Below are 230686 nucleotides of genomic sequence, written 5' to 3'. Positions count from 1 at the left end.
ACAGCAAGTAGCACTTGTGCCGTACAGATGTTAGATGTTGCTTTTTCGCGTTTTATGTGTTGCTCTCTGGTTTGTAGTGCCATACGTAACGCACGGTTACCGTTGGCATCTATAGTTACCCCAATAATTCTGCCGGGCATACTACGTTTGTAGGCTGTTTTTGTAGCAAAATAAGCTGCGTGAGGTCCGCCGTAGCCCATAGGTATACCAAAGCGCTGGGTAGAGCCAATTACAACGTCTGCACCCATTTCTCCAGGAGGCGTTAGCTTAACAAGACTTAATATATCGGCAGCTACTGCTACTTTTATTTCGTTTTGCTTTGCGTTTGCAATAAAACTTCCGTAATCGTATACTTGCCCGTATTTTCCTGGATACTGTAGCAATGCTCCAAAGTAGTCCTCGGAAAAATCAAACTCTTCATGATTTCCTACAACAAGTTCTACACCGATAGGAGCAGAGCGTGTTTCTAATACCGAAAGTGTTTGTGGTAATAATTCTTCTGATACGAAGAATTTATTTGCATTACTCTTTTTTTGCTCGCGTGTACGAACATCAAATAACAACGCCATAGCTTCGGCAGCAGCCGTACTTTCGTCTAGTAACGAAGCATTGGCAATTTCCATACCTGTTAATTCAATAATAGTGGTCTGGAAGTTAAGTAACGCCTCTAAGCGTCCCTGTGCTATCTCGGCTTGGTAGGGTGTATAGGCAGTATACCACCCTGGGTTTTCGAATATATTACGTTGTATAGGAGCAGGTACAATGGTAGTGTGGTAGCCTAAACCTATGTATGATTTGTATATTTTATTTTTTGCGCCTAGCTCACGTATATGGTTCATATACTCATATTCCGTCATGGCAGGATCTAGTTGTAAAGGCTCCTTTAAACGGATATCATCAGGCAGTGTTTCGTATATTAGTTGTTCCATAGATTCTGCACCTATGGTGTCCAACATCTCTTGCAAATCGTTTTCTCTCGGACCAATGTGTCTCAAAGCAAAAGCATCTGTTCTCATGTATATTGCTGCGTTGTTTTTAGTGGCACAAAAGTAATTATTTATATTCAAAATAAAATGCTTTTTGGTTGCCTATTTTGTGAATTTTCCATCTTAAACCTATTACTTTTAGCATATTGATTATTTTTGTGTGATGAATGTATTTAGGACGTTATTCAGACTTTACATACATGGTAGTATACACGTTGCTTTTGCAGTACTATCGTTGTTGTTAATGACGTTGCACATCTTCCAACTCCCGTTTGACGCTCCTATAGCTGCTTATGTTTTCTTTGGAACTATAGGGGGCTATAATTTTGTAAAATATGAAGATTATTTTCGCAGCAAAAAACACATTACTACCGAGCTAAAAGTAATTACTGCTATTAGCATTGTTGCATTATTACTCTCGGGTTGGGCATTTTTATTATTAGCCCGTATTACGCAAATAACATGTATTGTGTTTTTTGTACTTACATTACTTTATACCGTACCACTTTTCCCGCGAAGGAAAAATATGCGCAATTGGACGGGTATTAAAATTTATATGGTTGCCCTTTGTTGGGCAGGCATTACGGTGTTACTACCGCTACAAAATGCAGGCATGCCCGTAGTATTGGTAGACGTAGCTTTAAAATGCGCTCAGCGTTTTATTTTTGTTATTATTCTGATTCTCATTTTCGAGATTATTGATTCTAAGGAGGATGACCCTCTCCTTATGACGGTACCACAGAAAATCGGGATAAAATATACCCAATGGCTCAATATTGGATTGCTTTTGCTGTTTTATATACTAACATTTTTTAAAACAGCAATTAGCACTAAAGAGCTTGTTATTAATTTTGTACTGGTAGTAGTTACAGCATTATTTACTGTTTTTGCTACACCCAACCGATCCAAATATTATACGTTGTTTTGGGTAGAAAGCATCCCAATTTTTTGGCTATTATTGGTGCTGTTGGCTAGTGCGTACTAACTTATAAGGTTTTGTAAAGCTTCTTGTAGGTTATTATATGTAAACTTAAAACCTTCATTGTGTAATCGGGTAGGGATAACGTTACGGCTTTTTAGTACTAATTCTGTTTCAGTACCTATAAGCATTGCCCCCATTTTTAATAGTGGTTTGCTAACAGGTATGCCTATTGGCATGTTTACACTACGCCTTAATAGCGCCATGAAGTTTTTATTTTTTGTTGGAGTGGGCGATACGATGTTAATCTCGCCTTCCAGTTCTTTATCAATTACAAAAGCTACAGCACGGGCAAAATCATGTTCGTGAATCCAGCTTACGTATTGTTTACCACTACCTTGCTTACCACCAAAACCAAGTTGTGCTAATTTTTTTAATGTTGGATAAGCTCCACCGTTTTTGCCCAATACAATCGAAGTTCGGAGTACTGTTTTTTTAGTTTTAGGTGTTGCTACCTGAAAAAAAGTACTCTCCCACATTTTGGCAACATTCATAGAGAAATCATGACCGATTTCGCCTGTAAACTCATCCATTTGTTTGTTTTCGCTATTCCGATAAATAGTAGCAGTAGAAGAGTTGAGCCAATGTTTAGGCGGATTGGTGCACTGTAGTACGGCTTTATTGAGTATTGCAGTACTATCTACTCGCGATGCTATTATTTCGTTTTTATTTTGCGCGTTGTAACGGCAATCTACCGATTTTCCTGCAAGATTAATGAGTACATCGGCGCCCTCCAATTCGGTCTCCCATCCTGTTAAGGTTTTGGCATCCCAATGTACATAGCGTATATTGTTTTCCTGTAAGGTTTTGCTACGGGTCAGGATTACAATTTCAGCTACTTTATTTTTAAAATGGTTTATAAGCACTTGTCCTAAAAAACCTGTTCCTGCTGCAACGATTAGTTTTTTCATGGGTTAAGTATTTTTGAAATTATAATTGAGAATTACAGTAAAGTATATTGCAATTATAGGTGGCAATACAATTATCCAATACCAATCGGTAAACACCCACATTAAAAAGAATGATATTGTTAGCAGCCAATAAATTCTCAAAAAAATATTATTACTACCCTCGCTACCAGTCCAAATTACTGCAGTAGTAATCTGAAATAATCCTGTTAAGATCATAAAAAGCGCAGCAATAAACCAAAGCTCTTTGTACACAAAGCCTATTAAGCTTAATAGAGTAGGTACACCTACAAAAAAATAGTTTAATTTTTTCATCACTTTAATTGTATTGATTGTTTTAAACTTTCAAAAATATTTGAAATTCAAATGTAAATTTTTTTACTTCATAATTTTCGTAACCAATCTGCCTATCCAATTATCTTTAAACTCAGTTACTTTCTCAATCATATTATCAGCTTTTAATACAAAATCGTAAAGCTTTGCCGTTTGGTTGGTAAAGTGCTTTGCTTCTACCGATTTATCATTTTTTACACCTGTAGATACATCCTTTAGTACCCTAAGTGCGGGTTTAATTTCTCTTTTACTACGTTCTTGTGCTATTTTTACCGCTAGTTCATCAAGGTCTTTCTCGGCAATAAAAAACTCTTTACGTTCGCCCGCTTTATATTCTTTAAACACAATGCCCCAATCCATTAAAGCACGCAAGTTCATACTTGCATTACCACGCGATATTTGTAACTCTTCCATAATATCTTCCATTGATAATGCTTCAGGAGCTACCATAAGCAAAGCATGTATTTGTGCCATGGTTTTATTAATGCCCCATTGCGAGCCTAATGCGCCCCACGTTTGTACAAACTTATTTTTTGCTTCGCTGAATTCCATAGTTCAAAGATAAAATAATATTTTTAAACTTTCAGTAAAAAATGAAACTTTATTTGTAAAAGAAAATTATTCAAAAATAATAGTAGGATATTTAGCATGTAGGTTAGCAGAACGCTGCTTCAGTTTTTCCTGAAAAGCTTTATGTTCTTCCGAATCAGGGTTAAAAGGACGATGAAGTAACCCTTTTTGTATGGTGTTAACTTCTTTCATCATGGCTTGGGTGGTTTCTTCAATATAAGTTTCGGTAAAACGTTCCCAGATGTAATCAATAGCAATATTATTGGGGTGAATCATATCGGATTCGTAAAAACGATAGTCGCGTAGCTCATCCATCATAATTTCATACGACGGGAAATAAAGCCCGTCAGCCCCCGAAGGGGGAGTTGTTAATACCTCATGTAAAGCAGCTATAAGGTTGGCTTTACTCCATTGGTTCTCTACAAAACCATCTTTGATATGCCGCACGGGTGAAACCGTAAAAACGAATTTTATTTTTGGATTAACTTCTCTAACTAAAGCCATAGTTTTTTCGAGGCTTTCTTTTATAGCAGTAACCGAAAGTAGTGCTTTAGTAAACTCTTTTTGCGGTACTTTATGGCAATTGGCTACAATATTCCCCGATTCTTTGTGCCGATACACCCATGCCGTACCTAATGTAATAATACTGTGCGAGGCTTGTTGTAATGCCAACCGAGTAGTTGTAGTTGCTATAGTAAGGTTTTGAAGCAGTACATTTTTATCTGGATTACTTAAATCGCTGTGCGCATCAAAGCAATGCCAACGTTCGTTATGGTAAAAAATATCAGCTTCGGTAAATTGCTTTTGTTGCAGAGTGTAGCCAATAAACTTTTCTATAGCTAATGGGTGGAACAATATACCGAATGGGTTTATGGTATTCCTGAATTTAAAGTAGTTGAGCTTTTCGCCCATATTTACCGCAAAACAAGAACCCAAAGACACTATTTTTGAATTGTAACCAATACTATGACTACTTTTTGTAATAGGTATTTGGGTTCTGAATTGCATTATTGTTAAATAGGTTTTAAGTTATACTATTCGTAGAAGTATTCAGTATTGATTATGTCACCATTGCGAAGTGTTTTTTTTCCTGTAATTGGAAAATTAGCTTCGTTATAGGTGTATTTAACAGTGTAAGAATCGCCAGCACCAATTCCACTTTTATTATAGCTTAATATGTTATGGTCGCTACCCCAAAACTTATGTATGATTTGTGTATCAAAAGAAGCCGTATTTTTTAGTGGGTTGTTTTTTAAGTCGTATATATAAGTGTTTTGCCTCAAAAAGTCATAGTTTTCGTCATATTCAGACGCTTCATAAATTCCGTTGCCGTTTAACTTTGTTCTAATTTTAGATAGAAAATAAAATTCTCCGTTACCAATCACATTATACTTATTAACTTCTACTAGCCAGCCTGTATAGTAACTAAAGGTTGTGTATATACTAGCTTGCTCAGGATAAGTAGTGGTTAGCATTGCAGCAGTTTTATTAATTGAATCATAGTAGCTGTATTGCTCAATTTTAGATAACTCACCATTAGTATCGTATTCTTTTATTGCCACTAGTAAGTCATTTTCGTATTCATATGCGGTATTTCTACCGTCCGAATATGTAATGCCAGTAATATATGTATCATTGTAATGATAGTTAGCTGTAACTAATGTGCCATCGGGATGGTTGGTAATAGTTTTTTTTAAAAAAATAGTGCTTTCATCAATAGTTGTGCTGTTGTCAGAATCGCTAGAACAAGAGGATAATATTACTACTAATAGAACAAAACCAAGTATGTTTTTCATTTTCTCGAATAAAATTTAATTATTATTTGTTTATAAAGTTTTTCGCTGCTGCCAATGCTTCATTAATACCATTGATGTTTTTACCACCTGCTGTAGCAAAAAACGGCTGACCACCGCCACCACCTTGTATGTATTTACCCAATTCGCGGACTACTTGCCCTGCGTTGAGCCCTTTTTCGGCAACTAGCTCCTTAGATATGTAGCAAGTGAGCATAGGCTTATCGTTTTGTGCTGTAGCCAGTAGTAAAAACAGGTTATCGCCTAAATTGCCGAGTTCGTAAACCAAATCTTTAGCACCTGTAGCATCAAGGTCTACTTGTTTGGCAAGAAATTTAACACCGTTTATTTCTTCAATTTCTTTTGCTAATTCTCCTTTTAGATTTTTAGCTTTATCTTTTAGTAGCGCTTCTACCTGTTTTTTTAACTTGGCATTTTCATCCTGCAAAGAGGTTACTGCTTTTAAAGTGTCCTGAGGGTTTTTAAGGGCTAATTTTACTTCGTTAAGTGTTTCTTCTTGTGTAGCAAAATACGCTTTTACGGCTTGGTTTGTTATGGCTTCGATACGGCGAATACCTGCTGCAACAGCACCTTCGCTTTTTATTTTAAAGTGCCATATATCGGCAGTATTATTTACGTGTGTGCCTCCACAAAGTTCCATACTATCGCCGAACTTTATGGCGCGTACATTATCGCCATATTTTTCGCCAAATAATGCTAAAGCGCCCTCGGCTATTGCTTCTTGAAACGGAATGCTTCTACGTTCAATTAGTGGTAAATGTTCTTGTATTCTTTCGTTTACAAAATGCTCTACCTGTTGTAGTTCATCATCGGTAACTTTAGCAAAATGCGAAAAATCGAAACGCAAATAGTTAGGGCTTACTAACGAGCCTTTTTGCTCTACGTGTGTACCCAAAACAGTGCGCAATGCTAAATGCAGTAAGTGTGTAGCAGTGTGGTTACTTGCTGATTTACTTCGTAACGTACCATCTACCTTTGCAGTAAATGTAGCATTAACATTATCGGGTAATTTTTTGGTAATGTGCAGTATAAGGTTGTTCTCCTTTTTGGTATCAATAACAGCTATGGTTTCGTTGGGTGTAACCAAAATACCATTATCGCCTACCTGCCCGCCACCTTCGGGGTAAAAAGGCGTACTGTCCAATACGAGTTGGTATAGTGTACCTTCTTTTTTAGATTTTACTTTACGGAAACGGGTAATTTTCACTTCATTTTCCAGTTGGTCGTAGCCTACAAAGGTCTCATTAGCATTATCTATAACAATATTCCAATCGTCGGTAGCTACTTCGCCAGCAGCGCGCGAACGGTCTTTTTGCTTCTTTAACTCAGCATTAAAAGCTGCTTTATCATAATTAAATCCTTTTTCTTTTAAGATGAGTGCCGTAAGGTCTTCTGGAAAACCAAAAGTATCGTATAATTCAAATACTTTAGCTCCCGATACTTCGTTGCCTTCGGTTTGCAGCACTACATTTTCCAATAATTGTAGTCCTTGCTCTAGGGTACGTAAGAAAGAAGCTTCTTCTTCTTTAATTACATTGGTAACAAGGCTTTGTTGCGCTTTTATTTCTGGGAAAAATTCGCCCATTTGCTCACTAAGTACAGCTACAAGCTCGTAAATAAAAGGTTCTTTTTTATCTAAAAAGGTAAACCCATAACGTATGGCACGGCGCAATATCCTACGGATAACGTAACCTGCACCCGTATTACTAGGTAATTGCCCATCGGCAATAGCAAAGGCAACAGCACGCACGTGGTCTGCCACCACACGTATAGCAATATTTGCTTTTTCTTCGGCATCGTTGTCTGCCTTGCTTTTGTAGTGTTTGCCTGTAAGTTGTTCTACTTTTTTAATTAGCGGTGTAAACACATCAGTATCGTAATTACTTTGTACCCCTTGTAATACCATACAAAGCCTTTCAAAGCCCATACCCGTATCTACGTGGCGCGATGGCAATGCCTCTAACGATTTATCGGCTTTACGGTTAAACTCCATAAATACATTATTCCAAATCTCTACAACTTGTGGGTGGTCGGCATTAATCAGATCTCTACCCGAAACTTTTGCTTTTTCTGCATCAGAACGAATATCTACATGAATTTCCGAGCAAGGTCCGCAAGGTCCTTGGTCGCCCATTTCCCAAAAATTGTCTTTTTTGTTTCCTGTCAGTATACGGTCTTCACCTATAAGTGCCTTCCAAATATCGTATGCCTCTTGGTCAAACGGAACTTTATCTTCCTCGCTGCCTTCATATACGGTTACGTACAGTATGTCTTTCGGAATTTTATATACTTCGGTTAGTAGTTCCCAAGCCCAATTAATAGCCTCTTTTTTAAAATAATCGCCAAAACTCCAGTTACCCAGCATCTCAAACATGGTGTGGTGGTAGGTATCAAAACCAACATCCTCTAAATCGTTATGTTTACCCGAAACACGCAGGCATTTTTGCGAATCGGTAATACGATTGCTTTTTGGTGTTGCATTCCCCAAAAAATATTCTTTAAACTGTGCCATACCCGAATTGTTAAACATTAGGGTAGGGTCGTCTTTGGTTACAATGGGTGCTGAAGGAACAATTAAGTGTCCTTTATCTTGGAAAAAATCTAAAAACTGCTTTCTAATATCCCTCGATTTCATATTTGGGTATAATTTTGTTTATCGAAAATTAAGTAGCTCTAAAACCGTAACATTTCTTACATTTGTACGTCTATTGGTTTTGGCTTTATGCGCTACGCTGTAAGGTGCAAAAATAGAATAAATTAGCAATATGTCTAAGGTAAAATATTATTACGATTCAGAAACGTTGTCCTACCATAAGGTAAGGGTAAAAAAAGGCAAAAAAATAGGTGTTGGGCTACTGTTTATAGTAGCTTCGGCACTGTTTGGCTTTCTGTGTTTTATAGTATTATTAAATACCCCTTATTTTGAAACGCCTAAAGATAAGTTGCAGGCACGCGAAATTGAAAACATGAAGATTCGTTATGAGGTATTAAACCGTAAAATGGATCAGGTTGATGAGGTTTTGGCAAGTATAGCGGAGCGTGATAATAATTTGTATCGCACGTATTTTAACACATCGCCCATACCAGAAGAGCAACGTAAGGCAGGTTTTGGAGGGGTAAACCGTTACAAAGGTTTAGAGGGGTACAACAACTCGGATATAATTATAAAAACCACTAAACGGCTTGATGTAATCTCCAAAGAGTTGGTGGTACAATCCAAATCGTTAGAAGAAATAGCCAAGCTGGCAAAAGACAGAGAAAAGCTGCTTGCAGCCATACCTGCCATACAGCCTGTTAAAAACGAAGATTTAAAACGTCTTGCATCGGGTTTTGGGTACAGGAGCGACCCATTTACCAAAATACGTAAGTTTCATGCGGGTATGGACTTTACTGCTAAAACAGGTACCCCTATATACGCAACGGGAGATGGCGTAGTGCGCCGTGCCGATAACAAGGCTTCGGGCTATGGCAACCATATTGTTATAAAACATGGTTTTGGTTACGAAACGTTATATGCCCACCTTAGCAAGTATAATGTTAGGGTTGGTAAAAAGGTAAAACGTGGCGATGTAATAGGCTACGTAGGGAGTACAGGTCGATCCGAAGGACCGCACTTGCACTACGAGGTACACAAGGGTGGAAAGGCTATTAACCCTATTAATTTTTATTACGGTACTATTTCGGCTAAAGAGTATGTTTTAATCTCTAAATTAGCTAACCAAGAAAACCAATCGCTTGACTAATGCATTTAGATTTACCCGAAAAACGATATTACAGTATAGGTGAGCTTGCCAAAGCTTTTGGCGTAAACGCATCGTTAATACGCTTTTGGGATAAGGAGTTTACCATACTTAAACCCAAAAAAAATGCTAAGGGTAACCGTATGTTTACACCCGAAGATGTAAAAAACCTGCAACTAATTTACCATTTGGTTAAGGAGCGGGGTTTTACCCTAGAAGGTGCTAAAATACATTTGAAAGAAGGACAGAAAAAGACAATGGATAAATTCGAGATTATTCGTAAATTAGAAGCTGTAAAAACAGTATTACATAATATTAAAAACGAACTTTAAAAACACACATAACAATGAAAAAGTGGATTGGATGGATTATACTTGCAGTATTAGTATTAATAGTAATTTTTTCGTACAACGGTTTAGTAGGCGTAAGAGCCGATGCTAAAACAGCATGGGCAGATGTAGAGAGTAGCTACCAACGCAGAAACGACCTTATTGGTAATTTAGTAAATACCGTTAAGGGAGCTGCCGATTTTGAGCGTGGTACACTTACCGATGTTATAGAGGCACGAGCAAAAGCTACTTCGGTTAATATTGATCCTACCAATATTACACCAGAGCAATTAGCACAATTCCAGCAGGCGCAAGGTAATGTATCAAGTGCATTATCTAGGCTTTTGGTAACGGTAGAGCGTTATCCTGACCTTAAAGCGAACCAAAACTTTTTGGCATTACAGTCGCAATTGGAAGGAACGGAAAACAGAATTAATGTAGCGCGTGACCGTTATAACGAAGCAGTAAACAAATACGATAAAAAGAAACATAGTTTTCCAAATGTGTTGTTTGCCAACATATTAGGTTTTGAAGACATGGCGCGCTTTAAAGCTGACGAAGGTGCAGAGAAAGCACCAGAAGTGCAATTTGATTTCAACTAAGATATGAAAGCAAAAAAAGAATTTTTAACTCCCGATCAAGAAAAAGAGATAGTAGCTGCTATTGCTACTGCCGAAAAAAACACATCGGGAGAGATAAGGGTACATATTGAAAATCATACAGAAAAACCTCCCCTCGAAAGAGCTCAGGAGGTTTTTCAGCTTTTAGAAATGCATAAAACCGCTGCCCGTAATGGCGTGCTCTTTTATTTAGGGGTAACCGATAAAACATTTGCCATTGTTGGCGATGAGGGTATTGATAAAGTGGTAGAAGATGATTTTTGGAACAGCACTAAAGATGCCGTTATTGCACAATTTAAAAATGGCAATTTTAAAGAGGGGCTTGTAGATGGGATATTAAAAGCAGGAGAACGCCTCAAAAAATATTTTCCGTACCAAGATGATGATGAGAATGAGCTTTCTAATGAAATTTCTAAGAGCTAAATGAAAAAAGTTAAAAATATACAAGGTTATTTATTACTGCTAATACTGCTTGTTTCCTTTTCGGTAGTAGGGCAAACGGTAAAAATTCCTGAAAAACCATCCAAACAAACTAGTTATTACGATTTTGGAACTAACATTTTAACCGAAAGTGAAAGCAAAAGTATTGAGCAAAAACTTATTCGTTATGCCGATACAACATCTACCCAAATAGTTGTAGTTGCTGTACCTACAACGGGAAATGAAGCTACTTGGAAATATGCTTTTGATATTGCCGATACTTGGGGTATAGGGCAAGAAGGCAAAGATAATGGTATACTTTTGTTAATAGCATTTAATGATAGGGAGATGTTTATAGCAACAGGCGATGGTACACAGCACCTTTTAACCGATGCAACATCTAAACTTATTATTGAAAATGATATTAAGCCCGAATTTAAAGCAGGTAATTATTACGCTGGTATAGATAAGGGTACTACGGCTATTATGCAGGTAATGCAGGGCGAATATAAAGCTGATGCCAAAAAAGGCAACGGTTTCCCCGTAGGTGCCGTAATCTTTTTTATTATTCTGATTATATTTATAATATCATCCATTTCACGACGTGGCGGCGGAGGTCGTGGCGGTAGGGGTGGTGGTTTTGGCAACACACTAACCGATATACTAATACTAAGTAGTCTTGGGCGTAGCGGAGGCTTCGGCGGTGGCAGTTCAGGAGGTGGTTTTGGCGGTGGCGGTTTCGGAGGAGGCTTCGGCGGCGGCGGCTTTAGTGGCGGTGGTGCAGGCGGAAGCTGGTAAACAAATAATAAAAATAACAACACAAAAAGCAGTTACTAATCAGGTAACTGCTTTTGTGTTTTACAATATTATCCGTTCTTGTTTTTTATATTTCGTTTATACTTTAAAACCACCAAAACCTGTTGGCATTATCTTCTGTTTTTTTAGCTCCAAACTTTTGGATTTTATACGTAAGCGAAAACATTACGTAACGTTTTAATACAATATTTTCTTGGTCGAAAACCGAAGTTGCCGTAATCGTTCTGGAGGTACCTAAGTTTTGGTTAAGCACATCGTACACCTTTACTTTAAAAAGTAATTTATCGTTTAAAAAGTTGTAGCCAATACTGGTATTCCACAAGTAAAAATCGTTCCTAAACCCACTACCTAAATTGGAGTTGTAGTTGTACCCAAAATCGTTACCAAAAACAAAATGCTTTGGCCAGTAGGATGTGGTACGTAAACTAAGCTCGTGGGTTGTATTGCTTGCCGAGTTTATGGTGTAGTTGGTGTAGTTGGTTTGGTTGTACCTAAAGTTATATGAGGGGTTTACGGTAAGGATGTCGCCATACTCCCAAGTAAAATTTACGCGTGGCGAAATACTAATATCGTTCGCCTTAAAAAGCTCCCCATTAGTAAACCCTTTATTTAAACTTAAGTTACCATTAATACCAATGTTAAAGCGCAATTTATACCCTTCTCTTTTTACAGATTTACTCCAGTACCCTCCAAACCATGTTTGGTACGTACCCGATACGTTGGTAAATGTAGTTGTTCGTTTTGCACTACTACTAATATCTGTTCTGCTCACTACTTGGCTGTTTCTTATAGTACCGCCTCCGTAAGCGTTAAATCCAGAGTGCGTGGTATAATCAAAATTCCTGAAACTGAGGTAAAAACGATGCCCTTTATTAGGCTCTAAGTTGGGGTTACCTGTTTGGGTACTTAATGCATTGCTTACATCCTCTATGGGGAGTACTTGGCTTGCTTGCGGAAAATTAACATCGTAGTTGTATGATATGTAGGTGGATTTTGATTTTGAAAACCTGTAATTAAAGTTCGCACGCAATTCGGGTAATAAATAATCGTTGTTTACCGTATAATCTACCCCCCTGTAACTACCATCGTTTCTGAATCGGGTATTTGCTGTACCTCCTGAAACGGAAAGCGAGTATTTTTTTCGACGTATTCGTATCCCCAGCGTAGGTGTAAGGGTGTGGGTATTGGATGCTAGGTAATTGGTTAACGAGTCGTTACGGCTTGTGTAGCCATCTGTTACCGCATCAAAGTTAAAACCATCACGGTCTTCTACATTTCGCCTTATATCATATTCTAAACCTGCTATTAATGTAATCGAGTCAGTAATAGGCTCGGCATATTCCAATCCAGCCTCATAACTGTCACTTGTTTGCCTGTTAAATTGCACTTGGTCCCGATTATCAGAGGTTACGGTAGGTACTGCATCACTATTATCGTAAAAAAGGGTTTGTGTTTTATTAAATGCAGCTCCATCGTCAATCCTGTTGTTGTTTTGTAAATAAACATTAAAGTACCGCCCTTTTTTACTGAACTTTTTATTATAGTCCAAAGAACCGCCAAAGGTTTTATTTTCGTTTTTGTTAAAAGTGGTTCCTTCGCTTTCGTTCAGTAATAAATTATCCTGATTACGTGTTGTTTGTTGCGATGTATTGTAGTTTTTACTATTGGCAACTACCAATTCGGGGTCGAAAAAAATAGTTGAGGTAGAATCAATTTTAAACTCAAACTCAGTATTAAAATTGTTGGAGTATTGGTCTGTTCTTGTTTTAGATGTCGATTCTGTTACCAAACTGTTTTCGGTGGTTGCACCATCTTCGTTACCTGTAAGGTAGGTAATTAGTGTTGTTCGGTTTTCATTTTCGGTATCGGCAGCCGTATAAAAATAACTCATATTAGAGTCTAGGTTCTCCATCCATATATCAGCATAATTAATACCTAATATTTTAGATTTTGTAATACCATTACCGCCACCAAAGCGCATGCCGTTTATACCAAAACCGCCACTACTTGTGGTATACACCGACGTGTTACGACCACCGCCCATACTATCGAATATTTCGTTCATGGTAAACCCTGGGGAGTTAATGTTGTTGGCAGATGCCAATAGGCTTATTTTTCGGTCGCCTTTAAAGTAGTTTACAAGGGCGCTGCTCTCGTACCTGTCGTCTGTACCATAACCGCCCATAAACTTACCAAAAAAGCCTTTGTTTTTATCTTCTTCAATAGTTAGGTTAATGCTTGCGTTATCGCCACTTGCAGCTTCGCCTGTTAGCTCCTCTTTTTTGGTTTTGGTATCGGTTACCTGTACTTTATCTATAATGTCGGCAGGTAGGTTTTGCAGTGCAATTTGTCCGTTTTCGTCAAAAAATGGCTTCCCGTTTACCAACACTTGGTTTACTTCCTTCCCGTTTACGGTTATTTTTCCATCGGAATCTACCTCTACACCAGGTAATTGTTTTATTAGTGCTTGTACGTTGGAGTCGGGGCGTACTTTAAATGATGATGCATTAAACTCTAACGTGTCCGATTTTACCCTAATAGGAGGGACTTCGCCTTCTATTACTACCTCATTTAGTTCTGTAGATTTATCGGACATTTGGATGGTGCCAAAATCTCTATCTTCTGTAATTTTATCTAGGCGTTCTTTATAATCGGCAAAACCTATAAAGGACACTTTTAAATCGATAGGTTCTTCTTTGGCTCTCAATTGTATTTCCCAATTACCATTGTTATCAGATATGGTATAGTTAATTACAGTACTATCTTTAACGGAAGTGAGGTAAACGGTAGCCGATTCGATGGGTAAATTATCAGGATCGTTTACTGTGCCTTTAAGGGTTACGTTCTGGCTAAAACATAATGTAGTGCACAATAGTAATAGCAGCGTAATGCTTTTCTGCATGAGGTTTGTATTTAATAATTGGTAGGTCAATATTTTTAAACCGCTAAATACGTGTTTTAGTATGCCAAAAACAAATTAATAATTGTAGTCCAGGCTACATTTACAATTAATTACATATAGTATTTATTGTTTACTATTGGGGAATAAAAAACCCGAAGCACTGCTTCGGGTTATGTTTTATTTTTGGCGGAAGTAAATATCTATAGGCACGCCTGACAGGTTAAATATATCGCGCATTTTATTTTCTAGGTAACGTTTGTAAGGCTCTTTTACGTACTGTGGCAGATTACAGAAGAATACAAACTGCGGTGTTGGAGTAGGCAACTGCATACAGAACTTTATTTTTACGTATTTACCCTTTAAGGCTGGTGGCGGATTATGCTCTATAATGGGTAGCATAATATCGTTTAGCTTGGAGGTGGCAATACGTTGCTTTCTGTTTTCGAAAACTTCAACAGCAGTTTCAAGGGCTTTTAGTAAACGTTGTTTGGTTAATGCCGATACGAATAGGATGGGTACATCGTCAAACGGCTGTAGCTCTTCTCTAATTTTACACTCGTAGTCGCGGGTAGTCATATTATCTTTCTCAACTAAATCCCACTTATTAACTAGTATTACAACACCTTTACGGTTTTTTTCGGCGAGCCAAAATATACTTTGGTCTTGCCCCTCAAACCCACGTGTAGCATCAATTACCAAAATACAAATATCGCTATGCTCTATGGCTCTTACCGAGCGCATTACAGAGTAAAACTCTAAATCTTCCTTTACTTTGGCTTTACGGCGTATACCAGCGGTATCTACCAACTTAAACTCAAAACCAAAACGGTTGTAGGTAGTATCTATAGCATCGCGGGTAGTACCTGCAATATCGGTAACTACAAAACGCTCTTCGCCTATAAGAGCATTTATAAATGATGATTTACCTGCGTTTGGGCGTCCTACTACAGCAAATCGGGGTAATTCTTCGTTATCTTCAGGTTCTTGTGCGTTGGGTAGTAGCTCTACTAAAGCATCTAACAAATCGCCAGTACCCGAACCGTTCATTCCTGCAAAGGTGTAAAATTCGCCTAGTCCGAGATTGTAAAACTCTACAGCATCTTTTTCACGCTGTCCGTTATCTACCTTATTTACAGCCAGCAGTATAGGCTTGGTAACTTTACGGAGTAGCTTAGCAACTTCTTCGTCCATGGGCGTAATGCCTTCCTCTACATCTACTACAAATACAATAACATCGGCTTCGTCTATAGCAAGCTCCACTTGTCGGCGTATTTCGCCTTCAAAAATATCATCCGATCCTTTTATATATCCGCCTGTATCAATTACCGAAAATTCTTTGCCATTCCATTCGCTCTTGCCGTAGTTCCTGTCGCGCGTTACGCCACTAACAGAATCGACAATAGCTTCCCTGCGCTGTATGAGGCGGTTAAAAAAAGTAGATTTACCTACATTTGGGCGTCCTACTATGGCTACTATATTGTTCATTACAGAATTTTAATTTTTTGCAAAAGTAAGCATTATAAGCGATTGGGCATAAGGCATTAGCCAATAGTTTATTGTAAAGCTGTTTTTACCATTTACTTTTGGTTATACCCAAAGCGTTTTAGTTGGTAACTGTTGCTCCTCCAGTTTTTATTTACCTTTACAAACATTTCGATGTGTATTTGCTTGCCAAAGAATTTTTCTAAATCCTCGCGGGCTTGTATGCCTACTTTTTTAATAGCTGCTCCTTTATGCCCTATAATAATCCCTTTTTGGGTGTCGCGCTCTACCATAATTAAGGCTCTAATACGAATAATATTTTCATCTTCAATAAATTCCTCAGTTTCTATCTCTACGGCGTACGGAATTTCTTTTTCGTAATTAAGGAGTATTTTTTCGCGTATGGTTTCGTTTACAAAAAAGCGTTCGGGCTTATCGGTAAGTGCATCTTTAGGGTAGAAGGGAGGCGACTCGGGTAACAATTCTATAATTCGGTTGAATACTTCGGTTACATTAAAGTTTTCGAGTGCCGATATGGGGTATAACTCTGCATTGGGTACCTTTTCTTTCCAAAGTTGTACCTGTTCTTCCAGCTGTTCTTGGCTCGATTTATCTATTTTATTTAAGAGTAATAGTACGGGTATTTTGGCATGTATTATTTTATTGAAGAAGGCATCATCTTTTAATGCTGTTTCGCCAATTTCTACCATGTAAATAAGAATATCGGCATCTTCAAAAGCCGATTTTACAAAATCCATCATGCTAGACTGCAACTCGTAGGCAGGTTTTATAATACCGGGTGTATCAGATAATATTACCTGAAAATCGTCGCCATTTACAATACCCAATATACGGTGGCGTGTGGTTTGTGCCTTACTGGTAATTATGGATAGGCGTTCGCCTACAAATGCATTCATTAACGTAGATTTACCTACGTTTGGATTTCCTATTATATTTACAAAGCCCGCTTTGTGTGTCATACTATACTTCTTTTAATCTGCAAAGATAAGTCTTTAAATATCATAATTGTAAAATACGAGTGGTATTGGTGTACTAAAATTGTATTTGTACCCAACAGGCTTACAGTTGGTTAAGGTTTTTACCTTTTAACTTTTTGTATATATGGTGTTTTGGGCTGCCTACAATTTGAGAGGAGTATATACCTGTATGCCCTGAAAACAGATAGGCAACCGTACACGCAACGCCTATGTATAAGCTGCTTTCTGCGCCAAATAACTCAATACCCATAAGGGTACAGGCTATTGGGGTGTTGGTTGCTCCCGAAAATACGGCAACAAACCCCATACCTGCTAACAAGGCTATGGGTAATGGTACAAACAAAAACAGTGCGTTACCTAACGTAGCACCAATAAAAAATAACGGGGTTACTTCGCCGCCTTTAAAGCCTGCGCCAAGTGTAAAAGCGGTTAGCAGTAGTTTTATTAAAAAATCGTACTGTGGTAAATCGTGGTTAAAAGCATCTACAATAGTAGGAATACCCAAACCAATATATTTTGTTGTACCTAGTAGCCATACTACCAAAGCAATACAGATACCACCTATAAGTGGACGTAACGGTGGATAGCTAATTGTTTTTTTAAACAAACTCCCAAACGAATGGGTTGTTTTGGAGAATAAAAGCGCAACCAAACCAAATAGTATTCCTGCTGCAATGGTGTAGCACAGGTTAATAATATCCATTTCGGGCACTATGGGTATGGTATAGTGCGTGTGTGCTACATTCCATAAATCGCATACATAGTTGGCGATTACGGCTACCAAAAAGCTAGGTAAAATAGCTTCGTACCGCACGCGCCCTACCACTAATACCTCTAACGCAAATATTGCCCCTGCTAAGGGTGTACCAAAAACGGCTGCAAAACCAGCACTTATCCCCATAATGAGGATAATTTTTCGGTCGGTATTTTTTAATTTAAACAGCTTAGTAAATTGGTCGGCTATTGCGCCGCCCATTTGTACAGCTGTACCCTCTCTGCCTGCCGAGCCTCCGAAAAAGTGGGTTATTAGCGTACCCGATAATACCAAAGGAGCCATTTTTAGCGGTATTATTTGTTTGGGACTATGGAATTCTTCTAGCAATTGATTATTACCTTTTACTACCGATGTACCCCAGTAGTGGTACATTAAACCTATTATAAGCCCGCCAATGGGGAGTAGTGCTATAATCCATACATGATTTTCGCGCCAATTGGTAGCCCAATTTAGCGACGTGAGAAAAAAAGCAGTTACCGACCCGATGAGTGCGCCAATTAGTAAGGCTAATAAAAGCCATTTAAGTAGATACGAGAAATAATTTACTTGCGGAATGTTTGCAATGTTTGGTGCAAAGTTTCTTTTTGTCATTTTGCCTTAGTTAAATACATCTATTATGGCATAAGCCATTAAACAGACGTCATTAGCTTTTGGTTATAAAAAGCAGTTCGAGGCAGACATCATTGCCATTGGTAACAGCAAAATTACTATTTTATACTGTTTTATACGTATAGATATTTCTTTTTTTACGAAAAAAGACTCTAATAGTATAGTGGAAATTTACCGTGTATAGCGTTGTTGTGTAATTGGCTATACTAAACTATTAGTTTTTTGTAGCGGTATTTCCCATAAAAATATTCTCTCATTTGCAGTACGCTGTGGGTAGATTTATCTATCCAAAACTCACTGGATTGCTTTTTAGAGTAAACAACTTTTACAACCCAGCAATCAAGAGGTTTATTATTAAAAGTTAACTTTTCGCTTCTGTCTACTACAAAATCATAATATTTTGGTGGTATTCTAGAGCCTGGATGATAAAAGTTAATAGCAAATGTTTTGCCTTTTGCTAAAGGCAGTGTTGAGAGTGTTTCTAAATCCAACTCCCAATTAAAAGAGTTTTTCAAATCTAAAACCTCAACGGGTTTGGCAGTATGCTTATTACTATCGGGATTAGAATGCATTTGGTTACCGTTGTATACAAAGTGTTTTTTAGTAATAACAGTTATACCATCTTTTATATCCTCATGGTATACTTCTTCACTTATGGGTTCTAGTTTGTTGGTAAACGCAATGGTGTACTTGTAAAATTTAGTTTTATTGTTCTGATACCTGTTCCAAACGAGTGTGTTTTTATTTGAGGTAGCATTTTTATCAATTATTCGTTCCCACAATTCAAAATTATATTTAGGTTCGTTTAAAGAGTCTTGTATGTAAACAACATAGGTGTTGTTACCGCTTTTAAGCTGATCCAATCGTAGCGTGTTACTTTTTGTATTAACACTATCAACAACTTGTGCTTGCATGTATTGCAAACATATAATGTACGTAATTAGTAGTAGTGTTTTTTTCATGGTTGTATGGTTTTAATCTGTATTTTTTAAAAAGTTGAGTACAGCATTGTTAAATTGCTGTGGTTGGTCGAGCAAAGTCCAGTGCTTACTATTAGGTATTATTATTAATTCTGAGTTTGGTATGAGCTTATGTGCTTCTTCTAATTCTTCTGGAACAGCAATATTATCATAACGTCCTGTAATAAGCAACAAACGGTGTTTTATATTGGGTAAGTATGCCCAGCGATTTAAATTTTTGTTAAACTCCCATAGTTTATTACTTATATATTTACTGGGTTTGTTGTTTAAGTATTTAATAGGGTTATACGGTCGTGAAAAAATAACTTTAAGCGCCATACCAACCGATATTTTTCGCTCTACTGATTTATAGGCATTATTGGTATATTTTTTCCATTGCATAATTGTTTCTCTGTCGTACAACGAATCCTTTTCAGTTATCCACTCCAAAGCCTGTTTCCAATATACAGTATCTTTTTTTTGAGCAATAAATTCTTGGGCTAAATTTTTTAGATACAAAGGTCTGTAGTATTTGTACCTTTCAGGTGAAAAATCGGTAGTAATAGGAGGGTTAAAGGCTATACCTGCTTTTATAAAAGATGTTTCGTCTGGGAATTTAGCCAAACAATCCAAAACATCTTGTCCGCCATTACTATGTCCGAACAGATATATAGCTGCATTATATTTTTTGTGTAATGTTTTAGCTATTGTAATAATATCTTTTGTTACCTGAGTAGGGTTTATTTTTAGCGTATCAATCTTTTTTAGGCTTCTATTTAACCCCCTTTGGTCAAAATAGGCTATAGCTACTTCTTTTTCAAGTGTATTTTTCCAAAATGGATAATCGGAACGACCAAAATCAATTCCGCGTTCGGCACCTCCACCCTGAATGAACAATAAAATTTTCTTGGCTTCTAAATTTCCTCGTACAAAAACGGGTAGATTTTTAGTTTCAGGTTCTGCATAAAAAAAATCTTTTACATTTTGAGCTTGAGGTTCGGTAAATGGGTACAGTGTTAGTATCAAAGTAAGTATTAAAAGGAGTGCTGCTTGTGAGTGTTTCATTACTTTTATGTTTTTTGCAAAACAACAATGATTTTTCTACTGAAGGCTTATTTTTTCTAGCTTTTTTGCTGAATGTGCTTGAATATTAACCCGAATTGGTCAGCCATTTTTTAAATGTAGGTGCAGTATACTTAGATACTATTAAAGAGGTATTGTAATTGACTTTTTGATTTAATATTACTTCTAGTTTTTGGAATTCTAATTTCCTAAATTCTTTAATGGCTTTTTTCTGTACTATTGCTTGCCTGTTTAACCTAAAAAAATAGTTACTATCTACTATTTCAAGTAATGCTGTTAGTGTATAATCCGTATGGTATTTTTCACCATTTAATGTTTGTAACCAAACAATTCCATTATTTATGTAAAAAATACTTACCTCTTCTATGTCAATAATAGCAGTGCCTTTTCCTTTATGGGCTTTTATTCTTATTATATTCTCATCTACTGTAGTATTACTGCCTGTTTTTGGAATAGGTTTATTATAATATCGCTGAAAAAACAACAACCCTCCAAAGGTTAGTACTACAATTGTTATGGGTAAATCAAATTCAAAAAAAGTAGTTTCTTTTTTTAACGAAGTAATATCATAGTATAACTTGTAAAATAATACATCTGTTACAATAACGTATAGCGTTATTAATACAGAAATACCGAGTAGTAAGGTTATCAATTTTTTAGCTGAACTAATATCCCATTGCTTAAAGCTCCATTGCAGTATTTTGTTATAAATATAATAGCCACTAAGCATTGTTAGCCAAAGGTGTAAAAGATTTACTACGTTATCTCTTCGCCAATTCGATATCGAGAAAACTTCAATATCAATCAAGCTGTGCAGAAAAATGGCTAGAAAGATGGTTATAATAAATTCGAGTCCTAGTTTTTTTAACATCAAAACAATAGCAAATTATTATTTTCAGATCAATAATAGTCTAAGATAAGGCAATAAAAGAAAAACTCCCAGAATTAATAGTAATTCTAGGAGTTTTTTTAGTAGCGGGAACAGGACTCGAACCTGTGACCTTCGGGTTATGAGCCCGACGAGCTACCTACTGCTCTATCCCGCGATGTTTCGAGTGCAAATATACAACCATTATTTACAACCACAAGCAATTTTACAATAAAATATATGGTATTCAGTATAAGAGTATACTATGCTTATACTAAGAAATGGTTAACCCATTGTTTTACAATACCTCAAAGGCATTCTTCTCAAAACAGAATAATATCACACTTTACAGTGCTCACATTTCAAAATTATCTTGTATGTTTTTTCTATTAACATTTAAATATCTTTTCGGCATAGTATTTCAATTAAAATAAATGTTTTTTACTTTAGCTATAATATAAATATAAATAAAAGGTATTCATTAATACCTTCTTATATTTGTTTATCCTAAAGTAATAACACTTACATTTATTAATCTAACCACTTATTAATTATGACCAATCCAGTATTAACTTTGACTAGACAAGAAATTATTACAGCAATTCATCAATGGAAAAACGTTAGCACAGATGCAACAACAGTTGTTAATTATTTCAGACAAGGCAACAGCTTCTCATACAGTATACCCAAATATGCACAGGCATCTGTTAATATTCATATTTATCCTGCAATACATCATGATATGTTAGTTTTTTTAATTATTCCTGCCGACTATGATAAGGTGGCACATGATCTGGATTTTCAGGATTTTACTTATATTTCTTACCCCATGTGGAATGTTGGTAATGGTACTTTACCAGACCGAGAAGCTGTTGAAAGAATTAAGAGATGGAATGACCATTATGAACAATGGATACCACAACAAATTAATACTGTAGATGGTATTTTTAGAGCTTTCCGAATTGGTAGAGACGATTTTCAGGTTAAAGATACAGAGATAAATATGGCGCTCAGAAAAGATCCTATAGATCCATTAGCTCATTTTATTGCCGATTTAATTGTAACTAATAAAGAAGAAACAAGGGTTTTTTATGAGGATCTTGCAGAACCAGTACCTCCATTTTCGGCTTCAGCAGCACTTTCAAGTTTTTATCTATTAACGCTATAAAAGCAATAAACTCAATGGAGTTTTTCGAGGTTATAGGTTATTTGCCTAAGTTATCACCTATATTCCTTATGATAGGTGTAACTCTTGGTGTAGTTTATTATAAAAGATTGGATAAACTACACAAAGGATTACTTATCTATCTTTTTTTGATGTTCATTTCAGATATAATGAGTAGGTTTTTAAAGTTTAGCTTAGGCAATAACCTTATAATGTTTATCCTTTACAGTCTTTTCGAACTACTCGCTATAGCTTACATTTATTATCGGTGTATGTTTAATAAAAAACATACACCGATGTTAATTATTACCGTATTAGGCGTTATATATATTGTTTGGGAGTTATTGATGCATACTATATCGGGTATCGATGCTAAGTCTTATCAGCCCTATTCTAAGGTGGTAGATAATTTTATTATCATACTATTATCGCTTACATTTTTGTACGAAAAAATGAGCGTTTATAAAGAGTCAAGATGGGATAATTTTAAATTAAATATAGCAATATTATTTTTTTTTACTCTAAGTATGGTAATATTTTTACCTGTTAATTTTTTATTGAATGAAAGCACAGGTATAAAGTTTTATTTTTGGCTGGGGAATATAATTCTATTACTATTATTTTATGGTTTTTTAATTGTTGAAATATGGAAAAATGGCAGGATCCGAAAGTAATAGCGTTATGGATTGCAATTGCACTCGTACTTGTGTTTACTATACTAATATTCGTAATAAAAATAATGCACGCAGGTTACAAGCGCATGACGGAAGCCAACCTCCGTGAAGCCAGATTACAATTAGAATACCAAAAAAAACTGCTTGAAACCAACCTGAAAGCACAAGAAAAAGAGCGCATGCGCATAGCGTCTGATTTGCACGATAGCCTTATAGGTAAACTAACAGTAATACGGCTAAAAAGCCAAACAGGCGTACCAATTACCGCTATAGATGAAATGCTGGGCGAGGGTATTGCCGAAGCCAGAAGAATATCGCACGATCTTACCCCGCCATTGTTAGAGCATACCGCGCTGCAAGACCTTGTTGCAGAACTTATTAATCCTTGGAAAGAGAATCTTAAAATTGATTATTTTAGCGATATCAGAACAGAGGATGCATTACCACCGAACACCAAAATACAAATGGTACGTATAGTGCAGGAACTTATTACTAATATTAATAAACATGCCAACGCTACAGCGGTAAAAGTACATTTGCGTTACACACCCAATTGCATAGCACTTTTAGTTAAGGATAATGGGGCTGGTTTTGACACTACTATACTAACAAAAGGGTTGGGACTAAGCAGCCTAGAGCTACGAATGCAATATTTAAATGCGAAGTACACCGTAAACTCTACTATAGGGGTTGGTACTACAACAGTACTGGTAGCACCAGTGCCACAAACCACTACTACTAATGGATAGAATTATATTAGGAATTACAGACGACGATGCCTTGATAGTTAGTTTATTAGAATCGTTTTTTAAAAACGAAACGGATATAGAGGTTTTGTTTACGGCCAATAGCGGACATGAATTATTAAATAAACTTGCTGCTGAACCTAACGAACCTGAAATATTACTGCTCGATTTAAAAATGGAGGGCATGGATGGTATAGCGGTTACCGAGCATCTTAAAGTAAACCATCCTAACATAAAAATAATAGTAGTATCGTCGCATTACCAAAAATCGTTTATGGGCTTTATGGTAAAAACAGGTGTAGCAGCCTTTTTACCAAAAGGAATATCTCCATTAGAGTTAGTTGCAGTAATACGCGCGGTGCATAAACAAGGGTATTACTTTAAGGAAGAGCAACTCGAAACGCTCAGGGAGCAAATAGCGGTAAAAACACCAAAACCAGTGTTAAACGATGATGCAGGATTATCTGAAAGAGAAATAGATGTATTGCGCCTTATTTGCCAACAAAAAACAGCCAAAGAAATAGGCGAGCTACTATTTATTGCGCAGCGCACTGCCGAAGGGCATAAAAACAATCTATTTGTTAAAACAGGAGCAAAAAATATAGCAGGCTTAGTAATTTATGCCATACAACAAGGAATAATAAAAGCCGAAGAACTTCCTCTTATTTAGTCTGTTACGGCTTTTACCATCTTTTTTACACTTCTGTAAAACTACCTGTTGTATTAAAACAGGTAATTTCTACCTGTGGTACACTTTATTATTTCCCCAAATTTGTATCAGAATAAGAGCAACAAATACATCATTACTGACAAATTAATCCTGAAAAAGAAGCCTGGCGGGAATGTAATTCGCCTTTATAGCCACCCGAACGTTATTAATTTTGAATTACTAATAGGGACCCGCCTACTTCTTTACAAAAACAGGAAAAAATATAAAAGTTTTTTGCCCCCCGGCGAATCCGACCAATTATTAATTGCTAGACGTATTTTATTCAAATTTTTTTTTAGATGTGTAGAAGCAGCGAGCCTTAGGGCTCGCTGTTTTGATTTCATCTATACTTAGATGTTAGCAATTGCATTTATTCTAAAAGTTAATTTATTGCTATGCCAGAATATTTATAAACCAAATCTTCGTATTAATTACCTATATTTTAAAACTGAAATTTATACCCAAAGTCTGGGGAAAAGTCCATCTGGTTCACTTGGTTAATAAGCCTATTATGCTCCCTTACAAAAACATTTTCTTTACCTCATGTTACCTCTATTTGGCTAAAACAAACAGCGTTTAGCATGAAAAATGCAATTAAAATAACGTGTTTCATTTTATTGATGTTTGATTGCGACAAAATTATACACGCTTTTACGGCATTTACTTGACGAAAGTCAATAAATAGATTTCAAGAAAATTTTAATACAAGTTGTATGTATATAAAAAGAGCAGGCAATTGGCGCCTGCTCTTTTGTATAAAATATATTATTTTCTTATCGGTTATCGCCGTCTAGCAGATTACCTAAACCACCCAATATACTGCCTTCGCCTTTTTGATTCCCGCCACCTTGTGGGGCAGACGATAGTACTCTGCCTGCAAGCCTGCTAAAGGGTAACGATTGTATGTATACTACACCCGGACCACGCAATGAAGCATAAAATAATCCCTCGCCACCAAATAGTGTGTTTTTTATGCCACCTACAAACTCTACATCATAATCTACATCTTTAGTAAAGCCTACAATACAACCCGTATCCACTTTAAGTACTTCGCCTACTGCTAGTTCTTTGCGTGCTAGCGTACCGCCTGCGTGTACAAAAGCCATACCGTCGCCCTCTAATTTTTGCATAATAAAGCCTTCGCCACCAAACAGCCCACGACCTAATTTTCTGGAAAACTCAATGCCTACTGTTACACCTTTGGCAGCGCATAAAAAGGCATCTTTTTGGCAAATAAAACGCCCGCCATATTCGGTAAGGTCTATAGGTATTATTTTGCCAGGATAGGGCGAGGCAAAGCTCACTTTACGTTTACCATGAAACTGGTTTAAAAACACCGTCATAAAAAGGCTTTCTCCTGTAAGCAATCGTTTACCTGCCGAGAATAATTTGCCCATAACGCCTTGGTTTTGGTTGGAGCCATCGCCAAAAATTGTTTCCATTTTTATGCCTGTATCCATCATCATAAAGCTACCTGCTTCGGCTACTACAGCCTCTTGTGGGTCGAGCTCTATTTCTACGTATTGCATTTCTTCGCCAAATATTTCGTAATCTATTTCGTGTGATGTCATAGTATATAATTTTGATTGTTGTGATTATTAATTAGACTATTAACCATTATTTTTGTTACAACACTAAAATAAATACATTTTACGAAAAGAAAAATTGGTTTTACGCTATTGTTCTTATTTGTAGCTAACTTTTTGTTTGCTCAGCAAATAACTGAGAAGGGTTTGATTGGTTCTTCGAGGTAAATAAAAATCTTTAACTCCAAACCAGTATACATGAATCTTGCAAAAGATTCCATACGTATTTCCGACGAAATAAAGGCAGGACAAAGTTAGGATGACTTGTTTATGATGGAAGCTGATTTTGGAGAGAAAAGAGGATTAAGAAAATTTATAGAGTAACACAACATTAAGTACATACAACAAAAATATGGCTAGGGTATCCCACGCCATAATGGTTCGTTTTTGTTGAAATGGGAATATTAGCCCTGTAAGTGCAACTCCTGTCATTATGAGCACCATAAATACTGAAATTTGGTTGCTATCAGAGGCATCTTTTAATAATAACCCTTTGGTGTACATAATATCATCTAAGAATAATATAAATATATTAAAGATGTTGCTCCCCAATAGGTTACCCATAGCCATATCGGCAGCGCCAATGCGTACTGCAGCGATAGAAACTGCTATTTCGGGCAATGATGTGGAAACTGCTAAAAATAGGGTACCTACAAACGATTCGCCTAAGCCTGTTTCGGCAGCAATATTTTCGGCAAAGTAGGGTAGTGCTATAGCGGTAACAATAATGATAACAGCATACATTGCATAACGTAGCCCTACTTTTTTTAGGGTTATACCTTCCAACGTTATACTTTCAGCTTCTGCAACTACTGCGGGATTGGATTTTTGATAATAATAAATAGACCGCATGGAGAGTATGTACAATACAGCAAAGCCTATACTGGTTAAACCTATTGTTGGCATAAATACCATGCTGCTGTCCATAAACAAACCTAAACCCGTTAATGCTAACAATATTATACTAAATGCTGCTGCCAGTATGTGGCTTTGCGACATTTGCGAGAACAACGGTTTATTTTTACTCATATAAAACTCCATAAGCGAGAGTATACCCAAATTAAAGGCACAACTACCTAGTATGCCACCCACGGCAAAATCGGCTGATTGTAGTATGGCTACAGAGCTTACGCCAACCATTAATTCGGGTAACGAGGTAACGGTAGACATTAAAATAAGCCCTATTAAAGCTTTGCCCATACCCGTCATATCTGCCAATAAATCGCCGTAGTGAGAAAGTTTTTTACCTGCAAAAAATATTATTATGGCGCAACACGTAAAGCCTAAAACGGTTAAAAGCATTGGTTGAATATTGGTTAATTATTTTAGCTATTACAGCTAAACAGTAAATTTATGTAAAACTAAAGTAATCTTAAAAAAAGGATACAGTTTGTATTACTTACTCTTTTTTAGATTCTTCTTCGCCTGCTACATCATCAAAGCTAATGGAGTTATCCAAATTTTTATCAAAGGCTTTTATAAAACCGTTACGCAAAACATTTACAATTAAGGTCCACGTAAAAGGCTCACCTTCCTTTAAATTTCCTTTTAAGGGTACTTTGGTAGCTAGTCGGTCTTTGCTTTTATTTTTAACTACCGCAACAGTTCCCCCCACAATAAGTTCCCATACCTTTTTAAAAAAGCCACGTTCTTTTTCTCTCTCAGTATCTGGTGTAAGGTCAATAATCCTAATATCATCCATAACAGGTTTTAGGTAACCATCGTATTTACCATTGTTCATAGCTAGTTCCGATGTTATGGCTAGTGTACCTTTTTTAAAGGTAAACTTAGCATAGGCATCGGTAAAATCTTTTAAGTAGGTAAGATTCATTTGTTCCAACTTAAAGTTGAAATCAAAATCAGGCACTTCCTTTAACAAATTTATCTTTGCGCTGCTATCTATGCGCCCGTTACCGCTTGTAATTGCGGTAAGGGTAATGTCTGATGGTAACGGATCGTCTTTACGTAATACATTGGTTAAATTTGTAGCTACGGCGTTTACATTGGTTGCAGCAATATCTATATTGGGGCTAGCACCATAATCAATATAGTGTACCTCGCCATTAGTTATTTCAAACCTATTTATGGTTACAGGAGATAAATCTTTTATGGTTTGTATAAAATCGTTATCGCCACCAGTATCTACGGCATCGCCTCGTTTAATAAAGTTGAGTACAGGGTGCTCTACATAAAATTCGCCAGTAATAGCCCCTTTAAACAACGATTTCCATTGTATCGAGATATCAATAGCATCGGCAGCCACAAATGGCTCTGTGCCATCTTTTTCGATCTTTTTTATTTCTAACGAATCTATACGGTATGCACCACGATACAGGTGAATATCAATATCTTTTACACTTCCTTTATACCCCTCAATATTAGCGAGTGCTTTGTTTACATAGTGTAAGGCAACAGGTTCTAGGGCAAAATTTGCGATTATTAGTAGTACTATTATCGACCCGAGTGTAATCCATAGCTTTTTAAATTTCTTCATACCATTTGTATTACTTTAGTATTCGAAAAAAGGAGTATAAAACTCCTTTTTTAACGTATCTGCTGTGCTTTGTTTTACAGGAAACCATTTTCATCAGGCATTGTACCTGTATTGGTAATGTTACGTCCATTCCGTACGGGCGATTTTACTTTGCTCGCTAAATGAGCTTCATGGTCTTCCTCTGGATTAGGATCTTCAATTTCTTCCTGTTTCGGAAATGTTGCCAATTCCTTTGGGTTTAACGGAGCAGCTGCATCGTACGGTATTTCCTCTTTCGTTTCAGAATTGCCTACAGTAGCGTTTTGATGCTCTTTGTTGTGCTCTTTCATTTTCTTTTCATTATTAATGCTCATAATGGTACTGTTTTTATGGTTAGTATTATTTGTAATTTTTGGCTTATCGCTATTGATAGTAGGAAGCCAATGTATTTAATTAGTATAAAATTACTAATATCTGTTGGTAATAGTAGGAGGTTTAACGCATGATTAACAGCTGTATTAACTATATTAATTGTTAGGCTCTGTTTTTTGTTGTACTTTTAATCTTACGTAAATACTAAGTAAAACTATACTATGAAAAATTTGATGTTGCCGTTTCTAATCCTATTATTATCTTGCTCTGGTACTGGAAAATATGTGAAAATTATTGGCGAGCTAGATAAAGATGAAATTTCGGGTATAGAGTATGTAAATGGAAGCAAATGGCTTTGGGCAATTGAGGATAGCGGTAATAAGGCTAAAATACATGGCTTAGCAGAAAACGGAGAAACAAAACATACTGTTAATATTAAAAAAGCGGATAATGTAGATTGGGAAGATATAACATCTGATAAAGAGGGGAATTTATATATTGGTGATTTTGGGAATAATAAGAACGATAGGGAGGACTTAGTGATATATAGAGTTGACAGGGATGATTTGAAAGATGATGAAGCTAAGGTAGCTTACGAAGTATCGTTTTACTACCCTGAGCAGGAAAAATTTCCACCTAAAAAATCGAAGCGTTTTTACGATGTAGAATCTTTTTTTGAGTTAAACGGAAACTTTTATTTGTTTACTAAAAACAGAAGTGCCCGTTTTGATGGTCGTTTTAATGTTTACAGTGTACCTAATAAAAAAGGAAAGCATAAAGCGAGGTTGTTAGCTACACTAAACAGTTGCGATGTATACCGAAAATGTGCTTTAACGGGAGCTGATATTAGCCCCGATGGTAAAACGGCTGTATTACTATCTGGCGATAAAATATGGCTTATAGAGGGCTTTGCCGAAAAAGGCTTTACGCAGGATATGATGAAAGAGTACAAACTAGAGCATTACTCCCAAAAGGAGGGTATTTGCTTTAAAGATGATAACACACTCCTTATGGTAGACGAAAAGCCCAAAAATAATAGTGCTTTTTTATATCAGGTTAAAATATCCGACTTAAAGTCCAAGCTGTAAGCCTACTGCAAAACGACCTCCATCGGCACCCTGAAAGTAAAACACTCGTGCCGTAACACTGTCTACACCATTTAACCACAAACCTCCACCAACACTTTGGTGCCATTTGTTGGACGATTGTTCGTCTATCCAAACACGACCATAATCAAAACCACCAAAAATACCGTAACTAATAGGTACAAAGCTGCTTTTACCTCTTTTTAGCGTAAAGCGTAAATCGGAGCTGTGGTAAAACGATTTTTTACCTGTAAAACGCTCACGGCGGTAGCCTCTAAGGTCGTTATCGCCCCCTACGGTTGCTGCTTGGTATATTTCGAAGTTATTATTGGTAAGTAATTTTCCTTTTACACTCGATTCAAAAACAAGCCTTTTATCAGGTGTTATTTTGTGTACAAAATCTACAAACCCTTCTATTGTACCAAAGTTGCGATTTAGATCATCAAAACTAGTAGTCCAGTTTAATAATAATGCGAATTTCATCCCCATAGATGGCAATGCAGGCAAGTCGTAATTTTCGTATTTGTATTCGGCATTCATACTACCGTACTGGCGGTGTTCAAAAAGACGCTCGGGTACAACACCATCCATATCAATAAATCGGTTGCCAGAATTTTCTATTTCAATAGATTCAAAGGCGGGTTGGAAGGTTATAGTACTACCATTCCTGTTTCGTTTAAATAAAGAGGGTGCTACTCTAAAAGTTTGTAGCTTAACCCTATTAAAGTCCATTCCCCTATCATCGTCGTTGTTTTCTGTTTCGTTACCATAACCAAAGTAGTTAATGCTAAAGGTTGGGCTGGTATAACGTAAATCTACAGCAAAATCCCATCGGCTGGCTATATTAATAAATTCACTCCGTGAGGATGCGGCAACACCCGATGTTGCAAAAAAGTATTCTGCCTTAACGCTGTGTTTTTGCGAGTAGGGTTTTCGGTTAAAGTTGTTTACTATGTAGTTAAAGAGTACGCCTAGTTTAACGCCATCGTCTGGGTTGTACCCAGCAGAAGGTAATGTTGAGGTGGAGTTATAATGAGGGCGGTGCATATCGTAACTGTTCGTTTCGTAATCGTCCGTTAGTATAAGCCTCGTTCGTTTATCAATGTTAAACGTATTTTTCTTACTCTTAAAATCGTACACATTAATTTTTCTACCATTCTCTATGGTATACTCATCGTGGTTTTGTCCGCCAAGTATTCTTATTTTTATAGGTTTTTCGGGCTTTCCTTTTATCTCAAAAATATCATCATCATCCAATCCAAATATCCATATTTCTTTGGTAGTTTTTCTGTTGTATGTACGTTCACTTATAAATGTTTCTTTGTCTTTTTTAAGGCTGTAGGTTTCAATCTTTGTTACTCCTTTTGGCAATCGGGTTATTACAAACTTTTCTTTATCGTCTGTACCTGTAAGTATTACTGTTTTTAATAATACCTTATAATATTCAGTAGCATATTTTTTTAAATCGGTTCTTCGCTGCCTTAGGTTGGCTTTTATTGTTTCTGCGGTTTCGTCCTGTATCTCTTTTGGGAGTTTGCTAAATGCATTCTCTATAGCCTCGTCAGTTAATGCTTCTTGTAAAAAGGCAGCTTCTTCTAGCCATACCTTTATATCTGAGTTGCTTGTTAATGCTAAATCTAACGGATAAGGCTCACGGTTAAACCATTTTACGTCCTGAATAGTTTTTGTATAACTCTGCATGTGGCGCAACGCTGGAATTTTCATGATTAATGATAGTAGTGCACCATCGTACATAGAGAAGGCTTGGTCGCGGTCGCGCGGAATGGGCTTGTATAGTACGGAGTCTTTTTCTTCAAATTTTGCCCAGCGCCATTGGTCGTCGTGCCTGTCCCAATCGCCTATTAGCATATCAAATAATCGTGCCCTAATATAGGCGCGTTCGTCCATTTTGTATTTGGCATCTTTTCGTAAATCTTCCAGCATATCATCAGTACCCTCAATATCGTCGGGTTTACCAAAACTAGCTAAATCGTAATGTTCCTTACCAGGATGTTCTTCTATCATATACAATTCGCCGCCATACTCGTTGTTATATTTACCTAAGGCATCGTGCTTGGGTACAAAATAGAGTTTTGGGTTGGTGTGGTATATGCCTACGCTTTCGGCTAAATCGCCTAATATAAACGGAGTGTAGGGGTGCGCTGTAGTATAAAAATCCAATAAGAAACTTTCGGCAAATGTATTGTCAAAGTTATCGCCCATGTATTTTGTTTTAAAGGCCACTGTTTGCAAAAATTGTGTAGCACTTTTTTTAACCCCACGCATTACATATTCTTTACCATTTTTATCTGCCAAACGTAATGATTTTGACTGATGCCCTCCACCTGATTTAACAGGCGTCATTCCGCCAAATAACGTATCTATGGTTAATGTTTTTACAGTGAGTAGCTCGCTGTAATAGGAACGATAATGTTTACCAAAGAAAAATTTGTAAATGCCCCCTTTATCTGTCATTTCAGGGCTGTAAATAGCAGCCTCTATGGTTTGAGGAAACTCATCCTGATAGTCCTCGATTTCTATGTCTGGGCGTAAATCAATATTAGTTTCGTACAGTTGTTCTTCGCCTTGGCTACCGGTAGCAAAGTATTTTATGTTGGCTTTACCATCTTCAAACAAATCGAGTATAGCATACCCTGTTCCACCGTACGAAAAATCGTTGGGGTATATGGCTCGTGCTGCCTCTATTTTAGAGCCTGAGCCACTAATAATTTGATGAATGTCGTTATACCCAATATACTGTAAATTATGGTCGTGCCCCGATACTACAATAACATTATTTTTACTGCGAATAAGTGTTTTAATGCGCATCGTTAATTTGTTGTACAGCTTGCTCTGCCTATCCTGTTGGCTGTAGCCCGATGTTCTTCGTATGGTGTTTATAATACTACCTATAACGGGTAGTGGTACTTTGGCTTCTGTTGGATATAGGTGTTTGTGTAGCGAGAATTGCCCACCATGTGTACCATTAGTCATTAAAGGGTGGTGTATGGCAATTACAATTATTTTGTTTTGGTTGTCGTTAAGCAAGTCCTCTAGCTCAATAAACATGGCTTCGCGGGTTTTTATATCGCAATCGTCATTAATAGTAGGGTAGTCGTCCCAATCTTCAATATACCATTGGCTGTCTATGGTAACTAGGGTTACATTATCGTTAATCTCATAATCATCAATACCGCAACCTTTGCCTGGCAGGAACGATTTGTTATCGTCTAGCTTTTTCTCAATATAATCGTTTTGCTCGTCCAGCCCATCCAAACCCGAGTACCAATCGTGGTTACCAGGTATAAAAAATGTTTTACCCTCAAACACTTTAGCAAGTGCTATTTGTTGATCCAATCCTTTTTTGGCAGCTTCACGTTTTTTCTTTTTTCGTTTGGGGGGCATGCCTAGCGGATAAATGTTATCGCCAAGATACAGTAGCGATGTGTTTTTGTCTTCTTTTTTCAGTTTATCGGTAACCACATTTAATAGGGCTTGCGAGTTTTTGCTGGTGGCATAACCTGCATCGCCTATTAGATAAATACGGTGGTTTAGCTCAGCATCAATAACAACATCATTTCCACTTTTTTTATCGACTACGTCTTTGCCATATTGTGGGTGATTTGTAGCGCACGATAGGAGTAAAAAACTAGTAAGGAAAACAATAATGTACTTATTTAATCCGATACTATTATAAACCGAAAAGAATTTCATAATTTGGTATGATTAATTTTTTGCAGGATGACTATTGTTAAAAAAGCCGAGAACTACGTATTTAATTTATTCAAAGATAAACTATCTGTTAATTATATTTACCATAATTTTAATCATACTTTACGTGTTGTTAATGCTGCGGCATTAATAGCTACCGAAGAAAAAGTTGATGAAAGTGATAAAGAGGCATTACTTATTGCTGCTTGGTTTCACGATTCGGGGTATATAAATGGGCGCGAAAACCATGAGGAGGTTGGTGCTACTATTGCCAGCGAATTTTTATTGGAGCAAAATTACCCGCAAGATAGAATAGAATTGGTAGCTAGCCTTATACGGGCTACTAAAGTTGAGGTTGCGCCTAAAACGCCTCTTGAGAATATTATTAGGGATGCTGATTATTCTCATTTTGCCGATAAGAGTTATGCCAAATTTGCCGAGTTACTGCGTGAGGAATGGCGACTTAATGGCTATAAGGAGTTTACCGATGTAGAGTGGATTATTGAGAATAGGGATATTTTACTTTACAAACACAGGTACTACAGCCCGTATGCAAAAAAAGAGATGCAGCCTGAAAAGGATAAAAATATTGCACGACTACACAAAACCATAAAAAAATTAAAATCGGGTAAAAAAAAGGTTTCTAAAAATAAAATAAATAAAAAGAAGCTCGAAAAGTTAACCCGACCTGATAGGGGTATAGATACTATGTTTAGGGTAACCCTTAATAACCATACCCGCCTAAGTGATATTGCTGATAGTAAGGCTAATATAATGATATCGGTTAATGCTATTATTATATCGGTGTCCTTAACAACGCTAATACCAAAGTTGGACAGCCCTACCAATACCCACTTAATTATACCTACATTAATTTTAGTGTTATTTAGTGTGGTATCTATCATATTTGCCATATTGTCTACCCGACCTAAGGTTACTGAGGGTACGTTTACGCGCCAAGATATTAATAGCCGAAAAGTGAATTTGCTGTTTTTTGGTAATTTTTATAAAGTACCTCTTGGAGAGTATACCTGGGCGATGAATGAGATGATGAAGGATAGAAAGTACTTGTACGATTCGATGATTAAAGACCTTTACTTTTTAGGGCTTGTGCTTAATAAAAAGTACAAATTGCTCCGAGTTACGTACAACATTTTTATGATAGGTATTATTATTTCGGTAATTGCATTTATATATGCCTTTAGCCGTATATAGTTAAAATGTTATAATCATTCAGCTAAGTTTCGGTTTTAGCTTAATTCTCTCAGCAAATCATCATAACTATATGTTTTTTCGGGCATACTTTCGGTATTGTACACAATAGCAATACGCAGTGCTTTTAGCCCTGTAACACCCTGCAAATCTTCTACATCAAATTGTTCTACAACACTATCTACTAAATTTTTGTGCTGTAAGAATTGAATGTAGCGTCGGTACTCTGTTTCTTCCTGTTTTTGCGAATACACAATGGTAATTTTACCTTTCTCGGTAATACGTTTGTCCGTACCTTTAATATGCGATTTGTCAATCCGTTTCTTTACCACTTCATATCGGGCATTGTACGTACCATCTACATCAAAACGCTTTTCGTCCATTCTAAAACGTATGGATATAGGCGAACTAAATACTAATATTAATGATGTTACATCCAGTTGATAGGGTAATGCAGGATAGAGTTTGTAATACTCATTTTCCATTTCGCACATTACCTGTAGCTGCCACAATCGTAAATTGTTAAGGTATAACGGGCTGTATTGGTTTTTTGGTGCTATAGATGCCCCTATGTACAAATTATGCTCCACACCATCGGTTTTAAAACGCTCATAATAATGCGGGTAAAACTTTTGTGCCTCAACTTGCTTTTGGTCTAAAACTTCCGCTAAATGCTTATTAATTATCGAGAGTGCTTCATCAAAGTTCTTTCTGCTGTGGTACACCATATCTACTCTATGGTCTAGCGTTCTAAAGTAGTTGTCAATATGGTTGTGTATATCTTCGTTAACCGATTCAAAATGCTCAAGCATAGGGTGTATCTCGGTTTGGATGTAATTTTGTATCACCGCTTCAGAGTCAGCTTGCATTTCCGTTTTTATCTTAGTCTCCATATTTTCGAGCTCATAAATATGTTGCTCAATAAGTGGTAATTTTTCAAGATTGAAAATGTAGCGGAAAAGTGATAGCAATTTTTCTATTTGTTTAACAAGATCTTCTTCGGTAGATTGATTTCGCGCTGTAGATGAACCCTTCACGTCTATCTGCCCATAAAGCGGATAAATTTCTTTAAAAACAATCTCTTTGTAGGCGGAGTTTTTGTTTTCAGGTTCGTTAATGTGCCTTAATGCCTCTTCACGGAACTTCCAATATACGCTATTGTGTATGGCTGTATATTCCTTTTGGATAATAGCATCAATCTGGTTTTGCATTTCAGAGTAATATGTTTCTATCCTATCCGTTAAAAATGGTAGTATGTACGATAGTTTTTTGGCATTAATACTATTAAGCTCGCCTGCACGAGATGATACAAGCTCTATAATACCAATTAGTTTGTTGTTTTTAACTAGCGGTGCCAGTATACAACTCTTTATGTCTTGATCTAGCAAATGCTGAGCAAATTCGTTATCAGGATTTTCGCTACATGCTTTGCAATAATTTTCGGTATCTGATATTACAAAATATTTGTGGTCTTCAATGATTTTTTTTAACGATTGTCCGCAAAACACATCATTGCAGTTAATTTCAGATCTGTCTTTTAAAATATAACTATCTATTTTGTCAAAAAGGGGCAAATTAAAAGTGTTTTCTTCTAAATGGACTTCTGTAAACCCAATACGCAAATCGGGTATTTTATAAATCGACCTAAATATGTTTTCTTGTTTGGACTTATCACCTTCATCAAAATCTTCAGGTTTTAATAAACTCGTTTTTAAATTGGATATGGCACTCTCTGTAGTAGAGTCAAAAAGCGATACAATACCAAAGCCTTTTAAAACCCAGCTATCTTCAGGGAATTTTTCTTTCCATAACTCCAAATTATCAAAGTTGTCCATCAATAGCTTTATATCGTCCTCTGTAATTTCGTTATGGTTGTCTTTTGGCAGAATTTCAATAAAATCAGCATTATATAAAATTCGGTAATGTTTCATAATACCACTAGCATCAGGTATATCATAAAACAAAGGTCGGCTAAAATCAAAATGGTAACCGTAGTAGTTATTTAAAATTAAGCAACATGCCATTACATAAAACTCATGGTCGCTAAAATCACGAATGCTCATATCAAAATCAGTCCCCGCTTCATCTAAAATACTTTGTAACCTTTTGGTATAGTTAAAAGTAATGTTGTAAAAAGGAATTGCAACGGCCTTGATTTCGTTTTTACTAAGTGCGGTAGGGAATAAATCCGAAAGTAAGTCTTTTATCAAGTCCTCGTACTTATTAAGCTGGTTAGGGTCTTTAATACCTTCGCGTAACTCTGGGTAAGCCGCTGTACTATCTAACAGAGCTTTTGCATAGTCCGACTTATGCTTACTGCCAGACACAGCAATCTCCTCAAGTTGTTCCATCACTTTATGAAAGGAAATCTTTACTTCAAACGGACTGCTCTCAAAATGCTCAATGTTCATAATAAATACTACTTAGTAACTTACAAAAATACTAAAAAATATGCTTGCTGTTACTATGTCTTAACAATTGTTAACTAATTGTATATTAGGTTGTTTTAAGCTTAATCAATATTATGTACTTTTGCTCTGTTGCGAATGCTATGCAAATGAATGAACTAATACCTATAAAGTTTCCGCGAAATATAACACTTACCATAAAACGGGAAGACCTTTTGCACCCTCATATATCAGGCAATAAATTCAGAAAGTTAAAGTATAATATACTTGAGGCACAGCAACAAAATGCTACCCAATTACTCACTTTTGGCGGTGCTTACTCCAACCATATTGCAGCAACTGCTGCGGCAGGAAAAAAGTACGGTATAAAAACCATTGGAGTAATTAGGGGCGAAGAACTCAAAGGCAAAATAGATAACAACCCTACGTTACGTTTTGCCCAAAGCTGTGGTATGGAGTTCCATTTTGTAACACGTACCGCTTACCGAGATAAAACCAGTCCTGAATTTATAAACACCTTTACTACAATTTTTGGAGATTTTTACCTTGTGCCAGAGGGTGGTACCAACGCATTGGCTGTAAAAGGTTGCGAAGAAATACTTACCGAAACTGATGCTGAGTTTACCCATATAGCGTGCGCAGTAGGTACGGGAGGTACAATTTCAGGCATTATTAATACGGCACAATTGCACCAGCAAGTTCTCGGATTTCCAGCACTTAAAAATGCAGGATTATCGGCAGATATTGCTAAATTTGCGCAACAGGATAACTGGGCGTTAATTGAGGACTACCATTTTGGCGGTTATGCCAAAGTAAATGCAGAGCTAATTGGTTTTATAAACGATTTTTTAGATACAACAGGTATCCCTTTGGATCCTGTTTATACGGGAAAGATGGTTTTTGGCGTTATAGATTTGATTAACAAGAATTATTTTCCTGATAATGCGGCTATTCTGCTAATTCATACAGGAGGATTACAAGGAATTTCGGGAATGAATAAGGAGTTATGTAGGAAAAAACTCCCACAAATTAAAATCCAGAATACATGATAAAAAAGATTTTAGCACTTGCCGTTTTAAGTTTATTGGTTAGTTGCGGTTCATCATATACAAGCAGAAAAAAAGGAGGAAAATCTAAAATACGAACAACGCGTAACGTCAAAACACCTTCTAAACGCAACACATCGGTAACTAAAAATAAAAATGAGCGTAAAAAGCAACAATCAGAAGTACTAGAGTCAACATCCAAAACAGTAGTATATGCCGACGTTGTAAAACAGTACATATACGATTATAAAGATATAGCCAAAGATAATATGCGCAACCATGGTATTCCTGCCAGTATAACGTTGGCACAAGGAATATTAGAGTCGGGCGCGGGCAGAGGTACACTTTGTGTTAATGCCAATAACCATTTTGGTATTAAATGCCATAAAGGTTGGACGGGCGAAGCCGTATACCATGACGACGATGCTAAGGGAGAATGCTTTAGAAAGTACAATGACCCTGCCGAATCGTATAACGACCATTCACTATTCCTAACTACACGAGGTAGGTACGCATCGCTATTCAAACTCCGAAAAGACGATTATAAGGGATGGGCAAAAGGGTTAAAGGCAGCAGGGTATGCTACCGATCCTAAATACCCAAATAAATTAATATCTATTATAGAACGTTACGGGCTTGACCAGTACGATGCTGAGGTTTTAGGGAAACGCCATGAACCCAGAAAGGATGATGATAACGATAATGGGGATGTAGAAGTAACTGAAGAAAAAGTACCCAGAAATTCGTATAAAGTACAAAAAGGCGACACGTTGTACTCCATATCAAAAAAACATAACGTTAGCGTAGATGAACTAAAGCAAATGAATAACCTAACTAGCAATGCCCTTTCGATAGGTCAGATTTTAAAAGTAAAGTAAAATGTTATACCAAAGAAGCAGCCAACTTTTTGCCGAAGCAATTAAAGTAATACCAGGTGGTGTAAACTCGCCCGTTCGTGCCTTTAAAGCAGTAGGAGGTACACCCGTTTTTATAAAAGAAGCCAAAGGGGCTTACCTGTACGATGAAGACGATAACCGCTTAATAGATTATATTAACTCGTGGGGACCAATGATATTGGGGCATGCCTACGAGCCTGTAGTGGATGCCGTTATAGAACGTGCTAAAAAAGGAACATCGTTTGGTACACCAACAGCACTAGAAACTAAAATTGCGGCACTGGCTGTTAATATGGTGCCCAACATAGATAAGATACGTTTTGTAAACTCAGGTACCGAAGCCTGTATGAGTGCTATACGCTTAGCGCGAGGCTATACCAAGCGCGATAAGATAATTAAGTTTGCGGGTTGCTATCACGGGCATTCCGATTCGTTTTTAATACAAGCGGGTAGTGGTGCCGTTACTTTTGGTACACCCAATAGCCCTGGCGTTACACAAGGTACAGCACAAGATACCTTGTTGGCTAATTATAATGATTTAGATAATGTTGCAGCACTATTTAAGGCAAACCCTAACGGTATAGCAGCAATTATTATAGAGCCTGTTGCTGGAAATATGGGATGCATTCCGCCTGCCGAAGGCTTCCTAAAAGGATTACGCCAACTTTGTGATGCCAATGGTACATTATTAATTTTTGATGAGGTAATGACGGGGTTTCGCTTGGCAAAAGGTGGAACGCAAGAGTTGTTTGATGTAAAAGCCGATATTGTAACTTTTGGTAAAGTAATAGGCGGCGGATTGCCTGTAGGGGCTTTTGCAGGGCGTAACGAAATTATGGATTACTTAGCACCATTGGGTTCTGTATATCAGGCAGGCACACTATCGGGCAACCCGTTAGCAATGGCTGCTGGTTTTGAGATGCTTAAAGCCCTTAACGACGATATTACGGTATACGAACGCCTAGCACAAAAAACAGCGTATTTGGAGCAAGGAATCCGCGAAAAGCTAAATGCTGCCAACGTAGTATACACTATAAACAGAATAGGGTCGATGATATCGGTGCATTTTGACGCCACCCCTGTAACCGATTTTAAAACGGCTGCTAATGGCGATAATGCAACCTTTAAAAAGTTTTTTCACGGACTTTTAGAAGAAGGTGTTTACATTGCCCCATCGGCATACGAAACTTGGTTTATAACCGATGCCCTTACGTATGACGATCTCGATTATACCATACAAGCCGTAGGTAAAGTAGCTAAAACACTATAAATAAAAAAAGCTCCCAATTTGGGAGCTTTTTTATGTATCAAAAACTATTCTTAGTGCGTAAGCTGTTGTAAAAGTGCAGTGTTTTTGCTTAGCTTTTCCGCTTGATCTGCTGTTAATGTTGCATTAAGCTTAGCTTCCATAACCTCTGCAAGAATGTCTTTACGCTCTTGGCTAAAGTTTGGTGTAGCTAAATCACGGTGCTTATATTCGAATAATCCTAAGAAAGCTTGTTTTTGGTTATCATCTAACTGAACGAAATCTGATAGTGCCTTAAGGTCTTTTTGAGCAGCTTTTTGTATAGCTACTTTCTCTACATTTTGCTGTTTTACAGCAGTAGTAGCATTTCTTTGCTGTGCATTGGCACTATAGCCAAGCGCAAGCATAATGGTAACAATAGCAATTATTTTTTTCATGATAAACTAAGTTTTGTTTAGTGTTTATAAATTCAAAGCTAATTAAATTTTAAAACTACACAAAACTTTAACATTAAAAAATTAGTCTCTATCGTGCTTTTTAAGTTTTTTACCTCTTTTTGTTAGTTTTTTTTGTCTTTCCCTTTCTAATTCTTCAAATTTCTCAAACTGTTCTTCGTTTAAAATATTCTTCATAGCAGCTTTCATGGCAATTTTTTCGTCAAGCATTTTGCTTCTCATTGCAAAACGCTCTTCGCTAGTACGTTGTGCTTCAGCTTCTTTTTCTACTTTTCGCTTTTCCATCATCTTTTCACGCTCTATACTCTTGGTTGTAAGGAGCTGTTTTATTTCACCCTGCTGTTTTTTGTTAAGGTCAAGTTCAAGCGTCAATTTCTTTACTTGTAATTCAACTCTTTGTTCAGGAGTTAATCGTTCTCCTCTTTCATGTTCTCTTTTCTGTGCTGTTGCAGTTAAACCTAGTATCATAACTGCTGCTAAAATCCACGCCTTCATAGTAATATTATTTAAAGTTTATACTTGTTAAGACAGTAAACAAAACATAAGGTTTAATTCTGCCACATAAATATTTTTTTAAAGCCCAATTATGTGGTATTTTTGCACTGTGAAAAAAGCTGTATTCATAGTTGCACTCTTACTGTTATTAAAACCAGTGTTACCTGTGTTTGATTACATTTTTAATTATGATTATATAGCGCAAGAACTTTGTGAGAACAAAGCAAAGCCAGAGTTACAGTGTAATGGTAAATGTCATTTAATGAAAGAGCTTGCCAAAGCTGCTGAAGACGAACAACCATTATCAGAAAAAAAAGTAGTACATCAAGAAAGAGAAATACTTTTTTGCCAAGCTGTAGTTCCTTTTTCATTCCGTAATTATACGGGTAACATTACTAATAAAGAATTCACATTATACAATAATCTGTATTCGCACCTTGTTGTTACTTCGGTGTTTCATCCTCCAGTTTTTATTTCTTAAACGTACCTGATTATTCCTTTTTGTGTCGAATCTAAATACTACGATTCCGATGCTTACTGCTATGGTCTAATCAAAAAAACATTCCCCCTAAATATCAATATATAGTATAGTGGTACATAAACTATACTGTGCTAGTGTGCGCAACAATTGCGTTTAAAAACGAATTAAAAATATTATAATAAAAACAAAGATGAAATTCCAATATATAAAATATGCTGCACTGTCAGCAATAGCCCTATTTACCGTATCGTGTAGTAGTGACGACGATAGTAACCAAGAAGTAATAGAAGGTACTGTTGGCGAGGTAGAACTTTTTTTTGATAATGGCGTAGCAGGAGATGCTTTGGTGTTAGGAAGTACTTACGCTAACTCCAATGAAGAAAATCTTACCATAAATCGTTTAAACTATATAGTAAGCAACTTTATACTTATTGATGCCGATGGTAAAGAGGTTGTTTACCCTAAAGAGGAGAGTTATTTTATTATTAACCAAGAAGATGGATTAAATACAATTCATTTAAAAAATGTTCCTGCAGGCGATTATACTGCTATAAAGTTTGGTATTGGTGTAGATCAGCAACGTTACTTACAGGGCGAAACAGCACAGCAAAGTTTTTGGGATTTGGCAGCAGCTAACAACCTAACGTGGACTTGGAGTACAGGTTACCGTTTTATTACTTTTGAGGGCGAATTTACGGCTCAAGGGGTAATAACACCAACCCCTTTTAGGGTACACCAAGGTAGCAATACGGCAACGGATAATTACAGAGAAGTTACTTTGAGTTTGCCATCTACAGCAAGAGTAAGAGAAAACCAAGTACCCTCTATACACTTAGTGGCAGATGTTAATGTATTGCTTGATGGTGATACTAAAGTAGTATTGCATAACAATATGAATAATGCGGGCACTAGTGCAGACATTATGGGAGGCGAACACCTTATAGAGATTGCCGAAAACTCTAAAAAAATGTTTACAGTACACCATGTGCACAATGCCTCTGGGCATACACACGAATAGTATTTTGCTATAACCAAGCCTACCCAGACGGGTAGGCTTTTAATTTGTAACACATTATGAAAAAAATTAGCTTCGTCGCATTTGCGGCACTACTACTGGTGTCCTGTAGTGATAACGATACCAATTATACTGCTACGCCAGACACTAAAATGGATTTTAACGTGCCGGCTAACTTTCCTGCTCCTGAGCAAGACATTACCCTAAACCCGCCAACCGAAGCGGGCTTTGAATTGGGTAGAAAATTATTTTACGATGCACGCCTTTCGGCAGATAATACAATATCCTGTGCTTTTTGCCACGAACAATCATCGGCATTTACCCATCACGGTCATACCTTTAGCCATGGTATTTACAATCAAGAAGGTACACGTAATGCACCTGCTGTTCAAAACATGGCATTTCAGTCCGAATATTTTTACGATGGCGCATCCAACAGTATCGAGATGCTCTCCATTGTACCCATACACAACCCCGTTGAGATGGATGAAACATTGGAAAGTATTGCCGAAAAACTAAAACAAGATGCGGACTATGTACAACAGTTTGACCGTGCTTTTGACGGAACCGAAATTACATCGGGTAAAATACTTAAAGCATTAGGGCAGTTTATGACGATGATGATTTCTGCCAATTCCCGTTACGATAAATACATTCGTAATGAAACAGGAGGCACATTAACCGCACAAGAAACACAAGGGTTGAGTTTGTTTCAGCAGAAATGTGCATCATGCCACAATACCGATATATTTACAGATAATACCTTTCGTAATAATGGTTTACCACCAAACCCCAATTTAAACGATTTGGGGCGCGAAGTTGTAACGGGTTTTGCTACAGACAGGTATAAGTTTAAAGTCCCTAGTTTGCGTAATGTAGCGCTTACAGCACCCTACATGCACGATGGTCGTTTTGGCTCGTTAGAGTCGGTATTGAATTTCTATGCTACTGGTGTATCAGATTCTGAAACCTTAGACCCTTTATTGCACAATGGCGATACCTTAGGCATACCGCTTACGCAAGAAGAAAAGGAGGCCATTATTGCTTTCCTGAAAACACTAACAGACGAGGAGTTTATAACAAATCCGCTATTTTACCATCAAACCTAGTACATCATGAAAAAGTATATAGTATTATTCGTTGCGCTAGTGGCACAACAAATGTTTTCTCATACGCCACCACCCAATTTTAGAGGATATCTTGACCGATTTGACGATTGCGATGCTTGTGGCTGTTCTGCTAGTGGCGGAGGTATGGGGTTTAGCTCCATGCTTAACCAAAACTTTGTAGGGGTACGCTATTTTTATCAAAGCTATACAAGCCAAGACGGTATTTTTAACGATTCGCCTTATATAGACGAGAACTTTAATACCGTACAACTTTGGGCACGCATACCTGTCTTTAAAAATTTCCAAATATCGGCATTAGTACCGTATCACTCCCATAACAGAGCGCTTACTACAGGCTACCAAGCGATAGATGGTTTGGGCGATATTACCGTATTGGGTTTATACACCATATACCAAACCCAAAAAGATTCCGCTAGGTACAGCCACACACTACAGGCGGGTGGAGGCGTAAAAATGCCAACAGGCGAATACCATACTGCCAATAACGGAAGTGTAAACCCAAGTTTTCAGGTAGGTACTGGTAGTTGGGATTATTTACTGGCTGCCGAATACGTTGTTAAGCATAACAAGCTAGGGCTTAATGCTATGGTAAACTACAGTATTAAAACTGAAAATGACGATGAGTACCAATTTGGTAATCAATTTAATTATGCAAGTACGTTATTTTATGTAATAGAGCAACCAAAATACACCCTTGTGCCACAACTTGGTTTAGCAGGCGAAAGCTACGCTGCTAATAAGCAATTTGGTGAAGAGTTACCCGATACCGAAGGCGATATACTGTTTGGTAAAGCAGGTATAGAGGCAGGCTATAAAGGATTCTCTGCGGGTATTAATGCCATGCTGCCCATCAATCAAAACTTAGTTGGCGGCAGGGTAGAGGCAAACTATAGGTGGTCCATCAACTTAAATTACAGTTTATAATTATTGTCACTATTCCAGTAAGTTATTTCCACAATTGTTAAATAACGAATTGGAATAGTGGTTTTAACAGTAGTTGTTTTTTAATTGGTGCTACTGTACGCTAATATTTTATAGATTTGCTCCTCATGCTATAAAAGAAAATTTATGAAAATTACTACCCTCTTGCTATTGCTTTGCACCGTTTTTGCTGTTAAAACTATAGCGCAAACACCCTTAACAAAAAGCGGAACAGTACATATATGTTTTAAAGACGCTCAATACCCTACTACTACCGAGTTTCAGTCCTTTTTACAAGAAAACAATTTCGTTCTGGAAAAAGGTATTAAATTATCTGAAGAACAATTTGAGTATTTAAAACAACAAGTTCAAAAAAATACAGGAAGCAGTGCATCGGTAGAAAAACTAAACCGTATTTACAGTATTGCACTTCCGTATCAAAATAAAGAGGCACTTAACCAACTTTATAGCGACTTATCGTTGTTTAATGGTGTAGCATACTTTGTTAAACCGCTTAATACAGCACCGCTACCACCTGCCGATATTCCTCCAGCAACACCGAGTTATTTTCTTTCGCAAGGTTATATACAAGCCGACCCTGGTGTAAATATGCAATATGCATGGGATTTAGGCTATGCTGGAGCAGGTATTAACTTAAAAGACGTTGAGTATGGTGTAAATACAAATCATGAAGAGTTTAATGAAACCAATACAGCTATAGCGGCAGGCATGACGATTAGTAATGAAGTACCACTCGTTTTTACAGAGCATGGTACGGCAGCTATAGGCGTTGCTTATGCCAATAACGGAACATATGGTGTTTCGGGTATGGCGTACGAGCTTAATGAAGCTATTTTGTACCCTGAGTGGACACAAGAAGGGGGGTATAACCGAGTTACTGCTGTTACGCAAGCTATTAATACTGCTGTTGCAGGCGATGTTATTATGTACGAATTACAAGTGTCTGTCTTGACAAACAGTGATTTTGTGCCTGCTGAATATGACCAAGTAATATGGGATTTGACTAGGGCAGCTACCGATGCAGGGATTGTAATTGTTGCGGCGGCTGGAAACGGCAGCCAAAATTTAGACTCGTTTGATTTTATAGAATACATGAACCGAGGCGATAGCGGTGCTATTATAGTGGGTGCAGGAACACCTAATACCAACCATGATAGGATTGGTTTTAGCACATATGGTAGTAGGGTAGATGTACAAGGTTGGGGACAAAATGTTGTAACTACAGGTTATGGCGACCTTTATGCCATAGGTAACGATTTTAACCAATACTATACCTCGTTTTCGGGTACAAGTTCGGCAACGCCAATAATAGCCTCGTGTGCAGCGGTTTTACAATCGTATTTTAACCAACAAAGCGGTGGCGGTTATCTGACCAGTCAGCAAATCAGAACGGTTTTAAAAGAAACGGGTATTGCACAAGGTACCGCAACAGTAGTAGAGAATATAGGTCCTATCCCCAATATGGAGGCAGCTATCGATTATATTAACAATAATTTGTTGTATAATCAGGGCTATGTAATCAATCAAAATGAGTTACGTTTATTTCCTAACCCTTCCACCGAAACAATTACGGTAGCATTAGAAAATAGTACAGGTAATTTTGAGATTACTATTTTCAATGCATTGGGGCAGATTGTACATCAGGATGCTACGTTTTCTGGTAGAAAAGAAATTAATATTACAGATGTAGATAGAGGAATTTACTTTTTAGAACTTAAAAATGGTAACCAAAGCTATTTAAAAAAGTTTATTAAAAAATAAAGGGCTCTTATAGTGTAATACACAAACAACAAAGGCTACCTAATTTGGTAGCCTTTAGCATCTAAATTATTTTGTAGTTATACCATGTGTATTTCCAATGCATCGTCAGTTTTTACAACTTTGGCAATACCATGCCCAGTTAAGGTTTTTAGGGTTTTATCCCATTTTTTGTTACTCAATTTAGCTTCTTCTTTAATTTGTGCTAAAGGCGCAACGTTATGCGTTTTAATAATTTCGAGTAGTGCTTTTGCTTCATCGTCCAGCTCTACTTGCTTCTTTTCAGGGCGCATCTGCGGGAAAAATAATACTTCTTGTATGGATTGGTTGTTGGTTAAAAACATAATTAACCTATCCATGCCAATACCAAGCCCCGATGTTGGTGGCATACCATACTCTAGCGCACGTAAAAAGTCGTTATCAATAAATTGCCCTGCTTCATCATCACCACGTTCGCTTAGTTTCAATTGTGCTTCAAAACGTTGCCTTTGGTCTATAGGGTCGTTTAGCTCGCTATAGGCGTTTGCTATCTCTTTACCACATACCATAAGTTCAAAACGTTCTGTAAGTTCAGGGTTATCCCTGTGCTCTTTACAAAGCGGACTCATCTCTTTAGGATAATCAGTAATAAAAGTAGGCTGTATAAAATTGCCTTCGCACTTTTCGCCAAATATTTCATCAATTAGCTTGCCTTTACCCATAGTATCATCTACTTCGATACCCATGCCTTTGGCAGCTTCAAAAATTTCTTCTTCTGTTTTACCCGTAATATCAAAACCTGTAAATTGCTTAATAGCATCGGTCATGGTAACCCGTGCGTACGGTGCTTTAAAATCTACAGTATGCTCGCCAAAGGTAGCTTGTGTAGTGCCATTAACGGCTGTTGCGCAATGCTCAAGCAAGTTTTCGGTAAACTCCATCATCCAATTGTAATCCTTATAGGCTACATATATTTCCATAGCCGTAAACTCAGGATTATGAGTTCTGTCCATACCCTCATTGCGGAAGTTTTTCGAAAACTCGTAAACCCCATCAAAACCACCTACTATAAGCCTTTTTAAGTATAGCTCGTTGGCAATACGCATGTACAAAGGTATATCTAGTGAGTTATGGTGCGTTACAAAAGGTCGTGCAGCAGCACCACCCGCTATAGGCTGTAGTATGGGTGTTTCCACCTCAAAATAGCCTTTATCATTAAAAAAGTTACGCATTGCTGCAAATAACTTGGTGCGTTTTACAAAAACGTCTTTAACCTCTGGGTTTACAACAAGGTCTACATAACGCATGCGGTAGCGCAATTCGGCATCAGTAAAACCATCGTATACATTACCATCAGCATCTTTTTTAGGCAATGGTAGTGGGCGTAATGTTTTGCTTAGTACCGTAAAATCGGTTACGCGTACCGATTTTTCGCCTACCTGTGTAGTAAAAAGTTTACCTGCTACACCTATAAAGTCACCAAGGTCAAGCAATTTTTTAAAAACCTCGTTATATTTAGTTTTGTCTTCGCCAGTACATATCTCATCACGATTTATGTATAACTGAATGCGTCCTTCACTATCTTGCAATTCAGCAAAAGAAGCTTTACCCTGTATTCTAACCGACATCAGGCGTCCTGCAACAATAACCTTCTTACCTTCAACATAATCATTCTTTACCTGTTTACTTGTATGGTTTACAGGAAAAAGGTTAGCGGGATACGGATTTATGCCGAGTTTTCTCAGCGCATCCAGTTTTTCTCTACGAATGATTTCTTGTTCTGAAAGCTGCATAATTAATAATGATTTTTAAGCTCGCAAAGATAGTGAATATTAACCAATAAGCAATTAGTATTAGGGGTTGTTAAGTATGGTTGTACAATATACTGCTACCTAAAAGTTTTGTAATTTAGCCATTTAATGTTAAGTAGTAATATTATGAATAAAAGTATAGAGCTTTTTGATTTGGGTGAAGTGGATTATAAGGAAACGTGGGATACTCAGGAGAGGCTTTTTAAAGAGATTCTTGATCTTAAAATAAAAAATAGGAGAGAAAATACAAACCTCGAAACACCTAACTATTTTCTATACGTAGCGCATCCACACGTTTATACCTTGGGTAAAAGTGGTGATTTGAGTAATTTACTTCTTAATGAGAAGCAACTTGCTGATAAAGGGGCTACGTTTTATAAAATAAATAGAGGGGGAGATATTACATATCATGGTCCTGGGCAAATAGTAGGATACCCAATTTTAGATTTAGAGAATTTTTTTACTGATATACATAAATACTTACGACTGTTGGAAGAGGCTATTATACGTACCATGGCTGAGTATGGGCTTACCGCTACCCGTAGTGACGGCGAAACAGGCGTTTGGTTGGATGTGGGTACACCTTTTGCACGTAAAATATGTGCTATGGGCGTTAGGGCTTCAAGATGGGTTACCATGCATGGCTTTGCGTTTAACGTAAATGCTAATTTAGGCTATTTTGATAATATTATACCTTGCGGTATAAAAGACAAAGGAGTAACATCGTTAAATGTAGAACTTGGTGTTGAAACCGTAGATGAAACGGAAGTGAAAGAAAAAATCGCAAAACATTTTGCTACACTTTTTGAGGCTACTGTTCTAAAGGGCGAAGCCTTACCTGTAGTGTAGATAATTAAATATTCTGGATGTATTCAAAATCCAATGTTAGTTGTTCAGGTAATAACCTAAACGATTTACGGTGGTACTTAGTAACCCCGTATTTACGTATAGCATCTCGATGTTCCCTAGTGGGGTAGCCTTTATTTTTTTTCCAATTATACATAGGGAATTCCTCATGTATTTTTTCCATATAAGCATCCCTGTACGTTTTTGCCAGTACGGATGCTGCAGCAATACTCATGTATTTACTATCGCCTTTTACAATACAACTGTACGGAATATCGTTAATAGGTTTGAAACGATTACCATCTACAATAATATAGGAAGGTTTAGGAGTTAATTTAATAACACACTCCTGCATTGCCTTTATAGATGCATTTAGTATGTTAATTTCGTCTATTATTTTCGGCTCGATATTTGTTACATAATAAGATACTGCTTGCTGCTCTATAATTGGTCGTAACAAGTTACGTATGCCTTTATTTAGAAGTTTAGAGTCGTTAAGTAGTGTTATATCAAAATCTCTCTCTAGTATAACCGCCGCCGCTGTAACAGGACCAGCAAGGCAACCTCTACCTGCTTCGTCAGTGCCCGTTTCATAGTAAATTCCTGAATGATTTGACAATAATTTCAAAACCAATTGATTTATAATTGTCATGCAAATGTATATATCGTGTGGTAAAATAAAAAATTAACACATGTAGAATGATTTTAATTTATATTTTTGCTAATGTTTTTTTAGAAAAAAATCATTAAATGAAATTTTAAGAATAAAAATGCTATTAACTATATAATTAATTAAGAAATGAAAAAAAATACTGTAAAGCTTTTTGTTTTGGCTTTGACGCTGGGAAGCAGTATGATTGCTTTTGGTCAAACAGCCGAAGAAAAAGCAGCAATTGTAAAAAACTATGATCTGCAAAAAAATGAAGAGTTATATCAAAGAATAAAGGCCAAGGAAGATGCTAGCTACAAACGAGCATTGGAACTTGCCGAACTGAAAGGGTGGGCTTTAAAAAAGGAAACCAAAGATGGGTATACTTCTATACTTGTAGGCGTTGATGATAATGACCAGCCTATATATATAATGCCATACAATGCTGGCGCCGCAACTACTGCACGTGTTAACACTATAAATTCAGGTGGGCTTTTTGGTCTTAACCTTAACGGTCAAGGTATGGTTTTAGGCATATGGGAGCCAGGTCGTGTAAGAACATCACACATTGATTTGGCTGGAGCTGTTACTGTAATGGATGGTGCTACCTTTAATGGAGATAATACTGACAATGGGCATGCTACACACGTATCAGGGACAATGATTGGTAGGGGTAACAACCCAAGTGCCAGAGGGCTTGCGTACCAAGCAACTCTATTAGCGCACGATTCGTTTAGTGACCTTTCAGAGGCTTTAGCAAGAGCAAATAATGGTTTGTTGGTATCTAATCACTCGTATGGTGTAGATTTTGACATTCAACCCGAGTGGAAAAAAGGAGCTTATGATGTTGCTGCTGCTGCTTGGGACGAAATGTTGTTCCAAGTACCTTACTATCTTCCTGTATTTGCTGCAGGTAATGATAGAACTGGTGAAGAGAATAATATAATAGTAGGAGATGGTAATGCAAAAAACCTTGTAACGGTTGCTGCAACTTTGGAAGTGCCAATATATACAGGTCCAAGTTCAGTGCAAATGTCATCGTTTAGTAGTTATGGTCCTACAGACGATTTTAGAATTAAGCCAGATATAGGTACTAAAGGCGTAGGTGTCTTTTCGTGCTATTCGCAAGATAATAGTGATTATGCCACTTTACAAGGTACATCTATGGCTGCTCCAGGTGTAGCAGCGTCACTTATTTTAATGCAACAACATTACAATGAGCTTAATGGTGGATTTATGCTTGCTGCAACTTTAAAAGGGTTGATGATACATACTGCTGATGAAGCTGGTATAGCTCCAGGTCCAGATCATCGTTTTGGTTGGGGTTTAATAAACGCAGCTGCTGCAACCCAGCTTATCACTGCTGATAATGCAGCTACTACAGCCTTAATAGACGAGAGAGTTATGAACCAGAGTGCTGTATACACTAGAGATATTACCGCAGGTCCTACAGGTTCTTTAAAGGCAACTATTTCTTGGAGAGAACCTGAGGGTAACATAAACAATGGTATAGAAGATCCTACTGCACCAGTTTTAGTGAACGACTTAGATATCCGAATTACTAGAGATGGAGAAACTTTTTTCCCATGGAAGCTTAATAATGCTTTAAATGCGGTTAAAGAGGATAATACTGTTGATAATGTTGAGGTTGTTGAAATTCTTAACCCTGTGCATGGAGGTATGTATACGGTAACAGTTACGCACAAAGGAAATCTTAGAAACTTTACTCCTCAAAACTACTCACTAATTATAAGTGGAGCTAATGATTTAAACAGTGTTTCTAACAAAGAAGTTTCTAAGTTTGGAATTTACCCTAACCCTGCACAAGATATTCTTAACATAACCCTTGATAATTCACTTTCGGGTTCAAATACTCATGCTATCTTGTACGATATACAAGGTAGAATGGTTAGAGATTTCGGTGCTGCTAAAACAAATCTAGATGTTTCAGGAGTTGGATCAGGAGTTTACCTATTAACTGTTAATGTTAATAACGGCGCTTACACTGAGTCTAAAAAGGTAATAATAAAGTAATAGATTAGAAATATACCTTTCTTCAAAATAAATTTTTCTATACGCAACCTTTCTTAATAATTTGTATCTATTTAAAACAAAGGCTTTAGATTTCATAATAGTTTAGGTCTCTGATTTAACATTATTATTCCGAAGTAATATTTGTTTTATTAATAAATTATTAAGAAGTTTGCGTTTAACTAACTCAAATTAATAAAGTATGAGATCGAAGTTTACTTGGATTATGACGCTATTATTAGCGTTTTCATTTGGTTTCTCTTTTGCACAGGAGAAAACCGTAACAGGTACAGTGTCCGACGAAGTTGGACCGTTGCCAGGAGCAAGTGTTCTTGTTAAAGGTACACAGCGTAGTGTGCAGACAGATATTGATGGTAAATATTCCATTAATGTTAACAAAGGTGAGGTTTTGGAATTCTCTTTTGTGAGTTTTCAAACGCAAACAGTAACTGTTGGGGACTCTAATACTATAGATATCATTCTTGGTACTAAAGTCTTAGACAACGTTATTATTGACCAGTACAGAAGCATTTCAAAACGTGAAACGGCTGCGGCAATAACCACACTTTCTGTTGAAGAGGTTGAGGATAGAGCTAACCCTTCAGTTATTCAAAATCTTCAAGGTCAAGTAGCAGGTCTAAATATCGCTACAGGATCAGGTCAGCCAGGTGCCGATAGTACAATAATCCTAAGAGGGGTTGGTTCTATTAACGGTAACGTTGAGCCATTATTTATTGTTGATGGTATTCCTGTTGATGAAGATGGATTCAGAAGTATTAGCCAAAATGATATTGCTTCCTACAGTATCCTAAAGGATGCTGCTGCAACGTCAATTTATGGTAACAGAGGTGCTGCTGGTGTAATTGTAATAACAACAAAAAGAGGTAAGTATAATCAAAAACTTCAGTTTAGATATACTACTCAATTTGGTTATAGTGAGTTGCAGAACCTTAATATGGAGTTAATGAACTCTAGAGAGTTGCTACAATTCCAAAAAGATAACGGCGGAGGTTTTGGTGCTACTTTAAGTGATGCTGAGCTTGCAGCTAGAGCTGCTCAAACAAATACTTACTGGACGGATATATTTTTTAGAAGAGGTGTTACTAAATCTCACGATTTAGCAATTACTTCTGGTTCAGAAAATACCAATAACTTTACCTCGTTTAGCTACTTTGAGCAAGATGGTACTTTTATAAATACTAACTTCAAGCGTTTTACTGTTAGAAATAACTTTAATGGTAGATCAAGCGATGGTAAGTTCAATTATGGTTTAAATCTTAATATTAACTTCTCCAGATCTAACGGTATCGATGGTGCTGGTAGTAATGCCATATTCTTTGCACCGTTTGGAGCAGCACTTAGAGGTCTTCCTTATCTTTCTCCTTACGATCCAGATGGTAGTATCACAACTACTGGTGGTTTAACACCTGGAGATGGAGATGCAATTACTCCAGATACAGTTCCATACGTACTGCTTAACTCTGCAAATATGAATACAGACAGAGAAGATGAGTTGAAGATATTAGCAGGTTTTAATGCTAGTTACAACTTTATGGACAATGTTACTGCATCGATACAATTGGGTGCTGATTACTCACATTTTCAAACATTAGAGATACTTCATCCATTAAGCCTTTTAGGTCCTTTTCAAGTAGATCCAAATGCAGACTTTGGTGGTATTCAAAATGAAGGTTCTACAAGAGATTTCAGATTTAACTCTATCACAAGTCTTAACTATAATAATACATTTGCTGAAAAACATACAATTGACGCCTCTGTATTTGTAGAGTACAATAAAATGCACCTTGATGGTTTGAGCTACGTGCAAACAGGTATTGATCCAAGGCTTGTAGGTATTGGTGATGGTTTTGTTGATTCAGGAATATTCGAAGATTTAGATAATAACCCTAATACACCAGATACACAGCCATATATACCAGGTGTAGGTTCCAATAAGCTTTCAGAAGGATTGTTCTCTTATTTTGCTAATGCGGATTACGACTATGATGGAAGATTTGGTGTTTCTGCAACAGTTAGGCGTGATGCTTCATTCAGATTCGTAGATGATAATCAATGGGGTACATTCTGGTCAGTAGGTGGTCGTTGGAATTTAGATAGCGAGTCTTTTATGAGTGGTTCTGCTTTCAACATGCTTAAACTTAGAGGTTCTTATGGTACCTCTGGTAACCAGCGTATTAATAATGCTCAGTATTCAGTACTTAATGGCTACCGTAATCTATATAATGCTGGTAGCGGTTACAATGGAACTAATGCTACATTCCCTTCGCAAATTGCTAATGGAGACTTACGTTGGGAAACTACAGAGCAAACTAACTTAGGTGTTGACTTTGGTGTTTGGCAAAATAAATTAACAGGTAGTTTTGATGTTTATAGAAAACTTACTACAGACCTTTTCCAGAGTACGCCAATATCTCCTATAAATGCGAGTTCATCTTTACCTACTAATATCGGTGCAATGGAGAATGAAGGTTTTGAGTTAAGTTTGAGATATGTTATATATGATAAAGCTGACTGGAGAATTGAAGTAAATGGTAATACATCATACAACAGAAATAATATTAGAGATTTGCCAGAAGCTTTTGAAGGCATTGTTACTGGAGGCGGTTCTACAGCAACAATCGAAGGTTCTCCAATAGGAGTATTCTATTTGGTGGAGTACGCAGGTGTTAACCCATCTAATGGTAATGCATTATTCCGTACAATCGACGGAGGTCTTACTGAAGAGCTTACTGATGCTGATAGAGTAGATACTGGTAAATCAATTTATCCAGTATGGCAAGGTGGTTTTGGTACAGCCGTAAGCTACAAAGGTTTTGAATTTAATACGCAATGGAGCTACTTTGCAGACCTTTACAGAAATAACCTTGATTATGCAGGGCTTGAGGATACTAGTGCGCTTGATTTAAACTCTAATAGAGTTACTAGTACTGCTACAGTATGGCAAAACCCTGGAGATATTACAAGTGTACCACGTATTGGTAGCCCATATGGTAGTGTAGATTACATTAACACTTCAGATAGATACTTAGAGGATGCATCTTTCCTTAGATTAAGAAACATCCAGTTTGGATACTCTTTTAGTAAAGATTTGTTAGAAGATCTTCCTATTACAGGTTTACGATTCTTTGTACAAGGAGAGAACCTTGTAACTTTCAGTTCTTGGAGAGGTTGGGATGCTGAAGGAGGCTTTAGAACTACAGATAGAGGTAACTACCCAACACCTAAGATATATACATTTGGTGCTGTTATTAATTTCTAAAAAATTGACTATGAAAAAAATATTTAAATTTAGCTTATTTGCTTTATTCTTAGGATTCGCATCCTGTGACGATGCTATAGACATTGTTCAGGCTAACGAATTAGATGAAGAAGGAGCATATCAATCCGTAGAGGATTTACAAACGGGATTAAATGGAGTTTATGCGTCTTACGTTCCTGATGCAGGAAGTAATGGTACAGGTGATTTAATATTGTTTAATGAACTTTTTACAGATGGTATAAAAAGAGGTATGGATAGTAGCGGACAAGGTAATCAAGAGTATTCTTTTACCTTACAACCTGGTACACAATTTGCGAACACTCTGTGGTCTAACAGATACGCACTTATCAATTATGCAAACAGACTCTTAAGAGCTTGGGACAGAATATTCCCAACGCTTGAAAGTGAAGCAGACATTGAAAGAGCAAACCAAATTAAAGCACAAACACTAGCTTTAAGAGGTATGGCACATTTTGAATTACTGCAATACTTTACACCTGAATATCAAAATCCAAATTCTCCTTCAGTGATAATTATGGACTTTGTTCCTGAAATTACAGATACCTTCCCAAGAAATACAGCTGGTGAAGTTTTCGAATTCATTAACAATGATCTTGAAGAAGCTGCTAATCTTATTGGAGATTTCTATTTGAGAGAAACAGTTACAAATTATGAGGCGTATTATATTAATGAGAGAGTTATCAAAGCATTCCAAGCTCGTGTGGCTTTATGCCAAGGTAACTATGCACTTGCAGGTACTTACGTAGATGCGGTAGGTGCAGATGACTATTATACATTGTCTACACCTCCTAATGAAGTGGTCAATCCTACAGATCCAGGAACGTATCAACGTATGTATACTGAAGATCTTACTACTAATGAAAATATATGGACACTTGCAAGGAAAGACGGTGATAATGGCGTTGTAGCTTTATTTTACGCCAATGGTGCTGGTATAGACGGAAGCCCTTTCTTCGAGTTATCTTATGATTTATTTGAGTTTTATGATCTTGATGGCGATGGGAATACCGACTTGACGGATGTTCGACTTCGAGTTCTCTTAGAAGGAACTTCCGAAGTAGATAATGGTATACTTTTGATTGGAAAATATCAAGGTGGTGCTTTTGGACAAAATATTAATGATATTAAAATTGTTAGATGGGCTGAAATGTTACTTATCCGAGCCGAAGTACAAGCTCGTGCAGGTCAGCTTACAGATGCGGCAAATACATTACGAGATCTCCGTCAAAGTAGAATTGTGATAACTAGCCCTCCAGTAAACCCTACTATAATATCTTTTGATACTACTAATGAGGCATTGAGATACATATTGGACGAGAGAAGAAGAGAACTTGCCTTTGAAGGACATAGATACATAGACCTTAAGCGACTTGGTGCTGAATTAGGAATAGGTATAGATCGTGATACACGTGATTGTGCTTCTTTCTCTGCACCATGTGGTTTACCAGCAGGGGATTTTAGATTTACATTACCAATCCCTAGAAATGAAATTAATGCTAACCCTGGTATAGAACAAAACCCTGGTTACTAAAAAAATAGATAAAAATGAAAACATTATTTAAACTATTAGCTATAGCACTAATCTTTACTTCGTGTGAAGATGTAGAGCCGGTCATCTATAATGGTGACCCTACGCAAAATGATACTTTCCTTTCTTTTTCTAGATCTGTATACTTACTACCTGTAGTTCAGAACAATGTTGGAGAAACGACCGTAACACTTAACTCGAGTACTGTTTTTGATACAGATAGAGTATACAATATAGAGGTTGAATTACCAGACAACTCGTCTGCTGCCAACCCTGACACATTTTCTCTTCCATCAACAGTTACAATACCCGCTGGGTCTTATCAAGGTACTTTTGTTATAAATGGTACTGATAATGGTCTTGTTGATGAAACAGTTAAAACCTTTACAATTAGCGTTACTAATGTAGATGAAACATCAGAATTTTCAGATAGTCTTACTGCCACAGTAAACGTTTACGAAGTGTGTCCGTTACAAGATGATTTCTTAGGAGCTTATAACATAGAAGTTAATGAAAATTATTTCAACAATCTTCCAGGTTTTGAGGCAGGTGAAGTTATTCTTGAGGAAGGAAACACTCCTTTTGAGAGAGTATTTACAGCAGTTGTTTATCCTGGAAATGCTGGTCCTAGAGAAGTAACAATTGCCTTTGCATGTAACTTTTTAAATCTTGGAGAAAATGTTGATTCTAACTTAGCCTGTCAAGATGATCCAGAAGGTACTACTATAACATTTGCTCCAGTTGATCTTGAGGACAGATCTTCTTATAATACCACTGACGATTCTTATTTCGAGATGACTGTTCTTGAAAATGCTCTATCGAATTGTGGTGGTGGACCAAGAAACACCATTATTAGATTTACTAAAGTAGAGTAGTATAAATTTAAAGTAAACAATTATTTTTATGAAAAAAATATTTTATAGTTTTATAGTAGTTGCTGCTCTTTCTTTAGTTGGATGTAGTGGCGATAATGACCCAAATGACGGTAAATTTTTTAGCGATTCCGATAGAGGTTGGGTTACATTTGATTTAGGAACTGAAGATGCACCGTTACCCAATTTTGCTTACGGTATTGCAGGTTGTGAGTTAAGCAATCAAATAGTTATTCCTTTGACTATTGATGCCCCTACAAACAAAAATGGATTAACCATAGATTATACAATTACTGATTTTGAAGGAACTTCAGAAGGTGTTATAAGCCATCTAGGTTATGCAGTATTTCCTGCAGGAAGCCTTAATGGTACAATAACAATTGATTTTCCTGAAACAGTTACTTCTTCTATTGGATTCACAATAACGCTAACAGATCCTAGCAGAGACAATATTTCTTTGGGTCATCCTGACGACAGTACAGATCCTCTAACGTTTGTTGTTAGAATTAACACAGGTAATAGAGACTCATTGTTAGGTATAGCAGAAGATAACATTGTAGCAGGAGATAATGAAGACGAATTTTCTTATACAATTTCTCAAGGTCCTGCAGCGAATGAGATACTAATCTCTGATTTAAGCCAAACTTTTACTCCAGGTACAACTTCTCAAACACGTGTTTTCATCGAACCAGATGGTACACTTAGTGGTCCTGATTTCTTAGAAAACTACCTTTATGTCAATGAGAATGTTGGAGACACTTATGTAGGTGATATTTCTGGAACCTATGATGCCTGCGAAGGAACTATCAATCTTTCTTATACATTAAGATTTGGTACAACTGGTGCGGCTCCGCAGAACATAGTACTTACAAGAACATACCCTGAATAAGAAATAAATTAAATTCTTATATCAAAAGCCCGCTTATTTAAGCGGGCTTTTTTATGTCTGTTGCATTATAAAAAAATTATCTTTGCTACGTATTATAAGGCTATTCATGTATAAAAAATTTATTTTAATTTGTTGTTTCCTTTTATTACCAGTAATGGTTTTTAGTCAGATACAGAAAAGGAACTCTCAAAAAACCAATACTACTGATAGTAGTACTCGTAACGATAGAACAAAACCTTCTGTCGTATCAGATAGTGTTGCTACTATTGATATGTATAAAATTATCAGTATTGAGAGAGATACTACTTATGTAGACACCTCTTTAACCATAAAAGATGAATATGCTAAAAACTATCTTCGTAAAGATATTTTTGGCTTACTACCATTTAACAATATCGGGCAAACCTATAACACGCTTGATTACGGTATAACAGAATATGATCCTTTTCCAGAGTTTGGTTTTAAAGCAAAGCAATTTGCCTATATGGAAGTAGAGGATATTAAGTATTATAATGTAGCTACACCTTTTACAGATTTATTTTATCGTTCTGTTCTAGAACAAGGGCAAATTTTGGATGCCTCTATAACAGCTAATGTGTCTAAAAATTTAAACCTTGCTATTGCCTATAAAGGATTGCGTTCCATAGGAAAGTACATCAACTCCATATCAAGTAACGGTAATTTCCGTTTCATAACAAGCTACAATACTACAGACAGGCGGTACAAGTTAAAGCTGCATATTACAGCCCAAGATTTTTCTAATGAAGAAAATGGTGGTATTGTTAATAAAGAAAACTTTGAGAGCGGCGAAGACCCATATACCGAGCGTGCACGATTGGAGGTTTACTTTAACGATGCTACGTCCTTACTTAAAGGGAATCGTTACTTTATAGATCATACTTTCAGGCTCAGTAAAGACAATCCTAATAGTATCGTACTTCATCATAGGTTTAATTACGAGAATAAGTTTTTTGAATATACCCAATTAACACCTTCCAACCGTTTGGGGGATGTATTTACCGAGTCGGTACACGATAAAGTAAGACACAATAAAATGTATAATATGCTCGGAGCGGCTTATTCTAATGAAACTATTGGTGATTTTGAATTTTATATAGAAGATTATAATTACAACTACTACTACAATAGCCTAGTACTAGATGAAAATGGGGAGATTGAAATACCCAATTCAATTAACGACAGGATTAACACCTACGGCGCACGCTACAGTTACCAGAAAAACAATTGGAAAGGTAGCTTGCTAGTTTCAAATGCTATAACAGATCAATCGTTAGCCAATATTGATGCATCGGTGCGCTATAAGTTTAATGACAAAAATAAAGTAGCATTACGCTATCAAAACATGAATAAATTGCCTGATTTGAATTTCAGGTTGTTCCAGAGTGATTACAAATCGTATAATTGGTCTAATGATTTTAAAAACGAAAAGATAAATAACTTTGAAGTTGCAGCAGACACAAAATGGATTACTGCATCGGCACAATACACAGTACTTAACGACCATTTGTATTTTTATAATGAGGCCTTAAATACAAACCCCGAAGAAATTGAAGTATTACAAGTAAAACCTTCACAATACCAAAATACCATAAACTACTTATCGTTTAAAGTAAATAAAGAATTTAAGTTTTGGAAATTGGGACTAGATAATACAGTATTATACCAACAGGTAGATCAATCTGAAAATATACTTAACGTACCCGATTTCGTTACCCGAAACACACTTTATTACTCGGATTATTTTTTTAAGAAAGCATTATACATACAAACAGGGTTTACGTTTCAGTACTTTACATCCTACTACGCCAACGATTACAATCCGCTATTGGGAGAATTCTTCATTCAGGAAAAAACCAAAATTGGCGATTTCCCACTAATGGATTTTTTTATTAATGCCAAGATAAAACAGTTCAGAATGTTTTTAAAAGCCGAACACTTCAACTCAGGGTTTACAGGATACGATTTTTATTCGGCACCCAACCAGCCCTACCGCGATTTTACAATTAGGTTTGGTGTAATATGGGATTTCTTTACCTAACCGTTAACAGTATCAATTAACTATTTTCTTTCCTACAGATATAATATCTTTGTCACAAATTAGTAATAGACAACAAAGCCATAATGAAATACGCAAAAAACATACTAGAAACCATTGGTAACACACCCTTGGTACAATTAAATAAAATTACCAAAGATGTAAATGCCCATATACTGGCAAAAGTAGAAACCTTTAATCCAGGAAATTCTGTTAAGGACAGAATGGCAATTAAAATGATTGAGGATGCAGAGGCGGATGGCAGATTAAAACCAGGAGGCACTATAATAGAAGGAACATCGGGTAATACAGGTATGGGGCTTGCACTTGGTGCTATTGTTAAAGGATACAAACTTATTTGCGTAATATCGGATAAGCAATCTAAAGAAAAAATGGATATACTGCGTGCAGTAGGCGCAGAGGTTGTAGTATGCCCTACAGATGTAGAGCCTACGGATCCGCGTTCGTACTATTCAGTATCAAAACGTTTAGCTACCGAAACCCCAAATGCATGGTACGTAAACCAATACGATAATCCGTCGAATGCTACAGCGCACTACGAGCAAACAGGGCCCGAAATATGGGAACAAACAGAAGGTAAGGTAACACACTTTATAGTAGGTGTAGGTACGGGCGGAACCATATCGGGAGTAGGAAAATACCTAAAAGAGAAAAATCCTAATATTAAAATATGGGGGATTGATACGTATGGCTCAGTCTTTAAAAAATACCACGAAACAGGTATTTTTGATGAGAACGAAATTTATTCGTACATAACCGAGGGTATTGGTGAAGATATACTACCCAAAAATGTCGATTTCTCGGTAATAGATGGTTTCACAAAAGTAACCGATAAAGATGCTGCCGTATATACCCGTAGGTTAGCGGTAGAAGAAGGTATATTTGTAGGGAACTCTGCTGGAGCAGCCGTAAAAGGTTTACTGCAGTTGAAAGACCACTTTAAACCCGACGATGTAGTAGTAGTACTATTCCACGATAGTGGTAGCCGTTATGTAGGTAAAATGTTTAATGACGATTGGATGCGTGAGTGTGGTTTTCTTGATGAGGAAATTACTACAGCAGCAGATTTAGTTAAAAAATACGAGCACAAACCATTAGTAGTAGCTCGTACCGAAGAGTTAGCGTCGCATGCTATAGACCGTATGCGTAAACATAAAGTAACTCAAATTCCTGTAATGGATGCTGATGGAGTTGCAGGCTCTATAAACGAAACAAAACTATTTGATAGTTACGTAGCCGATAAAGCAATTGCAGATAAACCTATAAAAGATATAATGGGTAAACCTTACCCAATAGTAGAAGCCACTACAAGCCTAGACGAGGTAGCAAAACTAATTAACAACGATAACCAAGCGGTATTAGTAGCTTTGCCTAACAACAAACATCACATTATTACAAAGCACGATATTGTTAGTGCTATACAATAAATAATAAAGTTATATATTTAAAGAGCCTTAGGGCTCTTTTCTTGGTTTTAGATATGAATTTCACCGCTATAGATTTTGAAACTGCTACAGGGCGTCCAGAGAGTGCCTGTGCTGTTGGTATAGTAACAGTAGAGAATGGTGTTATTACTGAGGAGTACTATACCCTTATACAACCACCCGATAACGAGTATTGGTATAAAAATGTAATGGTACATGGTATAAAACCTATTGAGACACTAGATAAACCCATGTTCGACGATTTATATCCAGAAATACACAAGCGGTTGTACGGACGAAAAATTGTAGCCCACAATGAAACTTTTGACAGAAACGTACTCAAGAAAACAATGAAATGGTATGGCTTGTATTACGATGAACTCGAAATTGCCGATAAATGGGAATGCACCTGCCGAATATACCGTGCCAAAGGCTATAAACCAGCCAATTTAAAAGCGTGTAGCGACCGCCATGGTATAGCCCTAAACCACCACGAAGCACTATCGGATGCCCGCGCCTGTGCCAAGCTATATATGCTCCACTACAGGCAGCTTGCATTGTTTTAACCACTTTTGTAAAGTGTAATGTTCTTGGTTTGCCGAAAATTAGTAATTTAGCAGGAATCCAACACTAAAAATGAAAGAAGACTTCCTACATCACATCTGGCAGTTTAAAAAATTCAACACCCAAAATTTAGTCACTGTACAGGGCGAACCCTTAACAATTATAAATGCAGGGCAGTATTTACAACAATCGGGACCAGATTTTTTTAATGCACAATTGCGTATTGGCAACCAAGCGTGGGCGGGCAATGTAGAGATACATGTAAAATCGTCAGACTGGTATTTGCACAATCACGAAAGCGATACGGCGTATGATAATGTTATACTCCACATAGTTTGGGAACATGATACCGAAGTAATACGCAAAGATGGTGCTGAAATACCAGTACTAGCCTTAAAAAATTACGTTGCTACAGAAGTGCTACAAAACTACCAAGCATTAACAGCAAAAAAGACTTGGATTTATTGCGAAAAACAAATTACCGATTTAAATACTTTCGTACTCGATAACTGGAAAGAACGTTTGTTTTTTGAGCGTTTAGCCCGAAAAGCCATACCCATAGCAAGCATGGCTACGAGTACGGGTAACGACTGGGAAGCGGTGTTGTTTTGTTTTTTAGCCAAAAATTTTGGGCTTAATACCAACGGCGATTCGTTTCATGCTATGGCAAAATCCCTACCCTTTAACATAGTACGGAAAGAGAGTTTTGAGGTAGAAAACCTCGAAGCATTATTTTTTGGTAAAACAGGGCTACTCAATAACAATAACGAAGACATTTACCCCAAGGACCTTGCAGCACGGTATGCTTATATAACCAATAAACATAGGCTGCAACCTACACACGTTAATACGCCTGAATTTTTTAGGCATCGTCCTGATAATTTCCCAACCATACGGCTATCGCAATTAGCACAACTGTACCACCAGCATCAAAATGTATTCTCTAAAATTATAAATTGTAAATCAGTCGAGGCTATTTATAACCTATTTGCTGTTGCTGTTTCCCCCTATTGGGAAACCCATTACACTTTTGATAAAGAAAGCCCCAAAAAACGCAAAGCACTAACAACATCGTTTATCAATTTAATCATCATTAATACCATTATACCTTTTAAATTTGCCTATGCCAAAAGTTTAGGTAAGGAGATTAGTGAAGAGCTGTTAACACTCCTAAAAGCATTATCACCAGAAAAAAATACAATTATCGATAAGTTTAAGCAGCTAAAAGTACCTGTTGCTTCGGCTTATGATAGCCAAGCGCTATTACAGCTTAAAAACGAATACTGCAACCACAAGCGCTGTATGCAGTGCGGTATAGGGCTGGAAATCCTTAAAAAATAGTAGTAATATATCCCGAAAAGTATAAGAATGCGTAACTTTGAGTACTCAAAAAAATACAGATGTTTTCGGTAACTAAAATACGTCACTTTTTCGAACGAAACGGCTTTCACGTTTCTGCCCGCTTAGCCGATAGGTTGGGTATGCGCGCAAGTAACGTACGCCTGTTTTTCATCTATATTTCTTTTGTAACAGTAGGGCTTTGGTTCGGGGTATATCTCACGTTGGCATTTTGGCTACGTTTAAAAGATATGATTTATACCAAACGAACGTCGGTTTTCGACTTATAAACCCCACCCGATGCAGCCATTCCGTTTTTTCTTTCATTATTCCAAAGAGCAGCGTAAAGGCATCATCATATTACTACTACTCATTGTTATTATTCAATCCTTATATTTTGTGGTTAATGCCTACAATTGGCAGAGTAATGCAGCGCAATCTGCTGAAGCTAAGGCTTGGCTGGCTGTACAAACCCGTATTGACTCTTTAAAAGAGCGTAAGGCAAAATACAAACCCAGAATATACCGTTTTAACCCCAACTACCTTACCGATTACAGGGGGTATGTATTGGGTATGAGCACTGCCGAGATAGATAGGATGCATGCGTTTAGAAAAACGAACAAGTATATAAATACGATTGAAGAATTTCAGGAAGTCACCCAAGTATCCGATAGCCTTTTAAAAACCATAGCACCCTACTTAAAGTTTCCCGATTGGCTTAAACACAGAAAGGATAATAAGGAAATTGAAATTTACCCTTTTAACCCCAACTACATCTCCGATTTTAAAGCAAAGCTGATAGGTTTATCTAAAAAAGAATTATCTCGTATCAGAAAATTTAGAGCTCGCGGTAAGTGGGTAAACAGTGCCAAAGAATTTCAGGAGGTAACCCAAGTATCTGATAGTCTTTTAAAAACTATTGAACCCTATTTAAAATTTCCCGATTGGGTTGTGGAAAAAAATGCCCGTACCAAAGCAAACAAAAGTAAAACCCCGCAAGGCGTAATAGATATTAACAAGGCTAGTGCAAAACAGTTAAAAACAGTACATGGTATTGGTGCTGCATTTTCCAAACGTATACTCCAACGCCGTAAACAATTGGGCGCCTATGTTAGCATGGAACAAATGGACGATTTTGAAAAACTATCCAATCGTGCAAAAACAGAACTCAAACAACGTTTTGTTGTTGTTGGAGAACCTAAAATTCGTACTATAAATATCAATAAAGCATCATTACACACGCTAGCTAATTTTCCTTATTTTAATGATGCCATTGCCCAAGCAATAATTACCAAAAGAACAAAGCAGGGACATATAAGTAATATTGCAGAATTAACAGAAATTAATGGATTTCCTCTCCAAAAAGAAAAAATAATTGCCTTATATTTGGAATTCTAAAAAAACAAGTACAAAAATGAATTTCGATTATAGTGAAACACAGGCAATGATTGCCCAATCAATCAGAGATTTTGCAGAACAACATATACGTCCGAATATTATGGAATGGGACGAAAGTCAGCATTTTCCAGTAGATTTATTTAAGAAACTTGGCGAAATGGGCTTTATGGGTGTTCTTGTGCCTGAGGAGTACGGAGGTTCGGGCTTAGGTTACCACGAGTATATTACGATTATAGAGGAGATTTCTAAAGTAGATCCCTCAATCGGATTATCTGTGGCAGCACACAACTCGCTTTGTACCAATCACATTTTAAGCTTTGGTAACGAGGAACAGAAAAAGAAATGGATACCAAAACTGGCAACAGCCGAGCATATTGGTGCTTGGGGGCTTACGGAGCACAATACAGGTTCTGATGCAGGAGGTATGAATACTACTGCTGTTAAAGATGGTGACCATTGGGTAGTAAATGGTGCTAAAAACTTTATTACACACGCAAAATCGGGAGATATTGCCGTAGTAATTGCACGTACTGGAGAAAAAGGAGATTCGCATGGTATGACTGCTTTTGTATTCGAAAAGGGTATGGATGGTTTTACCAGCGGTAAAAAAGAAGATAAATTAGGTATGCGCGCCAGCGAAACTGCCGAACTTATATTTGATAACTGCCGTATTCCAGACGCTAACAGACTGGGTAATGTAGGCGATGGTTTTATACAGGCTATGAAAATACTTGATGGTGGCAGAATCTCCATCGGAGCATTATCATTAGGTATAGCAAAAGGAGCTTACGAGGCAGCACTAAAATACTCTAAAGAACGACACCAATTTGGTCAGCCTATAAGCAACTTCCAAGGTATTGGCTTTAAATTAGCCGATATGGTTACAGAGATTGAGGCTTCGGAATTATTATTGCATAAAGCAGCGTTTCTTAAAAACAAAGGAGAAAAAGTTACCCTTGCAGGTGCCATGAGTAAAATGTACTCGTCAGAAGTATGTGTACGTGTTGCCAACGAGGCAGTACAAATACATGGTGGTTACGGTTATACTAAAGATTATCCTGTTGAGAAGTTTTACAGAGACTCTAAACTATGTACTATAGGTGAGGGTACTACCGAGATACAGAAATTAGTTATATCTAAACTAATAGTAAAATAATATTATTTAAAATATAAATACTTTAAAAAGAGCAACTTAACTAAGTTGCTCTTTTTTTATATAAGTTATTAACATTACAACGTTATAGTTAGTTCCTTAGTAAGAATATCGTAACAGCAGTGTTATTATTTTATATATTTCATCAACTAAAAATTATTAATTATGAAATATATATTTACCTTATTTGCCTCGGCATTAGTGTTATGCAGTTGTAGTAAAGATGTTGATGAGCTTTACGAAAACCAGCAACAAACTACAGTACCAGTAACCCCACAACAAACTGAGCAAGCATTCCGCTCGGCAGGCTCCAAAGTAATGATGCAGGCATTCTATTGGGATGTGCCTGGCTCAGGCGTGTGGTGGAATACCGTAGCAGCAAAAGTTCCCTCATGGGCAAGTGCAGGAATCGATGCCATTTGGCTACCGCCCGCTACCAAAGCTGCTGGTGGAGGATACTCTATGGGATACGACCCTTTTGATTATTACGATTTTGGTAGTTACAACCAAATGGGTAATACCGAAACACGCTTTGGTTCGCTCAGCGAAATACAATCTTTAATTAGCACAGCACATAATAACGATATAAGTGTTATTGCAGATATTGTAGTTAACCATTGTAGTGGAGGCACATCAGAATACAACCCATATACAGGAGGTAATACTTATACAGATTACCAACCCGCTTCAGGATTGTTTGCGCGCTCGTACAACGATTTTCACCCCAATGATATTCAAGCCAATGATGCTGGAGCATTTGGCGGCTTCCCCGATTTGTCCCATAGTAAAATATATGTGCAGGACTGGTTGTATAACAATAACAACTCCATTGCAAAATACTACAAAAACGTAATGGGTTTTGATGGTTGGCGCTTTGATTACGTTAAAGGCTTTGAACCATGGGTAGTAAAAAACTTTAAAAATGCTGTAGGTGGATTTACAGTAGGGGAGTATTGGGATGGTAACGCTGCTACATTAGATTGGTGGACAGGGCAGGCAGAAGCTAGTGCTTTTGATTTTGCTTGTTATTACAGAATGCGCGATGCCTTTGGCAATAACGATTTAACACAGCTTAACGGCGACATGCTTTTAAAACGTAATGCATACAGGGCTGTAACTTTTGTAGCCAACCATGATACTGATGAGATATTTAACAACAAGCTACTAGCATATGCCTACATATTAACACACGAAGGATACCCATGCATATTTTATAGAGATTACGAAGAATGGTTGGATAAAGACAAACTAAACAACCTTATATGGATACACAACAATAAAGCATCGGGAGGCACAACCTACCTATATGCTGATAATGACGAATATGTAGCACGCCGTGATGGCAGCCCAGGAATTGTAGTATACATAAACAACAGTAGCTCATGGCAAGAGCGTTGGGTAGATACCAATTGGTCCAACACCGTAATAAAAGACTATACGGGTAATTCCAACTGGGAGCCTACTACACAAAGTGGCTCTTGGGTAAAAATACAAGCACCCCCAAATGGGTACACAATATGGTCGGTAAAATAAATAAAATAAATATTTGCCATACCAATAGTACTTTGTATATTTGCACCCTTAACGAGAGGAGGTGTTATATATGTTAATTATACCAATTAAAGACGGAGAAAATATCGATAGAGCATTAAAGCGCTATAAAAGAAAGTTTGACAAAACAGGAGTTGTACGTCAGCTAAGAAGCCGTCAGCAATTTACAAAACCTTCTGTAGTACGCAGAGCACAAATCCAAAAAGCATCTTACATTCAAGGATTAAGAGACGCTGAGGAAAACTAAAAACCCATAATTTTACGGATTAATATTCTAACCGTTACCAGTAAAAGTTTAATTTTGCTAGTAACGGTTTTTTTATGATCAATTCCAAGCAAGCACATACAGATTATTTACTTAAAGAGAAAAACTACTCTCCACTAACGGTTAGAGCATATACGGATGACGTTACAGCTTTTGAAGCGTTTATGCAACAACACGATGCCGATGCTATAATTGAAACCGTTAACTACAGCCAAATAAGAAGTTGGATAGTGCACTTAGTAAACCAAGGCATCTCCAACACATCAGTAAACAGAAAAGTATCCTCACTAAAATCATTTTATAAATTTCTGTTACGCAGCAAGCAAATAAGCGTAAACCCACTACAGCAACATAAAGCACTTAAAACAGAAAAAAAAATACAAGTTCCTTTCTCTGAAAAAGAATTACAAGATGTTGTAGAGGAGATAGTATATACCGATGATTTTGAAGGCGTACGTAACAGATTAATTGTAGAGCTTTTTTACACCACAGGCATGCGCCGTGCAGAATTAATAGGACTTACAATGAGTAGTTACGATGCAGCCAATAAAACACTCCGGGTACTGGGTAAACGAAACAAAGAACGTATATTGCCACTGCTAGGCTGTACCATCGAGCTTATTACCAGCTATTTAGAAAAAAGAAAAGAAATAAAAACCATAACTGCTACTGATGTACTTATTTTAAACAACCGAGGCAATAAATTAAGCGAATCTTTTGTTTATAGGTTAATAAATTGTTACTTTAGTCTTATCTCTGGTAAAGTTAAAAAAAGTCCGCACGTGCTAAGGCACACATTTGCAACCCACTTGCTTAACAACGGAGCAGATTTAAATTCAGTAAAAGAGTTATTAGGGCACGCAAGTTTGGCTTCTACCCAAGTTTACACACACAGCAGTTTAGCTGAACTTAAAAAAGTGTACGGGTCAGCACATCCGCGTAACCGAAATAATACCTAAATGTTTAACCAAATAAATAAGTGTTGATTATGAAAGTAAATGTTCATGCGGTTAATTTTAGTATTGACCGAAAACTGGTTGGCTTTGTACAAGCGAGAATGGATAAGCTTGAAAAATATTACGACAGGGTAGTTTTTTCTGATGTTTTTTTTAAAGTAGATAACACTAGCGAAAAAACAAATAAAATAGCAGAGATAAAAATTAATGTTCCAGGAGATGAATTTATAGTAAAAAAACAATGCAAAACATTTGAGGAAGCTGTAGAGCTTGCTGCCGACTCTATGCAGCGGTTATTAGTTAAAAGAAAGCAGAAAGTGAGAGCAAGTACATAATAATAAAAATTTTATCGAAATTGTTTTGAATAAAAAATAAAATATATACATTTGCAGTCCGTTAGAAATAGCGGGCTTTTTTTATTTTAAGTTGCCGATGTAGCTCAGCTGGCTAGAGCAGCTGATTTGTAATCAGCAGGTCGTGGGTTCGAGTCCCTCCATCGGCTCAATGTTTTCTCAAAAAAAGAAGCAACTGTAAAGTAAAGGTTAAGGGGAGATACTCAAGCGGCCAACGAGGGCAGACTGTAAATCTGCTGACTATGTCTTCGCAGGTTCGAATCCTGCTCTCCCCACAATTTTAAGTAATGGCTTAAAGTTTTGAGGCCGGTGTAGCTCAGGGGTAGAGTGCTTCCTTGGTAAGGAAGAGGTCACGGGTTCAAATCCCGTCATTGGCTCAAGTTTAGAAAAATTTGAACACTAATTATATAACTAAGATTAAATTATTAAATCATGGCAAAGGAAACTTTTGATCGTTCCAAACCCCACTTGAATATTGGTACTATTGGACACGTTGACCACGGAAAAACAACTTTGACTGCTGCTATTACTAAAGTATTAGCTGATGCAGGTCTTTCTGAAGCAAGATCATTCGATCAAATTGATAACGCTCCAGAGGAGAAAGAAAGAGGTATTACTATTAATACATCTCACGTAGAGTATTCAACTGCAAACCGTCACTACGCTCACGTTGACTGTCCAGGTCACGCCGATTACGTAAAAAACATGGTTACTGGTGCTGCACAGATGGACGGAGCTATTCTTGTGGTTGCTGCTACAGATGGTCCTATGCCACAAACTCGTGAGCACATCCTTTTAGGTCGTCAGGTAGGTGTACCTAGAATTGTTGTATTCATGAACAAAGTAGATATGGTTGACGATGCAGAGCTTCTTGAGCTTGTTGAGATGGAAATCAGAGATTTACTTTCTTTCTACCAGTATGATGGAGATAACGGTCCTGTAGTTCAAGGTTCAGCCCTTGGTGCACTTAACGGTGAGCAAAAATGGGTTGATACTGTAATGGAGCTTATGGATGCTGTAGATAACTGGATTGAACTTCCTAAGCGTGATGTTGATAAGGAATTCCTTATGCCTGTAGAGGATGTGTTTACAATTACTGGTCGTGGTACTGTAGCAACAGGCCGTATCGAAACTGGTGTTGCTAACACAGGTGATGCAGTTGAGATTATTGGTATGGGTGCAGAGAAATTAACTTCTACAATTACAGGGGTTGAGATGTTCCGTAAAATACTTGATAGAGGAGAAGCTGGTGATAACGTAGGTATCCTACTAAGAGGTATCGATAAATCAGATATCAAAAGAGGTATGGTTATCGTTAAGCCAGGATCTGTAACACCACACGCTAAATTTAAAGCAGAGGTTTATATCCTTAAGAAAGAAGAAGGTGGACGTCACACTCCATTCCATAATAACTACCGTCCACAGTTCTACGTACGTACAACTGACGTAACAGGTACTATTTCTCTTCCTGATGGAGTAGAGATGGTAATGCCTGGAGACAACCTTACTATCGAGGTAGAGTTACTAAGCACTATCGCATTAAGCGTAGGTCTTCGTTTCGCTATCCGTGAAGGTGGTAGAACAGTAGGAGCTGGTCAGGTAACTGAAATTCTTGATTAATTCAAGACAGCATAAATATATAAAACCAGCCGATGTTTAGGCATCGGCTGGTTTTTAACAAACGGGTGTAGTTCAAGGGTAGAATACCGGTCTCCAAAACCGTTGATGGGAGTTCGAATCTCTCCACCCGTGCAAAAAAATAATACAATGAAAGTTACTAATTACATATCAGAGGCATTTACAGAGTTAAAGGTTAATGTAACTTGGCCTGAGTGGGCAGAAGTACAACGCCTAACTGTTATTGTGGCTATTTTTTCGATATTATTTGCTTTGCTAACATTTGGTATAGATCGTGGTTTCGAAGTTATAGTTGCAGAAATTTATACTTACTTAAATAAATAATTTTATTGTATGGCTGATAACAATGTCAAAAAGTGGTATGTAGTTAGAGCGGTAAGCGGTCAGGAAAATAAAGTTAAAAACTATATAGAAACGGAAATAAGCAGATTAGGAATGTCTGACTATATCTCTCAAGTACTTGTTCCTACAGAAAAAGTAGTGCAGATTAGAGACGGTAAAAAAATGGTTAAGGACAAGGTTTATTTTCCAGGCTATGTAATGGTTGAAGCTAATTTAACAGGCGAGATTCCTCACATTATAAAATCTATAACTGGAGTAATTGGTTTTCTGGGAGAAACAAAGGGAGGCGATGCAGTTCCTTTACGTCAATCCGAAGTAAACAGAATGTTAGGAAAAGTAGATGAATTATCTGTTAAAACAGATACAATGTCCATTCCATTCACAATGGGCGAAACTGTAAAAGTAGTAGATGGTCCGTTTAACGGATTTAACGGTACAGTTGAAAAGGTGAATGAAGAAAAGCGTAAGCTAGAAGTTATGGTGAAAATTTTTGGAAGAAAAACACCATTAGAACTTAGCTTTATGCAAGTAGAAAAAGTATAATATTTGTTACATATATAAATCACATCATTCGCTTCCAATGAAGATGTGCTAAATCTTTTAAAGAAATGGCTAAAGAAATTAGTAAAGTAGTTAAACTACAAGTTAAGGGAGGTGCTGCGAATCCGTCGCCACCGGTTGGACCTGCTTTGGGGGCTGCTGGAGTTAATATCATGGAGTTCTGTAAGCAGTTTAATGCTAGAACCCAAGATAAAGCCGGCAAAGTTTTACCAGTACAAATTACTGTGTATAAAGACAAATCGTTTGATTTTGTTGTAAAAACACCACCAGCTGCGGTACAGTTGCTGGAGGCTGCCAAACTAAAGTCGGGTTCAGGAGAACCAAACCGTAAAAAAGTTGCAAGCGTTACTTGGGATCAAGTAAAAGGCATTGCTGAAGACAAAATGGCTGATTTGAATGCGTTTACAGTTGAAAGCGCTATGAGAATGATTGCCGGTACAGCAAGATCTATGGGTATAACCGTATCAGGAGACGCTCCTTTTTAATCGTAAAAAGACAAAAAAGAAATGGCAAAATTGACAAAAAAGCAAAAAGAGGCTACTTCAAAAATTGAAAAGAACAAATTATACTCTTTAAAAGATGCATCAGCATTACTTAAAGAAGTTGCTTCTGCAAAATTTGATGAGTCTATCGATATCGCTGTACGTTTGGGTGTAGATCCAAGAAAAGCGAATCAAATGGTAAGAGGAGTTGTTACCCTACCACACGGTACAGGTAAAGCTACAAAAGTACTTGCTCTTGTAACTCCAGATAAAGAAGCTGAAGCTACTGCTGCTGGTGCAGATTATGTAGGTTTAGATGAGTATCTACAAAAGATAAAAGACGGTTGGACGGATGTTGATGTTATCATTACCATGCCAAGCGTTATGGGTAAACTAGGTCCTCTAGGTAGAGTATTAGGTCCTCGCGGATTAATGCCAAACCCTAAAACAGGTACTGTTACTATGGATGTAGCAAAAGCTGTACAAGAAGTTAAAGCTGGTAAAATTGACTTTAAAGTTGATAAAACAGGTATTGTTCATGCAGGAATCGGAAAAGTATCTTTTGATGCGGATAAAATTTCTGAGAATGCAGATGAGATAATTCAAACGTTACTAAAACTAAAACCAACCGCTGCAAAAGGTACATATATTAAGAGTATTTATCTTTCTAGTACTATGGGCCCTGGTATTCCTCTAGATCCTAAAGGAGTATAATTGGTAGTTAAAAATATTTATTATGACCAGAGAAGAAAAATCAATAGTTATTAAAGATTTAACTGCGCAGTTGGCTGATACTAGCGTTATATACGTTGCAGATATCTCAGGACTTGATGCAGAGACTACTTCAAATTTAAGAAGAGCTTGTTTTAAAGCAGGTATTAAACTTGAGGTTGTAAAAAACACCTTGCTTGAAAAAGCAATGGAGTCGTCTGATAATAATTACGGTGATTTACCATCGATATTAAAAGGAAATACTTCTATTATGATTGCTGAGAACGGTAACGCTCCTGCAAAAGTAATTAAAGAATTCCGCAAGCAGTCAGATAAGCCTCTTCTAAAAGGAGCTTATATAGATGAGGCAGTATTTATAGGAGATAATCAATTAGAGTCTCTTGTAACGCTTAAATCTAAAGACGAAGTTATTGGAGAAATCGTTACATTACTTCAATCGCCTGCTAAAAACGTTATATCTGCACTTAAATCAGGTGGCAGCACTATAGCTGGATTAGTAAAAACATTATCTGAGAGAGAAGGATAATACATTAGCGTGTACGCACTTAATAAATTATATATTACAAACTATTTAAAACGATAGAAAAATGGCAGATTTAAAAGAATTCGCAGAGCAATTAGTTAACTTAACAGTAAAAGAAGTTAACGAACTAGCTACAATATTAAAAGATGAGTACGGTATTGAGCCTGCTGCTGCTGCTGTAGCTATGGCTGGTCCTGCTGCAGGTGGTGCTGACGGTGCTGCTGCTGAGGAGCAAACAGAATTTACTGTAGTACTTAAAGAAGCTGGTGCTTCTAAACTTGCTGTAGTAAAAGCTGTAAAAGAGCTTACTGGTCTAGGTCTTAAAGACGCAAAAGACATGGTAGATAGTGCTCCTACAAACGTAAAAGAAGGTGTATCTAAAGATGAGGCTGAAGGTCTTAAAAAATCTCTAGAAGAAGCCGGAGCTGTAGTTGAGCTTAAATAAGCCCTACTAGGTTAAAAATTCCAGGTTTAGGCCTTGAGAAGTACTCTCAAAGGCCTAAACCATTTTTCGTATAATAACATTTTATACGTTTCTATATATATTATTTTAATCAAAATTTTGTCCATTGATGATAACAAATCAGACTGAAAGATTAAATTTTGCCTCAACAAAAAACATTCCTGATTACCCAGATTTTCTAGATATTCAGGTAAAATCGTTTAAAGATTTTTTCCAGCTTGAAACAAAGTCAGATGAAAGAGGCAACGAAGGTCTATATAACACCTTCATGGAAAACTTTCCGATTACTGATACAAGAAATCAGTTCGTATTGGAGTTCCTTGACTATTTTGTTGACCCACCACGCTATACAATTGAGGAGTGTATTGACAGAGGACTTACTTACAGTGTACCGCTTAAAGCGAGACTGAAACTGTATTGTACAGATCCTGAACATGAAGATTTTGAAACGATTGTGCAGGACGTTTACTTGGGTACCATCCCATACATGACGCCTAGTGGTACTTTTGTTATCAATGGTGCAGAACGTGTAGTTGTATCGCAACTTCACCGTTCGCCAGGAGTTTTCTTTGGTCAATCCTTCCATGCCAACGGTACAAAATTATATTCTGCCAGAGTAATACCGTTTAAAGGTTCTTGGATAGAATTTGCTACAGATATTAATAGCGTAATGTATGCTTACATTGACAGAAAGAAAAAGCTGCCTGTAACTACATTATTTAGAGCCATTGGATTTGAAAGGGATAAGGATATTCTTGAAATATTTGATCTTGCGGAGGAAATAAAAGTATCTAAAACAGGGTTGAAAAAATACATTGGTAGAAGACTTGCTGCACGTGTGCTAAACACATGGCACGAGGATTTTGTTGATGAAGATACGGGAGAAGTTGTATCCATAGAGCGTAACGAAATTATACTAGACAGAGATACTATAATTGACAAGGAAAATGTTGAAGAAATTATAGCATCTAGTGTAAAAACAATACTGTTACACAAAGAGGATAATAACCAAGCAGATTATGCTATTATCCACAATACGTTACAAAAAGACCCTACAAACTCAGAAAAAGAAGCTGTAGAGCATATTTACCGTCAGTTGCGTAATGCAGAACCGCCTGATGAAGAAACTGCTCGAGGCATTATAGATAAATTGTTCTTCTCAGACCAACGTTACAACTTAGGTGAAGTAGGTCGTTACAGAATGAACAAAAAACTAGGGCTTGATATTACTATGGATAAGCAAGTGCTTACCAAAGAAGATATTATTACCATAGTAAAATACCTTATTGAGCTAATCAACTCTAAAGCAGAGATTGATGATATTGATCACTTATCAAACCGTCGTGTACGTACAGTAGGAGAACAATTATCAGCACAATTTGGTGTAGGTCTTGCCCGTATGGCAAGAACGATACGTGAGCGTATGAATGTAAGGGATAATGAGGTGTTTACACCAATAGACCTTATTAATGCAAAAACACTATCGTCAGTAATTAACTCGTTCTTCGGTACCAACCAGCTATCGCAGTTCATGGATCAAACCAATCCATTAGCCGAGATAACGCACAAAAGAAGACTATCAGCACTAGGTCCTGGTGGTTTATCCAGAGAGCGTGCAGGTTTCGAGGTTCGTGACGTTCACTACACACACTACGGTCGTTTATGTCCTATTGAAACACCAGAGGGACCAAACATTGGTCTTATCTCATCACTAGGAGTGTATGCCAAAGTAAATACAATGGGCTTCATCGAAACACCATACCGAAAGGTAACTGAGGGTAGAGTAGATTTAGAATCAGAACCAATTTACCTGAGTGCAGAAGAGGAAGAAGGTAAAATGATTGCGCAGGCAAATACTGAAATGAAAGATGATGGAAGCATTACTTCTGAAAGAGTAATTGCTCGTGAAGAAGGCGATTTCCCAGTAGTAGAGCCAACAGCAATACACTATACTGATGTTGCACCAAACCAAATTGCATCCATATCAGCATCGTTAATTCCATTCTTGGAGCATGATGATGCCAACCGTGCACTGATGGGAAGTAACATGATGCGACAAGCAGTACCATTATTACGTCCAGAAGCACCTGTTGTAGGTACAGGATTAGAGCGCCAAGTAGCCTCAGATTCCAGAGTACTTATTAATGCAGAAGGAAGCGGTACTGTAGAGTATGTAGATGCTAATAAGATTACAATTAAGTATGACAGAACGGATCGTGAGCGTACGGTAAGTTTTGATACAGATGATAAGTCGTACAACCTAATCAAGTTCAGAAAAACCAACCAAGGTACAAGCATCAACCTTAAGCCAATTGTAAGAAAAGGCGATAGAGTTGCTAAAGGGCAAGTACTTTGTGAAGGATATGCTACACAAAATGGCGAGCTTGCACTAGGGCGTAACCTTAAAGTGGCGTTTATGCCATGGAAAGGGTACAACTTTGAGGATGCAATTGTAATATCAGAAAAAGTAGTACGTGATGATATTTTTACATCAATACACGTAGACGATTACTCATTAGAAGTAAGAGATACCAAGTTAGGTAACGAAGAGTTAACTAACGATATACCAAACGTAAGCGAGGAAGCTACTAAAGACCTTGATGAGAATGGTATGATTAGAATTGGTGCAGAGGTTAAGCCTGGCGATATTCTTATCGGTAAAATTACACCTAAAGGGGAAAGCGACCCAACACCTGAAGAGAAGCTATTAAGAGCTATTTTTGGAGATAAAGCAGGAGATGTTAAAGATGCCTCATTAAAAGCATCACCATCACTACGCGGGGTTGTATTAGACAAAAAATTATTTGCACGTGCCGTTAAAGATAAACGTAAACGTACAAAAGATAAAGACGATTTAAGCAAACTTGAGTTAGAGTTCGAAGTAAAATTCAACGAGCTTAGGGACAGGCTTATAGATAAACTATTTAATATAGTAAACGGTAAAACATCGCAAGGTGTAATGAACGATTTGGGTGAAGAAGTATTACCAAAAGGTAAAAAATTCACACAAAAAATGCTTTACGCTGTAGAAGATTTTGCACACCTTACAAAAGGACAGTGGACTACGGATGACGAAACCAATGCAATGGTTAACGACCTTATCCACAACTACAAAATTAAACTGAACGACCTTCAGGGAGCCTTACGTAGAGAGAAATTTACCATTACTGTAGGGGATGAGTTACCATCAGGTATATTAAAACTTGCTAAAGTTTACATTGCTAAAAAACGTAAACTAAAAGTAGGAGATAAGATGGCAGGGCGTCACGGTAACAAAGGTATCGTAGCACGTATTGTACGCCAAGAAGATATGCCGTTCCTAGAAGACGGAACACCTGTAGATATCGTACTAAACCCACTTGGTGTACCATCGCGTATGAACATTGGGCAGATATACGAAACTGTACTAGGTTGGGCAGGTATGAATTTAGGTAAGAAGTTTGCAACACCAATTTTTGATGGTGCATCTTTAGACCAAATTAACGAACTTACTGATGAGGCAGGTATACCACGATTTGGACATACCTATCTTTATGATGGAGGTACGGGAGACCGTTTCCACCAGCCAGCAACAGTAGGAGTTATTTACATGCTTAAACTAGGGCACATGGTAGACGATAAAATGCACGCACGTTCCATTGGTCCGTACTCACTTATTACGCAGCAACCTCTTGGAGGTAAAGCACAGTTTGGTGGACAGCGTTTTGGAGAGATGGAGGTTTGGGCTCTTGAGGCTTACGGTGCATCGAGCACGCTTAGAGAGATACTTACCGTTAAATCGGATGACGTTATCGGAAGGGCTAAAACCTATGAGTCAATCGTTAAGGGAGAAGCCATGCCAGAACCAGGTTTACCAGAATCATTCAATGTATTAATGCATGAACTGAAAGGACTTGGACTTGACATCAGATTAGAAGAATAAATTTCCACGGGAGTGGCACAACAGTGCTATTCCCTTTTATAGTGTTTTTAATAAATCGATAGATCTATATTACATGACGAGATTAAAAGATAAAAATACCGTTAAAAGATTCAACAAAATATCTATAGGTTTGGCATCGCCAGAATCTATACTTGCTGAGTCAAGGGGTGAGGTTCTTAAACCAGAAACCATTAACTATCGTACCCATAAACCGGAAAGAGATGGCTTGTTTTGCGAGCGTATCTTTGGTCCAGTAAAAGATTTTGAATGTGCCTGTGGTAAGTACAAACGAATCCGTTATAAAGGAATTGTTTGTGACCGATGTGGTGTAGAAGTTACGGAGAAAAAAGTTCGACGTGACAGGGTAGGGCATATTAACCTTGTTGTGCCTATTGCACACATATGGTATTTCCGTTCGTTACCAAACAAAATAGGTTACATACTTGGGCTTCCATCTAAGAAGCTGGATATGATTATATACTATGAAAGGTATGTAGTTATACAGCCAGGTATTGCCAAAAATGCAGACGGTGAAGACCTTAACCGATTGGATTTCCTTACAGAAGAAGAATATCTTAATATACTAGATACGCTTCCGCAGGAAAACTTATATTTAGATGACACCGACCCTAACAAGTTTATTGCTAAGATGGGTGCAGAGTGTATTATGGATTTATTGGCAAGAATCGATCTTGACGAGTTGTCATACAACCTACGCCATAGTGCCAATACAGAAACGTCTAAACAACGTAAAACAGAAGCATTAAAAAGATTGCAGGTTGTAGAGTCATTCCGTGAGTCTAACAAAAACAGAGAAAACCGCCCTGAGTGGATGATACTTAAGGTAATACCAGTTATCCCACCAGAGCTTCGCCCGTTAGTACCGTTAGATGGTGGTCGTTTTGCAACGTCCGACCTTAACGACCTTTACAGAAGGGTTATTATACGTAATAACCGTTTAAAAAGGCTAATGGAAATAAAAGCACCAGAAGTTATTTTGCGTAATGAAAAGCGTATGCTACAGGAATCTGTAGATTCACTTTTTGATAATACAAGGAAAGCCTCTGCGGTTAAAACAGAATCGAACCGACCACTAAAATCGTTATCAGATTCATTAAAAGGCAAACAAGGACGTTTCCGTCAAAACCTATTGGGTAAACGTGTAGATTATTCAGCACGTTCGGTAATTGTTGTAGGACCCGAAATGAAACTGTTTGAGTGCGGTATTCCTAAAGATATGGCTGCCGAGCTGTACAAACCATTCGTTATCCGTAAACTGATAGAGCGTGGTATTGTAAAAACAGTAAAATCGGCTAAAAAAATAATAGATAAAAAAGAGCCTGTAGTATGGGACATCCTTGAAAATGTAATTAAAGGACACCCAATACTACTAAACCGTGCTCCTACGCTTCACCGTTTGGGTATACAGGCATTCCAGCCAAAACTTATCGAAGGAAAAGCAATTCAGCTACACCCATTGGTATGTACGGCATTTAACGCCGATTTTGATGGTGACCAGATGGCGGTACACTTACCACTAGGACCAGAGGCTATACTAGAGGCACAGTTATTAATGCTTGCTTCGCACAACATCCTCAACCCTGCTAATGGTGCACCTATTACGGTACCATCTCAGGATATGGTATTGGGTCTGTATTACATGACCAAAGAGCGTTTATCTACAGAAGAAGTTAAAGTTAAAGGAGAAGGGCTAACATTCTACTCTGCAGAGGAAGTAAATATTGCCATTAACGAGAATCGACTAGACCTTAATGCACGCGTAAAAATACGTGCTAAAGATTTTAACGAAGAAGGTGAACTTGTTTACAAAATAATACAAACTACAGCAGGTAGAGTACTATTTAACGAAGTAGTACCTGAAGCTGCAGGATATATAAACGAAGTGCTTACTAAAAAATCACTACGTGATATTATTGGTAAGATATTAAATGTTACCGATGTTCCTACAACAGCAGGATTCCTAGATAGTATGAAAGATATGGGATACAAATTTGCATTCCGCGGAGGGTTATCATTCAGTCTTGGAGATATTATTATACCACCTAAAAAGCAAGACTTAATTGTTGATGCTAACGAGCAGGTAGAAGGTATCTCTGCAAACTACAACATGGGACTTATTACCAATAACGAGCGTTATAACCAAGTTATTGATGTATGGACATCTACTAACGCAATGCTTACGGAGCTTGCCATGAAAAACATTCGTGAAGACCAACAAGGGTTTAACTCGGTGTTTATGATGCTTGATTCTGGAGCAAGGGGTAGTAAAGAGCAGATACGCCAGCTTACAGGTATGCGTGGTTTGATGGCTAAGCCTAAAAAATCAACCGCTGGTGGTGGTGAGATTATTGAGAACCCGATTCTTTCTAACTTTAAAGAAGGACTTTCAATTCTCGAATACTTTATCTCTACCCACGGTGCACGTAAAGGGCTTGCCGATACGGCACTTAAAACCGCCGATGCTGGTTACCTAACCAGAAGGCTGCATGATGTTTCTCAGGATGTTATTGTAAACTCAGTAGATTGCGGTACACTAAGAGGAATTGAAGTTGAGCCATTAAAGAAAAATGAAGAAATAGTAGAATCGTTAGGCGAAAGAATACTAGGGCGCGTAGCATTGCAAGATGTTATTAACCCACTAACGTCTGAAGTGATTATACAGGCAGGGGTAGAAATTACCGAAGCCGAAGTAAAAGCAGTAAACGCCGCACCAATCGAAAAAGTTGAAGTACGCTCTCCATTAACTTGTGAGGCTACTAAGGGTATTTGTGCCAAGTGTTACGGACGTAACCTTGCTACAGGTAAGATGACGCAACGAGGAGAAGCCGTTGGTGTAATTGCAGCACAGTCTATTGGTGAGCCAGGTACACAGCTTACACTACGTACGTTCCACGTTGGGGGTACTGCGGGTAACATATCTGAGGAATCAAGTATCATTACTAAGTTTAAAGGTAGATTAGAAATAGAAGACCTTAAAACAGTTGTGGGAGAAGATAGCGATGGAAACAAAGTAAATATCGTGGTATCACGTTCTACAGAGTTGAAATTGGTTGATGATAACACAGGTATATTATTAAATACGCACAACATACCTTACGGTTCTAACATTTATGTGAAAAATGGTGAGGTTGTAGACGAAGGTGCTGTAATATGTAAGTGGGACCCCTATAACGGTGTAATTATATCTGAGTTTACAGGTAAGATTGCTTATGAGGATATCGAGCAAGGACAATCGTTCATGGTTGAGATTGATGAGCAAACAGGATTCCAAGAAAAAGTAATTTCTGAATCTAGAGCTAAAAAATTAATACCAACCTTACTAATCTACGGAAAAGATGGCGAGCTTATTCGTTCGTACAACTTACCAGTAGGTGCCCACCTTATGGTAGATGATGGCGAGAAAATTAAGGCAGGTAAAATTCTTGTAAAAATACCACGTCGTTCATCCAAAGCGGGTGATATTACAGGTGGTCTGCCAAGAATTACAGAGCTTCTAGAGGCACGTAATCCTTCAAACCCAGCCGTAGTATCAGAAATTGATGGTGTAGTATCGTTTGGTAAAATCAAGCGAGGTAACCGTGAGATTATCATCGAATCTAAATTTGGTGAAATCAAAAAATACTTAGTTAAACTATCGAATCAGATATTGGTTCAGGAGAATGACTACGTAAAAGCAGGTATGCCACTTTCTGATGGTGCTATAACACCTGAAGATATATTGAGAATACAAGGACCATCTGCAGTACAGCAGTACCTTGTAAACGAAATTCAGGAAGTATACCGACTACAGGGTGTAAAAATTAACGATAAGCACTTTGAAGTTGTTATACGCCAAATGATGCGTAAAGTAAGAGTTCAAGATCCAGGGGATACACTTTTCCTTGAAGATCAGTTAATACATACTAGAGACTTTATTGTAGAGAACGATAAGTTATACGGAATGAAGGTAGTAGAAGATGCTGGAGATTCTGAAAACCTTAAAGCAGGTCAAATCATTTCGCCACGTGAGTTGCGCGATGAGAATTCGTTACTAAAACGTAACGACCAAAACCAAGTAGTAGCACGCGATGTAATTCCTGCTACTGCCACACCAATGCTACAAGGTATAACACGTGCATCATTACAAACCAAGTCGTTTATATCGGCTGCATCATTCCAGGAAACTACCAAAGTACTTAATGAAGCTGCGGTAGCGGGTAAAGTAGATACCCTTGAAGGACTGAAAGAAAATGTTATTGTAGGACACAGAATACCAGCAGGTACAGGTATGCGAAACTACGATAATATGATAGTAGGCTCTAAAGAGGAGATGAACGATTTACTAACACCTACAACAGAGGAAGTAAACTATTAAAAGACATAACCAATGAGTGATCAGAAACAACAAAAGCCAGGGCAAATTAATATTGAACTGGACGAAAAAACAGCCGAAGGAACGTACTCTAATCTAGCTATAATCAATCATTCTGCATCAGAGTTTGTAGTCGATTTTGTAGCCATGATGCCAGGTGCACCTAAAGCCAAAGTAAAATCGCGCATTGTGTTAACGCCACAGCATGCTAAACGACTGCTAAAAGCGTTAGGCGAAAACATTAATCGTTTTGAAAGTGCCCATGGTACCATAAGCGATTCCGAGCAGCCTTCGCTTCCGCTTAGTTTTGGTCCTGCTGGACAAGCGTAATGTAAATACAGTATTAGTAAAACCCGCTCAACAGAGCGGGTTTTTTATTGGCATATATTCTACACATCGCTAAATTTCCGTAACTTTGATGTCCGTCAAAAAATCATCAATCCTATCAATCATTACATTTGTATGTCTAGCATTATTCAGTTACTTCCCGACCATGTTGCCAATCAAATAGCGGCAGGAGAGGTGGTGCAACGCCCTGCTTCGGTAGTAAAAGAATTACTAGAAAACGCGGTTGATGCAAGTGCTACTGATATTAAACTCATTATTAAAGATGCGGGTAAAACCCTAATACAAGTTATTGATAATGGTGTTGGCATGAATGCCAGTGATGCCCGATTGTGTTTTGAACGCCATGCTACCAGTAAAATACGCCATGCTGAAGATTTATTTGCACTCTGTACCAAAGGTTTTAGGGGTGAGGCTTTAGCCAGTATTGCCGCTATTGCTCATGTAGAGATGAAAACCAAACAAGAGCAGGAAGAGCTGGGTACACACATTGTTATAGAGGGCAGTAAGGTAGTAAGCCAGGATGTTGCGGTAGTACCTAAAGGCACCTCATTCTCCATAAAAAACTTATTTTATAATATACCGGCTAGGCGTAACTTTTTAAAATCGGATACCGTCGAGTTTAGGCATATTGTAGATGAATTTGAGCGTGTTGCTTTAGCACATCCCAATATTAGTTTTGTGTTGTACCACAACGGTAGCGAAATGTTTAACCTACCTATGGCAAACCAACGCCAACGTATAGTAGGTGTTTTTGGTGCGCGTACCAACGAGAAATTAGTTCCTGTACAAGAAACTACTGAGATTGTAAAAATACAGGGCTTTGCTATTAAACCCGAGTTTGCCAAGAAGAGTAGAGGCGAACAATTTTTTTTTGTAAACAACAGGTTTATAAAAAGTGGTTACTTACACCATGCCGTTGTGGCAGCCTACGAGGGGTTGTTAAAAGATGGTTGCCAACCAGGTTATTTTATTTATCTGGAAGTGCCACCCAACACTATAGATATTAACATTCACCCCACAAAAACGGAGATAAAATTTGATGACGAGCATGCGCTATATGCTATACTCCGTTCATCCATTAAACACAGCTTGGGGCAATTTAATGTAGCACCAGTGCTCGATTTTGAGCGTGATGCTAACCTCGATACGCCTTACAATTACGAAAGTAAAGCAGCGGTAACGCCAAATGTACAAGTAGATAGGGGTTTTAATCCTTTTGCTGATGAACCATCAGGGCAACAATCGCAAAAAACAACTCCATCTGCGTATGCTTCGTCTGCATTTCGGAAAACAGACCGAACAGCTTCTTGGGAAAGTTTATATACAGAACTTACGCCTACTACAAACGGACAGGAAGGCATAGATTTTGAACAGAACGAAATAACAGGTTCGTTATTTAATGATGGGGAGGTAGAGCAAACTGTTCAGACGACTTATCAGATACATAAAAAATATATTGTTAGCCCTATAAAATCGGGTATGGTAATAATTGACCAAAAGCGAGCCCACCAGCGAGTGTTGTACGAACAATTTTTAAAAAATATAACCGTACAGCAAGGAGCTAGCCAGCAATTATTGTTTCCGTTAACGTTGCATTACAATAAAACAGAAATAGACCTTATACAGGAAATGAAAGCAGCGTTAGAAAATACGGGCTTTGTGTTTACCGAAATTAATACCGATAATATTGTAGTTTCGGGATTACCTGTTAATGTACCTGAAAGCGAGGTATCCATACTATTGGAAGAACTAATTAGCGATTTACAACAAGAAGTACCCGACAGTAGTTTTAGCCAAACCGATAGCATTGCCAAATCGATGGCACGTAGCCTTGCTGTAAAAACAGGTGTATTGCTTACCGAAGCAGAGCAAGAAAATATGGTAAACTCGTTATTTGCGTGTAAAGAGCCTGATGTTTCCCCATTTAATAAACCAACTTTCATTACTATGAGTGTGGAAGATTTAGATAAACGATTTGCCATATGATGCGCATTACTGATACTGTTAAGCAGTTAATAATTATAAATGTTATATTTTTTATAGGAACTCAGTTTATAGGTACGTCTGTAGCCTATAATTACTTGGCGCTTCACTTTCCGCAATCAGACGATTTTAAAGTGTGGCAGTTACTTACCCATATGTTTATGCATGGCGGTATTACTCACATATTATTTAATATGTTTGGTTTATGGATGTTTGGTAGTGCTTTAGAGTTACAATGGGGTACTAAGAAGCTTTTATTTTTTTATGTTTCATGCGGGCTTGGTGCGGCATTACTACATTTGGGTGTCACGTATTTTGAAATGCAGAGTGTTTTAGAAGGAGCGAACAACATGAATCTCTCCTCAAATACTCTGCATCAAATATTAAATATCGATTTTTTAACTGATAGTAATTACAGTGAAGACTTATTTAAGCGCAGGTTGATACCAATACTTCAGGAGAGTGGAAAAGTAAATTTGTTGAACCAAGAAAGTTATAGTAGTCTAATTAATGGTGCGGCATTAAACCAAAGACCTATGTTAGGCGCTTCAGGAGCACTATACGGTATTATTGTTGCTTTTGCATTTATGTTTCCGAATGCCGAGCTAATGCTATTGTTTTTACCCATACCTATAAAAGCAAAATATTTTGTACCTGGGCTGTTGGCAGTCGATTTATTTTTAGGACTTAAAGGGCAATCAGTATTTGGTGGGGCATGGCATACAGGTATAGCACATTTTGCCCACCTTGGCGGTGCATTAATAGGATTTGTAATGATGTGGTACTGGAAGAAGAATCAGTTTAACAATAACCGTTGGAATTAGCGTTATGGGACTTATAGACGATTTAAAGTTGCAATATAGAATAGGGGGAATAACGCAAAGACTTATTTTTTGGAACATAGGGCTGTTTGTTATTCCGCTAATACTACTTAGCATACTAGCACCATTCAGGGTAGAACTGCCCTTTATGGACTGGAACAATCCTCTTGCAGATGATTGGTTTAGTATCTCCTCCCAACCTCAAGATTTATTATGGAAACCTTGGTCGTTAATTACCTACGCATTTCTGCATTCAGGTTTTTTTCACATACTTTTTAATATGTTAGTGCTTCATTTTTCAGCACGCATATTCCTCACTTTTTTTACGCAAAAACAGCTTTTTGGCCTATACATATTAGCAGCAATATTTTCGGCGTTACTGTTTATTCTTAGTTACAATACTATACCGCTGCTTACTAGTTTGAACTCTTCTAAAATGGTAGGAGCTTCTGGCTCTATTATGGGGATATTGGTAGCTACTGCTGTGTATGCACCCTATTATCAGGTACGGCTTATGCTTATTGGTACAGTAAAACTCTGGCACATTGCATTAGTGTTTATTATATTAGATCTTATTAATGTCTCTGTTAGTAATCAAGGAGGTCATATAGCACACCTTGCAGGAGCATTATTTGGTTACATTTTTATAAAAGCACTACAAAACGGTACCGATTTAAGTAAAATAGTTTCTAGTGTTATCGAGTTTTTCGAGAACCTATTTAAACCCAAAACCAAATCACCCTTTAAAAAAGTACATCGTAACAAAACGCAACCCAATAAGTATAAAAGCGCAGCTAAAAAGCCTAAAGATGTTACACAACAACAAATAGACGATATACTCGATAAGATAAGTAAATCGGGTTACGATAGCCTGACTAAAGAGGAGAAAGAGTTTTTGTTTAAAGTTGGTAAATAATAAGTAGTTTTGCTTTTGTAAAGGTATTGTAATGAAAAAACTTTCGTGGTTTAATAAACTTGTGTTCTTCCTTAATATGGTAGTAACTGTATTAACGTTTGTAGCCTATGTTTTACCCTTTTTAGCACCCAAAGTATTTCCCATATTATCGGTATTTACTCTGTTACTACCCCTAATGTTGGTGCTTAATTTTTTATTTTTTATTTACTGGTTATTGCAGTTTAAAAAGCAAATGCTCCTATCAGGTATTGTACTGCTTTTAGGTATTACATTTATAAATAAGTTTTACAAATTTTCTCAGGAAAATGTACCCCAAACACAAGAAGATTTTACCCTGATGAGTTACAATGTCCGAATGTTTAATTTGTACAGATGGGTGCCCGATATTAACGCAAAAGATAGCATAAAGCAATTTGTAGGTAAGCAAGATCCCGATATTTTGTGTTTCCAAGAATATGCTCCTTCAGACGATGTGTATTTCAATCATTACAAGTATAAGTACATTTTTTCGCGTAACGATCGTTATAAAACAGGGCAAGCAATATTTTCTAAATTCCCAATTGTAGACAAGGGTAGTATTAAATTTCCTAAATCCAGCAATAATGTTATATATGCTGATTTGAAGAAGGGGAACGATACAATTAGGGTGTATAGTATGCACATGCAATCGATAAAAATAGCTCCAGATATTCACGAAAAGATAGACGAAGAGAAGTCGAAACGTATTTTTAAACGCCTTAGCGAAGCTTTTGCTAAACAGCAATTACAAGCGGAACTATTAGTAGCTCATAAGCAACAATGTAATTATCCTACTATTATTTGTGGTGACCTTAATAATAGTGCATTCTCCTATGTGTACAGAAGCATTAAAGGCGATATGAATGATGCTTTTGAGGAAGTGGGTAGTGGTTTTGGTAAATCGTATAACTTTAAATATTATCCTGCACGGATTGACTATATTTTTTCTGATAACAACTTTCAGACAAAATCATTTAACACATTTAATGGTTTTGTCAACTCAGATCATTTCCCGATAATGGCACGCTTGGCTATTACTACTAAAGAAGATAAATAGTAACCTTAATTACGTATTTAAAGCGACTGATTTTTTAGATAATCTAAAGCATGGCGTCCTTCGTTAAAAAGTAAATCCAGTATGCTAAGGTTATTAATAAAACCATGCTTGTCATTAAATACTTGTATGTAAGGCTCAAAAGTTGAAGCGTCTTTTTTGCCGTTTACCAAGTAACGATAATCGGTTATATCATCTACTTCATGAAAGTATTCCGTTGTTTTATCATACGAAAAATCCATTCCCAAACAATCCGTAACAATTTCCATAGCCTCAAAGTTGAGGTCCATCATGTAAGTATGTTTTTTCTCAAATAGCGGACGTATATCATCTTCAAAATACTCGAAGAACGGAGACGTTCTATACGCTGCTTCAAGCGATTTAAAATGCTGCTTTTGCCACCCAAAAGCTTGCTCTATTTTAGTGTCTTTAAACTTTTGATGATTTCCTTTGCTGTGCTTTACAGGGATGTTGAGTAGCTGGATACCGTTAGGGCTGTAAATATACATCCTGTTCCTGTTGGTTTGTTTCTGGAAATTATCTTCAACCTCAAAAGTTATAGCATTGGCTTTTACCATAGCCACAAAATGGCTAACGGATGGAAAATAGGTAGGATGTAATAGAATGTGCATTAAAATGAATTAATCAGTTTTTGCCTTTTTTCTCTTTTTTCTGAAAAAATCAAAAGCAAACCATGCCGCTAATGCAATAAGAACATATTTAAGGTATGATACAGGTTCGCCATCACCACTAACAGTTGTGAAAAACCTATTCCAACGTGGCTTTCCATTGGCATCCAAACTCATCCATATTAAAACAGGCTTACCTACAATGTGGTCTTCGGGTACGTACCCCCAAAAACGGCTATCTTCAGAGTTATGGCGGTTATCTCCCATCATCCAATAATAGTTTTGTTTAAAAGTATAACTATCTACTACTTTACCATTTACTCGTATTTCGTCACCATTCACTTTAAGCTCGTTATCCTCATAATCGGTAATTATCATCTTGTAAAAAGGTAATGTTTCGCTATTTAGTGTAACTGTTTTACCTTCTTGCGGAATATAAATAGGTCCCATATTATCTACATTCCAATTGGGTTTTGTATACGGGAAAATAGTAGCATCGGTACCTTTATCTTCATATTTTTCAACGTTTACTATACCAGGATTGTTTCGTAATGTTTCTGCATTTTTCTCGGTAAGCGATTTAAAAATATACATATTATCGCTTACTTTTTGGTAAGGATCTGTTACGTCCAGTTCTTTTCTAAGATATGCATCATTTAAATTACTTCCGTCGGTAGTAACCCTATACGAATATTGTGGTTTTGCTCTATCCGATAAAATAAGCTCTTTACCATCAATATATACGAGTCCGTTTTTAATGCTAAGCGTATCACCAGGTCTGCCCACGCATCGTTTTACATAGTTCGATTTTTTGTCGATAGGCTTTTTTACAACACCCGCCTTGTAGTTTCTGAACCCAATAGTATCTACAGGCCAGTTAAATACTACAATATCATTTTTTTCGGGCTCCTCAAAACCAGGAAATCTAAAATAGGGTAGTAGTGGTTTTTTTAGGTACGATTTTGATTCTGTTAGCGGAATACTATCGTGTATCATTGGGAGTGCAACGGTAGTCATTGGCGTTCGTGCACCATAGTGAAATTTGCTTACAAATAAAAAGTCGCCTACCAATAAGGTTTTCTCCAACGATGAGGTAGGTATGGTATAAGGTTGCATTACATAGGTGTGTACAATGGTAGCGACTACTACTGCAAATAGTAATGAGCTTACCGTATCGCCTGCTTTGGTGCTAGCTTTTAAATCGCGCTCTGCACGATAATCGGCATCGCCACTATAATTAATATAGTAGATGTATAAGCCTAAGGTAATAATGCCTAGCAATGTATCTTTAGTGGAGGTTTTGCCAAAACTCCTTAGTGTTTCTACCCATACTACAGGGAACATAATTAGGTTTACAATAGGTACAAATAGTAGTAATACCCACCAACGAGGGCGGTTAATAATGCGCATTAAAACAACACCATTATAAATTGGTACAGCAGCTTCCCAAGGTTTTCTGCCCGCTTTTTGGTAAAGTTTCCAAGTACCTAAAAAGTGTACTACTTGTACTGCTAGTATAAATATAAACCATTCTAATAGTGTCATCTTCTATATATTTTATTATATAAGTATCTTTTTATAAAAATTTGTTACTGCTATATTCCTAAAACATCTTTCATGCTATATACCCCCGTTTTACCCGTTAGCCACTCGGCAGCAACAACGGCACCCAAAGCAAAGCCTTCACGGCTATGTGCAGTATGCTTAATCTCGATACTATCAACATCAGAGACATAATTTACCGTGTGTGTACCAGGTACATTTTCTTCGCGTTTGGCATCAATAAAAATATCAGTTTCTTTTGGATTTTCAATAGCCCAGTTGATATAATTGGTATTAGCAATAATATCGTTAGCTAATGTTATAGCTGTACCGCTTGGGGCGTCCAGTTTTTGGGTATGGTGAATTTCTTCCATCGAAACATTGTATCGTTCTAGTTTCGACATCATTTTTGCGAGTTGTACGTTCAGCTCAAAAAAGATATTTACCCCTAAGCTAAAGTTAGAGGCGTATATAAAAGCTCCTTTTTTAGTTTCGCAAAGTTGTGTTACCTCATCATAATGAGCTAACCACCCTGTGGTACCACTTACTACGGGTATGTTATTGTTTAAGCACTCGGTAATATTAGTTACTGCGGCTGTAGGAACGCTAAACTCTATAGCAACATCGGCATCTTGTAGACCGTCGAAATTATCTTCCGCCTTTTTTCGAAGTACTATTTCATGACCTCTTTCTGCCGCGATGCGGGCTATAACATTGCCCATTTTGCCGTAACCTAAAAGTGCAATTTTCATGATGTTTTAAAATTGGTAGCTAAGCGTAAGCCCTACGTTATAGTTATAGTCTATTTGGTTTTGTTGGATGTTGGGGTATAACGATAAGTCCTCGTTTACATTAAATTGCCCTAAGTGTGCATTTACGTTTGCTTCTACAATATTAAGTACATAAAGCCCTACGGTTATGAGTAACGAAAGGTCGCGGTTACGTTGGTGAAAGCGTTGCCCACTAATAAGCCTATCCTCTGTAAGTCCTGCCAATTCGCCTGTAACTTCGCGCCCTGCTAGTCTGTCTCGGTAGGCATTCCTATACAGTTTGTATTGCCTGTTGTTAAAATTGTAGTAATAAAAACTTAGTCCCATACTACCATATACAATGGGTATTTTCCAATACTTTTTGGTGTAGGCTTGCCCCAAACCAGGTAGTATTGCAGAGTAAAATGCTGCTTTTGCAGGCGCAAGCGGGCTTATGTTGTATGATGTTGCCACAACAGAATCTTTAACTATAATATCCGTTTCCAATTCATCGTCTTGTGCCAGTAGTGGTGTAGCCGAGAATAGTAAAAACAATAGGGATATGAAAAGTTTTTTTATCACTAAGATTGTATGAGTTTTATAATTCTGTTGAAATCCTCTTCTGAGTGAAAAGGGATTGTTATTTTACCTTTTCCTTTGGCATCAACTTTTACATCGACTTTAGCACCAAAAAAGTTTATAATGGCTTTTTGCTGTTTATCCTCTACATTAAAGGCATTTGGCTTTGCTGCCGTTTTTGATTTTGTAGGTTTTAGGCTTTCCTGATAATTTTTTACCAATACTTCTGTTTCGCGTACCGATAGGTTTTCGCTTACTATTTTCTGATAAATATCAGCCTGCACATCGTGGTTTTCTATGGTAATTAAAGCACGACCATGCCCCATGGTAATAAAACCATCGCGTATGCCCGTTTGTATAATAGGGTCTAGCTTTAAAAGGCGCAGGTAGTTTGCAATTGTAGAGCGTTTTTTACCTACACGCTCGCTCATTTGTTCTTGCGTAAGTTGTATCTCATCAATTAATCTTTGATAGGAAAGCGCAATTTCGATAGGGTCGAGGTCATGACGTTGAATGTTCTCAACCAATGCCATAACCAACGATTCGTTATCGTTGGCTAACCTAATATATGACGGGATATTGGTAAGTCCTGCTATTTTGGAGGCACGCAAACGACGCTCTCCCGATATGAGTTGGTATTTGTTATAATCGAGTTTTCGTACCGTTATGGGTTGTATCACCCCCAGCTCTTTAATGGAGGTGCTCAATTCATTTAACGATTCTTCGTTAAAATTTGTTCTGGGCTGGAAAGGGTTTATCTCTATAGTATCAATATCAAGCGCAACAATACTGCCTACCACTTTATCTGCATTTTTATCCTCTGCCGATTTAATATCGTTTTCAGGATCTTTTAATAATGCCGATAATCCTCTGCCAAGTGCTTGCTTTTTTATTGCTTTTGTCATAAACCTACAGTACTATTTTTCTTTATAATCTCTTCTGCTAAATGCAGGTAATTGCTTGCTCCTTTACTGGTAGCATCGTAATTTATAATGCTTTCGCCGTAACTGGGTGCTTCGCTTAGTTTTACATTACGTTGTATTAGGGTTTTAAACACCATATTGTTGAAGTGTTTTTGCACCTCTTCTACTACCTGATTGCTAAGGCGTAATCTGGAGTCGTACATAGTGAGTAATAATCCCTCTATATCCAACGCAGGATTATGTATTTTTTGTACACTTTTTATCGTGTTTAATAACTTGCCTAAACCCTCTAGCGCAAAATATTCGCATTGTATGGGTATAATAACCGAATCGGCTGCTGTAAGTGCATTAAGGGTTAGTAATCCTAACGATGGGGCACAGTCAATAAGTATATAATCGTAATTATCTCTTATGCTCTCCAATGCCTGCTTTAGCATATATTCCCTATTTTCTTTATCTACAAGCTCTATTTCTATAGCTACAAGATCAATATGTGCGGGTATTACAGTAACGTTGGGTGCTGTACAGGGTATAATAGCTTCTTGGGCAGATACGCTATGCTCTAACAATTGGTAGGTACCAACGGCTACGGCTTCTACATCAATACCAAGACCAGAGCTTGCATTAGCCTGAGGGTCAGCATCAATTAAGAGTACTTTTTTTTCCAGTACACCCAACGATGCCGCTAAGTTTACCGTAGTTGTTGTTTTGCCTACGCCTCCTTTTTGGTTAGCTATAGCGATGATTTTACCCATTAGCACTTAAAAATTTTGAACCGTAAAAATACAACTATTTATGGTATCTAAAAACGGAAATTGTTAACATTAATAAATAAAAAAGCCAAAGGAATTATCCTTTGGCTTTGCTGGTAAAGACTGCTATAATTACTAACGGATAACTAACTTTTTTGATGTTGTATAGTTGTCCGATTGCATTTGAACAATGTACATGCCCGATGGTAATGCTGATAGGTTTACTTGTTTGGTGTAAAAGCCAGTGTTGTTGGTTACGTCGGTTTCAAAAACCTTAGCACCTGCTACTGTGTAAACGCTTACTGTGTTTTTTTCGGCTACTGTATTTTTTAGGTCATACAGTAGTGTAATTTTTTTATCGTTGGTAGGGTTAGGATAAAAACTGAAACTTACATTGTTGTTAAGTGCTTTTAGCCCTGCTGTAGCAGAAACATTCTTATACTTAAAGCTTAAATTTCCTGTACTTGAACCTCCAAACGATGTAAAGTACATTCTGTAAACAGTGCCATCATTATGTTTTACATAAAATGTTGTTTCAGGATCAATATCATAACTAAATGTATCCATGTTGAACGATTTCCAATCGTCACCCACTGTATTAATATCTTCCGAGTAAGCCTCATCATTAGGCATTGTTGGGTTTTCATCTGTAGCACCTGTTTCATCTATTTGTGCAACAGTTACTGTAGCTTCGTTATGCAATGCACCTGTTACAAGGTACATTACTGGTGCATCGTCCTCACCAATATTACCATAATATCTGCCAAATACAATATCCCATTCTGCATCTTCTGGTGCTACGGTTACTGTATCATCAGTAGTTAATGAGAAGTAGTTGAATGCGTTGTTGGAGGATCCGTTGAGTATTGTAGTGGTAGTATCTTCACTCCACTCAGTACCCGACCAAGTAGCGTATTTAATAGTATAACCACCAAAATAATCTTCGATTATCATTTTTTTGTACGATTCATCGGTATACTTCAATACAAAAATAATACTTCCTGTAACGTGGTGCGTAGCAGGGTTATATTCGCCCCAACCATAAGTTGCCGAGCCATTATCAAAAGCTCCTGTTGCCCATACTGTTTCGGAGTTGTATACAGGCGTCCAAGTATCTTCCTGAGTCACGTCAATAGTGCCCCAATCATTAATATTGTCCGAAGCCTCAAAAACTTGTATGCCTCTGCTGTCGTTTACACGGATACCAATATCCATACTGCTAATTCTCAAAAATGCTAAATCCCACGTATTGGTAGCTACTGCTGTTTGTGAGTTGTCGGCAAATTTGTAATATACCTGATTGGTATACGAAGGTTCTAACGCTACACTAACCGTAGTGTACTGGGCAAAACTTATTATACCTGTAAATAGTGATGCTACTAATAGTAATGCTTTTTTCATCATTTAGTTTATTTAGATTTATTAAAAATAGTGATTGTTTTGGCAAATATACTATTTTATTTATATCAATTCTAAATAAATGAAATAAAAAAACTGATAGTTTTTACTACCAGTTTTTATCCATAAAAAGGGGTATTGCTACTTGTTTTTCTTTGCTTTAATCATAGCTTCAAGCATATCCCACATTTCTTCGGGTACAGCTTCTAGCAAGTTAAATTGCCCTGCGCCTTTTAGCCATTCGCCACCATCTATCGTAATTACTTCACCGTTTATGTATGCCGAAAAATCAGAAACTAAATAGGCTGCGAGATTGGCTAACTCTTGGTGGTCGCCTACACGTTTTAGTGGTACTTTTTTAGCAAGATCAAATTTTTCCTTTAAATCGCCAGGCAATAACCTGTCCCACGCCCCTTTAGTAGGGAACGGTCCAGGAGCAATAGCATTGGAGCGGATGCCATACTTAGCCCACTCCACAGCAAGGCTACGCGTCATGGCTAACACACCAGCTTTTGCTGTAGCACTAGGTACTACGTATGCCGAGCCCGTCCATGCATAGGTGGTAACAATGTTTAATATGCTTGTATTTTCCTGTTTTGTATCTATCCAATGTTTACCAAACGCCAGCGTACAGTTTTTAGAGCCTTTAAGTACAATATCAATAATAGTATCAAAAGCATTGGCAGATAACCGCTCGGTAGGCGATATAAAATTACCCGCAGCATTATTTAGTAAAACATCTACACGCCCATAAGCATCCAATACCGTTTGTAACATTGCTTCCACTTCGTTGTAATGGCGTACATCACATTGTACTGCAAGGCATTTTCCATTTGTTTCTGCTTCTAACTCTTTGGCTGTGGTTTGTAGCTTTTCTAGGTTACGCGATGTTATGGCAACCTTTGCGCCCAATTCCATAAAGTACTTGGTCATAGATTTTCCCAATCCGCTACCACCGCCAGTTATTACTATTATTTTATCTTGTAGCGCATCATCACGCAACATTTTGCTTGTATAGTTCATTATATAATATCATTTGTTATAACTGTAAAGATACTAATTAATAAAAAGCAGTATAGCTATTACTTTATGTTTGTAGGCTATGGTATTTGTTGCGCTACGCAGTAGTTTTATAATAAGTGTTTGATTAATTCAAGTTGTACTACGTTGCTTGTGTAGTGGATAATGCTTGCTAAGCAGAAGTAAAGTTTAGCTATGCGTTAACTCTGTAATGATTGCCTCGTGTTGTGGAAACTGTGCTATTAGTATTGCCCTAGTAGGCATTACAAAATCATCAAAGTCAAATCCGGGGGCTACAGTACATCCCACTAAAGAATAAGCATTTTCATTTACAACCCTTGCGGCAAACCAACTATTACCAGGAACAATTAACTGTGGTACTTCGCCATTGGCAAAATTACGACCGATAATATGCTCGGAATATTCGCCTGTTGCTGAAATGATATGCAAGTGAATTGTAGCACCATCATAAAAATGCCAGATTTCGTCTTGTTTTATTTTATGAAATGCAGAAAAAGTATCTGAGGTTAACATAAAATAAATACACGTGGAGTAATTTCTTTTTCCGCTGTATTCAGGGTTTAGGCTATCGGTAGTAATTTCTCCTTTACTCCTGTACGTTTCTTTAAAATAGCCTCCTTCAGGATGCGGTTTCAAATCTAATGCTTTGATAATTGCTTCTTTCCGATTCATCCTTTGTGGGTTTTAATAGTAAAGCTAATTATATAGTATCAATATTTTTTTAAGATGTTGACAATTATATAATTAGCTTTTTTGTTGTCTGCTGACACGTTTTTGTCGGGATGACTGGATTCGAACCAGCGACCCCTAGCACCCCATGCTAGTACGCTACCAGGCTGCGCTACATCCCGATTCCTTATTAAATAAGGTGTGCAAATATATTAGTTTTTACCTAAAAAATAAATAATAATTGCAGTTATACGCCAATAAAAATAGCTACTTCTGCATTTTCCCAGTCGTGGCTGCGCTCATCGTACACCTCAAAGTCTGCTTTATAAGCACGAACCACATCCGATTTCCAGATTTTTTGCCATTCGGAACCAATACAGTCAGGCATTTTACCCTTTGCAGTAAATTTTACAAAATTACCAGCGGGAATAACTACGCTTTGCATACCTTCTGGTACAACCGATTCTGGAGCTACGCTACAACCTATAAAATAGGCGTATGGCTGTGTATGGTCGCCATCATAATTATGATATACAGCGTATACTTTATTATCAATACGATTAGGAATTTTAGCAAACCAGCCGCCTTTTTCAAACTCCTGCCAAAGTTGTCCGCAATCTTGCATTGCCTGCCCATTGGCATTGGTTGTTTTATTAGGGAGTGCTATACCTGTAAGGTAAATAGTATCTAAATGGTGTTTTTCCATCTTATTCTTCTTCAAAACCTTTAATTAAAACATCTAGTATTTTAATAGCAGCCTCGCTAATTTTAGTACCAGGTCCAAACACGGCAACGGCACCCGACTCAAAGAGGTACTCGTAGTCCTGTGCAGGAATAACGCCACCTACTATTACCATAATATCCTCTCTGCCATATTTTTTGAGCTCTGCAATAACCTGTGGTACTAAAGTTTTGTGCCCTGCTGCTAACGATGATACGCCTAAAATGTGTACATCGTTTTCTACGGCTTGTTTTGCTGCTTCGGCAGGTGTTTGGAAAAGTGGACCAATATCTACATCAAAACCTACATCGGCATAACCTGTTGCTACTACTTTGGCACCTCGGTCGTGTCCGTCTTGCCCCATTTTGGCAATCATTATTCTCGGACGACGTCCTTCCAGTTTTGCAAATTCGTCGGCTAACTGTTTTGCTTTTTCAAAACTCTCGTCGTTTTTAATTTCTTTACTATACACGCCGCTAAATGATTTTATTTGTGCTTTATACCTGCCATATACTGTTTCGAGCGCATCGCTAATTTCGCCTAATGTAGCTCTGTGTCGTGCTGCATCTACAGCTAACGCTAATAGGTTTCCTTCGCCTGTTTTTGCAGCTTTGGTAAGTTTATCAAGACATTCAGCTACTTTATTACTATCACGACTTGCCTTTATTGCCTCCAAGCGTTCTATTTGCTGGCGGCGCACCATTTGGTTATCTACGTCCAATATGTGTAATGGGTCTTCCTTTTCCAGTCGGTATTTATTTACCCCAACAATAATATCCTGTGTACTATCAATACGAGCCTGTTTGCGTGCCGCAGCCTCTTCAATACGCAACTTGGGTATGCCCGCTTCAATAGCTTTGGTCATACCACCAAGCTCTTCCACTTCTTCAATTAATGCCCATGCTTTGTGTGCAATTTCGTTGGTAAGGCTTTCTACGTAGTAACTGCCTGCCCAAGGGTCTACCGTTTTTGTTATTTTGGTTTCTTCTTGTAAAAATATTTGTGTGTTACGCGCTATACGTGCCGAGAAATCGGTAGGTAATGCAATAGCTTCATCTAAGGCATTGGTGTGTAACGATTGTGTTCCGCCAAAGGCTGCTGCTGCTGCCTCTATACAGGTACGTGCCACATTATTAAACGGGTCTTGCTCTGTTAAGCTCCAGCCACTGGTTTGGCAGTGGGTACGCAAGGCAAGCGATTTTTTATTTTCGGGATTAAATTGTTGTAATAGTTTTGCCCAAAGCATACGCCCTGCACGCATTTTGGCAATTTCCATAAAGTGGTTCATACCAATAGCCCAAAAAAATGATAGGCGGGGTGCGAATTTATCTATTTTCATACCTGCTGCCAGCCCTGTACGAATGTATTCTAGACCGTCGGCAAGGGTATATGCAAGTTCAATATCGGCAGTAGCGCCTGCTTCCTGCATGTGGTAGCCCGATATACTAATGGAGTTGAACTTGGGCATATTTTTACTGGTATATTCAAATATATCAGCAATAATTTTCATGGATGGGGCAGGAGGGTAGATGTAGGTATTACGTACCATAAACTCCTTTAAAATATCGTTTTGTATGGTACCCGAAAGTAGCGCTGGTTGTACGCCCTGCTCTTCGGCTGCTACAATATAAAATGCCATAATGGGGAGTACCGCACCATTCATGGTCATGGAAACTGACATTTCTCCCAATGGTATTTGGTCAAAAAGCACTTTCATATCTTCAACGCTATCTATGGCAACGCCCGCTTTACCAACATCGCCTACTACACGTTCGTGGTCACTATCGTACCCGCGGTGTGTGGCTAAATCAAAAGCTACCGATAGTCCTTTTTGCCCTGCGGCGAGGTTACGGCGGTAAAAGGCATTACTTTCTTCGGCTGTAGAGAAGCCTGCATACTGGCGTATAGTCCATGGGCGGCGTACGTACATGGTACTGTACGGACCGCGCAAATTGGGAGCAAATCCTGCTGCAAATCCTATATGCTCTAATTTTTCAATATCGTTGGCAGTGTACTCCTGTTTTACTTCAATATTTTCGGCAGTTGTAAACATGTCTGCTTTTGCAGCAGTACTTTGGTTGGTACTCTTGTTTAACTGTATATGTTGGAGGTCTTTTCGTTTCATTATAAATCGTTATAAAGTTAACCCTCGTTTTTTTCTGAATCCAATCGTTCCTTTTCTATGGCTTCGGCAAGTCGCTTTTCAATGATGGGCGATATAAGTGTTTTTTTTGCATCGGTTTTTACAAACGGATACAACTCGAGTTCGCCACTCATTCGGTCGTTCTTATTGGGGTATTTATTGGTACCCAACAATACTTCTTTACCACTATTAAAAAGCTCCTGCTCTTTTGTAGCACTTTCTTGTATTTTGCGTTGTATAGTGCCTTCTTTTAGTTGTGATAAGAAGCCTCCGTTTGCTTCGATATCTTTAAAGAGTACTAGTGCTTTTTCAGCTAATTGCTGTGTTAGCTCTTCAATATAGTAAGCCCCATCGGCAGGATTATCTACTTTATCAAAATAACTTTCGTGTTTTAATACCAGTAGCTGGTTGCGTGCAATACGGTCGCCAAACTCGTTGTCTTTATGGTATAAAGCGTCATAAGGTAAATTGGCTACGGCATTTGCCCCACCTAAAATAGCACTCATACACTCGGTAGTAGTACGGAGCATATTGGTGTTATAATCGTATAGAGTTTTGTTGCGTTTGGTGGGTGTTGCTATAATATGGCACTCGTGTGTATGCCCGTACTCTTTTGCTATTGTTCTAAATAATTGGCGTAACGCCCGTAGTTTAGCTATCTCAAAAAAGTAGTTTGTACCAACGGTTACTTGTAAAACAATAGGTTGGCTAATGGTTGCCACAGCATTAAAATACTCGTTGGTGTGTGCTAGTGTATAGGCTAGTTGTTGTACCATATTAGCTCCTGCGTTTTGGTAGAGGCTACCATCTACACTTAAAAAGCTGATGTTGGTACAGGCTATTGCTATGGTGTTTAGCGCATCAAGATCTTTATCTTTTTTATCGAACCAATTCCCCTCTTTAGCCAATCTTCCAATGGGGTCGAGCTGTACGTATATGGTTGCCTCTTTACTCTTTGCAACAGCGTTAATTCGCTTTACGAAATCGATTGCAAAGAAACCTAAATGTAGGTAAACATGAATGTTTTTTAAAGGAATCCCGTTTAGCAGCTTTTCTATATCTGTTTTAGTGTCTTCTATTGTAAAACGAATGCTTTCGGCACCGCGCTGTAATGTGTCATTTGCTCTGGCAATAGATTTCTCTACATTAAATACAAATATATTTTGGCAAATGTTAAAGCTTGCTGCTTTTGTTCCAGCAGGTATAGGGGTAGTAAAATTGTCGTTATGGTAAAAAGGTTTTACTTTAATCCCTTCTGGGCTTTCCCATACTAATGTATCGTTATAATCGGCACCTTTTAAGTCTGCCTGTATTTGTTGTTTCCATTCTTTGGATGATACAGAATCAAAACCGTTAAATAGTTTTTCGCTCATGCACAAAAGTTTTTAAAGTGATTTATTCGCTTTCCTCAGCGTTTTCTTCAAACTCTATTATATATATATCTTCGTTATCGCGCTTCATGTAGTATTGTTCGCGCGCGTATTTTTCCGTTTGTTCTGGATTTTTTAGTTGTTTTATACTAATACTATCCTTTTTTATTTCCTGAATGTAATAAGCCTTATTTTCTTCTAACTCTTCAATTTCGTTGTCCAATACAGGATGCTCAAAATACAAGGAATAATTATCTATAAAAACCATCCATATAATAAAAAACAAGCCAACCAATACGTATCTGTTTCCTATTATCTTCAGGAAAGGGTACTTCTCGGTTAATTTGCCTAAAGGTTTCATGGTATTGGTTTATAAATAAGTACAAAATAATACTTTTTTCTGACGTAGTTGTGTAAAGTATAGCTATTTGTACCGAATGTGTTTTTTTGGTATGTTTTTAAGTCAATCGTTGGTTTATTACTGCCCGTACAACATCTATAGCTACTGTATTGTATTTATCGTTAGGTATAATAATATCGGCATGGGCTTTAGTTGGCTCTATAAACTGCTCGTGCATTGGTTTTAGGGTAGTTTGGTAACGATTTAATACCTCGTCCATATCACGACCTCTCTCGGCAATATCTCGTTTTAAACGACGGATTAATCTTTCGTCAGAATCGGCATGTACATAAATTTTAATATCAAACATATCTCTTAGCTGGGGGCTAGCCAATATAAGGATGCCCTCTATAATCATTACCTTTCGGGGGTGCGTAATTACAGTATCTTTTGTTCTGTTGTGGGTAACAAACGAATATACGGGTTGCTCTATTGTTTTGCCTTTTCGTAATTTTTTTAAATGCTCTGTTAGCAATTCAAAATCAATAGCTCTCGGATGGTCAAAGTTTATTTTAGCCCTGTCCTCAAAACTAAGCTCTGAATTATCTTTATAATACGAGTCTTGCGATATTATACCCACTTCGCTAGCAGGTAGTTCATTCATTATCTGGTGTACAACAGTAGTTTTACCGCTTCCGGTACCGCCTGCAATTCCTATGATAAGCATCTGTAGATAGTATTGTTTTATGTTTTGCAAAAGTAGCAATTCTCAACAGGCATTTTATGTTAAACCTTATTTTATATTAATATTTAATATAAAGAATCATATAACTCCATCTTTAAACGTATACTACTGAGTTAATGTAAAGTTTTATTTAGTAATAAACAAAGGTTTAGTTGAACGTGTTACCCAAATTGTATTGCAATAGCTTAAAGCTGAATGAATAAATTAAAATTTAAATATGAAGTTATAATATAACTCGTAAAATCTTGATTTTAAATGTAATATTCCTGTTAAAACAATTGATTAACAATAGCTTAATGTTAATTTTATTTCCACGAAACTATGGCTCGTGCTTAGGTTAATACATTTGTTGACATTCTTTTATTTAGATGCTATAAACTAAAATATTAAAATTAAAGCTATGGTGAAAAAAGTACAAAATTTATGGCAACGTTTATTTTTAATGGCGTTGTTTTTTACGGTTACCCTTTCCTACGGTCAGGTACCTAATGCTGCTACTGCAACAGCAGGAACGGCAGAAATACCTAATGGTTTTACTGCCAACTGGAATGCAGAGGCAAATGCCACAGGATATTACCTAGACGTAAGCGAATCGGCAACCTTTGGTAGCGGTACGTTTGCCTCTAACCTAATTATCTCAGAGTATGGAGAAGGTAGTGGTGGAAATAAAAAATACGTTGAAATTTTTAACGGTACAGGTGCAGCGGTAGACTTAGCCAATTATAAGATATGGAGAATATCTAACGGTGGGAGTTGGCCAGAAGCAGAGGTGTCGCTTTCGGGTACACTAGCCGACGGCGCTACATATGTTATTGCCAATAACAATACAGACGTATTTAATGCTGACATGACTAGTACTACCATTAATCATAATGGTGATGATGCTGTAGGGCTTGCTTGGAATGGTGGTAGTGGTGCTACATATAATCTTATTGACGCGGTAGGTAATGGTGTTGACCCTGGGACAGCATGGAGTGTTGCAGGTGTTAGTGGTGCAACTAAAGATAAAATATTGATTAGAAAATCATCTGTTTTAAACCCTAATACGGATTGGGACGATTCCAGAGGTACGAATGTTGATAATTCAGAGTGGATTGTTTCATCGTTTACATACAACAGTACTGCACAAACCACAGATTTGGGTTCTCATACTTTTGATGGTGGCTTTACGCCATCTTTCGTAGCGGGTTATGACGGACTGGATGTAGGAAATGTAACATCATACATGGTAACAGGTTTGGAGCCTGGAACAACATATTATTACAGAGTTAGAGCTTACAACACTTCGGGGGCAGCAGACAATTCAAATACAATACAAGTTACAACGTCGGTTTGTGGCGTGGTAGCTTTACCAACAGCAGATCCACAATCGTTATGTGCCGATGATGCTACCGTAGCTAATTTAACAATTACTACAGGAGCAATGCCACAGTGGTACGCAGCCGAAACAGGTGGTACAGCATTAGCAACAGATACAGCTGTAACAACAGGTGTATACTATGTATCGCAAACCGTTGATGGTTGCGAAAGTGAAAGAGCAGCCGTTGCAGTAGTAATAAAACCTACGCCAGCTATGCCAACAGTTACTAACTTAGAAATTTGTGGTGCAGCTACCGTAGCCGATTTAACAGTTACCGCAGGCGATATGCCACAATGGTATACAGCCGAAACAGGCGGTACAGCATTAGCAACAGATACAGCTGTAACAACAGGAACATATTACGTATCGCAAACTGTAGATGATTGCGAGAGCGAAAGAGCAATGGTTGAAGTAACAATAAAAGCCATACCAGTAGCACCAACAGCCGATGCACAAGCATTTTGTGGTGCAACTACGGTAGCCGATTTAATGGTTACAGCAGGCAATATGCCACAGTGGTACGCAGCCGAAACGGGTGGTATGGCATTAGTAACAGGTGCAGCTGTGACAACAGGTGTGTACTACGCATCGCAAACTGTAGATGGTTGCGAAAGTGAAAGAACAGCCGTGGCAATAACAGTAAACGATATACCAGAGGTACCAACAGCCGATGCACAAGCATTTTGTGGTGCAGCTACCGTGGCCGATTTAATGGTTACAGCTGGCGATATGCCACAGTGGTACGCAGCCGAAACAGGTGGTATGCCATTAGCAACAGATACTGACCTTACAACAACAATGTACTATGTATCGCAAACCGTAAATGGATGCGAAAGTGAAAGAGCAATGGTTAACGTAACAGTAAACCCAATACCAGATGCACCTACAGTAGATGCAAACGTACAAGAGTTCTGTAATGTGGCAACTCTTGCCGATATAGCAACAAACGGAGAAAACATACTTTGGTACGAAACCCTTACAGACGGTACTGCATTAGCAAATGATATGGCACTTACAGAAGGTACAACGATTTACTATGCATCGCAAACTGTTGATGGATGCGAAAGTACAGCGCGTACAGCCGTTGCCGTAGTGCTTACTATTACTGTAGCACCTATAGTAACAGATTTAACATATTGCGGAGCAACAACAGTTGCTGATTTAATGGTTACGGAAGAAGAAGCAATACAATGGTATAACGTAGCAACAGGTGGAACAGCACTGGCAACAGATGCAGCTGTAACAACAGGAATATACTACGCATCGCAAACTATGGATGGTTGTGAAAGCGAAAGAGCAATGGTTAGCGTAACCGTAAACGATATACCAGTAGCACCAACAGCCGATGCGCAAACATTTTGTGGTGCGGCAACGGTAGCTGATTTGATGGCTGCAGGTGATATGCCAATGTGGTACGATATGCCAACTGGCGGAACAGCTTTAGCCATGACAGACGCCCTTACAACAGGTATGTACTATGTATCGCAAACCGTAAATGGATGTGAAAGTGAAAGAACAATGGTTAACGTAACGGTAAACCCAATACCAGTAGCACCAACAGCCGATGCACAAACATTTTGTGGTGCGGCAACAGTAGCTGACCTTATGGTAGCAGGCGATATGCCAATGTGGTACGATATGGAAACAGGTGGAACGGCTTTAGCTATGACCGATGCTCTTACAACAGGAATGTATTACGTATCGCAAATCGTAAATGATTGTGAGAGTGAAAGAACAATGGTTAACGTAACCGTAAACGATATACCGATGATGCCAACAGCCGATGCACAGACGTTTTGCGGAATGGCAACAGTAGCTGACTTAATGGTAACATCTGGCGATATGCCAATGTGGTATGCTACCGAAACAGGAGGCGATGCACTAACTATGACAGATGCTCTTACAACAGGAACATACTATGTATCGCAAACGATTAACGGATGTGAAAGTCCACGTGCAATGATTGATGTAACGGTTAATGCTATTCCCGAAGCACCTATGGCAGAAGAAGTACAGGTATTTTGTAATGCAGCAACCGTAGCCGAAATAATAATAATGGGTGAGAACTTAGTATGGTACGCTTCAGCAGCCGGTGATACGACTGTGAGTATTGATACTCCATTATCTGAAGGAACTACTATCTATTACGCATCACAAACCATAAACGGTTGTGAGAGTGCAAGAACTGCGGTAGCAGCCGTACTTACTGTAAATGATGTACCAACGGTAGATGCACAAACATTCTGTGGCTTTACAACAGTAGCCGATTTAATAGCGGAAGGTACAATAATGCCACAATGGTATGATGCAGTAGCAGGAGGTGTACCTTTAACCCCAGAAACAATACTAACAACAGGAACATACTATGTATCGCAAATGATAAACGAGTGCGAGAGTTTACGTGCAGCCGTAGAGGTTACCGTAAATGTTACACCAATGCCTGTAGGCGATGCTACACAAGAATTTAATGCAGGAGATACAATTGCCGACCTTGATGTAACAGGAGATAACTTGGTTTGGTATGCTGATGAAGCACTTACTATGATAATAGATACTACTACCGAGCTTGTAGATGGTGCTACCTATTACGCGGTAGCTAACAACGGCGATTGCCCAAGTGTAGCACTGGCAGTAACAGCAGATGAGGTATTGAGTACACCAACACTTACTAAAGCTAACTTTACACATTACCCCAACCCTGTTAACGATGTGCTTAACCTAGAGTTTAGCGAAAACATTACAACAGTAATTGTTTACAATTTATTAGGGCAACCAGTACTAGAGCGTAATACTAATGGTACTACCGTACAGGTAGACATGACAAGCCTATTGGCAGGAACTTATATTGTAAGAGCTGCAAGCGCTAACAAAACAACATCGTTTAAAGTACTTAAAAACTAAACGATTGTTTATAACAACCAAAAGCCCCGTGCCATTGGCACGGGGCTTTTTATTTACAGTATATTTCAAATTTTTATTAAAGCTATTTAATCAAATTCAGACGTAAAAAAAAGTTTTACGCTAGGGTATTTTTGTTGCGCCATCTGTATCGAAAATTCAGAATCGGCAAGAAAAACCAATTGCCCATATTTATCTTTAGCCATAAACTTTTGCTTTATTCGTTTAAACTCGGCAAATTCATTGTTTTTAGGGTCATCGGGTTTTACCCAACACGCTTTGTGTACAGGGAAATTCTCGTACGAACATTTTGCACCATATTCGTGCTCCAATCGGTATTGTATTACCTCATACTGTAGTGCACCTACAGTACCAATAACCTTACGGTTATTCATCTCTAAAGTAAAAAGCTGGGCTACCCCTTCGTCCATAAGCTGGTTAATACCCTTGTCAAGTTGTTTTGCCTTTAAAGGGTCTGCATTATTGATATATCTAAAATGCTCTGGCGAAAAACTAGGTATGCCTTTAAAACTCATTTGCTCACCTTCGGTAAGCGTATCACCAATTTTAAAGTTACCTGTATCGTGTAATCCCACAATATCTCCAGGGTACGATACATCTACAATTTCTTTTTTCTCCGCAAAAAAAGCATTCGGGCTCGAAAATTTCAAATTCTTTTTTAACCTCACATGCAAGTAAGGTTTGTTACGCTCAAAAGTACCCGATACTATTTTTACAAACGCAATCCTATCGCGGTGTTTAGGGTCCATATTGGCATGTATCTTAAATACAAAACCCGAAAATTTATCTTCATTAGGCGTTACCGTACGCGAATCAGAATCTTTAGGTCGTGGTGTAGGCGCAATATCAATAAAACAATCCAATAACTCACGCACCCCAAAATTATTTAATGCCGAACCAAAAAATACAGGCTGCAAATCGCCTTTAAGGTAGGCATCTCTATCAAATGGCGGGTATACCTCGTCTATAAGTTCTAATTCTTCACGCAACGTTTCGGCAGGCTTAGCTCCAATAAGTTTTTCCAATTCAGGATTTTCAATATCAGAAAAAGCAATGGTTTCCTCAATATTCTTACGACTATCGCCACTAAATAGGTTAATGTTCTTTTCCCAAATGTTATAAATACCCTGAAAATCGTAGCCCATACCAATAGGGAAGCTCAGCGGTGTAACCGTAAGCCCGAGTTTTTGTTCCACTTCATCCATAAGGTCAAAAGCATCTTTACCCTCACGGTCTAACTTATTAATAAAAACCAGCATAGGTATGTTTCGCATACGGCAAACCTTAACCAGTTTTTCCGTTTGTTCCTCAACACCTTTGGCAACATCAATTACAACAATAACACTATCTACGGCAGTTAACGTACGGAAGGTATCTTCGGCAAAATCTTTGTGACCTGGAGTATCAAGAATATTTATTTTCTTATTCTTATAATTAAATGCCAGTACCGATGTAGCTACGGATATACCCCTTTGGCGTTCAATCTCCATAAAGTCACTCGTAGCACCCTTTTTAATCTTGTTGCTTTTTACAGCTCCAGCTTCTTGTATGGCACCACCAAAAAGCAATAATTTTTCGGTAAGCGTTGTTTTACCCGCATCGGGGTGCGATATAATTCCAAATGTCCGTCTTCTGTCAATTTCTTCCGTAAAACCCATGGTTGTAATTTTCCTTTAGCATTTAAAAATCGTGCAAAAATAGCTTTTAAATTCATTATATTCATAAGAAATAGCCAGTAACTGTGTAAAAACTGTAGTGCTAAGTGTGTTGAATATGCTTGAAAATGTTACTTTTACAAAAGCTGTATGACGATGTTGTGGAAAAGAAAAATAATATGAAAGAAAAATGAAGCTCTTTTTTACCGTTTTAAAAGGGTATTTACCGCTACTGTTTGTGCTGTTTGCGCAAAATATTGTAGCACAACAGGACCCACAATATACCCAGTACATGTACAATACGCTTACTGTAAATCCTGCTTATACAGGCTCTACAGAGGGGTTGGATGCTACGTTACAGCACCGCTCGCAATGGATAGGTATTGATGGTGCACCACAAACACAAGCATTTACCATACACTCGCCTATATGGAACGATAAAGTGGGCTTGGGTTTGAGTGCTACTAACGAGCGTATAGGTCCTACAGATGAGTTTTATGTTAACGGTAATTTTTCCTATACATTATATTTTGGCGCAGAGGGCAGGCTTGCTTTTGGGTTAAAAGCAGGTGCTAGGGTATTGAACATTGATTGGTCGCGTGGGCGATTTTTTCAAGAGGGCGACCCTTTACTCAATAACAATATTAACAACAGAATATCGGCTACTATAGGCTCGGGTATTTATTATTATACCAGTAAATGGTATGCAGGTGTATCCATCCCGAATTTTTTACGCGATAATTATTACGATGATATACAGGAAACGGTAGTTTCGGACAGGTTGCATTATTACGTTATAGGAGGATATGTTTTCGACTTATCGGACAGTGTAAAATTTAAACCTGCTGTTTTGGGTAAAATAGTATCAGGCTCTCCAATAACAGTAGATGTGTCAGCGAACTTCCTCTTACAAGAAAAACTTACGTTAGGGCTTGCCTACCGCTGGGACGATGCCATGAGTGCATTGGCGGGTTTCCAAATTACAGAAAAATTCTTTTTGGGCTACTCGTACGATTATTCGGTAACCGAATTAAACAAGTACAACGATGGTTCGCATGAGTTGATATTGCGTTTCCAGTTACAGCCTAAAACCAAACGTATTAAATCGTCCCGATTCTTTTAAACAAAACAGTCTATGAAAAGAATACTACTTATAACCTGTTTATTGTTTAGCATAACCACTTGTTTTGCACAGTACAAACTCAAAAAAGCCGATAAGCTGTTTGATGCTATGGCGTATGTAGATGCTGCCAAAGCCTACCAATCGTACATAGATGCTGGCTACACTCCCACAAAACAAACAAAACTAAAAATTGCCGATACCTACTATTATATTAACAACTACCAACAAGCACAGAACTGGTATGAAAAGAGTGATATTGCTAATTTAGATGAAGCTCATTTACATAGATACATACAAGCATTACGCGTCACCGAGCAGTACCAAAAAGCCGATAATGTGTTGCAAAATCATTTAGAGCAGGCAGGTAATATGGATTTATTGAAGCGATTTAAACGCGAAAAAAAGCAACTGGATAGTATTAATACAACACCACCGTTATACAGTATAATTAACCTTGCTAGTAATAGTACTAAAGCCGATTTTGGTACTGCTTTTTATGGCAATAAAATTGTTTTCTCGTCCAGTAAAGATACAGCCCATTTAGGAGGCAGAAAATACCAATGGAACGAACAACCATTTTTAGATTTATATGTTGCCGAGTACAACGCTGCCGATAGTTCTTTTACGAACGAGGAAAAGTTTATGCGCAAAGCACAAACACGCTACCATAATTCGTCAGTAGCTTTTACACCCGATTTACAAACCGTTTATTACAGTACCAATACCGTAACGGCTTACGATAGGCTTAATAGCGCCAACGATGGTACAAACAATATACGCATTGTAAAAGGTACTATAGCCGACGAGAAAATAACAGATACTCAAGTGCTACCGTTTAATAACATTAACTACTCCGTAGCGCACCCTGCATTAAGTGCCGATGGCAAATACCTGTTTTTTACGAGCGATATGCCTGGCGGGTACGGCGAAACCGATATTTACGTTGTTACTATTAATGATGATGGTACGTATGGTGCGCCCAAAAACCTTGGTGCAACTATAAATACAGCAGGAAAAGAAATGTTTCCGTTTGTAAACGACGAAACGCTCTATTTTGCATCCGATGGTCATTATGGGTTGGGCGGATTGGATATTTTTGAAAGCACTATAAAAGCCGATATGACTTTTACAGACCCCAAAAACGCAGGAAAACCTGTAAATAGCAACCGCGATGATTTTGCTTATAGTATTGATAAGCAAAATAACTATGGTTATTTCTCATCCAACCGAAGTGGTGGTAAAGGGGATGACGATATTTATTACTTTACCAAACAAAAGCCACCTTGTATTCATACACTTACAGGTATTGTAACCGATGCCAATAGCGGAGCACCTATTGCAGGTGTTACTGTAATTGCCGAAGGAAATCATGATAAAGTTGGACAAGTAGTAACAAATGATGCAGGCGTATATACCATACCAGACGTTCCTTGCAATTACTATATAATGGTTACAGCATCTAAAGCAAATTATAGTAAAGATGAGAAAGATACCGAAACGCCTGGCAGACCCTCTGGGGAAGTGAAAATAGATTTGCAACTAGTTAATTTTAAAGACCTTGTTGTTAAAGAAGATAACGTAGAGAAAATTAAAATAGAACCTATTTATTTTGATTTCGATAAATCGGATATTACGCCACAAGCAGCAAAAGAGCTCGATAAGGTAGTATACGTACTAGATAATTTTCCTGAAATAATTATAAAAATAGAATCCCATACCGATTCGAGAGGGAACGATGCCTATAACAAACGCCTTTCCGAGAGGAGGGCACAAGCCACTTACAACTACATTATGGCTAAAGGTATAGCACCAAAGCGCATAATAAGTGTTACAGGTTACGGAGAATCGCAATTACGCAACAAATGCAGCAACGGTGTGCAGTGTACCGAAGAAGAACACCTGTACAACAGGCGGTCTGATTTTATAATTGTCCAAAAATAAAATACACCAAACCCATAGCAGTATTTTATTTTAATGTTTTAGCCTTTAAATTGTTGTATTATCTTAATGAATTATTACTTTTGTTGGTCGCAAAAAAGCTGCTGTATTTTATACTAATACGTAGCTAAGTACGTTTACTAACCGAGTTATTAAGTGTTATAAATTTTAACAACAATGAAATTAAAAAAGGTTCTTTTAAGTTTATGCTTATGTGTTGTAGCAACAATGGCTGCGCAGCAACAAAATAAAGAGGTTTTATTTACCATAGATGGAAATCCGTATTATACCAACGAGTTTGTAAGAGTATATAACAAAAACCTTGAACTGGTAAAAGACGATTCTCAAAAAGATTTAGATAATTATCTTGACCTTTTTATAGGCTATAAACTAAAAGTAAATAAAGCAAACAAGCTTGGTTTGCAAAACGGCAAAAAGTACCTAAACGAGTTAAAATCGTACCGCATACAATTATCTAAAAACTACCTTACTGATACAAAAGTAACCGACGAACTTATTAGAGAAGCCTACGAACGCTCTAAAAAAGAAATCAACGCATCGCATATTCTGTTTATGGTAGGCGAAAATGCAGAACCTGCCGACACGCTTAAAGCGTACAACAAAGCAATGGATGTGCGTAAAAAAATACTAGCTGGGCAAGACTTTGGTAAACTTGCAGCACAATACTCTGAGGATCCATCAGCAAAACAAAATGAAGGCAACTTAGGGTATTTTTCAGTATTCAGAATGGTATACAAGTTTGAAAATGGTGCTTATAGCACACCAAAAGGAGAAGTATCTATGCCAATACGCACTCGTTTTGGATACCATTTAATAAAAGTAAATGATGTACGAGAGAACAGAGGTGATATTACTGCGGCTCATATAATGATACTAAAGCCAAGAAAAGAAGATGCTGAACAAGAAGCTAAGGCAAAACAAACCATAGACGAAATATACCAAAAGCTAAAACAAGGTGAAGATTTTGAAAGCCTTGCTAAGCAATTCTCACAAGATAAATCTACCGCACCAGTAGGAGGGAGGCTTAACAAATTTAGTTCGGGAGAGTTAAGTTCGGTAACTTTTGAAGACCAAGCGTTTGCATTAAAAACCGAAGGCGAGTACTCAAAACCATTTCAGTCAGAGTACGGATGGCATATCGTAAAACTAATCGAAAAACATCCAGCAAAACCTTTTGAAGATTTAAAAGCAGAATTTGAGGGTAGAATTAAACGCGACGACCGCTCTAAGTTAATTGCAGCCTCGATGACTGAAAAGTTGAGAGCAAAATATACAATAGACAGAAACGAAAAGGTATACGAAAAAGTATTAAAAACACTAAACGATAAGGTATACACAAAATCCTGGACGATACCTGCCGATAGCGATATTTTAGATAAAACATTAGTGACTATTAATAACGATAAGCAACTTAAGGTAAAAGGATATTTAGATTATCTGGCCTCACACCAAACTGCTGTTGCACCTTTAAAACCGTTAGGCAAATATGCTCAGAATGTATTTGATAAATACATAAACGAAGAGCTAGCTACTTACTATGATGATAACTTGGAAAGAGAATTTCCTGAGTTTGGTATTGTTATGGAAGAGTACCGCGATGGGTTATTGCTGTTTGAACTAATGGAGAAAGAAATATGGGAAAAAGCAAAGATAGATACTGTTGGACTTGAGCAGTTTTATAACAAAAATGTAGCCAATTACCAATGGAAGCAACGAGTGGATGCTGATATTTACTCTTCTACTGATGAAGATGTAATTAAGAAAACCAGAAAATACCTTAAAAAAGGTAAAAATGCAGAGTATATTAAAGAAAAGTTGAATACGGCAGATAACGTTGCTGTAATAGAAAAATCCGGTGTTTTTGAAACAGATAGTGACGCACTACCCAAACAAAACAAGTATAAAGAAGGCGTATCTAAAATTATACAAGAAGACGACTATTACTACGTAATAAATACCAACCAAGTACTACCTGCTAGTGCAAAATCGTTTACCGAATGTAAAGGACGTGTAATTAACGATTACCAGCAGTATTTAGAAAGTACGTGGGTAGATACTTTACGTGATGAGTTTACTGTAAAGATAAACCAAAACGCATTCGAAAAAGTTAAAAAACAGCTTCAGCAATAATGATAAAAAACGCAATACTGTTTCTTGCAATACTCTGTTTTTCCTCTTGTAACTATTTTAAAGAGGAGCAAAAACCAGAGCAGGGAGTAGCGCGCGTTAATAATGCGTACCTTTATCCCGAAGACCTAAAGGGTATTGTACCCGTAGGAACTAGCAGAGAAGACAGCATTGCAATTATTAAAAGTTTTATAGACCGTTGGGCATCGCAAAAGCTGCTTTACAACGCTGCCGAGTTAAACCTCAGCCAAGAAAAACAAAAGGAGTATGATGTTTTGGTAAACCAATATAAGGTAGATTTATATACCAAAGCCTATATTGAGGAACTTGTAAAACGAAGCGTAGACACGCTGGTAACAGATAAAGATATTGCCGATTATTACGACGCCTATAAGGATAACTTTAGAACTCCCGAAACTTTAGTACGGTTAAAATATATAAAGCTGGATAAGGAACATCCTAAATTCGAGAAAATCAGGAAAAAGTTTTTAAGCGATAAGAAGAAAGATTTTAACGACCTTAACGATATATCGATACAATTTAAAAGTTTTGCGTTTAACGATAGTACATGGGTAGACATGAATCAGGTATATACCAAACTACCTTTTATAACCCCCGATAATCGTGATACCTACATTAGCGAAAACATTTCATACCAATATCCCGATTCTACCGATGTATACATGGTAAAAGTTGTAAAGGTGCTTAACAAAAACAATATATCTCCATACGAATATATAAAGCCAACCTTAAAACAACTTATAATAAATAACAGGAAACTGGAGTTAATAAAGAAGTTAGAAAAAGAAATAACAGACGATGCGATTAAAAATAAAAAATATGAAGTTTATAAGTAGCAAGGTATATCTCGTTCTTGCTTTTGCATTTCTTGTATTGGCACCCGCCAATGCACAAGAAATTATTAAAGAAGTACAAACCGATACCGTTAAAAAAACACCTATAAGTAAAAACAACAGAATAAAGGTTGATGGTGTTGTAGCAGTAGTGGGCGACTTTGTGGTATTGGATTCGGATATCGATTTAACGTATCGTGAACTACAAGCACAAAATATACCTATTAAAGATGTTTCCCGTTGTGAGCTTTTAGGAAAGCTAATGGAAGATAAACTATATGCGCACCAAGCCATACAGGATAGTATAATAGTATCTGATGCTGAGGTAAACGAAACCATGAGCAGACAGATAGACTACTTTGTAGAACAAATAGGCTCAGAAGAGAAAATGGTAGCTTACTTTAAAAAGAAAACCTTAGAGTCGCTTAAATCGGAACTTTTTGATATGATAAAAAATCAGAAACTTACCGAGCAAATGCAAAAGAAAATAATTGATGAGGTTACGATTACGCCAGAGGAAGTACGAATATTCTTCTCTAAGTTTGAAGGTGACGATGTTCCTGTTTTTGGTGCAGAAATGGAAGTAGCACAAATTGTGATAAAGCCAGAAATATCCGAAGTAGAAAAACAAAAAGTTATAGATAGGCTTAACGAAATTAAAAATGATGTATTGCAAAACGGTGCAAGTTTTTACAGTAAAGCAGTACTATACTCCGAAGATCCAGGATCACGTTCCAACGGAGGATATTATAAAATGACACGAAAAACATCGTTTGTAAAAGAATTTAAGGATACTGCTTTTAGTCTTGAAGAAGGAGAAATATCCGATCCTGTAGAAACAGAGTTTGGATACCACCTTATTTACGTAGAAAAAATACGAGGGCGCGAGCTCGATGTAAGACACATTTTAATGATGCCTAAAGTAAGTAACGAAGCCTTACAGGCAGCCAAAATAAAAGCAGAGAAAATAAGAGAGCGTATTGTAAATGGTGAAATAAGTTTTGCCGAAGCAGCACGATCAGAATCGGATGAAAAAGAAACCCGAAATAGTGGAGGGCTTTTAATGAACCCAAGAACGCTAGAAACGCGTTTTGAATTAACCAAGTTACCACCAGAAATATACAGTGACGTATCCGACCTTAAAGAAGGCGAAGTAACACAACCAATACTTAGTGATGACCCACGTAGTGGTAAAAGCTATAAGTTAATGACGGTTACTAACCGTTACGATGAGCATACAGCTGATTATGCGCTGGATTATACCAAAATTAAAGACCTAGCACTAAAAGAAAAGCAAATACAGGAAATTGCAAAATGGAGTGCCGAAAAGATAAAAGAAACCTATGTAAAAGTGAGCGAAGAATACCAAACATGCGATTTTGCTAACGATTGGGTAAAATAATTTGCGTACACTACCTATAAATGTTAGGTAAAGAGTAAAAATATTTTTAAGTTTGAAGCTAAGGAATTCCTTAGCTTCATTCATTTAAACCATATAACATCAATGTCAGACGTAGCAGCGATTCAGCATTTAGTGCAAAAGCAAAAAGACCTTAAAAAAGAAATTGCAAAAATAATTGTAGGGCAAGATGAAGTAATAAACCAAATTGTCCTTAGCGTTTTTTCGGGAGGCCATGCACTATTAGTAGGTGTACCTGGTTTAGCAAAAACCTTAATGGTAAACACCATATCACAAGCCTTAGGGTTGAATTTTAAGCGCATACAGTTTACCCCCGATTTAATGCCATCCGATATATTAGGGAGCGAAATATTAGATGAAAACAGACAGTTTAAATTTATAAAGGGCCCTATATTTTCTAATATTATATTAGCTGATGAGATAAACCGTACACCGCCCAAAACCCAAGCAGCCTTACTAGAGGCTATGCAGGAAAAAGCAGTAACAATTGCAGGGCATCATTACAAGCTAGCATTGCCTTACTTTGTTTTGGCAACACAAAACCCAATAGAGCAGGAGGGAACGTACCCGCTACCAGAAGCACAGCTTGATAGGTTTATGTTTGCCATAAAATTAGAATACCCAACGTTTGATGAAGAAGTACAAGTAGTAAAAAGTACTACTACCGATACAAAACAAACCATAACACCACTATTTAACGCACAGGAAATTCTCGATTTTCAAAACCTTATCCGACGCATACCCGTTGCTGATAATGTTGTAGAGTATGCCGTTAGCCTTGTAGGTAAAACCAGACCAGGCAACCCTTTAGCGGACGATTATGTTAATACCTACCTAGATTGGGGTGCTGGACCGCGTGCCTCACAAAACTTAATACTTGCTGCCAAAACCAATGCAGCACTTAATGGGAAATATTCTCCCGATATAGAAGATGTGCAAGCAGTAGCTACAGGCATACTTAGGCACAGAATTATTAAAAACTACAAAGCCGATGCCGAAGGCATAACAGAAGAAACGATAATAAAAAAGCTGTTTTAAACAGCTTTTTTTGTTGTAAGTTTAATAGTTTTTTTGTGCTAACAAATTGTAAAGCAAAACAGTACAAAAAGTATCAATGTAATAATAAACATGTATTAAAATTACATTGTTAATATTTTATTCAAAAAACTTTAGCGAATAAAATAAAAACAAACATTTTACGTTATATATTTGTTATATAATCTAAAAAAAATGAAATCACTCCTTACTAATCTCCCCGAGATTTTTTTTATAGGTCTTGGAGGAGCATGGTTTCTGGAAAATTTGTATGCCAGTAGCCATGTAAACTATGTTGCACTCTTAACCGTCTGGCTGTTATTATTACAACTTATCTATAAAAATAGGTTGGCAGGAATCATATACGGAAACATACTAGGCTTATTCTCCCTATTTATGCTTGGTGCCGTATATTCAGAGTTTTTAGAGTTCGAAACAATTACTACTAATGCTATAATGCTGCTTGTTATTGGTGGAGCACTATTTGGTGCTGGCGTTTTTATGTCAGGAAAAATGTTGTATAACTACCTTACAACAACTAAAAGTTATGAAGATAACGAGCTAACTATATCGTTTTAGAAGATGTTTTTACTCAAATAAAATAGCCGTTTGCTAAAAAAGTGAACGGCTATTTTATTTTTAGTACCCATTCTAATTTTCAAATTCTCAAAATAGAATTGATATTTTGAGAATTCGTAAAAAAAACACCCTGTTAAGTGAGTTTGTTGTATTATATGCATCATAATAGAACGTTTATAAATAATTATTCTTATAATTTAAAGAAACGCTAAAAATTTTTTAATTGATTTAAGAATTACTAATTTTACAGCACTTTTTTACAAACGAACATTAATAACAACTTACTATGGCTTTTGATATTGAAATGATCAAAAAGGTGTATGCTACTATGGCCGAGCGTGTTGATAAAGCACGTGAACTTGTCGGTCGTCCGCTTACACTTTCAGAAAAGATTTTATACTCACACCTTTGGGAGGGAACACCTTCTCAGGCTTTTACACGTGGTAAAGATTATGTAGACTTTGCTCCAGATAGAGTGGCTTGCCAAGATGCTACAGCACAAATGGCGTTACTACAGTTTATGCATGCAGGTAAACCAAAAGTGGCTGTACCTACCACGGTACACTGCGATCACCTTATACAAGCAAAAGTAGATGCTAAAACCGATTTAAAACGTGCCAAAGAACAAAGTAACGAAGTATTCGACTTTTTATCTTCAGTATCAAACAAATACGGTATTGGTTTCTGGAAACCAGGAGCAGGTATTATACACCAAGTAGTATTGGAGAATTATGCATTTCCTGGTGGAATGATGATTGGTACCGACTCGCACACTGTAAATGCAGGCGGATTAGGTATGCTTGCCATTGGTGTAGGAGGTGCTGATGCTGTAGATGTAATGAGCGGAATGGCTTGGGAACTTAAATTCCCGAAACTAATAGGTATAAAACTTACAGGCAAATTATCGGGCTGGACAGCTCCTAAAGATATTATATTAAAAGTAGCAGGTATACTAACCGTTAAAGGGGGTACAGGTGCTATTATAGAGTACTTTGGCGAAGGCGCAACAGCAATGTCGTGTACTGGTAAAGGTACAATATGTAACATGGGTGCCGAAGTTGGTGCTACAACATCTACTTTTGGATACGACGAATCTATGGATCGTTACCTGCGTGCTACAAGCAGAGCGGATGTAGCAGACGAAGCCGCTAAAGTGGCAGATTACCTTACTGCTGATAGTGAAGTATATGAAAACCCTGAGCAATACTTTGATCAGGTTATTGAAATAAACCTTTCGGAACTAGAGCCACACTTAAATGGTCCTTTTACGCCAGATTTAGCTACGCCTATATCTAAAATGAAAGAAGAAGCCATTAAAAACGATTGGCCATTAAACATACAAGTAGGGCTTATAGGGTCGTGTACCAACTCTTCGTACGAAGATATTTCGCGCTCCGTATCACTTGCTAAACAAGCAGCAGAGAAAAAATTAAAACCAAAATCGAAATTTACCATAACGCCAGGTTCAGAGCTTGTACGTTATACCATAGAGCGTGATGGTTTTATTGATACCTTCGATAAAATTGGAGCGACGGTATTTGCCAACGCTTGCGGACCCTGTATTGGTATGTGGGACAGAGAGGGTTCTGAAAAAGAGGAACGTAACACCATTGTGCACTCGTTTAACCGAAACTTCTCTAAACGTGCGGATGGTAACCCAAATACATTAGCCTTTGTCGGATCTCCAGAAATGGTTACGGCGTTAGCTATAGCAGGTGATTTAGGGTTTAACCCTATTACAGATAAATTAATTAACGAAGACGGCGAAGAAGTAATGCTAGATGAACCAACAGGATGGGAACTTCCACCTGATGGTTTTGCAGTAGATGATGCAGGTTTCCAAGCACCAGCCGAAGACGGATCTGGGGTACAAGTAGTTGTAAGTCCAGAATCGGAGCGTTTGCAATTGCTAGAGCCATTTGCCCCTTGGGATGGCAAAAATATTATGGGTGCTAAATTGCTTATAAAAGCCTTTGGTAAATGTACTACCGACCACATCTCTATGGCAGGACCTTGGTTACGCTTCCGTGGTCACCTCGATAATATATCAAACAACATGCTTATAGGTGGTGTTAACGCCTATAACATGAAAACAAATAGTGTTAAAAACCAACTTACAGGCGATTACGATGCTGTACCTAATGTGGCACGTGCTTATAAGGCTGCCAATGTACCCTCTATAGTGGTGGGCGACCATAACTATGGCGAAGGTTCATCGCGTGAGCATGCTGCTATGGAGCCACGCCATTTGGGTGTTCGTGCCGTATTGGTAAAATCGTTTGCACGTATACACGAAACCAACCTTAAAAAACAAGGTATGTTAGCGTTAACGTTTGCTAACGAAGCAGATTACGATAAGATACAGGAGAATGATACATTTAACTTTATAGATCTTACGGAGTTTGCTCCAGGAAAACAGCTTACACTAGAAGTAGTACATGCAGATGGTACCAAAGATGTTATAACGGCAAACCACTCGTACAACGAGGGGCAAATAGGATGGTTTAATGCGGGTAGCGCACTTAACCTAATTGCTGCTGCTAACAAATAGTAGCTAGCTTTCCTAATAAAACCATAAACGCCCAACCGAAAGGTTGGGCGTTTTTTTGGTTCTTATATTTTAAAGTTGATAGCTACAAGGTATGTAGACCTCGCAGCACTCCGAACGGATTATTTAATTTACAATTTGAAAGATTTACAAAACTTTGCAGGTTTTAGGATTAAAGCTAAATATTTTCAGTATGAACTTATGTTATTTCTGGTGTATTACAACGAAATATGTTAATCTGTATAGGCATTATAATGCTTGCGTAAGATTACTTCGTCGTGTCTACTCATAATAACTACAAACAAAAAACCCGACACAATTGTGTCGGGTTTTGTATAGAAAATAGGTTACTTTTTCTGCTCGCATTTATCCTATTAGTAGTACGTAAAACGTCTTACTTTTGATATGTATTTTGCTAAGCGTATTACTTGGTGGCTGTAGCCATACTCGTTATCGTACCATATATACAGTACTATGTTTTTACCATCAGCACTAACTATGGTTGCATTGCTATCGAATATTGCAGGTTGCGATGTCCCTACAATATCAGACGATACTAGTTCGTTGCTCAATGAGTATTTAATCTGCTCTACAAGTTCGCCTTCTAGTGCGTAATCTTTCATTATTTGGTTTATCTCCGCTACTGTAGTGTTTTTATCTACCTCAAGGTTTAAAACTACTAACGACCCATTGGGTACAGGTACACGTATTGCATTTGATGTTAATTTACCTGCTAACGATGGTAATGCTTTTGCAACAGCGCTACCAGCCCCAGTTTCGGTAATAACCATGTTTAAACCAGCAGCTCTACCACGACGGTATTTTTTGTGCATATTGTCTACAAGGTTCTGGTCGTTGGTGTACGCGTGTATTGTTTCTAGGTGCCCTTTGGTTACACCCAATGTGTCTTCTATTGCTTTTAGTACGGGTGTAATAGCATTGGTAGTACAGGATGCTGCCGAGAAAATATCAACCTCGTCTGGATTGTACTCTTTTTGGTTTACACCATGTACAATGTTTGGTACGCCTTTACCAGGTGCAGTAAGTAGTACTTTTTCGGCACCATTTGACGATAGGTGACGTCTTAAAGCTTCTTCATCTTTAAATGCACCTGTATTATCTATAATTAATGCGTTGTTAATACCGTATTTAGTATAATCAATATCTTCAGGCGCATTAGCACTAATCATGTGTACCGTAGTACCATTTACAATTAGTGTGTTATTTTCGGCATCAATAGTTACCGAACCTTCAAAATCACCATGGATAGAGTCATAACGTAATAGTGACGCTCTTTTTTCAAGTAATTCTACACTCTCCTTATCACGGGTAACAATAGCTCTAAGGCGTAGTTGGTTACCTTTTCCAGTTTTAGACATCATTTCTCGTGCCAATAACCTACCAATACGACCAAATCCGTATAGTACTACATCCTTAGGCTCAATAGCTTGACTCGATTTAGCATCTTTTAATTTATCAAGTACAAAAGCAGTAGCGTCGTTGTACTTGTCATCTTCCAAATGATATTCGTAAGTAAGTTTACCAATATCAATACGTGCTGGTGGTAAGTCTAACGATTGTATGGCTCTTGCAATCTCTACAGAGTCGAATATATTGATTGGTTTGTTAACAAACTCTACTGCATATTCGTGCAAGTTAATAATGTTGCTTACGTTTCTGTCGATAAGCTGGTTTCTGAATAGTATAAGCTCTATAGACTTGTCGTACCATAGGTCGCTTACAATTTTAATGAATTCTACCCCCGCTCTCCTTCTGTCGGCTTGGAAAGACAGTTCTTTTTCGTATAAAACATTATTGTTCATGAAGATAAAAGATTAATTAGTGTTGTTACTAGGCTGCAAAAGTATATATTTCAAACGTTTTCGTAAAAATAATTTTAACTTTTTTTACCCTTATTCCCAGTTATGTATAGATATGACTAAATCCTTGAAGATTATACTACATAACACACTTAAAATTATTCACTACAAATTATTTAGTTGCAAATAACTACTATTTTAAATTGGGAAGAATATTTGCTATTATTGGCTGTAAATAGTTAGTTTATAGCTGATTTTCGTATTTTTTTAAATTTTTTAGAGGAAATAAAGCCCATTGCAGGATACATTATAGCAGCGAGCAAAAATATGTAGGGTGTAAATTCTTTCTTTTCTAAATGTAGTACGTACGATACTACTAATAGTGCGGGCGACTCCAGATACCAACATGTTATACGTACTTGTTTTGGTTTTATTTTTAGTTTGCGCCAAAAAAAGATGAGTATAAATACCAATAACGCTATTCCTAATATAATAGAAGCAGGGAAGTATAAACCTTTAACTACTTCGTCTACACCTTTTATAATGAGTAGCAAAGCCGTAATAAAATGTAAAAAGTACTCTAGCTTGCGTGCAGTTTTCTTTTTCATTAATCCGTTTTCGTAATATTTGCCAAAAATACCTAAACCCCTAACACATACTATTTACGCTAATGTTATTATAAAGTTGCTTTTGTATATACTACGTATAATAAAACTGCCCTACACCAACTATAGGGTAGGGCAGTTTAGCTAACTTATATTATTGGTATTACATAATAAAGCGCACTAGTTCTCCGCTTTTGGTAATCATTTCTACACGGGTTTTTTGGTTAGGGTTTTTAACCGATAAAATATCCGATACTGTTTCTATATCCTTAGCCTTTATATTATCAATACTCAATATAATACCCCCTTTTAACTCTTCGTAATAAGGCATATAACGTTCATCGGTAATATTTTTAATACGTACACCATAATCGAGTTTCAGTTTTTTCCTTTCAGCCTTACTAATGTTCTCTAATTCCAGACCACTATAACTGTAAATTTCGTTTTTGCTTAATTTTACGGGTAAGGTAATCCTATCGCCATCGCGGTTTATACCTACCTGTACCACATCGTTAGGTCGTTTCGTAATAATAGCCGCATTCAGTTCAGAAAAACTACGCACAGGTTTTCCATCTACTGTGGTAATAATATCGCCTTTTACTATACCAGCTTTTGCCGCCCCCGAATTTTCTACAACACTGTTTACATAAAAACCTTGTGTTTCGGTAATACCCAATTCTTCAGATACGGTACTATTCAGTTCGCCACCACGTACGCCAAGCACACCACGCTGTACGTTACCAAACTCCATAATATCTTCTATAATTTTTCGGGCAATGTTAGAGGGTACAGCAAAAGAGTAACCAATATACGAACCTGTTTGCGAAGAGATAAGGGTGTTAATACCAATTAGCTCCCCACGGGTGTTAACCAATGCACCACCGCTATTACCTGGGTTTACAGCAGCATCGGTTTGTATGAACGATTGAATACCGTCTTTACTTAAATTTCGAGCTTTTGCCGATACGATACCTGCCGTTACTGTAGAGGTTAAATTGTAGGGGTTACCTACGGCAAGTACCCATTCGCCTACCTGAATATCATCTGAGTTTCCGAATGTAGCATAAGGTAGTTTTTCGACCGTATCTACTTTAAGGAGTGCAATATCCATTTTAGAGTCGGTACCTACCAATTTTGCCTTGTACGATTTATTGTTGTTTAGTGTTACCTCTAACTCCGAGGCATTTTGTATTACGTGGTTGTTGGTTACAATATAACCATCCTCAGTAATAATAACTCCCGATCCTGTTCCTACCTGTGCACGTTGCTCGCCACCACGATAGCCATAAAAATACTCTAACACAGGGTTAGATGGCGTTCGTGAATACGAAACGTTTTTAACGTGTACTACGGTATGCACGGCCTCATCGGCAGCTTTGGTAAAATCTACAGTTTCAGCACCTAGTGCTACTGCTTTTGTATAGTTAGTTTGTGTTGGGACTACTGATAACGCAGTACTTGCATTAGTATCCTCGTCAAATACCAGTTTATAAGCCCCTAAGGTAGTAGCTCCACTCAACAGTGCTACAATAAATAAGCTCGAAAATCTCTTCATAATGCTAAACAGTATTTAAATTTATTAATCGTTATAATAAAAAATAAAAGTTATTTTTTACACTCAAATATTTACAATGGTTAACAACCATTTATTTGTATTTTTGTTTGATACTTTTTAAAAATAATGCAAAACATATTTTATAAATATCAAGGGACAGGAAACGATTTTGTAATGATTGATAACCGTACCAATACGTTTTCCAAAAATGATACCAAACTCATCCAAAAGCTGTGTGACAGAAAGTTTGGCATTGGTGCCGATGGCTTACTACTATTAGAGAACGATGCTACTACTGATTTTCGTATGATATATTTTAATGCCGACGGAAATGAAAGCAGTATGTGTGGTAATGGAGGACGATGTATAGTAGCATTTGCCAATAAATTGGGTATAATAAATAATAAAACTACTTTTAATGCAATAGATGGTAAACATTACGCAACGATAGCCGAAAATGGTACTGTATCGTTACAAATGAAAGATGTAACCGAAGTTGACATTAAGGATAGTTATGTTTTTTTAGATACAGGGTCGCCCCACCATGTAACATTAACAGAGGATTTACCTTTGCTTGATGTAAAAGCAGAAGGTGCAAAAATTAGGTACAGCAATTTATACGGTGCTAAAGGTGCAAATATTAATTTTGTAGCCCCTGTAAATGCTGACAAATTTTCAGTACGTACGTACGAACGTGGTGTTGAGGATGAAACCCTTTCGTGTGGTACGGGTGTAACGGCAGTAGCCATAGCCATGAAAGTGCTTGGTAAAACAGATAGCAATTCGGTAAAATTAGATACAGTAGGAGGGGAACTACAAGTTTCGTTCAACCAAAACAACCATAATTTTACGGATGTGTATTTAACAGGATCCGCAACGTTTGTTTTTAAAGGCGAAATACAATGGTAACACTACAAGGCGATACTGTTTATTTACGTGCTTTAGAGCCTGACGATTTGGATTTTGTTTACCAAATGGAGAACGACGAAAGCATTTGGGAGGTTAGCAATACCGTAACACCATATAGCCGCTTTTTAATACGGCAGTACCTCGAAAATGCCCATCAGGATATATTTCAGGCAAAACAATTACGCCTGGCAATATGCAAGAATAATAATTTTGAAGCTGTAGGGCTTATTGATATTTTTGATTTTGACCCCATAAACCATAGGGCGGGCTTAGGTATTGTTATAAAGGATACTTTTAATAGAAATGAGGGTATTGGCAGCCAAGCCTTATCGTTACTAATAGAGTATGCCTTTACACAATTACAACTCCATCAACTTTATGCAAATATAACTCCAAATAACACGCCCAGTGTATCCCTTTTTACTAATTTTGGTTTTACGTGCACAGGCATTAAAAAAGACTGGAATAAAAAAGGAAGTGGATATGCTGATGAAGCATTATACCAGTTAATTAAACAACCCTAACACAATACTATTTTGAAATTCAGACGAATTGTAGCCATTTTTTCGCTAATTGTTGTAACGGCAGGAACCATATATGGGTATCAAATTTATAAAGATATATTTTCTGAAAATACTTCTTTTTCAGAAGATAAAGTTGCTGTGTACATACCCTCTAATGCATTGTTTACTCAGGTAGCAGATAGCGTACGCCCTTACGTACAAGATATGGAGCGTTTTAACATGGTGGCGCAAAAAAAGTCATATCCGCAAAATATAAGATCAGGCAAGTTCATACTAAAACGAGGTATTAATAGTAACGATATTGTTAATGCACTACGTGTACCTGTACCTGTAAATGTAACGTTTAATAACCAAGAAACCTTAGAGCGTGCTGTAGGACGTATTGCTACGCAAATTGAAACCGATAGTATAGCATTACTTGAGGCGTTTACTGACTCTGTTTTTTTAGAAGAAAATAATTTTACCAGAGATAATGTGCTGAGTGTTTTTATACCAAACACCTACGAATTTTTTTGGGATACATCTGCACGGAAAGTACGCGAAAAACTGGCTAAAGAGTACAGAAAGTTTTGGAATGAAGAACGTGTAGCTAAAGCAGAAGCATTAAACCTTACACCGCTAGAAGTATCATCATTAGCTGCTATAGTACATAAAGAAACAGTAAAGGTAGATGAACGACCAAGAGTAGCGGGAGTTTACCTTAATAGACTTAAAAGAGGGATGAAGTTGGATGCTGACCCAACGGTTATTTATGCTAAAAAGAAATTACTAAACGATTTTGATTTGGTAATAAATCGGGTTTATAATGCCGACCTACTTATAGACTCGCCTTACAATACCTATAAAAATAAAGGTGTACCACCTGGACTTATAGCCATGCCTGACATATCGGCAATAGAAGCCGTACTTAACCCCGAACAGCACAATTATATCTTTTTTTGTGCTAGTGTAACTAACTTTGGTTATCATGAATTTGCTGTTACAAGTGCACAACATGCTGTTAATGCACGAAAGTACAGAGCATGGGCGAATAAAAACGGCGTAAAATAGAAGAATTATCTTACAACTTAACTTTAAAATTGTTAAAAAAATGCTTTAGCATGGTATCTATTTATGTTAAAAATCGATACCAAATAGTATACTAATCCAAATGCTGCTAACCCTAATGTTTACACTATGTAAGCCTAATATTGTACACCTTACTTTGTACTATGTTTAGTGTTAAAATCTAAAAAATAAAGTTAACTCACTGTGTATCAAGTAAAAAGTTTTGCGTATCTTTGCGCCCGTTAATTTCATGAGGGTGACAGACTATGAGAAATAAAACTTTATGATAAAAAAACAATGGATGTATTTTTTGGGTTTAGCCCTAATTATTTCACTACTAACTTCGGGTTTTAAACCTAATGAAGAAAAGCAATTTAGTAAAATAGAAGGATTTCATTTAACAGAGGATGAAGTACTTAATTACACTGTTGACACGGTAACGGCAACTCAAAAAGTAGCTGTTCCTTTTACCGGTAAGTCGTATACCGGTTTTAAGCAAGCGATAGCTGTTAAAGAGTCGTTAGGAATTTACAATTTAGTTAATACATACGGTTACATGGGCAAGTACCAGTTTGGGAAAGTAACATTAAGAGCCGTAGGTATAACAGACGCTCAGGAGTTTTTAAATAACCCAAAGCTTCAGGAAAGAGCTTTTAAAGCACTTTTAGCTAAAAACAAATGGGAACTACGTAAAGAGATTCCTAAATATGAGGGTAAAGTTATTGATGGTGTAAAAATCACCGAGTCAGGATTACTTGCTGCCGCTCACCTTTCAGGAGCAGGTTCTGTAAAGAAATTTTTACGGACTAATGGCGCAAGAAATTTTAGAGATGGTTTTGGAACATCTTTAAAAAGTTACATTAAAAAATTTGGAGGTTATGATACTTCTAATATCGTTGCTAACCGTTCTGCGAAAGCAACATTATAAACATAAAAGTTATGTATTAAAAAAAGCGCTGTTTTAAACAGCGCTTTTTTGTTTGAGTACTACTATTTTTTCTTCCGTTTGCTTTAAACGTTTCTCTTGTTCTTCTATTACTTTCTCATTCTTTGCTATACCCATTAATATAGGGTTGCGTCGTAAACGTTTGTAACGCTTTTCAGATAAGTAAGCAGAATGATGTTTCTGCAACTCTTTTAGTAATTGCCCATAAGTCATTTCGGGTGTAATCATTTCATTCTGTGCATCGTGCTTCAAGATATACGTTTTAAGTTTATCTTGATAAGATAACGATTTACTTCTTGCACGACGGTACTTGGAAAGCAGTCGTAACTTCTTTTTCCTATACCTTGGCGCGGTAAAGAAGTAAACAATAAGACCAACCAATAATAAAGCGGCTATTGTAAGTTCCGGTATAAGGTTCATGGGTTCAGTTGTGTGTTGGTTTTTGTGTTCAGTGTGTTTTGCCTTGTAAATATAGTAGAAAATATTTTTATATGCATAATATCTTTATTGGACTTTCTTTTAAGTGTATAATTTTCCCGATAAAATACATTTTTTTAACATAATATTAAAATTCTTAATAATTACATGATTTAGTAATAATATAAAAAAAATACTTAAAAATTGCTTTTTTTACGATTGAACATACAAGATAAAAATTATTTATCAACACGAAAACGTTGTAGTTCGTGTAATATGTTTTTTTATGATTAACGGAATAAGGAAAAAGTTTAATTTTAATTAAAATACGGCTAATTAGTTAAATTATGAAAAGACTTTTACTTTTGTTTATTACGTTAATGTACCTATTGTTAGGAAAAGCGCATGCACAAAGTGCGGGCTTTAATAACACGTTTATTATTTTTAGTATTAATGGTAGTTTAAATTTGTATTACGACCTTAATGCTGCTACAGATAATTACGATTTTGATGGTCAATTCCTAGGGAATTTTTGTCAAAATAGTGACAATTTGATTTTCAAGGGAGGGGAACATAATATTTATAAATGCAATGGATGCGACTTAACAAGCACGCGGATTTATTACAGAATATATCCTACAGGGAGCCCCTCTGGTACTTTCGTTTCTAATACCCTAAATTATTTTAGTGGTTATAATAATGGTTGCGGAGGTCAGGATCAGCGTTGGGAGAAACTCGATTTCGACACCGATTTATTACTAGGATTAGAGGCAGGTAATTACACTATCGAGGCATATTCAGACGCTACAATTACCTGTCAGGGAGGTACAGCATTTGCAAGTAACGGTGGTAACAATTACAAGGCAACATTTACGGTAACCGCTGCCAGTGTTGGAGGTACATTATCTGGCAATGCATCATTTTGCAGTACGTCAAACTCAGGAACGCTAACGCTCTCTGGGAATACTGGTAATGTAGTGCGTTGGGAGTCTTCTACAGTTTCTGATTTTAGTGCTTCGGTAACCGAAATTGAAAATACTACTACTACACTCGCATTGGCTAATGTACCTGTTACAACCTACTACAGGGCACTTGTAAAAAATGAAGATTGCACCGAAGATTATTCTGCAATACACACCGTTACTGTAAATCCGAATTCTTGGACGGGTAGTGTTGATACTGATTGGAATAATGCCTCGAACTGGTGTGGTGGGATTCCTGCAACAACAGATGATATAACTATAGCCTCTCAAACAAATAGTCCTGTTATAGCTTCGGGTAACAATGTTACTGTAGCCAGTATAACATTACTATCGGGAGGAAACATAACCGTAAATAGTGGTGCTAACCTTACGGTAACCAATTCAGTATCTGTTGCCGCTGATGCTACTTTTATTGTTGAAAATAATGCGAATCTAATACAAATAAATGATGTAGCGAATACAGGAGATATTATAGTGGAAAAGGATTCCTCGCCATTATACAGGCTTGATTATAGTTTATGGGCATCGCCTGTAGCAAATCAAAATTTACAAGATTTTTCTCCATTAACGCTATCAAACCGTTTTTATAGTTACGACGAATCTACCGATTTATATGCATCAATAACACCATCAGGTAACGATTTTGAAGTAGGTAGAGGTTATTTAATACGTATGCCTAACAATCATCCAGATTATGTAGACGATAGTACACCAGGCACAGCTTGGACAGGAACTTTTACAGGAATACCTAACAATGGTACAATAACTGTTGCAACAACAACTTCTTTTAATGGCTATAACTTAGTTGGTAATCCATATCCGTCGCCAATTAATATCCATAATTTTTTTGATGCTAATACTGGAAGTATCAGTGAAACATCGGCACTCTATTTCTGGAGAAAGCGTAACGACCCAGGTACCACTACCTACGCCTTAATAACAAAATCAGCTTATACTATGAACAGTGCATCGGGTGGCGACACAGGTTCAGGAACTTTCATGGGAGATTCTTCAACTTGGGTAATTAACCCAGGACAAGGCTTTTTTGTAGAGGCTACAGGCAGCAGTGTTACATTTAATAACGGTATGCGTGTACCTGTTAATAACGGTCAGTTTTTTAGAATGCAGCAGCAACAAGAAAGCATTATGTCTCGTATTTGGTTAAATATTACAGGTAGTAACAATGAGTTTAAGCAACTTGCTATAGCGTATACCAATCAGACAACGCTAGGTTTAGATTATGGTTGGGACGGTAAAGCCTTTATTAACGACGGACCAATAGCATTATATACAATTGTAAATGATATACCACTTGGTATAGAAGCACGCCCTCAATTTGATGTTACCGATGTAGTACCACTAGCATATAAAATAACCGATGCGGGGAGCTACACAATAAGTCTAGATCATTTTGACGGTTTGTTTTTAGGAGGGCAGGATATTTACCTTAAAGACAATGTTACAGGGCAAACAATAGATATTAAAAACGACAACTACACCTTTAGTACCCAAGCAGGAGTAGTTACAGATAGGTTTGAGATAGTATATACCAATTCAGTACTTACTACCGATGTTAACCTTACAAATAATAGCGTTATTGTTTACGAGAAAGATGGTGTTATTACGGTTAATAGTAATTCAGATACTATTCAAGATATTACTATTTACGATGCTCGAGGGAGGTTAATCTATACCCAGTTGGGTGGTAACCAAAGTACCGCTCAAATAAATAAGTTGCCAATACAACAACAAATGGTAATAGTGCACATAACAACTGATAGTGGTATGGTAGTTAAAAAACTAATCATGTAACTCAGATTATCTATATGCTCCTCTTGAAGAAGCCTGTGTATAAGCGCAGGTTTTTTTACGTACTGTCATAATCTAGAAAACTACATGTTTTGTAAACACGCAATATAATAGCACTATTTTAAATAAAACCATCCAAATTAAAGTAAGGCGTGGTTTAATGGCTTACTTATCTGCTTTTTTGCAGAAAGGTTTTTTTATTTTCGCTCATTAGCTAGCTTAGTCAGAAAAACCTCAAAAAACTGTATCAAAAATCAATAACTCATTCATAAACAGAATACTTTCATAACAATTATATAACTTTCAAGTCATAAATAGGTAAAGTTTCTAGACTTGTTTGTTGCGTAAAAACAAATATATTTGTAAAATGGTTTATACCGTACAAATATTTATATATTAAATTTTTACTTATGCTAAAACATTTACATTTAAAGAAAATTTTGTTTACTGTGGTTTTCCTAGTTGTAGGAATAAGTTCATGGGCGCAAGGATCGGAGTCTTTCTCAAATTTGGGTTCCAATTCAAGTGCTTATAGCACCAGAAACTGGACTGGTGATGGTGCTATAGGTTGGACGGCTAACGATGCTAGAACAGACCAAACTATTACGGGTACAGCAATAACACTACGTACTAGTACATTAACAAATACAACTACTATATCAGGAGGTATTGGTACTTTGAGTTTTGATTATAAAAGGTCATTTTCAGGAAACTCTACTTTGAGAGTTTATGTGAACGGTGTACAATATGGGGGTGACGTAACAGTTTCGAGTGAGAGCGTTAGTAATTTTTCTCAAGAAATTAATGTTACTGGAGATGTTACTATTGAAATTCAAAACTCGGTTAAGCGTACAACAATTGATAACATTTCTTGGACGGCAGGTGCTCCTGCAGGTCCAACAGTAACTACAGGAGCTGTTAGTGACGTAGAAGCAGAAGCTGCTATACTTAACGGTAGCATTACAGGGGGTGATAATACTTCGGTATCATTCGAGTACGGAACAACAACATCATACGGTAGTACAGAGGCTGGAGACCCTGCTACGTTAAGTGATGGTAGTTTTTCTGCTATTGTAATTCTTGATGTAAATACAGAATATCACTACAGAGCAGTAGGTGGTACAGAGGTAGGTAACGATGTTAGTTTTTATACATTAGCTAATGTGCCTAATGCTCCTACAGTGAGTAACATAACTACTACGACTTTAGATTTAGCTATTGGCGCAGGAGACGGTAACCCTACTACTACAGAATACGCTATATACGATTTAATTAGTGATACTTCTGTGCAGGCAGACGGTACGTTGGGTGCTAATGCATCTGAAGCTTGGAATACGGCTGCTGAATGGAGTGCTATTACGATAAATGGACTTACCGATAACACTACATACAATTTTTATGTAAAAGCAAGAAACGGTAGCAATGTAGAAACAGATTACGATGCCAACGGTGTTGAGGTAACTACACTCGAAGATACGTCACCAAGTATTCAAGCCGATGCACTTACAGCCTTCGGTAACGTATGTATTAATACAACAACTTCAGAGAATTCTTTTACAATATTAGGCGAAAACCTTACATCAGACGATGTTATAATAGGAGCACTTTCAGGTTATACGTATTCTACTACTGCAAGTGGTACATATACAACAACACTAACATTAACCCCTGTAGGAGGAGAAATTCTTGAAGATATATATGTGCGTTTTACACCTGTTGCAGTACAATCGTACAATGGCAATATTTCAATAACAGGAGGTGGCTTAGCTTCACCTGTTACAGTAGCAGCATCAGGTACTGGTGTTAACGATGCACCAACGGTAACTACAAGTGCAGCTACAGCTATTACTACAACTACGGCTACTTTAGGCGGAAATGTAACAGCAGAAGGGTGTGCAACTGTAACAACACGTGGTGTAGTAATTGGTACATCAACATCGCCAACAATTGGTGGTTTAGGTGTTACAGATTACGCAGCAGCATCAGGTGGTTCAGGTTCGTACACAGTATCAGCTACAGGGCTTACATCAAATACAGAATATTACATAAGAGCTTACGCTACTAGTAGCGCAGGCACAACATATGGTAATGAGGAAACCTTTACAACCCTTTGCGGAGATTTTACATTACCATTTACAGAAGATTTTGAGGCGGTAACATTCCCACCAACATGCTGGACAACCTTTATTGGTACAAATGGTTTGGGTACAATTGACAATTGGCAGAGAATAACATCAGACACTTATGATGGATCAGCGGGTACAGCCTATGTTGCTTTTGAAGATGTTTCTGGTGGAAATGCAGAGGATTGGCTAGTAACACCGCCAGTTGCATTACCAAATACCGATGGTACTATTGAACTAAAGTTTCAAGAAGCTCAGGACTTTGATGCAAGCTACGGAACAGAATATTATGTAAGAATAGCAACAAACAATCCAACCGATCCTGCATCGTACACAGATATTATAACCTATGGCGAGTCTGATTTACCTAGTCTTGAAACAGGGACTTATGCCGAAAGGACTATTGATTTAACTGCTTACGAAGGGCAAACAGTATACATTGCTTTTGTAATGATACAAAATAATGGTGATAGCTGGAGTATAGATAACGTTTCAATAACAGAAACTGCACCACCATTAGCTACACCCGTTGCTACTGCTGCTACAGATATTTCAACAACAGGTTTTACAGCGAATTGGAATAGTGTAGATGATGCAACAAGCTACAGGCTTGATGTAAGTACAGAAGCTAACTTTGGCACAGGTACAGGTTTATCAGAGTTAATTATATCAGAATATGTAGAAGGTGGAGATCCGCTAACGGGTAATAACAGAGCAATTGAACTTTACAATGGTACGGGCAGTAGCATCGATTTATCGAACTATTCTATTGCGCGAAATAATGAAACTCAGTACAGTCTTTCAGGTACGCTTGCCGATGGTGCTACTTACGTAATTGCGAATAGTGGTGCTGATTCATCAACACTAGCTTTAGCAGACTTAACAATTTCGTTTGGCGAAAGTACTGCTATGTCTTTTACGGGTGATGAAAATGTGAATTTATATAAGAATTTCGTGTTGATAGACCAAGTTGGGAATGCCCCAACTGGTTCAGGTACCACTAACGTTACATTGCGAAGAAAGTCTACTATAACTGCTCCTTCATCATCATATACAAGTAGTGAGTGGGATACTTATAGTATAAATAATATTGATGATTTAGGAAGTCATACTGCTGCAGGCGGTTTCACACCATCTTATGTAACAGGTTACGAAGATTTAAACGTTGGAAACGTTACCAGTTACGAAGTAACAGGATTAACTGCTGGTACCAATTATTATTACAGAGTAAGAGCTGTTTCTGATACCGAAACTACGGCTAACTCTAATGATATAACAGTTACTACAGGTGTAGAAAATGTTTGGAATGGTACTGCTTGGACAGGTGGTAGCGCTCCAACAAACATAGATGCAGCTATTATAGAAGGAGAATACAATACAGCCGATGACGGCGAGTTTACAGCATCTTCAATAATAATAAATACAGGTGGTAGCATTGTAATAGCATCAGGTAATAACCTTACCGTTACCAACGGAGTTGTAAATAACGAGGCTGCATCGTCATTTATTATAGAGAATAATGCTAACCTTATACAAGTAAACAATGCATCTAACACAGGAGATATACAGGTAGAGAAAGATAGTTCGCCATTATACCGATTGGATTACTCTTTATGGTCATCACCAGTAGCAGGGCAAAACTTATTAGCCTTTTCACCACAAACACTAACCAATCGTTTTTACAATTACGATGAGGGCACAGACCTTTATACTGCTATAGCACCAGGTTCAAATAATTTCCAGCCAGGAAATGGCTATCTTATTCGTATGCCAAACAACCATGTTGACTTTGTGGATGAAGGTACACCAGGTCAAACTTGGACAGGAACGTTTGAAGGAGTACCAAACAATGGTACTATAACAGTAGCTATGGAAACCGCATTAAACGGATACAATTTAGTAGGTAACCCGTATCCATCACCTATAAATATTTCTGATTTTTATGTAGCCAACACAGGAACAATAGGAGCAGGTTCGGCATTGTATTTTTGGAGAAAACGAAATAACCCTGGAAGCACAACATACGCTACTATAACAAACGCAGCTTATACTGCTAACTCCGCAGCAGGTGGCGATACAGGTTCAGGTACTTTTACAGGCGACTCTGGCACTTGGGTAATTAACCCTGGGCAAGGTTTCTTTGTAGAAGCCACAGGAGGATCGTTAGAGTTTAACAACACAATGCGAAGAGGAGTTAACAATGGTCAATTCTTCAGAATGCAACAACCCGAACAACAAAGCTCACGCATTTGGTTAAACCTTACCGCAGAAGGTAAATTTAGTCAAACAGCTATTGTATATAATAGTAACATGACACTGGGTATTGATTATGGTTGGGATGGAAAGGCTCTAGTAGGAAACGATCCTGTAGCGCTATACAGTACAGCTGCGAATACGAGCTTAGCTATACAAGCCCGACCAAGTTTTACCACTACAGACGAAGTACCATTAGGATTTTATGTTGAAGAAGCTGGAACATATACCATAAGTTTAGACCATGTAGACGGACTGTTTACAGCAGGACAAGACATTTACCTTATTGACCACGTAACAGCACAATTAATTGATTTGAATGATGTAGATTATTCATTTACTACAGCATCAGGAACGATTAATGACAGGTTTACTGTAGTATACGACCAAGCCTTTCTTGGTAATGATACACCAGAACTTAATCCTAACCAAGTAGTAGTTTATCAAGCAGAAAATGGTATTAACATTAATGCAGGTACATTAGATATTACAGCGGTAACCATTTACGATATGCGCGGTAGAACACTATATAGCAATAATAACGTTAATGCTACAGCAACCACAATTAGTAACCTACAATCAGCACAACAAGTGTTAATTGTAAATATAGCTACAAGCAGAGGTACAGTTACCAAAAAAGTAGTTTACTAGTTACTAGTAGAGAAAGTAAATAATTATATGCACAATAAAAACCCCTTATCATAACGATAAGGGGTTTTGTTTTTTTGTTAAATATAGTGTAATCTGGTTACTGTAAATAATTACAAGTTTAAGGCAATAAAAAAACAGCTTAATTAATATCGCCTAATTAAGCCGTTTATAGTCGGGGTGGCAGAGTTTGAAACTTGTTATGCAATGTTTTGTATAGCAATAAGTTACAGTTTTTAAGAAACAGCTGTTATCCGATTTATTGACGATACTTAAATTAACTCAAAGTAAATTGCTTTACTTTCTGACGGTAAAGAGATAAACTTTGTTAAATATGAAAACAACCCCATTAGCAGTACTTTGAAATTATCAAAACACCGACCAAGAGCATCAGTAAAAGTACTGGGTTGAGTTGGGAAAGCCAATCACTAGGGCGAAAGGGAAGTATCCAAACGCAGAGCCGATGTTTTTTTCAGATTGAAGCAAGGGGAATTTGTTGATTTATTAAAACTTTGGAAGACTAATAATATTTTTAAAAGTGATCTGATAAAATTTATTAATGTCTATAAAGATTACACAAAAGAAGAATTATATATATTTATTGGAAATAAAATTTCAACTAAAAAGTTGAAAAAAATACTTGGAAATTATTTAGAAGAATCATTAGTAATTTATGATACTGTTAATAAATAACATTTATAGAAAATAGCATATTATGTAATAATTAAAAATTAGCTTAGAGGTGTAAGGCTAATAGTTGTCCAGTTTTCTATTTGTTAACTTAAAGTCAAAGATTTAAATCGTATTGCTAATTCAAATTTTTAAATTTGCAAAATGGATGTTTTAAATGTTTTTCCTATTTTAAGTTCTGTTTTTGGACTACTCTTGGTTGGTTTTATACTGTTTAATAAATCTGGGTTAGGGAAGAATAAAAAGATACGCTACGTTTTATCTTCCTTGTTATTAATATATGTGATTACCTCATTAGACTACTATCTTTCAATCAGTAATCAAATAAGTCCCACATTTTCAGGTATAACTTACTTTTTATATCATTTTACGGGTGTATTATTCTACTATTTTATAGTTCTTTATACCAATTCTGAAATAAATTTAAGAAAATGGATACCTATAGTTATAGGCTATACCATTCTTAGAATGGTAGTTTTTCTTCCTTTTGACCATTTTCAGAACTTAAAGGAGTTTGTGGCTTCTCTGGAAACATCAAATTACGGAATATTAATATTGGCTGAATTTATAATTGTAAGCTTAATTAATATTTTTCTGATGATTTTTGCATACAAGAAATTAAAACAGACCCCATTGATAATTGAGTTGAACGAGAGTCAAAAAATCCATTATAAATGGATTAAGATTATTATCATTGCGATTGTGTTATTGCAAATTGTAGTGTTTGCAACTACCATTCTTGGAAGTTTTGATATAGGGAATTTTAATTATTATTTAAAATTTGAAACATTAATATATGCTATGTTTTTCTTCATATTTGCATTTTCCATTATGCGCTTTCCCGTATTTGCCTACACTGGCAATTTTGAAGATTTATCCAACACAACTATTCAAAAGTATGCAAAATCATCCTTATCAGACTCATCAGAACTTTTTGAGCATATTAAAGCAATTGTTAAAGAAGAAAAACTGTATCTAGAGTTCGATTTAAAATTGAATACGGTTGCCGAAAAAATGGATAATTCCGTTCATCATATATCACAGGCTATCAACCAAAATGCACAAATGAGTTTTCCTGATTTTATCAATACATTCAGAGTTGAGGAAGCCAAAAAGAGACTCATAGAACCTAAACCTGATACAATTTTTACTATTTATTTAGATGTAGGATTTAATAGTAAGGCCGCCTTCTATTCGGCTTTTAGAAAAAATACAAATATGACGCCTACAGAATTTAAAAAACTTCACAATTCCGAAAATTAATGTAACACGTTGATTATATAAAAATTAAAAATACCAAAAGTGTCTTCCCGATAAAAGAAGACACTTTTTTTGTGTCCAGCATTATAGGGAAAAGCAACCAGAAGAATGCTCCAAAATATATTTGTCCCAATCAAAAAAAACAGTATAAACAATTTAAAATGAAAACAATTATGATAAAGGTAGCTTTAAAAACAATTTTTATTACAGCTCTATTATTGGTAGGAACTTTTGCAAGTAATGCACAATCCAATGGCAATTTTAAATTAGGTATAAAAGCTGGTGGCAATCTTACTAATTTAAAAAATGCCAATGCTAAGGCCAAAATAGGATTAGCTGGTGGCGTTTTCACAGAATATAGAATCTCTGAAAAATTCTCGGTTCGTTCAGAGGCTCTATTTTCTATGCAGGGAGCTAAGGGAAAAGGGAGTTTTGAAACCGTAAAGTTAAACTACATAAACGTGCTGCCAGGACTTGCTAAATTTTATCCAGTTAAAAGTTTTAGCATCGAACTAGAACCCTACGGCGGCTTTTTGGCCACATATAATAAATTATTTTGAAGATGCTAGAAAAAAGACAAAGAATAATAGGATATGATGTTGCTCGTGCACTAGCTGTATTTATAATGGTCTTTGTCAACTTTAATTTAGTATTGACTAGAGTAGATGATGAAGGTGTACTAACTGGTATTTTAAATCTATTACAAGGTAAAGGAGCTACTCTTTTTATAGTATTGGCTGGTGTTGGTATCTCACTAATGATTAAGGCCAATGTAAAGAACGACGAAATAAAATTAAGAGAAAAAAGAAATGTATTACTAAAACGGGCTCTTTTCCTTTTTGTATTCGGGTTGCTTTATATATCTATATGGCCTGCAGATATTCTACATTATTATGGATTTTATATTTCTATCGGTGCTTTGTTGATGACATCACGTTCTGTTAATCTATGGATGATTATAGTTCTTTTGATTACGGTTTATCCGTTTATTCTGGATTTTGTGGACTATGAAAAGGGCTGGAATTGGAAAATCAATGAGTATACCGATTTTTGGACTTTTACCGGTTTTTTTCGCAGTTTATTTATCAACGGTTTTCATCCAGTAATACCTTGGGTAGCTTTCGTGTTGGCTGGTATATGGCTCGGCAAGCAAAATATGGCTAACAAGAATAAGAGAAACTTTATCCTACGGTTATCCCTAACCATATTCGTTCTGGTTCAGGTGGGTTCTTACAAGTTTATTGAGGTCGTGGTACTTTTAACCGATATACAGGTTGAAGATGCCGTAGCGATTTACGGAACCAAACCTATGCCGCCAATGCCGCTATTTATGATTTCGGGAATAAGCTGGTCTTTTATAATCATTATCGTTTGTATCCAGATGACAGAAAAAGTAGATAGAAAAAATCCATTAGGTTTTCTGGCAAAGACAGGTCAGCTGGCATTTACCCATTATATTCTACATGTAGTTGTGGGTATTTTAAGTGCATATCTAATTTTTGGGGAAAACAATTTAAGCACTCTGGCAACCTTTTTATATGCACTCTCTTTCTGCTTTGCTTTGGTTGTATTCTCAGTTTTTTGGCGAAGAAAATTTACAAAAGACCCTGTTTCGATATTTATGAGGTCGATAACAGGATAATAATAAACTATTAAAAAATAAAATAAAAATGGTAATAAAAAACAAAATAATGAAAAACAGTATCAAGATGTCAACCTTTACATGTCTATTGATAATTACTATGAGTTTCAACTCACACGCACAGCAAAGTAAAAAAAATGTTTTAATAAATACATGGCATATAGATACTTATATGATTCAAGGTAAAAAGTACCCACCATCCAGAAAAGAAAAAAATGATTTTATTCAATTTAATAAGGATATGACTTTTTTTTCCAAATCAGAAGGCAAAGACGAAAATGGAACTTTCATTTATAACACAAATGGAGCATATATAGAAATGATTGATGAACAAGGAGGTAAATTAAAGGCTTATATCATTTCAATTACAAAGAAAAAATTAGTACTCAAATTCGATATTGAAGAACTTAGGGAAGTCGAAATACATTTTAATGCTCATATTTAATCAATAGTCTATGAAAAATATCCTATTTATAGTAGTGTTACTATTAATGAGCTATTCAGCTGTTTTTTCTCAAACAAACATTGAATTAAAAACCGTTCCGTTTGAGATTCAACATCAAAATTTTTACATAGAAAGCGTTTTTGACGACAGACCAGTACAACATTTGGGAATTGTGAAAGATATTTCCGGAAACGAATCGAAATTTCAGTTAAAAGATGGAGCTTCTGTAGCAATAAAGAAATTTATGGATGTAGCTCTAGATAAATCAGATGAGAGAATTCCGATTACTATTAGAATCAAGGCGTTGGAAATTAAACAAGTTCAAACCAGTATCGATGAGATAACAGCACGGATTTATATTAGATTGGCTTTTTTTAGTGAAGAGGGACTTACTGAAGGAGAGTTATTTAATATCAGTCATAATGAAGATCAAAATTTTTCCTTGTCCAATTCTACAGAAATAGTTGAAACCCATGAAAAAAGAATTCGGGCAGCTTTAGAATATTGCATGCAAAGTTTTGTGAATAATCCTAATGTAGTCACTAAAGGCATTATTTCTAAAAAAAATGAGAACAGCACTTTACATTTTTCTAAAAGTAGGTCATTATTGCAAACCAATGTTCCTTTAAACAGGTGGTTTAATCTGTTAATATTTAAAAAAACATCAGACAAGCATCACAACGGATGGGAAGTTGGTTATACTGGTTTTACAGATAGTGATAGTAATTTTATTATTCCGTTTGAAATATCTTATGGGCAATCTAGAGCTAAAACAGATAGAGTGAGAGAAAGAGGTTACAGTTCCATTGATACCTATGCTTTTGGTAGCGGATTTAGCGGCTTAATCAAAATTATACCTAGAGTATATGTTGATATTGGGTTGAACATACCCATAGGTATGGAAGTGCTAAGGGATTTAGAACATAAAAAATCACATAACTTTCTGATTGGTGTTGGTGCTAGTCAGGGCGTAAAAATTATTCCATGGAAAGAATTCGGAATCGTTATTGGGGCAGGTATCTCTCAACAGCTACAGACTTCTAAAGTGTACAAAAGAAATTTTGGATTTGAATTGGAATTGGGTATTAACTTTTAAATCTGTTTTGAACAGATAATACATCAATTCATTGACCAAAATAGGATGTCAGAAAAAATCAATGCCCTTTTTATGAATTATAGAGACATACATTTTAAAAACTAATACTATGAGCTTTGCTAGACTTGTTTCTCTATTTGAGGAATCGCCTTTTATGACCTATATCGCTTTCTTTTTTATCTTTAATATAGCTTTAGTTGCAATTGAAGTTATAATTGACCTTGTTACTTCCAAAAAAAGACGTTGGAAAGATTCATTGGCTAACTTTAGCATTTTTTTAATCAATCAGGTTTTAGAAAAAACGATTGTAGGTACAATAGGAATTATCGCATTAATGCCATTTCATTATCTTACACCTTTAGCTATTCCTAATACTTGGTGGACTTGGGTATTGGCAATAATTGCGGCAGATTTTACGTATTATTGGATGCACCGTATGGAACACGAACACCGAATTTTATGGGGGAATCATAGTGTACACCATTCTTCTGAGGATTATAATCTAACCGTTTCTTTTAGGTTGAGTGTAGTAGAACCTATGATTGAGTGGATATTCCTAATCCCAATGATTCTTATTGGTTTCAGCCCTTTCCAAGCCATAGTAAGTTTAGTGTTTGTAGCACAATTTCAAACTTGGATTCATACAGAACGAATTGGAAAACTGGGTTGGTTGGATTGGGTTTTTAACACACCTTCTGTTCATAGAGTCCATCATGGTTCAAATCGTAAATACTTAGATAAGAATTATGGCGGTATTACAATGATTTGGGATCATATTTTTGGAACGTACCAAAAAGAAGAAGAAAAAGTAATTTATGGACTTACCAAGCCAATAAACACAAATAATCCAATAAAAATTAATTTTATAGAATATAAAAATATTTGGGAAGATGTAAAAAAGTGTAAAACATTTAAAGATAAACTTCGCATCATTTTTGGAAATTTAATATGGAAACCAAAGTACTTTAAAGAAAAAGAAGAGCAGAAATGAAAGTAGTACAACAAGCTTTGGTATTTTTAATAGTTAGTTACCAACCTACTCACAAAAATCCTTGTCGATTTCCTACTAGGTTCTTATTGCAAAAACACCAGCACAATTAGTAGTAATAAAGGTAAAAACACCTATTTACAATTCCGGCATTTGGATATTTGATTAATATGCCGTAAACAATGGCATATACTTCTTTTTGACTAATGGATTTTTTCTTTTCATTTCGTACGTTCCTTTTGAAATCTCTGAATTATTTTCCAAAATCGAATAGGTGTTGTTTTTATTCAGTACCAATACTACTGTTTTTTCTGTGGAAACAGGAGCTTCATCTGTGTTGTTACCAGCACCACCTTTACCAGATGTCCAACACTATTTTCCTATTACATCTGAGCTGATGGGTAGGTTATCTTCTTTTGTACAAAAAATTAAGATGAAGATAAACGTTGACATTAAAATCATTTTTTTCATAAGTTTAATTTTTATTAATTGCCAATTAGAAGTGTTATTCGGCACTTTATTATAGGACGTTTGTTATTTGATAGTACCTTATAATTAATTTCAAATAATAATTTAAAGACCTGAAATCCCTATCAAATAAGGGTTTAATTGCAATTAATGAAAACCATTATTTCAATTAAGAGGCTTTATTTAACTTTTCGACCGAGAATATTTTATAGATTTACCAACTGAAAAATGAATAAAAGAATTCTCTTTAAAAGAAATTAATACAAGCTTGGTTTAGTTTATTAATTGTTTGCAGAGAAGTAGAAAATTAGTAAATGAAATTCGCAAAAACCAAGAAAAAAATATTCTCAATATTATTTGACAAACATTACAAAAGGCTATTTAATTATGCCTTTAAAGTTGTTGGGCATAGGGATATTGCAGAAGGTTTAGTCCAAGAAACATTTATTAAACTCTGGGATAATATCGATAGCATCAAAGACGATGAACGTTCTATTGAATCCTATCTAATTACAGTTTTAAAAAATAAGATAATTGATAATTATCGGAAAAAACAAACTCAAGAAAAGCACCTCAATTTATACAAGTTAAACACTGAATTTATTTCTGATATTGATAGTAAGTGGGAGTTAGAAAAAGAAATAGATAAAATCTACAATTCGTTACCGCCCCAAACTTCTGATATTTTTAAACTATCAAGAAATAAAGGTCTCACATACCCCGAAATAGCTTCCTTAAAAAAAATCTCTAAGAAAACGGTAGAATCCCATATTTCAAAAGCTCTTGATGCTTTTCGAAAAGGATTAAAAGATTATTTGTAAAATAGAAATAGGGTATTGCTTAGTGACAAACGTTTTATAGTAAAACACCTTATTATGAAAGATATAGTTGGCGAAACTGAGATTTGGGTCTATGTTTCGCAACGTGCGGATAAGGCTACGCGAGCAAAAGTCGAGAACTGGAAAACTTCAAATGATTTTGATGAAGAGTTGTTCAATTCAATAGTAAAACTTTATAAGATTACAGGTAGAAACCCATTTGATGATACTATTAGTATAGAAGAAGAGAAAACCAAATTTTTCGAAGTAGTTGCACCTACCAATATAAAAAGCCTGAGCATACAAAAGTACTTAAAGTATGCTGCTGTAGTTATGTTGTTTATCTCTATTATCGGTATTATCTACCAAAACTTTTCAAGAAATATAATTACAGTAGAAACGGGTTATGGAGAAGAAAGGCAAGTTGCTCTTTTGGATGGTTCTACAGTTTGGTTAAATGCCCGTAGTAAAATTTCCTATGAAGAAGATGCTCCCAGAACAATCCAATTAGATGGTGAAGCCTTCTTTGAGGTAGCAAAAGATAAAGCCAATCCTTTTACTGTAGAAACACCTGATAAAGTTATCGTAAAAGCTCTGGGCACAAGTTTTAATGTCAAGGCCTATCCAGAAAATTCATATTTAGAAACCACACTTTTAACAGGAAAAGTTGAAGTATCATCAGCAGATTATTTTGAAGAGAAAATTATCATGCTCCCAAATGACAATATTAGAATTATTAAGGCAGATGGAATACCAATAAAGACCACAATTCAAAACAAGAAAACTGTTTTGGCTTGGAGAGCCGGTAAAATTCGATTTGAAAATATGCCGTTTAAAGACATTGCTGATGATTTGGACAATCAATTGAATATAAAATTAGTTTTTGAAAATGAAGCAATTGCCGAATCTAGGTTTACTGCTGTTTTTGATAAATCGACCCCCATGGAAGAAATTTTAGAAGTTCTTAATACTTCCAAGAATTTTGAATACAACCTAAATCAAGAAACAAATGAGTGGATGATTAAATAAAAAAAGTGGGAAAATTGGAGCTTTCCCACTATAACTGTCAAAAAATAAATCTTCGAAGATTAGTATTAATTAACAATATTCAAATTTATGAAAATAAAACAAATCGTTGTTTCATTAAAACAGAAACGCGTTTCAAAAAGAAGAATTTTTTTAATGAAATTATCATTCACTATATATCTGGTATGTTGTTTTCAATTAATGGCATTTACCAGTTTTTCTCAAAATAAGGTTAGTTTAAAAGTGGAAAATAGTTCACTACAAGCAATCCTGAGCCAGATAGAATCTCAAACTAAGTTCAACTTTGTGTATAATAATGATGAAATAGATGGCAACCTAAAATTTAGTATTGATGTTCTTGAGAAGGATATTACCTCTACCTTAGATTTATTGTTTAATAATACAGAGATACATTACAAACTTCGAAAAAATCTTGTTATACTTTCCAACCGAAAATCCCAAAATAAAAGTTACACCATAAGTGGTACTATTAAGGATGCTGCAACTGGCGAGACGCTCCTCGGAGCGAATATAATTGTGGTTGGTGAAAACAAAGGGACTACCACTAACGAATATGGGTTTTACTCTTTGACCCTACCTCAAGGTAATTATACACTGCAAATTTCCTATCTAGGATATACTTCTATAAATAATATTCTAGAGTTAAACGATGACATCAAACTAAATTTTGAATTACAGCCTTCGTCAAACGTGCTTGATGAAGTAGTGGTTATCTCAGATACGAAAAACAAAAGTCAGGTGCGTAATATCTTATCTGGTGTAAACAATTTAAAAGTGGCTGATATCAAGCAGTTGCCCGCTTTTTTTGGAGAGCCTGATATAAACAGGGCAATATTAACACAACCGGGTGTAACTTCTGTAGGAGAAGGTACTTCGGGTTTTAATGTTAGAGGTGGTAATATTGACCAAAATCTTACCTTGCTTGATGAAGCACCATTATACGTGTCATCACATTTATGGGGACTCTTTTCCGTAGTAAATGCTGATGCAATCAAAGACATAACACTATATAAGGGGGGAATACCAGCAAGATATGGCGGTCGAGCATCTTCGGTATTGGACATCCGTCAAAAAGAAGGTAATTCCAAAGTATTTAAAGGAGAGGGGGGGCTAGGGACACTATTCTCAAGGGTAACCCTAGAAGGACCAATAGTAAAAGAAAAATTGAACTTTTTGGTGTCTGGTCGTAGATCATATTTCGATTTGTTTTTCCCGTTAATAGGAGGCGACATTGAAAACAGTAAAGTGTTTTTTTATGATTTGAACACCAAACTATCATGGAATATTAACGAGAATAACAAATTATTTGCTTCGGGATATTTTGGAGCAGATGTTATGAAGTTGGATGACACCGCTAGTGCCAGTGAGCCTAATGAGCCTAATGAACCTGATGCTTCGATAGATTTCCGTTGGAAAAATGCCACAGCTACCCTGCGTTGGAATCATCTTTTCTCGGATAAACTTTTTATGAACTTATCAGGAATTTACAGTAGCTATGCATATTCTTTAGTATCCCAAAATGATAGTGGGGGATTTATAAACGGTGCTGGTACGTTTAAATGGAATTCTGGAGTAGAAAATTGGATAGTAAAACCCGATTTTACCTACTATACAAATCCAAATACTAAAATGAGATTTGGAATAAATGGGACACTTTATAAATTTAATCCAGCAAAACTTTCAAGTAGCGAAGCAGGATTAAGCCCCAAGAAGTTCAATATTGATAAAGGTTTGGAAATCGCACCTTATTATGAAATAGAAAAGACTTGGGATAAACTTTCTTTAAATTTTGGGCTTCGTTACTCTTGGTTCGGAAATATTGGTCCGAACACTGTAACGCTTTATAATCCAGACTTTCCTTTAACTATAAATACAATTACCGATATTAAAAAATACAAGAAAGGTGAAATTATTAAAAGCTATTCGGGCTTTGAGCCCCGCCTTTCGCTAAAGTATGGTCTAAATGACAGAAAAGCTTTAAAACTGGGATATAATAGAACATTTCAATATATCCATTTAATATCGAATACTGCGGCTGCATTACCTTTTGATATTTGGAAACCTTCAGGTACGCATATAAAGCCCCTTGAGGTAAATCAGATATCAGGAGGGTATGCTTATGACACCCCAAATAAAAGGTATAACGTAACAGTTGATGGATATTATAAAACATTCAAAAATTTTGTGGAGTATAAAAATGGGGCCGATTTATTCATAAATAAAAATATTGAAACGCAATTGCTGCCAGCCGAAGGATATGCGTATGGTTTGGAGCTTGGAATTTATAAAAACAGAGGTAAACTTACTGGAAATTTTAATTATACCTATTCCGTATCCAAACGAAAAACGACAAGTAAATTCAATGCAGAAAATATAAACAATGGGGCGTATTACCCTTCCAATTATGATAGACCCCATTTATTGAATATTACCGCAAATTATAATTTAGGTAAAAGATGGGATATAGGTATTTTCTTTACGTATCAAACAGGAAGACCTAGTACGGTGCCAACGGGTAGATTAACTTTTGACGGCAATCCTTATTTGACATATTCTGATAGAAATGCATTTCGAATCCCAGATACCCACAGGATGGATATTTCTTTTACCTATAAACCAACCGGAAATCCAAATACAAAATGGCAAAGTAGTTGGAACTTTGGACTCTACAACGTATATGGCAGTCCTAATGCCTTTTCCGTGTTTTCTACCTTTCAAAACAACGAGCTAAAGACCTTTAAGTTTTCTGTATTGGGAGCCCCAATACCATTCATCGCCTATAACTTCAAATTTTAATTCTTATGAAATCAATTTATAAACTAGCAATATACTTCTCAATTATAGTAATGTTCACAAATTGTGTTAGTGAAATACCCAATGCTTCTAATTTTGAGCCGCAAGTATTTATTTCGGGCTTTCTTACAGGCGGAACGGAATATGTTACCATAAAAATTCAACAGACCGTCCCTGTTGATGAACAAGATTTAAATCCAATAAATGATGCCCAGATTTCCCTATTTACAAAAGACTCTAGTGGAAATGAAGAGTTAATTACCAACTCTTTTAATGTAAATAATGGTACATACGAAAGTTCTGAAATGATAACATCTATTGAGGGTAGTACATACTGGATAGAAATAATACTGGTAGATGGAACCACATTTGTTTCAGATGAAGAAATCTTGAAGCCTGCAATAATAATAAACGACATTGAAATAACAAATGAGCTCAACCGAGTGATTTTTTCAGACCCTATAGATGATAACAATTTCTATTTAATCAACTTTCTGTTTTTTAACAATGGTATTTTTGACCTTAAAATAAATGAACTTACGAATGACGTCCTTTTTAATGGAAATGATAATGCGACTTTTGATTCAACAGAATCTCTTGTTAATGATCCACAGGAAGTACGTGTGAGCATTTCAAACCTGAATTTTAATTCTTATCAGTTCTATTTAAATCAATTTGAACAGTTTGAAAATCAAATTGTAAATTCTGGAGGTGAAGATGATCCAGGTCAATTATTCATGCCACCACCTGCAAATTTAACTGGCAACATAATGAACACAACCAACAATACTAGAGCTCTTGGTTTTTTTAGTGTACAAAGTACTACTCAATTCATTAAGAACTTTTAGGATTAAGTACTAACATTTGTAATTGTAAGAATGATGAGTAGTTATTATAAAGAGAAGCAATAAGGCCTTAAGACCTTGTCTGTATTTACTAAGAATAATCAAGTGTTCTTAAAAAAGGAGGCTTTTGATTTAGTGGGCTCTGTAGGTGAGAAATGGCATCCTATAAGTTTCAAATGGATACCAGTTATTGTTTAAGTAGGCAAACGGTTAAATTCAATACTTAATTAGAATAATTATCGAAAACAAGAAAAATGGAAAATAACAAAATCAATTTTATCGAATTGCAGGCAACAGACTTAAAGGAAATCAAAAAATTCTATGGTAACGCCTTTGGCTGGACATTTACAGATTATGGCGATACCTATTGCGATTTTCATGGAGCAGGAATTTCTGGAGGATTTACCAAAACAAATAAAGTGACCACTGGAGGTACCTTAGTCGTTCTCTACCATAAAGACCTATCCATTGCCATAGAAAATGTAAAGAAAAATGGAGGGAAAATTGCAGTGGATATATTTTCTTTCCCTGGAGGTAGAAGATTTGAATTTATTGACCCCAATGGAAACAAATTGGCCATTTGGTCGGATAAATGAAGAATTGACATATAGCATTTGCAATACCGCAAGATTCGGGTTTTAGGCGCATCTGCCACAACGTAATTTTATCCTAAATTTTAAATGAACAAACCATGGAAAAATTACAGAATAAAACCATCCTTATCACAGGGGCCAATAGAGGCATCGGAAAATCATTGGTAAAAGCAGCTCTTGCCAAAGGAGCGGGTAAAATTTATGCCACAAGTAGGGGTATAAAAAATTTACCCGATTTTGGAGATGACAGGGTCGTGCCCCTTGAGTTCGACATTACAGACAACAATCAAATTGAGTACATTGCAGCAAAAGCTTCGGACACGCAGGTACTCATCAACAATGCAGGTGTATTGAACCCTGGCACCGTTTTGGAGGGCGATATGGAAGGTAAACAAAAAGATATGGAGGTTAATTATTTTGCCACCATAAATATGATGCGTGCGTTTGCCCCCATACTGGAAAAAAATACGCCTGCACGTATGGTAAACATCGTCTCGATTGCAGCCTATTCGCCGCTTCCGTTCATTGCAGGGTATGCAGCCTCAAAAGCTGCCCTGTTTTCGGCAACGCAAGCAGTTAGAATAGAATTGGCAAAAAAAGGGATAACGGTACATTCGGTCAGCCCTGGTGCCATTGATACCGACATGAACAAAGGCAGTGAATGGGAAATGCCGGCTCCAGACGGAATTGCTGAGATTATTTTAAGTGAGGTGGAAAACGGAGTATTGGATATTATTCCCGATGACATGGGAAAAGGTATGTACAATTCTTGGAGGGAAGCGCCTTCCAATCTGGCACAAACCTTTCACGATATGTACCATGGGGAAGAGTAAAGCTAAAGCCTCTCCTTAAAAGTAAAAAGTCAGGTGGCAGTATCAACCCCGAATGCACAAAACAATTTTCATTTGTACCTGTATTTGGGGTAAATATTTCAAAATAGTATGTTCAAACTTATTATATATTATGCTAAAAAGCCTAAACAATAAAAATGATACGAATTATGTATAGTTGGAAAGTAGCACCCGAAAACTTGGAACTTTTCATTGAGACGTGGAAAAGAACAACCAAGACTTGCAAGATTGACAGCAATACTGACCCAATTGCAATCAGAACGGATTGTGACGGCAATAGATATTGCCGAAAAACATAACGTGGGTATCGGAACATTCGGACACTTGAAAATCGGGTATTCCAATCGCAACCGAAGAAGGAAAGGGTTATTCCATTATGGACGGCTAAATTCCACCTGTTATGTTTACTCCTAAAGAAGAGGCGAATGCCTTGATAACGGCAGAACAGCTCATCAAAAAGAACAAAGACCAATCACTACGAAAGTGCCATAACAAAAATAGGACATCGTTACCCTTGATTTCAATTGGATATAAAAAAACCAGAAAATATTAATCTTCTGGTTTTTAACGTATTATGATTTTGTTGTGTACCTACAAAACCATAGTTTGTCGGGGTGGCAGGATTCGAACCTGCGACCTCCTGCTCCCAAAGCAGGCGCGATAACCGGGCTACGCTACACCCCGAATGTTACAATACATATTATTGTAGTAAGGGGATGCAAATATACTATTATAATTTATTTACCAAAGTAATAAAGTTACTTTATTTAAGTATAGCTAAAACTGATGCTTTTGGGTAGGTGTTTTTTAATTAAAAACTTACATTTGTGTATTACAAACATTAGTAATACTATATTATGTCGGAAACAACTATAGAAAAAATTAAATGCCTTATTATAGGTTCTGGTCCTGCAGGGTATACTGCAGCAATATACGCAGCAAGAGCTGATATGCACCCTATAATGTATACTGGTATGGAGCCTGGTGGGCAACTTACCACTACAACAGAAGTAGATAACTTTCCTGGATACCCCGAAGGTATTGACGGACCAACCATGATGATGCAGCTGCAAAAGCAAGCAGAGCGTTTTGGTACCGAAGTACGCATAGGTATGGCTACAGGTGTTGACTTTAGTAAAGAAGAGGGCGGATGGCATAAGGTAACTATAGATAACAACAAAGAAGTTCATGCCCAAACGGTAATTATTGCAACAGGAGCAACAGCTAAATATCTTGGTTTACCTAGTGAGCAACGCCTTAGAGGTGGTGGTGTATCAGCATGTGCGGTTTGTGATGGTTTCTTTTACAAAGGGCAAGATGTTGCCATAGTTGGGGCAGGGGATACTGCCGCCGAAGAGGCAACGTATTTAGCCAACATTTGTAAAAGTGTTACCATGCTAGTACGTAAGGATTATATGAGAGCCTCTAAAGCAATGCAACATCGTGTAACCAATACACCAAACCTTAAAGTGCTTTTTAATAGTGAGGTAGATGAGGTTATTGGTGACCAAGTTGTAGAGGGACTTAGAATTGTAAACAATCAGACGAATGAAAAAACAGAGATTGCTATTACAGGATTATTTATAGCAATTGGGCACAAGCCAAACACTGATATTTTTAAAGGACAGTTGAATATGGATGAAACAGGTTATTTGTTTACCGACCCCAAAACAACTAAAACCAATATGCCAGGTGTTTTTGCTTGTGGTGATGTGCAAGATAAAGATTACCGACAAGCCATTACAGCAGCAGGTTCAGGTTGTATGGCGGCGTTAGATGCCGAGCGTTATTTGGCTGCAGTTGGAGCACATTAATTAATATACAGTACATACAAAAAAAGCAGTACCAAACGGTACTGCTTTTTTTGTATCTGTAGTTTGTAAAATTTATTCTTTTTTGTAGAGTGTTGCGTTTTCGGTAAAAGCAGCTACATTTATTTTAGGAGTTCCGTACAGTCGAATTTCAGCTTTTCCGTTTGCCGATATATTTATAGTTTCTGTAGCTAATATATTGCAGTTACTGTAGCCTTCGGCTAAGATGGTCATATCTTTAACGGTAAAATTTCTGCTTTCTAACTCTGCATTATTGTCAAGGCGTATATGTGCTTTGGCAGCATCGCCCTCTATTGTAGCGTTTGATTTTTGGTATAAATCTAGTGCAGCACTTTGGGTGGCTATTAATGCTTTTAACTTTGCATTTTTGCTCAGTATAACGGTGCTACTATCCGATTGTACATTAATTTCAGCCTTAGTTTTATCATCCATTATTAAGCTAAAATTTTTGGATTTTACGTTTAAGTATGATTCCGAATAGTCTAAATTCTTTATGGTAATATTACTTAATTCCAAGCCAGAAATAGCATTAAGTACTACCTCATGTTTTGCTATAACCGATGTAAGTTTGTCGGTATACGTAACGCGTACACTTAATTTTTTAGCACTGGCTACTCTTTTGGTAGTTGTTATTCGTAGGGTACTGCCATAGCTTTCTGCTTTAATAATTTCGTGTAAGTTATCATCAGCATCTACTTCTAATCCTTCGGTGTCGCCTTTTATTAAAAATACCTCAATATTATCTTCTATTTCTATGCTATCAAAGCTACTTACCTCTTTTTGGGTAACACTAACGGTTTTAGAGCCTTTTATTTTCTCTTTTTTCTGGGCTGTTACTACGGTAGTAATAAGTACTGTAAAAAGTACTATAAACGCATTCTTCATAATATGTTGGTTTGTATGTAGCAAATATAAAAAAACACCAGCGTGTGCTGGTGTTTTTATTGTGAAACTATTATTTAATTGGTAGTGCTATTTTAAAACTAACACATATTATCCTTTGTAAATGCTTCCTCCAGATGAAGATTCTTTACTAATATTTTTGGGAGTATTAATGTACTTGATACTACCACCGCTTGATGCTTCTGCTTTCAAGCTTTGTTTAGGATTAACTATAGTGCTACCACCGCTGGATGCATCTGCTTTTACATTTTCTGCAGTAAGCCCCTTAGCATTTACGGTACCACCACTAGATGATTCCGTCATTAGGTCACGTGTGTTTCCATATACTAGTAGGGCAGCACCGCTGCTAGCATCGCACGTAACATTATCGGCATTAATAGTAACATTCATTTCGCTACCACTACTAGACGATAGGTTTAATGTTGTAGCTTTTATTGATTTTTTGGTGGTTATTGATGCACTACTAGATGATGATATCCCTTTTATTTCGGGCATACGTATCATTATTTTTTTTGCACTGGCCTTTTTAAGGTTTACATCGGTATAAATAACCAACTCTCTGCCTTTAACTTCTGTTATAATATGCTTCTGCAAGTTTTCATCAGCCTCCACAGTTATACTGGTTTCACTACCTTGTTCTATAGTTATTTCCAAACCGCTTCCGCCTGATACGTAGTTAAAACCATTTTTAACGTTACGCTTTTCCGTTATTACATTGCCATTTCCTTTAACGTTCCTGTAAGAGTATCCGTTACCATCGCCATCATTAATAAAGGCACACGAACTAAAGAGTATAAGGCTAACAATAGTAATTATTATTTTGGTTATTTGTAAAATAATTTTTGTCATTACTTATAGGTTTAAATTACTGTTCATTTTTTATTGTTACATCTATATCTTCATCGTTAATGTGTAAATATCCTTTTGTCACAGCATCGTCATCAGCATGTGCGTGTTCCAAAGCACGTTCTTCTTCTTCCATCTCTCTTTGTGCTTCTTGTTCTTCAATATAGTGATCGCACGTAATACACTTAACATCGTTTTTATCCATACGATACATGTTTTCAGAATCGTACCAAAGGTCAAAGAAAGAGTTATCCGTTTCGTCGTAGTGTTTTACACTACTGTCAGGTAAAAAGTGAGTACCTACTGGTAAATATAAAAACAATTCTACCTTTTGATTGCGATATTTGTTTTCTCTATCTGTTGTAAGATAATTATCCAAAATTAGCGTATTTTCTTCATTTTCAAAATTATATGCTATTAATTCCGCTCTTTTTCTAGCTTCTGACATTGAACTGCCTAACGATATTTTCTCGATTTGCAGGTAGGCTTTGGGTTCGTCAGATTTCATTAGAAATAGTGTAACATCATTAGAGTAAATAATATTGTTACCTGCACTATCTTGCTCTATTCTGAAACTACTTCCATTTTCGAACGATTTATCGAAATAAGTGTTATATCTAAACTTTAGGTTAAGTGTATCGTTTTCGGTAATGTTAATTTCTTTTTTCATAACGGTTTTACCTTCTGCATTAATTTCATGGCGTTCCATTACACCAATATATACAAGTCCGCCCAAAGCCACTATCCATAAAGCAAGTAATGTATACTTTGCTGTATTGCCTATAGACCTTAAATTCTCGGTTAGTATTTTTAATCCGAGTAGGAATAATGAGAATAATGGTATTGCAATGGCTAAGAATAATAGCATTGAAGTTACCCAAATTGGAATATTAGTATAATTTAGGCTAACAATAAAGGGATATAGTACTGTTACTTTTGCTGATGAGGTAAATAATATGGTAAAGAAAAAAATGAGAAGACCTACGAGCGATAAAGCAGAAAATACAGTAATACCAGCTCCTATTACTTTTGAAATTGCTTTAAAAATAGCTACAAAAACCTTCTCGAATCCGTTTCCCAATTTCTCTGCTCCCGATTTTGCGTTAGCACCAATTTTATCGTAATCAACACTCTGGATTTTTTTGCCCAATGCATCAAACTCCTCACGTACTTTACGCTCAATATTGGATATGTTTATGGCTTCGCCTGTCATTTCCAACTTTTCGGTAGTTGTTACTGCTTCGGGTATAAGTATCCATAGTAATACGTATATAATAATACTACTACCAAAGGAAAGGAATGGCGATATTATAAACAGAATACGAATCCATAGCGGATCTATCCTAAAGTAGTGGGCTATACCTGCACAAACACCACCTATTATATTTTTTTCGTTGTCACGATAAAATTTGCGTGTGCGTTTTGCTCCGTAGTAAGGTGCGCTATAATCGGTACTAGTATTTTTTTGTGCAGTACCGTCGTCGTCAAGCCTATAGTCCTCAGGTTGTCCCATAATTTCTATAACCTCTTCAACTTCCTTTGTGCCAACTACCTGCTTTTCGTTTTTGAGTTTTTCTGTTAAAAGTTCTCCAATACGGCTTTCAATGTCGTTCATTATCTCGTCTTTACCCTCAGGTAAAAGCGATTTTCTTATAGCATCAAAATAGTGATTTAGTTTTTGGTAGGCATCTTCATCTATATGAAAGAAAAGACCTCCTAAATTTATACTTACTGTTTTGTTCATGGCTATGCTTTTTGGCTGGTTATTATATTTACTGCGTCGGAAAGCTCCGTCCAGGTTATGTTCAATTCTTTTAAAAATTCTTGTCCCTCATCGGTAAGACCATAGTATTTTCTTGGTGGTCCCGATGTCGATTCTTCCCAGCGGTAACTGAGCAGCCCGTCATTTTTAAGTCTTGTTAGTAGTGGGTATACTGTACCCTCCACCACAAGAAGCTTGGCATTTTTAAGCGTATCTAGTATTTCAGAGGTATATGCATCCTTCTGTTTTAATACAGAGAGTATGCAAAACTCTAAAACCCCTTTACGCATTTGTGCCTTGGTGTTTTCAATATTCATAGGCTTTATTTTTACTATCGTTTCATTATATGTATAAGCAGCTTCCATAGTTACTGCTATTAGTTTTTTCTTATAGCAAAGTTATCGTCTCCCAAGTGAATTTTATTGGGTTTACCCGAATAACTAATTGCAGAAGATGTATCGGTGGTTGCCATAACGCTGTCTGTAACGTGTAAAGCTACTGACGACATTCGTTTTGCCCAAACTTCCGCCTTTTCACATGTAAACTTATCTCCTGTAAGTGTACCTCCATTGCATAGTACTTCCGATTTTTCTGCATGCCCGTTTAATGCTACATAAGCTCCTCCCGTAATTATAGCTTTAAACTCTTCTGTTATTATGCTCCCTTTAAAAGCACTACCTGATGCAGCTTTAATATCGCATATTTCGGTAGCATTTATATTTCCTGTAAAAGTACTACCAGTTTTTAGGGTAATACTGAGTTTAGGTGTATTAATTTGGTTGGTAACTTTTACCGTTGCTCCTGTTTTGGCGGTTATAGATGCCGTGTTATTATCAGATACATATACCTGAATGTTTTTAGCTACATTTACCGCTGCATCTTTTGCATTATTATTAATGTAAATGCGTAATTCTTTTCCGCTACGCTCTGTAACTACATAGTTCATAGCATTGTTATCTGTAGTTTTTACTTTTACCGACTCAGTATCGTTATGGGTATAAATTACCTCAATACCATTTTCTACCTTAATACTGTTAAAGTCAGATACATTTCTGGTTTCCTCATTTTGTGCTACTGCTATTGTGCTTGTTAAAGCAAGGGCAGCCATTACTAACATTGTTTTCATGATTGTTCGTTTTTGATTGATGATTGATTGTGATTGATGATTGATTGTTTTGCCTGCAAGCAGGCGATTGGCTAATTATTTTATAAATTTTATGGTTAACGGAAATTTGTATACTTCGCCATTACTGTTTTTAACTGCGGCATACAGTATTAAAAAGAATTCAATTACTTTTAATGCTGCCAGTAAAATTATACTTACTATAGCTGCTATGGCAATACCTGTAATTCTGCCTACTGTAAATTGCTCCTCTACCCAATGGCCATCGTCCAACAGCATTACGTCTATACCATTAAAAATATTGTAAAGTATAATGGGTACGCTAACAATTAATAATATCATAAAATAGAGTAGCAGGCTCAATTGAAAATTTATGATGCGTTTTCCATTCTCATTAATAAACTCTGATTCTTTTCTTTTTAAACTCCATATTATAGTAGGAAAAATAAGGTTACCAAAAGGGAATATGTATTGCGAAAATGCACTTATTTGCATTAGTGTTGCACCTGTTTTGTCTGCTGTTGTTACCATAGTATGTGTTATTAGCTATTAATTTCCTATGCAAATATATGTTTAAAAAAAGGTATTATGCAATGCAAAGTACTTAAAATTAACATAATATTAACAAATGTAACCCCTGTTAAAAAGTAATTAAATATCACTATATTAGCAGTAAAATAAGACCTTTATGGAGTTTACGCCATCAAAATTAAATACATTTCTTTTCTTTAAATTACCTTCAGCCTATTGGAGTGGAGTACGTGTAAAACAAGTTACTACAACAAAATGTGTAGCCACAGTAAAGCACAAATGGTTCAACCAAAACCCATTTAAATCTATGTATTTTGCTGTTCAGGCTATGGCTGCCGAGCTCACTACGGGTGTTTTGGTAATGTATCATATAAAAAAGAGCGGCAAAAAAATATCCATGCTTGTAGCTAATAACAAAAGTAACTTCTCTAAAAAGGCTACAGGGCGCATTACATTTACGTGTAACGATGGCGATAAACTGGAAGTCATAATACAAAAGGCAATTACAACAGGTGAGGGGCAAACTTTTTGGCTTACGTCGGTTGGAGTTGACGAAAAGGGCGACCAAGTATCGTTAATGGAGTTTGAGTGGAGCATAAAAACCAAGTAAATTATAACTGAAACAAATCATAAACAATCGTTAAACACAGTGCTTTAACGATTAATTATAATACACTGATAGTATCTTTGTTGAAAATATAATTTATGAAAGTTTTAATCACGGGAGCTACTGGTCTTGTTGGTACAGAGTTAGTATCGTTGTTGCTTAAAAACGGAATTCATATTAATTATCTTACTACATCAAAAAGTAAAATCCAAAAAGAGCAAGACTATAAAGGATATTATTGGAATCCTGAGAGTGGCATTATAGACAAAGATTGTATAGATGAAGTAGACGCTATTATTCATTTAGCAGGTGCATCTGTATCTGAACGTTGGACGGATGAGTACAAGCAGGAAATACTAGAGAGCCGTATATTATCTACTAATGTATTGTATAGTTTGCTTAAACACACCAATCATCAAGTAAAACACTTTATATCCGCTTCTGGTACAGGTATATATCCTGATAGCACGGATACGGTGTACTCCGAAACCAATACAGCCATTGACGATTCTTTTTTAGGGCGCGTTGTAGAAAAATGGGAAGCTGCTGCAGATAAAATTGCTACGCTAGGTATTAAAGTAGCAAAAATGCGTACAGGTATAGTACTATCAGGCAAAGGTGGTGCCCTTACCGAAATGGCAAAACCTGTAAAGCTTGGCGCAGGTTCAGGCTTAGGTAGCGGTAAACAAATACAATCGTGGATACATATACACGATTTGGTAAGCATGTACAAATACGTTTTACAAAATAAGTTAGAGGGCGTATACAATGCCGTTGCACCGCATCCCGTTACTAACAACGAATTGATGAAAACGATAGCTAAAGTATTGGACAGACCTTACTTTATGCCTAACGTACCTAAATTTATGCTACAACTTATACTCGGCGAAATGCATATAATATTATTAAGCAGCCAAAATGTAAGTGCTAAAAAAATAATAGGCAAAGGTTTTCAGTTTGAATACCTATCGTTAGAAAAAGCATTACGAAAAGAATTAAAATAGTTACAAAGCATTACATTGCTATTTTATCCAATTACTCCTCATTATAATTATCTCATCTAAATGTACTTAGATGAAAATAATTTGTACTTACTTATTACTATAATCCAAATACCTAATAGTATATTTGCAGCCATTTTTGGGTGCAGTACTATTGTGGCTATTTTACCACTTAAAGCAAATTAAATTCCCTGTGACAATTTGACATTTTTATGCCTTTGGCAGTACTTTTGCACACCCGATGTAACAATAGGAAAACTAAATGTTTAAGAAAATATTTAAAAACATGAGCCAAGACAACTCTGAGAGCAAAGAGAAAGAAATTATAAACGAAGAGGTAACGGTAGATAAAAAAACGACTCAGGAAGCTGATAACGAAGCAAAAAAAGTAGAAGAGCTTACTGAGGAGGAAAAATTAAAAGAAGAATTAGCAAAGGAGAAAGATAAATTTTTACGCCTATTTGCTGAATTCGAAAACTACAAAAAAAGAACTTCTAAAGAGCGTATAGAGTTATTTAAAACGGCTAACCAAGAAGTATTATTGGCATTACTACCCGTAATGGACGATTTTGATAGAGCATTGGCAGAAATTGCAAAATCTGAGAATAAAGAAATGCTAAAAGGTGTAGAACTTATCCATAATAAATTTAGCGACACATTAAAATCTAAAGGTTTAGAGCAAGTACAACTAAAAGCAGGCGATGAGTTTGATGCTGATTTTGCCGAGGCTATAACACAAATACCAGCACCGTCTGACGATTTAAAAGGTAAAATTGTAGACGTTGTAGAAAAAGGATATAAACTAGGCGATAAAATTATACGTTTCCCAAAAGTAGTACTAGGAAACTAAATAAGCCTTAATAAAGTGTAAGCATAAAGCAATGAAGAAAGATTTTTACGAAATATTAGGTATAGATAAAAGTGCAACACCCGAGCAGGTAAAAAAAGCCTACAGGAAAAAAGCAATTGAATATCACCCTGATAAAAACCCAGGCGATAAAGAAGCTGAAGAAAAGTTTAAACTAGCAGCAGAAGCCTACGAGGTATTAAGCGACCCCGATAAAAAAGCACGTTATGACCAATATGGTCATGCAGCATTTGAGAATGGTGGTGCTGGCGGCGGATTTGGCGGCGGAGGTATGAATATGGATGACATATTCAGTCAGTTTGGCGATATCTTTGGTAGTGCTTTTGGCGGTGGAGGCGGCTTTGGTGGTTTCGGCGGAGGCGGAGGTCAACGCAGAATGAAAGGGAGTAACTTAAGAATAAAGGTTAAATTAACCCTTGAAGAAATTGCCAATGGCGTAGAAAAGAAGGTAAAAGTAAAACGCAAAGTACAAGCACAAGGCGTTAGCTATAAAACCTGTACCACTTGTAACGGTAGTGGGCAGGTAATGAAAATAACCAACACTATATTGGGCAGAATGCAATCTGCATCTACGTGCCATGTATGTAGCGGTACAGGGCAAATTATAGAAAGCAGACCGCAACATGCCGATGCACATGGCATGATATTGCAAGAAGATGCTGTATCTATAAAAATACCAGCAGGCGTTGTAGATGGTATGCAGCTAAAAGTATCGGGCAAAGGTAATGAGGCTCCTGGTGGTAATAGTGTGCCAGGTGATCTTATTGTTGCCATAGAAGAAGTGGAACACGATATGCTAAAGCGTGAAGGCGAAAACCTACACTACGACTTATATATCAGTTTCTCGGAAGCAGCTTTAGGAGTTTCTAAAGAAATAGAAACGGTTAGCGGAAAAGTGCGCATAAAACTAGAACCAGGTATACAGTCAGGTAAAATACTACGCCTAAAAGGCAAAGGCATACCAAGTATAAACAGCTACGGTAGTGGCGACCTTTTGGTACATGTTAACGTATGGACACCCAAGACATTAAGCAAAGAACAACGTCAATTTTTTGAAAAATCGCTCAACGACCAAAACTTTGTTCCGCATCCCGAGAAATCGGATAAATCTTTTTTTGAAAAAGTTAAAGATATGTTTTCTTAATTTAAGAAAATTTTATATATTTGGTTTTCACTAGTTAACTAGTGGATTTTTCTTTTTCATAGCAATTTTTCCCATCCTTATGTTAATAAGGGTGGGTTTTTTTATATTTGGAATAAAATCCTTTCATTTTTAATAGTCATGCAACATAACGAATGCCTTAATTGCGGTACTACCATAGTAGGTAAATATTGTTCCAACTGTGGGCAAAAAACCGATACGCATCGTATTACATTTAAGCATTTTTTAGCGCACGAAATGTTGCATGGTGTTTGGCATCTGGAAAAAGGAATTTTGTTTACCGTTAAAGAAGCGCTTACCCGACCTGGTTATGCAGCGTTAGATTATATTGCAGGAAAACGCTTTAGGTATTACAATATGTTTTATTTAATGTTGTTGGTTTTAGCGTTAATACTTTTTGCAGCACACCACACCGAAAGTAAGGAAGCTTTTGACGAAGCTGTTTTAGATGACGACGATAATTACCAGAAGCTAGTACAGTTTATAGATACCTATATAAAGCCAATTCTGTTTACGCTAGTACCACTATTGGCAATTAATAGTTATGTACTATACCGAAGGTTAAAATTAAATTTTTTAGAGCATGTTATTATATCGGGCTTTACCTCGTTGGCCATGTTTGTAACTGCTTTAGTAGCTATAGCAATTACTGTAAAGTACCACCCTGTTACCGATTTTATTAGCGATTTATTATTTTGGGTTATGCTACTATTTCCTATACTAGCATACTACCAAGTATCGGCAAGCAAATATAAGTTTTGGGGCTTTGCTTGGCGTTTGGTACTATTTTACCTGTTACTAATACTGGAAATAATATCTATAATATCTTTTTTCACAATAGTATTTTTGTTATAAATACCAAAAAGTATTGTGAAACTTTTATACCGCTAACCATCACATAATTTCTATTTTTACACTTTAACAAAAAAATATGAGTTCAATACTACAAGTAAATAACGTTGTAAAGCAATATGGCAATTATACAGCGCTAAACAACGTTTCTTTACAAGTACCCAAAGGCAGCATATATGGGTTACTTGGTCCTAACGGGGCAGGTAAAACATCACTAATCCGAATCATCAACCAAATAACAATGCCCGATAGTGGTGAGATATTATTGGATGGCGAAAAACTAAATCAGAACCACATAGCACATATAGGCTACATGCCCGAAGAACGTGGTTTGTACAAAAGTATGAAGGTAGGAGAGCAGGCACTGTACTTAGCCCAACTAAAAGGATTATCCAAACAAGAAGCCAAAAAGCAACTGGAGTATTGGTTTGATAAGCTGGAAATAAAGGGCTGGTGGAATAAAAAAATACAAGAACTCTCCAAAGGTATGGCACAAAAAATACAGTTTGTAGTAACCGTATTGCACCAACCTAAACTATTAATATTTGATGAACCTTTTAGTGGTTTCGACCCTGTGAATGCAAACCTCATTAAAGATGAGATATTAGAACTTCGCAATAAAGGCGCCACCATTATATTCTCTACACACCGTATGGAAAGTGTAGAAGAACTTTGCGATGATATTGCACTCATTCATAAATCCAACAAGCTTATAGAGGGTAAACTCCACGAAGTTAAAAAACAATACAGAAGTAACACTTTTGAGGTTGGTATTGCTCCGCACAACTTCCAAGGCTTGCTTGCCGATATTAGCACCAAATACAAAACACAGCAAGCCCACTTTAAAACACTTGATGATGAGTTAAAACTCGAAGTATCGTTACCGCAAGGAGGTACATCGCGCGAGTTGCTTAATTACCTAATGCAACACGGAGAAATTACCCATTTTGTAGAGAAAATACCAAGTGTAAACGATATATTCATTCAAACTGTAAGCCAAAAATAGTATGAGTCTTTCCCTAATCATAAAAAGAGAATTCAATTCTAAGGTACGCAATAAATCATTTATTGTAATGACGTTTCTTAGCCCTCTGCTTATAGTGGCTATGGGTACGCTTGTAGCGTATCTTGCCAATGTAAATAAGGATGATATTAACCGAATAGCTATACACGATACATCAGGTATCCTTAAAGATAATTTTGAGGATACTAAAAATGTTAAGTATACCGACCTCTCGGCAATGGATTTGGATATTGCCAAAAAAGAGGTTTCAGATGGCGAGATTTACGAAGGTTTAATTTACATCCCTGCAACAAACGATTTAACAGAGCTAACCGATAAAGTAGAGTACATTAGTAACGATAGCCCCAACCTTGATTTTGTTTCGAAAATTGAAGATGTAGTTGATGATAAGGTAACGAAGTACAACTTGGAAACATTAGGGTTTGACTACGATAAAATTGAAGCAGCTAAAACACGGGCTAAAATACGTTTGAGTAAATTTTCGGGAGAAGAAACCTTTAAAGAGGGGAGTATTATTAAAATAATTATAGGAGGGCTGTTTGGCTACCTCATTATGATGTTTGTAATTATTTACGGTAATATGGTAATGCGAAGCGTTATTGAGGAGAAAACCAATCGTATAATCGAAATCATAATATCATCCGTAAAACCCTTCCAGTTAATGATGGGTAAAATTATAGGTACATCCTTTGCAGGAATACTACAATTCATCATCTGGACCATTTTAGGGTTAGGACTTTTCTTTATACTCAGTAGTGTATTTGGGGTACAAGTAGGTGCAGCAGCACAACCAGAGGCAACCGAAGCCTCTCGCGAAGCCATGAGCAATGCACAGTTATACGTTAGTGAGCTTTGGAAGTTGCCATTACTAACCATATTTATATCGTTTATTATTTACTTTATAGGTGGGTTCTTTTTATACAGTTCGTTATACGCTGCCATTGGTGCTGCCGTAGATAGCGAAACCGACTCACAACAATTCCTATTACCCATTATTATGCCGTTAATGCTCGGGGTGTACGTAGGCTTTTTTACGGTTATTAGCGACCCACATGGTACAGTAGCCACAGTATTTTCCATGATACCGCTTACATCGCCCATAGTAATGTTAATGCGCATACCGTTTGGCGTACCACTTTGGCAACTCATAACATCCATAATTATACTTTTCGGAACATTTTTTGGTGTAGTATGGTTTGCAGCCAAAATATACCGCATAGGTATTTTAATGTACGGTAAAAAACCAAGCTATAAGGAGATATTTAAATGGCTTAAATATTAATTACCTTCGTTATCAAAAAGTTTAAAAACCCAAAAACCTAAAAATACATGTCTAAAATATTAATTATAGAAGACGAAGCAGCAATACGTCGTGTACTTAGTAAAATACTTGCCGAAGAAAGTGATGCCTACACCGTAGAGGAGGCTGCAGATGGTTTGGAAGGTACAGAAATGATAAAAAATGACGATTATGATTTGGTACTTTGCGATATAAAAATGCCAAAAATGGATGGTGTTGAGGTGTTGGAAGCCATTAAAAAAATAAAACCCGAAATACCCTTTGTAATGATATCGGGACATGGTGATCTTGAAACGGCAATACAAACCATGCGTTTAGGAGCTTTTGACTATATCTCTAAACCACCCGATTTAAATCGGTTGCTAAATACAGTACGCAACGCCTTAGACCGTAAAGTACTGGTAGTAGAAAACAAACGGCTAAAGAAGAAAGTTAGCAAAAACTACGAAATGGTAGGTAATAGCGAGCCTATCAATCATATAAAAGAAATTATAGAAAAAGTAGCACCAACTGATGCTCGCGTGCTTATTACAGGTCCTAACGGTACAGGTAAAGAGCTAGTAGCCCATTGGCTGCACGAAAAAAGCGAACGCTCATCGGCACCATTTATAGAAGTAAATTGTGCTGCAATTCCATCAGAATTAATAGAAAGTGAGTTATTTGGGCACGTTAAAGGTGCATTTACAAGTGCTGTTAAGGACAGGGCAGGTAAATTTGAAGCAGCCCACAAAGGCACAATATTTTTAGATGAAATTGGCGATATGAGTTTACCCGCACAAGCCAAAGTATTACGTGCCTTGCAAGAAAATATGATACAACGCGTAGGGGCAGACAAGGATATAAAAATAGACGTACGTATAGTAGCTGCAACGAACAAAGATTTAAAAAAGGAAATTGAAGAGGGACGTTTCCGTGAAGATTTATACCATCGTCTTGCCGTAATATTAGTAAAAGTACCTGCACTTAACGACAGGCGTGAGGATATTCCGTTATTAGTAGAGCATTTTACAGCTAAAATTGCAGCAGAGCAAGGTACTATTCAAAAACGATTTGCTCCCGATGCAATAAAGTTACTACAGGAGTACGATTGGACAGGTAACATACGCGAACTGCGCAATGTAGTAGAACGTTTAATTATTTTGGGCAGTAAAGAAATTTCAAAAAACGATGTAAAGCTTTTTGCGAGTAAGTAATTTACAGCTTAGTTAAATACTACATCATTAATTTATAGCATACGTGTTTTTAAAAAAAATAAATCCAAACCTTTCAGAGGCATTAGAGCGAGCAGGTATAACAGTACCAACCGAGTTACAAAAGCGTACTTTTGGTACTATAAAAAGTGGTGCCGACTGTGTTATAGCTGCACCAAGTAATAGCGGAAAAACTACAGCCATAGCAATTGGCGTGATACAAAAACTAGAAGCTGCTTTTGAGCAATCGCCTAGAGCATTAATAATTGTTGCGGATAAGCCCAAAGTACTCGAAATGGAAGAGCTATTTAATAAATATGCCAAACATACCGATTTGCGAGTGTATGGCGTGTATGAGCAAGGCGATATGGATTATGATAAAAACCAGATATCAGCAGGGATTGATGTATTAATTGGTACGGCAGGCAGATTAAACCAGATGTTTTCGGTGGCTGGATTTGATATAAACAGGCTTAAAATGTTTATTGTAGATGATGCAGCACCGCTATTTAAAATAAGGCACGATGCTAAAATAGCCCGAATGTCGGATGGTATTACCAAAACACAACGTATTTTTTTTACTGACGAAATTACCGATAGAGTAGAATCGGTAGCAGACAGAATAATGATAGAACCTACATTTTTTGAATTTGACGAAAATGACGGCAAAGAATAGTAGCACTTATAAATAACAAAAGCGAAATAGAATTATGGGAATGGTAAAAGTATACGCAGGTAGCGAAATTTTGGCGCTAAACGTACAGGCAAAGCTAGAAGAAGCAGGTATAAGCACAATAGTTAAAGATAATATTGAATCGGCAACTCTATCAGGTTTTGGCTCTTTTGGGCAAACCGTACAAGTTTTTGTTAACGAAGAAGACGTAGCAAAAGCTACAGGAATAATAGGAACATAATATACTATGCTACAATCAGAACGCTTATACTACCGTGAAATACTCCCTACCGATGATAAAGCGATGTTCGCTTTAGATTCCGATCCCGAAGTACATCGTTATTTGGGTAATAACCCAGTAACTACTATTGAGCAGAGTAGGGAATACATTAAAAATATTAGGCAACAATACCAAGATAATGGTATTGGTCGCATGGCTGTTTTTATAAAAGTAACAGACGAGTTTATAGGTTGGGCAGGTTTAAAGTTAGAACATAATGTAAACGGTTATGCTCAGTTTTATGATGTAGGGTATCGTTTCATTAAAAAATTTTGGGGTAATGGTTATGCTACTGAATCAGCTTTGTTTTTTGTAGATTATGGTTTTAACGAATTAAAGCTAGACAAAATAGTTGGTTGTGCAATGGTAGCCCATAGTGCCTCCCGGCGTGCGTTAGAAAAAGCAGGCTTACAATTTATAGAAAATTTCGATTACGGAGATGGAGAGATTTGTGCATGGTATGAAATAGTAAATCCTAACTCCAAATAAACCACACCATAGCCATTTTCTTAAGTACCAACTACACTAATTATTCTATCTTTGCAGCTTTAAAATGCTATACACATGATTACTGCAGATGCTCTTTCGGTACAATTTGGAGGTACCACACTTTTTAGCGACGTTTCGTTTTCTATAAATGAGACCGATAAAATAGCCCTAATGGGTAAAAATGGAGCAGGAAAATCTACCCTACTAAAAATTATAGCTGGTGTAAACAAACCCTCTTCGGGTGCTGTATCGGCACCAAAAGATACTGTTATAGCCTATTTGCCACAGCATTTGCTTACTGAAGATGATGCTACCGTGTTTGAAGAAACATCCAAAGCGTTTGCAGGTATTTTTAAGATGAAGGCAGAAATTGATGCTTTAAATGAAGAACTTACGGTACGTACCGATTATGAATCGGATGCCTACTATAAAATTATCGAGAAAGTATCCGAACTTAGTGAGAAATTCTACGCCATAGAAGAAATAAATTATGAAGCTGAAGTAGAAAAGGTGCTAAAAGGAATGGGCTTTACAAGTAACGATTTTTCGCGCCCTACATCTGAATTTAGTGGTGGCTGGCGTATGCGTATTGAATTGGCGAAAATTCTACTACAAAAGCCCGATTTAATACTATTGGATGAGCCTACCAACCATATGGACATAGAGAGCATCCAGTGGCTAGAAGATTTTTTAGTAAACGATGCCAAAGCCGTAATGGTAATTAGCCACGACCGCGCTTTTGTAGACAGTATAACTACCCGTACTATAGAGGTTACTATGGGGCGCATTTACGACTATAAGGCGAAATACTCGCACTATTTAGAGTTACGAAAAGACCGCCGAGCACACCAACAAAAAGCATACGAAGAGCAGCAGAAGATGATTGCTGAAAATATGGAGTTTATAGAGCGTTTTAAGGGCACCTACTCCAAAACATTACAAGTACAATCGCGTGTAAAAATGCTTGAAAAACTGGTAATGGTTGAGGTGGATGAGGTGGATACCTCGGCACTCCGATTAAAGTTTCCGCCCGCACCACGTTCGGGGCAATACCCTGTAGTGGTAAACGAGCTATCCAAATCGTATGATAACCATGTGGTATTTAAAAATGCTGATATGGTTATTGAGCGTGGGCAGAAAGTAGCTTTTGTTGGTAAAAATGGCGAAGGAAAATCGACTATGGTAAAAGCTATTATGGACGAAATTAATTATGAGGGCAAATTAGAAGTAGGACACAACGTGCAAATAGGATACTTTGCCCAAAACCAAGCCGCTATGCTTGATGAAAATTTAACGGTATTTGAAACAATAGACCAAATTGCTGTGGGCGATATCCGAACACAAATTAAAAACCTGTTGGGAGCTTTTATGTTTAGTGGTGATGATACGACCAAAAAAGTAAAAGTATTATCGGGTGGTGAGAAAACTAGACTTGCTATGATAAAGTTACTACTTGAGCCTGTTAATCTTTTGATATTGGATGAGCCTACTAACCACCTTGATATGAAAACCAAAGATATTATTAAAGATGCCCTTAAAGCTTTTGATGGTACGCTGATATTAGTATCGCACGATAGGGATTTTTTAGATGGATTGGTAACTAAAGTATTTGAGTTTGGTAATAAACGCGTAAAAGAACATTTTGAAGATATTAAAGGTTTCTTAGAATATAAAAAGATGGAAAACCTGAATGAGATAGAGAAATAGTAGTCACTATATAGACCCAAGCAAACAATTTATAGAATAACAAAAAGCACAGCATGTAAACGCTGTGCTTTTCTCAATTTAACTAAACCTACTACTAAACTTATTCTACCATTTTTACAAGTCGTATAAACTCTGCTCTATAACCATCAGGGTCGTTTTCTAATCCTTGTTTTGCTAGTTTTACAATAGCTTCGCTCTTCTTATTAGGTATCAACTTGCTATCTCTTAGTTTTAAACCAAACCATGCAACGGCACTAGCAAATTTAAAATCGCCCGATGTTTTTCGTAATGTTACACTATTGTTAGAAATTATCTCGGTAATCTCCTTACTCACATTTTCGTCAGGCTTTTTGTATCGGAATTTTATTGTTGCCAATTCGTTATTATAATTATTTATAACGGCGTTGGTTTGGGTGTATTTCAATGTTGGCTCGCTAGTAAAATAATCACTATTTACACCTGTGGGTATTATCTCGTATAATGCAGTAACGGTGTGTCCGCTGCCTAATTCGCCAGCATCTATTGCATCGTTAGCAAAATCCTCATCACGTAATTTTCGGTTTTCGTATCCTATAAGGCGGTACGATTGTACGTGCTTAGGGTTAAACTCAATTTGTATCTTCACGTCTTTAGCAATAGCATACATAGAGCCTTTAAATTCCCTTTGTAAAAAACGGTCGGCTTCCTGCATCGTATCTATATAAGCATAGTTTCCGTTCCCTTTATCGGCTAATATTTCCATTTTGCTATCTTTATAGTTGCCCATACCATAACCCAAACATGTTAGGAAAACACCGCTTTTGCGTTTTTGTTCTATAAGTGTTTGCATATCGCTGTTGGATGATGCGCCTACATTAAAATCGCCATCGGTAGCCAGTATAACGCGGTTGTTTCCTTTTTTAATAAAGTTTTCCTGAGCTGTTTTATAAGCCAATTCAATACCAGCGCCACCTGCGGTACTACCACCAGACTCTAACTTATCTAAAGCAGCTATAATTTTGGCTTTTTCTGCTCCGCTGGTAGAGGGAAGTACCAGCCCTGCTGCACCAGCATATACTACAATAGCAATTCTGTCTTTAGCACGCATTTGATTTACTAGTAACTTCATCGATTGTTTTAGTAATGGTAGTTTATTACTACTACTCATTGAGCCCGATACATCTATTAAAAACACAAAGTTAGAGGCGGGTAATTCTTGTGTTGGTATATCAACCCCTTGTAGTCCTATTTTAAGCAGTTTGTGCTTAGTGTTCCAAGGTGCATCGCTATACTCTGTGCTAATACTAAAAGGCTTTTTACCTTTTGGTTGTGGATATTTGTATTTAAAGAAATTAATCATTTCCTCTACTCTAACGGCATCTTTGGGTACAGTTTGCCCGTTGTTTAAAAAACGACGTATGTTGGTGTACGAAGCATTATCTACATCGATAGAGAATGTTGATAGTGGTGCTATGTTCGGGTTTTCAAACTGGTTTTCTTCAAACGATTCATAATCTTCTTGGTCTATTTGTATTTTGGTTTGTTTCTGCTCCGCTTCTTCTATTACCTCTTCAACCTCTTCTTTTTTAGCTAAGCGTATTTTTTTAGTGGTAATTACTACTACACCGTTAGCTCCTTTATTACCGTAAATGGCTATTGATGCTGCATCTTTAAGGATTCGGCATTTAGAAATTTCATCAATATTTAAATTATCAAAGGTATCACCATCTACAGGGAAGCCATCTACTATATACAATGGTTCGCCTCTACCTGGTAGGGTAGTTATACCATTAACTTTATCCTTTATACTTTTTCGGGCTTCGTGCTGTTCTTCTACTACCACATACTCAGTTTCATCAAAGTTTCGTCCTCTTTTGGTAGTAATAACAATTACGCCATTAGCTCCTCTGTTGCCATATATAGATGTTGCTGCTGCATCTTTTAAAATGCTGTACGATGCAATATCGTTTTGGCTAATGTTCCTAAAACCGTCTTCATCTACGGGTATTCCATCTACAATAAATAGGGGTTCTATGTTTCCGTTTATACTACCCACGCCACGCAATATTATGGTGCTATCTGCACCTGGCTGTCCTGAACCTGTGGCAATATTTAATCCTGCTACTTGACCTTGGAGATTTTGAATTACCGATGGATTGGCTCTATCTTCTATCTCTTCAACCGAAATTGCTGTTACAGCTGCGTTTGTCTCCGTTTTTTCTATCGGATAACGGTTGGACGTTACCGCAGGGTATTGGTTAGAAGCATTGGGGCTTATGGTTGCCGTATTGGAAAGTGATTGGTTAGTATTTATAGTTGAAGGAACCCTAACTGCTACTTTGTTTGATGTACTTGTTGCTCTTTTATCTTTGTTTGTTATTAACGCTGATTTTTTTTGAGCCTCAAGAGGTTTATATTTTATCTCCTCTGTAGTTATTTTTCCATTTGAGATATAGTTTCTCCTTTGTACGGGTTTTCGCTTATTTGTTACGGTAACTTTTTTACCTGATGGCGATATGCCATTTGATGGTGTGTCGTAAACGAAATTCTCATTTTCTTCTTCATACACAATAGCCTCTTGTTCTTTTAAATCTCTTTTAACTGTAGGGTTAAAAGTCTCATTAATCTTTTGCGTATCTATAACTGTAACATTGTTTTCGGGTAGCGTATCAGGATTTATTATTGCATCGGGGTTGTTGTTGTTGTTTACTAGCATATTACCTATACCAATAAACAGTACTAACAATGCAGCAACGCCTGTATATTGCCACCATACTATGGCATGTCGTTTCTTTTTGTTATCCAGTTTTTCCTCAACTCTGTTCCAAACGGCTTCCATACGGTCAAACCCTTTTTGTTCGGCTTGCTCCGCAGCATCTTTAAACTGTTCGTATATTTTATCTTTATTTTCCATTGCTGTTCACGTTTTGATAATAAACATTATTTACTAATTCTTTTAGTTTGGTGCGGGAGACGTTTAATTGTGATTTAGAAGTTCCCTCACTAATGTTTAGCATGGTGGCTATTTCTTTATGCGAATAGCCCTCAATGGCAAAAAGGTTAAATACGGTTTTGCAACCTTCGGGGATATGGTTTAAAAGTTCTAGCAAATCCTCCTCTTCTAACCCGACCGATTGGGCTTGCGAAGGTTCGGCTGCTATACTCATATCTTCTATATAAATATTAAAATTTACATTCCGTTTTAAGCTTAATAAGCATTGGTTTACCGCAATTTTGCGTGCCCAAGCCTCAAAAGCTTTTAATTCTTTTAACTGATCTAATTTGGTAAAAATCGTGTAAAAGGCATCGGCCATTGCCTCTTCTATTAATTCTTCCCGTTTTAAGTACCTTTTGCAAGTATAATATAGCTTGGGTGCCATAATTTCGTACACCTGCCGTTGGGCATCACGGTGCATCTTTTTGCATGCTGCTATGAGTTTTTCGTCTATCACAATTAAGTCTCTTTGTTTATATAGAGCAGTAAATGTTGTAAAAGGTTGGGAGAGGAGTAAAAAAATTTTTAGTATTTAGTTGCAGTAAGTAGTTATAGTTAATTGATTTCGGTGTGACTGTAAACTTTAGCTGCTTATTTATCAATTATTAGCTTATAAATATTAGCTGTAGTTGTAGTATCGTCGTTATCCTCACACAATAAAAAAGATATGGTTTTGTTGGTTTGCTCGTACAATGTAATGCCCTCAAACTTACTTTGCCCAATTATTTGTGTTTTTTCTACTGTCATAGTTTCAATATCAATAGTACCTATGAGTGAGCCTTTAATTTCGCCATCAGTATATACTGCGTTGGATGCTTCGGCGGCAGCCAGAAAATATAATTTGTTGCCTACCTTAACTGCATCCGTAAAGCCTGCTTGTACGCCTTGTATTTTAGGCAGTGCAATGGGGTTGTAAATAATCTGGAAAAACATATCGGATATTGTTCCGTCCAACGTAAAAATACCATTTTGGGCTGATGGTCCGTTGCCACGTTGTAGTAAATACCATGTAGTCCCATCGTTTACAGCAGCCTCTATATTAAAATTCTCGGGCGTAATTTCTCCAAAACTTTGCATGGCAAGGTATAAATCGGTAGCATCAAGGTGTGGCAGTACCTCATTTGTTTCAATATTTATATGTGCTATAGTATTACGGTTTTCGGTAGAACCTGAACCAAACAAATACAAATCCTTCCCATGCAATGCTAAGGCTTCGTAGTCGGCTTTATCAATTTTTGGCACACGCTCTAAAGGACCCGTATAGCCATTGGCAACTAGTGCTGTTTTGTTAAGTGCTTGGTCATCGATATGATATTCGTATACGATATGGCTATCGTCTGATGCAATAAACAACGAATCGCCATTAAATAGCAAACCCGATGCCGAACCAATACCAATGATACGAAAAAGGAGTTCCAGCTGAAACTTTTGCATAATAGTAGGTTTTGTAGTAAAACGCGATAAATGTATAAATTCTTATCTTTATAAAGATAAACCATTTTTATATGAAGCCTACCACTATAGATACCTTTAAAGTTACGGATGATTTTAATATTTGTTTAGCACCAACCTATATTGATACTGGTTTAACCCGAGAGGATAAAAAGGTAGCTTTAAAAGAGGTTAGCAAAGATTTAAGTAAGCTACAGGATAAAATGTATGCCAATAACCGCTACGGTGTTTTACTCTGTTTGCAAGGCATGGATACTGCGGGTAAGGATAGTTTAATTAGGGAGGTGTTTAAATACTTTAACGTGCGTGGTGTAGTGGTGCATAGTTTTAAGCAACCATCGGATGTGGAATTGGAGCACGACTATTTGTGGCGGCATTATATTGCATTACCCGAAAAAGGAAAATTTTCGGTATTCAATCGTTCGCATTATGAGAATGTTTTGGTAACGCGAGTACACCCCGAATATTTATTGAAAGAGAATTTACCAAATATAGCGTCGGTAACAGATGTACCTACAGATTTTTGGAACATGCGTTTTGAACAGATTAATAATTTTGAAAAGCATTTGGTGCAGAATGGAACTATAGTACTAAAGTTTTTTTTAAACCTGAGTAAGGAGGAGCAGCGCAAGCGCTTATTACGAAGGTTGGATAGGGGTAGCCACAATTGGAAGTTTTCGCCAAGCGATTTAACGGAACGCGACCTTTGGGACGATTACCAAAAATATTACCAAGAGGCAATAAGTGCTACGGCTACCAATTATGCGCCATGGTATGCTATACCTGCTGATGATAAGGAAGCAGCACGTTATTATGTTGCCAAAATAATTTTAGACAATTTACAGCAATACGATATTAAAGAACCCGAAGTAGATGATGAGGTTATGGAAAATATTAATAGCTACAAAAGAAAACTCTCTAGTGAGGCACCAGGCTGATCGGTTTGCAATAACTCTTTAAATTCTTCTTCACTAAGGCAAATGCCCATATGGGCTACTTTTTCGTTTTCCTCTTCTTCACCATTAATAAAGTAAATGGGTAATAGTGCCGTTTTTTCTTGTTTCCGTAAGGTTTTTGCTATAGCCCTTCCTTTGGCGGGTTTATGGGCATAATTAATTACTACAGTATCGGGCTTTGCAGCTATAACACTACTAAAAACGTCTTCTGTGTCAACTAGCTGCGTACCTACCACCTTATGCGATGTATTTTTGCAATGGTTAATAAGGGGTGTAGTAGGCTGGCTGCTCCAGTCTGTAATAAATAACCTCATTTTGTTAATGCTGTATTGTACTAACAAAAATATAAAACCTACAATAAAAGTAATATACTATTTGTTGCTGCGGTTCATTTTTTTACCACTATTTACAATTTATTAATAAACTGTAAGTGTTTACGCTAGGTTATGGTAAGTGCATTTTAGTAGGGTATTATTTAACTTTATTCAACATACGCATTCATTTCTTCTACTTACATTTGCAAAAAATTGCATACAGGGTGAAATTATCCGCTTACACAAAAGAATTTGAATACAATATTCGTTTAGCATGGCCTGTAATACTAGGCATGTTAGGGCACACCATAACGGGTATTATAGATAATATTATGGTAGGTAAGTTGGGTGCTGCCGAACTTGCTGCTGCATCGTTGGGTAATAGTATGGTATTTATAGCCATGTCGGTAGGCATTGGTTTTTCTACTGCTATTACCCCCATAGTAGCACAACACGATGCCGAAAAGAATGTTGCCAAAGTGCGTAGTGTGTTTCATCATGGATTATTTTTGTGCAGCGTACTAGGAATTTTTCTATTTGGTACCGTATTCTTTTCCAAGCCATTAATGGCGTTAATGAGTCAGCCTGAAGAGGTTGTTGTGCTTGCAGGACCTTATATCGATTGGGTTGCATTCTCGTTATTACCTATGGTTATTTTTCAGGGATACAAACAGTTTGCCGATGGGCTATCGCTTACCAAATATGCCATGTATGCTGTTATTATATCTAACGTTATAAATATTGTAATTAATTATTTATTGATTTACGGAATATGGATTTTCCCAGAAATGGGTATAATTGGTGCAGCTATAGGTACGGTAGTATCTCGGATATTTATGCTGGTTTATATGCACTACATATTGGTTAAAAATGAGCAGTTAAAAATATACTTTACCAACTTTAGTATTGGTAACATGAAGAAAAAGATGCTGCGTAGGATTACCGCTTTGGGCTTACCCTCGTCCATGCAAATGTTTTTTGAGGTAGCTTTATTTACTGGGGCAATATGGCTATCGGGCTATATTGGTAAATCCAGCCAAGCTGCCAACCAAATAGCGTTAAGCCTTGCTAGCATGACGTTTATGTTTGCTATGGGGCTAAGCGTGGCATCTATGATTAGGGTAGGAAACCAAAAAGGGCTTAAAGACTATAATAAGTTACTATTAGTGGCACGTTCCATTTTTTTACTTGCCGTATTAATAGAAATTGTATTTGCTACTTTATTCATACTCTTGCATGACTATTTACCGCATTTCTTTTTAAACATGACCGATACAACACTACTGGCAGAAAATATAGAGGTTATTAAAATTGCTTCGCAGTTATTACTTGTTGCTGCTGTTTTCCAGATATCCGATGGTATCCAAGTAGTAGTATTAGGTGCATTACGCGGATTGCAGGATGTAAAAATACCAACCTTTATTACTTTTGTTTCGTATTGGGTTGTAGGTTTCCCCGTATCGTTGTACTTAGGTTTATATACCGATTTAAAAGCTACAGGTGTTTGGATAGGGCTATTGGCAGGGCTTACTGTTGCTGCTTTATTTTTGTATCTTCGCTTTAATTACTTAACAAAAAAACTTATTCATCAAGAGGCGTAGTTTTTGCCTTGCGACGTTAAAACTTTACTACTATTATGGAATTACCAAAATTTGTACTAGCTGATAATACGGATTACCCAGAAGATATATTTATTATTCATTTAGATTATCCACGCTTTATAATTAATCTTAAAGATGATGAAGTAGAAATTATAGAAGAAGCTGAAGATTTGGATGAAAATGAATTAGAAACTGAAATGGAACGATTAATAGAGCAGGCAAATGCTTTTTATGATCGTGAAGTAGAGCGGTACGAGAAAGAGTAAATAATAATAAACTTACAGTTACAGTATTCAATATACGTAATGTCATTCTGACGAAGGAAGAATCTATAAATATTAGAAGATTCTTCACTCCGCTTCGCTACCTTCAGAATGACAAAGCAGGATGATAATTTCCATGTACTTAAGTAGGGTAATTTTTTAGTTTTAATGAAAGGAGTTTATCATTGTAAAGAGATTCCTCACTCTGCTTAGTTGCAATCAGAAAGATAGGTTGAATTACTTACTAAAATACTTTTCCAATAAAAACTGTGCGGCTGCAAATGGTGATAGTTCATTGTTTTGTACTGCTTTTTTGTACTGTTCCAATAACGGAGCAATACCCTCACGGGTGTAAAAACTACTTTTTAATTGCTCGTTAATTGTTTCGGTTAACCAATAGCTATTTTGCTCGGCACGTTTGGCATTAAAATAATGGTTGCCTTTTGCCATTTCAAAATACTCACTCACAATTTGCCAAACATCTGCTATTCCATCGTGGTTAATAGCACTACAGGTAGTTACTTTAGGTTGCCATCCAGAGTTTTTAGCAGGGAACAAATGCAAAGCCCTATTAAACTCCGTTTTGGCTAGTTTAGCTTTTTTAATGTTATCGCCATCCGCCTTATTAATAACAATAAGGTCTGCCATTTCCATAATACCGCGCTTAATACCTTGTAGCTCATCGCCGGCACCTGCTATTTTTAGAAGCAAGAAAAAATCAACCATACTGTGTACTGCCGTTTCACTTTGCCCTACACCAACCGTTTCAATAATAATAGTGTCAAAACCACAAGCTTCGCAAAGTATAATTGCTTCGCGTGTTTTGCGCGCCACGCCGCCCAAAGTATCTCCTGATGCAGAAGGGCGTATATAAGCATTTTCATCTTTCACCAATTCCTCCATTCGGGTTTTATCGCCCAGAATACTCCCATGCGACATCGAACTACTTGGGTCTACGGCTAGTACTGCTACTTTACGTCCTGTACCCGTAAGGTGTTTCCCAAACGCCTCTATAAAAGTACTTTTGCCTACACCGGGTACGCCTGTAATACCAATACGTACCGATTTGTTGGCATGCGGTAAACATTGGTTTATTACATTGGTAGCTTTTTCTAAATGGCTGGGGTTAGTGCTTTCTACCAAGGTTATGGCTCTGCTTAAAGCTGTTTTATTACCATTTAATATGCCTTGTACCAGTTCGGTAGCAGTAGGCTGCTTCCTCCTTAACTTAGTAATATTAGCTATAGATGATGCACTAAAGCTTTCGGGCTGGTTCACGCCATCTTTTTCGTGTAAAGCAGTATTAAATTTAGGTTTATCCACTATGATCGTTTAAGTAAAGTAAAAATAACTATTTCGGCGGGATTCCTAAAGTTTCGGCAGCTATATTTAAATACTGACGTGGTTGCTACTAAACTTACGTGCATTGTTTTTAGCTTATTTATATTTACTTGTATTTTGTGTATCATGCTTAGTTAATAACTGTAAATTTGGCTACAATTTGTAGTAAAAGTAATTTGGACAGTATTATCCTCATATTTGTATGCATGTTTGCAGGAGTTTGCGCCCAACGGGTAAAAGCATTTCCGCCCAATGCCTACGTAGCCCTCAATCAGTTTGTAATTCATATTTCATTACCAGGGTTAGCACTATACTATATTCCTAAAATTGAAGCAAGTATAAAGCTGCTATACCCACTAGGAGTAGCATGGTTAGGATTCCTTATCGCATTTATATTTTTTGTAACGCTAGGCAATTACTTTGGTTGGTCGCGCAAGTTAACAGGCTGCCTTATTCTAACGGGAGGCTTGGGAAATACCTCATTTGTTGGTTTCCCTGTTATAGAGGCATTATATGGACAACAAGGTTTAGAAACCGCTATTATTGTGGACCAACCTGGTACTTTTGTGGTTATGGCAACACTGGGCATAATAGTGGCAGCAGCATACTCTAAAGGAAAGTCGGGCGTTGGCGAAATGACAAAGAAAATTCTGTTTTTTCCGCCCTTTGTAGCCTTTTTTATAGGTGTAGGTATGAATGTTCTTGATTACGATTTTACATCCGATATACAATCGATATTTCAAAGGCTGGGTAGTACCGTAACACCTGTAGCCTTAGTAGCGGTAGGGATGCAGCTTAAAATAGATTTTAAAAGCAAGCATTGGAATTTTTTGGCTTTAGGGCTGTTTTTTAAACTTTTTATCATGCCGGCCTTCTTTTTTATACTTTATAAAATACTACTTAAAGGCGAGGGGATAGAAACAGAAGTTGCTATTATGGAAGCAGCAATGGCACCCATGATAACAGCATCGATATTAGCCTCTTCGCATGGTTTAAAGCCGCGCCTTTCTGGAATGATGATAGGGGTGGGGATACCTTTATCTTTTCTAACACTTGCATTTTGGTATTGGTTATTACATATATACTAAACACTAGTAATTTTACAATAATTATAATGAGTATTGCTATTATTTAGTAATAATGGAACACTTTGCATTAATTTAATTGTCCTTTGTTGCAATTTCTTTAATTTTATAGTCCTAAACCAAACCTTAAAATAAAAACCACAACTTATGGCTACACTAAAACAGTCCTCGTGCTGTACCCAAACTCCTTCTCCTACAACAACTATCAATTCTAAAATAGAATAATGATGAATATTTTTAATACCTCGTACAATCAAAACCTGTATGATATAGGCATTTTGTTATTACGTATTACGGTAGGATGTTTTATGATGACACACGGATTGCATAAACTTGATATGCTTATGGAAGGTGGGGTTATTAAATTTGCCGACCCCATAGGTATAGGTGCAAAACCGTCGTTAATACTAACTGTTTTTGCCGAGCTGGTTTGCTCTTTCCTAATTGTAATGGGGTTTGCTATACGGCTGGCAGCACTACCACTTATTGTAACCATGTTGGTAATTATATTTGTAGTACACGCTAAGGATGGTTTTACCCACAAAGAACTCCCAGCACTCTACCTAGCCATATATGTATTATTACTTATAGTGGGTAGCGGACGTTTTTCTGTAGATAGACTTATTGCAGGTAAAAAGCGGAAAAGTAATTATTAATATCTAAAAACGAATAGTATAATTTATAGTATTTTTGACTGTTACCAAGTAATGCATTGATACTATAATTATGAACACGATACCATTACCACAAGAAATGATTGTACAGCTTGAAAATATAGTTGGACAATCATTTTTATTTTTAGATATCGAAACAAGAACCCATTACGGACATGATGAAACGGAAGACTATAGCTTTCCACCGTCGGTAGTGGTAAAACCTGCAAATACTCAGGAAATTTCGGAGATAATGAAGCTTGCCAATACCCATAAAATACCTGTAGTGCCTATAGGTGCACGTACGGGGCTAAGCGGTGGCGCACTAAGCATACACGGTGGTATAGGGCTCTCTACAGAGCGATTAAATAGTATTGTTATTGGTGAGAAGAATTTACAAGGTATTGTTGGTCCTGCAGCTATAACGCAAGAATTTCAGGAAGCTGCTTTAGCCAAAGGATTGTTTTACCCGCCCGACCCAAGCAGCAGAGGGAGCTGTACTATAGGTGGTAACGTTGCCGAAAATGCAGGAGGTGCCAGAGCTGTAAAATATGGTGTTACTAAAGATTATGTGCTTAATTTGGAAGTAGTATTGCCTACAGGCGAAATTATAGAAACAGGTGCCAATACCCTTAAAAACTCCACAGGGTACAACCTTACACAACTTATGGTAGGTAGCGAGGGTACGCTAGGTGTTATTACCAAAATTGTAATGAAATTGTTGCCGAAAAATAGCCACAACGTATTAATGTTAGTGCCATTCTTTAAATCGGAGCAGGCTTGTGAGGCGGTAGCGGCTATTTTTAGAGCAGGGATAGTACCAAGTGCTTTAGAGTTTATGGAACGCGATGCTATTGATTGGGGGGTACGTTTTTTAGGCAGTGTACAATTGGATATTAAAGATGATATACAAGCCCATTTATTAATAGAGGTAGACGGTAATTACCCTGATGTGTTATTTGCAGAAGCAGAAAAAATAATGGGAGTGGTTGAGCAGTTTGCTATTGATGAGGTACTATTTGCAGATACTGAAGACCAAAAGAATGCTTTATGGAAACTCCGTAGGGTAGTGGGCGAAGCTGTAAAGTCGAATTCTATATACAAGGAAGAAGATACCGTAGTACCCCGCTACGAATTGCCTGTACTATTAAAAGGCGTTAAGGCAATAGGCAACAAATATGGTTTTAAATCGGTTTGCTATGGGCATGCAGGCGATGGTAATTTGCATGTAAATATTATTAAAGGTGACATGACTGATGCCATGTGGCAAAATGAGGTGCCAAAAGGGATTAGAGAAATATTTGAGCTTACGGTTTCGTTAAAAGGAACACTATCGGGAGAGCATGGTATTGGTTACGTGCAAAAAAACTATATGGATATTGCTTTTAGTAACCACCATTTACAACTCATGAAAGGGATTAAAACATTGTTTGACCCCAACAATATTCTTAACCCTGGTAAAATACTACCCGATAAATTATAGTATTATTGCTTGCCCAGCATTTTTTTAGTTATTTTACCAATGCTTAACCCTTGTACTATTATAGAAAATACAACTACAAAATAAGTGATGGCTACAATAGTTTTTTTATAAGGACCTTCGTCTATAGAGAGTGCCAAGGCAATAGATACACCACCGCGCAAACCACCCCAAACCAGTATTTTTAGGGTGTCTTTGCTAAATTTCTCCTTAAAGGTAATAAACTTAGCAGGCAACCAAATTGAGATGAACCGTGAGAGTAATACAATTAATACGCTTGCTAATCCAGGAATCCAATAAGTGTTTAAATCTGGAATTATAAGCAGGTAAAAACCTATAAACAAAAATAATATTGCATTTAGTATCTCGTCGTTCAGTTCCCAAAACTTATCAAGATAATCTTTTGTTACAACCGACATTGCCCAACGTTTTCTGAAATTACCAATTATAAGTCCCGCAAAAACCATGGTTAATGGTCCTGATACCTTGAGCCATTGTGCCACCAAATAGCCGCCCATAACTACTGACAATGTTATGAGTACGGACACTTTATAGTCATTTATTTTTTGCATAGCTTTAGATGCAATTATACCCAACACTATTCCCAACAAAAAACCGCCACCTGCTTCTCTAACAAATAACCACATAATATTTAACAACGTAAACTCAGTACTATTTTCTTGTGCAATTTGCAATATTACAGCAAACATAACTACTGCCATACCATCGTTAAATAACGATTCGCCAGCAATTTTTGTTTCCAATGCTTTCCTCACATTAGCCCCTTTTAATACGCTTAATACAGCAACGGGATCAGTAGGCGATATAAGTGCACCAAATAGTAAGCAGTATATATAAGGGATATCAATCCCCTTCATCGGTAAAAAGTAGAGGAGTGTACCTACTGCAAATGTTGAAATAATTACACTAACGGTAGAGAAAGTTACTATGGGTGTACGTTGCTCTGTTAAATCGCGTAGGTTAATGTGTATGGCACCAGCAAATAACATAAAGTTTAGCATAGCTCCCATAAGTACCTCTGTAAGGTTAAACCCAGCAATTAGCGTAGCAATACGGCTGGATAGTTTGGGTACAGAGTCGCCAAAAAACACGAGTGCCAATGAGGCCACCATAGCAATAACCATTACCCCTATGGTAGAGGGTAATTTTAAGAACCGAACATTGCAATACGCAAAAATAGATGCGATAACAATCATTACCGATAAGGAGTAATAGAGTTCCATACGTTATAGTACTACTAGTGTTGAGTTTTTTGCAATAGTACAACAATTATAACAGCCAAAAACAGTAACCGTTAACTATATAGTTTAATTTAACGAGACTTTATTATATGCCTAATTTGTTTCGTACTTCGTCGCTAAAAATTGTAGTTACGTAGCCATTGCCCTTATCATTGTTTAGAAATGTCCATTTGTTATCCGTATCGCTATTGCAAACAGCTATCATTTGCGATCTTTTTTTTGCTATTATGGCGTTTTGTTGAGCATCGAAACTAACTTCGCCCGATTCCAATTGCTGTTTCATAGCCGTTACCATCATTTCACCCTGCTCCTGCCCAATAGGTTCTTTAAAAATCATTTTCATAGTAATATCATGGTCTACAAGACTATAATAACCATTTTCAATTTTCTCTATAGAACTGTAAGAAAAGTTTGGAACTCTATCTAAAAGTTCAATACGCATCATCTCGTTATCCATCATACCTTGTAACATTTGTAACATGGTTGCTTTGGGTACCAAATCAAAAATTTTCGGGTAGGTTAAATCTAATAATTTAGCGTATTCGTTTTGTATGGTGTACTCATACATTTTTGCGGAACGTTCTTGTAGCGATTTTTTGTCTTGTGCAAAAGTTACTGCAACTACAAATAGTAGTAAGGTGGTAAGTGTTTTTTTCATTTTTAGTAAGTTTTTTCAAATATAATAGAATTAGCGTATTGATAGGCACAAAACAAAAAATCTCCAGCAATTTTTAAGTGCTGGAGATTTTTATATAAGGTGTAAGTAGTTTAGTTATTAACGATAATCCACTCTCCTGAGGCAATTAGGCTTTCTGCCTTTTTAAACTTCATGCTTTCCGTTTTTCCACTCATTACGTGTTTAATGGTAACCGTATCATTACGGTTTATTTTCGGAGTATCTCTAACTATAGTCTCGGTAACCTGTGGTCGGCTTTGGCTTTGTTGCGATACTTCGCGTGCCTTAGAAGCCATCTCGTCTGTATTTAAAACCTCTTCCTTATTTGTTTCGTAATCTTCCTTAGGCTTTCGTACCTGTTTTGCCTCTTGTATGTTGTTTGCGTTATGCGAAGGCAAATCACCTTTAAACAGGAACGATACTACCTCTTTATTAATACCATTTACTGTTTTCTTAAACAGGTTAAAGGCTTCAAATTTATAAATAAGTAGCGGGTCTTTCTGTTCGTGTACAGCAAGCTGAACGGATTGTTTTAGTTCGTCCATTTTACGAAGGTGCTTTTTCCACGCTTCATCTACAATGGCAAGTGTAATGTTCTTTTCGAAATCAGCCACTAACGATCGTCCTTCGGTTTGATACGCTTTTTCCAAGTTCGTAACCACGTTAAGCGTTTTAATACCATCGGTAAAAGGTACTACAATACGCTCGTACTGCGAACTCTCGTCTTCGTACACATTTTTAATTACTGGGAAAGCTTCGGATGCATCGCGTTCGTTTTTAGCAGCATAAGCTTCCATAACTGCTTTGTATAGTTTAGCCGTTAAATCTCTTTCCGACATTTTACCAAATTCTGCCTCGGTAACAGGAACATTTATAGAGAAGTAACGAATAATTTCGAATTCAAAGTTTTTGTAGTCGCCAGTTTCTTTATTGGAATTTACAATATCTTCTGCCGTGTCGTACATCATGTTAGCAATATCTACTTTTAAACGCTCGCCATGTAGTGCGTGGCGTCTTCGTTTGTATATTACCTCACGTTGTGCATTCATCACATCATCGTACTCCAATAATCGTTTACGTACTCCAAAGTTATTTTCTTCTACTTTTTTCTGAGCACGCTCTATAGATTTGGTCATCATGGAGTGCTGTATTACTTCGCCCTCCTTAAGTCCCATTTTATCCATAACCTTAGCAACTCTTTCCGAGCCGAACAATCGCATTAAGTTATCTTCTAATGATACGTAGAATTGCGAACTACCTGGATCTCCCTGACGTCCTGCACGACCACGAAGCTGTCTGTCTACACGTCTGGAATCATGGCGTTCTGTACCAATAATAGCCAAACCACCTGCTGCTTTTACTTCGGGCGATAGTTTGATATCCGTACCACGACCTGCCATGTTGGTAGCTATAGTAACAACACCAGCATTACCTGCTTCGGCTACAATTTCTGCCTCACGCTTGTGTAATTTTGCATTTAGTACGTTGTGGGGTACATTTCGCATTTTAAGTGTACGACTCAATAGCTCAGAAATTTCTACTGACGTAGTACCTATAAGTACGGGTCTGCCTGCTGCCGATAGTTTGGTTACATCCTCTATAACGGCATTAAACTTTTCGCGTGTTGTTTTGTATATGAGGTCTTGCTCATCCTTACGGGCAATAGGTCGGTTAGTAGGTATTTCTACCACATCCAACTTGTATATTTCCCAGAATTCACCTGCCTCGGTAACTGCAGTACCCGTCATACCCGCTAGTTTGCTGTACATCCTAAAATAGTTTTGCAGGGTAACGGTAGCAAAGGTTTGGGTGGCAGCTTCAATTTTTACATTTTCTTTCGCTTCTATGGCTTGGTGCAGTCCGTCAGAATAACGTCTACCATCCATTATACGCCCTGTTTGCTCATCTACAATTTTAATCTTGTTTTCTTCAATTACGTACTCTACATCTTTTTCAAAAAGGGTATAGGCTTTTAGTAATTGGGTAAGGGTATGGATACGCTCGCTTTTTACAGAGAAATCTCTAAAAAGTTCTTCTTTGCGTTCTGCTTCTTCCTCTTTATCAAGATTTTGTTTTTCAATATTGGCTACTTCGGTGCCAATATCGGGCAGTACAAAAAATTCTTTATCGGTATCTTGCGATAGGAATTGGATACCATTATCGGTAAGTTCTACCTGATTGTTTTTTTCTTCAATAGTAAAATACAGTGCCTCATCTACCTTATGCATTTCGCGGTTGTTATCCTGCATGTATTGGTTTTCGGTCTTCTGTAGTATTTGTTTAACCCCTTCTTCACTAAGAAATTTTATAAGGGCTTTACTTTTTGGTAAGCCTCGGTATACACGTAGTAACAGGAAACCTCCCTCTTTAGTATTGCCTTCCTTAATTAGTTTTTTAGCTTCGGCCAATACGCCATTAAGTAGCGTACGTTGCAAGTTTACAAGGTGGTCTACTTTTGGTTTTAACTCGTTAAATTCATGGCGGTCGCCTTGTGGTACAGGACCTGATATGATAAGCGGCGTACGTGCATCATCAATTAATACCGAATCGACCTCATCTACAATGGCAAAGTTATGTTTACGCTGCACTAAATCGTCTGGCGAGTGCGCCATGTTATCTCTAAGGTAATCAAAACCAAATTCGTTATTAGTACCATAGGTAATATCAGCAGTATAGGCCTTGCGTCGGGCGTCCGAGTTAGGCTGGTGGTTGTCTATACAATCTACACGCATACCATGAAACTCAAATAATGGGGCTTTCCACGTACTATCACGTCGTGCCAAGTAATCGTTTACCGTTACTAAGTGTACACCATTGCCTGTAAGGGCATTAAGGTACATGGGTAGGGTAGCTACAAGTGTTTTACCCTCACCTGTTTGCATCTCGGCAATTTTACCTTCGTGTAGTACTATACCACCAATAAGCTGCACATCGTAGTGAATCATGTCCCAAGTAATTTCCTTACCTGCGGCATTCCATGAGTTTGCCCAAACAGCGGTATCACCATCCAGCTCAACGTACGATTTTGTTCCTGATAATTCCCTATCATAAGGAGTAGCGGTAACACTAATGCTAGTATTTTCCTTAAAGCGTCGTGCAGTTTCTTTTACTACAGCGAAAGCTTCGGGTAGGATTTCCATTAGTACTTTTTCCGAAATGTCGTATGCCTCTTTTTCAAGCGCATCTATAGAAGCGTATATATCTTCTCTTTTGTCAATATCTTCGGTTTTTTCTATTTCTTCAAGGTACGATGCAATTTTAGCATCTTTTTCAGACCTCGCTTCTTTTATTTTTGCTTTAAAAGCAATGGTTTTTTCTCTCAGCTCATCGTGGGATAGTCCTGATAGTGCTGCTTCAAAAGAGTGTACTTTTTTAACAAGCGGCTGTATCAGTTTTATATCCTTTTGCGATTTATCGCCCACAAAAGCTTTAAGTATCGTATTTATTAAACTCATTATTATATAGTTACTTATGTTTATTTGATGATGTTGGTATTTAACAAAAAAAAAGCCTCGCGAAAGAGACTTTTCAATTGAAATTTATTTTTTGCTAATATTCATCCTCATTCCAAAGATAGTCTTCATCAGTAGGATAATCTGGCCATATTTCTTCCATAGATTCGTAAATCTCGCCTTCATCTTCGATTGACTGAAGATTTTCTACCACCTCTAGTGGTGCTCCGGTCCGAATGGCATAATCTATAAGTTCATCTTTTGTAGCCGGCCACGGGGCATCACTTAAATAGGATGCTAATTCTAATGTCCAATACATCTTCTAAAAAGGTTTAATTTTATGCAAAAATAATTTTTCTGCTGAAAATGTCAAGCAAAAATTTGTTTATTTTATAAAAAAGTTAAGAACGTAATTGTTTGCTTGCGTATCCTTTTTAAATACGGCTTTTAAACCCTGAAATACAAGCACTTTTAGTTAATTGCTTTTGGTAGCAGTACTAATACTTTTCGGGTATCCATTTTACTTCCTCGGCATTCAAATCATGTGACAACTTCCGTGCCAGTACAAAAAGGTAGTCAGAAAGTCGGTTTAAGTAGCGTAAAACCATAGTATCTATACCTTCTAGTTCATCCAAATGTACTGCAAGCCGCTCTGCACGGCGGCAAACGCAACGCGCTATATGACAATATGACACTGTAGTGTGCCCACCAGGTAATACAAAATGCGTCATTTGCGGTAGGGCGCTATCCATACGGTCTATTTCGTTCTCAAGCAATTCAACGTGCTCTTCGGAAACTTTAGGGATGTTAAGGCGCTCCTTACCGTTTTTTAGGATTTCTTTTTCGGGTGGTGTTGCCAATATGGCACCAATAGTAAAGAGTTTATCTTGTATGTTTTCCAATGTTTTTTTGTACATCGGGTTCATATCTTGGTCACGAATTAAGCCAATATGTGAGTTTAACTCGTCTACTGTACCGTAACTCTCTATGCGTATATGGTGTTTAGGTACGCGTGTACCCCCAAATAGGGCAGTAGTACCTTTATCTCCAGTTTTTGTATATACTTTCATCGTTTTGTTTTATGGTTGGCTGCTACTTTGTTTAAATACTATTACAGTTAAAACTAGGTAACAGGGTTAGGGTTTACGTTGTCGCTTTCGATGATACCATCACGCAATCGGATAACACGGTGCGCATAGGCTGCAATGTCTTCTTCGTGTGTTACTAATATTACCGTGTTGCCATTAGCATGTATCTCGTTAAACAGGTTCATAATCTCTATAGAGGTCTTACTATCCAAGTTCCCTGTAGGTTCATCAGCAAGAATAATAGAGGGGTTGTTTACCAATGCTCTTGCTACAGCTACCCTTTGGCGTTGCCCACCCGATAGCTGGTTGGGTTTATGATCCATTCTGTCCGCTAGCCCCACTTGTGTTAACACTTCTGTGGCACGACTATCACGTTCAGCTTTTTTGCATCCAGCATATACCATAGGTAACGCCACATTATCTAGCGCAGTGGTACGCGGTAGTAGGTTAAAGGTTTGGAATACAAAACCAATTTCTTTATTGCGTATGCCAGCTAACTCATCATCACTCATTTGGCTAACGTCTTTATCATTAAGGTTGTATATGCCTCCCGTAGGTGTATCAAGGCATCCTAATAAATTCATGAGCGTACTTTTACCCGAGCCCGAAGGTCCCATTAGTGCTACATACTCTCCTTTGTTTATAGTAAGATCGATACCTTTTAATACCTTAACGATTTCGCTACCCAAAGGGAAATCGCGCGTTATGCCTTTTATATTGATTATTGGTTTTCCCATTTTTTTATTTTGAGCCTTAAAAGTAGTAATTTTTTCCGAGTGTTTTTTAGGCATTTTTCCATTTACGTAGCAGCTTGTAGCGGTTGCTTTTAACCTTGATATGACCTAATTACTGTTAACGTATTCCTAATAGTTATTAAGTATGTGTTATAATTATTAAAGTATTCCTAATATAGCAGTTTTTATTTTGATATTTGCTCGGCATCAGCCTATCTTTGGTGTATCAAAGTAATATAAAACAAATCAATTATGAAAAAATTAAATGTAATGTTAGGTGCTGTTTTAGTGGCTGCAGGATTAACGTCTTGTAAAACTGACACTGAGATGGCGGCGGAAAATAAAATAGATCGTTATGAGTCTTTTTATGATTCTGTGAACAATCTTGAGGATGAAGAGAAAATGGCAAATTGGAATGCTATTAAAGCAGAGCACAAAAACAGACTTAGCGAAGCCGATGCTGCTATTGAGACTATGAAAGAGGAGGAACAAGAAGATGCTCAAGAAAGAATAAACGATACGAAGCAAAAGTATGAGGAAATGGAAATGACCGTTTCTGAAAATGTGAATAACGCTGCTGCGAATACGTTATACGTAAGCTACTTTGGCGAAGGTAATGGTATTGGTAACGATATGAAGTTTGAATGGGTAAACAAAGATAATATATTGAGTGTTTACGAAAGATTTGTTGCTACCTTTGATGCTAATAAAGATAACTACTCACGCCAGGATTTTGATAAAATTAAAGCTTGGTACGAAGCGTTAGATACTAGAAAAAACACTGTTGAAAAAGAGGGACTAACATCTGAAGATAATGGTGAAATTGCTAAACTTAAATTAGGGTTTGCTCCTAAATTTAAATGGGAACGAATGACGGCTAAAGGTGATGAGAACGAAGCAGCAAAGGAAGCTGCCAACGAATAAATTGCAAATCTATAATTTAGAGGTTGATTATTAATTTGCACAAAAGCCGCCCAAATTTGGGCGGCTTTTTTATTTTTAACGGATGCTTAACGCATATAAAATGAGTGGTTTAATAATTTTATACTGTTAATTAGTAAAACAACAAAAGCCATGGCAAAAACCAAAAATAACAGACCTCAGGTTAAAAATCCAGACCAATATGAGGCACTTAGAGAGCAAGGATATAGCAAGGAAAAATCGGCACGAATAGCCAATAGTGATAACGCGGGTAAACGTGGTGGTAAGGCTAAAAAGTATGAAGACCGAACAAAGGAGGATTTGTATGCGCAAGCGAAAAAAGTAGGTATTGAAGGGCGCTCTAAAATGAATAAGCAAGAGTTAATTAATGCACTGCGTAATAACTAACCCAACAAACCCCAAAGGTTGCGTATGCCTAGTAAGGCATCGACTAATCTGTTTTTATATGGGCGAATAGTAAAGTGCTGTTTTGCTTGCCCGCTTCTAAAAAATACCAATCCCAAATGATACGTATCTATAGTAACCGTAACATTTGGGTGTTTTTTTATAGCATCCCAAGCTGTTTCGGTGGTATTTGTTTTATGTATGTTACCTATAACACACACAGTTTTGTTATTTGCGTTTGGTAGTATTTCCTCTAATAAAGGTAACAGTTCCGATGTATTGCTACCCGATAGGTAAGCCAAATCAATAGGGCTAGTTATGGGGGCTAATGTGGATAGGAACCATGGATTTGTATTTAGTTTTTCGCCTAAAACGCGTAGCATTTCGGTTACTTTAGTTGCTTCAATCCCCAAAATGTAGAATGTGGAGGGTTTAAAATGGAACATAATTTTATATAAAACGTTGGCAACATCAGGTGTTATACCCTTTACAGGTACGTGCCGCTGCTTGGTATATAGTTTTCCTACTTTGTTATAAAAACATTTGCTAACTACACCATACACAAATGGCGAGTGTATGCCATGTGCGTTTTTAGATTTCCACAAAAATTGAGTGTAGCTTAGTTTTTTCATATTATTCTTCCATTTTAGCACTCAGTTCAAACCAACGCTCTGTTTTTCCGTCAATTTTATCCAGTATCTTTTGTAATTCTTCTGCTTTTGTAGCAATATCCGTATCATCAACCTTTCCATCAGAAAATAAAGCCTCTATAGCTTCCTTATCGCGTTCTAAATCCTTTATTTCTCTTTCAATTTTGCTGTATTCCTTTTGCTCGTTAAAATTTAGTCCAGTAGTTGCATTACTTTGTTTCCAGTTCTTTTTAGTAGTGGTATCGCCAGTAGTTTTTGGGTTTTCCTTTACAGGTTCGTTACTATCCTCGTACGTACGGAAATCACTGTAGTTGCCTGGAAAATCTTCAACAACGCCGTTACCTCTAAACACAAATAAATGATCTACAATTTTATCCATAAAATACCTGTCGTGGCTTACTACCAAAAGGCAGCCAGGATAATCGAGCAGGAAACTTTCCAGTACGTTAAGCGTAACAATATCAAGGTCGTTAGTAGGCTCATCCAGTATTAAAAAGTTAGGGTTTTGTATTAAAACGGTACACAGGTATAAGCGTTTTAGCTCACCACCACTTAACTTTTCTACAAAATCGTATTGCTTTTTTCTGTCAAATAAAAAGCGTTCCAGTAGTTGCCCTGCCGATATTATTCTGCCTTTAGCAAGCGGTATATATTCGCCATACTCCTTAATAATATCAATAACCTTTTGTTCGGGCTTCGGGTTAATACCACTTTGCGTATAATAGCCAATTTTAATGGTGTCGCCCGTTATAACTTTACCGCTATCGGGTGGTATGTTTTGCGTGAGTATGTTTAAAAAAGTAGATTTACCTGTACCATTTTTACCAATAATACCAATGCGCTCGCCTTTTTTAAAGTTAAAGTTAAAATTTTCGAGTATGGTTTTATCTTTAAATTTTTTAGAAACGTTGTGCAGCTCTACAATTTTGCTACCCATACGCTCCATATTTATTTCAAGCTCCACTTTGTGCTCTTTACGGCGGCTGTTTGCTTTTTCTTTAATTACGTAAAAATCGTCCTGTCTTGATTTCGATTTTGTAGTACGTGCTTTGGGTTGCCTGCGCATCCAAGCCAGCTCTTTTACAAAAAGGTTTTTAGCTTTGTCAATACTTGCATTTTCGGCAGCTACGCGTTCTTCCTTTTTCGTTAAATAGTAGGAGTAGTTTCCTTTATATTGGTAGAGTTGCCCATTTTCTAGCTCTATAATTTCGTTACACACCCGTTCTAAAAAAAAGCGGTCGTGCGTAACCATAAATAACGTCATGTTTTCTTTAGCAAAGTAATTTTCCAACCATTCAATCATCTCTAAATCCAAGTGGTTGGTGGGCTCATCTAGTATTAACAAGTCGGGCTTGTTTATTAATATAATGGCAAGTGCCAAACGTTTTTTTTGCCCGCCCGAAAGGCTCTTAACCTTAAGTTTTAAATCGTCGAGCTTTAGTTTAAACAGTATTTGTTTGTACTGCGTTTCAAAATCCCAAGCATTGTGCATATCCATCCGTTCAAATGCTTTTTGGTAGGCTTCTTCGTCTTCAGGATTGTTAAGTGCTTTCTCGTATTGCGCTATTGTTTTAAGAATATCGTTATCCGATGCAAAAATACTTTCCTCAATGCTCAACTCAGGGTCAAGGTTGGGTTCCTGCGGTAAAAACGCCATTTTTATGTCTTTCCGCATTACTACCTGCCCCGTATCGGGCATATCTTCCCCTGTAATAATTTTTAAGATGCTTGTTTTACCTGTACCATTTTTGGCAACAAAAGCCACTTTTTGGTCTTTGTTAATCCCAAAAGAGATGTTCTCGAATAAAGTACGTTCGCCAAAAGACTTGGATATATTTTCTACTGAAAGGTAATTCACTATACTGCTTTTTGTGCAAAAATAGTTTATTTGTTTTAGGTTTTACATGTAACCGATACTGTTATGCGGTTGCTTTTTTAATTTTAGCTTATGTGTCTACATGTTTACCACCAAATCGTTGTGTTGTGTTTTCTCGTATTATCCTATGTAGTTCGGGTTTTCGGTAGTCGTTAATTACCATTTCATAGCCAGAACTCGAGGAGTAAGGGTGCTAAAGATGGCACTTTTGTATACTAATAATGACATAATGACACTTATAGTGTCAAAAAGTCATTTTTTTGCTTTGGAACAAAACTTGACTATTAGTAAACCGTAAAGCAAATATTTTTAAAGTAAAAATTTTAAAAAACAATAAAAGGTATGAACTTAGTAAGAAAAAACAACAGTAATGCATTATTCCCATCAGTAATGGACGAATTATTTAGAGATTGGGCAGGAAACTCAGAAATGGTTAAAAAATCGATGCCCTCTGTAAATATCCAAGAAAATGAAAGCGGTTACGAGCTAGCGTTAGCAGTGCCAGGGATGAAAAAAGAAGATTTTAACATTGAGATAGACAATGATTTATTATCTATTTCGGCAGAGGTTAAAACAGAAAAAACAGAAGAGGAAAAAGGAAAATTTACTCGCAGAGAGTTTAGCTTATCATCTTTCAAGCGTTCCTTTACGTTGCCCGAAACAGTTAATACAGATGCCATTAACGCAGCTTATAATTCGGGTATTTTAACGCTAACACTTCCTAAAAAAGAAGAAGCATTACCAAAAGCAAAGAGGTTGATAGCAATTTCATAATGATGATTATTTAAGTTGGTTAATTAGTAAGAGTGCCCTTATGTGGGGCACTTTTTTTGTTTTACAACGGAGTATTATCCAAAAGTCAAATTATATATCTTTGCCGCATGCAACTCTCTATAATTATTCTTAACTATAACGTGCGCTATTTTTTAGAGCAATGTGTGCTAAGCGTGCAACAAGCCTTGCAAGGCATTGATGGCGAAATTATAGTGGTAGATAACAACTCTCCCGACGATAGTTGTGAGATGATGCGGAGCCGTTTCCCGAATGTAACACTTATTGCGCAAAACGAAAATGCAGGTTTTCCGCAAGGTAATAATATAGGTGTTGCCAAAGCAAAAGGCAAATACATTTGCATACTAAACCCCGATACGGTAGTTGCCGAAGATACCTTTAGTAAGCTGTTGGATTTTGTGCCTACGCAAAAAAAACATGGTATTACAGGTGTTAAAATGGTAGATGGTACAGGTAACTTTTTACCCGAAAGCAAACGTGGTACGCCCACCCCTTGGGTAGCAACCACCAAAATAGCAGGCTTGTATAAACTATTCCCGAAATGGGGTGCTTTTAATAAATACTACGCACAGCATCTTAACGAAAATACTACGGGGCAAACCGATATACTAACAGGTGCTTTTATGTTTATGGAGCGCGAACTGTACCTTGAAGTAGGCGGCTTTGATGAAGATTATTTTATGTATGGCGAGGATGTAGACCTCTCTTATACCGTATTAAAAGCCGGAAAACAAAATATATACTATCCTGAAACGGCTATACTACATTACAAAGGAGAGAGCACCGTACGCGATAAAACATACATGAAACGCTTTAACGATGCCATGCAGGAGTTTTACCGTAAGCATTTTAAAAAATCGGCAGCGTTTGATTTGTTTATGAAACTAGGTGTATTATTTTTTGTTATTGCTAAAAAAAATAAAAAAACAATTCAAGTAGCCCCGCAGGAATATGTATTGTTTTCTGAAAACGAGGCGTTACAAAAACAATTGCAAACCGTTACGGGCAAGCAAGTAGTAAGGCACAGTAATTACAAACCGCTTTTACTACCAACTACTCAAAAAAATATAGAAGTTATTTTCGATAACGAGTTGCTTACTTTTGGCAATATCATATCCATAATGCAACAACACAAGCAAGATGGATATACTTTTAAGATAAAACCCAAAGGATGTAATTTTATTTTAGGAAGTAATAATAGTAATAGCAGAGGTGGGGTAATAACATGGTAAAAAATTGCAATACACCACTATGAATAATTATTGAAAGACAGATAACGAGTCATTTTTTTTATTAATTTCGCAAACAGAAACATTAATTTTACCTTTAGGTTAACGATATGGCAAAATTTGAATTAAAATTACCCAAAATGGGTGAGAGTGTTGCAGAAGCAACAATTACAAACTGGCTAAAAAACGTAGGCGATGCTATTGAAGCTGACGAAGCTGTTTTAGAAATTGCTACTGACAAAGTAGATTCTGAAGTACCATCAGAAGTATCGGGCGTTTTATCAGAAATATTATTTCAGGTTGACGACGTAGTGCAAGTAGGGCAAACCATAGCCTACATAGAAACTGAAGGTGAAGCAACGGAGGCTGCTCCTAAAGAAGAAGCTACTGTTTCAGACACTGCCGTTAAAGCCGTAGCACAAAGTGTTGAAGCGGCCAAAGAAGTAGCAGCAACAAACGAAGATTTTTCAGGTTCAGATAAATTCTTCTCACCATTAGTAAAGAACATCGCTAAAGAAGAAGGTATTTCACTTACCGAGCTAGAGGCTATAAACGGTACAGGTAAAGAGGGTAGAGTAACCAAAACCGATATATTAGCATATATTAAAAACAGAGGTAGCCAACCCGCAGCTCCTGTTGCTAAACCAGCGCAACAAGCACCAACGGCTAGCCAGCCTGTTGCAGCCAAAGCCGCGCCAGTATCGGTTAACGGTCAGGACGAAGTTGTAGAGATGGATCGTATGCGTAAGCTAATTTCAGGTTACATGGTACAATCCGTGCAAACTTCTGCACACGTACAATCGTTTATTGAGGTTGATGTAACAAACATAGTAAACTGGAGAAACAAAGTTAAAGATACCTTCCAAAAAAGAGAAGGCGAAAAACTTACGTTTACGCCAATATTTATGGAGGCTGTAGCACGTGCGCTTAAAGACTTCCCTGGAATGAACATATCTGTAGATGGCGATTACATCATTAAAAAGAAAAACATAAACCTTGGTATGGCAGCAGCTTTACCAAACGGTAACCTAATTGTACCTGTAATTAAAAATGCCGACCAACTAAATATGGTAGGTATGGCTAAAGCAGTAAACGACTTAGGTAACAGAGCAAAAGCCGGTAAACTAAAACCAGACGATACGCAGGGCGGTACATACACCGTAACCAATGTAGGTACCTTTGGTAGTGTGTTTGGTACACCTATTATCAATCAGCCGCAAGTAGGTATTTTAGCACTAGGAGCAATACGCAAAGTGCCTGCAGTTATAGAAACACCAGAAGGTGACTTTATTGGCATCCGCCAAAAAATGTTCCTTTCGCACAGTTATGACCACAGGGTTGTAGATGGTGCACTAGGAGGTTCGTTTGTTAAGCGAGTAGCCGAATACCTAGAAGCCTTTGATCCTAATAGAGATATATAATATTTTTTAAAATATAGATTTAAAAAGCCGCTGTACAGCGGCTTTTTTTATGTAGTAGTTATTATTCTACTAAATAGTGCAAACAATTGCGGTACTCGGTAAGCAACGGTTCAACTTTAACTAGAAAAGCAATAAATAACACGTCCTACTTCTTTTTACAATATAGGAAAGCTATATTTGTAGTTATACAGGACAGATATGGAACTTAAACTTCGCAGACCCATTTGTTTTTTCGACCTCGAAACGACTGGGACTGATATTACTAAGGATAGAATTGTTGAGATATCAATATTAAAAGTACATCCTAACGGAAATAAAGAAAGCAGAACGTGGCTTGTTAACCCCGAACGACCTATACCGCCTGCAACAATAGCATTTCATGGAATTACAGACGAGAGAGTAGCCAACGAGCCTACTTTTAAAGCACTCTCGGGTACTATATACAATATGATTAAGGATTCCGACCTTGCAGGATATAACTCCGATAGGTTTGATATTCCGTTGTTGGCAGAAGAGCTATTGCGTGCCGATGTTGATTTTGATATGAAAAATCGTGTTTCAGTAGATGTGCAAACCATTTTTCATAAAAAAGAAGAACGCACACTTAGCGCAGCCTATAAATTTTATTGCGGGCAAGTATTAGAGAATGCGCACAGTGCAGAGGCTGATACTAATGCAACGTACGAGATATTAAAATCGCAGCTTGACCATTACGATGATTTACCTAATGATATGAATGCCTTGTCGGAATATACAACACGCCGAGTTACAGCCGATTTTGCAGGTTTTATAGTGGTAAATAAAGATGGCGATGAGGTATTTGGTTTTGGTAAGCACAAAGGTGTTAAAGTAGAGAAAGTATTGGATGAAGAGCCTGGTTATTATGGATGGATACAAAATGCAGATTTCCCATTGTATACCAAAAAAGTGCTTACAGCCATTAAATTACGAAAGTTAAACAACAAATTGGTGTAAATTAATTGTAGTACTAATGAAGATTATTTGCATAGGCAGAAATTATACCGACCACATAAGCGAATTAAAAAACGACAAACCTACAGCCCCTGTTATCTTTATGAAACCCGATACGGCTGTGGTTTTAAAAAAGTTCCCGTTTGTAATACCAGAATTTAGTAATGATGTACACCATGAGGTAGAGGTACTCGTTAAAATTCATAAAGTAGGGAAGTACATAGCGCCGAAATTTGCACATAAATATTATGATGAGATAGGTCTCGGTATCGATTTTACAGCGCGTGATTTGCAAGCTGAATTAAAACAGAAAGGACTACCTTGGGAAAAAGCCAAAGGTTTTGACGGCTCTGCCGTTATAGGAAATTTTGTAAGTAAATCAACATTAGGTGATGTAAATAATCTTAACTTTAAGCTCATTAATAATGGTACTGTAGTGCAGCAAGGGAATACGGCACAAATGCTCTGGAAAATTGATGAGCTTATTGCCTATGTTTCGCAATACTTTACACTAAAAAAAGGGGACGTTATATTTACAGGTACACCAAAAGGTGTGGCAAAAGTAAACCATAACGATATATTAGAAGGATATTTAGAAGGAGAACAATTATTTAGCATAAATGTAAAATAATGGCTTTAAACTACAACTTATCGAAAGTACATGCAATTTCTGACAACGACGTTGATTTTGCAAAGCAAATTGTAATTCTGTTCATAGAAGAAGTGCCAACAGAGGTAGAGAATATAAAGGAAGGCGCAAAGAAAAAAGACCACCAAAAGGTATACTACGCTGCCCATAAAATAAAACCTACACTCGATTTGCTGGGTATGGATATTGCCTACCAAGACATATTACTTATAGAGGATTGGACAAAAGCTTCGGGTAAAAAGAAAGAAATCAAAGAGGTAATTAAAAGCCTTAAAACCTGTATAAGCCTTACAATGAAAGAGCTCAAAAAAGATTTCAATCTTTAATTCGTATCATGAAGGCAGCTATTATAACTATAGGTGATGAAATACTCATCGGTCAGATAACGGATACCAATTCAGGATTTATTGCCAAAGCGCTCGATAAAATAGGCATAGGTGTAACCCAAATGCTAACAGTGTCCGACGAGCGGGAACACATCCTAAATGCATTGAGATCGTTGCAAAATAAAGTTGATGTTGTTATTATTACAGGCGGGCTAGGACCTACTAAAGATGATATTACTAAAAAAACACTCTGCGATTATCTTAACGATACATTAGTCCTCAACCAAGAGGTGCTAACCCACGTTAAAAAACTCATTAAACAAGCACTAAATCGTAATGCTTCACAAATGAACGAAGAACAAGCACTTGTGCCATCGCGTAGCACAGTGCTCTTTAATACCGTAGGTACGGCACCAGGCATGTGGATGCAGAAAGAAGATACCGTATTTATATCGTTACCTGGTGTACCTTACGAAATGCGAGATATTATTACCAACCAAGTTGTACCAAGACTGGTTGATAAATACGAACGCCCATACATTATTCATAAAACAATAATGACTTACGGTCTTGGCGAAAGTATAGTAGCCGAACGTATAGAGGATTGGGAGGATAATTTACCAAGTTTTATACGACTTGCTTACTTGCCAAGCCCTGGCAGAGTGCGTTTGCGCCTTACAGCAAGAGGAACAGATGAAAAAGCGTTGCAAGATAGAATTGCAACAGAAATAACCACTTTAACCCAGCTTATTGGCGATATTATAGTAGGGTATAATGAAGATGATAGCCTTGAAGTTGTAGTAGGCAGGATGCTTACCGAACAGCAAAAAACAATAGCAGTAGCCGAAAGCTGTACAGGTGGTAAAATAGCTCAAATGCTTACAGCAACAGCAGGTGCTTCTGCTTATTTTAAAGGTGGAGTGGTTACCTACTCGGTAGCTAGTAAAGTAAAAGTATTAGGAATTGAAGAGGATTTTATAACAAAAAATAATGTGGTAAGCGCAGCAGTTGCAGAGGCTATGGCAGTACGCGCACAGGTTATTTTTGGAACTGATTATGCCTTGGCAACAACAGGTAACGCAGGACCATCTAAAGAGGAGGGAGCAGCCGAAGTAGGCACTGTTTTTATTGGATTTGCTACTCCCAAAGGCGTTTATAGCGAGGAGTTTAAATTAAGGCAACCTCGCGAAAAAGTTATAGGTCGGGCAGCCAATAAAGCATTAGATAAAATTTACAAAGAAATTTTAAAAAACTAACTCATTATCCTTGTGTAATATATTTATTTTTTATTTCTTTGCACCCTGATTTTGAATAACGATATAAAAGCGAAAATATAATGTCAAGAGTTTGTGCCCTTACTGGTAAAAAAGCGATGGTTGGAAACAATGTTTCTCACGCTATGAACAAGACTAAGAGAAAGTTTAGTGTAAACTTAATGAAGAAGCGTTTTTACCTTCCTGAAGAAGACAGGTGGATCACTCTTAGGGTAGCTGCTTCTACTATCAAAACAATTAATAAAAAAGGTATCACTTCAGTTTTAAAAGAAGCTAAAGAAAAAGGATTTATAAAATAATCTGTACCAAATAATATATTAGCAAAATGGCAAAAAAAGGTAATAGAATCCAGGTAATTTTAGAGTGCACAGAGCATAAAGCATCTGGTGTAGCTGGTACTTCAAGATACATCACTACTAAAAACAAAAAGAACACTCCAGACAGGTTAGAGATTAAAAAGTTTAATCCTATCTTGAAAAAAGTGACTGTTCATAAAGAAATCAAATAATTATTGAGTCATGGCAAAGAAAACCGTAGCATCGTTACAAACATCTTCAAAGAGGTTAACCAAAGCTATCAAAATGGTAAGATCACCAAAAACAGGTGCATATACCTTTGTTGAGAGCGTTATGGCTCCTGAAGACGTGGATAATTTTCTTAAGAAGAAATAAATAATCCTCAACAATATATAGAAAAGCTACTTTCCATTAAAGAAAGTAGCTTTTTTATTTTTTATATTTACGGCTCGAAAAAACACACATATTTATACTATGAATTTCTTTAAAAAAATATTTTCTTCAGAAAAGAAAGAAACGTTAGATAAAGGATTAGAAAAATCAAAAAGTTCTTTCTTCTCTAAGCTATCCAAAGCTGTAGCAGGAAAATCGAAGGTAGATGATGAGGTATTGGATAATCTGGAAGAAATTTTAGTTTCGTCGGATGTAGGTGTAAACACAACTCTTAAAGTAATAACGCGTATTGAAGAGCGCGTATCTCGCGATAAATATTTGGGTACTGATGAACTTAATAAAATATTACGTGAGGAAATAGCAGCATTATTATCAGAAACCAATAGCGGTAACGCTACAGAGTTTGAAATTCCTACTGATAAAAAACCATATGTACTTATGGTAGTTGGTGTAAATGGGGTGGGTAAAACAACCACCATAGGTAAATTAGCGCACCAATTTACAAAGGCTGGGCATAAAGTAGTTTTAGGTGCTGCTGATACTTTTAGAGCTGCTGCTATAGACCAATTACAGGTTTGGGCAGATAGGGTAGGCGTACCCATTGTAAAGCAGCAAATGGGTAGCGATCCTGCTTCGGTAGCGTTTGATACCTTGCAATCTGCAGTAACCCAAAATGCAGATATTGTAATTATAGATACGGCGGGTAGGCTTCATAATAAGGTAAACCTCATGAATGAGCTTGCCAAAGTAAAAAGGGTAATGCAAAAAGTAGTGGGCGATGCTCCGCATGATGTTTTATTGGTGTTGGATGGCTCTACAGGGCAAAATGCTTTTGAGCAAGCTAAACAATTTACTGCTGCTACCGAAGTTACATCGTTAGCAGTAACAAAACTTGACGGTACTGCAAAAGGAGGCGTTGTTATTGGCATATCCGATCAGTTCCAGATTCCTGTAAAATACATTGGTGTCGGCGAAGGTATAGAGGACTTACAGGTATTTAACAAATTCGAATTCGTAGATTCTTTCTTTAAATAATAATTATACCCCACTTAACAAATGAAAATTATCAAATTTCTTGCTGTAGTATTAGCTACAGTATCGCTTAATGCGCAAAACACTAAAGAAAATTCAGACCAACAAAAAGGATATTATATTACCGCTATTGGCAACCGTGTAGATGGGTATTATAAAACTACTGATTTTTTGGATGCGGAATCGTTACAGTTTAAAAAGACTGAAACTGAACCTTATACCACCCTTGATGTTAGTACAGTAACCGAATATGGTATTGGTACTGAGTTTAAATTTATAAAGCGCACTTTTCAGTTTGATGATACGGAAACGAGTATGAAAAGGCTCGACACTCAATCTACGCCAAATTGGGTAACAACTACAGATTTTTTAAACGTATTGGTGGAGGGCGAAGCCTCGTTATACTCCTATCGTGGTAAAAACGGTACAAAGTTTTTTTATAACATCAAATCTAAAGAGGAAATGCCTATAGAACAGTTGTTTTATAAGCGTTATCGTATATCTCAAACTTCTATTTCAGAAAATAAAGTATACCTCCAACAACTTTTAAGAGATGTTAGGTGCGAAGATCAAGAACGTAGTTACTTTGCCAAAGTAAAATACGATAAAAAACCACTTATACGTGTTTTTACACAATATAACGAATGTATTGGGCAAGAGTATACTGCGTATAATAATAGTACGGGTAAAAACTTTGAACTTAGCATTACAGGCTACGCAGGTGCCCATTTAACTAGCTTTAAAGTAAATAGTACCGAAGCAGATTCTGATGCTGAGGGATTACTTTCTCCAGCGGTTGGGGTTGAGTTTGCTTTAGTTTTTCCATCAGAAAAATGGGCGTTTTTAGGTAGAGTGGAATTTGAAAACCTTTCGGGAGAAACAGAAGGAAATTATGAACGAGGTTTTGCGAGTAGTATTACCGATATTTATGAACTAGATGCGCAAGCCATTAATGTACAGGTTGGAGTACGCCATAATTTTGCAAGAAAAGACAAAAGTAACTTTTTTGTTGATGGATTGGTATGTGCAAGTATACCTTACGGAGAAATAGTAAAGAAAACTGTTGTGAATACAGATGGTGGGAACTCTTTTGAGCGACCAGGGGAAACTTTTGATTTGCAAACAAGTTTTTGTTTGAACTTTGGTTTAGGGTATACATACCAGAATAAATACGGTGTTGCTTTACGGTACGAAACTGGGCGAAACATGTTTACCAACTTGCCAACAACATCTACTACCAGTATTAGCAGACTAGGACTTAATTTAAGATATACTTTTTATTAAAGACCATTCATATTTAAATAAAAAAAGCTCAACCAACTGTTGAGCTTTTTTTATTTGTAAGATGATTAATTTATAACGCTATTTATTTTTATCCATAACTCTTCATCAAAGTTAGATAGCGCAAAATTTTCGCCATCGGCAGCTTCGCCCATTCTAACAACAACCATTTTTTTAGAGGGTACAACATAAATCTTTTGGTCGTTTTTACCCAATGCCATATACATATCGCTAGGTGCGGATGGAATAATGCTACCCTGAAATTCCAGTTGTGTTTGTGGCAAGCGGTAACTTTCCTGCCCATTTATCCACCATAAGTAACCGTACGATTTATTGATGTTTTGTGAAGGGGTAGTACTACTAGTAAAATAATTACTATTTATTATTTGTTGCTCCTTCCACTTACCATTATTAAGTGCCAGTAAACCAAAACGTGCCATGCTTTTGGTAGTACTCCAATACACACTAAAATCGCCTGTTTGTATCCAAGCACCCGTCATCCCTATTGGAGTTTTTAGCTTACTATTAAAATAGCTGTTCCAAGTTTGTCCTGTAGCCTGCGCTACTACATCTTGTAATTTTACATATACATTATGGTATGCCCACCGTGTACCCGCATCAGCTTTGTATTGCAGGTTGGTAACCGATATATCATCGCCCAGCGCATCATCAAGCCCCGATGTCATGGTTAACAGGTTTTTACACGTAATTAAACTTTCTTTGTCGGTAGGTGCGCTTGTCCAGCCCGCACCCAAATAATCGCTAACCTTGTTGTTAATATTAATATAATCTTCTTGTTCGGCAATACCCGTTAAAGCAGTAGTAAGTGTTTTGCCAGCACTTGCCCAATACCAAGGTGTGGTAGCAGTATGCCCATTAAAGTACTTTTCAACAACGATACGCCCGTTTACCAGTATCATAAACGATTTTGTATTCTTAGCTTCTAAAAAATCGAACAGTTCATTCTTTGCATCTTCATTCCAACCGAGTTCAGTTAGTGGTTTTGTTTCCCATTCATCATTTTCATTATCAGGAAAATACATTGCCTCAATATTCGTATCCGCTGTAGGCTTACTATCATCAGATGAACTGCATGAAAATAAAAGTATTATGGCAATTAAAACAGAAATATATTTCATGTTATTTTATTTGTTCGACTTTAAATATATTAAATAGTTTAAGATACATTCCTATCATTTTTGATTTTTAGGCGTTTTATTTTGAGTAAATTTGTAGTTACCAAAAATTATAAGAATGAAAAAATATGCCTTACTGCTTTTGGCTATCGTTATTGTTTCGTGCAATAGTAGCATATCAGACGAAGATATTGCTTACCTTAATGGGTATTGGGAGATAGAAAAAGCGATAACTCCCGATGGTGTGGAAAAGGAATACAAAGTAAATGCAACGGTAGATTATTTTGAAGTTGAAGAGAATAAAGGCATTCGTAAAAAAGTAATGCCTCAATTGGATGGTACCTACCGCGTTAACGATACAGCCGAAGCTATAGCAATAGTACGAGAGGACGATAAAACATATATTGCCTACAAAACCAATTATTCCGAATGGAAAGAGCAAATAATAGAGCTTGATAAGGAGCATATGGTTATTAAAAATGAACAGGATATAGAATATCACTATAAAAAATCGGTACCTTTTGGTAGTAAATAATGGCAAAACGACTCAATGATAATAACGCTATAGGCGATGTACTAAAGGAGTTTATACAAGAAAATAGGCTTCAGCAGGGCATTGATAAAATTGATGTGCGCGATGCTTGGAAAAATTTAATGGGGAACGGTGTAAATAATTATACGAGCGAGATTATGCTAAAAAATAATACGCTTTACGTTGCCCTTACATCATCAGTACTACGGGAGGAGCTAAGTTATGGCAAGGATAAAATTATAAAAATGATTAATGAAGAGTTGGGTAGGGAAGTGGTGAGAGAAGTGATATTACGATAAAATAAAAATGCCGCTGTACAGCGGCATTTTTTATATAAGTATATTCTGTTATTAGAATTGCTCTCTACCAGCAAAGTGGAATGCGCTCTCTATAGCAGCATTTTCATCGCTATCAGAACCATGAACAGCATTTTCGCCCATAGATGTAGCATATTTTTTACGGATAGTACCTTCTGCAGCATCAGCAGGATTGGTAGCACCTATTAACGTTCTGAAATCTTCAACAGCATTATCTTTTTCAAGAATAGCAGCAACTATAGCACCTCTGGACATGAATGTTACTAACTCATCATAAAAAGGTCTTTCGCTGTGTACTGCATAAAATTCTTTAGCATCAGCTACTGTAAGTTGTGTAAGTTTTAATGCTACAATTCTGAAACCTGCTTCGGTTATCATTGATAAAATACCACCGATGTGTCCTTTTTCAACAGCATCTGGCTTAATCATTGTAAATGTTCTATTCGTTGCCATAGTTTTGTTTAATTTGGCGCAAAAATAGCAGTTTTTAAATTAATAACTTTAATTAATTGTTAATGTTTCCACTTTTTTTGCATAGCACTCATTTACAATACAATTACCGAGAATTCTTGCTCCAATGGCTGTAACTTTTTAAATAGTTCATCCATCAGTTTTTGGTCGTACTCCAAGTAAAATTCGGCAAAATTTGCTTTTCGTTCCTGTAAACTTTGCGACGGAAACAAAGCATCTTGTAGTTGGGCAATACGTTCTAGTTTATCGGCATAAATTCGTTTCTCGGCTTTTAGCAATCGCTTCTCTAAATTGGCAAGTCCTTTTAATTGTTTTTTCTCCTGTGCTTTTACCGCACCTGTAAACGAAGCATCTGTTTTGGTAGCCATTTCGTTTAGTTTTTTAAACTGTTGCTCCAAGAATTTTTTCTGTTCCGAAAAATCCAAACTAAATTCCGAAAATTTGGCTACTTTATTATTCATAAGTTGTTGCTGTTTTAAAAACACATCGCCCCAGCTTAAATTGAGTTTATCCAATTTATTGGCTTGCTTTGCTGTAACAAGTAGTACCGAGTTCCGTAATAATAATATTGGGAACACGACACCTGATGCATCAAAAAACGATTTTAGCTCCAGCCAATAGGCAATTTCGCCACCACCGCCAATGTAGCATAGGTTGGGTAGTAGTACTTCCTGATACAAAGGGCGCATAATAACGTTAGGGCTAAACTTTTCGGGATGTTTTTCTAGTACTTCTAACATTTCATCTTCGGTAAACTGTAGCTCGGTATTGTTAATATGGTATTTGTCCTCTTCAAAAATAATGCGTTCGCGTAGGTTATCTTCTATATAAAATAAATTAATTTCTCTGGGGTTTACCTGCACATTGTACTCGCTAAGCTTTTCAGTCGTTTCGGCAACTTTACTGCGCGATACTTGATGGAGTAACTCATTTTTTATATGAGGAATAAATAGCTTTTTCAATTCAGTGTTATCAGCATCAAGAATAACAAGTCCTTCATTACCAAATAGCTCATTTGCCAAATATCGGGTAGCATCAGCAAGATTATTATGTTTAGTATAGGCCGAATCAAATAAATTTCTCAACGTATCGGCATTGTTACCCATGCCCAACTCTTTACTAAAAGCTTCTAATACTGAATCTAGTCCTTCTGTGTTAAGCCTTCCAACGGGTCCAAAACTATCGGTTTGCCATTGTATTTTTTTGTCACGAAAATTAAAGTAGTTTATTTCCTCAAAATCATGGTCTTCTGTAGCCATCCAATATACAGGTACAAAATCGTATTCGGGGTATTCGGTTTTAAGTTGACGGCTCAGGTTTATGGTAGATACTATTTTGTATAAAAAGTATAAGGGTCCTGTAAACAGATTGAGCTGATGCCCTGTAGTTATGGTAAATGTGGTATCTTTTTTTAGTAGTGCTATATTGTTTTGGGTAGCTTCAGAGGTAGTAACGCCTTTGTACTGGCTTGCTACTGTGTTAGAGAGTACTTCCCTAAACGCAGCAGGGTAGCTGTTTTGCTTTTCGGCTATTTGTGCTTTAAAATTTTGGAGTGTAGGAAAGCGATGGTATAGCGGTTTCAGGTTTGCTGTTTGATTAAGATAATCTACTATAAGGGGTGTAAAATATCCTGAATTTTGATAGCTAATACAGTCTGACGGCATTGATTATTGATTTTCCTGTAAAACTACGGAAAAAATTCAACTCGAATTCTTAATGGTTTGTTAGTGTATGGTACTATTTAGCTTTTAAGAAATTGCAAATTGTGGTGTATAAAACATCATCATGCATGCTGTGCCCTAAACCGTTGGTGGTAACAAATGTTGCACTATTCCACGCCTTTGCAATTTTTTGCCCTTCGGTATAACTTACTACTTCGTCATCCTTATCGTGTGCCAATAGTGCGGGTATTTTTATAGTACTAGCAAAAAGGCTGCCCGAAAATTCTTCCGATTTTATATTAAAGGTATCTAAAAAGTATTTGTTAAGTAGTTTGGCTACATTAGCATTAAGCCGCAATAGCTTTTTGTAGTTGCTGAGTAATACACTTAGGTCGCTAGGTGCGCCAAGTACCACCATTTTTTTAATACAACTGTTTTTGTAATGCGACTGGTAATATAACGAGGTTGCTCCGCCAAGTGAGTGCCCTACCATAAAATTGGGCTGAAAACGTTTTACTACAATATCAATAAACGCAGCATAACGTGGGATGTTAAACTCTCTGCCCGACGATAAACCATGCGCAGGAGCATCGAGTGCAATAATGGTATAGCCTTCTTTTTTTAAATAAGGTATAAAATCTTCCCAGCGCGAGGCATTACTTTCCCAACCATGTACCAGCAATATCCTCTTATCGTTGCCTTCCCATGTGTATAGCTGGAATATGCACTCGTTATGGGTTATCATTTCGGCATCGGCTTCCTCTAATATGGCGGGGAGTTTATCTTTTGCCAACCTGCCCTCACGAGGCTCACTAAAAAACTTATAGGCAAGCCTTTGCGCTTTATTAGGGTTAATGTAGCTAATTGTATTAATGTAGCTGCCTAATACTCGGGTAAAAATATAGGTTAATACCTTTTGCATACAGATAGAAAAAAAGCCTCCGTTGTGGTGGAGGCTTTGGTATTACATTTTTGCGAATAATTTTTCCATTTTTTCTTTTTCCTCATCAGCCAGCGCACTGTCTACCAGTATTCTTCCACTATGCTCATCAGTAATAATTTTTTTGCGTGAAGCAATTTCCATCTGTGTTTGTGGTGGTATGGTAAAGAAAGAACCTGCCGAAGCTCCTCTTTCTATAGATACTACTGCCAAACCGTTTCGTACGCTACCGCGTATTCTTTTGTATGCTGCAATAAGGCGAGGCTCTATTTCACTTTCGAATTCAGATGACTTTTTAATAAGGAAACTTTCTTCTTTCTCAGTTTCAGACATAATAGCGTCTAATTCTGATTTTTTGTGTTCCAAGTGGCTCTTTTTAGCATCAAGCCTTTCGGTAGATTGCTCTATAACTTCTTTTTTATGCTCAATAGTAGCACGCATCTCTTTAATATGCTTTTCGGCAAGTTGAATTTCAAGTTCCTGAAATTCTATCTCCTTAGTAAGCGAATTAAATTCGCGGTTATTACGCACATTTTTTTGCTGCTCTGTGTATTTCTTTATAGCAGCTTTATGCTCATCAATAGCGTTTTTCTTATCTTTAATCTGATCTTCAATAGATTCAAGGTCGGTTTTCAGTTTTTCAAGTCGCGTAGTAAGTCCTGCTACCTCATCTTCCAAATCTTCCACTTCAAGAGGAAGTTCACCTCTCACATTTCTTATCTCGTCTATTCTCGAATCAATTAACTGTAAATCATAAAGTGCTCTTAGCTTGTCTTCAACACTTAATTCCTTGGTATTCGCCATATTTATAAGTACTTAACTGGATTTGTATTTTCTTGCGATAAAATGATTGCAAAATTAACGATTTTTTTTGTAAGATACTCAACGATATAATTTTTTGTACTGTATTTGGTTAAAATAAGCGTAATTAATTTTTATACTTTTACATTATAATGTGGTTATAGTAAAAATAAGAAATGTACCTAAATATACAGCTTAAGAAGGCGCAACTTGAAATTGATAGTGGTTTAAAAGAAAGAGCTGCCAACAGGCTTAAAAACTTTTTGAATGCATACCCCGATGCTATGGAGGCAAGGGAAATGCTTGCTTTACTATATTACGAGAGTGGTTTTTTGGATATGGCGGGAAAATATTGGTTTTTAACTGAGCCTACGCACGATTATATGTTGCAAAGTATTAAAGTATATCAAAAATCGGTAGGTTACTCGCCCATTCAAATACTAAAGGATTTAAAATACAGAGGTGATAAATCGGGGCTTCCTGACTATGCAAGAGAGAAGCTTATTGCACTAGAGGTTGAGGTTAAAGCTATGGGGCACGCTGTACCATATAAACCTAAAAATGCTAAAAAACCTATCAATTATAAAGCAAGTTTTAAAGAGAAGGTATTTAATGGCTGCTTTTTTGTTGTTTCGTTTTTATGTATAATGTTTCTCATTATAGGTGTAATCGAATCTATAACTTGGGTGGTACATCTTTTTTAGTTTACAGGTAGTTTACAGGATTAGTATTTACAGTTGTAACTCTAATGGTAATATTCTCAGTATTGTTTTTCAGGTACTCGGCAATATAATCTGTAGTATAACGCTCGCTTTCAAAATGTCCAATATCCGCTAATAATATTTTTCCTTCAGCCTCATAAAAGTTATGGTATTTCAAATCGGCAGTAAGGTAGGCATCAGCACCTGCTGCTATAGCGTTTTTTATAGCAGAACTACCTGAGCCACCTAAAACAGCTGCTTTTTTTACAACTTTTCCTGTAAATGCGCTATGGCGGATGCCTTCTGCCTGCATTTTTTCTTTTACAAACTGTAAAAATGCAGTTTCATCCATTGGTGTTTCCAACTCGCCAAGCATCCCTAACCCAATGTTTTGGTGTTGGTTTTCTAAGCTGTAAATTTCATAAGCAACTTCTTCATAAATATGATTGTTAAAAAGTGCTTTTAAAATTTTACCTTCTAAATATCTTTCAAACGTTACTTCTATCTTAATTTCATTTTCCTCCATAAAATCGCCCGCTGCACCTACTACAGGATTACTGTCTTGCGTACCTTGGTAGGTGCCCAATCCTTGCGAGTTAAAACTGCAATTTTCGTAATTGCCAATATTTCCAGCACCAGCATCAAAAAGGGCATTTCGTAGTCGTGTAGCGTTTTCGGGCGTTGTATAGGTAACCAACTTGCGTATAAATTTTTGCTTTGGTACTAGTACTTTAGTATTGCTAAGCCCTAAAGCATTACAAAATATTTTGTTTACACCTTGCTTATGATTGTCTAGTGCGGTGTGTACTGCGTATATGGCAACATCATTTTTAATGGCTTTTATAATGGCACGCTCTACGTAGTTTTTACCTGTTATTTTTTTCAATCCCGAAAATAGTATGGGGTGAAAACAAACCACTACATTACATTTATTAGCAACCGCTTCGTTAATAACTCCCTCAAGCGCATCATGGCATACCATTACACCACTAACTTCGGTATTGCTATTGCCTGTAAGTAATCCAACATTATCAAAATCTTCTGCATAGGCAAGTGGTGCCATTGTTTCAAGTATAGTAAGTAGTGCTTTAATTTTCATGGAGGTAAAATTTTAATCAAATATACTAAAAACAGTAATGGTTGGTTAGTGGTTTACTTTCAATAATTCTAATACCATTTTTTGCGTAGGAGTACAAAAATAATCTGATAAAATCATGTAATTGAGAATAAAAACCCTAAAATAATAGAATTTTTCACTTTTCTCGCTTTTTTTTGTTAAAATAAAAACTTAGGTTTGCTCTAACTTAACATTAACTTAATTATTTATTTATGAAAAAAATACTTTTATTTGGTTTATCTCTTGCAGCATTAACATTTACTTCATGTAGTGATGATGATGGCGATAGTGCATCTATCGAAGGAAAATGGTACTACTCTCAGCAAGGAGTGGCAGCTAACGGTGCAGAAGTTCTTACCGATTACATGGATCATGAAGATGGATGTGAAAAAGATTACGTTGAGTTTTTAGCAGGCGGGGTTTTTAAAGATGTAGATTACTTTAGTAGTGATTGTGATACTTTTATTGATGAAACCACATGGTCTAGAAGTGGAAACACTATTACCATTGGCACTGGAGAAGATGCTGAGACGGGTACTATTGCTACACTTTCTGGTTCAACATTAAAGGTTACCATTAGTGAAACGATTGACGGACAGACAACCAACTATGTTGAAGTATATACAAGAGAGTAATACTATTGTATTTATTGCTATATAAAGTGCCCTTTTGGGGCACTTTTTTTATTTGTACCGTACATGATTACTAACTATACAGTACATTTGTAATTATGAAAACCTTACGATTGTTACTACTACCCTTTGGGCTATTATACTGGTGTATAGTAAGTGTCAGGAATTTATTTTACAACATGGGTATATTTAAATCGTATTCATTTACCACTCCCATAATTGTTGTAGGTAACCTTAGTACAGGCGGCACAGGTAAATCGCCACAAACAGAATATCTTATTGATTTACTTAGTAACGATTATGCAGTTGCTACATTAAGTAGAGGTTATAAACGAAAATCGACAGGTTTTGTATTGGCAGATGCTACTACCAATGCTGATAGTATAGGCGATGAACCGTACCAATTTTACAAAAAGTTTCCGAATATACGTGTAGCGGTTGATGCCGATAGAAAAAATGGTATTGAAAATTTACTACAATTATCGCCAAAACCAGAAGTGCTATTATTGGACGATGCGTACCAGCACAGACGTGTAAAAGCAGGTTTTTATATATTGCTTACCGCTTACGACGATTTGTATGCAGATGATTATGTATTGCCAGCAGGTAATTTACGAGAGGGTAGTAGTGGTGCTAAACGTGCTAGTGTTATAATCGTTACCAAGTGCCCACCCAACCTATCTGGCGAAGAACAAGATGCGATAGCAAAGAAGTTAAACCCTACACCTGAACAAAAGCTGTATTTTTCTTACATTGCTTATGATGATAGGGTATATAACACAACAAACTCAATTCCATTAAAAGAATTGAATGGTAATAGTAAAATTATTGTTGCAGGCATAGCCAAACCAAAACCCTTTTTTCAGCACGTAAAACAAGTGGGCGATGTATGTTTAACCTACCCCGACCATCATTATTTTGCAGAGAAGGAACTGAAAGAACTTGCCGTAATAGCAACTAATAAAGTTATTATTACCACTGAGAAAGATTATATGCGCCTTGTAGGTAAACTGCCCGATGATAGATTGTTTTACCTGCCTATTAAAAGCACGTTTATAAACAATGGCAATAATTTTAATACAACAATTTTAAATTATGTGGCACAAAGTACAGCAAACCGTTAATTATATTACTAATAAAACAAGTTTTAATCCAGAGTATGGTGTAATACTAGGATCGGGACTTGGTGGTTTTGCCGATGACATTACCATACAATTTACATTACCTTATAACGAAATTCCTAACTTTCCCATCTCTACTGTAGAGGGGCATAAAGGCGCATTGCTATTTGGTACCATAGGTACTAAAAAAGTGGTAGCCATGCAGGGACGATTTCATTACTATGAAGGATACACTATGCAAGAGGTTACTTTCCCCGTTAGGGTAATGAAGCAATTGGGAATTGAAAAACTTATTGTGTCCAACGCTTCGGGAGGCGTAAACCCACTGTATAAAGTAGGCGATATTGTGTTACTACACGACCATATTAATATGATGCCCGAGCATCCGTTGCGGGGTAAAAACGATACACGATTCGGCCCCCGATTTGTAAACATGAGTGAGCCGTATAATCGTAAAATGATACAACAAGCCAAGAAAGTTGCCCAATTGCTTAGCATACAGGTTAAAGATGGCGTGTACTTAGGCTTGCAAGGACCTACCTTTGAAACATTATCCGAATATCGGATGGTAAAAATATTAGGAGCCGATTGCGTAGGGATGTCCACCGTACCCGAAGTTATTGTAGCACGCCACATGGAATTAGATTGCTTGGGAGTTTCTGTAATTACCGATATGGGTAGCGAGGATACCATTGATACGATAAACCACGACGAGGTGCTACAAGCTGCACAAAAAGCAGAGCCCAAAGTGCGTAAACTTATTAAAGAGTTTATTGCTACTAGTTAGTTAATTTTCTGTTTACCAATACTATAAATTCAAAATACCCACTATTGGGTATTTTTTTGTACAGTTGTATTGTCTAATTTACAGCCACTTAATTTACTAAATACTATAGCGATGGCAACAAACGAACAATTAACCCAAAGTGCATTTACTGATTTAGGACTTTTTCCGCCTAACAGACGACCTTATGCTAAAGAAATTTTTAAACTGTATGATATTGATTTGCTTCCGCATGCTTCTGAGCAAACCCTAATTGGTGAAGTATTTGAGTGGAGTGGTCGTACTTTTAGGAGTTCGGGCGATAATATTATTGGTATTATTGCACCACCAGCAAGGGTAACAGTAATAAAAGAACGATTAGAGAATATTGTACCTGCCAATGCAAGTGTACCCGATTTTGAATTTTCGAAAGAAGAAATTGTTGGTTTCGGACTCAAACTTCCCTTTTTATTTAATATTGGCTTTTCAGGCAATGTTAATAATGCAACCAATTTATCGGTTAAAGTAAATTCGCTTAAAAAAGCTAGATTAACGAATATTGAAGAGCCAGGTATAGAAATTAAGCACCTTTTAGCAGAATTTGAAGATAGCAACCCTAGAGATTATAGGAGAAGAATAAAAAACGATTGGATAACTGAAGCTTTATTTTATGCTGATAGTGTTGAAATTGATTTAGAAAAGCAATCGGGAGTAGATATCGACGTATCGTTTGATGTTCATAACGTAGCGGTTGAAGCCAGTCTAGATACCGATACAAAAAAGCGTTACGTTTTAAAATATAGTGGAGGTAATGCTATACCTTTTGGAGCTACATTTAAAAAAGGAAAGCACCTCTTTGAATGATAAACTTTACGGTAATCGAGTATTATTGCTCTATATGTGAAATCAAGTCAATAATACGTGAGGAGTAGCCTATTTCGTTATCGTACCAACCTACTACCTTAACCATTTTATCGATAACCGATGTAAGTTGCGCATCAAATAGGCACGAGTTAGTATTTCCTAAAATATCTACCGATACTATGGGGTCTTCCGTATAGGCAAGTATTCCCTTTAATTCGTTGTCGGCAGCGTTTTTAAACGCGGTGTTTATCTCGTTAATACTAACCTCACGTTTTACATAGCACGTAATATCGGTAAGCGAACCATCGGGTACAGGTACACGGATGCCGCTACCTCCAATTTTACCCTCAAACGCGGGAAAAATTTTAGTTAACGCTTTTGCCGCTCCTGTAGTAGTAGGTACTATGGATTGTGATGCGCCACGTGCTCTGCGTAAATCCTTATGCGGTTGGTCGTGCAAACTTTGGTCAGTAGTGTACGAGTGTACTGTTGTAATGTAGGCTTGCTCAATACCACAAAGCTCATTAATAATTTTCATCATTGGGGCTGCATTATTTGTAGTACAACTTGCGTTAGAAAGTATTGTTTCGTCCCCATTTAAAATATGTTCGTTTACGCCTAAAACAACTGTTTTTATACGGTCGTCATCTGCAGGAGCAGACAATATTACTTTTTTAGCACCACTTGTAATGTGTTTTTCAGCCTCTTCCAGTGTTTTAAATTTCCCCGTAGCCTCTATTACAATATCAACATTAAAATTACGCCAATTAGCATCTGCAATATTCTTGTGGCGGGTATAGGGGAAACTTTTATCGTTTATTATAATACTATCGTTGGTATGCGAAACGCTAAAGGGCAATACACCATGAATACTATCGTACTTTACCAAATGTGCCATAGTACGCGCATCAGCAATATCATTTATAACAGCAACCTCTATAGTAGGATGGTCTAATAAAAGTCTGAAAAGGTTACGACCAATACGCCCGAAACCGTTAATAGCTATTTTTGTTTTTGACATTTGATAGATGGTTTAAAAAAAGTTGTTACACCGAATGCAGTTCGAGATAACAACTTTTGATTATGCCTATAAACGTGGTTTAGGCACTATTATTTTATTATTACAGTAAGTGTTTTTGTGCTTTGTATGATGAGCGTACAAGTGCACCACTCTCTACATGGCGAAAGCCTAAATTGAGTCCGATTTCTTCGTATTTTTTAAATTGGTCTGGCGTTATAAACTCCTTAACAGGCAAATGTCTTTTACTAGGTTGCAAGTATTGCCCAATGGTAAGCACATCAAGGTTAACATCACGAAGGTCGTGCATGGTTTGTATTACCTCTTCTTCTTTTTCGCCAAGACCAAGCATAATACCCGATTTTGTACGATTAATTCCTTCCGCTTTAAGGTAACGCAATACCTCTAAACTACGTTCGTATTTTGCTTGTATACGCACTTCACGCGTAAGCCTTTTTACCGTTTCCATATTGTGCGAAACCACTTCTGGAGCTACTTCAATAATACGATCTATATTTCGTTTTATATCCTGAAAATCAGGTATAAGTGTTTCTAGTGTGGTGTTTGGGTTCATTCTACGAATAGCCTTAACCGTTTCTGCCCAAATAATAGAGCCACCATCTTTAAGGTCGTCACGGTCTACACTCGTAATTACCGAATGCTTAATATTCATAATTTTTATGGAGCGCGCTACCTTTTCAGGCTCATCCCAGTCTACCGTTTCAGGTCTGCCCGTTTGCACCCCGCAAAAACCACACGATCGGGTACATACATTACCCAATATCATAAAGGTTGCAGTACCCTCGCCCCAGCATTCGCCCATATTAGGGCAACTCCCTGATGTACATATGGTATGTAGGTTATATTTATCTACAAGACCACGAAGCTCGGTATATTTTTTACCTGTAGGTAACTTTACCCGTAACCATTTCGGTTTCTGAGTATATTTTCCGTTTACGGCAGTTGGTTTTACGGTATCTAAAATGGTTTCCATACTAAAAACTTTAAGGGGCAAAGATAAGGCATAAATCCCGATTTACCGAAAACATAAGTGGTTATACATGCTATAAAAAAAGCTCCTTATGGAGCTTTTTGTTATTTTATATTTACAGTTATAGGTAGGTTATAAGCTGTGCGTACGGGTACGCCTTTCATTTTACCAGGTTTCCATTTTGTTTCAATCGATTTTAAAACACGTATCGCCTCTTTACCTGCTCCGTATCCAGGGTCGCGTATTACTTTTATACCCGTTAGCGTACCATCTTTTTCTACAACAAACGATACGTATACCCTCAATTGCATTTCTTGGTCGAGCTGTGGTGCATTGAATTTTCTTCCTACAATTTTATAAAATTTTTCAAGCCCTCCAGGAAATTCAGGAGATTCATCTAACAAAGCGGTAATTACAGTACCATCTCCATTGCCACTTGTTGCAACTGTACCTTTTCCATCGGGGCTGCCTGTTGGGCTTGACGTCCCTATAGTAAAACCGCCACTTCCATCGCCTTTACTGGTTACGGCTGCTGTTTGTGTTTTTAATATATCTTCTGTAGTGGGTAGTACCGTTGTTTTTGTGCTGGTAGCTACAATTGGTTTTAGCTTTATGGTAGGTTGCTTTGTTTGTTTAGTTTTGGGTGGTGCTACCTTTTTTTCTGGTTTTGGCTCTTCTATTTTTGGTTTTGGGGGTTCAGGTAGTATTATTCGCTCCTTAATTATACTTGGTGCTACCAATATGGTTTCAGTATCCGATGCTACTACAGCTTGCTCCTTATTGTAATGATTTGCAATAACAGGAATACTCACTAAGCCTAGTATTAAACCAATACCAGAAAACAGTGCAATAAGTGTAGTTTTTGATTCTTCTTGGCGCAATTTGTAAGCACCGTAGGCTTTGTTACGACCCTCGAAAACGAGATCGATCCACCCTTGTTTGAAAACGTTTGCTTTTGACATAATATAATGCTTTTGATTTGTTACTAAGTAATATATAACTAAAACGTTATAGTATTTGAAATTAGTATAAATAAAATCATAAATAATTAGAAAATAATTATTTAATTGATCACTATAGTTCGTATTGACTAGGGTTTTAAAACTATTTTATTGGTGTTTTTTGAGCTTAGCAACTTAAATCACCCTTAATAATTTCGGCAAGTAGCCTTTTGGCACGTAGTATTTTTACCTTAATGTTATTAAGTGGCTCGTTAAGTTGTTCGGCAATTTCCTGATAGCTTTGTTCCTGAAAATACCTGAGTTGTATTACCTCTTGGTATTGTGGTTTGAGCTTTTTAATACAGTTTAAGAGGTTGGAAAGGTTTTGTTCTTGTATTAGCTCATCTTCTGCCGAAAGTGAATCGTCAACAATATTTTTTGCATTTCTGTCGTCGTCTTCATCCATAGCTACAAAAAGCGACGATTTCTTTTTTCGTAACATATCAATGTGTGCATTTTTTGCAATGGCTATTAACCAAGTATTAAAAGCATAATCGGGGTTGTAGCTGCTAATTCGGTCAAACGCTTTGGCAAAGGTTTCTATAACCACATCTTCGGTATCCGTTTCGTTTTGGGTACGCTTTAGCATAAAATGGTATACCTCGTTCCAAAAAAAATCAAGCAAAAAAGTAAAGGCAACTTGATCACCTTTTTGTGCTTTGGCTATATTTTGCTGTATTAGCTGCGAGTTTATTTCCAATGGATTGGTTTTGAGAAGGTATTGGTAAAAAATGCACTTATTTTTGTGAAGGTAACGATTATTTCGATAATTGGAAACCAGTATATTACATCTTTCTCCTGTAGTTTTGCTGCGCTGTAGCCCAACGTTATCCAACCGATGAGGTAACGCAATATTATAACAGGTACTACATACCTCCAATCGAAAAGGCATAATAATAGTATGGCTAACGCAAAAAATGCAATTTGGGTTAGGGTATATAAGCGTAATTGCAATTTATCTGCAACTTTAAAAAATGTGGTAGTATAATCGTGCCTGCGTTTTTGGATAAACCATGCTCCAAATGTTTTTTTAGCTTCGCAGTAGGTAAAACTTTCGGGGGTAAAACATATTGTAGTGTTTTCTTTGGTGCCAGCTTGGTTAACAAACAGAGCATCTTCGCCCATACGAATGTTCATATGGTTTATATAGCCGTTTACATTAAAAAATTCTTCTTTCTTATATGCCATATTTCTGCCCTCGCCCGTATAGGGTTTTCCTAGTTTTGCCCAAGCAAAATACTGGGTTGCCATAAACATGGCATCAAATCGGATTATTTTATTAAGGAAAGAGTTTTTTACTTTTTTATACCCTCCGTAGCCTAACACTATTGTTTTTTTAAAGGTAAAGTTTGCACTCATGTGTGTTATCCAATCTTTAGTACTAGGGTAGCAATCGGCATCCGTAAATAATAAATAATCTTTACTAGCTGCTTTTATACCTAGTGTAAGTGCGTATTTTTTGTTGCCCCAAAAGGCTTCGTTGTTTTCTACTTTTACGAGTTTGATGTTTTTGTACTGTTTTTCGAATTCCTCAAAAATATCAAGCGTTTCATCTGCGGAGGCATCATCAATAAGTACAATCTCAAAATCGGGGTAGTTTTGTGTGGCAAGTAACGGTACAAACTCCTGTACTTTTTTAGCCTCGTTTTTAGCACATACAATTACAGATACGGGAAGTTTTTTTTGTGCAGGTGTGGCAGGTTTAGCTTTAATAAAGGCAAACTTACTAAATATACCCAAGTAGTATATTAACTGTACTAGTGTAATACCAACAAATACGTAAAAAATAATGTTTAGCATATAGGCATTTGCTTACTTTGTGTGTGGTAACAAATTTACACGCAATTATTAATTATGCTATTATATTTTTAAATAATGTTTACTTCGGTGGTTATAGCAATCCCGAAGTTTTTATACACAGCAGTTTGTATTTTTTTGGCCAGTGCTAAAATTTCTTGCCCTGTTGCAGTACCATAGTTAACCAGTACTAAAGCCTGTTTTTTATGTACGCCCGCATCGCCAAATCGTTTTCCTTTAAAACCACTTTGTTCTATTAGCCATCCTGCTGGTACTTTTACTTCGGTATCCGATATTATATAGTGTGGCATTTCGGGGTGTTGTGCGTAAACCATATTAAACAGCTCCTTACTAACAATAGGGTTCTTAAAAAAGCTACCGCTGTTACCAAGTTCGTTAGGGTTGGGTAGTTTGTTTTGGCGTATTGCTATTACAGCATTACTAACATCTTTAATGGTAGGATTGGTAATACCATTTTTAAGAAGCTCTTTGTTAATATCGCCGTAGGCGGTATTAATGTTATGATTTGTTTTGGTAAGTTTAAATGTTACCGATGTAATAATGTATTTGCCTTTTAAGTTGTTTTTAAAAATGCTTTCGCGGTAGGCAAATTCACATTCCTCTTTTGTAAAGGTAACTACCTCTTGGGTACTAATGTTCATGGCTTGGCACGATACAAATGTATCTTTAATCTCGGCACCGTATGCGCCAATGTTTTGTATGGGTGCTGTACCTACATTACCAGGTATTAAGGACATGTTTTCGAGTCCGCCATAATCATTATCAATACAATGGCGTACAAATTCGTGCCAATTTTCGCCTGCCATAGCTTTTATATGTACGCTATTAGCATCCTCTTGTACTACCTCTATTCCCTTATTGTTAATATGGATAACAAGTGCATCAACATCCTGCGTTAATAGCATATTACTACCGCCACCTAGTATAAATAGCTTTTTATCTGTGTTTTGTTGTATTACTTTGGCAAGCTCTGTTGTAGTGGTAATAGCTATAAAATTTTTGGCATAGGCATTAATACCAAAGGTGTTGTATGTTTTTAGCGAATAGTTTTTGTGTAGCTCCATTTAGGTAGTAGTCTTAATACCGCAAAAATAGTGTATTATTCGGTAGTCAGGGCACGATTTATAAATTCTACCAATGGTTTTAAAACCAATAGTCTTTGTGTAGTATGGGCTACAAAGTTTTCATCTTTTAAATCACTGTCGTCCAATTTTGCTGTAGCAGTAAAACTTTTTAAGCGTAAAAACTCTATAGCAGGGTGGTCTTTCTCATACCCTTTCGGGGATGTTTTTAATGTGTTATTTTCATCACGATCGAAATCACCGTATATCGCTTTAAATTCTTTGTTGGTAACTATTGCTTCAAGGTCTTCGTAAAAGCCATCTATTTCTCTGCGCATTTTCTTCAAATCACCCGACTCAGGACAGTACAAACCTCCTGCAATAAAACTTGCTCCTTTCTCAATATGTACGTAATAGCCACCTAAGTTGGAACTTTTTTGCCCTGCCGATAGCCAGAAGCCCATATTGGTTTTGTAGGGCGATTTGTCTTTAGCAAAACGAATATCTCTGTTTATACGAAACGAACAGTTTTTAAATTCAAGATGTTTTAACGAGTCGTCATATTTACTCATTTCAGCTATAAAAGCTTCCACAATTTCTTTGTACGATTGCTTGTATTTTTTATAGCGGTCTTGGTTTGCCTGAAACCATTCGCGGTTGTTGTTCTTTTTTAAATCTTCTAAAAATTCTAACGTACTATCCTGTACCATCATAGTTGTTTGTTTTATAGGATAAAAATAACAGATTAATATAAAACTACCATTGGTGTTAACATTACATATTAAAAATTTTGTAACTCTGGTGTGTAGCCTTTACAATACTCTCGGTACGCTCTGGGTGGGTGTCGGTTATAAAAATTTGCCCAAAGGTTTCGTCATTTATCATTTGCACTATTTTGGCTACCCTGTTTTCGTCCAGTTTATCAAAAATATCATCAAAAAGCAATATGGGCAATACGCCGCTTTGCTTTTTCATAAACTCGAACTGTGCTAGTTTTAATGCAATTAAAAACGATTTTTGTTGCCCTTGCGAACCAAACTTTTTTATAGCATGCTCGTCAATCTCAAACGATAAATCGTCTTTATGTACACCTACGCTGGTATACTGCAATACACGGTCGCGTTGTAAGTTATCGTTTAACAACCCCTCCAAATCGTGCTCAAACAGTTGGCTTTGATAACGTACACTAACATTTTCTGCTTGTCCTGTAATAGCTTCGTGGTGGTAATTAAATATAGGGATAAAATCTTCCAAGAATTTTTTGCGCTTTTCAAAGATGCTTTGCCCAAGCTCGTCTAATTGTTCATTATAAACTGCCAAAGTATCTTTATCAAAAGTATGATTCAGTGCAAAATACTTCAACAGTGCATTGCGTTGCGCCAGCGTTTTTTGGTATTTAATAAGTTGTTGTAAATACGTGGCATCAAGCTGCGATATAACACTATCTATAAATTTGCGGCGGGTTTCGCTCCCTTCCATAATTAAATCGTTATCCGATGGCGATATAATTACAAGTGGGATAAAGCCAATATGCTCAGAGAATTTATCGTAGGGCTTGCCATTCCGTTTTAAAACCTTCTTCTGTCCCTTTTTAAGGCTACAAACCACATTTTCCGTTCGGTCGTTTTTATCAAAAACACTATCAATTACAAAAAACTCTTCGCCGTGTTTAATGTTTTGTACTGCCTGCGGGTTAAAATAACTTTTACCGTATGCTAAATGGTATATAGCATCTAGCACATTGGTTTTTCCTACACCGTTATGCCCTACAAAACAGTTTATTTTAGCATCGAATTCGTAACTGGACTCGGTAATGTTTTTATAATTTAATAAAGATAAATTCTTTAAATGCATTTGAAAAAGGGCTTCTGATTGTGAGAAACTTGGTAAATAAAGAGTGATTTTTAAAGAACGTGCAAATTATCGAAAAATAACGACAAAAAGATATTTTAATTTTCAATAAAAATTTTATTTTTGCGGTTCACTAAAATAATATAAATGGCAACGTATAACAAAAGAGGATATAAAGCTCCGAAACCAAAAGAGGCTAATGAAGTTGAACCGACAGATGAAAATTTTGATGGTAATAGCACAACAGCCGAAGTTTTTGATACCTTAGACCAAGGTGCATCAAAAACAGAAGAGTGGGTTGAGAAGAATCAGAAAATGATTTTTGTTATAGTAGGTGCTATTGCACTACTTACTGTAGGATACGTGATGTATAACAAATTTTTGGTTGAGCCTAAGGAAGAAGAGGCTGCAAACGAAATGTTCCAAGCAGAGCAATACTTTGCCGAAGCAGTTAACGCTACAACAGCAAACGATTCGTTATACACCCTTTCACTAAACGGTGGCGAAGGTAAAATGGGCTTTATTGATATTATAGATAACTATTCGGGTACGGATGCTGCAAACCTAGCACATTATTTTGCAGGTATGGCATACCTTAATACTGGTAAGTATGCAGAAGCTGTAAAACAGTTTGATGAGTTTAATACTAGCGAAGAGGTACTAAAAGCAATGGCAGCAGGTGCTACAGGCGATGCTTTTGCACAATTAGGGCAAACAGAGGATGCACTTGATTATTATACTAAGGCAGCAAACGAAACGGATAACGATTTAACAACACCACGCTTTTTATTTAAAGCTGGAGAGGCTGCGCTAGAGCTAGGTAAAAAAGATGTAGCATTAAAGCACTTTAAGCAAATTAAAGAAAAATACAGCACTGCTCCAGAAGCGGTAACTATTGATGCTTATATTGCAATGACAGAAGAATAGTATGGCAACAGCAAATAAAAACTTATCACATTACGATAAAGATACAATCCCAAGCGCGAAAGATTTTCGGTTTGGGATTGTTGTTTCAGAGTGGAACAGTAATATAACAGATGCTTTGTACAATGGTGCGTTGCAAGCCTTATTGGATAACGATGTAGCGCAAGAAAATGTTACCCGATGGGATGTGCCTGGTAGTTTTGAGCTTGTTTATGGTGCAAAACACATGATAGCAACCCAAAGCGTAGATGCTGTTATTGCCATAGGTAGCGTTATACAGGGCGAAACAAAACATTTTGATTTTGTGTGCGATGCCGTTGCCCATGGTATTAAAGATTTAAACATCCAAACCGACGTTCCTGTTATTTTTTGTGTGCTTACCGATAATACATTACAACAAGCTATAGATAGGAGTGGAGGCGTACACGGTAATAAAGGTACCGAAGCTGCTATTGCAGCCATAAAAATGGCACACCTAAGCAAAACAAAACACAAATAGTAAATTACTATTACATATACGACCCTTTCTTTTAATTTAGAGAGGGTTTTTTTATATACCTATGTTAAATGGTACTATATACAAAGCAATACTTGTACCTGTAATATAATTTGCTATTTTTATAACTACATACTTTATAGTTAACCCATGAATAAATTTACCTCTTTATTTAATCTTCACGAAGATGAAGATGACAAAGAAAAGATTTTTGAAAGCGTAAAAAGAAATATTAGTTACCGTGGCGCAAACCTCTGGATATTAGCGTGTGCCATTATTATAGCCTCTGTAGGGCTTAACGTAAACTCTACCGCAGTAATTATAGGAGCCATGTTAATATCGCCACTCATGGGACCCATAGTAGGAGCAGGCTTTGCCTTAGGTGTGTACGATTTTGATTTACTCCGAAAATCGTTACGCAATCTACTTACCGCCACAGTAGTTAGTTTAACCGTATCTACCATTTATTTTGCTGTAAGCCCTTTTAAAGATGTACAGTCTGAAATGTTAGCGCGTACCTCGCCCAATATATACGATATTTTAATTGCCTTTTTTGGGGGTATAGTTGGAGTTATTGCGGTAACCCGTACCGAAAAGGGAAACCCGATACCAGGTGTAGCTATCGCTACCGCGTTAATGCCACCCTTATGTACCGCAGGCTACGGATTGGCTACGTTACAGTGGGCATATTTTTTAGGGGCTTTTTATTTGTATTGTATTAACTGTGTATTTATTGGTATAGCTACCTTTTTAATTATTAAATACCTTAATTACCCCGCTATAAAACAAGTAGACGAACGGCAACAAAAACAAGTTAGAGGCATCATCTCGGTACTTATTATTGTTATGTTGGCACCCAGTAGCTACTTAGCATATTCGCTATACAGGGAACAACAATTTAAAAAGCATACCGACTTATTTATCGAGGAGCATTTTACCGATAAAGGCTGCACGGTAGTATACAAGAAAACAAAGTATAAACCCAAACTTATTGAGTTAGCATTTTTATCTACCCAGTTTAAAAAGAGTGAAATTTTAATGCTAAAGCACGATATAAGTAATAATAAATACCTAAGAGGTGCAGATCTAGTAATTAGGCAAGATACTACCGATAGGCTTAGCTTATTAAAAGGCGATATACTCAACGAAATTAAGAGTAATGAGAATGAGGTAAGCCAAAAAGATTTACGCATACTCCAGCTCGAAAATGAGATTAAAAAGAATACATTTAACAACAACAAGATGCTACGTGAAGCCAACGCAATATTCCCCGATATAAAATCGTTATCGGTAGCCAACCACAGCATGGCAACTACAACCCAAGATAGTATTGTACCAATTACGGCTGTTTTATACGAGAGTGATTACGATTTGGATATAGAAGATAGCGAGAAGCTAACCAATTGGCTCAACGAGCGGTTATCGGTAAAAAATGTAACTATTTTTAGGCGAAAAAATGTATTACCCGAACCACCCGAAATAACAGTATCCAATAAAAAAAACTAAACCACAGTAGCTACGGCTTCTTTTTTCTTCTTTTGTTTTTTGTTGTGCAGGTTTAAAATACCATAACCACAAACCCCCGAGAGTACTGATGCAATGAGTACCGCAAACTTAGCTTCGTTTTCGTATGCTACATTGCCATGGAACGATTGCAGGGCTATAAATATGGACATGGTAAAACCAATACCACCCAGTAAACCTAGCCCTACGATGTGAACCCAGTCCGATTTGGCAGGTAGTTTTGCTATTTTCAGCTTTACCGAAAGCCATGACATTAAAAAGATACCTATAGGTTTACCCAAAAATAGCCCCAGTATAATACCCATACCCAAGTTGCTGGCTAAACCTTCTAGCATACCACTTTCAAAAGTAATGTTGGTATTTGCAATGGCAAAAACTGGCATTATTATAAAGTTAACAGGCTTAGTAAGCATATGCTCCAATTTTTCAAGTGGCGACTCTTTTGCATCTGGAGTGGTAGGCAGCGTAAGGGCAGTAAGTACACCCGCAATAGTAGCATGTATACCCGAGTGGTGAATTAAATACCACATTACCATACCTGGCAAAACGTAAAATAGTATATTTTTTACCCCCATGCGGTTAAACACAATTAATAAGCCTACAATACCCCCTGCGTACATAAGGTAGGTTAAATGTAAGTCGGTAGAATAAAATATAGCAATAACCAGTATTGCCATCAAGTCGTCTACAATGGCAAGTGCAGCAAGAAATATCTTTACGCTCGATGGTACTTTATTACCCAATAGCGACAGAATACCTAACGCAAAAGCAATATCCGTAGCCATTGGTATACCCCAGCCGTGTACGTACGCCTCTTCATTAATATTAAAACCAGTGTATATAAGTGCAGGAATCACCACACCCCCTATGGCAGCCAAAACGGGTAAAGCTGCTTGCTTTACAGAGGAAAGCTCCCCCTCAATAATTTCCCTTTTTATTTCAAGCCCCACTAAAAGAAAAAAGATAGCCATTAAGCCATCGTTTATCCATAATATAATAGGGTAGCGTAGTTCTACAGATTCGTTAGCAAAACCTACTTCGGTATTGAGTAAGCTAGCAAAATTGTCTGCCGATTCCGTGTTAGCAATAATAAGAGAGATAATTACACATCCGATAAGGATAATACCACCTGCTGATGTGGAACCGAAAAAATCCTTAAATACTTTGAGGTTGATTAATTTTGCCATGGCACAAAAATACAAAATTGAACCATTTTACCTACTTCAATTTTAACGTATATAGCCTGATTTAAGCACATTTTAACAAATATAGTTTTACATTGGGTTTTGAAAGGTTTAACTTGCAATTATTGTAAAATTAAATCGTAAAAATGATACAAATTCAAAAATATTCCGTAGCAGAACCAATGTCGATTGAAGCGCAAGAAAATGTAGTCGATTTTCTATTTAAAAGCCTTGAGGAATATGGAGATCCAAAAAATGACATTAACAAATGTATTAACTATGCCATGAATACGTTATATGACAACAAAGAAACTAACGGCATGGTACTCTCGGCAACTATTAACGATAAAATTGTAGGTGCTGTTATACTTAACGAAACAGGTATGGGAGGATACATACCCGAAAATATATTAGTATATATTGCAACCGACCCTAACTACAGAGGGCAGGGTATAGGTAAAAACTTAATGCGCGAAGCGATAGCTAGTGTAACAGGAGATATTGCCTTACATGTTGAACCCGATAATCCTGCTAAGAAACTGTATGAAAGTCTAGGTTTTACTAATAAATATCTCGAAATGAGATTTAAACAAACAAAATAATGGCTTTTATAACATTAGACGCTCATAAACTAAAAAGCAATTTTGATTTTCTGAATACTTTTTTTAAAGAACAGCACATCGATTGGTCTGTAGTTACCAAGATACTGTGTGGTAATAAAAAGTACTTGGCAGAGCTTTTAAATATGGGAATAAGCCAGTATTCCGATTCTCGGATTAGTAACCTGAAGGTTATTAAAAGCATAGATAAAAATGCACAAACCATTTACATAAAACCGCCCGCAAAGGGCGTAATACGCGAGGTAATTAAGTACGCCGATATTAGTATGAATACTGATTTCCGTACCATAAAAATGCTCTCTAAAGAGGCGCAAAAACAAGGCGTAATTCATAAAATTATTATTATGATAGATCTTGGCGAATTGCGTGAAGGGGTAATGCGTGAGGATTTTGTAGATTTTTATTCGCGTGTTTTTGAGATGAAAAACATCGAAATTATTGGGCTTGGCACCAACCTTTCCTGTTTGTATGGTATCTTACCCAATAATGATAAACTAATACAATTAAGCTTATACAAACAACTTGTAGAGGCTAAGTTTAATGTAAAAATACCTTTTATATCAGGTGGTTCATCGGTAACCATACCCTTAGTATCACAAGGGCTTATGCCTAAAGGAATAAATCATTTTAGGGTAGGCGAAACCTTATTTATGGGTACGGATGTTTACAATAGCGATACGTTTGAAGGTATGGAAAACAACATCTTTAAACTTTATGCTGAAATTATAGAATTGTACGAAAAACCGATTGTACCTACGGGTGAATTGGGCACTAACCTAGAAGGTGAAGAGCATAATTTTGATGAAGAGGACTATGGTAAAACAACCATGCGTGCCATTATTGATATTGGTTTGTTAGATATTGATATGAAGCACCTAGACCCTTCGGACGAAAGTATAAAATATGCAGGTGCCACATCGGATATGGTAGTGCTAGATTTAAGTGATAATAGCAAAGACTACAAGGTTGGCGACCTTATAGAGTTTACCATGGATTATATGGGCATTGTACGTATAATGAACTCCAAGTACATTGAAAAACGTATTGTAAATGTAGCAACAGAAAGCCCTGCTACTACTTAGTATTATCGGTAACTACTTTGTAAGTAGGGTCTTCCATAATATTTACATCAATAATCGCTTCGGCATTGCTAAGTAGGCGTCTGCAATCATCGCTCAAGTAACGTAAATGTACTTTTTTCCCTACTTTACTATATTTCTGCGTAAGCCCATTAATTGTCTCTATTGCCGACATATCTGCAATACGACTTTCTTTAAAGTCAATTATAATCTCGTCGGGATCAGTTCCCACATCAAATTTATCTAAAAACACTTGCGTAGAACCAAAGAATAAAGGTCCGTAAATTTCGTAATGCTTTACACCATTATCATCTATGTAATGGCGTGCGCGTATGCGTTTGGCACTTTCCCAGGCAAATACTAGGGCTGCAATAATAACTCCTATAAGTACGGCTAACGCTAAATTGTGCAGCCATACCGTAATAATAGCTACTAATGCGCCTGTAATAATATCGTGGCGTGGCATTTTATTAGCAATGCTAAAACTTGCCCATTCAAACGTACCTATAGCAACCATAATCATTACACCCACCAATGCTGCAATGGGTACTTTACCAATTACAGGAGCCCCAAACAATATAATAAGCAATATAGTAACAGATGCTATAATACCTGCCAACCTAGCACGCGCGCCTGCCGATAGGTTTACTAGTGTTTGCGCTATCATGGGGCAACCACCCATACCAAAAAAGAAACCGTTTAACATATTGGCACCACCTTGTGCAATACACTCTCGGTTACTGTTACCACGTGTGCCTGTAATCTCATCTACTAAGTTTAGGGTAAGTAAACCTTCGGTAAGCCCTACGGCTGCCATAATAAGCGAGTATGGGAATATTATTTTAAGCGTTTCTATGTTAAGTGGTATATCGGGTACATGAAAAGGAGGAAAACCACCACTAACAGAGGCAATATCTTCTACCGTTTTTGTTTCTATACCAAAACCAAGCACTATTGCAAATACTACAATAATAGCTACTAACGATGCGGGTACAGCTTTCGTTATTCTGGGTAATATCACTACTATAGCAATGGTTAAAGCTACCAAGCCAGCCATAATGTAGAGTGCTGTACCTGTTAACCAAGTAGATTCGCCGTTTACAACCGTTTTAAATTGCTCCAACTGCGACATGAATATAATAACCGCCAAACCATTTACAAAACCGTACATTACAGGGCTGGGCACAAGGCGTATAAACTTACCGAGCTTAAATATACCCACTAATATTTGTAGTACCCCTGCTAGTGCTACCGCTGCAAAAACATACTCTATACCGTTAGACTGCATTAGTGCAATAAGTACCACTACCGTAGCACCTGCACCACCCGATACCATGCCAGGGCGTCCGCCAAATACGGCAGTAACCAATCCCATTATAAAAGCAGCATATAACCCTACCAATGGAGGGAAACCTGCGAGTATAGCAAATGATAACGACTCGGGTATCATCGTCATTGCCACTGTTAGCCCAGCAAGAATCTCATTTTTATAATTTACTTTCTGCGAAAAATCGAATAAGTTGATGATACGATTCATGAATATTGTTGTCTTTTAAATAGATGCGAGGATTATAATCCTAAATTTTATTGTGCTCGCGGTTTTATCCACCACGTTTTTTAATAATCGGCAAAAGTAACGAATATATAATTAAACCAGAGTATCGTACCAAATCGTTTTTACTTTGATTTTTATGCTAAAAAATTACCGATACTATTTGCCAGCTAATTTTTTTATCGTAATATTGCAATATAATAATATAGTTTATGGGAGCTACCAAATCGGATAAATTTACAGACGAACAAAACGAACTCGCTACTATGGCAAAAGCACTGGGGCATCCTGCCCGTATTGCTATTATGGCGTACTTGCTAAAAGCCGATTCGTGTATTTGTGGTGATATTGTAGGGGAGTTGCCTTTGGCACAACCCACCGTATCGCAACATTTAAAAGAATTAAAAAACGCTGGGCTTATAAAAGGAAGCATATCGGGTACTGCAATTTGCTACTGTATTGATGAGAATGGCTTCGGAAAAATAAAATCGTTTTTCGATACGATACACAACACATTACAAGAAAAGAAAAAACAATGTTGCTAAAAATTAGATACCATGAAATTATCAGAAATTAAAGAAATTTTACAAACAGTCAAAATAGTCAATTTCAGATTGGCTGATGGGAGTTACGTACCAGAACATTTTCATGTTACTGAGGTAGGAGAGGTACACAAAAAGTTTATTGATTGTGGCGGTACCGTACGTACCGAAACAGTAGTTAATTTTCAGCTGTGGAATGCCGATGATTACGACCACCGACTGAAACCTACTAAATTGTTAAGCATTATAAAACTATCTGGAGAGGTTTTAAACATAGGTAATCATGAGATTGAAGTAGAGTACCAAGGCGATACTATTGGTAAGTATAACTTAGGGCACGATGGTACTGATTTTATATTACTGCCCAAACAAACCGATTGTTTAGCCTCTGAGGCTTGCGGTGTACCACCAACAAAACAAAAAGTAACACTGAGCCAATTGAATACCGAACCAACAAGCTGTACACCTGGTAGTGGCTGCTGCTAATACAAAGTAGTATGAAAAAGATTTTAGTATTATGCACAGGCAATAGTTGCCGTAGCCAAATTGCCGAAGGCTATTTAAAACATTTTGCAAACAATCGGGCAGCGGTATACAGTGCGGGGATTGCCACACATGGGGTAAACCCAAAAGCCATAGCTGTAATGCAGGAGGATGGTATTGATATATCCAACCATACCTCTAATAACGTAAACGAGTATAGCGAGATTGATTTTGACTATGTAATAACGGTTTGCGATAACGCTAAAGAAAATTGCCCTTATTTCCCATCAAAAGCACAACAATTCCATTATAATTTTCCAGATCCTGCAAAAGCAGAAGGCACTCCTGAGGAGATTATGAATCAGTTTCGAGAAGTACGTGGCATGATAAAACAATATACTGCTGATTTTATTACAACCCATTTTGCATAACACCTACAATCCCTATATTAATTTGTTATGAAAAACGATTGCAACCCTGTAGCCAACCGAAAGTCGTTAGGATTTTTAGATCGTTACCTTACCTTATGGATATTCCTTGCCATGCTACTCGGTATTGGAATTGGTTATTTTTTTACTGACGTGGATGATTATATTAATTCGTTTGCAGTAGGTACAACAAACATTCCGCTAGCTGTTGGGCTCATTATCATGATGTATCCGCCACTGGCAAAAGTAAAGTACAGTACCATAGGGCAAGTATTTAAAAATGTAAAAATACTCGGAGCTTCGTTACTACTCAATTGGGTAATAGGACCAATTTTAATGTTTGTACTAGCCATACTGTTTCTTAATGGCTATCCCGAATATATGGCAGGTTTAATACTAATAGGTATTGCCCGTTGTATTGCCATGGTTATTGTTTGGAACGAGCTTGCTGAGGGTAACAGGGAATATGCAGCAGGTTTAGTTGCTCTAAACAGTATTTTTCAGGTACTACTCTATAGTGTGTATGCGTATTTGTTTATAACCGTATTACCACCCATATTTGGCATAGAAGCCCTTACCGTTAGTATTACCATGCCCCAAATAGCCGAGAGTGTATTCATCTATTTGGGTATTCCGTTTTTAGCAGCCATTGTATCCCGCTACAGTCTTATAAAAATAAAAGGGGAGGAGTGGTACACTGCAAAATACCTTCCATCTATATCGCCACTCACACTTATTGCGCTACTATTTACTATTATAGTAATGTTTAGCCTTAAAGGCGAATTAATTGTAGCAATACCTATGGATGTAGTACGCATAGCCGTACCATTATCCATTTATTTTGCCCTGATGTTTGTGGTGAGTTTTATAATTGGTAAAAAAGCAGGAGCCGATTATTCACAATCCGCAGCCATATCATTTACCGCAGCAGGTAACAATTTTGAGCTTGCCATTGCTGTAGCTATTGGTGTGTTTGGTATCAATAGCGGTCAAGCGTTTGCGGGTGTAATAGGACCATTAGTAGAAGTACCCGCTTTAATAGCACTAGTTAGTTTATCTTTTTGGATAAAAAGAAAATATTATACGTAAGTAGTACGTTTTTAGGTAAATCGTTGTTTTAAAGCAGGTTTGAGTATCGTTGTTAAAACCTGTGGAGAGCGAAGATGCTCGGCCTGTTATGCAGGTCGGGTTTTTCCTTTCGCCACTCTGCTACTGTTTTTGTTTTAATGTATTCTGTAGGTAGTGTAATATCGGCAGCAATACAAAGGTGTGTAGTAGGTTGCAGTACAGTCAGAATATCCTCTAGCAACTTATTATTACGATACGGCGTTTCTATAAAAAGCTGCGATTGGTTTTTATCTTCAGATAATTTCTCAAACTGTTTTAACGCACTTTTTTTGTCTGATTTATCTATCGGTAAGTAACCATTAAAAGCAAAACTCTGCCCATTCATACCACTTGCCATTACTGCTAAAAGTATAGACGAAGGTCCTACCAATGGTACAACCTGTATTCCTTTTTGGTGTGCTAGTTTTACAATGGCAGCACCAGGGTCGGCAACACCAGGGCAACCTGCTTCACTCATTAAGCCTACATTCTTACCCTCAAAACAAGGCTGTATAAAATTAATATATTCCGATGCCTCGGTACGTTTATTCAGTACAAACAACTCCAAATCGGGTTGCTCCTTACTAGGGAGTATGGCTTTTATAAAACGGCGTGCTGTTTTTTGGTTTTCTACAATGTAATGGTTTATAAACGCAATACTTCGTGCTACTGTTTCAGGCAATACCTTCTTAGGGTCGGTATCAGGTCCTAGTGGAACAGGGAGCAAATAAAGTTTACCTAAAGCTTCCATAGCTATTTGTTAAGTAGTTTGTTGGCAACAACGGTACACGCCTCGTCTAGCATAGCATACACGGTATCAAAACCTTCGTTACCACCAAAATAAGGATCAGGAACTTCCATACCTTTTACAGTAGTTAACCCATCAAGCATTAATTGTACTTTAGCTTTAGCCTCTGGATTAGGTGCTAACTTTACCACGTTATCGTAATTCGATTTATCCATTACATAAATATAGTCGAACATTTCAAAATCAGAAGCTGTAAACTGTCGTGCTTTCTGGTTGGCAATATCCAAACCATTTTTCTTTGCAACAGCTACAGAACGTTTATCAGGCTGATGCCCAACATGCCAGTCGCCCGTACCAGCCGAGTCCACAATAAATTTATCTTTAGGTAGTTTGGATTGTAATATACCTTCTGCCAATGGCGATCGGCAAATATTACCCAAACAAACCATTAGTATTTTAGTTGCCATTATACCGAAAGTTTTTTGTTGATGTCATCAACAAATTTGCGGAATTGTTTATCTGTAGATACTAAATTGTCAACCGTTTTACAAGCGTGCAATACCGTAGCATGGTCACGGTGCCCAATTTGCGAACCAATATTGGCTAATGATGATTTGGTGTATTTTTTTGCAAAAAACATAGCCAACTGTCTTGCCTGTACTACGTGGCGTTTTCTGGTTTTAGATTGTAGCGTATCGATATCCAATTGGAAATAGTCCGATACTACTTTTTGGATGTAGTCAATAGAGATTTCGCGCTTAATATTTTTCACAAACTTCTCTACCACTTGTTTGGCAAGCTCAATAGTAACCTCGCGGTGGTTGAATGATGATTGTGCTATTAACGATATTATTGCGCCTTCTAACTCACGAACATTGCTTTTAATGTTCTTGGCTACATACTCTATAATTTCCTCAGGTATTTCTACGCCATCTCTGTATAAAATGTTGTTAAGTATGGAAATTCTTGTTTCGTAATCAGGTTGGTGTAACTCTGCCGATAATCCCCATTTAAAGCGCGATAATAAGCGTTGCTCAATATCCTGCATATCCACAGGTGCTTTATCGGAGGTAAGAATTACCTGCTTGCCATTTTGGTGCAGGTGGTTAAAGATGTGGAAAAACACATCTTGTGTTCCTGTTTTACCCGAAAGGAATTGTACATCATCTATAATCAATACATCAATAAGCTGATAGAAATGAATAAAATCATTACGCGTGTTGCGCTTAACCGAGTCGATATATTGTTGTGTAAATATTTCAGCAGAAATATAAAGTACTGTTTTATCTGGGAATTTATCTTTTATCTCCACACCAATAGCATGCGCTAAGTGTGTTTTACCCAACCCCACACCACCAAATATAAGTAGTGGGTTAAACGATGTACCACCAGGTTTGTTGGCAACCGCCATACCTGCCGAACGCGCTAACCTATTGGAGTCGCCCTCAAAAAAGTTATCAAAACTATAATTGGCATTAAGTTGCGATTCTATTTTAAGGTTGCGTATACCAGGTATAATAAAAGGGTTTTTTAATTCTGGGTTTTTATTTTGCAATGGTACATCCACCTCCTGTGGTTTTACAGGAGCACGGTGTGCACTTGGTAACTGCTCCGTAAAGGGCTGTTTGTTACCATAAGTATTTTCCATCTTAATTTTATAGAGTAACTTTGCGCCCGTACCAAGTTCTTTCGTTAGGGCAACTTTTAGGAGTTTTACGTAATGCTCCTCCAGCCACTCATAAAAAAATTTGCTAGGTACCTGTATGTACAATGCATTGTCAGTAAGTTCAACGGCACGTATCGGTTCAAACCAAGTTTTGTAGGCTTGATCTTGAATATTGTCCTTTATGAAGAGTAGACAGTTTTCCCATACCGATTGCGCAGTTTTAGTCAT

The 230686-nt window shown here is 36.9% G+C and carries 207 protein-coding genes, 7 tRNA genes, 1 pseudogene and 1 riboswitch (1 of these 216 cut by a window edge); of the genes and pseudogenes, 131 read left to right on the top strand and 84 right to left on the bottom strand.

Annotated features, from left to right (window positions below; all coding sequences use genetic code 11):
- Positions 1-1016 carry the 5' end (the start) of an aminomethyl-transferring glycine dehydrogenase gene (gene gcvP, locus K1I41_RS01070; protein WP_220640845.1) on the bottom strand. The gene continues 1834 nt to the left of window position 1, outside the view, so only the first 1016 of its 2850 coding nucleotides appear in the window; the start codon lies at positions 1014-1016; its stop codon lies off the left edge, out of view.
- A 133-nt stretch (positions 1017-1149) separates the two neighbouring features.
- Between gcvP and K1I41_RS01065 the strand changes: the two genes are divergently transcribed.
- Positions 1150-1971 (top strand): UbiA prenyltransferase family protein, encoded by an 822-nt coding sequence (locus tag K1I41_RS01065; protein WP_220640844.1) that lies wholly within the window; start codon positions 1150-1152, stop codon positions 1969-1971.
- Here the strand turns inward: K1I41_RS01065 and K1I41_RS01060 are convergent.
- From K1I41_RS01060 to alaS, 6 genes are all read right to left on the bottom strand, one after another.
- A complete protein-coding gene (locus K1I41_RS01060) occupies positions 1968-2876 on the bottom strand; it encodes a TIGR01777 family oxidoreductase (protein WP_220640843.1) in 909 nt (302 codons plus the stop codon). The genes K1I41_RS01065 and K1I41_RS01060 overlap by 4 nt on opposite strands.
- Before the next feature lie 3 nt (positions 2877-2879).
- Positions 2880-3188: a hypothetical protein gene (locus tag K1I41_RS01055; RefSeq protein WP_220640842.1), complete on the bottom strand. Its 309-nt coding sequence runs from the start codon at positions 3186-3188 to the stop codon at positions 2880-2882.
- A 63-nt stretch (positions 3189-3251) separates the two neighbouring features.
- Positions 3252-3758, bottom strand: a complete 507-nt coding sequence (locus K1I41_RS01050; RefSeq protein WP_220640841.1) for a GbsR/MarR family transcriptional regulator — start codon at positions 3756-3758, stop codon at positions 3252-3254.
- A 66-nt stretch (positions 3759-3824) separates the two neighbouring features.
- Positions 3825-4784 (bottom strand): GSCFA domain-containing protein, encoded by a 960-nt coding sequence (locus K1I41_RS01045; protein WP_220640840.1) that lies wholly within the window; start codon positions 4782-4784, stop codon positions 3825-3827.
- A gap of 26 nt (positions 4785-4810) precedes the next feature.
- Entirely contained in the window at positions 4811-5572 is a 762-nt protein-coding gene (locus K1I41_RS01040) for a hypothetical protein (protein WP_220640839.1), read from the bottom strand.
- Between the two features lie 22 nt (positions 5573-5594).
- Positions 5595-8225, bottom strand: coding sequence for an alanine--tRNA ligase (gene alaS, locus K1I41_RS01035; protein ID WP_220640838.1), 2631 nt, complete (start codon positions 8223-8225; stop codon positions 5595-5597).
- A 130-nt stretch (positions 8226-8355) separates the two neighbouring features.
- On the opposite strand from alaS, the gene K1I41_RS01030 reads away from it, so the two are divergent.
- From K1I41_RS01030 to K1I41_RS01010, 5 genes are read left to right on the top strand one after another with little or no spacing between them, the layout of a single operon-like run.
- Positions 8356-9333, top strand: a complete 978-nt coding sequence (locus K1I41_RS01030; protein ID WP_220640837.1) for a M23 family metallopeptidase — start codon at positions 8356-8358, stop codon at positions 9331-9333.
- Entirely contained in the window at positions 9333-9662 is a 330-nt protein-coding gene (locus K1I41_RS01025; RefSeq protein WP_220640836.1) for a MerR family transcriptional regulator, read from the top strand. The genes K1I41_RS01030 and K1I41_RS01025 overlap by 1 nt, the downstream gene beginning before the upstream one ends.
- 14 nt (positions 9663-9676) lie before the next feature.
- Complete coding sequence (locus K1I41_RS01020; protein ID WP_220640835.1) at positions 9677-10261, top strand: LemA family protein; 585 nt, start codon at positions 9677-9679, stop codon at positions 10259-10261.
- 3 nt (positions 10262-10264) lie between these two features.
- A complete protein-coding gene (locus tag K1I41_RS01015; protein ID WP_220640834.1) occupies positions 10265-10702 on the top strand; it encodes a TPM domain-containing protein in 438 nt (145 codons plus the stop codon).
- Positions 10703-11497 carry a TPM domain-containing protein gene (locus tag K1I41_RS01010; protein WP_220640833.1) on the top strand — a complete coding sequence of 265 codons (795 nt, stop codon included), beginning with the start codon at positions 10703-10705 and terminating at the stop codon, positions 11495-11497.
- A gap of 103 nt (positions 11498-11600) precedes the next feature.
- Here K1I41_RS01010 and K1I41_RS01005 read toward each other — a convergent pair whose 3' ends face one another.
- The 8 genes from K1I41_RS01005 to K1I41_RS00970 form a co-directional block, all read right to left on the bottom strand.
- A complete protein-coding gene (locus K1I41_RS01005) occupies positions 11601-14417 on the bottom strand; it encodes an outer membrane beta-barrel protein (protein WP_220640832.1) in 2817 nt (938 codons plus the stop codon).
- A gap of 177 nt (positions 14418-14594) precedes the next feature.
- A complete protein-coding gene (gene der, locus K1I41_RS01000; protein ID WP_220640831.1) occupies positions 14595-15902 on the bottom strand; it encodes a ribosome biogenesis GTPase Der in 1308 nt (435 codons plus the stop codon).
- Positions 15903-15994: 92 nt separating this feature from the next.
- The gene (gene era / locus K1I41_RS00995) at positions 15995-16879 is read right to left on the bottom strand and encodes a GTPase Era (RefSeq protein WP_220640830.1); all 885 of its coding nucleotides are present in this window, start codon (positions 16877-16879) and stop codon (positions 15995-15997) included.
- A 100-nt stretch (positions 16880-16979) separates the two neighbouring features.
- Complete coding sequence (locus K1I41_RS00990) at positions 16980-18263, bottom strand: voltage-gated chloride channel family protein (RefSeq protein WP_220640829.1); 1284 nt, start codon at positions 18261-18263, stop codon at positions 16980-16982.
- A 36-nt stretch (positions 18264-18299) separates the two neighbouring features.
- Positions 18300-18369: riboswitch (Fluoride riboswitch) on the bottom strand.
- Between the two features lie 118 nt (positions 18370-18487).
- Positions 18488-19243 carry a DUF3108 domain-containing protein gene (locus K1I41_RS00985; protein WP_220640828.1) on the bottom strand — a complete coding sequence of 252 codons (756 nt, stop codon included), beginning with the start codon at positions 19241-19243 and terminating at the stop codon, positions 18488-18490.
- A 12-nt stretch (positions 19244-19255) separates the two neighbouring features.
- Complete coding sequence (locus K1I41_RS00980; protein WP_220640827.1) at positions 19256-20305, bottom strand: alpha/beta hydrolase; 1050 nt, start codon at positions 20303-20305, stop codon at positions 19256-19258.
- Positions 20306-20390: 85 nt separating this feature from the next.
- On the bottom strand, positions 20391-21194 hold the full coding sequence (locus tag K1I41_RS00975) for a LytTR family DNA-binding domain-containing protein (RefSeq protein ID WP_220640826.1): 804 nt from the start codon (positions 21192-21194) through the stop codon (positions 20391-20393).
- A 102-nt stretch (positions 21195-21296) separates the two neighbouring features.
- Positions 21297-21369 (bottom strand) — tRNA-Met (locus K1I41_RS00970).
- A gap of 375 nt (positions 21370-21744) precedes the next feature.
- Here K1I41_RS00970 and K1I41_RS00965 point away from each other — a divergent pair.
- The 3 genes from K1I41_RS00965 (at position 21745) to K1I41_RS00955 (ending at position 24446) form a co-directional block, all read left to right on the top strand.
- Positions 21745-22359 carry a hypothetical protein gene (locus tag K1I41_RS00965; protein ID WP_220640825.1) on the top strand — a complete coding sequence of 205 codons (615 nt, stop codon included), beginning with the start codon at positions 21745-21747 and terminating at the stop codon, positions 22357-22359.
- A 643-nt stretch (positions 22360-23002) separates the two neighbouring features.
- Positions 23003-23779: a sensor histidine kinase gene (locus tag K1I41_RS00960; RefSeq protein ID WP_220640824.1), complete on the top strand. Its 777-nt coding sequence runs from the start codon at positions 23003-23005 to the stop codon at positions 23777-23779.
- Complete coding sequence (locus K1I41_RS00955; RefSeq protein WP_220640823.1) at positions 23772-24446, top strand: response regulator transcription factor; 675 nt, start codon at positions 23772-23774, stop codon at positions 24444-24446. Before K1I41_RS00960 ends, K1I41_RS00955 begins: the two co-directional genes overlap by 8 nt.
- A gap of 812 nt (positions 24447-25258) precedes the next feature.
- Here K1I41_RS00955 and K1I41_RS00950 read toward each other — a convergent pair.
- The 4 genes from K1I41_RS00950 to K1I41_RS00935 form a co-directional block, all read right to left on the bottom strand.
- On the bottom strand, positions 25259-26056 hold the full coding sequence (locus K1I41_RS00950) for a TIGR00266 family protein (RefSeq protein WP_220640822.1): 798 nt from the start codon (positions 26054-26056) through the stop codon (positions 25259-25261).
- A gap of 318 nt (positions 26057-26374) precedes the next feature.
- Positions 26375-27373: a sodium:calcium antiporter gene (locus tag K1I41_RS00945; protein WP_220640821.1), complete on the bottom strand. Its 999-nt coding sequence runs from the start codon at positions 27371-27373 to the stop codon at positions 26375-26377.
- Positions 27374-27470: 97 nt separating this feature from the next.
- Entirely contained in the window at positions 27471-28565 is a 1095-nt protein-coding gene (locus K1I41_RS00940; protein ID WP_220640820.1) for a DUF748 domain-containing protein, read from the bottom strand.
- Between the two features lie 74 nt (positions 28566-28639).
- Entirely contained in the window at positions 28640-28918 is a 279-nt protein-coding gene (locus tag K1I41_RS00935) for a hypothetical protein (RefSeq protein WP_220640819.1), read from the bottom strand.
- A gap of 219 nt (positions 28919-29137) precedes the next feature.
- Between K1I41_RS00935 and K1I41_RS00930 the strand changes: the two genes are divergently transcribed.
- Positions 29138-30004, top strand: a complete 867-nt coding sequence (locus K1I41_RS00930; RefSeq protein ID WP_220640818.1) for a hypothetical protein — start codon at positions 29138-29140, stop codon at positions 30002-30004.
- On the opposite strand, the gene K1I41_RS00925 is transcribed toward K1I41_RS00930, so the two are convergent.
- The gene (locus tag K1I41_RS00925) at positions 29987-33715 is read right to left on the bottom strand and encodes a metallophosphoesterase (RefSeq protein ID WP_220640817.1); all 3729 of its coding nucleotides are present in this window, start codon (positions 33713-33715) and stop codon (positions 29987-29989) included. The two genes, K1I41_RS00930 and K1I41_RS00925, sit on opposite strands and share 18 nt — an antisense overlap.
- Positions 33716-33742: 27 nt before the next feature.
- Between K1I41_RS00925 and K1I41_RS00920 the strand changes: the two genes are divergently transcribed.
- Positions 33743-34927, top strand: coding sequence for a Pycsar system effector family protein (locus K1I41_RS00920; protein ID WP_220640816.1), 1185 nt, complete (start codon positions 33743-33745; stop codon positions 34925-34927).
- Positions 34928-34962: 35 nt separating this feature from the next.
- Here K1I41_RS00920 and K1I41_RS00915 read toward each other — a convergent pair whose 3' ends face one another.
- On the bottom strand, positions 34963-37335 hold the full coding sequence (locus K1I41_RS00915; protein WP_220640815.1) for a GAF domain-containing protein: 2373 nt from the start codon (positions 37333-37335) through the stop codon (positions 34963-34965).
- 146 nt (positions 37336-37481) lie between these two features.
- Between K1I41_RS00915 and K1I41_RS00910 the strand changes: the two genes are divergently transcribed.
- Genes K1I41_RS00910 through hemL form a run of 3 tightly spaced genes read left to right on the top strand, consistent with a single transcriptional unit; the run spans position 37482 to position 40544 of the window.
- Positions 37482-38381: a 1-aminocyclopropane-1-carboxylate deaminase/D-cysteine desulfhydrase gene (locus K1I41_RS00910; RefSeq protein WP_220640814.1), complete on the top strand. Its 900-nt coding sequence runs from the start codon at positions 37482-37484 to the stop codon at positions 38379-38381.
- Complete coding sequence (locus K1I41_RS00905) at positions 38378-39256, top strand: glucosaminidase domain-containing protein (RefSeq protein WP_220640813.1); 879 nt, start codon at positions 38378-38380, stop codon at positions 39254-39256. The genes K1I41_RS00910 and K1I41_RS00905 overlap by 4 nt, the downstream gene beginning before the upstream one ends.
- A gap of 1 nt (position 39257) precedes the next feature.
- On the top strand, positions 39258-40544 hold the full coding sequence (gene hemL / locus K1I41_RS00900; RefSeq protein ID WP_220640812.1) for a glutamate-1-semialdehyde 2,1-aminomutase: 1287 nt from the start codon (positions 39258-39260) through the stop codon (positions 40542-40544).
- 50 nt (positions 40545-40594) lie between these two features.
- On the opposite strand, the gene K1I41_RS00895 is transcribed toward hemL, so the two are convergent.
- Both K1I41_RS00895 and K1I41_RS00890 read right to left on the bottom strand, forming a co-directional pair.
- The gene (locus tag K1I41_RS00895) at positions 40595-40957 is read right to left on the bottom strand and encodes a hypothetical protein (RefSeq protein ID WP_220640811.1); all 363 of its coding nucleotides are present in this window, start codon (positions 40955-40957) and stop codon (positions 40595-40597) included.
- 81 nt (positions 40958-41038) lie between these two features.
- Positions 41039-41470: a DUF4890 domain-containing protein gene (locus tag K1I41_RS00890; RefSeq protein ID WP_220640810.1), complete on the bottom strand. Its 432-nt coding sequence runs from the start codon at positions 41468-41470 to the stop codon at positions 41039-41041.
- Positions 41471-41636: 166 nt separating this feature from the next.
- Between K1I41_RS00890 and K1I41_RS00885 the strand changes: the two genes are divergently transcribed.
- The 5 genes from K1I41_RS00885 (at position 41637) to K1I41_RS00865 (ending at position 46799) form a co-directional block, all read left to right on the top strand.
- The gene (locus K1I41_RS00885; RefSeq protein ID WP_255566948.1) at positions 41637-41951 is read left to right on the top strand and encodes a hypothetical protein; all 315 of its coding nucleotides are present in this window, start codon (positions 41637-41639) and stop codon (positions 41949-41951) included.
- A gap of 190 nt (positions 41952-42141) precedes the next feature.
- On the top strand, positions 42142-42969 hold the full coding sequence (locus tag K1I41_RS00880) for an MbnP family protein (RefSeq protein WP_220640809.1): 828 nt from the start codon (positions 42142-42144) through the stop codon (positions 42967-42969).
- A 56-nt stretch (positions 42970-43025) separates the two neighbouring features.
- On the top strand, positions 43026-44075 hold the full coding sequence (locus tag K1I41_RS00875) for a cytochrome-c peroxidase (RefSeq protein ID WP_220640808.1): 1050 nt from the start codon (positions 43026-43028) through the stop codon (positions 44073-44075).
- 6 nt (positions 44076-44081) lie between these two features.
- Positions 44082-45020, top strand: coding sequence for a transporter family protein (locus tag K1I41_RS00870; RefSeq protein WP_220640807.1), 939 nt, complete (start codon positions 44082-44084; stop codon positions 45018-45020).
- A 144-nt stretch (positions 45021-45164) separates the two neighbouring features.
- Positions 45165-46799 (top strand): S8 family peptidase, encoded by a 1635-nt coding sequence (locus tag K1I41_RS00865; RefSeq protein WP_220640806.1) that lies wholly within the window; start codon positions 45165-45167, stop codon positions 46797-46799.
- A 77-nt stretch (positions 46800-46876) separates the two neighbouring features.
- On the opposite strand, the gene lysS is transcribed toward K1I41_RS00865, so the two are convergent.
- Positions 46877-48568 (bottom strand): lysine--tRNA ligase, encoded by a 1692-nt coding sequence (lysS, locus tag K1I41_RS00860; protein WP_220640805.1) that lies wholly within the window; start codon positions 48566-48568, stop codon positions 46877-46879.
- Between the two features lie 144 nt (positions 48569-48712).
- Between lysS and lipB the strand changes: the two genes are divergently transcribed.
- On the top strand, positions 48713-49435 hold the full coding sequence (gene lipB / locus K1I41_RS00855) for a lipoyl(octanoyl) transferase LipB (protein WP_220640804.1): 723 nt from the start codon (positions 48713-48715) through the stop codon (positions 49433-49435).
- Between the two features lie 4 nt (positions 49436-49439).
- Here lipB and rnhB read toward each other — a convergent pair whose 3' ends face one another.
- Positions 49440-50060: a ribonuclease HII gene (gene rnhB / locus K1I41_RS00850; protein WP_255566947.1), complete on the bottom strand. Its 621-nt coding sequence runs from the start codon at positions 50058-50060 to the stop codon at positions 49440-49442.
- 171 nt (positions 50061-50231) lie between these two features.
- Between rnhB and K1I41_RS00845 the strand changes: the two genes are divergently transcribed.
- The 34 genes from K1I41_RS00845 to K1I41_RS00680 all read left to right on the top strand — a co-directional run bounded on the left by K1I41_RS00845 (position 50232) and on the right by K1I41_RS00680 (position 87959).
- On the top strand, positions 50232-52115 hold the full coding sequence (locus tag K1I41_RS00845) for a S8 family serine peptidase (protein WP_220640802.1): 1884 nt from the start codon (positions 50232-50234) through the stop codon (positions 52113-52115).
- Between the two features lie 199 nt (positions 52116-52314).
- Positions 52315-55392: a SusC/RagA family TonB-linked outer membrane protein gene (locus K1I41_RS00840; protein WP_220640801.1), complete on the top strand. Its 3078-nt coding sequence runs from the start codon at positions 52315-52317 to the stop codon at positions 55390-55392.
- Positions 55393-55402: 10 nt separating this feature from the next.
- Positions 55403-56944, top strand: a complete 1542-nt coding sequence (locus tag K1I41_RS00835) for a RagB/SusD family nutrient uptake outer membrane protein (protein WP_220640800.1) — start codon at positions 55403-55405, stop codon at positions 56942-56944.
- A gap of 14 nt (positions 56945-56958) precedes the next feature.
- A complete protein-coding gene (locus tag K1I41_RS00830) occupies positions 56959-57816 on the top strand; it encodes a hypothetical protein (protein WP_220640799.1) in 858 nt (285 codons plus the stop codon).
- A gap of 28 nt (positions 57817-57844) precedes the next feature.
- The gene (locus K1I41_RS00825) at positions 57845-58702 is read left to right on the top strand and encodes a hypothetical protein (protein ID WP_220640798.1); all 858 of its coding nucleotides are present in this window, start codon (positions 57845-57847) and stop codon (positions 58700-58702) included.
- A 154-nt stretch (positions 58703-58856) separates the two neighbouring features.
- Positions 58857-60761 (top strand): putative porin, encoded by a 1905-nt coding sequence (locus tag K1I41_RS00820; protein ID WP_255566946.1) that lies wholly within the window; start codon positions 58857-58859, stop codon positions 60759-60761.
- Between the two features lie 83 nt (positions 60762-60844).
- Complete coding sequence (locus tag K1I41_RS00815) at positions 60845-62206, top strand: pyridoxal-phosphate dependent enzyme (RefSeq protein WP_220640796.1); 1362 nt, start codon at positions 60845-60847, stop codon at positions 62204-62206.
- A gap of 53 nt (positions 62207-62259) precedes the next feature.
- Positions 62260-62769 (top strand): 3'-5' exonuclease, encoded by a 510-nt coding sequence (locus K1I41_RS00810; RefSeq protein ID WP_220640795.1) that lies wholly within the window; start codon positions 62260-62262, stop codon positions 62767-62769.
- A gap of 70 nt (positions 62770-62839) precedes the next feature.
- A complete protein-coding gene (locus tag K1I41_RS00805) occupies positions 62840-64108 on the top strand; it encodes a DUF2851 family protein (protein ID WP_220640794.1) in 1269 nt (422 codons plus the stop codon).
- A gap of 59 nt (positions 64109-64167) precedes the next feature.
- Complete coding sequence (locus K1I41_RS00800; RefSeq protein WP_220640793.1) at positions 64168-64395, top strand: PspC domain-containing protein; 228 nt, start codon at positions 64168-64170, stop codon at positions 64393-64395.
- A gap of 10 nt (positions 64396-64405) precedes the next feature.
- A complete protein-coding gene (locus K1I41_RS00795; RefSeq protein WP_220640792.1) occupies positions 64406-65503 on the top strand; it encodes a ComEA family DNA-binding protein in 1098 nt (365 codons plus the stop codon).
- A 16-nt stretch (positions 65504-65519) separates the two neighbouring features.
- Positions 65520-66659 carry an acyl-CoA dehydrogenase family protein gene (locus K1I41_RS00790; protein WP_220640791.1) on the top strand — a complete coding sequence of 380 codons (1140 nt, stop codon included), beginning with the start codon at positions 65520-65522 and terminating at the stop codon, positions 66657-66659.
- Between the two features lie 162 nt (positions 66660-66821).
- Positions 66822-68189, top strand: a complete 1368-nt coding sequence (locus K1I41_RS00785) for an alpha-amylase (RefSeq protein WP_220640790.1) — start codon at positions 66822-66824, stop codon at positions 68187-68189.
- 70 nt (positions 68190-68259) lie between these two features.
- The gene (gene rpsU, locus K1I41_RS00780) at positions 68260-68454 is read left to right on the top strand and encodes a 30S ribosomal protein S21 (protein WP_135218133.1); all 195 of its coding nucleotides are present in this window, start codon (positions 68260-68262) and stop codon (positions 68452-68454) included.
- A 74-nt stretch (positions 68455-68528) separates the two neighbouring features.
- Positions 68529-69431 (top strand): tyrosine-type recombinase/integrase, encoded by a 903-nt coding sequence (locus tag K1I41_RS00775; protein ID WP_220640789.1) that lies wholly within the window; start codon positions 68529-68531, stop codon positions 69429-69431.
- A gap of 29 nt (positions 69432-69460) precedes the next feature.
- The gene (gene hpf / locus K1I41_RS00770) at positions 69461-69763 is read left to right on the top strand and encodes a ribosome hibernation-promoting factor, HPF/YfiA family (RefSeq protein ID WP_220640788.1); all 303 of its coding nucleotides are present in this window, start codon (positions 69461-69463) and stop codon (positions 69761-69763) included.
- Positions 69764-69856: 93 nt separating this feature from the next.
- A tRNA-Thr gene (locus tag K1I41_RS00765) sits at positions 69857-69930 on the top strand.
- Between the two features lie 44 nt (positions 69931-69974).
- A tRNA-Tyr gene (locus tag K1I41_RS00760) sits at positions 69975-70056 on the top strand.
- Positions 70057-70086: 30 nt separating this feature from the next.
- Positions 70087-70158 (top strand) — tRNA-Thr (locus K1I41_RS00755).
- Positions 70159-70213: 55 nt separating this feature from the next.
- Complete coding sequence (gene tuf / locus K1I41_RS00750; protein ID WP_220640787.1) at positions 70214-71401, top strand: elongation factor Tu; 1188 nt, start codon at positions 70214-70216, stop codon at positions 71399-71401.
- Positions 71402-71462: 61 nt separating this feature from the next.
- Positions 71463-71533 (top strand) — tRNA-Trp (locus K1I41_RS00745).
- A 15-nt stretch (positions 71534-71548) separates the two neighbouring features.
- Complete coding sequence (gene secE, locus K1I41_RS00740; protein WP_255566945.1) at positions 71549-71743, top strand: preprotein translocase subunit SecE; 195 nt, start codon at positions 71549-71551, stop codon at positions 71741-71743.
- Between the two features lie 9 nt (positions 71744-71752).
- A complete protein-coding gene (gene nusG, locus K1I41_RS00735) occupies positions 71753-72304 on the top strand; it encodes a transcription termination/antitermination protein NusG (RefSeq protein WP_220640785.1) in 552 nt (183 codons plus the stop codon).
- Between the two features lie 65 nt (positions 72305-72369).
- Positions 72370-72807, top strand: a complete 438-nt coding sequence (rplK, locus tag K1I41_RS00730; protein ID WP_220640784.1) for a 50S ribosomal protein L11 — start codon at positions 72370-72372, stop codon at positions 72805-72807.
- Positions 72808-72828: 21 nt separating this feature from the next.
- Positions 72829-73518, top strand: coding sequence for a 50S ribosomal protein L1 (rplA, locus tag K1I41_RS00725; protein WP_220640783.1), 690 nt, complete (start codon positions 72829-72831; stop codon positions 73516-73518).
- Positions 73519-73540: 22 nt separating this feature from the next.
- The gene (gene rplJ, locus K1I41_RS00720; protein WP_220640782.1) at positions 73541-74062 is read left to right on the top strand and encodes a 50S ribosomal protein L10; all 522 of its coding nucleotides are present in this window, start codon (positions 73541-73543) and stop codon (positions 74060-74062) included.
- Between the two features lie 61 nt (positions 74063-74123).
- Positions 74124-74504: a 50S ribosomal protein L7/L12 gene (rplL, locus tag K1I41_RS00715; protein WP_220640781.1), complete on the top strand. Its 381-nt coding sequence runs from the start codon at positions 74124-74126 to the stop codon at positions 74502-74504.
- Between the two features lie 127 nt (positions 74505-74631).
- Complete coding sequence (gene rpoB, locus K1I41_RS00710) at positions 74632-78444, top strand: DNA-directed RNA polymerase subunit beta (protein ID WP_220640780.1); 3813 nt, start codon at positions 74632-74634, stop codon at positions 78442-78444.
- A gap of 73 nt (positions 78445-78517) precedes the next feature.
- On the top strand, positions 78518-82819 hold the full coding sequence (gene rpoC, locus K1I41_RS00705; RefSeq protein ID WP_220640779.1) for a DNA-directed RNA polymerase subunit beta': 4302 nt from the start codon (positions 78518-78520) through the stop codon (positions 82817-82819).
- Between the two features lie 12 nt (positions 82820-82831).
- Positions 82832-83146 carry a DUF3467 domain-containing protein gene (locus K1I41_RS00700; RefSeq protein ID WP_220640778.1) on the top strand — a complete coding sequence of 105 codons (315 nt, stop codon included), beginning with the start codon at positions 82832-82834 and terminating at the stop codon, positions 83144-83146.
- A gap of 132 nt (positions 83147-83278) precedes the next feature.
- Entirely contained in the window at positions 83279-85150 is a 1872-nt protein-coding gene (mutL, locus tag K1I41_RS00695; RefSeq protein WP_220640777.1) for a DNA mismatch repair endonuclease MutL, read from the top strand.
- Positions 85147-85971 (top strand): rhomboid family intramembrane serine protease, encoded by an 825-nt coding sequence (locus K1I41_RS00690; protein WP_220640776.1) that lies wholly within the window; start codon positions 85147-85149, stop codon positions 85969-85971. The genes mutL and K1I41_RS00690 overlap by 4 nt, the downstream gene beginning before the upstream one ends.
- 4 nt (positions 85972-85975) lie before the next feature.
- On the top strand, positions 85976-86884 hold the full coding sequence (locus tag K1I41_RS00685) for a rhomboid family intramembrane serine protease (RefSeq protein ID WP_220640775.1): 909 nt from the start codon (positions 85976-85978) through the stop codon (positions 86882-86884).
- A 31-nt stretch (positions 86885-86915) separates the two neighbouring features.
- Positions 86916-87959 carry an endonuclease/exonuclease/phosphatase family protein gene (locus K1I41_RS00680; RefSeq protein ID WP_220640774.1) on the top strand — a complete coding sequence of 348 codons (1044 nt, stop codon included), beginning with the start codon at positions 86916-86918 and terminating at the stop codon, positions 87957-87959.
- Positions 87960-87976: 17 nt separating this feature from the next.
- On the opposite strand, the gene K1I41_RS00675 is transcribed toward K1I41_RS00680, so the two are convergent.
- The 15 genes from K1I41_RS00675 to udk all read right to left on the bottom strand — a co-directional run bounded on the left by K1I41_RS00675 (position 87977) and on the right by udk (position 101539).
- Positions 87977-88588, bottom strand: a complete 612-nt coding sequence (locus tag K1I41_RS00675) for a WbqC family protein (RefSeq protein WP_220640773.1) — start codon at positions 88586-88588, stop codon at positions 87977-87979.
- Between the two features lie 9 nt (positions 88589-88597).
- A complete protein-coding gene (lepB, locus tag K1I41_RS00670; protein WP_220640772.1) occupies positions 88598-90130 on the bottom strand; it encodes a signal peptidase I in 1533 nt (510 codons plus the stop codon).
- 50 nt (positions 90131-90180) lie between these two features.
- Positions 90181-90879 (bottom strand): 4-hydroxy-tetrahydrodipicolinate reductase, encoded by a 699-nt coding sequence (gene dapB / locus K1I41_RS00665; RefSeq protein ID WP_220640771.1) that lies wholly within the window; start codon positions 90877-90879, stop codon positions 90181-90183.
- Between the two features lie 6 nt (positions 90880-90885).
- On the bottom strand, positions 90886-91458 hold the full coding sequence (locus tag K1I41_RS00660; protein ID WP_220640770.1) for a DUF5683 domain-containing protein: 573 nt from the start codon (positions 91456-91458) through the stop codon (positions 90886-90888).
- Entirely contained in the window at positions 91458-92360 is a 903-nt protein-coding gene (locus K1I41_RS00655) for a ParB/RepB/Spo0J family partition protein (protein ID WP_220640769.1), read from the bottom strand. Before K1I41_RS00655 ends, K1I41_RS00660 begins: the two co-directional genes overlap by 1 nt.
- On the bottom strand, positions 92357-93133 hold the full coding sequence (locus tag K1I41_RS00650) for a ParA family protein (RefSeq protein WP_220640768.1): 777 nt from the start codon (positions 93131-93133) through the stop codon (positions 92357-92359). The genes K1I41_RS00655 and K1I41_RS00650 overlap by 4 nt, the downstream gene beginning before the upstream one ends.
- 132 nt (positions 93134-93265) lie before the next feature.
- Positions 93266-94534, bottom strand: coding sequence for a T9SS type A sorting domain-containing protein (locus tag K1I41_RS00645; RefSeq protein WP_220640767.1), 1269 nt, complete (start codon positions 94532-94534; stop codon positions 93266-93268).
- A gap of 135 nt (positions 94535-94669) precedes the next feature.
- On the bottom strand, positions 94670-95551 hold the full coding sequence (locus tag K1I41_RS00640) for an SDR family oxidoreductase (protein ID WP_220640766.1): 882 nt from the start codon (positions 95549-95551) through the stop codon (positions 94670-94672).
- Positions 95552-95737: 186 nt separating this feature from the next.
- A complete protein-coding gene (locus K1I41_RS00635) occupies positions 95738-96241 on the bottom strand; it encodes a cupin domain-containing protein (protein WP_220640765.1) in 504 nt (167 codons plus the stop codon).
- A 105-nt stretch (positions 96242-96346) separates the two neighbouring features.
- Positions 96347-96420 (bottom strand) — tRNA-Pro (locus tag K1I41_RS00630).
- Between the two features lie 65 nt (positions 96421-96485).
- Positions 96486-96959, bottom strand: coding sequence for a GyrI-like domain-containing protein (locus tag K1I41_RS00625; protein WP_255566944.1), 474 nt, complete (start codon positions 96957-96959; stop codon positions 96486-96488).
- Complete coding sequence (scpA, locus tag K1I41_RS00620; protein WP_220640764.1) at positions 96946-99084, bottom strand: methylmalonyl-CoA mutase; 2139 nt, start codon at positions 99082-99084, stop codon at positions 96946-96948. The genes K1I41_RS00625 and scpA overlap by 14 nt, the downstream gene beginning before the upstream one ends.
- Before the next feature lie 17 nt (positions 99085-99101).
- Complete coding sequence (locus K1I41_RS00615) at positions 99102-100475, bottom strand: methylmalonyl-CoA mutase subunit beta (protein WP_220640763.1); 1374 nt, start codon at positions 100473-100475, stop codon at positions 99102-99104.
- Between the two features lie 22 nt (positions 100476-100497).
- Positions 100498-100833 (bottom strand): FtsB family cell division protein, encoded by a 336-nt coding sequence (locus K1I41_RS00610; protein ID WP_255566943.1) that lies wholly within the window; start codon positions 100831-100833, stop codon positions 100498-100500.
- 97 nt (positions 100834-100930) lie between these two features.
- Positions 100931-101539 carry a uridine kinase gene (gene udk, locus K1I41_RS00605; protein WP_220640762.1) on the bottom strand — a complete coding sequence of 203 codons (609 nt, stop codon included), beginning with the start codon at positions 101537-101539 and terminating at the stop codon, positions 100931-100933.
- 418 nt (positions 101540-101957) lie between these two features.
- On the opposite strand from udk, the gene K1I41_RS00600 reads away from it, so the two are divergent.
- Positions 101958-105818 carry an Ig-like domain-containing protein gene (locus K1I41_RS00600; protein WP_220640761.1) on the top strand — a complete coding sequence of 1287 codons (3861 nt, stop codon included), beginning with the start codon at positions 101958-101960 and terminating at the stop codon, positions 105816-105818.
- Positions 105819-105904: 86 nt separating this feature from the next.
- On the opposite strand, the gene K1I41_RS00595 is transcribed toward K1I41_RS00600, so the two are convergent.
- Positions 105905-107494, bottom strand: a complete 1590-nt coding sequence (locus K1I41_RS00595) for a peptide chain release factor 3 (RefSeq protein ID WP_220640760.1) — start codon at positions 107492-107494, stop codon at positions 105905-105907.
- Positions 107495-107681: 187 nt separating this feature from the next.
- Here K1I41_RS00595 and K1I41_RS00590 point away from each other — a divergent pair, with 187 nt between their 5' ends.
- From K1I41_RS00590 to K1I41_RS00555, 8 genes are all read left to right on the top strand, one after another.
- Entirely contained in the window at positions 107682-108614 is a 933-nt protein-coding gene (locus K1I41_RS00590; protein WP_220640759.1) for a PorP/SprF family type IX secretion system membrane protein, read from the top strand.
- A gap of 12 nt (positions 108615-108626) precedes the next feature.
- Positions 108627-110555, top strand: a complete 1929-nt coding sequence (locus K1I41_RS00585; RefSeq protein ID WP_220640758.1) for an OmpA family protein — start codon at positions 108627-108629, stop codon at positions 110553-110555.
- Between the two features lie 174 nt (positions 110556-110729).
- On the top strand, positions 110730-112703 hold the full coding sequence (locus K1I41_RS00580; RefSeq protein WP_220640757.1) for a peptidylprolyl isomerase: 1974 nt from the start codon (positions 110730-110732) through the stop codon (positions 112701-112703).
- Entirely contained in the window at positions 112703-113557 is an 855-nt protein-coding gene (locus tag K1I41_RS00575) for a hypothetical protein (protein ID WP_220640756.1), read from the top strand. The genes K1I41_RS00580 and K1I41_RS00575 overlap by 1 nt, the downstream gene beginning before the upstream one ends.
- The gene (locus K1I41_RS00570; RefSeq protein ID WP_220640755.1) at positions 113541-114956 is read left to right on the top strand and encodes a peptidylprolyl isomerase; all 1416 of its coding nucleotides are present in this window, start codon (positions 113541-113543) and stop codon (positions 114954-114956) included. Before K1I41_RS00575 ends, K1I41_RS00570 begins: the two co-directional genes overlap by 17 nt.
- Before the next feature lie 102 nt (positions 114957-115058).
- Positions 115059-116012: an AAA family ATPase gene (locus tag K1I41_RS00565; protein ID WP_220640754.1), complete on the top strand. Its 954-nt coding sequence runs from the start codon at positions 115059-115061 to the stop codon at positions 116010-116012.
- Positions 116013-116204: 192 nt separating this feature from the next.
- A complete protein-coding gene (locus tag K1I41_RS00560) occupies positions 116205-116588 on the top strand; it encodes a hypothetical protein (protein WP_220640753.1) in 384 nt (127 codons plus the stop codon).
- Positions 116589-116874: 286 nt separating this feature from the next.
- Positions 116875-119139: an aconitate hydratase gene (locus K1I41_RS00555; RefSeq protein ID WP_220640752.1), complete on the top strand. Its 2265-nt coding sequence runs from the start codon at positions 116875-116877 to the stop codon at positions 119137-119139.
- A gap of 371 nt (positions 119140-119510) precedes the next feature.
- Here K1I41_RS00555 and K1I41_RS00550 read toward each other — a convergent pair whose 3' ends face one another.
- The 3 genes from K1I41_RS00550 to K1I41_RS00540 form a co-directional block, all read right to left on the bottom strand.
- The gene (locus K1I41_RS00550) at positions 119511-120959 is read right to left on the bottom strand and encodes a glyceraldehyde-3-phosphate dehydrogenase (RefSeq protein ID WP_220640751.1); all 1449 of its coding nucleotides are present in this window, start codon (positions 120957-120959) and stop codon (positions 119511-119513) included.
- 236 nt (positions 120960-121195) lie between these two features.
- Positions 121196-121564, bottom strand: a complete 369-nt coding sequence (locus tag K1I41_RS00545; RefSeq protein ID WP_220640750.1) for a hypothetical protein — start codon at positions 121562-121564, stop codon at positions 121196-121198.
- A gap of 160 nt (positions 121565-121724) precedes the next feature.
- Positions 121725-123116 (bottom strand): S1C family serine protease, encoded by a 1392-nt coding sequence (locus tag K1I41_RS00540; RefSeq protein WP_220640749.1) that lies wholly within the window; start codon positions 123114-123116, stop codon positions 121725-121727.
- Positions 123117-123242: 126 nt separating this feature from the next.
- Here K1I41_RS00540 and dapF point away from each other — a divergent pair, with 126 nt between their 5' ends.
- The 4 genes from dapF (at position 123243) to K1I41_RS00520 (ending at position 126524) form a co-directional block, all read left to right on the top strand.
- Positions 123243-124025, top strand: a complete 783-nt coding sequence (gene dapF, locus K1I41_RS00535; RefSeq protein ID WP_220640748.1) for a diaminopimelate epimerase — start codon at positions 123243-123245, stop codon at positions 124023-124025.
- Positions 124019-124549, top strand: coding sequence for a GNAT family N-acetyltransferase (locus K1I41_RS00530; protein ID WP_220640747.1), 531 nt, complete (start codon positions 124019-124021; stop codon positions 124547-124549). Before dapF ends, K1I41_RS00530 begins: the two co-directional genes overlap by 7 nt.
- Positions 124550-124561: 12 nt before the next feature.
- A complete protein-coding gene (gene mltG, locus K1I41_RS00525; protein ID WP_220640746.1) occupies positions 124562-125599 on the top strand; it encodes an endolytic transglycosylase MltG in 1038 nt (345 codons plus the stop codon).
- A gap of 280 nt (positions 125600-125879) precedes the next feature.
- A complete protein-coding gene (locus K1I41_RS00520) occupies positions 125880-126524 on the top strand; it encodes a peptidoglycan-binding protein LysM (RefSeq protein WP_220640745.1) in 645 nt (214 codons plus the stop codon).
- Between the two features lie 33 nt (positions 126525-126557).
- Here K1I41_RS00520 and K1I41_RS00515 read toward each other — a convergent pair whose 3' ends face one another.
- The gene (locus K1I41_RS00515) at positions 126558-126962 is read right to left on the bottom strand and encodes a hypothetical protein (RefSeq protein WP_220640744.1); all 405 of its coding nucleotides are present in this window, start codon (positions 126960-126962) and stop codon (positions 126558-126560) included.
- A 344-nt stretch (positions 126963-127306) separates the two neighbouring features.
- Here K1I41_RS00515 and K1I41_RS00510 point away from each other — a divergent pair, with 344 nt between their 5' ends.
- The 15 genes and pseudogenes from K1I41_RS00510 to K1I41_RS12480 all read left to right on the top strand — a co-directional run.
- Complete coding sequence (locus K1I41_RS00510) at positions 127307-129754, top strand: RemA C-terminal-like gliding motility protein (RefSeq protein WP_220640743.1); 2448 nt, start codon at positions 127307-127309, stop codon at positions 129752-129754.
- A 407-nt stretch (positions 129755-130161) separates the two neighbouring features.
- Positions 130162-134778: a RemA C-terminal-like gliding motility protein gene (locus K1I41_RS00505; RefSeq protein WP_220640742.1), complete on the top strand. Its 4617-nt coding sequence runs from the start codon at positions 130162-130164 to the stop codon at positions 134776-134778.
- 831 nt (positions 134779-135609) lie between these two features.
- Positions 135610-136728 carry a helix-turn-helix domain-containing protein gene (locus K1I41_RS00500; protein ID WP_220640741.1) on the top strand — a complete coding sequence of 373 codons (1119 nt, stop codon included), beginning with the start codon at positions 135610-135612 and terminating at the stop codon, positions 136726-136728.
- Positions 136729-136886: 158 nt separating this feature from the next.
- A complete protein-coding gene (locus K1I41_RS00495) occupies positions 136887-137285 on the top strand; it encodes an outer membrane beta-barrel protein (protein WP_220640740.1) in 399 nt (132 codons plus the stop codon).
- Between the two features lie 2 nt (positions 137286-137287).
- Complete coding sequence (locus K1I41_RS00490) at positions 137288-138367, top strand: DUF418 domain-containing protein (RefSeq protein ID WP_220640739.1); 1080 nt, start codon at positions 137288-137290, stop codon at positions 138365-138367.
- Between the two features lie 49 nt (positions 138368-138416).
- Entirely contained in the window at positions 138417-138812 is a 396-nt protein-coding gene (locus K1I41_RS00485) for a lipocalin-like domain-containing protein (protein ID WP_255566942.1), read from the top strand.
- A gap of 10 nt (positions 138813-138822) precedes the next feature.
- Positions 138823-139908, top strand: a complete 1086-nt coding sequence (locus K1I41_RS00480; RefSeq protein ID WP_220640738.1) for a hypothetical protein — start codon at positions 138823-138825, stop codon at positions 139906-139908.
- 109 nt (positions 139909-140017) lie between these two features.
- Complete coding sequence (locus tag K1I41_RS00475) at positions 140018-140899, top strand: sterol desaturase family protein (protein WP_220640737.1); 882 nt, start codon at positions 140018-140020, stop codon at positions 140897-140899.
- Between the two features lie 779 nt (positions 140900-141678).
- Positions 141679-142185 carry an RNA polymerase sigma-70 factor gene (locus K1I41_RS00470; protein ID WP_220640736.1) on the top strand — a complete coding sequence of 169 codons (507 nt, stop codon included), beginning with the start codon at positions 141679-141681 and terminating at the stop codon, positions 142183-142185.
- A gap of 54 nt (positions 142186-142239) precedes the next feature.
- Entirely contained in the window at positions 142240-143211 is a 972-nt protein-coding gene (locus K1I41_RS00465) for a FecR family protein (RefSeq protein ID WP_220640735.1), read from the top strand.
- Positions 143212-143298: 87 nt separating this feature from the next.
- Positions 143299-146025, top strand: coding sequence for a TonB-dependent receptor (locus K1I41_RS00460; RefSeq protein WP_220640734.1), 2727 nt, complete (start codon positions 143299-143301; stop codon positions 146023-146025).
- Positions 146026-146030: 5 nt separating this feature from the next.
- On the top strand, positions 146031-146870 hold the full coding sequence (locus K1I41_RS00455) for a DUF4249 family protein (protein ID WP_220640733.1): 840 nt from the start codon (positions 146031-146033) through the stop codon (positions 146868-146870).
- 251 nt (positions 146871-147121) lie between these two features.
- On the top strand, positions 147122-147463 hold the full coding sequence (locus K1I41_RS00450; protein WP_220640732.1) for a VOC family protein: 342 nt from the start codon (positions 147122-147124) through the stop codon (positions 147461-147463).
- Between the two features lie 95 nt (positions 147464-147558).
- A complete protein-coding gene (locus K1I41_RS00445; RefSeq protein ID WP_220640731.1) occupies positions 147559-148293 on the top strand; it encodes an SDR family oxidoreductase in 735 nt (244 codons plus the stop codon).
- Positions 148294-148503: 210 nt separating this feature from the next.
- A pseudogene (locus tag K1I41_RS12480) lies at positions 148504-148795 on the top strand (helix-turn-helix transcriptional regulator); the annotation flags it as partial.
- 125 nt (positions 148796-148920) lie between these two features.
- Here the strand turns inward: K1I41_RS12480 and K1I41_RS00440 are convergent.
- Positions 148921-148995, bottom strand: a tRNA-Pro gene (locus K1I41_RS00440).
- 173 nt (positions 148996-149168) lie between these two features.
- Here K1I41_RS00440 and trxB point away from each other — a divergent pair.
- A complete protein-coding gene (gene trxB, locus K1I41_RS00435) occupies positions 149169-150125 on the top strand; it encodes a thioredoxin-disulfide reductase (protein ID WP_220640730.1) in 957 nt (318 codons plus the stop codon).
- A 72-nt stretch (positions 150126-150197) separates the two neighbouring features.
- Here trxB and K1I41_RS00430 read toward each other — a convergent pair whose 3' ends face one another.
- From K1I41_RS00430 to K1I41_RS00405, 6 genes are all read right to left on the bottom strand, one after another.
- The gene (locus tag K1I41_RS00430; protein ID WP_220640729.1) at positions 150198-151028 is read right to left on the bottom strand and encodes a GIN domain-containing protein; all 831 of its coding nucleotides are present in this window, start codon (positions 151026-151028) and stop codon (positions 150198-150200) included.
- Between the two features lie 108 nt (positions 151029-151136).
- Positions 151137-151895, bottom strand: coding sequence for a head GIN domain-containing protein (locus K1I41_RS00425; protein WP_220640728.1), 759 nt, complete (start codon positions 151893-151895; stop codon positions 151137-151139).
- 16 nt (positions 151896-151911) lie between these two features.
- Entirely contained in the window at positions 151912-153636 is a 1725-nt protein-coding gene (locus K1I41_RS00420) for a PspC domain-containing protein (protein ID WP_220640727.1), read from the bottom strand.
- A 2-nt stretch (positions 153637-153638) separates the two neighbouring features.
- Positions 153639-153971 (bottom strand): PadR family transcriptional regulator, encoded by a 333-nt coding sequence (locus K1I41_RS00415; protein ID WP_220640726.1) that lies wholly within the window; start codon positions 153969-153971, stop codon positions 153639-153641.
- A gap of 59 nt (positions 153972-154030) precedes the next feature.
- Entirely contained in the window at positions 154031-154780 is a 750-nt protein-coding gene (locus K1I41_RS00410; RefSeq protein WP_220640725.1) for a GIN domain-containing protein, read from the bottom strand.
- A 75-nt stretch (positions 154781-154855) separates the two neighbouring features.
- Entirely contained in the window at positions 154856-155308 is a 453-nt protein-coding gene (locus K1I41_RS00405; RefSeq protein ID WP_220640724.1) for a DUF4870 domain-containing protein, read from the bottom strand.
- Between the two features lie 157 nt (positions 155309-155465).
- Between K1I41_RS00405 and K1I41_RS00400 the strand changes: the two genes are divergently transcribed.
- From K1I41_RS00400 to K1I41_RS00345, 12 genes are all read left to right on the top strand, one after another.
- Positions 155466-155918, top strand: coding sequence for a DUF4442 domain-containing protein (locus K1I41_RS00400; protein ID WP_220640723.1), 453 nt, complete (start codon positions 155466-155468; stop codon positions 155916-155918).
- Between the two features lie 95 nt (positions 155919-156013).
- A complete protein-coding gene (locus K1I41_RS00395) occupies positions 156014-156919 on the top strand; it encodes a TIGR01777 family oxidoreductase (protein WP_220640722.1) in 906 nt (301 codons plus the stop codon).
- Positions 156920-157178: 259 nt separating this feature from the next.
- Positions 157179-157766 (top strand): nucleotide exchange factor GrpE, encoded by a 588-nt coding sequence (locus tag K1I41_RS00390; RefSeq protein WP_220640721.1) that lies wholly within the window; start codon positions 157179-157181, stop codon positions 157764-157766.
- 31 nt (positions 157767-157797) lie between these two features.
- A complete protein-coding gene (gene dnaJ / locus K1I41_RS00385) occupies positions 157798-158928 on the top strand; it encodes a molecular chaperone DnaJ (RefSeq protein WP_220640720.1) in 1131 nt (376 codons plus the stop codon).
- A gap of 138 nt (positions 158929-159066) precedes the next feature.
- Positions 159067-159801 (top strand): DUF3667 domain-containing protein, encoded by a 735-nt coding sequence (locus tag K1I41_RS00380; protein WP_220640719.1) that lies wholly within the window; start codon positions 159067-159069, stop codon positions 159799-159801.
- A gap of 76 nt (positions 159802-159877) precedes the next feature.
- Entirely contained in the window at positions 159878-160804 is a 927-nt protein-coding gene (locus tag K1I41_RS00375) for an ABC transporter ATP-binding protein (protein ID WP_220640718.1), read from the top strand.
- Between the two features lies 1 nt (position 160805).
- Positions 160806-162104: an ABC transporter permease gene (locus K1I41_RS00370; protein WP_220640717.1), complete on the top strand. Its 1299-nt coding sequence runs from the start codon at positions 160806-160808 to the stop codon at positions 162102-162104.
- Between the two features lie 47 nt (positions 162105-162151).
- Positions 162152-163315 (top strand): sigma-54-dependent transcriptional regulator, encoded by a 1164-nt coding sequence (locus tag K1I41_RS00365; protein WP_220640716.1) that lies wholly within the window; start codon positions 162152-162154, stop codon positions 163313-163315.
- Between the two features lie 43 nt (positions 163316-163358).
- Positions 163359-163988 carry a DEAD/DEAH box helicase gene (locus K1I41_RS00360; RefSeq protein ID WP_220640715.1) on the top strand — a complete coding sequence of 210 codons (630 nt, stop codon included), beginning with the start codon at positions 163359-163361 and terminating at the stop codon, positions 163986-163988.
- Between the two features lie 34 nt (positions 163989-164022).
- Complete coding sequence (locus tag K1I41_RS00355; protein ID WP_220640714.1) at positions 164023-164226, top strand: putative signal transducing protein; 204 nt, start codon at positions 164023-164025, stop codon at positions 164224-164226.
- A 6-nt stretch (positions 164227-164232) separates the two neighbouring features.
- Positions 164233-164754, top strand: coding sequence for a GNAT family N-acetyltransferase (locus K1I41_RS00350; protein ID WP_220640713.1), 522 nt, complete (start codon positions 164233-164235; stop codon positions 164752-164754).
- A gap of 75 nt (positions 164755-164829) precedes the next feature.
- Positions 164830-166461: an ABC-F family ATP-binding cassette domain-containing protein gene (locus tag K1I41_RS00345; RefSeq protein ID WP_220640712.1), complete on the top strand. Its 1632-nt coding sequence runs from the start codon at positions 164830-164832 to the stop codon at positions 166459-166461.
- A 100-nt stretch (positions 166462-166561) separates the two neighbouring features.
- On the opposite strand, the gene K1I41_RS00340 is transcribed toward K1I41_RS00345, so the two are convergent.
- From K1I41_RS00340 to K1I41_RS00330, 3 genes are all read right to left on the bottom strand, one after another.
- Entirely contained in the window at positions 166562-169354 is a 2793-nt protein-coding gene (locus K1I41_RS00340) for a YfbK domain-containing protein (protein WP_255566941.1), read from the bottom strand.
- Positions 169344-169856: an RNA polymerase sigma factor gene (locus K1I41_RS00335; protein ID WP_220641786.1), complete on the bottom strand. Its 513-nt coding sequence runs from the start codon at positions 169854-169856 to the stop codon at positions 169344-169346. The genes K1I41_RS00340 and K1I41_RS00335 overlap by 11 nt, the downstream gene beginning before the upstream one ends.
- 170 nt (positions 169857-170026) lie before the next feature.
- Positions 170027-170869, bottom strand: coding sequence for a DUF6929 family protein (locus K1I41_RS00330; protein WP_220640711.1), 843 nt, complete (start codon positions 170867-170869; stop codon positions 170027-170029).
- A 71-nt stretch (positions 170870-170940) separates the two neighbouring features.
- On the opposite strand from K1I41_RS00330, the gene K1I41_RS00325 reads away from it, so the two are divergent.
- The gene (locus K1I41_RS00325) at positions 170941-171825 is read left to right on the top strand and encodes a PPK2 family polyphosphate kinase (RefSeq protein ID WP_220640710.1); all 885 of its coding nucleotides are present in this window, start codon (positions 170941-170943) and stop codon (positions 171823-171825) included.
- Here the strand turns inward: K1I41_RS00325 and K1I41_RS00320 are convergent.
- Positions 171789-172157 carry a hypothetical protein gene (locus K1I41_RS00320; RefSeq protein ID WP_220640709.1) on the bottom strand — a complete coding sequence of 123 codons (369 nt, stop codon included), beginning with the start codon at positions 172155-172157 and terminating at the stop codon, positions 171789-171791. The two genes, K1I41_RS00325 and K1I41_RS00320, sit on opposite strands and share 37 nt — an antisense overlap.
- Before the next feature lie 224 nt (positions 172158-172381).
- On the opposite strand from K1I41_RS00320, the gene K1I41_RS00315 reads away from it, so the two are divergent.
- Positions 172382-173758 carry an MATE family efflux transporter gene (locus K1I41_RS00315; protein WP_220640708.1) on the top strand — a complete coding sequence of 459 codons (1377 nt, stop codon included), beginning with the start codon at positions 172382-172384 and terminating at the stop codon, positions 173756-173758.
- Between the two features lie 35 nt (positions 173759-173793).
- Positions 173794-174024: a DUF8828 family protein gene (locus K1I41_RS00310; RefSeq protein WP_220640707.1), complete on the top strand. Its 231-nt coding sequence runs from the start codon at positions 173794-173796 to the stop codon at positions 174022-174024.
- A gap of 234 nt (positions 174025-174258) precedes the next feature.
- Here K1I41_RS00310 and meaB read toward each other — a convergent pair whose 3' ends face one another.
- The gene (gene meaB, locus K1I41_RS00305; protein WP_220641785.1) at positions 174259-175347 is read right to left on the bottom strand and encodes a methylmalonyl Co-A mutase-associated GTPase MeaB; all 1089 of its coding nucleotides are present in this window, start codon (positions 175345-175347) and stop codon (positions 174259-174261) included.
- Between the two features lie 164 nt (positions 175348-175511).
- On the opposite strand from meaB, the gene K1I41_RS00300 reads away from it, so the two are divergent.
- From K1I41_RS00300 to K1I41_RS00290, 3 genes are all read left to right on the top strand, one after another.
- On the top strand, positions 175512-176450 hold the full coding sequence (locus K1I41_RS00300) for an AEC family transporter (RefSeq protein WP_309508864.1): 939 nt from the start codon (positions 175512-175514) through the stop codon (positions 176448-176450).
- A 221-nt stretch (positions 176451-176671) separates the two neighbouring features.
- A complete protein-coding gene (locus tag K1I41_RS00295) occupies positions 176672-177103 on the top strand; it encodes a DoxX family protein (RefSeq protein ID WP_255566940.1) in 432 nt (143 codons plus the stop codon).
- A 70-nt stretch (positions 177104-177173) separates the two neighbouring features.
- The gene (locus tag K1I41_RS00290; RefSeq protein WP_220640706.1) at positions 177174-178583 is read left to right on the top strand and encodes an FAD-binding oxidoreductase; all 1410 of its coding nucleotides are present in this window, start codon (positions 177174-177176) and stop codon (positions 178581-178583) included.
- 2 nt (positions 178584-178585) lie between these two features.
- Here K1I41_RS00290 and K1I41_RS00285 read toward each other — a convergent pair whose 3' ends face one another.
- The 6 genes from K1I41_RS00285 to K1I41_RS00260 form a co-directional block, all read right to left on the bottom strand.
- Entirely contained in the window at positions 178586-179824 is a 1239-nt protein-coding gene (locus K1I41_RS00285) for a cation:proton antiporter (protein ID WP_220640705.1), read from the bottom strand.
- A 103-nt stretch (positions 179825-179927) separates the two neighbouring features.
- Positions 179928-180500 carry a hypothetical protein gene (locus tag K1I41_RS00280; protein WP_220640704.1) on the bottom strand — a complete coding sequence of 191 codons (573 nt, stop codon included), beginning with the start codon at positions 180498-180500 and terminating at the stop codon, positions 179928-179930.
- A 110-nt stretch (positions 180501-180610) separates the two neighbouring features.
- On the bottom strand, positions 180611-183973 hold the full coding sequence (gene secA, locus K1I41_RS00275) for a preprotein translocase subunit SecA (RefSeq protein WP_220640703.1): 3363 nt from the start codon (positions 183971-183973) through the stop codon (positions 180611-180613).
- Between the two features lie 94 nt (positions 183974-184067).
- Positions 184068-184289 carry a DUF2795 domain-containing protein gene (locus tag K1I41_RS00270; RefSeq protein ID WP_002986941.1) on the bottom strand — a complete coding sequence of 74 codons (222 nt, stop codon included), beginning with the start codon at positions 184287-184289 and terminating at the stop codon, positions 184068-184070.
- A gap of 178 nt (positions 184290-184467) precedes the next feature.
- Positions 184468-185040: a cob(I)yrinic acid a,c-diamide adenosyltransferase gene (locus K1I41_RS00265; protein WP_220640702.1), complete on the bottom strand. Its 573-nt coding sequence runs from the start codon at positions 185038-185040 to the stop codon at positions 184468-184470.
- 53 nt (positions 185041-185093) lie between these two features.
- On the bottom strand, positions 185094-185795 hold the full coding sequence (locus tag K1I41_RS00260) for an ABC transporter ATP-binding protein (protein WP_220640701.1): 702 nt from the start codon (positions 185793-185795) through the stop codon (positions 185094-185096).
- A 249-nt stretch (positions 185796-186044) separates the two neighbouring features.
- Between K1I41_RS00260 and K1I41_RS00255 the strand changes: the two genes are divergently transcribed.
- The gene (locus K1I41_RS00255) at positions 186045-186716 is read left to right on the top strand and encodes a hypothetical protein (RefSeq protein WP_220640700.1); all 672 of its coding nucleotides are present in this window, start codon (positions 186045-186047) and stop codon (positions 186714-186716) included.
- 150 nt (positions 186717-186866) lie between these two features.
- The gene (locus tag K1I41_RS00250; RefSeq protein ID WP_220640699.1) at positions 186867-187121 is read left to right on the top strand and encodes a DUF7218 family protein; all 255 of its coding nucleotides are present in this window, start codon (positions 186867-186869) and stop codon (positions 187119-187121) included.
- On the opposite strand, the gene K1I41_RS00245 is transcribed toward K1I41_RS00250, so the two are convergent.
- Both K1I41_RS00245 and K1I41_RS00240 read right to left on the bottom strand, forming a co-directional pair.
- Positions 187118-187750 (bottom strand): hypothetical protein, encoded by a 633-nt coding sequence (locus tag K1I41_RS00245; protein WP_220640698.1) that lies wholly within the window; start codon positions 187748-187750, stop codon positions 187118-187120. The genes K1I41_RS00250 and K1I41_RS00245 overlap by 4 nt on opposite strands.
- Before the next feature lies 1 nt (position 187751).
- The gene (locus K1I41_RS00240) at positions 187752-189626 is read right to left on the bottom strand and encodes an ABC-F family ATP-binding cassette domain-containing protein (protein WP_220640697.1); all 1875 of its coding nucleotides are present in this window, start codon (positions 189624-189626) and stop codon (positions 187752-187754) included.
- A 360-nt stretch (positions 189627-189986) separates the two neighbouring features.
- Here K1I41_RS00240 and K1I41_RS00235 point away from each other — a divergent pair, with 360 nt between their 5' ends.
- The 12 genes from K1I41_RS00235 (at position 189987) to K1I41_RS00180 (ending at position 199312) form a co-directional block, all read left to right on the top strand.
- Positions 189987-190418 carry an Hsp20/alpha crystallin family protein gene (locus K1I41_RS00235; protein ID WP_220640696.1) on the top strand — a complete coding sequence of 144 codons (432 nt, stop codon included), beginning with the start codon at positions 189987-189989 and terminating at the stop codon, positions 190416-190418.
- Between the two features lie 107 nt (positions 190419-190525).
- Positions 190526-191668, top strand: a complete 1143-nt coding sequence (locus tag K1I41_RS00230; RefSeq protein WP_220640695.1) for a glycosyltransferase family 2 protein — start codon at positions 190526-190528, stop codon at positions 191666-191668.
- A 107-nt stretch (positions 191669-191775) separates the two neighbouring features.
- Positions 191776-193086: a dihydrolipoamide acetyltransferase family protein gene (locus K1I41_RS00225; protein WP_220640694.1), complete on the top strand. Its 1311-nt coding sequence runs from the start codon at positions 191776-191778 to the stop codon at positions 193084-193086.
- Positions 193087-193284: 198 nt separating this feature from the next.
- A complete protein-coding gene (locus tag K1I41_RS00220) occupies positions 193285-194061 on the top strand; it encodes a 3'-5' exonuclease (protein WP_220640693.1) in 777 nt (258 codons plus the stop codon).
- A 16-nt stretch (positions 194062-194077) separates the two neighbouring features.
- Positions 194078-194689 (top strand): fumarylacetoacetate hydrolase family protein, encoded by a 612-nt coding sequence (locus K1I41_RS00215; protein WP_220640692.1) that lies wholly within the window; start codon positions 194078-194080, stop codon positions 194687-194689.
- The gene (locus K1I41_RS00210; RefSeq protein WP_220640691.1) at positions 194689-195033 is read left to right on the top strand and encodes an Hpt domain-containing protein; all 345 of its coding nucleotides are present in this window, start codon (positions 194689-194691) and stop codon (positions 195031-195033) included. The genes K1I41_RS00215 and K1I41_RS00210 overlap by 1 nt, the downstream gene beginning before the upstream one ends.
- A gap of 8 nt (positions 195034-195041) precedes the next feature.
- A complete protein-coding gene (locus K1I41_RS00205; protein WP_220640690.1) occupies positions 195042-196289 on the top strand; it encodes a competence/damage-inducible protein A in 1248 nt (415 codons plus the stop codon).
- Between the two features lie 80 nt (positions 196290-196369).
- Positions 196370-196606, top strand: a complete 237-nt coding sequence (gene rpmB, locus K1I41_RS00200) for a 50S ribosomal protein L28 (protein WP_220640689.1) — start codon at positions 196370-196372, stop codon at positions 196604-196606.
- Positions 196607-196632: 26 nt separating this feature from the next.
- A complete protein-coding gene (gene rpmG, locus K1I41_RS00195) occupies positions 196633-196815 on the top strand; it encodes a 50S ribosomal protein L33 (protein WP_026714106.1) in 183 nt (60 codons plus the stop codon).
- Positions 196816-196825: 10 nt separating this feature from the next.
- Positions 196826-196978, top strand: a complete 153-nt coding sequence (locus K1I41_RS00190) for a DUF4295 domain-containing protein (protein WP_220640688.1) — start codon at positions 196826-196828, stop codon at positions 196976-196978.
- Positions 196979-197077: 99 nt separating this feature from the next.
- The gene (gene ftsY / locus K1I41_RS00185) at positions 197078-198031 is read left to right on the top strand and encodes a signal recognition particle-docking protein FtsY (RefSeq protein ID WP_220640687.1); all 954 of its coding nucleotides are present in this window, start codon (positions 197078-197080) and stop codon (positions 198029-198031) included.
- A 21-nt stretch (positions 198032-198052) separates the two neighbouring features.
- Positions 198053-199312, top strand: coding sequence for a hypothetical protein (locus tag K1I41_RS00180; protein ID WP_220640686.1), 1260 nt, complete (start codon positions 198053-198055; stop codon positions 199310-199312).
- 65 nt (positions 199313-199377) lie between these two features.
- On the opposite strand, the gene K1I41_RS00175 is transcribed toward K1I41_RS00180, so the two are convergent.
- The gene (locus K1I41_RS00175) at positions 199378-200448 is read right to left on the bottom strand and encodes a serine hydrolase domain-containing protein (RefSeq protein WP_220640685.1); all 1071 of its coding nucleotides are present in this window, start codon (positions 200446-200448) and stop codon (positions 199378-199380) included.
- Between the two features lie 115 nt (positions 200449-200563).
- Between K1I41_RS00175 and K1I41_RS00170 the strand changes: the two genes are divergently transcribed.
- Positions 200564-200980 carry a hypothetical protein gene (locus K1I41_RS00170; RefSeq protein ID WP_220640684.1) on the top strand — a complete coding sequence of 139 codons (417 nt, stop codon included), beginning with the start codon at positions 200564-200566 and terminating at the stop codon, positions 200978-200980.
- Positions 200980-201276, top strand: coding sequence for a DciA family protein (locus K1I41_RS00165; RefSeq protein ID WP_220640683.1), 297 nt, complete (start codon positions 200980-200982; stop codon positions 201274-201276). The genes K1I41_RS00170 and K1I41_RS00165 overlap by 1 nt, the downstream gene beginning before the upstream one ends.
- A gap of 51 nt (positions 201277-201327) precedes the next feature.
- On the opposite strand, the gene K1I41_RS00160 is transcribed toward K1I41_RS00165, so the two are convergent.
- From K1I41_RS00160 to K1I41_RS00145, 4 genes are all read right to left on the bottom strand, one after another.
- Positions 201328-201747 (bottom strand): nucleoside-diphosphate kinase, encoded by a 420-nt coding sequence (locus K1I41_RS00160; protein WP_220640682.1) that lies wholly within the window; start codon positions 201745-201747, stop codon positions 201328-201330.
- Positions 201748-201839: 92 nt separating this feature from the next.
- The gene (bshC, locus tag K1I41_RS00155; protein ID WP_220640681.1) at positions 201840-203429 is read right to left on the bottom strand and encodes a bacillithiol biosynthesis cysteine-adding enzyme BshC; all 1590 of its coding nucleotides are present in this window, start codon (positions 203427-203429) and stop codon (positions 201840-201842) included.
- 73 nt (positions 203430-203502) lie between these two features.
- Entirely contained in the window at positions 203503-204348 is an 846-nt protein-coding gene (locus K1I41_RS00150; protein WP_220640680.1) for an alpha/beta hydrolase, read from the bottom strand.
- A 42-nt stretch (positions 204349-204390) separates the two neighbouring features.
- Positions 204391-205170 carry a zinc ribbon domain-containing protein gene (locus K1I41_RS00145; RefSeq protein ID WP_220640679.1) on the bottom strand — a complete coding sequence of 260 codons (780 nt, stop codon included), beginning with the start codon at positions 205168-205170 and terminating at the stop codon, positions 204391-204393.
- A 173-nt stretch (positions 205171-205343) separates the two neighbouring features.
- On the opposite strand from K1I41_RS00145, the gene K1I41_RS00140 reads away from it, so the two are divergent.
- Positions 205344-205871, top strand: coding sequence for a DUF6584 family protein (locus tag K1I41_RS00140; protein ID WP_220640678.1), 528 nt, complete (start codon positions 205344-205346; stop codon positions 205869-205871).
- Between the two features lies 1 nt (position 205872).
- Here K1I41_RS00140 and K1I41_RS00135 read toward each other — a convergent pair whose 3' ends face one another.
- Complete coding sequence (locus K1I41_RS00135) at positions 205873-206967, bottom strand: Nif3-like dinuclear metal center hexameric protein (RefSeq protein WP_220640677.1); 1095 nt, start codon at positions 206965-206967, stop codon at positions 205873-205875.
- Between the two features lie 230 nt (positions 206968-207197).
- On the opposite strand from K1I41_RS00135, the gene K1I41_RS00130 reads away from it, so the two are divergent.
- The 4 genes from K1I41_RS00130 to K1I41_RS00115 all read left to right on the top strand — a co-directional run bounded on the left by K1I41_RS00130 (position 207198) and on the right by K1I41_RS00115 (position 210365).
- Positions 207198-207620 carry a lipocalin family protein gene (locus tag K1I41_RS00130; protein WP_220640676.1) on the top strand — a complete coding sequence of 141 codons (423 nt, stop codon included), beginning with the start codon at positions 207198-207200 and terminating at the stop codon, positions 207618-207620.
- Positions 207621-207715: 95 nt separating this feature from the next.
- Complete coding sequence (gene lpxK, locus K1I41_RS00125; RefSeq protein WP_220640675.1) at positions 207716-208741, top strand: tetraacyldisaccharide 4'-kinase; 1026 nt, start codon at positions 207716-207718, stop codon at positions 208739-208741.
- Positions 208713-209525: a purine-nucleoside phosphorylase gene (locus tag K1I41_RS00120; RefSeq protein ID WP_220640674.1), complete on the top strand. Its 813-nt coding sequence runs from the start codon at positions 208713-208715 to the stop codon at positions 209523-209525. The genes lpxK and K1I41_RS00120 overlap by 29 nt, the downstream gene beginning before the upstream one ends.
- A gap of 111 nt (positions 209526-209636) precedes the next feature.
- Positions 209637-210365 carry a hypothetical protein gene (locus K1I41_RS00115; RefSeq protein WP_220640673.1) on the top strand — a complete coding sequence of 243 codons (729 nt, stop codon included), beginning with the start codon at positions 209637-209639 and terminating at the stop codon, positions 210363-210365.
- Positions 210366-210387: 22 nt separating this feature from the next.
- Here the strand turns inward: K1I41_RS00115 and gap are convergent, their stop codons facing one another.
- From gap to recF, 8 genes are all read right to left on the bottom strand, one after another.
- Positions 210388-211386: a type I glyceraldehyde-3-phosphate dehydrogenase gene (gene gap / locus K1I41_RS00110; protein ID WP_220640672.1), complete on the bottom strand. Its 999-nt coding sequence runs from the start codon at positions 211384-211386 to the stop codon at positions 210388-210390.
- A gap of 100 nt (positions 211387-211486) precedes the next feature.
- Positions 211487-212377 (bottom strand): lipoyl synthase, encoded by an 891-nt coding sequence (lipA, locus tag K1I41_RS00105; RefSeq protein WP_220640671.1) that lies wholly within the window; start codon positions 212375-212377, stop codon positions 211487-211489.
- A 101-nt stretch (positions 212378-212478) separates the two neighbouring features.
- Complete coding sequence (locus K1I41_RS00100) at positions 212479-213336, bottom strand: energy transducer TonB (protein ID WP_220640670.1); 858 nt, start codon at positions 213334-213336, stop codon at positions 212479-212481.
- Positions 213337-213502: 166 nt separating this feature from the next.
- A complete protein-coding gene (locus tag K1I41_RS00095) occupies positions 213503-214075 on the bottom strand; it encodes an RNA polymerase sigma factor (protein WP_220640669.1) in 573 nt (190 codons plus the stop codon).
- Positions 214066-215175 carry a glycosyltransferase gene (locus K1I41_RS00090; protein ID WP_220640668.1) on the bottom strand — a complete coding sequence of 370 codons (1110 nt, stop codon included), beginning with the start codon at positions 215173-215175 and terminating at the stop codon, positions 214066-214068. The genes K1I41_RS00095 and K1I41_RS00090 overlap by 10 nt, the downstream gene beginning before the upstream one ends.
- Positions 215176-215243: 68 nt before the next feature.
- On the bottom strand, positions 215244-216257 hold the full coding sequence (murB, locus tag K1I41_RS00085) for a UDP-N-acetylmuramate dehydrogenase (protein WP_220640667.1): 1014 nt from the start codon (positions 216255-216257) through the stop codon (positions 215244-215246).
- 35 nt (positions 216258-216292) lie between these two features.
- Positions 216293-216967, bottom strand: a complete 675-nt coding sequence (locus K1I41_RS00080) for a DUF2461 domain-containing protein (protein WP_309508862.1) — start codon at positions 216965-216967, stop codon at positions 216293-216295.
- Between the two features lie 61 nt (positions 216968-217028).
- Positions 217029-218108, bottom strand: coding sequence for a DNA replication/repair protein RecF (recF, locus tag K1I41_RS00075; RefSeq protein WP_220640666.1), 1080 nt, complete (start codon positions 218106-218108; stop codon positions 217029-217031).
- 144 nt (positions 218109-218252) lie between these two features.
- On the opposite strand from recF, the gene K1I41_RS00070 reads away from it, so the two are divergent.
- From K1I41_RS00070 to K1I41_RS00060, 3 genes are all read left to right on the top strand, one after another.
- Positions 218253-219032, top strand: coding sequence for a tetratricopeptide repeat protein (locus K1I41_RS00070; protein ID WP_220640665.1), 780 nt, complete (start codon positions 218253-218255; stop codon positions 219030-219032).
- Position 219033: 1 nt separating this feature from the next.
- Positions 219034-219528 (top strand): 6,7-dimethyl-8-ribityllumazine synthase, encoded by a 495-nt coding sequence (gene ribH / locus K1I41_RS00065; RefSeq protein ID WP_220640664.1) that lies wholly within the window; start codon positions 219034-219036, stop codon positions 219526-219528.
- Between the two features lie 147 nt (positions 219529-219675).
- Positions 219676-221031, top strand: coding sequence for a DUF389 domain-containing protein (locus K1I41_RS00060; RefSeq protein ID WP_220640663.1), 1356 nt, complete (start codon positions 219676-219678; stop codon positions 221029-221031).
- Here K1I41_RS00060 and nhaA read toward each other — a convergent pair.
- Entirely contained in the window at positions 221028-222236 is a 1209-nt protein-coding gene (nhaA, locus tag K1I41_RS00055; RefSeq protein WP_220640662.1) for a Na+/H+ antiporter NhaA, read from the bottom strand. The genes K1I41_RS00060 and nhaA overlap by 4 nt on opposite strands.
- Before the next feature lie 143 nt (positions 222237-222379).
- Here nhaA and K1I41_RS00050 point away from each other — a divergent pair, with 143 nt between their 5' ends.
- Entirely contained in the window at positions 222380-222835 is a 456-nt protein-coding gene (locus K1I41_RS00050) for a GNAT family N-acetyltransferase (RefSeq protein ID WP_220640661.1), read from the top strand.
- Positions 222835-223935, top strand: coding sequence for an alanine racemase (locus tag K1I41_RS00045; protein ID WP_220640660.1), 1101 nt, complete (start codon positions 222835-222837; stop codon positions 223933-223935). Before K1I41_RS00050 ends, K1I41_RS00045 begins: the two co-directional genes overlap by 1 nt.
- Here the strand turns inward: K1I41_RS00045 and K1I41_RS00040 are convergent.
- Positions 223928-225469 (bottom strand): SulP family inorganic anion transporter, encoded by a 1542-nt coding sequence (locus K1I41_RS00040; RefSeq protein WP_220640659.1) that lies wholly within the window; start codon positions 225467-225469, stop codon positions 223928-223930. The two genes, K1I41_RS00045 and K1I41_RS00040, sit on opposite strands and share 8 nt — an antisense overlap.
- A gap of 227 nt (positions 225470-225696) precedes the next feature.
- On the opposite strand from K1I41_RS00040, the gene K1I41_RS00035 reads away from it, so the two are divergent.
- From K1I41_RS00035 to arsB, 4 genes are read left to right on the top strand one after another with little or no spacing between them, the layout of a single operon-like run.
- Positions 225697-226029 (top strand): ArsR/SmtB family transcription factor, encoded by a 333-nt coding sequence (locus K1I41_RS00035; RefSeq protein WP_220640658.1) that lies wholly within the window; start codon positions 225697-225699, stop codon positions 226027-226029.
- Between the two features lie 12 nt (positions 226030-226041).
- Positions 226042-226512, top strand: coding sequence for a DUF6428 family protein (locus K1I41_RS00030; protein WP_220640657.1), 471 nt, complete (start codon positions 226042-226044; stop codon positions 226510-226512).
- A gap of 11 nt (positions 226513-226523) precedes the next feature.
- Entirely contained in the window at positions 226524-226940 is a 417-nt protein-coding gene (locus tag K1I41_RS00025; protein ID WP_220640656.1) for an arsenate reductase ArsC, read from the top strand.
- 27 nt (positions 226941-226967) lie between these two features.
- A complete protein-coding gene (arsB, locus tag K1I41_RS00020; protein WP_220640655.1) occupies positions 226968-228026 on the top strand; it encodes an ACR3 family arsenite efflux transporter in 1059 nt (352 codons plus the stop codon).
- A 52-nt stretch (positions 228027-228078) separates the two neighbouring features.
- On the opposite strand, the gene K1I41_RS00015 is transcribed toward arsB, so the two are convergent.
- The 3 genes from K1I41_RS00015 to dnaA are packed head-to-tail and all read right to left on the bottom strand — an operon-like array spanning position 228079 to position 230686.
- Positions 228079-228795: an SAM-dependent methyltransferase gene (locus K1I41_RS00015; protein WP_220640654.1), complete on the bottom strand. Its 717-nt coding sequence runs from the start codon at positions 228793-228795 to the stop codon at positions 228079-228081.
- 2 nt (positions 228796-228797) lie between these two features.
- Positions 228798-229259 carry a low molecular weight protein-tyrosine-phosphatase gene (locus K1I41_RS00010; RefSeq protein WP_220640653.1) on the bottom strand — a complete coding sequence of 154 codons (462 nt, stop codon included), beginning with the start codon at positions 229257-229259 and terminating at the stop codon, positions 228798-228800.
- Positions 229259-230686: a chromosomal replication initiator protein DnaA gene (gene dnaA, locus K1I41_RS00005; RefSeq protein WP_220640652.1), complete on the bottom strand. Its 1428-nt coding sequence runs from the start codon at positions 230684-230686 to the stop codon at positions 229259-229261. Before dnaA ends, K1I41_RS00010 begins: the two co-directional genes overlap by 1 nt.

Origin of the sequence: Flavobacterium litorale (assembly GCF_019613795.1) — a bacterium.
Taxonomy (GTDB): Bacteria; Bacteroidota; Bacteroidia; order Flavobacteriales; family Flavobacteriaceae; genus Flavobacterium; species Flavobacterium litorale.
This window is presented reverse-complemented; position numbering and strand designations above follow the sequence as displayed.

Excerpts from the sequence above, each read along its gene's own strand:
- K1I41_RS01065 (WP_220640844.1), top strand. The coding sequence starts at position 1,150 with ATGAATGTATTTAGGACGTTATTCAGACTTTACATACATGGTAGTATA.
- K1I41_RS01060 (WP_220640843.1), bottom strand. The coding sequence starts at position 2,876 with ATGAAAAAACTAATCGTTGCAGCAGGAACAGGTTTTTTAGGACAAGTG.
- K1I41_RS01055 (WP_220640842.1), bottom strand. The coding sequence starts at position 3,188 with ATGAAAAAATTAAACTATTTTTTTGTAGGTGTACCTACTCTATTAAGC.
- K1I41_RS01050 (WP_220640841.1), bottom strand. The coding sequence starts at position 3,758 with ATGGAATTCAGCGAAGCAAAAAATAAGTTTGTACAAACGTGGGGCGCA.
- K1I41_RS01045 (WP_220640840.1), bottom strand. The coding sequence starts at position 4,784 with ATGCAATTCAGAACCCAAATACCTATTACAAAAAGTAGTCATAGTATT.
- K1I41_RS01040 (WP_220640839.1), bottom strand. The coding sequence starts at position 5,572 with ATGAAAAACATACTTGGTTTTGTTCTATTAGTAGTAATATTATCCTCT.
- alaS (WP_220640838.1), bottom strand. The coding sequence starts at position 8,225 with ATGAAATCGAGGGATATTAGAAAGCAGTTTTTAGATTTTTTCCAAGAT.
- K1I41_RS01030 (WP_220640837.1), top strand. The coding sequence starts at position 8,356 with ATGTCTAAGGTAAAATATTATTACGATTCAGAAACGTTGTCCTACCAT.
- K1I41_RS01025 (WP_220640836.1), top strand. The coding sequence starts at position 9,333 with ATGCATTTAGATTTACCCGAAAAACGATATTACAGTATAGGTGAGCTT.
- K1I41_RS01020 (WP_220640835.1), top strand. The coding sequence starts at position 9,677 with ATGAAAAAGTGGATTGGATGGATTATACTTGCAGTATTAGTATTAATA.
- K1I41_RS01015 (WP_220640834.1), top strand. The coding sequence starts at position 10,265 with ATGAAAGCAAAAAAAGAATTTTTAACTCCCGATCAAGAAAAAGAGATA.
- K1I41_RS01010 (WP_220640833.1), top strand. The coding sequence starts at position 10,703 with ATGAAAAAAGTTAAAAATATACAAGGTTATTTATTACTGCTAATACTG.
- K1I41_RS01005 (WP_220640832.1), bottom strand. The coding sequence starts at position 14,417 with ATGCAGAAAAGCATTACGCTGCTATTACTATTGTGCACTACATTATGT.
- der (WP_220640831.1), bottom strand. The coding sequence starts at position 15,902 with ATGAACAATATAGTAGCCATAGTAGGACGCCCAAATGTAGGTAAATCT.
- era (WP_220640830.1), bottom strand. The coding sequence starts at position 16,879 with ATGACACACAAAGCGGGCTTTGTAAATATAATAGGAAATCCAAACGTA.
- K1I41_RS00990 (WP_220640829.1), bottom strand. The coding sequence starts at position 18,263 with ATGACAAAAAGAAACTTTGCACCAAACATTGCAAACATTCCGCAAGTA.
- K1I41_RS00985 (WP_220640828.1), bottom strand. The coding sequence starts at position 19,243 with ATGAAAAAAACACTACTACTAATTACGTACATTATATGTTTGCAATAC.
- K1I41_RS00980 (WP_220640827.1), bottom strand. The coding sequence starts at position 20,305 with ATGAAACACTCACAAGCAGCACTCCTTTTAATACTTACTTTGATACTA.
- K1I41_RS00975 (WP_220640826.1), bottom strand. The coding sequence starts at position 21,194 with ATGTTAAAAAAACTAGGACTCGAATTTATTATAACCATCTTTCTAGCC.
- K1I41_RS00965 (WP_220640825.1), top strand. The coding sequence starts at position 21,745 with ATGACCAATCCAGTATTAACTTTGACTAGACAAGAAATTATTACAGCA.
- K1I41_RS00960 (WP_220640824.1), top strand. The coding sequence starts at position 23,003 with ATGGAAAAATGGCAGGATCCGAAAGTAATAGCGTTATGGATTGCAATT.
- K1I41_RS00955 (WP_220640823.1), top strand. The coding sequence starts at position 23,772 with ATGGATAGAATTATATTAGGAATTACAGACGACGATGCCTTGATAGTT.
- K1I41_RS00950 (WP_220640822.1), bottom strand. The coding sequence starts at position 26,056 with ATGACATCACACGAAATAGATTACGAAATATTTGGCGAAGAAATGCAA.
- K1I41_RS00945 (WP_220640821.1), bottom strand. The coding sequence starts at position 27,373 with ATGCTTTTAACCGTTTTAGGCTTTACGTGTTGCGCCATAATAATATTT.
- K1I41_RS00940 (WP_220640820.1), bottom strand. The coding sequence starts at position 28,565 with ATGAAGAAATTTAAAAAGCTATGGATTACACTCGGGTCGATAATAGTA.
- K1I41_RS00935 (WP_220640819.1), bottom strand. The coding sequence starts at position 28,918 with ATGAGCATTAATAATGAAAAGAAAATGAAAGAGCACAACAAAGAGCAT.
- K1I41_RS00930 (WP_220640818.1), top strand. The coding sequence starts at position 29,138 with ATGAAAAATTTGATGTTGCCGTTTCTAATCCTATTATTATCTTGCTCT.
- K1I41_RS00925 (WP_220640817.1), bottom strand. The coding sequence starts at position 33,715 with ATGAAATTCTTTTCGGTTTATAATAGTATCGGATTAAATAAGTACATT.
- K1I41_RS00920 (WP_220640816.1), top strand. The coding sequence starts at position 33,743 with ATGACTATTGTTAAAAAAGCCGAGAACTACGTATTTAATTTATTCAAA.
- K1I41_RS00915 (WP_220640815.1), bottom strand. The coding sequence starts at position 37,335 with ATGAACATTGAGCATTTTGAGAGCAGTCCGTTTGAAGTAAAGATTTCC.
- K1I41_RS00910 (WP_220640814.1), top strand. The coding sequence starts at position 37,482 with ATGAATGAACTAATACCTATAAAGTTTCCGCGAAATATAACACTTACC.
- K1I41_RS00905 (WP_220640813.1), top strand. The coding sequence starts at position 38,378 with ATGATAAAAAAGATTTTAGCACTTGCCGTTTTAAGTTTATTGGTTAGT.
- hemL (WP_220640812.1), top strand. The coding sequence starts at position 39,258 with ATGTTATACCAAAGAAGCAGCCAACTTTTTGCCGAAGCAATTAAAGTA.
- K1I41_RS00895 (WP_220640811.1), bottom strand. The coding sequence starts at position 40,957 with ATGAAAAAAATAATTGCTATTGTTACCATTATGCTTGCGCTTGGCTAT.
- K1I41_RS00890 (WP_220640810.1), bottom strand. The coding sequence starts at position 41,470 with ATGAAGGCGTGGATTTTAGCAGCAGTTATGATACTAGGTTTAACTGCA.
- K1I41_RS00880 (WP_220640809.1), top strand. The coding sequence starts at position 42,142 with ATGAAATTCCAATATATAAAATATGCTGCACTGTCAGCAATAGCCCTA.
- K1I41_RS00875 (WP_220640808.1), top strand. The coding sequence starts at position 43,026 with ATGAAAAAAATTAGCTTCGTCGCATTTGCGGCACTACTACTGGTGTCC.
- K1I41_RS00870 (WP_220640807.1), top strand. The coding sequence starts at position 44,082 with ATGAAAAAGTATATAGTATTATTCGTTGCGCTAGTGGCACAACAAATG.
- K1I41_RS00865 (WP_220640806.1), top strand. The coding sequence starts at position 45,165 with ATGAAAATTACTACCCTCTTGCTATTGCTTTGCACCGTTTTTGCTGTT.
- lysS (WP_220640805.1), bottom strand. The coding sequence starts at position 48,568 with ATGCAGCTTTCAGAACAAGAAATCATTCGTAGAGAAAAACTGGATGCG.
- lipB (WP_220640804.1), top strand. The coding sequence starts at position 48,713 with ATGAATAAAAGTATAGAGCTTTTTGATTTGGGTGAAGTGGATTATAAG.
- K1I41_RS00845 (WP_220640802.1), top strand. The coding sequence starts at position 50,232 with ATGAAAAAAAATACTGTAAAGCTTTTTGTTTTGGCTTTGACGCTGGGA.
- K1I41_RS00840 (WP_220640801.1), top strand. The coding sequence starts at position 52,315 with ATGAGATCGAAGTTTACTTGGATTATGACGCTATTATTAGCGTTTTCA.
- K1I41_RS00835 (WP_220640800.1), top strand. The coding sequence starts at position 55,403 with ATGAAAAAAATATTTAAATTTAGCTTATTTGCTTTATTCTTAGGATTC.
- K1I41_RS00830 (WP_220640799.1), top strand. The coding sequence starts at position 56,959 with ATGAAAACATTATTTAAACTATTAGCTATAGCACTAATCTTTACTTCG.
- K1I41_RS00825 (WP_220640798.1), top strand. The coding sequence starts at position 57,845 with ATGAAAAAAATATTTTATAGTTTTATAGTAGTTGCTGCTCTTTCTTTA.
- K1I41_RS00820 (WP_255566946.1), top strand. The coding sequence starts at position 58,857 with ATGGTTTTTAGTCAGATACAGAAAAGGAACTCTCAAAAAACCAATACT.
- K1I41_RS00815 (WP_220640796.1), top strand. The coding sequence starts at position 60,845 with ATGAAATACGCAAAAAACATACTAGAAACCATTGGTAACACACCCTTG.
- K1I41_RS00810 (WP_220640795.1), top strand. The coding sequence starts at position 62,260 with ATGAATTTCACCGCTATAGATTTTGAAACTGCTACAGGGCGTCCAGAG.
- K1I41_RS00805 (WP_220640794.1), top strand. The coding sequence starts at position 62,840 with ATGAAAGAAGACTTCCTACATCACATCTGGCAGTTTAAAAAATTCAAC.
- K1I41_RS00800 (WP_220640793.1), top strand. The coding sequence starts at position 64,168 with ATGTTTTCGGTAACTAAAATACGTCACTTTTTCGAACGAAACGGCTTT.
- K1I41_RS00795 (WP_220640792.1), top strand. The coding sequence starts at position 64,406 with ATGCAGCCATTCCGTTTTTTCTTTCATTATTCCAAAGAGCAGCGTAAA.
- K1I41_RS00790 (WP_220640791.1), top strand. The coding sequence starts at position 65,520 with ATGAATTTCGATTATAGTGAAACACAGGCAATGATTGCCCAATCAATC.
- K1I41_RS00785 (WP_220640790.1), top strand. The coding sequence starts at position 66,822 with ATGAAATATATATTTACCTTATTTGCCTCGGCATTAGTGTTATGCAGT.
- rpsU (WP_135218133.1), top strand. The coding sequence starts at position 68,260 with ATGTTAATTATACCAATTAAAGACGGAGAAAATATCGATAGAGCATTA.
- K1I41_RS00775 (WP_220640789.1), top strand. The coding sequence starts at position 68,529 with ATGATCAATTCCAAGCAAGCACATACAGATTATTTACTTAAAGAGAAA.
- hpf (WP_220640788.1), top strand. The coding sequence starts at position 69,461 with ATGAAAGTAAATGTTCATGCGGTTAATTTTAGTATTGACCGAAAACTG.
- tuf (WP_220640787.1), top strand. The coding sequence starts at position 70,214 with ATGGCAAAGGAAACTTTTGATCGTTCCAAACCCCACTTGAATATTGGT.
- secE (WP_255566945.1), top strand. The coding sequence starts at position 71,549 with ATGAAAGTTACTAATTACATATCAGAGGCATTTACAGAGTTAAAGGTT.
- nusG (WP_220640785.1), top strand. The coding sequence starts at position 71,753 with ATGGCTGATAACAATGTCAAAAAGTGGTATGTAGTTAGAGCGGTAAGC.
- rplK (WP_220640784.1), top strand. The coding sequence starts at position 72,370 with ATGGCTAAAGAAATTAGTAAAGTAGTTAAACTACAAGTTAAGGGAGGT.
- rplA (WP_220640783.1), top strand. The coding sequence starts at position 72,829 with ATGGCAAAATTGACAAAAAAGCAAAAAGAGGCTACTTCAAAAATTGAA.
- rplJ (WP_220640782.1), top strand. The coding sequence starts at position 73,541 with ATGACCAGAGAAGAAAAATCAATAGTTATTAAAGATTTAACTGCGCAG.
- rplL (WP_220640781.1), top strand. The coding sequence starts at position 74,124 with ATGGCAGATTTAAAAGAATTCGCAGAGCAATTAGTTAACTTAACAGTA.
- rpoB (WP_220640780.1), top strand. The coding sequence starts at position 74,632 with ATGATAACAAATCAGACTGAAAGATTAAATTTTGCCTCAACAAAAAAC.
- rpoC (WP_220640779.1), top strand. The coding sequence starts at position 78,518 with ATGACGAGATTAAAAGATAAAAATACCGTTAAAAGATTCAACAAAATA.
- K1I41_RS00700 (WP_220640778.1), top strand. The coding sequence starts at position 82,832 with ATGAGTGATCAGAAACAACAAAAGCCAGGGCAAATTAATATTGAACTG.
- mutL (WP_220640777.1), top strand. The coding sequence starts at position 83,279 with ATGTCTAGCATTATTCAGTTACTTCCCGACCATGTTGCCAATCAAATA.
- K1I41_RS00690 (WP_220640776.1), top strand. The coding sequence starts at position 85,147 with ATGATGCGCATTACTGATACTGTTAAGCAGTTAATAATTATAAATGTT.
- K1I41_RS00685 (WP_220640775.1), top strand. The coding sequence starts at position 85,976 with ATGGGACTTATAGACGATTTAAAGTTGCAATATAGAATAGGGGGAATA.
- K1I41_RS00680 (WP_220640774.1), top strand. The coding sequence starts at position 86,916 with ATGAAAAAACTTTCGTGGTTTAATAAACTTGTGTTCTTCCTTAATATG.
- K1I41_RS00675 (WP_220640773.1), bottom strand. The coding sequence starts at position 88,588 with ATGCACATTCTATTACATCCTACCTATTTTCCATCCGTTAGCCATTTT.
- lepB (WP_220640772.1), bottom strand. The coding sequence starts at position 90,130 with ATGACACTATTAGAATGGTTTATATTTATACTAGCAGTACAAGTAGTA.
- dapB (WP_220640771.1), bottom strand. The coding sequence starts at position 90,879 with ATGAAAATTGCACTTTTAGGTTACGGCAAAATGGGCAATGTTATAGCC.
- K1I41_RS00655 (WP_220640769.1), bottom strand. The coding sequence starts at position 92,360 with ATGACAAAAGCAATAAAAAAGCAAGCACTTGGCAGAGGATTATCGGCA.
- K1I41_RS00650 (WP_220640768.1), bottom strand. The coding sequence starts at position 93,133 with ATGGGTAAAATCATCGCTATAGCTAACCAAAAAGGAGGCGTAGGCAAA.
- K1I41_RS00645 (WP_220640767.1), bottom strand. The coding sequence starts at position 94,534 with ATGATGAAAAAAGCATTACTATTAGTAGCATCACTATTTACAGGTATA.
- K1I41_RS00640 (WP_220640766.1), bottom strand. The coding sequence starts at position 95,551 with ATGAACTATACAAGCAAAATGTTGCGTGATGATGCGCTACAAGATAAA.
- K1I41_RS00635 (WP_220640765.1), bottom strand. The coding sequence starts at position 96,241 with ATGAATCGGAAAGAAGCAATTATCAAAGCATTAGATTTGAAACCGCAT.
- scpA (WP_220640764.1), bottom strand. The coding sequence starts at position 99,084 with ATGAAACGAAAAGACCTCCAACATATACAGTTAAACAAGAGTACCAAC.
- K1I41_RS00615 (WP_220640763.1), bottom strand. The coding sequence starts at position 100,475 with ATGAGCGAAAAACTATTTAACGGTTTTGATTCTGTATCATCCAAAGAA.
- K1I41_RS00610 (WP_255566943.1), bottom strand. The coding sequence starts at position 100,833 with ATGAAACCTTTAGGCAAATTAACCGAGAAGTACCCTTTCCTGAAGATA.
- udk (WP_220640762.1), bottom strand. The coding sequence starts at position 101,539 with ATGCTTATCATAGGAATTGCAGGCGGTACCGGAAGCGGTAAAACTACT.
- K1I41_RS00600 (WP_220640761.1), top strand. The coding sequence starts at position 101,958 with ATGGTGAAAAAAGTACAAAATTTATGGCAACGTTTATTTTTAATGGCG.
- K1I41_RS00595 (WP_220640760.1), bottom strand. The coding sequence starts at position 107,494 with ATGGGTTTTACGGAAGAAATTGACAGAAGACGGACATTTGGAATTATA.
- K1I41_RS00590 (WP_220640759.1), top strand. The coding sequence starts at position 107,682 with ATGAAGCTCTTTTTTACCGTTTTAAAAGGGTATTTACCGCTACTGTTT.
- K1I41_RS00585 (WP_220640758.1), top strand. The coding sequence starts at position 108,627 with ATGAAAAGAATACTACTTATAACCTGTTTATTGTTTAGCATAACCACT.
- K1I41_RS00580 (WP_220640757.1), top strand. The coding sequence starts at position 110,730 with ATGAAATTAAAAAAGGTTCTTTTAAGTTTATGCTTATGTGTTGTAGCA.
- K1I41_RS00575 (WP_220640756.1), top strand. The coding sequence starts at position 112,703 with ATGATAAAAAACGCAATACTGTTTCTTGCAATACTCTGTTTTTCCTCT.
- K1I41_RS00570 (WP_220640755.1), top strand. The coding sequence starts at position 113,541 with ATGAAGTTTATAAGTAGCAAGGTATATCTCGTTCTTGCTTTTGCATTT.
- K1I41_RS00565 (WP_220640754.1), top strand. The coding sequence starts at position 115,059 with ATGTCAGACGTAGCAGCGATTCAGCATTTAGTGCAAAAGCAAAAAGAC.
- K1I41_RS00560 (WP_220640753.1), top strand. The coding sequence starts at position 116,205 with ATGAAATCACTCCTTACTAATCTCCCCGAGATTTTTTTTATAGGTCTT.
- K1I41_RS00555 (WP_220640752.1), top strand. The coding sequence starts at position 116,875 with ATGGCTTTTGATATTGAAATGATCAAAAAGGTGTATGCTACTATGGCC.
- K1I41_RS00550 (WP_220640751.1), bottom strand. The coding sequence starts at position 120,959 with ATGAACAATAATGTTTTATACGAAAAAGAACTGTCTTTCCAAGCCGAC.
- K1I41_RS00545 (WP_220640750.1), bottom strand. The coding sequence starts at position 121,564 with ATGAAAAAGAAAACTGCACGCAAGCTAGAGTACTTTTTACATTTTATT.
- K1I41_RS00540 (WP_220640749.1), bottom strand. The coding sequence starts at position 123,116 with ATGAAGAGATTTTCGAGCTTATTTATTGTAGCACTGTTGAGTGGAGCT.
- dapF (WP_220640748.1), top strand. The coding sequence starts at position 123,243 with ATGCAAAACATATTTTATAAATATCAAGGGACAGGAAACGATTTTGTA.
- K1I41_RS00530 (WP_220640747.1), top strand. The coding sequence starts at position 124,019 with ATGGTAACACTACAAGGCGATACTGTTTATTTACGTGCTTTAGAGCCT.
- K1I41_RS00520 (WP_220640745.1), top strand. The coding sequence starts at position 125,880 with ATGATAAAAAAACAATGGATGTATTTTTTGGGTTTAGCCCTAATTATT.
- K1I41_RS00515 (WP_220640744.1), bottom strand. The coding sequence starts at position 126,962 with ATGAACCTTATACCGGAACTTACAATAGCCGCTTTATTATTGGTTGGT.
- K1I41_RS00510 (WP_220640743.1), top strand. The coding sequence starts at position 127,307 with ATGAAAAGACTTTTACTTTTGTTTATTACGTTAATGTACCTATTGTTA.
- K1I41_RS00505 (WP_220640742.1), top strand. The coding sequence starts at position 130,162 with ATGCTAAAACATTTACATTTAAAGAAAATTTTGTTTACTGTGGTTTTC.
- K1I41_RS00500 (WP_220640741.1), top strand. The coding sequence starts at position 135,610 with ATGGATGTTTTAAATGTTTTTCCTATTTTAAGTTCTGTTTTTGGACTA.
- K1I41_RS00495 (WP_220640740.1), top strand. The coding sequence starts at position 136,887 with ATGAAAACAATTATGATAAAGGTAGCTTTAAAAACAATTTTTATTACA.
- K1I41_RS00490 (WP_220640739.1), top strand. The coding sequence starts at position 137,288 with ATGCTAGAAAAAAGACAAAGAATAATAGGATATGATGTTGCTCGTGCA.
- K1I41_RS00485 (WP_255566942.1), top strand. The coding sequence starts at position 138,417 with ATGAAAAACAGTATCAAGATGTCAACCTTTACATGTCTATTGATAATT.
- K1I41_RS00480 (WP_220640738.1), top strand. The coding sequence starts at position 138,823 with ATGAAAAATATCCTATTTATAGTAGTGTTACTATTAATGAGCTATTCA.
- K1I41_RS00475 (WP_220640737.1), top strand. The coding sequence starts at position 140,018 with ATGAGCTTTGCTAGACTTGTTTCTCTATTTGAGGAATCGCCTTTTATG.
- K1I41_RS00470 (WP_220640736.1), top strand. The coding sequence starts at position 141,679 with ATGAAATTCGCAAAAACCAAGAAAAAAATATTCTCAATATTATTTGAC.
- K1I41_RS00465 (WP_220640735.1), top strand. The coding sequence starts at position 142,240 with ATGAAAGATATAGTTGGCGAAACTGAGATTTGGGTCTATGTTTCGCAA.
- K1I41_RS00460 (WP_220640734.1), top strand. The coding sequence starts at position 143,299 with ATGAAAATAAAACAAATCGTTGTTTCATTAAAACAGAAACGCGTTTCA.
- K1I41_RS00455 (WP_220640733.1), top strand. The coding sequence starts at position 146,031 with ATGAAATCAATTTATAAACTAGCAATATACTTCTCAATTATAGTAATG.
- K1I41_RS00450 (WP_220640732.1), top strand. The coding sequence starts at position 147,122 with ATGGAAAATAACAAAATCAATTTTATCGAATTGCAGGCAACAGACTTA.
- K1I41_RS00445 (WP_220640731.1), top strand. The coding sequence starts at position 147,559 with ATGGAAAAATTACAGAATAAAACCATCCTTATCACAGGGGCCAATAGA.
- trxB (WP_220640730.1), top strand. The coding sequence starts at position 149,169 with ATGTCGGAAACAACTATAGAAAAAATTAAATGCCTTATTATAGGTTCT.
- K1I41_RS00430 (WP_220640729.1), bottom strand. The coding sequence starts at position 151,028 with ATGAAGAATGCGTTTATAGTACTTTTTACAGTACTTATTACTACCGTA.
- K1I41_RS00425 (WP_220640728.1), bottom strand. The coding sequence starts at position 151,895 with ATGACAAAAATTATTTTACAAATAACCAAAATAATAATTACTATTGTT.
- K1I41_RS00420 (WP_220640727.1), bottom strand. The coding sequence starts at position 153,636 with ATGAACAAAACAGTAAGTATAAATTTAGGAGGTCTTTTCTTTCATATA.
- K1I41_RS00415 (WP_220640726.1), bottom strand. The coding sequence starts at position 153,971 with ATGAATATTGAAAACACCAAGGCACAAATGCGTAAAGGGGTTTTAGAG.
- K1I41_RS00410 (WP_220640725.1), bottom strand. The coding sequence starts at position 154,780 with ATGAAAACAATGTTAGTAATGGCTGCCCTTGCTTTAACAAGCACAATA.
- K1I41_RS00405 (WP_220640724.1), bottom strand. The coding sequence starts at position 155,308 with ATGGTAACAACAGCAGACAAAACAGGTGCAACACTAATGCAAATAAGT.
- K1I41_RS00400 (WP_220640723.1), top strand. The coding sequence starts at position 155,466 with ATGGAGTTTACGCCATCAAAATTAAATACATTTCTTTTCTTTAAATTA.
- K1I41_RS00395 (WP_220640722.1), top strand. The coding sequence starts at position 156,014 with ATGAAAGTTTTAATCACGGGAGCTACTGGTCTTGTTGGTACAGAGTTA.
- K1I41_RS00390 (WP_220640721.1), top strand. The coding sequence starts at position 157,179 with ATGTTTAAGAAAATATTTAAAAACATGAGCCAAGACAACTCTGAGAGC.
- dnaJ (WP_220640720.1), top strand. The coding sequence starts at position 157,798 with ATGAAGAAAGATTTTTACGAAATATTAGGTATAGATAAAAGTGCAACA.
- K1I41_RS00380 (WP_220640719.1), top strand. The coding sequence starts at position 159,067 with ATGCAACATAACGAATGCCTTAATTGCGGTACTACCATAGTAGGTAAA.
- K1I41_RS00375 (WP_220640718.1), top strand. The coding sequence starts at position 159,878 with ATGAGTTCAATACTACAAGTAAATAACGTTGTAAAGCAATATGGCAAT.
- K1I41_RS00370 (WP_220640717.1), top strand. The coding sequence starts at position 160,806 with ATGAGTCTTTCCCTAATCATAAAAAGAGAATTCAATTCTAAGGTACGC.
- K1I41_RS00365 (WP_220640716.1), top strand. The coding sequence starts at position 162,152 with ATGTCTAAAATATTAATTATAGAAGACGAAGCAGCAATACGTCGTGTA.
- K1I41_RS00355 (WP_220640714.1), top strand. The coding sequence starts at position 164,023 with ATGGGAATGGTAAAAGTATACGCAGGTAGCGAAATTTTGGCGCTAAAC.
- K1I41_RS00350 (WP_220640713.1), top strand. The coding sequence starts at position 164,233 with ATGCTACAATCAGAACGCTTATACTACCGTGAAATACTCCCTACCGAT.
- K1I41_RS00345 (WP_220640712.1), top strand. The coding sequence starts at position 164,830 with ATGATTACTGCAGATGCTCTTTCGGTACAATTTGGAGGTACCACACTT.
- K1I41_RS00340 (WP_255566941.1), bottom strand. The coding sequence starts at position 169,354 with ATGGAAAATAAAGATAAAATATACGAACAGTTTAAAGATGCTGCGGAG.
- K1I41_RS00335 (WP_220641786.1), bottom strand. The coding sequence starts at position 169,856 with ATGCACCGTGATGCCCAACGGCAGGTGTACGAAATTATGGCACCCAAG.
- K1I41_RS00330 (WP_220640711.1), bottom strand. The coding sequence starts at position 170,869 with ATGCAAAAGTTTCAGCTGGAACTCCTTTTTCGTATCATTGGTATTGGT.
- K1I41_RS00325 (WP_220640710.1), top strand. The coding sequence starts at position 170,941 with ATGAAGCCTACCACTATAGATACCTTTAAAGTTACGGATGATTTTAAT.
- K1I41_RS00320 (WP_220640709.1), bottom strand. The coding sequence starts at position 172,157 with ATGAGGTTATTTATTACAGACTGGAGCAGCCAGCCTACTACACCCCTT.
- K1I41_RS00310 (WP_220640707.1), top strand. The coding sequence starts at position 173,794 with ATGGAATTACCAAAATTTGTACTAGCTGATAATACGGATTACCCAGAA.
- K1I41_RS00295 (WP_255566940.1), top strand. The coding sequence starts at position 176,672 with ATGATGAATATTTTTAATACCTCGTACAATCAAAACCTGTATGATATA.
- K1I41_RS00290 (WP_220640706.1), top strand. The coding sequence starts at position 177,174 with ATGAACACGATACCATTACCACAAGAAATGATTGTACAGCTTGAAAAT.
- K1I41_RS00285 (WP_220640705.1), bottom strand. The coding sequence starts at position 179,824 with ATGGAACTCTATTACTCCTTATCGGTAATGATTGTTATCGCATCTATT.
- K1I41_RS00280 (WP_220640704.1), bottom strand. The coding sequence starts at position 180,500 with ATGAAAAAAACACTTACCACCTTACTACTATTTGTAGTTGCAGTAACT.
- secA (WP_220640703.1), bottom strand. The coding sequence starts at position 183,973 with ATGAGTTTAATAAATACGATACTTAAAGCTTTTGTGGGCGATAAATCG.
- K1I41_RS00270 (WP_002986941.1), bottom strand. The coding sequence starts at position 184,289 with ATGTATTGGACATTAGAATTAGCATCCTATTTAAGTGATGCCCCGTGG.
- K1I41_RS00265 (WP_220640702.1), bottom strand. The coding sequence starts at position 185,040 with ATGAAAGTATATACAAAAACTGGAGATAAAGGTACTACTGCCCTATTT.
- K1I41_RS00260 (WP_220640701.1), bottom strand. The coding sequence starts at position 185,795 with ATGGGAAAACCAATAATCAATATAAAAGGCATAACGCGCGATTTCCCT.
- K1I41_RS00255 (WP_220640700.1), top strand. The coding sequence starts at position 186,045 with ATGAAAAAATTAAATGTAATGTTAGGTGCTGTTTTAGTGGCTGCAGGA.
- K1I41_RS00250 (WP_220640699.1), top strand. The coding sequence starts at position 186,867 with ATGGCAAAAACCAAAAATAACAGACCTCAGGTTAAAAATCCAGACCAA.
- K1I41_RS00245 (WP_220640698.1), bottom strand. The coding sequence starts at position 187,750 with ATGAAAAAACTAAGCTACACTCAATTTTTGTGGAAATCTAAAAACGCA.
- K1I41_RS00235 (WP_220640696.1), top strand. The coding sequence starts at position 189,987 with ATGAACTTAGTAAGAAAAAACAACAGTAATGCATTATTCCCATCAGTA.
- K1I41_RS00230 (WP_220640695.1), top strand. The coding sequence starts at position 190,526 with ATGCAACTCTCTATAATTATTCTTAACTATAACGTGCGCTATTTTTTA.
- K1I41_RS00225 (WP_220640694.1), top strand. The coding sequence starts at position 191,776 with ATGGCAAAATTTGAATTAAAATTACCCAAAATGGGTGAGAGTGTTGCA.
- K1I41_RS00220 (WP_220640693.1), top strand. The coding sequence starts at position 193,285 with ATGGAACTTAAACTTCGCAGACCCATTTGTTTTTTCGACCTCGAAACG.
- K1I41_RS00215 (WP_220640692.1), top strand. The coding sequence starts at position 194,078 with ATGAAGATTATTTGCATAGGCAGAAATTATACCGACCACATAAGCGAA.
- K1I41_RS00210 (WP_220640691.1), top strand. The coding sequence starts at position 194,689 with ATGGCTTTAAACTACAACTTATCGAAAGTACATGCAATTTCTGACAAC.
- K1I41_RS00205 (WP_220640690.1), top strand. The coding sequence starts at position 195,042 with ATGAAGGCAGCTATTATAACTATAGGTGATGAAATACTCATCGGTCAG.
- rpmB (WP_220640689.1), top strand. The coding sequence starts at position 196,370 with ATGTCAAGAGTTTGTGCCCTTACTGGTAAAAAAGCGATGGTTGGAAAC.
- rpmG (WP_026714106.1), top strand. The coding sequence starts at position 196,633 with ATGGCAAAAAAAGGTAATAGAATCCAGGTAATTTTAGAGTGCACAGAG.
- K1I41_RS00190 (WP_220640688.1), top strand. The coding sequence starts at position 196,826 with ATGGCAAAGAAAACCGTAGCATCGTTACAAACATCTTCAAAGAGGTTA.
- ftsY (WP_220640687.1), top strand. The coding sequence starts at position 197,078 with ATGAATTTCTTTAAAAAAATATTTTCTTCAGAAAAGAAAGAAACGTTA.
- K1I41_RS00180 (WP_220640686.1), top strand. The coding sequence starts at position 198,053 with ATGAAAATTATCAAATTTCTTGCTGTAGTATTAGCTACAGTATCGCTT.
- K1I41_RS00175 (WP_220640685.1), bottom strand. The coding sequence starts at position 200,448 with ATGAAATATATTTCTGTTTTAATTGCCATAATACTTTTATTTTCATGC.
- K1I41_RS00170 (WP_220640684.1), top strand. The coding sequence starts at position 200,564 with ATGAAAAAATATGCCTTACTGCTTTTGGCTATCGTTATTGTTTCGTGC.
- K1I41_RS00165 (WP_220640683.1), top strand. The coding sequence starts at position 200,980 with ATGGCAAAACGACTCAATGATAATAACGCTATAGGCGATGTACTAAAG.
- K1I41_RS00160 (WP_220640682.1), bottom strand. The coding sequence starts at position 201,747 with ATGGCAACGAATAGAACATTTACAATGATTAAGCCAGATGCTGTTGAA.
- bshC (WP_220640681.1), bottom strand. The coding sequence starts at position 203,429 with ATGCCGTCAGACTGTATTAGCTATCAAAATTCAGGATATTTTACACCC.
- K1I41_RS00150 (WP_220640680.1), bottom strand. The coding sequence starts at position 204,348 with ATGCAAAAGGTATTAACCTATATTTTTACCCGAGTATTAGGCAGCTAC.
- K1I41_RS00145 (WP_220640679.1), bottom strand. The coding sequence starts at position 205,170 with ATGGCGAATACCAAGGAATTAAGTGTTGAAGACAAGCTAAGAGCACTT.
- K1I41_RS00140 (WP_220640678.1), top strand. The coding sequence starts at position 205,344 with ATGTACCTAAATATACAGCTTAAGAAGGCGCAACTTGAAATTGATAGT.
- K1I41_RS00135 (WP_220640677.1), bottom strand. The coding sequence starts at position 206,967 with ATGAAAATTAAAGCACTACTTACTATACTTGAAACAATGGCACCACTT.
- K1I41_RS00130 (WP_220640676.1), top strand. The coding sequence starts at position 207,198 with ATGAAAAAAATACTTTTATTTGGTTTATCTCTTGCAGCATTAACATTT.
- lpxK (WP_220640675.1), top strand. The coding sequence starts at position 207,716 with ATGAAAACCTTACGATTGTTACTACTACCCTTTGGGCTATTATACTGG.
- K1I41_RS00120 (WP_220640674.1), top strand. The coding sequence starts at position 208,713 with ATGTGGCACAAAGTACAGCAAACCGTTAATTATATTACTAATAAAACA.
- K1I41_RS00115 (WP_220640673.1), top strand. The coding sequence starts at position 209,637 with ATGGCAACAAACGAACAATTAACCCAAAGTGCATTTACTGATTTAGGA.
- gap (WP_220640672.1), bottom strand. The coding sequence starts at position 211,386 with ATGTCAAAAACAAAAATAGCTATTAACGGTTTCGGGCGTATTGGTCGT.
- lipA (WP_220640671.1), bottom strand. The coding sequence starts at position 212,377 with ATGGAAACCATTTTAGATACCGTAAAACCAACTGCCGTAAACGGAAAA.
- K1I41_RS00100 (WP_220640670.1), bottom strand. The coding sequence starts at position 213,336 with ATGTCAAAAGCAAACGTTTTCAAACAAGGGTGGATCGATCTCGTTTTC.
- K1I41_RS00090 (WP_220640668.1), bottom strand. The coding sequence starts at position 215,175 with ATGCTAAACATTATTTTTTACGTATTTGTTGGTATTACACTAGTACAG.
- murB (WP_220640667.1), bottom strand. The coding sequence starts at position 216,257 with ATGGAGCTACACAAAAACTATTCGCTAAAAACATACAACACCTTTGGT.
- K1I41_RS00080 (WP_309508862.1), bottom strand. The coding sequence starts at position 216,967 with ATGATGGTACAGGATAGTACGTTAGAATTTTTAGAAGATTTAAAAAAG.
- recF (WP_220640666.1), bottom strand. The coding sequence starts at position 218,108 with ATGCATTTAAAGAATTTATCTTTATTAAATTATAAAAACATTACCGAG.
- K1I41_RS00070 (WP_220640665.1), top strand. The coding sequence starts at position 218,253 with ATGGCAACGTATAACAAAAGAGGATATAAAGCTCCGAAACCAAAAGAG.
- ribH (WP_220640664.1), top strand. The coding sequence starts at position 219,034 with ATGGCAACAGCAAATAAAAACTTATCACATTACGATAAAGATACAATC.
- K1I41_RS00060 (WP_220640663.1), top strand. The coding sequence starts at position 219,676 with ATGAATAAATTTACCTCTTTATTTAATCTTCACGAAGATGAAGATGAC.
- nhaA (WP_220640662.1), bottom strand. The coding sequence starts at position 222,236 with ATGGCAAAATTAATCAACCTCAAAGTATTTAAGGATTTTTTCGGTTCC.
- K1I41_RS00050 (WP_220640661.1), top strand. The coding sequence starts at position 222,380 with ATGATACAAATTCAAAAATATTCCGTAGCAGAACCAATGTCGATTGAA.
- K1I41_RS00045 (WP_220640660.1), top strand. The coding sequence starts at position 222,835 with ATGGCTTTTATAACATTAGACGCTCATAAACTAAAAAGCAATTTTGAT.
- K1I41_RS00040 (WP_220640659.1), bottom strand. The coding sequence starts at position 225,469 with ATGAATCGTATCATCAACTTATTCGATTTTTCGCAGAAAGTAAATTAT.
- K1I41_RS00035 (WP_220640658.1), top strand. The coding sequence starts at position 225,697 with ATGGGAGCTACCAAATCGGATAAATTTACAGACGAACAAAACGAACTC.
- K1I41_RS00030 (WP_220640657.1), top strand. The coding sequence starts at position 226,042 with ATGAAATTATCAGAAATTAAAGAAATTTTACAAACAGTCAAAATAGTC.
- K1I41_RS00025 (WP_220640656.1), top strand. The coding sequence starts at position 226,524 with ATGAAAAAGATTTTAGTATTATGCACAGGCAATAGTTGCCGTAGCCAA.
- arsB (WP_220640655.1), top strand. The coding sequence starts at position 226,968 with ATGAAAAACGATTGCAACCCTGTAGCCAACCGAAAGTCGTTAGGATTT.
- K1I41_RS00015 (WP_220640654.1), bottom strand. The coding sequence starts at position 228,795 with ATGGAAGCTTTAGGTAAACTTTATTTGCTCCCTGTTCCACTAGGACCT.
- K1I41_RS00010 (WP_220640653.1), bottom strand. The coding sequence starts at position 229,259 with ATGGCAACTAAAATACTAATGGTTTGTTTGGGTAATATTTGCCGATCG.
- dnaA (WP_220640652.1), bottom strand. The coding sequence starts at position 230,686 with ATGACTAAAACTGCGCAATCGGTATGGGAAAACTGTCTACTCTTCATA.